General features: G+C 66.7%; 214 protein-coding genes and 2 tRNA genes (2 of these 216 only partly in view). 98 read left to right on the top strand and 118 right to left on the bottom strand.

All coding sequences use genetic code 11. The features are described from left to right. A protein-coding gene (locus FHT98_RS18605; protein WP_142114883.1) for a threonine ammonia-lyase crosses the window boundary here: on the top strand, positions 1-18 show its 3' portion. The gene continues 966 nt to the left of window position 1, outside the view; 18 of the gene's 984 nt are visible here — the last part of the coding sequence; the start codon falls outside the window, past its left edge; it ends in the stop codon at positions 16-18. Positions 19-28: 10 nt separating this feature from the next. Here the strand turns inward: FHT98_RS18605 and FHT98_RS18600 are convergent, their stop codons facing one another. Then, complete coding sequence (locus FHT98_RS18600; RefSeq protein ID WP_162260064.1) at positions 29-436, bottom strand: DUF882 domain-containing protein; 408 nt, start codon at positions 434-436, stop codon at positions 29-31. A 540-nt stretch (positions 437-976) separates the two neighbouring features. On the opposite strand from FHT98_RS18600, the gene FHT98_RS18595 reads away from it, so the two are divergent. Together FHT98_RS18595 and FHT98_RS18590 are read left to right on the top strand one after the other, a co-directional pair. Then, entirely contained in the window at positions 977-2,149 is a 1,173-nt protein-coding gene (locus tag FHT98_RS18595) for a M20 aminoacylase family protein (protein WP_091855951.1), read from the top strand. Positions 2,150-2,159: 10 nt separating this feature from the next. After that, positions 2,160-3,266: an NAD(P)/FAD-dependent oxidoreductase gene (locus FHT98_RS18590; protein WP_142114882.1), complete on the top strand. Its 1,107-nt coding sequence runs from the start codon at positions 2,160-2,162 to the stop codon at positions 3,264-3,266. 176 nt (positions 3,267-3,442) lie between these two features. Here the strand turns inward: FHT98_RS18590 and eda are convergent, their stop codons facing one another. From eda to FHT98_RS18550, 8 genes are all read right to left on the bottom strand, one after another. Next, complete coding sequence (gene eda, locus FHT98_RS18585; RefSeq protein WP_142114881.1) at positions 3,443-4,087, bottom strand: bifunctional 4-hydroxy-2-oxoglutarate aldolase/2-dehydro-3-deoxy-phosphogluconate aldolase; 645 nt, start codon at positions 4,085-4,087, stop codon at positions 3,443-3,445. Between the two features lie 39 nt (positions 4,088-4,126). Beyond that, positions 4,127-4,813, bottom strand: coding sequence for a 6-phosphogluconolactonase (gene pgl / locus FHT98_RS18580; protein WP_091855954.1), 687 nt, complete (start codon positions 4,811-4,813; stop codon positions 4,127-4,129). Beyond that, positions 4,813-6,315, bottom strand: coding sequence for a glucose-6-phosphate dehydrogenase (zwf, locus tag FHT98_RS18575; RefSeq protein WP_091855955.1), 1,503 nt, complete (start codon positions 6,313-6,315; stop codon positions 4,813-4,815). Before zwf ends, pgl begins: the two co-directional genes overlap by 1 nt. 171 nt (positions 6,316-6,486) lie before the next feature. After that, entirely contained in the window at positions 6,487-7,239 is a 753-nt protein-coding gene (locus tag FHT98_RS18570) for an ABC transporter ATP-binding protein (RefSeq protein ID WP_142114880.1), read from the bottom strand. Continuing rightward, positions 7,236-8,093, bottom strand: coding sequence for an ABC transporter ATP-binding protein (locus tag FHT98_RS18565; protein WP_142114879.1), 858 nt, complete (start codon positions 8,091-8,093; stop codon positions 7,236-7,238). Before FHT98_RS18565 ends, FHT98_RS18570 begins: the two co-directional genes overlap by 4 nt. Before the next feature lie 4 nt (positions 8,094-8,097). Further along, on the bottom strand, positions 8,098-9,003 hold the full coding sequence (gene nikC / locus FHT98_RS18560) for a nickel transporter permease (RefSeq protein ID WP_142114878.1): 906 nt from the start codon (positions 9,001-9,003) through the stop codon (positions 8,098-8,100). Between the two features lie 10 nt (positions 9,004-9,013). Then, on the bottom strand, positions 9,014-10,078 hold the full coding sequence (locus FHT98_RS18555; RefSeq protein WP_091855959.1) for an ABC transporter permease: 1,065 nt from the start codon (positions 10,076-10,078) through the stop codon (positions 9,014-9,016). Positions 10,079-10,234: 156 nt separating this feature from the next. Continuing rightward, positions 10,235-11,839: an ABC transporter substrate-binding protein gene (locus FHT98_RS18550; protein WP_091855960.1), complete on the bottom strand. Its 1,605-nt coding sequence runs from the start codon at positions 11,837-11,839 to the stop codon at positions 10,235-10,237. Positions 11,840-12,073: 234 nt separating this feature from the next. On the opposite strand from FHT98_RS18550, the gene FHT98_RS18545 reads away from it, so the two are divergent. The 3 genes from FHT98_RS18545 to FHT98_RS18535 are packed head-to-tail and all read left to right on the top strand — an operon-like array spanning position 12,074 to position 18,881. Next, complete coding sequence (locus tag FHT98_RS18545) at positions 12,074-15,475, top strand: transglutaminase family protein (RefSeq protein ID WP_142114877.1); 3,402 nt, start codon at positions 12,074-12,076, stop codon at positions 15,473-15,475. An 8-nt stretch (positions 15,476-15,483) separates the two neighbouring features. Continuing rightward, positions 15,484-18,006: a circularly permuted type 2 ATP-grasp protein gene (locus FHT98_RS18540; RefSeq protein ID WP_142114876.1), complete on the top strand. Its 2,523-nt coding sequence runs from the start codon at positions 15,484-15,486 to the stop codon at positions 18,004-18,006. Continuing rightward, positions 18,003-18,881 carry a transglutaminase family protein gene (locus FHT98_RS18535; RefSeq protein WP_061965034.1) on the top strand — a complete coding sequence of 293 codons (879 nt, stop codon included), beginning with the start codon at positions 18,003-18,005 and terminating at the stop codon, positions 18,879-18,881. The genes FHT98_RS18540 and FHT98_RS18535 overlap by 4 nt, the downstream gene beginning before the upstream one ends. 4 nt (positions 18,882-18,885) lie before the next feature. On the opposite strand, the gene FHT98_RS18530 is transcribed toward FHT98_RS18535, so the two are convergent. Beyond that, positions 18,886-19,248 carry a winged helix-turn-helix transcriptional regulator gene (locus FHT98_RS18530; protein WP_142114875.1) on the bottom strand — a complete coding sequence of 121 codons (363 nt, stop codon included), beginning with the start codon at positions 19,246-19,248 and terminating at the stop codon, positions 18,886-18,888. A 99-nt stretch (positions 19,249-19,347) separates the two neighbouring features. Between FHT98_RS18530 and FHT98_RS18525 the strand changes: the two genes are divergently transcribed. Next, entirely contained in the window at positions 19,348-20,361 is a 1,014-nt protein-coding gene (locus FHT98_RS18525) for a zinc-binding alcohol dehydrogenase family protein (RefSeq protein WP_142114874.1), read from the top strand. A gap of 21 nt (positions 20,362-20,382) precedes the next feature. On the opposite strand, the gene FHT98_RS18520 is transcribed toward FHT98_RS18525, so the two are convergent. From FHT98_RS18520 to FHT98_RS26260, 3 genes are all read right to left on the bottom strand, one after another. Then, on the bottom strand, positions 20,383-20,715 hold the full coding sequence (locus FHT98_RS18520; RefSeq protein ID WP_142114873.1) for a four-helix bundle copper-binding protein: 333 nt from the start codon (positions 20,713-20,715) through the stop codon (positions 20,383-20,385). Between the two features lie 64 nt (positions 20,716-20,779). After that, positions 20,780-22,225, bottom strand: a complete 1,446-nt coding sequence (locus FHT98_RS18515) for an aldehyde dehydrogenase family protein (protein ID WP_142114872.1) — start codon at positions 22,223-22,225, stop codon at positions 20,780-20,782. 78 nt (positions 22,226-22,303) lie between these two features. Next, positions 22,304-22,456 (bottom strand): hypothetical protein, encoded by a 153-nt coding sequence (locus tag FHT98_RS26260; RefSeq protein ID WP_170843306.1) that lies wholly within the window; start codon positions 22,454-22,456, stop codon positions 22,304-22,306. Between the two features lie 173 nt (positions 22,457-22,629). Here FHT98_RS26260 and FHT98_RS18510 point away from each other — a divergent pair, with 173 nt between their 5' ends. After that, on the top strand, positions 22,630-23,118 hold the full coding sequence (locus tag FHT98_RS18510) for a pyridoxamine 5'-phosphate oxidase family protein (RefSeq protein ID WP_170843307.1): 489 nt from the start codon (positions 22,630-22,632) through the stop codon (positions 23,116-23,118). A 9-nt stretch (positions 23,119-23,127) separates the two neighbouring features. On the opposite strand, the gene FHT98_RS18505 is transcribed toward FHT98_RS18510, so the two are convergent. The 4 genes from FHT98_RS18505 to FHT98_RS18490 all read right to left on the bottom strand — a co-directional run bounded on the left by FHT98_RS18505 (position 23,128) and on the right by FHT98_RS18490 (position 26,427). Beyond that, positions 23,128-23,778, bottom strand: coding sequence for a phosphatase PAP2 family protein (locus tag FHT98_RS18505; RefSeq protein WP_185745215.1), 651 nt, complete (start codon positions 23,776-23,778; stop codon positions 23,128-23,130). 95 nt (positions 23,779-23,873) lie between these two features. Beyond that, complete coding sequence (locus FHT98_RS18500) at positions 23,874-24,773, bottom strand: diacylglycerol/lipid kinase family protein (RefSeq protein ID WP_142114870.1); 900 nt, start codon at positions 24,771-24,773, stop codon at positions 23,874-23,876. A 44-nt stretch (positions 24,774-24,817) separates the two neighbouring features. Beyond that, complete coding sequence (locus tag FHT98_RS18495) at positions 24,818-25,705, bottom strand: transglutaminase-like domain-containing protein (protein ID WP_091855970.1); 888 nt, start codon at positions 25,703-25,705, stop codon at positions 24,818-24,820. Between the two features lie 338 nt (positions 25,706-26,043). Next, positions 26,044-26,427 carry a PRC-barrel domain-containing protein gene (locus FHT98_RS18490; protein ID WP_061965051.1) on the bottom strand — a complete coding sequence of 128 codons (384 nt, stop codon included), beginning with the start codon at positions 26,425-26,427 and terminating at the stop codon, positions 26,044-26,046. Between the two features lie 256 nt (positions 26,428-26,683). Between FHT98_RS18490 and FHT98_RS18485 the strand changes: the two genes are divergently transcribed. Then, complete coding sequence (locus FHT98_RS18485) at positions 26,684-26,950, top strand: glycine zipper domain-containing protein (RefSeq protein WP_425284551.1); 267 nt, start codon at positions 26,684-26,686, stop codon at positions 26,948-26,950. 78 nt (positions 26,951-27,028) lie between these two features. On the opposite strand, the gene FHT98_RS18480 is transcribed toward FHT98_RS18485, so the two are convergent. Next, complete coding sequence (locus FHT98_RS18480; protein WP_142114869.1) at positions 27,029-27,778, bottom strand: UTRA domain-containing protein; 750 nt, start codon at positions 27,776-27,778, stop codon at positions 27,029-27,031. 12 nt (positions 27,779-27,790) lie between these two features. Continuing rightward, complete coding sequence (locus FHT98_RS18475) at positions 27,791-29,158, bottom strand: formimidoylglutamate deiminase (RefSeq protein WP_248309250.1); 1,368 nt, start codon at positions 29,156-29,158, stop codon at positions 27,791-27,793. 179 nt (positions 29,159-29,337) lie between these two features. Here FHT98_RS18475 and hutI point away from each other — a divergent pair, with 179 nt between their 5' ends. The 5 genes from hutI (at position 29,338) to FHT98_RS18450 (ending at position 35,149) form a co-directional block, all read left to right on the top strand. Further along, entirely contained in the window at positions 29,338-30,504 is a 1,167-nt protein-coding gene (gene hutI / locus FHT98_RS18470; protein ID WP_465246933.1) for an imidazolonepropionase, read from the top strand. Then, positions 30,501-32,033 (top strand): histidine ammonia-lyase, encoded by a 1,533-nt coding sequence (gene hutH, locus FHT98_RS18465; protein WP_142114866.1) that lies wholly within the window; start codon positions 30,501-30,503, stop codon positions 32,031-32,033. The genes hutI and hutH overlap by 4 nt, the downstream gene beginning before the upstream one ends. Beyond that, positions 32,030-32,839 carry an N-formylglutamate deformylase gene (gene hutG, locus FHT98_RS18460; RefSeq protein ID WP_142114865.1) on the top strand — a complete coding sequence of 270 codons (810 nt, stop codon included), beginning with the start codon at positions 32,030-32,032 and terminating at the stop codon, positions 32,837-32,839. Before hutH ends, hutG begins: the two co-directional genes overlap by 4 nt. Beyond that, positions 32,836-34,503: a urocanate hydratase gene (hutU, locus tag FHT98_RS18455; RefSeq protein WP_061965060.1), complete on the top strand. Its 1,668-nt coding sequence runs from the start codon at positions 32,836-32,838 to the stop codon at positions 34,501-34,503. Before hutG ends, hutU begins: the two co-directional genes overlap by 4 nt. Before the next feature lie 82 nt (positions 34,504-34,585). After that, positions 34,586-35,149, top strand: coding sequence for a HutD/Ves family protein (locus tag FHT98_RS18450; RefSeq protein WP_082617234.1), 564 nt, complete (start codon positions 34,586-34,588; stop codon positions 35,147-35,149). Here the strand turns inward: FHT98_RS18450 and FHT98_RS18445 are convergent. Beyond that, entirely contained in the window at positions 35,146-36,225 is a 1,080-nt protein-coding gene (locus tag FHT98_RS18445; protein WP_091855977.1) for a citrate synthase/methylcitrate synthase, read from the bottom strand. The genes FHT98_RS18450 and FHT98_RS18445 overlap by 4 nt on opposite strands. A gap of 87 nt (positions 36,226-36,312) precedes the next feature. Between FHT98_RS18445 and FHT98_RS18440 the strand changes: the two genes are divergently transcribed. Further along, positions 36,313-37,452: a citrate synthase family protein gene (locus FHT98_RS18440; protein ID WP_142114864.1), complete on the top strand. Its 1,140-nt coding sequence runs from the start codon at positions 36,313-36,315 to the stop codon at positions 37,450-37,452. On the opposite strand, the gene FHT98_RS18435 is transcribed toward FHT98_RS18440, so the two are convergent. The 5 genes from FHT98_RS18435 to FHT98_RS18415 all read right to left on the bottom strand — a co-directional run bounded on the left by FHT98_RS18435 (position 37,449) and on the right by FHT98_RS18415 (position 41,860). Then, a complete protein-coding gene (locus FHT98_RS18435) occupies positions 37,449-38,654 on the bottom strand; it encodes an SAM-dependent methyltransferase (protein WP_282568653.1) in 1,206 nt (401 codons plus the stop codon). The two genes, FHT98_RS18440 and FHT98_RS18435, sit on opposite strands and share 4 nt — an antisense overlap. Positions 38,655-38,828: 174 nt before the next feature. Next, a complete protein-coding gene (locus FHT98_RS18430; protein ID WP_142114862.1) occupies positions 38,829-39,608 on the bottom strand; it encodes an ABC transporter ATP-binding protein in 780 nt (259 codons plus the stop codon). Beyond that, on the bottom strand, positions 39,605-40,378 hold the full coding sequence (locus FHT98_RS18425) for an ABC transporter permease (protein ID WP_061965069.1): 774 nt from the start codon (positions 40,376-40,378) through the stop codon (positions 39,605-39,607). The genes FHT98_RS18430 and FHT98_RS18425 overlap by 4 nt, the downstream gene beginning before the upstream one ends. Further along, positions 40,375-40,890, bottom strand: coding sequence for a mismatch-specific DNA-glycosylase (locus tag FHT98_RS18420; protein ID WP_113585281.1), 516 nt, complete (start codon positions 40,888-40,890; stop codon positions 40,375-40,377). The genes FHT98_RS18425 and FHT98_RS18420 overlap by 4 nt, the downstream gene beginning before the upstream one ends. Before the next feature lie 10 nt (positions 40,891-40,900). Beyond that, positions 40,901-41,860, bottom strand: coding sequence for an ABC transporter substrate-binding protein (locus FHT98_RS18415; protein ID WP_142114861.1), 960 nt, complete (start codon positions 41,858-41,860; stop codon positions 40,901-40,903). 244 nt (positions 41,861-42,104) lie between these two features. Here FHT98_RS18415 and FHT98_RS18410 point away from each other — a divergent pair, with 244 nt between their 5' ends. Next, a complete protein-coding gene (locus tag FHT98_RS18410; RefSeq protein WP_091855981.1) occupies positions 42,105-43,661 on the top strand; it encodes an acetolactate synthase large subunit in 1,557 nt (518 codons plus the stop codon). A 175-nt stretch (positions 43,662-43,836) separates the two neighbouring features. On the opposite strand, the gene FHT98_RS18405 is transcribed toward FHT98_RS18410, so the two are convergent. From FHT98_RS18405 to FHT98_RS18385, 5 genes are all read right to left on the bottom strand, one after another. Continuing rightward, positions 43,837-44,880, bottom strand: coding sequence for a histone deacetylase family protein (locus tag FHT98_RS18405; protein WP_142114860.1), 1,044 nt, complete (start codon positions 44,878-44,880; stop codon positions 43,837-43,839). 126 nt (positions 44,881-45,006) lie between these two features. After that, positions 45,007-45,603: a TetR/AcrR family transcriptional regulator gene (locus tag FHT98_RS18400; protein ID WP_142114859.1), complete on the bottom strand. Its 597-nt coding sequence runs from the start codon at positions 45,601-45,603 to the stop codon at positions 45,007-45,009. Positions 45,604-45,820: 217 nt separating this feature from the next. Then, positions 45,821-46,999, bottom strand: a complete 1,179-nt coding sequence (locus FHT98_RS18395; RefSeq protein ID WP_061965081.1) for an acyl-CoA dehydrogenase family protein — start codon at positions 46,997-46,999, stop codon at positions 45,821-45,823. A gap of 98 nt (positions 47,000-47,097) precedes the next feature. Beyond that, the gene (locus tag FHT98_RS18390) at positions 47,098-48,219 is read right to left on the bottom strand and encodes a GGDEF domain-containing protein (RefSeq protein WP_185745214.1); all 1,122 of its coding nucleotides are present in this window, start codon (positions 48,217-48,219) and stop codon (positions 47,098-47,100) included. 167 nt (positions 48,220-48,386) lie between these two features. Further along, positions 48,387-48,671: a hypothetical protein gene (locus tag FHT98_RS18385; protein WP_139163486.1), complete on the bottom strand. Its 285-nt coding sequence runs from the start codon at positions 48,669-48,671 to the stop codon at positions 48,387-48,389. A 270-nt stretch (positions 48,672-48,941) separates the two neighbouring features. Here FHT98_RS18385 and FHT98_RS18380 point away from each other — a divergent pair, with 270 nt between their 5' ends. Both FHT98_RS18380 and FHT98_RS18375 read left to right on the top strand, forming a co-directional pair. Then, entirely contained in the window at positions 48,942-50,108 is a 1,167-nt protein-coding gene (locus FHT98_RS18380; RefSeq protein WP_142114857.1) for a hypothetical protein, read from the top strand. A gap of 185 nt (positions 50,109-50,293) precedes the next feature. After that, a complete protein-coding gene (locus FHT98_RS18375; protein ID WP_061965089.1) occupies positions 50,294-50,614 on the top strand; it encodes a hypothetical protein in 321 nt (106 codons plus the stop codon). 17 nt (positions 50,615-50,631) lie between these two features. Here the strand turns inward: FHT98_RS18375 and FHT98_RS18370 are convergent, their stop codons facing one another. The 6 genes from FHT98_RS18370 to FHT98_RS18345 form a co-directional block, all read right to left on the bottom strand. Next, entirely contained in the window at positions 50,632-51,588 is a 957-nt protein-coding gene (locus FHT98_RS18370) for a succinylglutamate desuccinylase/aspartoacylase family protein (RefSeq protein WP_142114856.1), read from the bottom strand. 11 nt (positions 51,589-51,599) lie between these two features. Then, positions 51,600-52,421 (bottom strand): ABC transporter permease, encoded by an 822-nt coding sequence (locus tag FHT98_RS18365; RefSeq protein WP_061965093.1) that lies wholly within the window; start codon positions 52,419-52,421, stop codon positions 51,600-51,602. A 14-nt stretch (positions 52,422-52,435) separates the two neighbouring features. After that, on the bottom strand, positions 52,436-53,371 hold the full coding sequence (locus FHT98_RS18360; protein WP_091855989.1) for an ABC transporter permease: 936 nt from the start codon (positions 53,369-53,371) through the stop codon (positions 52,436-52,438). Between the two features lie 139 nt (positions 53,372-53,510). Further along, complete coding sequence (locus FHT98_RS18355; RefSeq protein ID WP_061965097.1) at positions 53,511-55,100, bottom strand: ABC transporter substrate-binding protein; 1,590 nt, start codon at positions 55,098-55,100, stop codon at positions 53,511-53,513. A gap of 214 nt (positions 55,101-55,314) precedes the next feature. Next, the gene (locus FHT98_RS18350) at positions 55,315-56,937 is read right to left on the bottom strand and encodes an amidohydrolase (RefSeq protein ID WP_142114855.1); all 1,623 of its coding nucleotides are present in this window, start codon (positions 56,935-56,937) and stop codon (positions 55,315-55,317) included. Between the two features lie 40 nt (positions 56,938-56,977). Next, positions 56,978-58,459, bottom strand: a complete 1,482-nt coding sequence (locus FHT98_RS18345; protein ID WP_185745213.1) for a M81 family metallopeptidase — start codon at positions 58,457-58,459, stop codon at positions 56,978-56,980. Between the two features lie 193 nt (positions 58,460-58,652). Here FHT98_RS18345 and FHT98_RS18340 point away from each other — a divergent pair, with 193 nt between their 5' ends. The 3 genes from FHT98_RS18340 (at position 58,653) to FHT98_RS26255 (ending at position 60,205) form a co-directional block, all read left to right on the top strand. Next, the gene (locus FHT98_RS18340; protein ID WP_142114853.1) at positions 58,653-59,675 is read left to right on the top strand and encodes a DNA topoisomerase IB; all 1,023 of its coding nucleotides are present in this window, start codon (positions 58,653-58,655) and stop codon (positions 59,673-59,675) included. A 64-nt stretch (positions 59,676-59,739) separates the two neighbouring features. Beyond that, positions 59,740-60,033, top strand: coding sequence for a hypothetical protein (locus FHT98_RS18335; RefSeq protein ID WP_142114852.1), 294 nt, complete (start codon positions 59,740-59,742; stop codon positions 60,031-60,033). Positions 60,034-60,055: 22 nt separating this feature from the next. Continuing rightward, positions 60,056-60,205 carry a hypothetical protein gene (locus FHT98_RS26255; RefSeq protein WP_185745212.1) on the top strand — a complete coding sequence of 50 codons (150 nt, stop codon included), beginning with the start codon at positions 60,056-60,058 and terminating at the stop codon, positions 60,203-60,205. A gap of 45 nt (positions 60,206-60,250) precedes the next feature. Here the strand turns inward: FHT98_RS26255 and hemC are convergent, their stop codons facing one another. Together hemC and FHT98_RS18325 are read right to left on the bottom strand one after the other, a co-directional pair. Then, entirely contained in the window at positions 60,251-61,189 is a 939-nt protein-coding gene (gene hemC, locus FHT98_RS18330; RefSeq protein ID WP_142114851.1) for a hydroxymethylbilane synthase, read from the bottom strand. A 105-nt stretch (positions 61,190-61,294) separates the two neighbouring features. Further along, on the bottom strand, positions 61,295-62,683 hold the full coding sequence (locus tag FHT98_RS18325; protein WP_142114850.1) for an aminotransferase-like domain-containing protein: 1,389 nt from the start codon (positions 62,681-62,683) through the stop codon (positions 61,295-61,297). 155 nt (positions 62,684-62,838) lie between these two features. Here FHT98_RS18325 and FHT98_RS18320 point away from each other — a divergent pair, with 155 nt between their 5' ends. Further along, positions 62,839-63,705, top strand: a complete 867-nt coding sequence (locus FHT98_RS18320) for a DMT family transporter (protein ID WP_142114849.1) — start codon at positions 62,839-62,841, stop codon at positions 63,703-63,705. Between the two features lie 64 nt (positions 63,706-63,769). Continuing rightward, positions 63,770-64,033 carry a DksA/TraR family C4-type zinc finger protein gene (locus FHT98_RS18315; protein ID WP_091855996.1) on the top strand — a complete coding sequence of 88 codons (264 nt, stop codon included), beginning with the start codon at positions 63,770-63,772 and terminating at the stop codon, positions 64,031-64,033. Between the two features lie 93 nt (positions 64,034-64,126). Here FHT98_RS18315 and FHT98_RS18310 read toward each other — a convergent pair. The 4 genes from FHT98_RS18310 to FHT98_RS18295 form a co-directional block, all read right to left on the bottom strand. Further along, positions 64,127-64,202: transfer RNA gene (locus tag FHT98_RS18310), tRNA-Thr, on the bottom strand. Positions 64,203-64,293: 91 nt separating this feature from the next. After that, positions 64,294-65,232 (bottom strand): prephenate/arogenate dehydrogenase family protein, encoded by a 939-nt coding sequence (locus tag FHT98_RS18305; RefSeq protein WP_142114848.1) that lies wholly within the window; start codon positions 65,230-65,232, stop codon positions 64,294-64,296. Positions 65,233-65,237: 5 nt separating this feature from the next. Then, entirely contained in the window at positions 65,238-66,338 is a 1,101-nt protein-coding gene (gene hisC, locus FHT98_RS18300; RefSeq protein WP_142114847.1) for a histidinol-phosphate transaminase, read from the bottom strand. 27 nt (positions 66,339-66,365) lie between these two features. Beyond that, positions 66,366-67,199 carry a chorismate mutase gene (locus tag FHT98_RS18295; RefSeq protein WP_142114846.1) on the bottom strand — a complete coding sequence of 278 codons (834 nt, stop codon included), beginning with the start codon at positions 67,197-67,199 and terminating at the stop codon, positions 66,366-66,368. A gap of 169 nt (positions 67,200-67,368) precedes the next feature. Between FHT98_RS18295 and metX the strand changes: the two genes are divergently transcribed. Together metX and metW are read left to right on the top strand one after the other, a co-directional pair. Then, entirely contained in the window at positions 67,369-68,538 is a 1,170-nt protein-coding gene (metX, locus tag FHT98_RS18290) for a homoserine O-acetyltransferase MetX (RefSeq protein ID WP_142114845.1), read from the top strand. Positions 68,539-68,541: 3 nt separating this feature from the next. Further along, positions 68,542-69,168 carry a methionine biosynthesis protein MetW gene (gene metW, locus FHT98_RS18285; protein ID WP_061965159.1) on the top strand — a complete coding sequence of 209 codons (627 nt, stop codon included), beginning with the start codon at positions 68,542-68,544 and terminating at the stop codon, positions 69,166-69,168. A gap of 137 nt (positions 69,169-69,305) precedes the next feature. Here metW and clpB read toward each other — a convergent pair whose 3' ends face one another. After that, a complete protein-coding gene (gene clpB / locus FHT98_RS18280; RefSeq protein WP_142114844.1) occupies positions 69,306-71,924 on the bottom strand; it encodes an ATP-dependent chaperone ClpB in 2,619 nt (872 codons plus the stop codon). A 175-nt stretch (positions 71,925-72,099) separates the two neighbouring features. On the opposite strand from clpB, the gene FHT98_RS18275 reads away from it, so the two are divergent. Together FHT98_RS18275 and FHT98_RS18270 are read left to right on the top strand one after the other, a co-directional pair. After that, positions 72,100-72,408, top strand: coding sequence for a DUF2293 domain-containing protein (locus tag FHT98_RS18275; protein WP_142114843.1), 309 nt, complete (start codon positions 72,100-72,102; stop codon positions 72,406-72,408). A 118-nt stretch (positions 72,409-72,526) separates the two neighbouring features. Beyond that, complete coding sequence (locus tag FHT98_RS18270; protein ID WP_142114842.1) at positions 72,527-73,312, top strand: MOSC domain-containing protein; 786 nt, start codon at positions 72,527-72,529, stop codon at positions 73,310-73,312. 99 nt (positions 73,313-73,411) lie between these two features. Here FHT98_RS18270 and FHT98_RS18265 read toward each other — a convergent pair whose 3' ends face one another. From FHT98_RS18265 to FHT98_RS18245, 6 genes are all read right to left on the bottom strand, one after another. Beyond that, a complete protein-coding gene (locus tag FHT98_RS18265; RefSeq protein WP_248309249.1) occupies positions 73,412-74,419 on the bottom strand; it encodes a DUF4167 domain-containing protein in 1,008 nt (335 codons plus the stop codon). A gap of 405 nt (positions 74,420-74,824) precedes the next feature. Then, complete coding sequence (prmC, locus tag FHT98_RS18260) at positions 74,825-75,664, bottom strand: peptide chain release factor N(5)-glutamine methyltransferase (RefSeq protein WP_248309248.1); 840 nt, start codon at positions 75,662-75,664, stop codon at positions 74,825-74,827. 65 nt (positions 75,665-75,729) lie between these two features. After that, a complete protein-coding gene (locus FHT98_RS26250; protein WP_061965171.1) occupies positions 75,730-75,978 on the bottom strand; it encodes a hypothetical protein in 249 nt (82 codons plus the stop codon). A gap of 74 nt (positions 75,979-76,052) precedes the next feature. Then, complete coding sequence (prfA, locus tag FHT98_RS18255) at positions 76,053-77,138, bottom strand: peptide chain release factor 1 (RefSeq protein WP_113585300.1); 1,086 nt, start codon at positions 77,136-77,138, stop codon at positions 76,053-76,055. Between the two features lie 56 nt (positions 77,139-77,194). Further along, positions 77,195-79,462 (bottom strand): phosphoenolpyruvate--protein phosphotransferase, encoded by a 2,268-nt coding sequence (gene ptsP, locus FHT98_RS18250; RefSeq protein ID WP_061965175.1) that lies wholly within the window; start codon positions 79,460-79,462, stop codon positions 77,195-77,197. 181 nt (positions 79,463-79,643) lie between these two features. Further along, entirely contained in the window at positions 79,644-81,209 is a 1,566-nt protein-coding gene (locus FHT98_RS18245; RefSeq protein WP_142114840.1) for an alpha,alpha-trehalose-phosphate synthase (UDP-forming), read from the bottom strand. A gap of 272 nt (positions 81,210-81,481) precedes the next feature. Between FHT98_RS18245 and otsB the strand changes: the two genes are divergently transcribed. Both otsB and FHT98_RS18235 read left to right on the top strand, forming a co-directional pair. Then, complete coding sequence (gene otsB, locus FHT98_RS18240) at positions 81,482-82,282, top strand: trehalose-phosphatase (protein WP_142114839.1); 801 nt, start codon at positions 81,482-81,484, stop codon at positions 82,280-82,282. 2 nt (positions 82,283-82,284) lie between these two features. After that, a complete protein-coding gene (locus FHT98_RS18235) occupies positions 82,285-84,126 on the top strand; it encodes a glycoside hydrolase family 15 protein (RefSeq protein WP_061965179.1) in 1,842 nt (613 codons plus the stop codon). A 42-nt stretch (positions 84,127-84,168) separates the two neighbouring features. Here FHT98_RS18235 and FHT98_RS18230 read toward each other — a convergent pair whose 3' ends face one another. After that, a complete protein-coding gene (locus FHT98_RS18230) occupies positions 84,169-84,390 on the bottom strand; it encodes a putative antibiotic biosynthesis monooxygenase (RefSeq protein ID WP_091856008.1) in 222 nt (73 codons plus the stop codon). Between the two features lie 103 nt (positions 84,391-84,493). Here FHT98_RS18230 and FHT98_RS18225 point away from each other — a divergent pair, with 103 nt between their 5' ends. Then, positions 84,494-85,075, top strand: coding sequence for a TetR/AcrR family transcriptional regulator (locus FHT98_RS18225; RefSeq protein WP_142114838.1), 582 nt, complete (start codon positions 84,494-84,496; stop codon positions 85,073-85,075). 6 nt (positions 85,076-85,081) lie between these two features. On the opposite strand, the gene FHT98_RS18220 is transcribed toward FHT98_RS18225, so the two are convergent. From FHT98_RS18220 to FHT98_RS18200, 5 genes are all read right to left on the bottom strand, one after another. Beyond that, positions 85,082-86,290 carry a M20 family metallopeptidase gene (locus FHT98_RS18220; protein ID WP_142114837.1) on the bottom strand — a complete coding sequence of 403 codons (1,209 nt, stop codon included), beginning with the start codon at positions 86,288-86,290 and terminating at the stop codon, positions 85,082-85,084. A gap of 123 nt (positions 86,291-86,413) precedes the next feature. Next, positions 86,414-89,182 carry a tetratricopeptide repeat protein gene (locus tag FHT98_RS18215; RefSeq protein ID WP_142114836.1) on the bottom strand — a complete coding sequence of 923 codons (2,769 nt, stop codon included), beginning with the start codon at positions 89,180-89,182 and terminating at the stop codon, positions 86,414-86,416. A gap of 108 nt (positions 89,183-89,290) precedes the next feature. After that, entirely contained in the window at positions 89,291-89,830 is a 540-nt protein-coding gene (locus FHT98_RS18210) for a chromate transporter (protein ID WP_113585306.1), read from the bottom strand. Continuing rightward, positions 89,830-90,396 (bottom strand): chromate transporter, encoded by a 567-nt coding sequence (locus FHT98_RS18205; protein ID WP_142114835.1) that lies wholly within the window; start codon positions 90,394-90,396, stop codon positions 89,830-89,832. The genes FHT98_RS18210 and FHT98_RS18205 overlap by 1 nt, the downstream gene beginning before the upstream one ends. 9 nt (positions 90,397-90,405) lie before the next feature. Next, entirely contained in the window at positions 90,406-91,038 is a 633-nt protein-coding gene (locus tag FHT98_RS18200) for a LysE family translocator (RefSeq protein WP_142114834.1), read from the bottom strand. Between the two features lie 172 nt (positions 91,039-91,210). On the opposite strand from FHT98_RS18200, the gene FHT98_RS18195 reads away from it, so the two are divergent. Next, the gene (locus FHT98_RS18195) at positions 91,211-91,768 is read left to right on the top strand and encodes a GNAT family acetyltransferase (protein WP_142114833.1); all 558 of its coding nucleotides are present in this window, start codon (positions 91,211-91,213) and stop codon (positions 91,766-91,768) included. Here the strand turns inward: FHT98_RS18195 and FHT98_RS18190 are convergent. From FHT98_RS18190 to FHT98_RS18180, 3 genes are all read right to left on the bottom strand, one after another. Continuing rightward, complete coding sequence (locus tag FHT98_RS18190) at positions 91,765-92,271, bottom strand: DinB family protein (protein ID WP_061965197.1); 507 nt, start codon at positions 92,269-92,271, stop codon at positions 91,765-91,767. The genes FHT98_RS18195 and FHT98_RS18190 overlap by 4 nt on opposite strands. 13 nt (positions 92,272-92,284) lie before the next feature. Beyond that, positions 92,285-93,508, bottom strand: coding sequence for an NAD(P)/FAD-dependent oxidoreductase (locus FHT98_RS18185; RefSeq protein ID WP_142114832.1), 1,224 nt, complete (start codon positions 93,506-93,508; stop codon positions 92,285-92,287). A gap of 94 nt (positions 93,509-93,602) precedes the next feature. Then, positions 93,603-94,517 carry a LysR family transcriptional regulator gene (locus FHT98_RS18180; RefSeq protein WP_142114831.1) on the bottom strand — a complete coding sequence of 305 codons (915 nt, stop codon included), beginning with the start codon at positions 94,515-94,517 and terminating at the stop codon, positions 93,603-93,605. 165 nt (positions 94,518-94,682) lie between these two features. Between FHT98_RS18180 and amaB the strand changes: the two genes are divergently transcribed. From amaB to FHT98_RS18160, 4 genes are all read left to right on the top strand, one after another. Next, positions 94,683-96,203, top strand: coding sequence for an L-piperidine-6-carboxylate dehydrogenase (gene amaB / locus FHT98_RS18175; RefSeq protein ID WP_142114830.1), 1,521 nt, complete (start codon positions 94,683-94,685; stop codon positions 96,201-96,203). Between the two features lie 127 nt (positions 96,204-96,330). Next, complete coding sequence (locus FHT98_RS18170; protein ID WP_142114829.1) at positions 96,331-97,527, top strand: acyl-CoA dehydrogenase; 1,197 nt, start codon at positions 96,331-96,333, stop codon at positions 97,525-97,527. A gap of 143 nt (positions 97,528-97,670) precedes the next feature. After that, the gene (locus FHT98_RS18165) at positions 97,671-98,861 is read left to right on the top strand and encodes a CaiB/BaiF CoA transferase family protein (protein WP_142114828.1); all 1,191 of its coding nucleotides are present in this window, start codon (positions 97,671-97,673) and stop codon (positions 98,859-98,861) included. Next, entirely contained in the window at positions 98,854-100,530 is a 1,677-nt protein-coding gene (locus FHT98_RS18160; RefSeq protein WP_142114827.1) for a thiamine pyrophosphate-binding protein, read from the top strand. The genes FHT98_RS18165 and FHT98_RS18160 overlap by 8 nt, the downstream gene beginning before the upstream one ends. On the opposite strand, the gene FHT98_RS18155 is transcribed toward FHT98_RS18160, so the two are convergent. Together FHT98_RS18155 and FHT98_RS18150 are read right to left on the bottom strand one after the other, a co-directional pair. Continuing rightward, positions 100,527-101,069, bottom strand: a complete 543-nt coding sequence (locus FHT98_RS18155) for a cytochrome b (protein ID WP_142114826.1) — start codon at positions 101,067-101,069, stop codon at positions 100,527-100,529. The genes FHT98_RS18160 and FHT98_RS18155 overlap by 4 nt on opposite strands. Positions 101,070-101,080: 11 nt before the next feature. After that, entirely contained in the window at positions 101,081-101,647 is a 567-nt protein-coding gene (locus tag FHT98_RS18150; protein WP_170843312.1) for a YceI family protein, read from the bottom strand. A gap of 188 nt (positions 101,648-101,835) precedes the next feature. On the opposite strand from FHT98_RS18150, the gene FHT98_RS18145 reads away from it, so the two are divergent. Continuing rightward, positions 101,836-102,330, top strand: a complete 495-nt coding sequence (locus FHT98_RS18145; protein WP_139163487.1) for a hypothetical protein — start codon at positions 101,836-101,838, stop codon at positions 102,328-102,330. Between the two features lie 10 nt (positions 102,331-102,340). On the opposite strand, the gene FHT98_RS18140 is transcribed toward FHT98_RS18145, so the two are convergent. The 6 genes from FHT98_RS18140 to FHT98_RS18115 form a co-directional block, all read right to left on the bottom strand. Continuing rightward, on the bottom strand, positions 102,341-102,940 hold the full coding sequence (locus FHT98_RS18140; protein WP_082617101.1) for an HdeD family acid-resistance protein: 600 nt from the start codon (positions 102,938-102,940) through the stop codon (positions 102,341-102,343). 110 nt (positions 102,941-103,050) lie between these two features. After that, positions 103,051-103,761 carry an SDR family NAD(P)-dependent oxidoreductase gene (locus tag FHT98_RS18135; RefSeq protein WP_142114825.1) on the bottom strand — a complete coding sequence of 237 codons (711 nt, stop codon included), beginning with the start codon at positions 103,759-103,761 and terminating at the stop codon, positions 103,051-103,053. An 8-nt stretch (positions 103,762-103,769) separates the two neighbouring features. Next, positions 103,770-104,738, bottom strand: coding sequence for a transaldolase (gene tal, locus FHT98_RS18130; protein WP_113585321.1), 969 nt, complete (start codon positions 104,736-104,738; stop codon positions 103,770-103,772). Between the two features lie 211 nt (positions 104,739-104,949). Beyond that, positions 104,950-105,786, bottom strand: a complete 837-nt coding sequence (locus FHT98_RS18125; RefSeq protein WP_142114824.1) for a carbohydrate ABC transporter permease — start codon at positions 105,784-105,786, stop codon at positions 104,950-104,952. After that, positions 105,783-106,658, bottom strand: a complete 876-nt coding sequence (locus FHT98_RS18120) for an ABC transporter permease subunit (protein WP_113585375.1) — start codon at positions 106,656-106,658, stop codon at positions 105,783-105,785. Before FHT98_RS18120 ends, FHT98_RS18125 begins: the two co-directional genes overlap by 4 nt. A gap of 165 nt (positions 106,659-106,823) precedes the next feature. Then, positions 106,824-108,206 (bottom strand): ABC transporter substrate-binding protein, encoded by a 1,383-nt coding sequence (locus FHT98_RS18115; RefSeq protein ID WP_142114823.1) that lies wholly within the window; start codon positions 108,204-108,206, stop codon positions 106,824-106,826. A gap of 235 nt (positions 108,207-108,441) precedes the next feature. Here FHT98_RS18115 and FHT98_RS18110 point away from each other — a divergent pair, with 235 nt between their 5' ends. The 3 genes from FHT98_RS18110 (at position 108,442) to FHT98_RS18100 (ending at position 112,593) form a co-directional block, all read left to right on the top strand. Then, complete coding sequence (locus tag FHT98_RS18110) at positions 108,442-109,422, top strand: ABC transporter substrate-binding protein (protein WP_142114822.1); 981 nt, start codon at positions 108,442-108,444, stop codon at positions 109,420-109,422. Between the two features lie 31 nt (positions 109,423-109,453). Then, positions 109,454-111,205, top strand: a complete 1,752-nt coding sequence (locus FHT98_RS18105; RefSeq protein WP_142114821.1) for an ABC transporter permease — start codon at positions 109,454-109,456, stop codon at positions 111,203-111,205. 86 nt (positions 111,206-111,291) lie between these two features. Continuing rightward, positions 111,292-112,593, top strand: a complete 1,302-nt coding sequence (locus FHT98_RS18100; protein ID WP_142114820.1) for a GGDEF domain-containing response regulator — start codon at positions 111,292-111,294, stop codon at positions 112,591-112,593. 2 nt (positions 112,594-112,595) lie between these two features. Here FHT98_RS18100 and FHT98_RS18095 read toward each other — a convergent pair whose 3' ends face one another. After that, positions 112,596-113,525 (bottom strand): LysR family transcriptional regulator, encoded by a 930-nt coding sequence (locus FHT98_RS18095; protein WP_142114819.1) that lies wholly within the window; start codon positions 113,523-113,525, stop codon positions 112,596-112,598. A 123-nt stretch (positions 113,526-113,648) separates the two neighbouring features. Between FHT98_RS18095 and FHT98_RS18090 the strand changes: the two genes are divergently transcribed. The 7 genes from FHT98_RS18090 (at position 113,649) to FHT98_RS18060 (ending at position 119,458) form a co-directional block, all read left to right on the top strand. Continuing rightward, the gene (locus FHT98_RS18090; protein ID WP_061965233.1) at positions 113,649-115,145 is read left to right on the top strand and encodes a CoA-acylating methylmalonate-semialdehyde dehydrogenase; all 1,497 of its coding nucleotides are present in this window, start codon (positions 113,649-113,651) and stop codon (positions 115,143-115,145) included. Between the two features lie 22 nt (positions 115,146-115,167). Beyond that, entirely contained in the window at positions 115,168-115,719 is a 552-nt protein-coding gene (locus FHT98_RS18085; protein WP_142114818.1) for a hypothetical protein, read from the top strand. Further along, positions 115,716-116,870 carry an isobutyryl-CoA dehydrogenase gene (locus tag FHT98_RS18080; RefSeq protein ID WP_185745210.1) on the top strand — a complete coding sequence of 385 codons (1,155 nt, stop codon included), beginning with the start codon at positions 115,716-115,718 and terminating at the stop codon, positions 116,868-116,870. Before FHT98_RS18085 ends, FHT98_RS18080 begins: the two co-directional genes overlap by 4 nt. A gap of 148 nt (positions 116,871-117,018) precedes the next feature. Further along, on the top strand, positions 117,019-117,906 hold the full coding sequence (gene mmsB / locus FHT98_RS18075; RefSeq protein WP_061965237.1) for a 3-hydroxyisobutyrate dehydrogenase: 888 nt from the start codon (positions 117,019-117,021) through the stop codon (positions 117,904-117,906). Positions 117,907-117,949: 43 nt separating this feature from the next. Further along, positions 117,950-118,906 carry an NAD(+) diphosphatase gene (nudC, locus tag FHT98_RS18070; RefSeq protein ID WP_142114817.1) on the top strand — a complete coding sequence of 319 codons (957 nt, stop codon included), beginning with the start codon at positions 117,950-117,952 and terminating at the stop codon, positions 118,904-118,906. 87 nt (positions 118,907-118,993) lie between these two features. Next, entirely contained in the window at positions 118,994-119,221 is a 228-nt protein-coding gene (locus FHT98_RS18065) for a helix-turn-helix domain-containing protein (RefSeq protein WP_061965241.1), read from the top strand. 6 nt (positions 119,222-119,227) lie between these two features. Then, on the top strand, positions 119,228-119,458 hold the full coding sequence (locus FHT98_RS18060; RefSeq protein WP_142114816.1) for a hypothetical protein: 231 nt from the start codon (positions 119,228-119,230) through the stop codon (positions 119,456-119,458). A 46-nt stretch (positions 119,459-119,504) separates the two neighbouring features. Here the strand turns inward: FHT98_RS18060 and FHT98_RS18055 are convergent, their stop codons facing one another. Next, entirely contained in the window at positions 119,505-120,359 is an 855-nt protein-coding gene (locus FHT98_RS18055; RefSeq protein ID WP_061965246.1) for a prephenate dehydratase, read from the bottom strand. Positions 120,360-120,437: 78 nt separating this feature from the next. Beyond that, positions 120,438-121,172 (bottom strand): 3-deoxy-manno-octulosonate cytidylyltransferase, encoded by a 735-nt coding sequence (locus FHT98_RS18050; protein WP_142114815.1) that lies wholly within the window; start codon positions 121,170-121,172, stop codon positions 120,438-120,440. Positions 121,173-121,373: 201 nt separating this feature from the next. On the opposite strand from FHT98_RS18050, the gene FHT98_RS18045 reads away from it, so the two are divergent. From FHT98_RS18045 to FHT98_RS18020, 6 genes are all read left to right on the top strand, one after another. Beyond that, entirely contained in the window at positions 121,374-121,916 is a 543-nt protein-coding gene (locus FHT98_RS18045; protein ID WP_061965247.1) for a c-type cytochrome, read from the top strand. Between the two features lie 177 nt (positions 121,917-122,093). After that, positions 122,094-123,962, top strand: coding sequence for an extracellular solute-binding protein (locus tag FHT98_RS18040; RefSeq protein ID WP_185745209.1), 1,869 nt, complete (start codon positions 122,094-122,096; stop codon positions 123,960-123,962). A gap of 7 nt (positions 123,963-123,969) precedes the next feature. Further along, a complete protein-coding gene (locus FHT98_RS18035; protein ID WP_142114814.1) occupies positions 123,970-125,058 on the top strand; it encodes a microcin C ABC transporter permease YejB in 1,089 nt (362 codons plus the stop codon). 2 nt (positions 125,059-125,060) lie between these two features. Next, positions 125,061-126,233, top strand: coding sequence for an ABC transporter permease (locus tag FHT98_RS18030; protein ID WP_142114813.1), 1,173 nt, complete (start codon positions 125,061-125,063; stop codon positions 126,231-126,233). After that, entirely contained in the window at positions 126,230-127,858 is a 1,629-nt protein-coding gene (locus tag FHT98_RS18025) for an ABC transporter ATP-binding protein (protein ID WP_142114812.1), read from the top strand. The genes FHT98_RS18030 and FHT98_RS18025 overlap by 4 nt, the downstream gene beginning before the upstream one ends. A 2-nt stretch (positions 127,859-127,860) precedes the next feature. Then, entirely contained in the window at positions 127,861-129,078 is a 1,218-nt protein-coding gene (locus tag FHT98_RS18020) for a phosphopentomutase (RefSeq protein WP_142114811.1), read from the top strand. A 3-nt stretch (positions 129,079-129,081) separates the two neighbouring features. On the opposite strand, the gene FHT98_RS18015 is transcribed toward FHT98_RS18020, so the two are convergent. Beyond that, the gene (locus tag FHT98_RS18015; RefSeq protein WP_248309246.1) at positions 129,082-130,539 is read right to left on the bottom strand and encodes a methyl-accepting chemotaxis protein; all 1,458 of its coding nucleotides are present in this window, start codon (positions 130,537-130,539) and stop codon (positions 129,082-129,084) included. Continuing rightward, on the bottom strand, positions 130,536-130,907 hold the full coding sequence (locus FHT98_RS18010) for a hypothetical protein (RefSeq protein ID WP_139163488.1): 372 nt from the start codon (positions 130,905-130,907) through the stop codon (positions 130,536-130,538). The genes FHT98_RS18015 and FHT98_RS18010 overlap by 4 nt, the downstream gene beginning before the upstream one ends. 179 nt (positions 130,908-131,086) lie before the next feature. Between FHT98_RS18010 and FHT98_RS18005 the strand changes: the two genes are divergently transcribed. Together FHT98_RS18005 and FHT98_RS18000 are read left to right on the top strand one after the other, a co-directional pair. Beyond that, positions 131,087-131,515: a TadE/TadG family type IV pilus assembly protein gene (locus FHT98_RS18005; RefSeq protein WP_061965258.1), complete on the top strand. Its 429-nt coding sequence runs from the start codon at positions 131,087-131,089 to the stop codon at positions 131,513-131,515. A gap of 38 nt (positions 131,516-131,553) precedes the next feature. After that, positions 131,554-133,290, top strand: coding sequence for a pilus assembly protein TadG-related protein (locus tag FHT98_RS18000; protein ID WP_142114809.1), 1,737 nt, complete (start codon positions 131,554-131,556; stop codon positions 133,288-133,290). A gap of 6 nt (positions 133,291-133,296) precedes the next feature. Here the strand turns inward: FHT98_RS18000 and FHT98_RS17995 are convergent, their stop codons facing one another. The 6 genes from FHT98_RS17995 to FHT98_RS26245 all read right to left on the bottom strand — a co-directional run bounded on the left by FHT98_RS17995 (position 133,297) and on the right by FHT98_RS26245 (position 137,673). Further along, positions 133,297-133,701, bottom strand: coding sequence for an arsenate-mycothiol transferase ArsC (locus tag FHT98_RS17995; RefSeq protein ID WP_082617235.1), 405 nt, complete (start codon positions 133,699-133,701; stop codon positions 133,297-133,299). A gap of 107 nt (positions 133,702-133,808) precedes the next feature. Beyond that, positions 133,809-134,297 (bottom strand): UPF0262 family protein, encoded by a 489-nt coding sequence (locus FHT98_RS17990; protein WP_061965262.1) that lies wholly within the window; start codon positions 134,295-134,297, stop codon positions 133,809-133,811. Positions 134,298-134,334: 37 nt separating this feature from the next. Beyond that, positions 134,335-135,627: a histidinol dehydrogenase gene (gene hisD, locus FHT98_RS17985; RefSeq protein ID WP_142114808.1), complete on the bottom strand. Its 1,293-nt coding sequence runs from the start codon at positions 135,625-135,627 to the stop codon at positions 134,335-134,337. A 41-nt stretch (positions 135,628-135,668) separates the two neighbouring features. Next, positions 135,669-136,115, bottom strand: a complete 447-nt coding sequence (locus FHT98_RS17980; protein WP_061965266.1) for a DUF2948 family protein — start codon at positions 136,113-136,115, stop codon at positions 135,669-135,671. 45 nt (positions 136,116-136,160) lie between these two features. Next, the gene (murA, locus tag FHT98_RS17975) at positions 136,161-137,450 is read right to left on the bottom strand and encodes a UDP-N-acetylglucosamine 1-carboxyvinyltransferase (protein ID WP_061965651.1); all 1,290 of its coding nucleotides are present in this window, start codon (positions 137,448-137,450) and stop codon (positions 136,161-136,163) included. A gap of 61 nt (positions 137,451-137,511) precedes the next feature. Further along, positions 137,512-137,673, bottom strand: coding sequence for a hypothetical protein (locus FHT98_RS26245; RefSeq protein WP_170843316.1), 162 nt, complete (start codon positions 137,671-137,673; stop codon positions 137,512-137,514). A 421-nt stretch (positions 137,674-138,094) separates the two neighbouring features. Here FHT98_RS26245 and FHT98_RS17970 point away from each other — a divergent pair, with 421 nt between their 5' ends. From FHT98_RS17970 to FHT98_RS17955, 4 genes are all read left to right on the top strand, one after another. Continuing rightward, positions 138,095-139,036, top strand: a complete 942-nt coding sequence (locus FHT98_RS17970; RefSeq protein ID WP_091856044.1) for an enoyl-CoA hydratase-related protein — start codon at positions 138,095-138,097, stop codon at positions 139,034-139,036. A 158-nt stretch (positions 139,037-139,194) separates the two neighbouring features. After that, a complete protein-coding gene (locus tag FHT98_RS17965; protein ID WP_061965270.1) occupies positions 139,195-141,525 on the top strand; it encodes a putative bifunctional diguanylate cyclase/phosphodiesterase in 2,331 nt (776 codons plus the stop codon). A gap of 105 nt (positions 141,526-141,630) precedes the next feature. Further along, the gene (locus FHT98_RS17960) at positions 141,631-143,076 is read left to right on the top strand and encodes a dihydrolipoyl dehydrogenase family protein (protein WP_185745208.1); all 1,446 of its coding nucleotides are present in this window, start codon (positions 141,631-141,633) and stop codon (positions 143,074-143,076) included. 11 nt (positions 143,077-143,087) lie between these two features. After that, a complete protein-coding gene (locus tag FHT98_RS17955) occupies positions 143,088-144,536 on the top strand; it encodes a sensor histidine kinase (RefSeq protein WP_142114806.1) in 1,449 nt (482 codons plus the stop codon). Positions 144,537-144,550: 14 nt separating this feature from the next. On the opposite strand, the gene FHT98_RS17950 is transcribed toward FHT98_RS17955, so the two are convergent. Then, positions 144,551-145,180 carry a S24 family peptidase gene (locus FHT98_RS17950; RefSeq protein ID WP_142114805.1) on the bottom strand — a complete coding sequence of 210 codons (630 nt, stop codon included), beginning with the start codon at positions 145,178-145,180 and terminating at the stop codon, positions 144,551-144,553. A 167-nt stretch (positions 145,181-145,347) separates the two neighbouring features. Between FHT98_RS17950 and FHT98_RS17945 the strand changes: the two genes are divergently transcribed. Both FHT98_RS17945 and FHT98_RS17940 read left to right on the top strand, forming a co-directional pair. Continuing rightward, entirely contained in the window at positions 145,348-145,692 is a 345-nt protein-coding gene (locus FHT98_RS17945; protein ID WP_091856048.1) for a DUF952 domain-containing protein, read from the top strand. Next, complete coding sequence (locus tag FHT98_RS17940) at positions 145,689-146,777, top strand: quinone-dependent dihydroorotate dehydrogenase (protein ID WP_142114804.1); 1,089 nt, start codon at positions 145,689-145,691, stop codon at positions 146,775-146,777. Before FHT98_RS17945 ends, FHT98_RS17940 begins: the two co-directional genes overlap by 4 nt. Positions 146,778-146,780: 3 nt before the next feature. Here the strand turns inward: FHT98_RS17940 and FHT98_RS17935 are convergent, their stop codons facing one another. From FHT98_RS17935 to FHT98_RS17925, 3 genes are all read right to left on the bottom strand, one after another. Continuing rightward, entirely contained in the window at positions 146,781-147,035 is a 255-nt protein-coding gene (locus FHT98_RS17935) for a DUF6460 domain-containing protein (RefSeq protein ID WP_244492708.1), read from the bottom strand. A 104-nt stretch (positions 147,036-147,139) separates the two neighbouring features. Then, a complete protein-coding gene (locus tag FHT98_RS17930) occupies positions 147,140-147,820 on the bottom strand; it encodes a response regulator transcription factor (protein ID WP_061965284.1) in 681 nt (226 codons plus the stop codon). A 147-nt stretch (positions 147,821-147,967) separates the two neighbouring features. Beyond that, positions 147,968-149,605 (bottom strand): cisplatin damage response ATP-dependent DNA ligase, encoded by a 1,638-nt coding sequence (locus FHT98_RS17925; protein ID WP_142114803.1) that lies wholly within the window; start codon positions 149,603-149,605, stop codon positions 147,968-147,970. A gap of 113 nt (positions 149,606-149,718) precedes the next feature. On the opposite strand from FHT98_RS17925, the gene FHT98_RS17920 reads away from it, so the two are divergent. Further along, positions 149,719-150,495 (top strand): SGNH/GDSL hydrolase family protein, encoded by a 777-nt coding sequence (locus tag FHT98_RS17920; protein ID WP_113585337.1) that lies wholly within the window; start codon positions 149,719-149,721, stop codon positions 150,493-150,495. A 7-nt stretch (positions 150,496-150,502) separates the two neighbouring features. On the opposite strand, the gene FHT98_RS17915 is transcribed toward FHT98_RS17920, so the two are convergent. Then, positions 150,503-151,531, bottom strand: coding sequence for a ligase-associated DNA damage response exonuclease (locus FHT98_RS17915; RefSeq protein WP_349236272.1), 1,029 nt, complete (start codon positions 151,529-151,531; stop codon positions 150,503-150,505). Between the two features lie 179 nt (positions 151,532-151,710). Here FHT98_RS17915 and FHT98_RS17910 point away from each other — a divergent pair, with 179 nt between their 5' ends. Beyond that, complete coding sequence (locus FHT98_RS17910; protein WP_142114802.1) at positions 151,711-152,649, top strand: methyltransferase domain-containing protein; 939 nt, start codon at positions 151,711-151,713, stop codon at positions 152,647-152,649. Positions 152,650-152,684: 35 nt separating this feature from the next. On the opposite strand, the gene FHT98_RS17905 is transcribed toward FHT98_RS17910, so the two are convergent. Next, a complete protein-coding gene (locus FHT98_RS17905; protein ID WP_113585379.1) occupies positions 152,685-153,350 on the bottom strand; it encodes a class I SAM-dependent methyltransferase in 666 nt (221 codons plus the stop codon). 165 nt (positions 153,351-153,515) lie between these two features. On the opposite strand from FHT98_RS17905, the gene FHT98_RS17900 reads away from it, so the two are divergent. From FHT98_RS17900 to FHT98_RS17835, 15 genes are all read left to right on the top strand, one after another. Next, positions 153,516-156,002, top strand: coding sequence for a ligase-associated DNA damage response DEXH box helicase (locus FHT98_RS17900; RefSeq protein ID WP_113585339.1), 2,487 nt, complete (start codon positions 153,516-153,518; stop codon positions 156,000-156,002). 14 nt (positions 156,003-156,016) lie between these two features. Next, a complete protein-coding gene (gene pdeM, locus FHT98_RS17895) occupies positions 156,017-156,718 on the top strand; it encodes a ligase-associated DNA damage response endonuclease PdeM (protein WP_142115809.1) in 702 nt (233 codons plus the stop codon). 111 nt (positions 156,719-156,829) lie between these two features. Further along, positions 156,830-156,904 (top strand) — tRNA-Thr (locus FHT98_RS17890). A 289-nt stretch (positions 156,905-157,193) separates the two neighbouring features. Continuing rightward, on the top strand, positions 157,194-158,717 hold the full coding sequence (locus tag FHT98_RS17885) for an ABC transporter substrate-binding protein (RefSeq protein ID WP_113585355.1): 1,524 nt from the start codon (positions 157,194-157,196) through the stop codon (positions 158,715-158,717). Continuing rightward, positions 158,714-159,631, top strand: a complete 918-nt coding sequence (locus FHT98_RS17880; RefSeq protein ID WP_113585356.1) for an ABC transporter permease — start codon at positions 158,714-158,716, stop codon at positions 159,629-159,631. The genes FHT98_RS17885 and FHT98_RS17880 overlap by 4 nt, the downstream gene beginning before the upstream one ends. Positions 159,632-159,647: 16 nt before the next feature. Next, entirely contained in the window at positions 159,648-160,538 is an 891-nt protein-coding gene (locus tag FHT98_RS17875; protein ID WP_113585357.1) for an ABC transporter permease, read from the top strand. 37 nt (positions 160,539-160,575) lie between these two features. Then, positions 160,576-161,898: an LLM class flavin-dependent oxidoreductase gene (locus FHT98_RS17870; protein WP_210244390.1), complete on the top strand. Its 1,323-nt coding sequence runs from the start codon at positions 160,576-160,578 to the stop codon at positions 161,896-161,898. A gap of 393 nt (positions 161,899-162,291) precedes the next feature. After that, a complete protein-coding gene (locus FHT98_RS17865) occupies positions 162,292-162,918 on the top strand; it encodes a GNAT family N-acetyltransferase (RefSeq protein WP_142114801.1) in 627 nt (208 codons plus the stop codon). A gap of 248 nt (positions 162,919-163,166) precedes the next feature. Beyond that, positions 163,167-163,763 (top strand): flavin reductase family protein, encoded by a 597-nt coding sequence (locus tag FHT98_RS17860; protein ID WP_142114800.1) that lies wholly within the window; start codon positions 163,167-163,169, stop codon positions 163,761-163,763. A 14-nt stretch (positions 163,764-163,777) separates the two neighbouring features. Then, a complete protein-coding gene (locus tag FHT98_RS17855; RefSeq protein WP_142114799.1) occupies positions 163,778-164,776 on the top strand; it encodes an MsnO8 family LLM class oxidoreductase in 999 nt (332 codons plus the stop codon). A gap of 19 nt (positions 164,777-164,795) precedes the next feature. After that, positions 164,796-166,154: an LLM class flavin-dependent oxidoreductase gene (locus FHT98_RS17850; protein ID WP_142114798.1), complete on the top strand. Its 1,359-nt coding sequence runs from the start codon at positions 164,796-164,798 to the stop codon at positions 166,152-166,154. A gap of 11 nt (positions 166,155-166,165) precedes the next feature. Continuing rightward, entirely contained in the window at positions 166,166-166,306 is a 141-nt protein-coding gene (locus FHT98_RS26240; RefSeq protein WP_185745207.1) for a hypothetical protein, read from the top strand. Positions 166,307-166,336: 30 nt separating this feature from the next. After that, positions 166,337-168,115, top strand: coding sequence for an amino acid ABC transporter permease/ATP-binding protein (locus FHT98_RS26660; protein WP_142114797.1), 1,779 nt, complete (start codon positions 166,337-166,339; stop codon positions 168,113-168,115). A 26-nt stretch (positions 168,116-168,141) separates the two neighbouring features. After that, positions 168,142-169,071, top strand: coding sequence for an ABC transporter substrate-binding protein (locus FHT98_RS17840; protein ID WP_061965310.1), 930 nt, complete (start codon positions 168,142-168,144; stop codon positions 169,069-169,071). Positions 169,072-169,135: 64 nt separating this feature from the next. Continuing rightward, complete coding sequence (locus tag FHT98_RS17835) at positions 169,136-170,125, top strand: PLP-dependent cysteine synthase family protein (RefSeq protein ID WP_142114796.1); 990 nt, start codon at positions 169,136-169,138, stop codon at positions 170,123-170,125. A gap of 59 nt (positions 170,126-170,184) precedes the next feature. Here the strand turns inward: FHT98_RS17835 and FHT98_RS17830 are convergent, their stop codons facing one another. After that, positions 170,185-170,874, bottom strand: coding sequence for a response regulator transcription factor (locus FHT98_RS17830; protein ID WP_142114795.1), 690 nt, complete (start codon positions 170,872-170,874; stop codon positions 170,185-170,187). Continuing rightward, complete coding sequence (locus FHT98_RS17825; protein WP_142114794.1) at positions 170,871-172,319, bottom strand: sensor histidine kinase; 1,449 nt, start codon at positions 172,317-172,319, stop codon at positions 170,871-170,873. Before FHT98_RS17825 ends, FHT98_RS17830 begins: the two co-directional genes overlap by 4 nt. Before the next feature lie 278 nt (positions 172,320-172,597). Here FHT98_RS17825 and FHT98_RS17820 point away from each other — a divergent pair, with 278 nt between their 5' ends. Both FHT98_RS17820 and FHT98_RS17810 read left to right on the top strand, forming a co-directional pair. Beyond that, a complete protein-coding gene (locus FHT98_RS17820; RefSeq protein WP_061965318.1) occupies positions 172,598-173,200 on the top strand; it encodes a hypothetical protein in 603 nt (200 codons plus the stop codon). Positions 173,201-173,458: 258 nt separating this feature from the next. Beyond that, positions 173,459-177,595 carry an autotransporter outer membrane beta-barrel domain-containing protein gene (locus FHT98_RS17810; RefSeq protein WP_185745206.1) on the top strand — a complete coding sequence of 1,379 codons (4,137 nt, stop codon included), beginning with the start codon at positions 173,459-173,461 and terminating at the stop codon, positions 177,593-177,595. A gap of 90 nt (positions 177,596-177,685) precedes the next feature. On the opposite strand, the gene FHT98_RS17805 is transcribed toward FHT98_RS17810, so the two are convergent. Next, positions 177,686-178,753, bottom strand: a complete 1,068-nt coding sequence (locus FHT98_RS17805; RefSeq protein WP_142114792.1) for an NAD/NADP octopine/nopaline dehydrogenase family protein — start codon at positions 178,751-178,753, stop codon at positions 177,686-177,688. A 145-nt stretch (positions 178,754-178,898) separates the two neighbouring features. Here FHT98_RS17805 and FHT98_RS17800 point away from each other — a divergent pair, with 145 nt between their 5' ends. Genes FHT98_RS17800 through hydA form a run of 6 tightly spaced genes read left to right on the top strand, consistent with a single transcriptional unit; the run spans position 178,899 to position 184,042 of the window. Further along, on the top strand, positions 178,899-179,723 hold the full coding sequence (locus FHT98_RS17800) for a substrate-binding periplasmic protein (RefSeq protein ID WP_185745205.1): 825 nt from the start codon (positions 178,899-178,901) through the stop codon (positions 179,721-179,723). Further along, positions 179,723-180,484 carry an amino acid ABC transporter ATP-binding protein gene (locus tag FHT98_RS17795; RefSeq protein ID WP_142114791.1) on the top strand — a complete coding sequence of 254 codons (762 nt, stop codon included), beginning with the start codon at positions 179,723-179,725 and terminating at the stop codon, positions 180,482-180,484. The genes FHT98_RS17800 and FHT98_RS17795 overlap by 1 nt, the downstream gene beginning before the upstream one ends. A 2-nt stretch (positions 180,485-180,486) precedes the next feature. Then, the gene (locus FHT98_RS17790; RefSeq protein WP_091856072.1) at positions 180,487-181,158 is read left to right on the top strand and encodes an amino acid ABC transporter permease; all 672 of its coding nucleotides are present in this window, start codon (positions 180,487-180,489) and stop codon (positions 181,156-181,158) included. Positions 181,159-181,163: 5 nt separating this feature from the next. After that, on the top strand, positions 181,164-181,817 hold the full coding sequence (locus FHT98_RS17785) for an amino acid ABC transporter permease (protein ID WP_142114790.1): 654 nt from the start codon (positions 181,164-181,166) through the stop codon (positions 181,815-181,817). Then, entirely contained in the window at positions 181,814-182,593 is a 780-nt protein-coding gene (locus tag FHT98_RS17780; protein ID WP_142114789.1) for a GntR family transcriptional regulator, read from the top strand. The genes FHT98_RS17785 and FHT98_RS17780 overlap by 4 nt, the downstream gene beginning before the upstream one ends. Positions 182,594-182,599: 6 nt before the next feature. Next, a complete protein-coding gene (hydA, locus tag FHT98_RS17775) occupies positions 182,600-184,042 on the top strand; it encodes a dihydropyrimidinase (protein WP_142114788.1) in 1,443 nt (480 codons plus the stop codon). A 48-nt stretch (positions 184,043-184,090) separates the two neighbouring features. Here the strand turns inward: hydA and FHT98_RS17770 are convergent, their stop codons facing one another. Next, positions 184,091-184,942: an AraC family transcriptional regulator gene (locus tag FHT98_RS17770; RefSeq protein ID WP_248309336.1), complete on the bottom strand. Its 852-nt coding sequence runs from the start codon at positions 184,940-184,942 to the stop codon at positions 184,091-184,093. Between the two features lie 146 nt (positions 184,943-185,088). Here FHT98_RS17770 and FHT98_RS17765 point away from each other — a divergent pair, with 146 nt between their 5' ends. Next, entirely contained in the window at positions 185,089-187,317 is a 2,229-nt protein-coding gene (locus tag FHT98_RS17765; RefSeq protein WP_142114787.1) for a TonB-dependent siderophore receptor, read from the top strand. 5 nt (positions 187,318-187,322) lie between these two features. Beyond that, entirely contained in the window at positions 187,323-188,465 is a 1,143-nt protein-coding gene (locus tag FHT98_RS17760) for an ABC transporter substrate-binding protein (protein WP_185745204.1), read from the top strand. Positions 188,466-188,828: 363 nt separating this feature from the next. Here FHT98_RS17760 and FHT98_RS17750 read toward each other — a convergent pair whose 3' ends face one another. The 11 genes from FHT98_RS17750 to FHT98_RS17700 form a co-directional block, all read right to left on the bottom strand. Next, a complete protein-coding gene (locus tag FHT98_RS17750) occupies positions 188,829-189,302 on the bottom strand; it encodes a nucleoside deaminase (protein ID WP_091856079.1) in 474 nt (157 codons plus the stop codon). A 16-nt stretch (positions 189,303-189,318) separates the two neighbouring features. Then, entirely contained in the window at positions 189,319-189,912 is a 594-nt protein-coding gene (locus FHT98_RS17745) for an ankyrin repeat domain-containing protein (protein WP_142114785.1), read from the bottom strand. A 178-nt stretch (positions 189,913-190,090) separates the two neighbouring features. Next, positions 190,091-190,975, bottom strand: a complete 885-nt coding sequence (locus FHT98_RS17740) for a DMT family transporter (protein ID WP_185745203.1) — start codon at positions 190,973-190,975, stop codon at positions 190,091-190,093. Then, positions 190,972-192,261, bottom strand: coding sequence for an ArgE/DapE family deacylase (locus tag FHT98_RS17735; RefSeq protein ID WP_142114783.1), 1,290 nt, complete (start codon positions 192,259-192,261; stop codon positions 190,972-190,974). The genes FHT98_RS17740 and FHT98_RS17735 overlap by 4 nt, the downstream gene beginning before the upstream one ends. A gap of 129 nt (positions 192,262-192,390) precedes the next feature. After that, positions 192,391-193,998: an ABC transporter ATP-binding protein gene (locus FHT98_RS17730; protein ID WP_142114782.1), complete on the bottom strand. Its 1,608-nt coding sequence runs from the start codon at positions 193,996-193,998 to the stop codon at positions 192,391-192,393. Further along, the gene (locus FHT98_RS17725) at positions 193,995-194,831 is read right to left on the bottom strand and encodes an ABC transporter permease (protein WP_061965351.1); all 837 of its coding nucleotides are present in this window, start codon (positions 194,829-194,831) and stop codon (positions 193,995-193,997) included. The genes FHT98_RS17730 and FHT98_RS17725 overlap by 4 nt, the downstream gene beginning before the upstream one ends. Further along, the gene (locus tag FHT98_RS17720; protein WP_061965353.1) at positions 194,828-195,805 is read right to left on the bottom strand and encodes an ABC transporter permease; all 978 of its coding nucleotides are present in this window, start codon (positions 195,803-195,805) and stop codon (positions 194,828-194,830) included. The genes FHT98_RS17725 and FHT98_RS17720 overlap by 4 nt, the downstream gene beginning before the upstream one ends. A gap of 165 nt (positions 195,806-195,970) precedes the next feature. Beyond that, complete coding sequence (locus FHT98_RS17715; protein ID WP_142114781.1) at positions 195,971-197,539, bottom strand: ABC transporter substrate-binding protein; 1,569 nt, start codon at positions 197,537-197,539, stop codon at positions 195,971-195,973. A gap of 123 nt (positions 197,540-197,662) precedes the next feature. Then, positions 197,663-198,457, bottom strand: a complete 795-nt coding sequence (locus tag FHT98_RS17710) for a bestrophin-like domain (protein ID WP_061965356.1) — start codon at positions 198,455-198,457, stop codon at positions 197,663-197,665. A gap of 113 nt (positions 198,458-198,570) precedes the next feature. Then, a complete protein-coding gene (locus FHT98_RS17705; protein WP_185745202.1) occupies positions 198,571-199,179 on the bottom strand; it encodes a helix-turn-helix transcriptional regulator in 609 nt (202 codons plus the stop codon). Positions 199,180-199,366: 187 nt separating this feature from the next. Beyond that, positions 199,367-200,137: a GntR family transcriptional regulator gene (locus tag FHT98_RS17700; protein ID WP_248309245.1), complete on the bottom strand. Its 771-nt coding sequence runs from the start codon at positions 200,135-200,137 to the stop codon at positions 199,367-199,369. A 59-nt stretch (positions 200,138-200,196) separates the two neighbouring features. Between FHT98_RS17700 and FHT98_RS17695 the strand changes: the two genes are divergently transcribed. Then, positions 200,197-201,138, top strand: coding sequence for a PfkB family carbohydrate kinase (locus FHT98_RS17695; protein WP_244492715.1), 942 nt, complete (start codon positions 200,197-200,199; stop codon positions 201,136-201,138). Between the two features lie 120 nt (positions 201,139-201,258). Continuing rightward, on the top strand, positions 201,259-202,398 hold the full coding sequence (locus FHT98_RS17690; protein WP_113587680.1) for a helix-turn-helix transcriptional regulator: 1,140 nt from the start codon (positions 201,259-201,261) through the stop codon (positions 202,396-202,398). A gap of 135 nt (positions 202,399-202,533) precedes the next feature. Here the strand turns inward: FHT98_RS17690 and FHT98_RS17685 are convergent, their stop codons facing one another. Genes FHT98_RS17685 through pyrF form a run of 4 tightly spaced genes read right to left on the bottom strand, consistent with a single transcriptional unit; the run spans position 202,534 to position 205,005 of the window. Then, complete coding sequence (locus FHT98_RS17685; protein WP_282568652.1) at positions 202,534-203,658, bottom strand: anhydro-N-acetylmuramic acid kinase; 1,125 nt, start codon at positions 203,656-203,658, stop codon at positions 202,534-202,536. A 2-nt stretch (positions 203,659-203,660) separates the two neighbouring features. After that, on the bottom strand, positions 203,661-203,969 hold the full coding sequence (locus FHT98_RS17680) for a DUF1330 domain-containing protein (RefSeq protein ID WP_061965366.1): 309 nt from the start codon (positions 203,967-203,969) through the stop codon (positions 203,661-203,663). A gap of 2 nt (positions 203,970-203,971) precedes the next feature. After that, positions 203,972-204,259, bottom strand: a complete 288-nt coding sequence (locus tag FHT98_RS17675; RefSeq protein WP_061965368.1) for a DUF1330 domain-containing protein — start codon at positions 204,257-204,259, stop codon at positions 203,972-203,974. 38 nt (positions 204,260-204,297) lie between these two features. Then, entirely contained in the window at positions 204,298-205,005 is a 708-nt protein-coding gene (pyrF, locus tag FHT98_RS17670) for an orotidine-5'-phosphate decarboxylase (RefSeq protein WP_061965370.1), read from the bottom strand. Positions 205,006-205,184: 179 nt separating this feature from the next. On the opposite strand from pyrF, the gene FHT98_RS17665 reads away from it, so the two are divergent. Continuing rightward, on the top strand, positions 205,185-205,949 hold the full coding sequence (locus tag FHT98_RS17665) for a sulfite exporter TauE/SafE family protein (protein WP_061965372.1): 765 nt from the start codon (positions 205,185-205,187) through the stop codon (positions 205,947-205,949). A 78-nt stretch (positions 205,950-206,027) separates the two neighbouring features. On the opposite strand, the gene FHT98_RS17660 is transcribed toward FHT98_RS17665, so the two are convergent. Genes FHT98_RS17660 through epmA form a run of 3 tightly spaced genes read right to left on the bottom strand, consistent with a single transcriptional unit; the run spans position 206,028 to position 208,834 of the window. Further along, positions 206,028-206,690 (bottom strand): DsbA family oxidoreductase, encoded by a 663-nt coding sequence (locus FHT98_RS17660; protein ID WP_061965374.1) that lies wholly within the window; start codon positions 206,688-206,690, stop codon positions 206,028-206,030. Positions 206,691-206,705: 15 nt separating this feature from the next. Then, positions 206,706-207,773 carry a lysine-2,3-aminomutase-like protein gene (locus FHT98_RS17655; protein WP_061965376.1) on the bottom strand — a complete coding sequence of 356 codons (1,068 nt, stop codon included), beginning with the start codon at positions 207,771-207,773 and terminating at the stop codon, positions 206,706-206,708. Further along, positions 207,770-208,834, bottom strand: a complete 1,065-nt coding sequence (epmA, locus tag FHT98_RS17650) for an EF-P lysine aminoacylase EpmA (RefSeq protein ID WP_061965378.1) — start codon at positions 208,832-208,834, stop codon at positions 207,770-207,772. The genes FHT98_RS17655 and epmA overlap by 4 nt, the downstream gene beginning before the upstream one ends. Before the next feature lie 115 nt (positions 208,835-208,949). On the opposite strand from epmA, the gene efp reads away from it, so the two are divergent. The 3 genes from efp (at position 208,950) to FHT98_RS17635 (ending at position 210,623) form a co-directional block, all read left to right on the top strand. Next, positions 208,950-209,519: an elongation factor P gene (gene efp, locus FHT98_RS17645; RefSeq protein ID WP_061965380.1), complete on the top strand. Its 570-nt coding sequence runs from the start codon at positions 208,950-208,952 to the stop codon at positions 209,517-209,519. A gap of 89 nt (positions 209,520-209,608) precedes the next feature. After that, a complete protein-coding gene (locus FHT98_RS17640; RefSeq protein ID WP_061965663.1) occupies positions 209,609-210,127 on the top strand; it encodes a DUF1993 domain-containing protein in 519 nt (172 codons plus the stop codon). Positions 210,128-210,143: 16 nt separating this feature from the next. Further along, positions 210,144-210,623 (top strand): GNAT family N-acetyltransferase, encoded by a 480-nt coding sequence (locus FHT98_RS17635; RefSeq protein WP_142114780.1) that lies wholly within the window; start codon positions 210,144-210,146, stop codon positions 210,621-210,623. A gap of 298 nt (positions 210,624-210,921) precedes the next feature. On the opposite strand, the gene FHT98_RS17630 is transcribed toward FHT98_RS17635, so the two are convergent. The 10 genes from FHT98_RS17630 to FHT98_RS17585 form a co-directional block, all read right to left on the bottom strand. Beyond that, positions 210,922-211,572, bottom strand: coding sequence for an MBL fold metallo-hydrolase (locus FHT98_RS17630; protein WP_142114779.1), 651 nt, complete (start codon positions 211,570-211,572; stop codon positions 210,922-210,924). A 30-nt stretch (positions 211,573-211,602) separates the two neighbouring features. Further along, entirely contained in the window at positions 211,603-211,926 is a 324-nt protein-coding gene (locus FHT98_RS17625; RefSeq protein ID WP_061965386.1) for a hypothetical protein, read from the bottom strand. Next, complete coding sequence (locus FHT98_RS17620; protein ID WP_142114778.1) at positions 211,923-213,539, bottom strand: fumarate hydratase; 1,617 nt, start codon at positions 213,537-213,539, stop codon at positions 211,923-211,925. The genes FHT98_RS17625 and FHT98_RS17620 overlap by 4 nt, the downstream gene beginning before the upstream one ends. Positions 213,540-213,658: 119 nt before the next feature. Further along, positions 213,659-214,120 (bottom strand): PTS IIA-like nitrogen regulatory protein PtsN, encoded by a 462-nt coding sequence (gene ptsN, locus FHT98_RS17615; RefSeq protein ID WP_061965390.1) that lies wholly within the window; start codon positions 214,118-214,120, stop codon positions 213,659-213,661. 85 nt (positions 214,121-214,205) lie between these two features. Next, on the bottom strand, positions 214,206-214,790 hold the full coding sequence (gene hpf / locus FHT98_RS17610; RefSeq protein ID WP_142114777.1) for a ribosome hibernation-promoting factor, HPF/YfiA family: 585 nt from the start codon (positions 214,788-214,790) through the stop codon (positions 214,206-214,208). A gap of 136 nt (positions 214,791-214,926) precedes the next feature. After that, entirely contained in the window at positions 214,927-216,450 is a 1,524-nt protein-coding gene (gene rpoN / locus FHT98_RS17605; RefSeq protein ID WP_061965394.1) for an RNA polymerase factor sigma-54, read from the bottom strand. A gap of 157 nt (positions 216,451-216,607) precedes the next feature. Further along, positions 216,608-217,570, bottom strand: a complete 963-nt coding sequence (gene lptB, locus FHT98_RS17600) for an LPS export ABC transporter ATP-binding protein (RefSeq protein WP_142114776.1) — start codon at positions 217,568-217,570, stop codon at positions 216,608-216,610. Beyond that, a complete protein-coding gene (locus FHT98_RS17595) occupies positions 217,500-218,216 on the bottom strand; it encodes an LptA/OstA family protein (RefSeq protein WP_061965398.1) in 717 nt (238 codons plus the stop codon). The genes lptB and FHT98_RS17595 overlap by 71 nt, the downstream gene beginning before the upstream one ends. Position 218,217: 1 nt before the next feature. After that, positions 218,218-218,994: an LPS export ABC transporter periplasmic protein LptC gene (gene lptC, locus FHT98_RS17590; RefSeq protein ID WP_061965400.1), complete on the bottom strand. Its 777-nt coding sequence runs from the start codon at positions 218,992-218,994 to the stop codon at positions 218,218-218,220. A 156-nt stretch (positions 218,995-219,150) separates the two neighbouring features. Further along, positions 219,151-219,765: a ribonuclease D gene (locus FHT98_RS17585; RefSeq protein WP_061965402.1), complete on the bottom strand. Its 615-nt coding sequence runs from the start codon at positions 219,763-219,765 to the stop codon at positions 219,151-219,153. A 234-nt stretch (positions 219,766-219,999) separates the two neighbouring features. Here FHT98_RS17585 and FHT98_RS17580 point away from each other — a divergent pair, with 234 nt between their 5' ends. From FHT98_RS17580 to FHT98_RS17570, 3 genes are all read left to right on the top strand, one after another. Then, the gene (locus FHT98_RS17580) at positions 220,000-220,428 is read left to right on the top strand and encodes a DUF805 domain-containing protein (protein ID WP_061965404.1); all 429 of its coding nucleotides are present in this window, start codon (positions 220,000-220,002) and stop codon (positions 220,426-220,428) included. 91 nt (positions 220,429-220,519) lie between these two features. Then, positions 220,520-221,731: a succinyl-diaminopimelate desuccinylase gene (gene dapE, locus FHT98_RS17575; RefSeq protein ID WP_142114775.1), complete on the top strand. Its 1,212-nt coding sequence runs from the start codon at positions 220,520-220,522 to the stop codon at positions 221,729-221,731. 68 nt (positions 221,732-221,799) lie between these two features. Then, positions 221,800-222,384, top strand: coding sequence for a hypothetical protein (locus tag FHT98_RS17570; RefSeq protein ID WP_142114774.1), 585 nt, complete (start codon positions 221,800-221,802; stop codon positions 222,382-222,384). 12 nt (positions 222,385-222,396) lie between these two features. Here FHT98_RS17570 and truA read toward each other — a convergent pair whose 3' ends face one another. The 3 genes from truA to def all read right to left on the bottom strand — a co-directional run bounded on the left by truA (position 222,397) and on the right by def (position 224,843). Then, positions 222,397-223,149 (bottom strand): tRNA pseudouridine(38-40) synthase TruA, encoded by a 753-nt coding sequence (gene truA / locus FHT98_RS17565; RefSeq protein WP_061965408.1) that lies wholly within the window; start codon positions 223,147-223,149, stop codon positions 222,397-222,399. A gap of 53 nt (positions 223,150-223,202) precedes the next feature. Continuing rightward, a complete protein-coding gene (gene fmt / locus FHT98_RS17560; protein ID WP_061965410.1) occupies positions 223,203-224,132 on the bottom strand; it encodes a methionyl-tRNA formyltransferase in 930 nt (309 codons plus the stop codon). Positions 224,133-224,303: 171 nt separating this feature from the next. Next, a complete protein-coding gene (def, locus tag FHT98_RS17555) occupies positions 224,304-224,843 on the bottom strand; it encodes a peptide deformylase (RefSeq protein ID WP_061965412.1) in 540 nt (179 codons plus the stop codon). A gap of 114 nt (positions 224,844-224,957) precedes the next feature. Here def and FHT98_RS17550 point away from each other — a divergent pair, with 114 nt between their 5' ends. Beyond that, positions 224,958-226,142 (top strand): DNA recombination protein RmuC, encoded by a 1,185-nt coding sequence (locus FHT98_RS17550; protein ID WP_061965413.1) that lies wholly within the window; start codon positions 224,958-224,960, stop codon positions 226,140-226,142. Positions 226,143-226,557: 415 nt separating this feature from the next. After that, positions 226,558-227,032 carry the start of a methyl-accepting chemotaxis protein gene (locus tag FHT98_RS17545; RefSeq protein ID WP_185745201.1) on the top strand. The gene runs 1,412 nt beyond the window's last position, so 475 of the gene's 1,887 nt are visible here — the first part of the coding sequence; it begins with the start codon at positions 226,558-226,560; its stop codon lies off the right edge, out of view.

The following is a 227,032-nucleotide window of genomic DNA, read 5'->3' as shown; positions in this document are numbered from 1 at the left end:
TCGGGCTTCGGGATTTAAGACACCCCGATCAGCGGCTGTTGCGCGCCACCCGCGTGTAGTGGCGGCGCTTGCCGGCGGAAGCGTAGCGGCTGCGCTTGTGGCCGTGCCAGGAAATCTCGCGCGCGCCGACATCGGCATGGACCAGGCCGTTCGAGTAGGTGCCGACACCGCCGACGTTCTCGATCGCGCGCGCCGCAGCGGCTGCCTTGCGCGACGACGTCGCCATTGGCCGGAAATCGATCGCCCGGCCGCTGTAGTGCTGGGAGTGGCGGGCATGACGGCCGCCGCAGGTCGAGGTGATCTGGATCGGGCCGATCTTCGCGACGAGATCGGCGATCATCGCCTTCGTCTCGGGCTTGAGGCAGCCGAGGCCTTTGACCTGCGGCTGAAAGGAGATTTTCTCGGGCGTAACATCAGCCAGGGCGGCAGCAGGCAAGAAGCCGCACAGTAACGCAAGCAACGACAAGCGACGCATCATCTACCAAACATGTAAGGGGGGATTGGAAAGGATCAGGCCAGATAATCTCGATGGCCCGAGCGGATGCCGCCTCCGCTAATCGTGAAGCAAGGCCAAATCATGGCTGAGACCTTTCCAGATTATTTCACGCCGTTCATCCGGATCGCTCCTGGCTCTTGGTCATGCGACGATGACCCAGCGATTGGCGATCACGGGAATGCGCAAGCGAAGCCGCCGACGAAGCGCTGTCATCCCGTGCGCGGTGCAGCGCGCAGCGGTGCTCCGCAGACACGGGACCGCATGACGAGAATGTTCCTTTTCCGGAAGACGGTCCCGTGTCTGCGCAGCGGCATTCCATGCCGCAGCGCGCACGGGATGACCCGGTGAATGGCACCCGCCATTCCGCGAAGGCCCATCCCCTGCGCGCCACCGGCTTGGACAGGCGGGGCGCGGCTGGGCTAGCCTGCGCGACGGCACCCGCTTTCTGCGCGGTCGCCCCATACGATCTCAGAGGATACGATGCCCAAGACCGACATCATCGCGGCGCTGACCCCGGAAATCACCGCGATCCGCCGCGACATCCACCGCCACCCCGAACTGATGTACGACGTCCACCGGACCGCTGGCCTCGTCGCCGACAAGCTCAAGGAGTGGGGCGTCGATGAGGTCGCCACCGGCGTCGGCCAGACCGGCGTGGTCGGCATCATCAAGGGCAAGGGCCAGAATTCCGGCCGCGTCATCGCCATGCGCGCCGACATGGACGCGCTGCCGATCCATGAAGAGACCAATCTCCCGCACCGCTCGACCGTGCCCGGCAAGATGCATGCCTGCGGCCATGACGGCCACACCGCCATGCTGCTCGGCGCCGCCAAGTATCTGACCGAGACCCGCGATTTCGACGGCACCGCCGTGCTGATCTTCCAGCCGGCCGAGGAAGGCGGCGCCGGCGCCAAGGCGATGATCGACGATGGGCTGATCACCCGCTTCGGCATCCAGGAAGTCTACGGCATGCACAACAAGCCGGGCGTGCCCGTCGGCAAGTTCGAGATCCGCAAGGGTCCTGCGATGGCCGCGGCCGACCGCATCCACATCAAGATCGAGGGCCTCGGCGGGCACGCGGCGGCGCCGCACCGCGTCAACGACCCGATCGTCGCCTCCTGCGCGCTCGTCACCGCGCTGCAGACGGTGTCCTCGCGCAATGCCGATCCGCTCGATTCCATCGTGGTCTCGGTGACGGCGCTGAATGCCGGCGAGGCGTTCAACGTCATCCCCCAGACCGCCGAGATCAAGGGTTCGGTCCGCACGCTGACGCCGGAGATGCGCGCGCTCGCGCAAAAGCGCATCACCGAGATCGTCGAAGGCGTGATGAAGGCCTTCGGCATGAAGTACGAGCTGGAATACCATCTCGGCTATCCCGTGACCTTCAACCATGCCGGCCAGACCGATTTCGCCACCAGCGTGACGAAGGAGGCCTTCGGCTCGGACGCGATCAACACCGAAGTGCCGCCGACCATGGGCTCTGAGGATTTCTCCTACATGCTGGAGGAGCGCCCCGGCGCCTTCATCAATATCGGCAACGGCGACTCGGCGGGCCTGCACAACCCGGCCTACGAGTTCAACGATGCGGCGATCCCGGTGGGCGTGAACTACTGGGCGAGCCTCATCGAGATCGCCATGCCGCAGCGGGCCTGACGGCCGGGCGATGAGCGACATCGATTGTCTGGTGATCGGGGCCGGCGTCGTCGGCCTCGCAGTTGCCCGCGAACTGGCGCTGTCCGGACGCGAGATCGTCATCGCCGAGGCTGCCGAGGGCATCGGCACCCAGACCTCGGCACGCAATTCCGAGGTCATCCATGCCGGGGTCTACTATCCGCCCGGCTCGCTGAAGGCCCGCGTCTGCGTCGCGGGCCGCAGCAAACTCTATCGCTACCTGCAAGAACGCGGCCTGCCGCACAAGGCCTGCGGCAAGCTGATCGTCGCCACCTCCGAAGCCCAGAAGCCGGCGCTGGAGACGATCATGGCTCGCGCACAGGCTTCGGGCGTCGACACGCTGCGCTGGCTCTCAGGCGCCGAGGCAAAGGCGATGGAGCCTGAGGTGCGCTGCGAGATCGCGCTCCTCTCGCCAGAGACCGGCGTGGTCGACAGTCATGCGCTAATGCTGTCTCTGCTCGGCGAGTGCGAGGCGGCCGGCGGATCGCTCGCGCTGAACACGCCGATCACCGGCTGGCGGCGCGAGACTGAAGGCTTCAGCGTCGATTTCGGCGGTGCGGAGCCTGCGACCTACACGGTGCGGACGGTGGTCAATTCGGCCGGCCATGGCGCACCGAAGCTGCTCGGCCTGCTCGACGGCTTTCCGTCTGAACACGTGCCGGTGCAGCACTATGCCAAGGGCAACTATTTCGCGCTGACCGGCAAGCAGCCGTTCAGCCACCTGGTCTATCCGGTGCCTGAAGCGGCTGGGCTCGGCATCCACGCCACCATCGACATGGGCGGGCGGGTCAAGTTCGGCCCCGATGTCGAATGGGTCGGGAGCGATCAGGATCTGGTGGTCGATCCGGCGCGGGCGGAGAAATTCTACGCGGCAATCCGGACCTATTGGCCGGCACTGTCGGACGGGGCGCTGGTCGCGGATTACGCCGGCATCCGGCCGAAGCTGCACGGGCCGAGCGAGCCGATGCCGGACTTCCGCGTCGACGGGCCGGAGGTTCACGGCATAGCGGAGCTGGTCAATCTCCTGGGCATCGAGAGCCCGGGGCTGACCAGTTCGCTCGCGATCGCGGAGATGGTGCGCGAGAAGCTCGCGGCGTGAAGGGTGTCTTCCCGCACGCGCTGCGGCACGCAGTGACGCTGCGCAGATGCGGGATCGTTCTCAGGAAAAGGCGCCTTCTCGTCGCGCGGTCCCGTGTCTGCGCAGCAGCACTGCGTGCCGCAGCGCGCACGGGATGACGCGCTTCTTTTCTCGCGCTTTTTGTCGCCCGCAGCGCCTTACCCCCGCGCCTTCTGAAATGCTTCCTTCGCCTCGCGCGCCAGCGTCTCGATCCGCTTCCAATCACCCGCGGCGATCGCATCGGCAGGGACCAGCCAAGAGCCGCCGACGCAGATGACCTGCGGCAGGGCGAGATAGTCGGCAAGGTTCTTCAGGCCGACACCGCCGGTCGGGCAGAAGGTCATCTGCGGGAACGGGCCGGAAAGCGCCTTGAGGGCCGGCGGGCCGCCCGCCTGCTCGGCCGGGAAGAACTTCGCTATCGTGCGGCCAGCGGCAACGGCGCGCATGCAGTCGGAAGCGGTCGCCACACCCGGTAGCCAGGGCAGACCCGCCTTGCGCAAGGCTTCGTCGACACTCTCGCTGAAGCCCGGGCTGACCACGGCCTGCGCGCCGGCATCCTTGACCTGCTGGGCCTGGGCCGGGGTGACGACCGTGCCAGCAACCGCCAGCGCCTTCGGAACCGATTTCGCGATGGCGGCGAGCGCTTCCATCGCGGTCGGGCGGCGCAGGGTGACCTCGACGACATCGATACCGCCGGCAACGAGGGCATGGGCGAGATCGACAGCGCGCGAGGCGTCCTCGATCACCACGACGGGGATCACGCCGCAATTCTTCAACCGGGCAATCGCGGCAATTTCGTCCATGGTCTCGTCTTTCAATCGATTTGAACTGGAAACCGGGCTCTACTCCTTCGCCCAGTAGACGTCGAGCCCTCGCGCGCTGCCGAGCAGAAGGTCGACAGGCAATGGCTGCTGCCCGCGCTCCGGAGCGGCCTTGAGTACAGCTTCCTTGGCAGTGCCGGAGACGAGCAAGCTCGCCCAGCCAGCCCCGAGCAGGCGGGCGGGCGAGAGCGAGAGCCGCGGCGGCAATCCCGGCGGGCGGGCGACGACGATGCCGCTGTCCGGCACCGCATTGAAGGCAGCCTCCGCGCCGGGAAAGAGCGAGGCGATATGCCCGTCGGCGCCCATGCCGCTGACGAGCAGGTCGATCTGGGGCAGTTCGGCAAGTTTGGCGCACAGCACGGCAGCAGCGGCCTCGATGTCGCTGCCGTGCTCGTGGAAGGACAGGAACGAGGCTCGCCCTTCCGCCAGCGGCGCGAATTGCGCGCGGATCATGCGCTCGTTCGAAGCGGCATCATCGGCGGCGACAAAGCGCTCGTCGGTCGGCAGCAGCGTGACCTGTTCCCATGGCAGGTCATGCTGGCCGAGCGCGGCGAGGAAGCCGGCCGGGGTCGTGCCGCCGGGCACGGCGAGAAGCGCCCTGCCCTGCCCAGCAAGCAAATCCTTCAGCCGGATCGCAACCGCCTCCGCCAGCGCCTCGGAGGCGTCGGCCAGAGTGGCGAAGCGGTGCCAGGCGAGCGGGCCGGCCATCAGACCAGATCCGGATCGGCCCAGGAGCGGCCGTCGCGCTCGATCAGGCCGATCGCCTGCGACGGGCCCCAGGAACCGGCGGCGTAGCGATGCGGATGCGGGTAGTAGTCCTGCCAGCCGGCGATGATCGGATCGACCCAGGACCAGGCCTGCTCGACCTCGTCGCGATGCATGAACAGCGTCTGGTCGCCGCGGATCACGTCGGTCAGCAAGCGCTCATAGGCATCCGGCGTACGTTCGTCGAAGGCGGTGGAATAGCGCAGGTCGAGCTGGCGCGGCACGATCTTGAGCCGGCCGGAGCCCGGCACCTTCATCATCAACTGGAGCTGCACGCCGTCGTTCGGCTGCAGGCGGATGAAGAGGCGGTTGGCGTCGAGCCGGTCGCCGCCGCCATTGCCGAAGATCGAATGCGGTACCGGCTTGAAGGTGACGGCGATCTCGGAATAGCGCTGCGCCATGCGCTTGCCCGTACGCAGATAGATCGGCACGCCGGCCCAGCGCCAGTTGTCGACCTCGCAACGGATGGCGACGAAGGTCTCGGTGTTGGAGGCGTGGCCGAGTTCATCGGCATAGCCCTTGACGCGCTGGCCGTCGATCTGGCCGGCGCCGTACTGGCCCCGCACGGTGAAGCGCTGGACGTCCGGTCCGACGATCGGACGCAGCGCCTTCAAGACCTTGATCTTCTCGTCGCGGACGGCGCCGGCCTCCAGCATATTCGGCGGCTCGATGGCGAAGAGGGTGAGCAACTGCATGAGATGGTTCTGGACCATGTCGCGCATATGCCCGGACTTGTCGTAATAGCCGGCGCGCTGCTCCAGGCCGACCGTCTCGGCCACCGTGATCTGGACATGGTCGATGTCGCGGCTCGACCAGGAGCGCTCGAACAGCGTGTTGGCGAAGCGCAGGACGAGCAGGTTCTGCACGGTCTCCTTGCCGAGATAATGGTCGATCCGGTAGGTCCGGCTTTCCGGCAGGATGCGCGCGACGGCATCGTTGATCGCGCGGGCCGAGGCGAGGTCGCGGCCAAGCGGCTTCTCCAGGATGACACGCGAGGTCGGCGTCAGGATGTCGGCCTTGGCCAAGTTCTCGCAGATCGGGATGAACAGGTCGGGCGGGGTCGAGAGATAGAAGGAGCGGACGCGCTCGCTGTCGCCCAGTGCCTTCTTCAAAGCCTTGTAGGTTTCCGGTTTCAGCGCATCGAGCATCACCATGGTCAGGCGGCGCAGGAAGGGCTCGACCTGATCCTTCGGGATGCCCTCTTCATCGAGGCGCCTGGCGATCTGCTTCGGCAGGCCCTCGACATCCTCCTCCTTGCGGACGACGGCGAGGATGCGGCTCTCTTCGGGCAGGACGCCCTCGCGGTTGCGCTGGGCCAGCGCCGGGAAGAGCTTGCGCAGGGCGAGATCGCCGCCCGCCCCGAAGATCACGAGATCGAAGGGCGGGACCGGTGTCCGCTCGGGAATGCTCTCGGGCCGAAGCGCGTTGTCCACGGTTGCGTCCATAAGTCCTGTAACTCCGTCAGGCGGTGCCGGTTCGCTGGGCCGGCGCAAGGCCTTGCAGGCCGGTCGCAATCCGAACCGGACACGAAGCAGCTAGCGCAAGGCTGCGACCAGAGTGAGACGGATTTGCCGCGCTGCAAAGAGGGGACGGCGCAGGGCCGATCCCCTCGTCGTTCAGCCCGCGCGCCGGAAGCCCGCGCTCGCGGTCAGCAATTGCTGGGCATAGGCCGTCTGCGGCTGGCGCGCGGCCAGCGTCTCGACCGCCATTTCCTCGACGGCACGGCCGAACTGCATGACCAGCAGGCGCTCGCACATGTGGCCAACGACCGAGAGATCGTGGCTGACGAGGATATAGGTCAGCTTGCGTTCCTGCCGCAGCGCCGCGAGCAGGTTCAGCACCTCCGCCTGGATCGAGACGTCGAGCGCCGAGGTCGGCTCGTCCAGCAGCAGAATCGAGGGTTCGAGCACGAGCGCTCGCGCGATCGCGACGCGCTGGCGCTGGCCGCCCGAGAGCTGGTGCGGGTAGCGGAAGCGGAACGAGGCCGGCAAGCCGACATCGGAGAGCGCCTTGCCGATCCGGGCCTCGGCATTGTCGAGGCCGTGGATCGCGAGCGGTTCGGCCAGCGTATCGTCGACCGTCTTCTTGGGATGCAGCGAGCCATAGGGATCCTGGAAGACCATCTGGACGTTGCGGTAGAAGGCCTTGTCGCGAACCTTGGGCTGCACAACGCCCTCGATCGTGACATTGCCGCTCCATTCCCGGTTCAGGCCCGAGAGCACGCGCAGCACGGTCGACTTGCCCGAACCGGACTCGCCGACGAGGCCGTAGCTCTCGCCCTTGCGGACGTCGAAGGAGAGGTCCTTCACGACATGGGAGTCGCCGAAAGAGACGTTGAGCTTGTCGACGGAGATCGCTGCGTTCGTCATGCCAGCCACGCCGGGTCACGGTTGAGGGTGGCGAGTTTCGCCCGAGGATGGTCGAGGTCCGGCAGGCATTCGAGCAGGCCGAGCGTATAGGGGTGGCGCCGGCTGCGCGCGGCCGAGTCCGCGAGTTCTGCCGCCGGCAGCGTCTCCATGACCTTGCCGCCATACATGACGATGACGCGGTCGCAGAAGGACTGCACCAGATGCAGGTCGTGGCTGATGAAGATCAGGCCCATGCCACGCTCGGTGACGAGATCGTCGAGAATCTTGAGGATCTGGAGCTGGACGGTGACGTCGAGCGCCGAGGTCGGCTCGTCGGCGATCAGCACTTCCGGCTCTGCGATCAGCATCATCGCGATCATGACGCGCTGGCCCATGCCGCCCGAGACCTCGTGCGGATAGAGATCGTAGACACGAGCGGGCTCGCGGATCTGGACCTGCTCCAGCATGGCGAGGCTGCGCTCGCGCGCCTCGCGGGAGCCGGCCTTGCGATGGATGCGATAGGCCTCGGCGATCTGGCTGCCGACGGTCTCGACCGGGTTCAGCGAGAATTTCGGATCCTGCATCACCATGGAGATGTGGCGACCGCGCAGCTTGCGCCGGGCGCCCTTGTCCATGGTCGTCAGGTCCTGGCCGCGGAAGCGCATGCGGTCGGCGCTGACGACGCCGGGATGCGGGATCAGGTCGAGGATGGCGCGGCCGGTCATCGACTTGCCGGAACCGGACTCGCCGACGATGCCGAGCCGCTCGCGGCCGAGCGTGAAGGAGAGGCCGCGCACGGCCCGGACGATGCCGGTCGGCGTGTGGAAATCGACCTTGAGATTGTCGACCTCGAGAAGAGGCTGCTCGCTCGTCATCGGCTTACCTCGCATCCATGACGTCGCGGAGCCCGTCGCCGAGCAGGTTGAAGCCGAGCGCGACGATGCAGATGGCGACGCCGGGGAAGGTCGCGACCCACCACTGGTCGAAGATCTGCTCGCGGCCGGCCGAGATCATCGCGCCCCATTCGGGCATCGGCGGCTGCGCGCCGAGGCCGAGGAAGCCGAGGCCGGCGGCGGTCAGGATGATGCCGGCCATGTCGAAGGTGGTGCGCACGATCAGCGAGGACATGCACATCGGCACGACATGCTTCCAGATGATGCGGGCCTGCGAGGCGCCCTGCAGGCGCATCGCGGCGATGTAATCCTGGTTGCGGATCACCATGGTCTCGGCGCGGGCGACGCGGGCATAGGGCGGCCAGGTCGTGATCGCGATGGCGATGATGGCGTTGACGATGCCGGGGCCAAGCGCCGCGACGAAGGCCAGCGCCAGCACGAGGCGCGGGAAAGCGAGGAAGACGTCGGTGATGCGCATCAGCAGGCGATCGACCCAGCCGCCATAGTAGCCGGAGATCGCGCCGATCAGCAGGCCGAAGGGGCCGACCGTGACGACGACCAGCAGCACGATCACCAACGTGATCCGCGTGCCGTAGACGATGCGGCTGAAGATATCGCGGCCGAGCGCATCGGTGCCGAACCAGTTGGTCGCAGACGGCGGCAGGAGGCGCTTGTCGAGCGTCTGCGCGATCGGATCGAAGGGCGCGATCAGGGGTGCGAAGGCAGCGATCAGCAGCAACAGGACGATGATGACGAGGCCGGCCACCGCCATCGGGTTGCGCTTGAAGGCGAGCCATTGCCGGTAGAGCTGGCCGAGACGGGCCTGGCGGCGCGACTCCGGCGAGTCGCTGATCAGCCAGGCGTGCAGGCCGGGAGAGGAGGTGTCGCTCATGTCCTGCTCCTCAGCGCACGCGCGGATCGGCCAGGCGGCCGATGATGTCGGTCAGGAGATTGACCGCGATGAAGACGACGCCGACCACCAGCGTGCCGCCGAGCACCGCGTTCATGTCGGCGTTGAGCAGTGCATTGGTGAGATAGCGGCCGAGGCCAGGCCAGGCGAAGATCGTCTCGGTCAGCACCGAGCCCTCCAGCAGATGCATGTAGGAGAGCGCGATCACGGTGAAGAGCGGCACGGCGGCGTTGCGCAGCGCGTGGCGCCAGATCACGGCCGTCTCGGAAACGCCCTTCACGCGGGCGGCGATGACATATTGCTGCTGCAGCTCGGTGATCATGAAGCTGCGCGTCATGCGGCTGATATAGGCGACCGACAGCAGGCCGAGCACCAGCGCCGGCAAGATGAGATGCGAGAAGGCGTCCCAGAACGCCTCCCATTCGCCCTCGAGCGCGGCATCGATCATGATGACGCCGGTGCGGGTGGTGACGATGTCTTGCCAGACGACCGAGATACGACCGGGACCAGCGACCCAGCCGAGCTTGGCGTAGAACAGCAGCAGCGCCATCAGGCCGATCCAGAAGACCGGGACGGAATAGCCGACGAGGCCGACGACGCGGGCGACCTGGTCCTGCCAGCGGCCCTGGTTGACGGCGGCGAGGATGCCGAGCGGGACGCCGATGAGCACGCCGATCAGCGTGCCGAGCGTCGCGAGCTCCAGCGTCGCCGGGAAAACGCGCTTGATGTCCTCGACGACCGGGTTCGAGGTCAGCACGGAGGTGCCGAGATTCCCGGTGAAGACCTTGCCGATATAGATGGCGAATTGCTGCCAGAGCGGCTTGTCGAGGCCGAGCTCGATGCGCGCCGCTTCATAGGTCTCGGGCCGGGCGTTGTCGCCGACGACGGCGAGCACGGGATCGATCGGAATGACGCGGGCGATGAAGAAGGTGACCAGCAGCAGGCCGAACATGGTGATGACCACGGTCGTCAGCTCGCGCGAAAGGGCGCGGCCCCAGCGGCGAAGCCTTCCCGGCGCGGCGGCCTTGGCTGTGGGCGCTTGCGTCACGGCTGTCATGACCCGCCTCCATTTCTCGTGGTTTTCGTCGGTATGCCGGAACCGGCCGCGAGCAATCCAGGCTGCGCGGACATCCGGGGCATATCCGGGGATGAGGCATGAAAGGAAACCCGCCGCGACCTTTTCAGGATCGCGGCGGGCTCCTGAGCCGGGGGCTCAGTTCTTGGTGATCGGGGCGTAGCGGTTGGTGTCCGAGCTCGGGCCGATGACCCAGCCGTTCACGTTCTTGCGCTCGGCCGAGACCTCGATCTGCTGGAACATGATGACGAAGGGCGAAACCTTCTGGTGCTCGCGCTGCAGGCCCTCATAGGCGGTCTTGCGCTTGGCCGCATCGGATTCCAGCACGGCGGCCTGGGTGGTCTTGGTCATCTGCGGGATGTCCCAGGCGTTGCGCCAGGCCAGCGTCTTCGACTTCGCCTCCTCGCCATTGTCTTCGTTGATGGCGAAGGTCTCGGCATTGGTGTGCGGGTCGAGATAGTCCGGCCCCCACTGGCCGATATAGATGTCGTGGGTGCGGGCGCGGTACTTGGTCAGCGTCTGCTTGCCGTCGCCGGGGATGATCTCCAGCTTGACGCCGGCCTGGGCCCAGGTCGCCTGGATCGCCTGAGCGATGTCGGTGATCGGCGCGACCGAGCGGGTATCCATGGTCACGGTGAAGCCGTTGGGGAGCCCGGCCTTGGCCAGCAGTTCCTTCGCCTTGGCGACGTTGAGCGAATAGGGCTTGTCCGTGATCGCGCCGAGGAAGCCCTGCGGCAGGAAGGATTCGTGGCCCTTATACGTGCCCTCGAGGATGTTCTTCTCGATCGAGGCGTAATCGACCAAGAGCTTCAGCGCCTCGCGGACCTCGGGCTTGGCGAGATTCGGGTTCTTCTGGTTCAGGCCGAGATAGAGGATGTAGCCCTTGTCGCCCTGGACGATCTTGATCGCGTCGTTGGTCTTGACCGCCGCGAGCTGGTCCTTGGAGAGGTTGCGGGCGATATCGACGTCGCCCTTCTCGACGAGGAGGCGCTGCGAGGCCGGCTCCGCGACATGGCGCACGACAATGCGCTTGCTCTTCGGGGCCCCCTTCCACCAGCTCTCGTTTGCGTCGAGCGTGTACTGCTCGTTCGGGCGATAGCTGCGGACCTTGTAGGCGCCGGAGCCGGCCGAATTCAGCTTCAGCCAGCCATTGCCCCAGTCGCCATCCTTCTCATTGGCCTTGACCAGCTTGGAGTCGACGATGGCAGCGACGCCGGAGGTCAGGCAGTTATAGAAGAAGGTCGGGGCGAAAGGCTTCGAGACCGTGATCTGGACGGTGTTCTCGTCGACGGCCTTGACCTTGTCGAGCACGTTCTCGGCAACGAAGCCGAACTGGCGCAGGATGAAGCCCGGCGACTTGTTCAGCGTCACCGCGCGCTGGAAGGAATAGACCACGTCGGCGGCGGTCATCGGGTTGCCGGAGTGGAACTTCACGCCTTTGCGCAGCTTGAAGGTGTAGGTCAGGTTGTCGGGGCTGACGGTCCAGCTCTCGGCAAGATCCGGGATCAGCTCGTTATTCTTGGCGATATCGATATTGATGAGCTTGTCGTAGACATTCGCGCCGACCTCGACGCCCGAGAACTCGAAGGCCTCGGCCGGATCGAGCGTGATGATGTCGTCGATCTGCTTGGCCATCACGATCGTGTCCTTCGGCGTCTGCGCGAAGGCGGCGGTGGTCGACATCAGGGCCGCAAAGGCCGAAACCGCCATCAACTTGGCTACGTGACGCATCGATTTCCCCATTGTTCGTGTTGCGCGGGCGCTAGCCGCCCGTTGGGCGCTATGTGCAACCAGTCCCTAGCGGCTGTCCAGTCGACGAACGGCGATGGAAAGGGCTCGGCGAGGCATTTTGCACATCTCTTGAGCAGCAACCCGGCGCTCAGGGAGCTTTCCGGCCTTGGCGACTCCTTGCGCGCACCGACCGCCCCGCTAACCTGACGTCGCCGGCGGCTTCCGCCTGGGACTAGGGGGCGAACCTTGGCCATCATCGCCGCGCTGAACCATGTCACGCATTACCGCTACGACCGGCCGGTCACGCTCGGGCCGCAGATCGTGCGCCTGCGGCCGGCGCCGCATTGCCGGGCCGCAATCCAGAGCTACTCGCTGAAGGTGACGCCGGCACAACATTTCGTGAACTGGCAGCAGGACCCGGCCGGCAACTGGCTGGCCCGGTTTGTCTTTCTGGAATCCGTGATGGAATTCCGGATCGAGGTCGATGTCGTCACCGAACTGTCGATCATCAATCCATTCGATTTCTTCGTCGAAGCGCAGGCAGAGACCTTCCCCTTTGCCTACACGCCCGAGCAGACCGAGGAGCTTGCGCCTTACCTGGTCACGGAGCCGGCCGGGCCGCTGCTCTGCGCCTTCCTCGCCGAGCTGCCGCGCGAACCGATGAACACGGTCAACTTCATCGTCGACCTCAATGCCCGCCTGCAGCGGCGCATCGCCTATGGCATCCGCATGGAGCCCGGCGTGCAGGAGCCGGAGCATACGCTCTCGATCGGGTCGGGCTCCTGCCGCGACACGAGCTGGCTGCTGGTCCAGGCGCTCCGGCATCTCGGCCTCGCGGCGCGCTTCGTCTCCGGCTACCTCATCCAGATGAAGGCGGATATCGATCCGCTCGAAGGCCCACGCGGGACCGACAAGGACTTCACCGACCTCCACGCCTGGGCCGAGGTCTACATTCCCGGCGCCGGCTGGGTCGGGCTCGATCCGACCTCGGGGCTGCTCACCGGCGAGGGCCATCTGCCGCTGGCGGCGACGGCGCATTATCGCTCGGCCGCGCCGGTCTCGGGCGTTGCGAGCTATGCCGAGACGAGCTTCGACTTCCAGATGAGCGTGACGCGGGTGCACGAGGTGCCGCGCATCACGCTGCCCTTCTCCGACGCATCCTGGGGCGAGCTCGACGCGCTCGGTGACAAGGTCGAGGCCGACCTCCAGGCGCAGGATGTCCGTCTCACCATGGGCGGCGAACCGACCTTCGTCTCGATCGATGACCAGACCGGCGAGGAATGGAACATCGCCGCCGTCGGGCCGACCAAGCGCCAGCGCGCGGACGTGCTGATCCGCCGGCTGCGCCAGCGCTTCGCGCCCGGCGGGATGCTGCATTACGGCCAGGGCAAATGGTATCCGGGCGAGACCCTGCCGCGCTGGGCCTTCGCGCTCTACTGGCGCCGCGACGGCCAGCCGATCTGGCGCAATGCCGATCTCATCGCCCGCGAGCCCGGCGCGCAGACCGGTGGCGACCGCGAACTCGACATCGCCTCCACGATCCGCGATGCCGAGGCGCTGGCGCAGGGGCTTTCCGAGAAGCTCGGGCTCGGCGCCGACCATGTGATGCCGGCCTATGAGGACACCGGGGTCTGGCTGCTCAAGGAGGCGCAGCTGCCCGACAATGTCGACCCGCTCGATTCGCGCCTTTCCGATCCGGAGGAGCGCTCGCGGATGGCGCGGGTCTTCGAACTCGGGCTCGGCAATCCGCGCGGCTACGTCATCCCGGTGCAGCGCTGGCAGGCGGGCGCGAACGACCGCCGCTGGCGCTCGGAGAAATGGCAGCTGCGCCGCGGCAAGCTCTTCCTGGTGCCCGGCGACTCGCCGGTCGGCTACCGTTTGCCCCTGGGTTCGCTGCCGGTCGTACCCAAGGCCGAATACCCGCATATCCACCCGCAGGACACGATGGAGCCGCGCCCGCCGCTGCCGGCGGCAGGGCCGGCCGGGGCGAGCTGGACCGACCATCCCGAGGCACGGCCTGCAGAACCGGCCGCCACGGAGGAACGGCCCGGCCCGACGCAGATGAGCATCGGCGCAACTGCGGCGGCGGGTCCGGTCCAGGACCGGCGCGAGCAGGAGATCGGCGGCGAGCATGTCCGCACCGCGCTCAGCCTCGAGATCCGCGACAATGTGCTCTGCGTCTTCCTGCCCCCGGTCGAGCGGCTGGAGGATTATCTCGACCTCGTCGCCTCGGTCGAGGCGGTGGCGGAGGAACTCGGCCAGCCCGTGCATATCGAGGGCTATGCGCCGCCCTTCGACCCCCGCCTCGACGTCATCAAGGTCACGCCCGATCCCGGCGTGATCGAGGTCAATATCCACCCGGCAAAGGACTGGCGCGAGGCGGCGGCGATCACGCAAGGCGTCTACGAGGAGGCGCGGCTGGCGCGGCTCTGCGCCGAGAAATTCATGGTCGACGGCCGCCATACCGGCACCGGCGGCGGCAACCATGTCGTGCTCGGCGGCGTGACGCCGGCCGACTCGCCCTTCCTGCGCCGGCCGGACCTGCTCAAGAGCATCATCCTCTACTGGAACCGGCACCCGTCGCTGTCCTACCTGTTCTCGGGGCTGTTCATCGGCCCGACAAGCCAGGCGCCGCGCATCGACGAGGCAAGGCAAGATCAGCTCTATGAGCTGGAGATCGCACTGGCGCAGGTGCCCAGGCCCGGCGAAAAGCCGATCCCGCTCTGGCTGGTCGACCGGTTGTTGCGCAACCTGCTGGTCGACGTCTCCGGCAACACGCACCGCACCGAGATCTGCATCGACAAGCTCTATTCCCCGGACGGACCGACCGGCCGGCTCGGGCTGGTCGAGTTCCGCGGTTTCGAGATGCCGCCGGATGCACGGATGTCGCTCGCCCAGCAACTGCTGCTGCGCGCGCTCATCGCCTGGTTCTGGCGGGAGCCGCTCGACGGCAAGCTGGTTCGGTGGGGCACGACCCTGCATGACCGTTTCATGCTGCCCGAGATGGTCTGGCAGGATTTCAAGGACGTGCTCGCAGACCTCAAACGCGCCGGCTATGCCTTCGATCCCGTCTGGTTCGAGGCGCAGGCCGAGTTCCGCTTCCCCTTCTTCGGCAAGGTCGCGCATGGCGGCGTCGCGATCGAGATCCGGCAGGCGCTCGAACCCTGGCATGTCATGGGCGAGGAAGGCGCGATCGGCGGCACGGTGCGCTATGTCGACTCGTCGATCGAGCGCCTGCAGGTCAAGGCGACCGGACTGGTGCCGGGCCGCCATCTCGTCACCTGCAACGGCCGGCGCCTGCCGCTGACGGAAACCGGCGTCTCGGGCGAGGCCGTCGCAGCGGTGCGCTTCAAGGCCTGGCAGCCGGCATCTGGCCTGCATCCGAAGATCCCGGTGCATGCGCCATTGACCTTCGACATCGTCGATCTCTGGTCCGGCCGCTCGCTCGGCGGTTGCGTCTACCATGTCGCCCATCCCGGGGGGCGCAATTACGAGACACCTCCGGTCAATTCCTACGAGGCGGAGGCAAGACGGCTCGCACGTTTCGAGGCGATCGGTCATAGTCCCGGCGCTCTAGCGATTCCGCCGGAGGAACGCAGCGCCGAATTCCCGCTCACGCTGGATCTGAGGCGCCCGACAGGGATCTGACGCGAAGAATGCCGGTGCAGGGCCGCATCCGATCGGGACGCAGCAGGGCCGAGCGGCGCGCATCGCTGCTTGCCGGCTATCGTCCCTTGCCGGGCGTCTGCGACGAGTTCATCGACGAGAACGGCAACGTGCGCCCGCATTGGGAGCCATTCCTGTCGGGCTGGTGCGCACTGTCTCCCTCGGAGCTGAACCAGCGCTTCGGGTTGGCCGACCGGCATGTCCGCGACACCGGCGTGTCCTATCGCGTCCATGGCGATATCGACGAGCGCGACCCCGGCGTCGGCGAGCGGGCCTGGCCCTTGTCGCATGTGCCGCTCGTCATTCCCGAGGCGGAATGGCAGGCGATCGCCGCCGGCGTGACGCAGCGCGCCGAATTGCTCTCGACCCTGCTCGACGACATCTACGGGCCGGGCGAGCTGATCGCGGAGGGCCTCCTGCCCGCTGCCGTCGTCACCGGCAGCCCCGATTATCTGCGCCCGATGCACGGGATCGCAGGCGGCGGCACGCTCCAGCTCTATGCGGCCGATCTCGGCCGTGGCCCGGACGGACGCTGGTGGGTACTGCAGGACCGGACCCAGGCCCCCTCCGGCGCCGGCTATGCGCTGGAGAACCGGCTGGCGCTGGCGCGCGCCTTCCCCGACATGTTCCGCAACATGAACATCGAGAGGCTGGCGGCCTTCTTCCAGGGCTTTCGAGCGGGGCTGGTTTCCAGCTCGAAGCGTGTCGAGCCGCGCATCGCCCTGCTGACGCCCGGCCCGCTCAACGAAAGCTATTTCGAGCAGGCCTATCTGGCGCGCTATCTCGGCTTCCTGCTGGTCGAGGGTGGCGACCTGCTGATGCGCGAGGGCCGCGTGCATGTGCGCACCATCGCCGGCCTGAAGCGCGCCGACGTGATCTGGCGACGCATCGACGGCGATTTCGCCGATCCGCTCGAGCTCAATTCCCGCTCGGCGCTCGGCGTTGCCGGACTCGTCGAAGCCGCCCGGCAAGGTCAGGTCCGCATCGCCAACGGGCTCGGCTCCGGGGTCGTCGAGGCACGCGCCCTGATGGGCTTCCTGCCAGCCCTGGCGCGGAAACTGCTCGGCCAGGACCTGATCCTGCCGAATATCGCGACATGGTGGTGCGGGCAGCCGCAGGAGCGGCAGACCGTGCTCGACAGGCTGGGCGAGATGAGCATCGCGCCGGCCTTCCGCGGCGGCGGCAACGGCACCGACCCGTCTCAGGTCGTGGCCGGGGAATTGCCGGAGGCGGAGCGCGCAGCGCTGCGCGAGCGCATCGAGGCGCATGGCATGGATTATGTCGGGCAGGAGGTCGTCAGGCTCTCGACCATGCCGGTCTTCCAGAACGGCCGGCTCGAACCGCATCCGATGACGCTGCGCGTCTTCGCCGCGGCGACGCCCGACGGCTGGAAAGTGATGCCCGGTGGCTTCTGCCGGATCTCCGACGAGCCCGATGCGCGCGCCGTCAGCATGCGCAACGGCGTGCGCTCCAGCGATGTCTGGGTCACCTCGAACGAGCCGGTCGCGCAGGTCACCCTGCTGCCGGCGCCGGACCGCATCAGCATCCGCCGCGTCACCGGCACGCTGCCGAGCCGGGCCGCCGACAACCTGTTCTGGCTCGGACGCTATCTGGAGCGCGGCGAGGCGATCCTGCGCCTGGTGCGCGCTCTGCTCGGCCGCCTGATCGATCCCGACCCGGCGCCCGGCCGCAACGACACGGTGCGCCAGCTCGCCGGCATGCTCGTTGCCTGGGGCGCCGCGCCCACCGGGCAGGAACGCCGGGCGCCGGCGGCACAAGCCTATGCCGCGCTCTACAGCCTCGACGATTACGGCTCGGCCGCCGCTTCGCTGCGCGAGGCGCGGCGCACCGCCTCGGGCATCCGCGAGCGCCTCTCCGTCGATGCCTGGCGATTGTTCGGCGACCTCCAGCGCCAGCTCGATCCCGAGGACGGGCGCAAGCCGAGCGAGGGCGAGGCCTACGAGATCGCCGACCGGGCGCTGAAATCGCTCGCCGCCTTCTCCGGCCTCGGCCAGGAAAACATGGTGCGCGGCAACGGCTGGCGCTTCCTCGATATCGGCAGGCGGCTGGAACGGGGCATCGCGACCTGCCGCTTCGCCCGGCAGTTCGCCGACAGCAACGCCTCCAGTGACAGCCTCGACGCGCTGCTCGACCTGACCGACTCGCAGATCACCTATCGCTCGCGCTACCTGCTTGGCGCCAGCCTGCAGCCCGTGCTCGACCTCGTCATGCTCGACCCCTACAATCCGCGCTCGGTCGCCTTCCAGGTCGAACGGCTCGACGCCGAGATCGCCGCCCTGCCGACGCTTGCCGATGACGGCATGCTGGAGGCACCGCGCCGGCTGGTGCTACGGCTGGCGGCCGATTGCCGGACGATGGAGGCAAGCCGGCTCGACCGCACCAGCATCCTGCTGTTCGAACAGTTGCTGATGGGGCTCTCGGGTGCGATCGCCGATCGCTATTTCCTGCAGAACAGCGGCCCCGAAGGCTCGCGGATGACGAGCATCGCGTGATCTACGAGCTGCGCCACGTCACGACCTACGGCTATAGCCGGCCGGTGCCCTTTTCCCGCTGCATCCTGCGGCTTTTGCCGCGCGACGGGGCGGGTCAGCGCGTGCTGAAGAGCGAATTGCTGATCACGCCCCGCCCGGCCGAACGCAATGACGGGCTCTGCTTCTTCGGCAACCGCATGACCACGATCACGATCACCAAGCCGCATCGCGAGCTGAAGCTCGAAATGCGGGCGCGGATCGAGGTCGACCGGCCGCCGCCCCCCCATGCCGGGCTGACGCGGAACTGGGAGGATGTCGCGGCGCTGGCGCTCGATTCCCGGAGCCTCGCGCCGGATTCGCCGGCGCATCACCTTTATCCCAGTCGGCTCGTGCCGCATGTCCCCGCGGTGATCGACTATGCCCGGTCGAGCTTCGACGCCGGCCGACCGGTGCTGGAAGCGGCCTGCGAGCTGATGGCCCGGATCAGGCGCGACTTCACCTACGATCCCGAAGCGACCGAGGTGACGACGCCGCTGGCGGAAGCCTTCGAGCAACGCCACGGTGTCTGCCAGGATTTCGCGCATATCATGATCGCGGGCCTCAGAGGCCTTGGCCTGCCGGCTGCCTATATCTCCGGCTATATCCGCACGATCCCGCCGCCGGGCCAGAAGCGGCTCGAGGGCGCCGATGCCAGCCATGCCTGGGCGATGCTGTGGTGCGGGCCGGAAATCGGCTGGGTCGGGCTCGACCCGACCAATGACCTGATCGTCGCCGACGACCATATCGTCACCGCCTTCGGCCGCGACTATGCCGATGTCGCGCCGCTCGACGGCGTGGTGATCGGGCCGGGCACGCAGAAGGTCGGCGTCGCCGTGGACGTGGTGCCCGTAGGCTGAGCCTTTAGGCCGCCGTATCCGCAGCGAACGGCTGTGGCGAACGGGCGTGCGTCTCCCCCCAGCTCTTCAGCGCCATGATCACCGGCTCCAAGGTCTTCCCCTTGGCAGACAGGCTGTACTCCACGCGCGGCGGTACTTCCGGGTAGACGACGCGCACGATCAGGCCGTCCGCCTCCAGCTCGCGCAGTTGCGTCGTCAGCATACGCTGGGTGACGCCGGGGGTCCGTCGGCGGATTTCGTTGAAGCGCAAGGTCCCGCTCATCAGGTGATAGAGCGCGATGCCCTTCCACTTACCGCCGATCAGGCCAAGCGCCGCCTCGACGGGGCAGCCGGCCGAGCAATAGGGCTCCTGGAAGCGCGGCGGCATGACGGTATCCTTTTCGACACTATGGGCTGAAATTGTGCGTTCTTGCGCCTTATGAAGGTTATGCGCATCTCGGCTCCATCGCAATGCAGGAGAGACGCCATGCGCGCCGTCGGATACCGCCAGTCGCAACCCATCACCGCCGAGACCAGCCTGATCGATCTCGACCTGCCCGAGCCGAAGGCGGCCGGACGCGACCTGCTGGTCGAGGTCCAGGCCGTCTCGGTCAACCCGGTCGACACCAAGCTCCGCATCCGCAGCCAGCCGGCGGAAGGCCAGGCGAATGTACTCGGCTGGGATGCGGCCGGCATCGTCAGGGCGGTGGGGCCGGAGGTGACCGGGTTCAAGCCGGGCGACGCGGTGTTCTATGCCGGGGCGATCGACCGGCCGGGCTCGAATGCCGAATTCCATCTCGTTGACGAGCGCATCGTCGGGCCGAAGCCGAAGAGCCTCGGCTTCGCCGAAGCCGCTGCCCTGCCGCTCACCGCCATCACCGCCTGGGAGATGCTGTTCGACCGGCTCGATATCCGCAAGCCGGTGCCGGGCGCGGCACATGCGCTGCTGATCATCGGCGGCGCAGGCGGCGTCGGTTCGATCGCGATCCAGCTCGCGCGCCAGCTCAGCGACGTCACGGTGATCGCGACCGCGTCGCGGCCCGAGACTCGCGCCTGGGCGCAGGAACTCGGCGCGCATCATGTGATCGACCATACGAAGCCCCTGCCGGCGCAGATCGCGGCGCTCGGCATCGGCGCGCCGGCCTTCGTCTTCTCGACCACGCATACCGATACCCATCTGGAGGGCATCGTCGAGCTTATGGCACCGCAGGGCCGGTTCGGCCTGATCGACGATCCGAAGACGCTCGACGCCAATCCATTGAAGCGCAAGAGCCTGTCGCTGCACTGGGAATTGATGTTCACCCGCTCGCTGTTCCAGACCGCCGACATGGGCGAGCAGGGCAAGCTCCTGGCGGAAGTTTCGCGCCTCGTCGACGAAGGCAAGATCCGCACGACGTTGGCGGAGCATTTCGGCACGATCAACGCCGCCAATCTCAAGCGGGCGCATGCACTGATCGAGAGCAACCGCGCCAAGGGCAAGATCGTGCTGGAAGGCTTCTGAGCCTTGCGGGCCGGCCCGCGCTCAGGCCGCCAGCGCGGCGCAGGCCTTGGCACAGGCACGACAGGCGGCGACGCAGGATTCCATGTCGCCGACCCGTGCGCAGTCGGTTGCACAGGCCTCGCAGACCTCGGCGCATTCCCTGGCCATGTGACGGCCGTGGACGGAATCCATCAAAAGCAGATGCGCCGTGGTCCGGCAGATTTCGGCGCAAGCCGCCATCAGGCGCAGATGGTCGGGCTCGGCATGAGCGCCGCCCACCTTCAGGCAATGGGTCATCGCCATGCCGTGGCAGTGCTTGTAGCAGTCGAGCGCGAGGTCGGCTGCGTTGCGCGTCTTCGGGTCGAGATGGTGCATGTCGCGGCTCCGATCGGGAGGGGTATCCCGATCAACCGCCGCGACAGGCGGCCTGTTCCGGTGGTCAGGCCAGCGTGTAGGCCGTCTTGACCGTGGTGTAGAACTCCTTGGCGTAGGCGCCCTGCTCGCGCGGGCCGTAGCTGGAGCCCTTCCGGCCACCGAACGGGACGTGATAGTCGACGCCCGCCGTCGGCAGGTTGACCATCACCATGCCGGCCTCGCTGTTGCGCTTGAAATGCGTCGCATGCTTGAGCGAGGTCGTGCAGATGCCCGAGGAGAGGCCGAACTCGGTGTCGTTGGCGAGGCTGAGCGCCTCCTCGTAATCCTTGACGCGGACGATGTTGGCGACCGGGCCGAAGACCTCCTCGCGCGAGATGCGCATGGCGTTGGTCGTCTCGGTGAAGAGCGCCGGCTGAAGATAGAAGCCGGGGGTGTCGCGCTTCAGGAGCTCGCCACCGAAGACCAGCTTGCCACCTTCGTCCTTGGCGATCTGGATGTATTTCAGGTTCTGGTCGAGCTGGCTCTGGTCGACCACGGGGCCGATATGGGTGCCGGCCTTCAGCGCATCGTCGACGACGACGCTCTTCAGGCGCTCGATGCAGGCCTCGACGAATTTGTCGTGGATGCCGGCCTGGACGATCAGGCGCGAGGAGGCCGTGCAGCGCTGGCCGGTCGAGAAGAAGGCGCCGTTCACGGCAACCTCGACGGCAACCTTGAGATCGGCGTCATCCAGCACGACGAGCGGGTTCTTGCCGCCCATCTCGAGCTGGACCTTCTTCATCGGATTGCCGGCGATGCAGGCGGCCGCGACCTTGCGGCCGGTCGGGACCGAACCGGTGAAGGAGATCGCATGCACGTCCTTGTGCTCCAGCAGCGCCTGGCCGACGACCGAACCGCGGCCCATGACGAGATTGAGCGCGCCCTTGGGCAGGCCGGCACGCTGGAGGATGTCGACCAGCGCCCAGGCCGAGCCCGGCACGAGATCGGCGGGCTTCAGGACGACGCAATTGCCCCAGGCAAGCGCCGGGGCGATCTTCCAGGCGGGGATCGCGATCGGGAAGTTCCAGGGCGTGATCATGCCGACGATGCCGACCGCCTCGCGGGTGATCTCGACGCCGACTCCCGGACGCACCGACGGCACCATCTCGCCGCCAAGACGCAGGCACTCACCGGCGAAAAAGGCGAAGACCTGGCCGGCGCGGGTCGCCTCGCCGATGCCCTCGCCAAGGGTCTTGCCCTCCTCGCGCGAGAGCAGGCGGCCGAGTTCGTCCTTGCGGGCGAGGATCTCGTCGGAGGCCTTCTTCAGGATGTCGTAGCGCTCCTGCGGGGTGGAGCGGCTCCATGCCGGGAAGGCGGCCTTGGCGGCGGCGACCGCGTTGTTCAGGTCCTCGACCGTCCCTTGCGTGTACTCGCCGACGACGTCGTTGGTGTTCGAGGGATTGATGTTGCGCGAGGCATTGGCTCCGCCGGCCCATTCGCCGGCAATGAGGTTCTTGAAGGGCGCGTTCATCTCTCTCTCCCACGAAACAGGCTCGTGGCAGGGTGTTAGCGCCTTTGGAACGGGAAGGCCAATGCCCAGGGCGACAGGCTATTTTTCCTTGATCGAAAGCCCGTTCTTGCCGACCGAGATTTCCACGCCGTCCGGCTGCTTCTTCTCCTGGTAGAGCGAATAGCCGGTCACGGCGAGAGCGGCGACGAGAACAAGGACGAGTACAACCAGAAGATGACGCGAAGCGAGCATGGAGAAATCCTGTTGGAGGCGGCCAAGCCGCAAGCCCGATCCCAACGCGGGCCGGGCGGCGATGTTCCGCTGCACCGCCGGGAACGTTGCTTCTCGCGCAGCGTTGGCATGGCGCACAGGCCGGTTCCCAAGCGACGCTGGCCATGACAGGATCGCACCGGCAGGAGGTTGCCATGGCCGACACCGAACTGCAGGATCGCATCTGGGCTGCGCTAGCTGCCCACCCGGTCTACATGGTCTCGCTCGTCGCCGAAGGCGACATCAGGACCAGGCCGATGTCCGGCCATCTCGACCGCGACCACCACCGCCTGCTCTTCATCACGCACCGGCATACCGGCATCATCGGCGCAGCCTTGCGCTCGCCCTCCGTCAGCGTGGCGATCAGCCATGAGGACCGCAATTTCTACGCCGCGATCTCCTGCTCGGCCTCCGAGGTCCCGAGCCGCGAGACACTGCGCGAGGTCTGGACGCCGATGGCGAGCGCCTGGTTCCCGAACGGGCCTGATGATCCCGACGCGACGCTGCTGGCGCTCACGCCGACCTCCGCCGAGATCTGGGACGGCCCGTCGAGCAGCGTGCTCGTCGCCTTCAAGCTGGCAACCGCCAAGATCCTCGGCCGCACGCCCGATCTCGGCGTCAACGCCACCATCGACATGCGCTGAGCCAGGGCCTCAGGCCGGGTCGGAAGCGGCCATTTTGCGGCCGAGCCATGCGTTCGCAACGCTCGACCAGACGATCCCGAGCGACCAGCCGCCGAGGACATCGGACGGCCAATGCACACCGAGATAGATCCGGCTGAGGCCGATCAGGCCGACCATGACCACCGCCATGACCATGCAGAAGCGGGCGATATCCGCCCGCCGCGAGGCGAGGCCGACGAAGCCGGCGATGGTGAGGAACGTCACCGCCGAGAGGAAGGCGTGGCCGCTTGGGAAGCTGGCGGTGAAGGTCAGGGCCGCATGCTCGACAATGTCCGGCCGCGGGCGGGCGATGACGATCTTCAGGCCGGTGCTGGCCAGGAAAGCGGCAGCGAGGCTCACGACCAAGCCGATCGCGAGATGGCGATAGCCGCAGAGCCAGAGCGCCAGCGTCGCGGTCAACGCCATGAAGAACAACCCGACGAAGCTGCCGAGCGCGGTCATGTCGCGCACCGCTTCGTGGAACCAGGCCGGCCCGAGCGGAACCGCGGGGTTGGCGGCATCGCGGAACAGCATGATCAGCGTGGTATCGAGGGAGAAGCTGCGTCCGGAAACGATCAGCAGCGCCAGCCCAAGGAAGACCAGGCCGGCCACGGCGGGAACGAGGATGCGTGGCTGGGGCAAGAAGCGCGATCTCCGAAAGGTCTGGGACAGGAGATTACCGGAGGGCATCGGGGTCGAACAGGCGGCGTTCCGCCGCCTGTGACTCGCGGGGTTCGTCACGTGCTCGCCGGGCGGGCGGCGATCACGCTGAGCGCCTTCGGCAGGAGACCGTAACGCAAGGGGCCGGCCTTGCGCTCGACCTCCCCGTCGAAAGTGATGTGCCCGCGCCGCTTGTCGCGCCGCGTCAACGTCACCGCATCGCCGGTGAAGGAGGCCAGATTATGCGAATCACGCCAATGACCGGACACGACCGACAAGGCCGCCTTGCCACGTGAATAGAGACCGCCGGCATTCAGGACATGCACCTCGAAGACGCCATCGTCGAGCCGTGGGCGACGCCAGTCCGCGCCCTCGAAGCAGTTCACCGTGACGAGCACCGCATCGGCCTCGACGAGGCGATGGTCGCTGCCGATGGTGATGTCGAGCATGACCGGGCGGGTGAACAGGATCGAGCGCGTCGCGGCGATGCCGAAGGCCGCCGCGCGGCTGAAGGGAAAGCGCCGGCGCGCATATTCGCGCTCGCGCGCCATCAGGCTGAAGAAGCCCATGCCGGACAGCGAATGGAACAGCCGGTCATTGACCCGGCCGACATCCATCTCCACCGGCTCGCCCCGGCAGAGTGCCCCGACCTGCTGCTCCAGCGGGCCGGCGAGCCCTAGATCGCGGCCGAGCACGTTCACGGTGCCCATCGGCAGGATGCCGACGGGGCGGTCCGCCTGGATCAGGACCGGCAAGGCGCCGTTGATCGTGCCGTCGCCACCGGCAAGGACCGGCATCGCGTGGCGGTCCTCGATCGCGAGGGACAGCGCATCGTCGATCTCGCGCGGGGGCACGAGGTGTACGTCAGCGCCGCAGCCATGGGCCGCGAAGGCAGCCTCCAGCCGCGTGGCGAAAGCATCCGCGCCGGCTTCAAGAACCGTTCCGGCGCGGGCATTGACGATGACGGTGTAGCGCATGGTGCTGGGGTAGATGGGTGGCGCCCGATCACGCGCAAGAGCGGTTACGCGGCGGCCGGGCGCGCGTCGAACTGTTCCGGCATCGATGGCATCAACGGCATCGGCACCTCCTCGATCTCTTCGGTGACGACCTCGAAGCGCTGCAGGGTATGGGTTCCGAAGGAGCTGATCATCGCGACATCGGTCGCGTCGCGGCCGCGCGCGATGACGACGCGGCCGATGCGCGGTTCGTTATGGCGGGCATCGAACGTGTACCAGCGCCCGCCGAGGAAGACCTCGAACCAGGCATTGAAATCCATCGGGGCGGGATTGGGCGCCACGCCGATATCGCCGAGATAGCCGTTGCAGTAGCGCGCCGGGATATTCATGCAGCGGCAGAGCGCGACGGCGAGGTGCGCGAAGTCGCGGCAGACGCCGATCCGCTCCTCGAAAGCCTCGGCGGCGGTGCGGGTGTTGCGGGCGAAATGGTAGCCGAAGCTCAGGTGATTATGGACGAAGTCGACGATCGCCTGCACCCGCGGCCAACCCGCCTGGACCTGCCCGAACAGGCTCCAGGCCTGGTCGTAGAGCTTGTCGGTCTCGCAATAGCGGCTGCCCAGGAGATAGACGAGAGCCGAGTCCGGGAGACGCGACGGAGAAACCTCGCGGGCGACCGGATTCACGATATCGGGTTCGCCGGAATCGTGGACGATCCCCTCCGATTCCAGACGGATGCCGCCGGGCGGCGCGATCATGCGCCGACGGATATTGCCGAAGGCATCGAGATCCTGCGTCATCGCAATCGGCCGGGAGGGATCAGCGAGCGAGGTCAGCCTCATCTCGTCAGGCGTCGTCAGATCGTGCCGGCGCGACGGATGCACGTCCAGCAAGGTGATCAAGGGCATGTCATGGGCACAGATCAGCTCGATCCGATAGCCGTAACGGATGCGCATCTCGCCTTCTCCTGATGTGAGGGCCGGGACCGCTTCGCGCTTGGGCTGCTGCGGATCTTCGGGCGTCGTAATCCCCCGTCGGCTAGACGCGCGAAGGGGCCCGACTGTTCCCAAAACTCTCCAAAAAACGCCGATCCGCCACGAATTTGGCAGGTTTCGGCAAAGCACTCCAAACAAGAAGATGCGGGCCTTTCGGCCCGCATCCCGCCGCCACGACGGTTCGGCTGGGGGGATAGCAACCGCCGCGACCTGCGCCCTGATCGGCTCCGCATTCCTTGAAACGCGACCGATTCAAACTATAACTTGGCGGGTCACCTTCAGGCGAAATCGCCCTGCGGTCACATCATCCAGTAAGGCATCGTGCCGTAGTAGTCGTGGACACGCTTGCCGTAAGCCTTGTCGTCCCAGTCCGGCTCGCCTTCGCTGTCATACATCGGCGCCGCCTCGAGCTGTTCCTTGGTCAGCGGCACGACATAGCCGCCGCGCTGCGTGTCGTAGTCGAGAACGCTCCACGGGATCGGATGGTATTTCTCGCCCAGCCCGAGGAAACCGCCGAAGGACATGATGGCGTAGGCGACCTTCCCGGTCAGCTTGTCGAGCATCACGTCGTAGATTTCGCCGAGATGGTCGCCGGCCGCGTTGTAGACATCCGTGCCGGCAACGCGGGCACCCGCAATGAGCGGATTGGCGGTCGCAGTGGCGGTCATGGGAACATCGGTCATGGTCTTCCCCCTTGTTTCGCGATGGGATGCCGGAGAAAGCGCCCTCCGGCGGGACTTGCCTCACCAACCGACGCTGGGACGATAGGTTCCGGCGCGACCGGGAAAATTCGCGGCCTTCGTGCGGACACGAAATCCCTCTCCAAGACTGAAGACCGATGGAAGAAGGCGATAGCGGTTTGCCGCCAGGCGGAACCTTCGTCGCCCGACACTGTTGGGTGCTTCGAGCGACCCGTCATCTCACGGAGGAGGAGAGATCATGATCATCAAGAAGCTGCTGCTTGTCGCAGCCATCGGCGCCGCGCTGGGCGCCTGTACGCCCCGCGAGCAGAATGCCGGCACGGGCGCGCTGATCGGCGCGGGCGCCGGCGCCATCATCGGCGGCGCGGCCACGGGACGCGCCGGCGGCGCATTGGCCGGTGCAGCGATCGGCGGCGCGAGTGGCGCGATCATCGGTGGCGCGGCGACGCGTCAAAGCTGCTACGGGCGGGACGAATGGGGCCGCCGCTACGTCTACGATTGCTGAGACAGCATCCCATCCCAACGAAGGCCCGCCCGACCGGCGGGCCTTTTCTTTTGCGGGGGTGACGTGCCCTCCCTGCCCTCAGGCGGCGCCGTACGGCCCAAAGCGCCCGACAAAGCGGTGGCGGAAGCCGGGATAGAGCAGACGCACCGCCGTCACCGGCTGCAACTGGTTCCAGGTCCGCCGCTCGACCAAGAGGCAGGGCTCGCCGACCGCAATGTCGAGCAAGGCGGCCTGCTCTTCGCCAGCCCCGATCGCGCTGATCGCATGCTCGGCCTGCGACCACAGGCTGTGCTGCAAGAGCCAGTCGCCCGGCGGGGTCCCGGCGAAATCCTCGTCCGACAGCCCGGTCACGCCGGCAACATGGATGACGCGCTCCTCCAGCACATGCGGCTTGCCGTCAGCGCGATGCACGACAAGCAGGTGTGCCACCTTGTCTGAGCGCTTCAGGCCGAACAGTTCGGCGACCTCCGGCGAAGGCCGGCCATCGGTGCGCGCCAGCACCTCATAGGCGTAAGTCTGGCCGAGCTGCCGCACCTCTTCCGGGATCGAGAGGATGTCGAGCATGGCGTGGCTCGCCGGGGGCGTCGCCACCACGGTGCCGGAGCGGCGGCGGCGAATGATCAGGCCTTCACGGGCGAGCTGGACGAGCGCGCGATGCACCGTCATGCGCGAGGCGCCGAGCTGCTCCATCAGGGCATGTTCGGGCGGCACGCTGGTGCCCGGCTGCCATTCTCCGCTGACGACGAGGTCGCGGATCGCCCGCCGGATCTGGTCATAGACCGGCCCGGCGCCGTCCAGTTTCACCGCGTCGAGCCGGGTCTCCGTCATCGTCGTCCCTGGTTAGTCCGCTGCGAGCAGGCGCCGCATCACGCCGGCAAAGCGGGCGCGCACCGAATCGCGGGCGACATGCCGCCCCTCGGCCACCACCCTCCTGCCACCGACGACGACATCGCGCAAAGGCATCGCGTTGGCGGCGAAGATCGCACTATCGACAGCCTCGGCGCCGCCCCTGCCGACAAGGGCCGGGTGATCAGTGTCGAGCGTGATGAAATCGGCACGGTGGCCAGGCGCAATCGCGCCGATGGCGCGGCCGCAGGCGCGCGCGCCGCCGGCACAGACGCCCTGCCAGAGCGCGAGACCGGTCGAGGCCGTCTCCTCCGCGAAAAGCGCGCGGCGGCGGTCGCGCAGGCGCTGCGAATACTCGAGCTGGCGCAGCTCGGAGCCGGCATCGATCTGGATGTTGGAATCGCTGCCGACACCATAGGCGCCGCCGGCTTGCGCATAGCGGATGCCGTCGAAGATGCCGTCGCCGAGGCTGGATTCGGTGATCGGGCAGAGACCAGCGACCGCGCCGCTCAGGGCGATGCCGTCACGCTCGGCATCGGTCAGATGCGTCGCATGTATCAGGCACCAGCGCCGGTCGAGCGGAATCGTGTCCATCAGCAGTTCGACCGGGCGCTTGCCGGTGATCTTCAGGCTGGCCTCGACCTCGGGCACCTGCTCGGCGACGTGGATATGGACGGGGTCGTTGGGGCGCAGCGAGGAGACCCAGCCGAGATCGTCGAGTGCGACCGCGCGCAGCGAATGCGGGGCGACGCCGAGCCGTGCGTCCGGCAGATCGCGGATCGCGGCGGCGCTGCCTTCCAGCAGGCGCTGATAGGCGTCGCGGTCGTTAACGAAGCGGCGCTGGCCATGGACCGAAGGCGCCTGTCCGAAATTGCCGAAGCGATAGAGCACCGGCAGCAGCGTCAGGCCCAGCCCGGTTTCCTGTGCGGCGGAGGCGATCGCCTGCCCCATCGTCGCGATGTTCGCGTAGGCGCGGCCGTCCTTGTCGTGGTGGAGATAGTGGAACTCGGCGAGCGCGGTGAAGCCGCCCTCCAGCATCTCGACGAAGGCCTGCGCGGCGATGGCCTGCACATCATCGGGATCGAGCCGGTCGAGGAAGCGGTACATCACCTCGCGCCAGGTCCAGAAGGAATCCTCCGGCGCGCCGCGGCGCTCGGATAAACCTGCCATCCCGCGCTGAAAGGCATGGCTGTGCAGGTTCGGCATGCCCGGCAGCGCGATACCGGCGAAGCTGCTCTTATCCCCTGCCGGCTTCACCCCTGCCTCGACGGATGTGATCGTGCCGTTGGCGACGGTCAGCTTCACATCGCTGGCAAAACCTTCGGGCAAAAGCGCCTCGGCCAGATGCAGGGTCTCGGTCACCGTTTCGCTCCGTCGCTCGCTGGCGCTCAATTGCATATGCAATTAACACTTGCCAATTGCATATGCAATTGGATAGCATGACTTCAATTCAAAGAGTAGCGGGAGGACGCACGGTGGCGAAAGCGCCTGGTGAAACGCTGGCTTGCGAGAAGCTCTGGACGAATGCGCGATTGGCGACGATGTCGCCTGCGGTCGATGCGCCCTATGGCGCGATCGAGGACGGCGTTGTCGCCGCCCGTGACGGACGCATCGTCTATGCAGGGCCGCGCGATGAGGCGCCCGCCTTCCTGGCTGCCGAGACCGTCGATTGCGCGGGCCGCTGGATCACGCCGGGCCTGATCGATTGCCATACCCATCTCGTCTATGGCGGCGACCGGGCGCATGAGTTCGAATTGCGTCTCCAGGGCGCGACCTATGAGGAGATCGCGCGGGCTGGCGGCGGCATCCTCTCCACGGTCAAGGCGACGCGCGAGGCAAGCGAGGACACGCTCTTCGCCTCCGCCGATAAGCGCCTCTCCGCGCTGATGGCGGAGGGCGTCACCACCGTCGAGATCAAGTCCGGCTACGGGCTGGAGCAGCCGGCCGAGCTCAAGCAATTGCGCGTCGCGCGCCGGATCGGCCGCGAGCGCCCCGTCACCGTCCGCACTACCTTCCTCGGCGCCCATGCCGTGCCGCCGGAATACAAGGGCCGCTCGGGCGACTACACCGCCCTCGTCGCCGGACCGCTGCTCGATGCCGTCGCAGCCGAAGGCTTGGCGGATGCGGTCGATGTCTTCTGCGAGGGCATCGCCTTCTCGCCGGACGAGACGAAGGCTGTGTTCGAGGCCGCCAAGGCCAAGGGCCTAGCGATCAAGGTTCATGCCGAACAGCTTTCCAACCTGCACGGCGCCAAGCTCGCGGCCGAGATGGGCGCGCTGTCTGCTGACCATCTCGAATATCTCGACGAGGACGGCGTCATCGCCATGGCCAAAGCCGGCACGGTCGCGGTCGTGTTGCCCGGCGCCTTCTATTTCCTGCGTGAGACGCAGAAGCCGCCGATCGAACTGATGCGCAAGCATGGCGCAGCGATCGCGCTGGCGACCGACGCCAATCCCGGCTCCTCGCCGCTCACTTCGCCGCTTCTCGTGCTCAACATGGCCTGCACGCTCTTCCGGATGACGCCGGAGGAGGCGCTGGCCGGGCTCACCCGTCATGCCGCGACCGCGCTCGGCCTCCAGGACGAGGTCGGCACGCTGGAAGCCGGCAAGCGTTGCGATCTCGCGATCTGGGAGATCGAGCGCCCCGCAGAACTCGCCTACCGCATCGGCTTCAATCCCCTTCACACCCGCATCTGGAACGGACAATGACCACGGTTTCGCTGAACCCGGGCGCAGCCCATCTCACCGACTGGCGCGCGATCCTCGACGGCGCCGCCGCCTCGCTCGGCGGCGAGAGCGCGAAGAACATCGCCTCGGGCCAGAAGATCGTCGAGGAGATCGTCGCCGCCGGCACCGTGACCTATGGCGTCAATACCGGCTTCGGAAAGCTCGCCAGCGTGCGTATCGCCGATGCCGATCTCGCCAAGCTCCAGAGCAACCTGATCGTCTCGCATGCGGTCGGCACCGGCCCTGCCCTGCCTGACGGCGTGGTCCGCCTGCTGCTGGCGATGAAGGCGGCGAGCCTGGCGCGCGGCGCCTCCGGCGTACGCCCCGTCGTGATCGAGGCGCTGACCAATGCGCTCAAGGCCGATGCCTTGCCGGTCATCCCCGCCAAGGGCTCGGTCGGCGCCTCCGGCGACCTCGCCCCGCTCGCCCATATGACCGCCGCCCTGATGGGCTACGGCGAGATCCGCCTGAAGGGCGAGATCCTGCCGGCGACTGACGCGCTGAAGCGCGCGGGCCTCACCCCGCTCGCGCTCGGCGCCAAGGAAGGCCTCGCGCTGATCAACGGCACGCAGGTCTCGACCACGCTGGCGCTGACCGGCCTTGCCGCGATCGCCCGTGTCTTCGATGCCGCGCTCGTCGCCGGTGCGCTCTCGGTCGATGCGCTGAAGGGTTCCGATACGCCCTTCGATCCCCGCATCCAGACGCTGCGTGGCCAGCCCGGCCAGATCAAGGTCGCCAAGATCCTGCTCGATCTGATCGCCGGCAGCGCGATCCGCGAGAGCCATCGCCATGGCGACACCAAGGTGCAAGACCCCTATTCGCTGCGCTGCCAGCCGCAGGTGATGGGCGCGGTCCATGGGCTTCTGGCGAATGTCGCTGCGACCCTCGGCATCGAGGCCAACGCCGTCACCGACAACCCGCTGGTGCTCGGCCCCGGCGAGATCGTCTCGGGCGGCAATTTCCATGCAGAGCCCGTCGCCTTCGCCGCCGACATCCTGGCGATGGCCGTCTGCGAGATCGGCAACCTCTCCGAGCGCCGCATGGCCCTGCTGGTCGATCCCGTGATGAGCGGCCTGCCGCCCTTCCTCGCCCGCGATGCCGGCCTGAACTCGGGCTTCATGATCGCGCAGGTCACGGCCGCCGCGCTCGCCTCCGAGAACAAGCAGAAGGCCTACCCCGCTTCGGTCGACACCATCCCGACCTCGGCCAACCAGGAAGACCATGTCTCGATGGCGACGCATGGCGCCTTCCGCCTGATCGACATGGCGAAGAATGCGGCCAGCATCATCGGCGTCGAACTGATGGCGGCGGCGGAAGCGATCGAGCATCACCGCCCGCTCAAGACCAGCGCGCGACTGGAGCCCGTGCTCGCCCTGCTGCGCAGCAAGATCACGCAGCTGACCGAGGACCGCTATCTCGCCCCCGATCTCGCGGCCGCGACCGAGTTCGTGCTCTCCGGCGCCGTCGGCAAGGCGGCGGGCCTCGACAGCTTCGCCGAGTGCAGCGCATGAGCGCCGGTATCATCTCGGTCACGCGGGGTTCCTCCCCGCTGATCCTCTCGATGCCGCATCCCGGCACCGGCGTTCCGCCGGACGTCGCGGCGCAGCTCAACGAGCGTGGAAAGCTGGTCGAGGATACCGACTGGCATATGCGCCAGCTCTACAGCTTCGCCGCTCCGTTCGCGCCAAGCATCGTCGAGGCGCAGCTCTCGCGCTTCGTCATCGACCTCAACCGCGACCCAGCCGGCGTCTCGCTCTATCCGGGCCAGGCGACGACCGAGCTCGTGCCGACGACGACCTTCGACGGCGCGCCGATCTGGCAGACCACGCCCGAAGCGAACGAGATCGAGCGGCGCAAGGCGGCCTATTTCCAGCCCTATCACACGGCGCTGGCGGCCGAGATCGAGCGGGTGAAGGCCGAGCACGGCTATTGCGTGCTCTGGGACTGCCACTCGATCAAGTCGGTGATCCCGCGCCTGTTCGAGGGCACGCTGCCGACGCTCAATCTCGGCACCAATTCCGGCCAGAGCTGCGCCGCGAGCGTCGAGGCCGCCGCCATCACCGCGATGGCCGGCCAGCCGGCCACCCAGATCGCCAATGGCCGCTTCAAGGGCGGCTGGATCACGCGCCATTACGGGCGCCCCTTCGAGCGCGTGCACGCGCTCCAGATGGAAATCGCGCTCTCGGCCTATCTCTCCGAGGAGACCGCGCCCTGGACCTTCGACGCGACGAAGGCCGCTGCCTTGCAAACCGCCTTGTCCGCCATCATCGCCGCCGCCCTCGACGCGGCCAGGACTCTCGAACGGAGCCGCTCATGACCCGCCTGGACAATACCCGCGTCATCCGCCCCGCCACCGGCACCGAGCTCAGCGCCAAGAGCTGGCTGACCGAGGCGCCGCTGCGCATGCTGATGAACAACCTGCATCCTGATGTCGCCGAGAACCCGCAGGAACTCGTGGTCTATGGCGGCATCGGCCGCGCCGCCCGCTCCTGGGAGGATTTCGACCGCATCGTCGCGGCGCTGCGCCAGCTTGAGGCCGACGAGACCCTGCTCGTCCAGTCCGGCAAGCCGGTCGGCGTGTTCCGCACGCACAAGGATGCGCCGCGCGTTCTGATCGCCAATTCCAACCTCGTGCCGCATTGGGCGAACTGGGACCATTTCAACGAGCTCGATAAGAAGGGGCTCGCGATGTACGGCCAAATGACGGCCGGCTCCTGGATCTATATCGGCACGCAAGGCATCGTGCAGGGCACCTACGAGACCTTCGTCGAGGCAGGCCGCCAGCACTACGGCGGCAGCCTCAAGGGCAAATGGGTCCTGACCGGCGGCCTCGGCGGCATGGGCGGCGCCCAGCCGCTCGCCGCCGTGATGGCCGGCGCGTCCTGCCTCGCCGTCGAGTGCAATCCCGACTCGATCGATTTCCGCCTGCGCACCCGCTATCTCGACGAGAAAGCCGAAACGCTCGACGAGGCGCTGGAGATGATCGCCCGCTGGACCAAGAACGGCGAGGCGAAGTCGGTCGGCCTGCTCGGCAATTGCGCCGAGATCCTGCCCGAGATGGTCCGCCGCGGCATCCGCCCCGACATGGTCACCGACCAGACCTCGGCGCATGACCCGATCAACGGCTACCTGCCGAAGGGCTGGACCATGGGCCAGTGGAAGCAGGCGCGCGAAGCCAATCCGAAATCCGTCGAGACCGCGGCGCGCGCCTCGATGCGCGAGCATGTCGAGGCGATGATCGCCTTCCAGGACATGGGCGTGCCCACGTTCGATTACGGCAACAACATCCGCCAGGTCGCGAAGGACGAGGGGCTGGAGAACGCCTTCGCCTTCCCGGGCTTCGTGCCGGCCTATATCCGCCCGCTATTCTGCCGCGGCATCGGGCCGTTCCGCTGGGCCGCCCTCTCGGGCGATCCGGAGGATATCTACAAGACCGACGCCAAGGTGAAGGAGCTCACGCCCGGCAACACGCATCTGCATAACTGGCTCGACATGGCGCGCGAGCGCATTTCGTTCCAGGGCCTGCCGGCGCGCATCTGCTGGGTCGGCCTCGGCGATCGCCATCGCCTCGGCCTCGCCTTCAACGAGATGGTCCGGAACGGCGAGCTCAAGGCGCCGGTCGTGATCGGCCGCGACCATCTCGATTCCGGCTCGGTCGCCTCGCCGAACCGCGAGACCGAAGCGATGAAGGACGGCTCGGACGCGGTCTCCGACTGGCCGCTGCTCAACGCCCTGCTCAACACGGCGTCGGGCGCGACCTGGGTCTCGCTGCACCATGGCGGTGGCGTCGGCATGGGCTTCTCGCAGCATGCGGGCGTCGTGATCTGCGCCGACGGCACGGATGACGCGGCCGCCCGCCTCTCGCGCGTGCTCTGGAACGACCCGGCAACCGGCGTGATGCGCCATGCCGATGCCGGCTACGACATCGCGCTGGACTGCGCGCGCGAGAAAGGGCTCAACCTGCCGGGCATTCTGGGCTGAACCCTCCCGTCATTCCGGGGCTCCGCGTCAGCGGAGAACCCGGGATGACAACGGTGGCCGCTTGAATTCGAAGGACCGTTCCATGCGCATCATCCGCGCCGCCGATTGCAAGGTCATGCCGTGGAAGAACGGCGGCGGTACCACGACCGAAATCGCTGTTTCTCCAGAAGGAGCCGCGCTCGGCGATTTCGACTGGCGCATCTCGATGGCCAATGTGGGCGCAGACGGGCCGTTCTCGTCCTTCCCCGGCATCGACCGGACGCTGTCGGTGCTGACCGGCAACGGCATTCGGCTGGCCTTCGGCGACGGCGAGACGGCTTCACTCGATCGCGCGACCGCGCCGTTCTTCTTCGCGGCCGACCGGGCGGTGGATGGCGTGCTGGTCGACGGGGCGATCGACGACCTCAACGTGATGAGCCGGCGCGGCGCGTGGAGCCACAGCGTTGAGCGTCTGAGCGGTGGATCGCATGAGGTTGCGGCCGGGCGTGGATTGCTGGTTCTGGTTGCTCGTCAAGGCGATTGGCTGGTGAACGGAGAAGCTCTGGCCGCTGGGGACAGCGCCGTCCTCCAAGCCCCCGTCACCGCAAAACTCGCCGCCGGGAACGGCGGCGAGTTGTTCGTCGTGAAGCTGTCTCCAGCGCGCTAAGCCGCCTGCCGCGGCTGCGGGCCGACATAGACCGATTGCGGCCGGATCAGGCGGCCGCCGGCGATCTGCTCCTTGGCATGGGCGAGCCAGCCCGTCGTGCGCCCCAGCGCGAACACGCAGGTGAAAGAATCCGGCGTGAAGCCCAGCGCCTCCAGCAGCAGCGCCGTGTAGAACTCGACATTCGTTTCCAGCGTCCGGTTGGGCTTGCGCTCGCGCAGGATGGCGAGTGCTGCCTGCTCGACAGCCTCGGCCAGCGCGAGGCGCCCGCTATCGGCGCCGAGCCGGCGGATCGCGCCCTTCAGCGCATCGGCGCGCGGATCGCGGACGCGGTAGATGCGGTGACCGAAGCCCATCAAACGGTCACCGCGATCGAGCGCGGTTTCCAGCCAGGCGCGGGCATTGGTGGGCGCACCGATCGCATCGAGCATCTCGATGACCGGGCCGGGTGCGCCACCGTGGAGCGGTCCTTTCAACGCACCGATCCCGGCGAGCACGGCCGAAACCAATCCCGCGCGGGTCGAAGCGACGACGCGCGACGCAAAAGTCGAGGCGTTAAGGCCGTGATCGGCCACCGTGACAAGATAGGTGTCGAGCGCGGCCGCCTGCTGCTTCGTCGGCGCCTTGCCGGTCAGCATGCGCAGCGTGTCGGCCGCCTGCGACAGGGATGCATCGGGCGCGACCGGCGCGAGGCCCTGACGCAGGCGCAGCGAGGCGGCGGTGAAGACGGCCGGTGCCGCCAGAAGCCGCAGCACCGTGCCGGCATCCTCGCCATCCGGGATCAACGCCGTCATCGCGCGGATCATCTCGACCGGCCCGAGCGTCACGGGGATAACGGCCTTCCTGACCACCGTCTCGAACAACTCCTGTCGCGCGGCACCCAACGCTGCCGGCAGGTCCTTCATGGCGGGCAGGTCCGGCACGAAGCCGTCGAGCATCAGCGCGGCCATCTCCTCGAAGGAGGTATGGCCCGCGAGCTCATCGAGGCTGTGACCGCGCATCACCAGCCGGCCCGCCGCTCCATCGACTTCCGAGAGCACGGTATGGGCGGCAACGACATCTTCAAGGCCATCGGACATGGCTGTTCTCCTCAACATCTGAGGCCTTGAAGATTGATAGCTTCATCAGTAGAATCAATCTTGAACAATATAATCAATGTTTTTCCCATGACCGACTGGCTGACGGCGCAACAGGTGATGCAGCGGCTCGGGCTGAAGCCGCAGACGCTCTACGCCTATGTCAGCCGCGGGCTGATCGAGGCGCGCGGCGATGCGGGCGACTCGCGCCGTCGGCTCTACCGGGCCGAGGACGTGGCGCGGCTGGAGCATCGCAAGGCGCGAGGGCGCAAGCCCGCCGCCATCGCCGAGGATGCGATCGCCTTCGGCGAGCCGATCCTGGCTTCGGGCATCGCCACGATCCAGCGCGGCAAGCTCTGGTATCGCGGACAGGATGCCGAAAAGCTTTCCGAGACGGCGAAGCTGGAGGATGTCGCAAGGCTGCTCTGGGATTGCGGCTCGCAGCGCTTCCCGCCGTTGTTCACGATCGTGCCGGAGGCGCCGGCCCGGCAGCGGATGTTCGCGGTGATCGCCGCGCGCGCCGCCAGCGATCCCGCCATGGCCGGCCGCACCAAGAAGGCGCTCTATCTGGAAGCGGCCTCCGTCATCGACTCGCTCGTCGACGCCATCGCCGGACGGCCGGGACAGGGGCCGATCCATCACCGGCTGGCGCAGGCCTGGGGCTGTGACGCTGATGGCGCCGACCTGATCCGTCGCGCGCTGGTGCTGCTCGCCGACCATGAGCTCAACGCCTCGACTTTCGCGGTCCGGGTGGCAGCCTCGACGCGCGCCTCGCTCGCCGCCAGCATCCTGGCCGGGCTCGCGACATTGTCCGGGCCGCTGCATGGCGGGATGACGCCGCGCGTGCTCGGGCTGATGCGCGAGATCGCAAGCGAAGGCGTCGAGGTGGCGGTCCCGGCGCGGCTTGCGACGGGCATGCCCCTGCCCGGCTTCGGCCATCCGCTCTATCCGGATGGCGATCCGCGGGCTCGCGCGCTGCTCACCGCATTCACGCTGCCGCCAGCCTATGCGGCCACGCGCCGGGCCGTCACCGCGTTGACCGGCGAGGAGCCGAATATCGATTTCGTGCTAACGGCGATCGTAAGCGAGCTCGGGTTGGCGCCGGATATCTCGTTCCAGATTTTTGCCGCCGCGCGCTGCGCCGGCTGGATCGCGCATGCGCTGGAGCAGGGCGAGACCGGACGCCTGATCCGGCCTCGCGCCCGCTATGTCGGGCCGGAGCCGGCTTAGGCCGGCTCAGCGATCTTCCGCGCAAGCTCGCCCTCGCGCTCTTCGATATAGCCGCGCGTGATCGGCAGGCCGTCGAGCTTCTTGGCGAGCTGGAACTGGAACACCACGAGATCGTCATGCCGGAAGCTCGCCTCGCAGGCGGCGAGATAGAACTCCCACATCCGGGCGAAGCGCTCGTCGTACATCGCCACCGCCTCGTCGCGCCGGGCGAGGAAGTTCTCGCGCCAGACCTTCAGCGTCTCGGCATAGTGCAGGCGCAGCACCTCGACATCGGTGATGATCAGCCCCTCCTGCTCGACCGCTGCCGCCACCTCCGACATGGCGGGGATATAGCCGCCGGGGAAGATGTACTTGGCGATGAAGGGATTGGTCGCGCCAGGCGGCGTCGAGCGGCCGATGGTGTGGACGAGTGCCACGCCGTCATCGCTCAGCAATTCGCGGATCTTGCGGAAATAGTCGCGGTAATAGCCGACGCCGACATGCTCGAACATGCCGACCGAGACGATGCGGTCAAAGGGTTCGGCGAGATGGCGATAGTCCTGCAGCCGGAACTCGACCGGCAGGCCGGATTCGGCGCCGCGCTGCTGCGCGATGGCGAGCTGCTCCTCGGAGAGCGTGATGCCAGTAACCGAGGCACCCGTCTCGCCGGCAATGGACAACGCCATGCCGCCCCAGCCGCAGCCGATATCGAGCACGCGCTGGCCGGGCTTGAGATCGAGCTTGCCCATGATGTGACGCTTCTTGGCCAACTGCGCCTGCGCCAGCGTCATGCCGGGCTCGGCGAAATAGGCGCAGGAATACTGCATGTCCGGGTCGAGGAAGAGCCGGAAGAAGTCGCTTTTGAGGTCGTAGTGATGCGCCACATTGCGCCGGGCGAGCGCCGGCGTGTTGTGCTGGTGGAAGCGCCGCACCGCCGTGCGCAGGCCCTCCAGGACCTTGCCCCAGCCCTTGGGGCGGGCGCGATGCACGGCAGCGACCAGCGCGTCGAGCAGGTCGTAGAGCGAGCCCTGCTCGACGACGACGCGCCCGTCCATCACGGCTTCGCCCAAGGCGAGCTCGGGATTGAGCGCGAGTTTCAGTTCCGTCGGGGAATCGACGATGCGCATGCGCAATCGCGGCGCAGTGCCCTGCCCGATCGACTGCAACGTGCCATCGGGGAAAACGACATCGATACGTGGCTCGATCGCGAGCCGAGACAACATTCTGGCAATCAGCGAGTGCATTGGCCCCACCTTCGGCAGCGCCCCTTTCGCTGAAGATGGCAATTCGGAGCACCGCCGTAACCGCCCTTTGGTGCAAGGCAGTCCCACGCCTGCGACATGACAACGCAGGCAAGGGCGTTCGGTTCCGCTAGGGAAGCATAGCCGACCTGCCGGCTAATGATCCGCCGCGATGACCTCCGCGCGAATCTCCTCGACCAGCCGCTCCTTCAGGGCGACGAATTCCGGCGTCGTCTTGATGGTGTAGGGCCGCGGATGCGGCAGATCGACCGCGATATCGGCCTTGATCCGCCCCGGGCGCGCGCTCATCACCACGACACGCGAGCCGACGAAGATCGCCTCCTCGATATCATGGGTGACGAAGAGCACGGTCTTCTGCTCGCGCTCCCAGATGCCGAGCAGCATTTCCTGCATCAGGGCGCGGGTCTGGTTGTCGAGCGCGCCGAAGGGCTCGTCCAGCAGCAGGATCTTCGGATCGTTGGCGAGCGCGCGGGCGATCGCCGTGCGCTGCTGCATGCCGCCCGAAAGCTGCTTCGGGAAATGATCGACGAAGCTGCCGAGGCCGACGCGCACCGCCCAGTCACGGGCGATCTTCAGGCGCTCGGCTTCCGGCATGCCTTTTTCCCGGAGGCCGAAGGCGATGTTCTGCTGCACCGTCAACCAAGGGAAGAGCGTGTAGCTCTGGAAGACGAAGCCGCGATCGGCACCCGGCCCGGAAACGGCTGAGCCGTCGAGCAGGACGCGGCCCTCGCTCGCCGTCTCCAGCCCGCCGATGATGCGCAGCAAGGTCGACTTGCCGCAGCCGGACGGGCCGAGGATGGTGATGAAGTCGTTGTCGGCGACGCTGAGCGAGGTCGGCATCAAGGCGCGTGTCGGCTCGGCCCCACGCTGGCCGGCGAAGACCTTGCCGAGATTCTCGATGACAAGCTTGCTCATGCGCGCGCCCACGGAAACAGGCGCTGGTTGATCGCCTTGAAGAGGAAATCCGAGATGAGGCCGATCAGGCCGATCACGATGATGCCGAAGATAATCTGCCCGGTGTTCAGCAAGGCCTGGCTGTCGGTGATCATGTGGCCGATGCCGGAAGAGGAACCGATCAGCTCGGCGACGATGACATAGGTCCAGGCCCAGCCCAGCACGAGGCGGAAGATCTCGGCGATCTCGGGCGCGGCATTGGGCAGCATGACGCGGCGCACCACCGAGCGGTCTGTCGCGCCCAGCGTATAGGCGGCGTCGACGAGATCGCGCCGGATCGAACCGACTGAAACCGCGATCATCAGGATGAGCTGGAAGACCGAGCCGATGAAGATGACGAGCAGTTTCTGCGTCTCGCCGATGCCGGCCCAGAGGATCAGGAGCGGAATGAAGGCCGAGGCCGGCAGGTAGCGCGCGAAGGAAACGAAGGGCTCGAGAAAGGCCTCGATCGGCTTGTAGGCGCCCATCAGGATGCCGATCGGCAAGGCGACGATGACGGCGAGGATGAAGCCGCCGAGGACGCGCCAGATCGTCATCATGATGTCGAAGCCGAAGCCGTATCGCACCATCAGGTTGTAGCCTTCGCCGACCATGGTCAGCGGATCGGCGAGGAACAGGCGCTGGACATAGCCGCCGAAGGTCGCGACCGACCAGAGCGCGACGAAAAGCGCGAAGAAGGCCAGGCCGTAGCCGATGCGGGCCGGGGCCGAGACGGGTTGCAAAGGTCTCATCGCGATTGGGTTCCGGTCACGGCCATGGCCAGTTGCTTCCAGGGTTCGATCGACCAGAAGCCGGCGGCGGCGCCGGAGGTCGAAGGGAGGATGTAGGTTTCGGCATCGGCCAGTCTGTGCGTCTGCGGCCCGTAGGCGAGCCCGCCCTCCCTGATCCCGAGGGCGACCTGGGCCGCGCGCTTGCCGTTGAAAGCGAGGATGCGGGGCCGGTTCGCAGCGATCCGCGCCGTGAAGCCGGCCACGTCGAAATGGCCGCCGCGCAGCGCGGAATCCGGACCCGAGCTGCGCTTGGCGACATCGGTCAGGCCGATGCCGTAGCGCGGCAGGGTCGCGAATTCCTCCGGCCGGAGCCTCATCGGGACGAGCCCGATCTCATGAAGCACCGGCCAGAACTTGTTGCCTGGCCCGGCATAATAGGCGCCGCGCCTAGCCGAGACAGCGCCGGCCTGCGTACCGCAGAAGACGACACGCAGGCCGGGTTCCAGAATATCCGGGAGGATGTCGCCGGTCATGCGCCGACGGTTACTTGCCGGCGACGAACCGCGTATCGACCAGCGAGGCGAGATCGGGCTTCGCCTTGAGCAGGCCGATCTCGAGCAGCAGGTCGGCGGCCTTGGCCGAGAAGGCCTGCCAGTCGCCCGCGAAGAATTTCTTGTTGCCCTCGGCATCCGACCAACGCAGGAACGCCGCCGATTTGCCGAACTGCTCGCCGGTCTGCTTCACGTCGGCGCCCATGATCTCATAGGCCTTGGCCTGGTCCTTCCTGATCATCTCCAGCGCCTCGAAATAGCTCTGGGTCAGCGCGGCCGCGGCCTTGTCGTTGACGAGGAAGGCGGGTGTGCAGCCGAACGTGTCCATCACCATCGGATAGTCGAGGGTGGTGGCGATGATCTTGCCGGCATCGGGCTTGTCACGGACCGTGGAGAGATAGGGCTCGTAGGTCATGGCTGCGTCGTTCTGGCCGGCGATGAAGGCCTGGGCGGCGGGGCCGGGCTCCATGTTGACGACCTTGACGTCCTTCACCGAGAGGCCGTTCTCCTTGAGCATCCAGGCCAGCGCGAAATAGGGCGAGGTACCGGGCGCGGAAGCCGCAACCGTCTTGCCCTTCAAATCCTTGATCGCAGCGACATCCTTGCGCACGGCCATGCCGTCGGCGCCGTAGCTCTTGTCGAGCTGGAAGATCTGCTTGGTCTTGATGCCGGCCGCATCCCAGACGATCCAGGTCTCGACCGTGGTCGCGGCACACTGGATGTCGCCGGAGGCGATGGCGAGGTGGCGGTCCTTCTGCGGGATCTTCTTGATGGTGACGTCGAGGCCGTTCTTCGCGAAGATGCCGGCCTCCTTGGCGAGCACCAGCGGCGCGAAACCGGTCCAGCCGGAAATGCCGATATTGACCTTGGTCTGCGCCTCCGCGCCACCCGCCGCGAGAAGCGCCGCGAGGCCGAAGCCGACAGTCGCACCGATGCGCTTGAAAACTGCCATGATTGAAACCCTTCCCCGGTTTTTTGGCCGATGCTCCACGCTGACGCCTGGAGCGTCATTTGCGGCGCAATGCAACCTTCGTTCCAAAACAGCCTAATTGCATATGCAAACAGGTCAAGCCGCCGATCAGCGCCGCTTGGGGAAGTCATGACATTCTCTCGTTTGACAGGGCAGAGGGAATTTCCTCCTCTTCCGCCCGCCGGCGCGAGGGGCGCCCTTATTTTCTGTGAGTCGAGGTTTCCCAATGAACGGCGCCGACCGCCTTTGCGACACGCTTCTGATCAACGGCGTCGATACCTGCTTCGCCAATCCCGGCACCTCCGAGATGCATTTCGTCGCGGCGCTCGACCGCAAGCCGGAAATGCGCTGCGTGCTCGGCCTGTTCGAGGGCGTGGTGACCGGTGCGGCCGACGGTTATGCCCGCATGGCCGACAAGCCGGCGGCGACGCTGCTGCATTGCGGGCCGGGCATGGCCAACGCGCTCGCCAACATGCACAACGCAAGGCGCGCCCGCACGCCGATGATCAACGTCGTCGGCGACCATGCGACCTATCATCTCCAGCACGACGCGCCGCTGACCAGCGATATCGAGAGCCTGGCCGAGCCGATGTCGCATTTCGTCCGCCGCATCGCGACGCCGGAGGATGTCGGCCCAGCGATCGGGGAAGCCTATGTCGCCTCGCTGACGCTGCCCGGCGTCACCACCGTGATCCTGCCGGCTGATTGCGCCTGGGGCAGCGTCGAGCCCGCCACGCTGAAGCCGACCGAGCTGCCGGCGCTGAAGAGCGTCGATGACGCGACGATCCGCGAGGTCGCGGCCGGCCTGCGCAAGCATGGCAAGCGCGCCGCGATCATGCTGACGGGCCTCGCGCTGCGCGAGAAGCCGATGGAGATGGCCGCGCGCATCTGCGCGGTGACCGGCGCCCAGATCTTCAGCCAGATGTCGAACGGGCGCATCCAGCGCGGTGCTGGCCGCGTCGCCATGCCCAAGGTGTTCTATCCGATCGACAAGGCGCTCGATCAGCTCAAGGATGTCGACTATCTCGTCCTCGTCGGCGCGCAGGTTCCGGTCGGCTTCTTCGCCTATCCCGGCAAGCCCGGCCGCCTGATCCATGACGGCTGCGAGGTCGCCAAGCTCGCGATCCCCGGCGACGACCTGCCGGCCGCGATCACCGGGCTCGCCGAAGAGATGGGCGCGACGAAGACCGCACCGCTCTACATCGCCCCGCCGCGCAAGGAGCAGCCCGGCCTGCCGACCGGCAAGCTCGATGCCGACAAGGCCTGCGCCATCGTCTCGGCGCTGCTGCCGGAGAACTGCATCGTCTGCGACGAGTCGGTCTCGTCCGGCCGCAGCTTCTATTACGACTGCCACAGCGCGCCGCAGCACGACTATATCCAGCTCACCGGCGGCGCGATCGGCGAGGGCATCCCGCTCGCTGTCGGCGCGGCCGTCGCCTGCCCCGACCGCAAGGTCATCGGCATGCAGGCCGACGGCTCGGGCATGTACACGGTGCAGGGGTTGTGGACGCAGGCGCGCGAGAATCTCGACATCGTCACCGTCGTCTTCGCCAACCGGACCTACCAGATCCTGCATGGCGAGATGCGCGCCGTCGGCGTCAATGATTTCGGCCGCAACGCCACGCTGATGCTGAACATCGACGAGCCGGCGCTGGACTGGGTGATGATGGCCAAGGGCATGGGCGTCGAAGCGGCGCGGGCCACGACGGCCGAGGAGTTCACGAGCCTGTTCAAGGCCGCGCTCAGCCGCAAGGGGCCGTTCCTGATCGAAGCGGCGATCTGAGGCGCATCGAAGGGTGTCATCCCGTGCGCGCTGCGGCATGCAATGCCGCTGCGCAGACACGGGACCGCATGACGAGAAGGCGCCTTTTCCGGGGGACGGTCCCGTGTCTGCGCCGCAGCGTTTTACGCTGCAGCGCGCACGGGATGACAGGCGGTGATCCCAGAGAAGACAGGCGCTACTTGAACCCGCCCAGGAACGCATCGAGGCAGTCGCCGATCGCCTCGATGGCGTAGCCGCCCTCCTGCACCACCAGCGTCGGCAGGCCAAAACCCTTCACCTGCCGGCCGATCGTGCCGAAATCACTGGCTTCCAGCTTCAGCACGCCGATCGGATCGTCCTTATGGGCGTCGTAGCCGAGCGCGATCACCACGACCTCGGCACCGAAATCGCGGATCGCCTTGCCGGCCTCGGCAACGGCCGCCTCCATCGCGGCGCCGCCGGCACCATGCTCCAGCGGCAGATTGAGGTTGAAGCCCTCGCCCGGACCATTGCCGCGCTCGTCGGCATAGCCGGTGAAGAACGGGTAGTAGTTCGTCGGATCGGCATGCACCGAGATCGTCAGCACGTCGTTGCGGCGATAGAAGATCTGCTGCGTGCCGTCGCCGTGATGGGCGTCGACATCGAGGATCGCGACCTTGCCAAATGTCGAGCGCAGGCGCTGGGCCGCGATCGCGGTGTTGTTGAGATAGCAGAAACCGGTGGCGCGGTCGGCGCGGGCATGGTGGCCGGACGGGCGGCAGAGCGAATAGACGGCGCGCTCGCCAGCGAGGATCGCATCGGCGGCGGAGACGGCGGTCTCGGATGAGCGCAGCGTCGAATGCCAGCAATGCTCGCCGATCGGCACCGAGAGATCGCCGAGATACCAGCCGAGCTGGCCGATGAAACCGGTCGGGCGGCAGGGCGGACGGACATCCTCGTCCGGGCGGCCGCTCCAATAGGGGAAGGTGCTCGGCCAGACTTCCGGCCCGCGCTCGGCCGGCAGGTCCTGCCAGCGCGCCCAGGCGGTCTCCAGGAACTTGACGAAGCCGGCATCATGGATCGCGAGGACCGGGTCCGTGCCATGCGCTGCGGGCTTCTCCGGCGTGATGCCATGTTTCCTGAGCGCACCGAGCAGACGCTCCGTCCGTTCCGGCAGGTCCTTGGGAGCCACGACCTTGCCGAAGCGCATATATTGCTGGGGATCGTGGAGGGCTTGGTCGGGGTGATAGAAGGCGCGCATCAGGCGAAGAATCCTCGTCAGATCGCGAGGCGACCGACGGCCCCGCATAGGGATGCTAGCAACCGCCGACGCCTTGGTCAGCCATGACGATGCCACCCGCCCCTGCATGGGAGGCGGGGCAGCCACTCAATGCGGCGAGAGCAGCGCCACGAACTCACGTGCCAGGGCGTCGATCGCATGGCGCTCCGGCCGATACCAATCGGTCGAGCCGTTGAGCGCGCCCAGCAGGAACAGGCGCAGCACGTCAGGCGAGTTGCCTGCGGGCATGCCGCCGGCCTGCTGCCATTCGGCGATCAGCCCACGCCAGACATCCTCGTAGGCGCGGCGTACCGCGCGTACGCTCTCGGGCACAGCCGCCGCGCCGAAGGTGAAGACCTTGATGCTGGCCGAGGTATAATCGCCATGGCCATGCAGGGCGGAGAGATGCGCCCGGACTGCTGCCTCCAGCCGGACGCGCGGCGAGGCCCCCTCCTCCGCCGCGAGCGCCGCGACGACCGCCTCATGGACGAAGTGCACGCCGTCATTAACGACCGCCTCGACGATCTCCTCCTTCGAGCCGAAATGGTAATAGAGGCTGGCCTTGCGGATGCCGACGGCCTCGGCGATCTCGCGCAAGGTGGTCTGATGGTAGCCGCCGCCACGCAGCAGGCGCGCGGCATGGTCAAGGATCAGCCGGCGCGAGCCGCCTTCGGCTGTTGGCCGGGTGGTTGGGGCATCGCTCATAGGGTGTCATCCCGTGCGCGCTGCGGCGCGTAGTGCCGCTGCGCAGACAGGAGACCGCGCGACGAGAGGGCGCCTCTTCCTGAGGACGGTCCCGTGTCTGCGCAGCAGCGTTTCACGCTGCGGCGCGCACGGGATGACCCTGCCCCTTTCCGAAGACGGTCCCGCATCTGCGCAGCAGCACTGCGTGCTGCGGCGCGTGCGGGATGACACTCAGCCCTCACAGCCGCTTCGCCACTTCCTCGAGCATGACTTCGGTCGCGCCGCCGCCGATCGACTGGACGCGGGCATCGCGGGTCATGCGCTCGATCGCGCTTTCGCGCATGTAGCCCATGCCGCCATGGAACTGCAGGCAATCGTACATCACTTCGTTGACCAGCTCGCCGCAATAGGCCTTCGCCATCGAGACCTCGCGGGTGGCATCGAAGCCCTGCGCGTCAAGCCAGGCGGCGTGGTAGACAAGCTGGCGCCCGGCCTCGACCTTGCCGGCGAGCTCGGCGAGGCGCTGGCGGATCGCCTGCTTCTCCCAAAGCGGTGCGCCGAAGGCTTTTCGCGTCTTCACGTAGTCCAGTGTCAGGTCGATGGCGGCCTGCGCCTCGCCCATCGCCATGGCGCCGATCACGGTGCGCTCGTTCTGGAAATTGCTCATGATCGCGTAGAAACCGCGGCCCTCCTGCCCGAGCAGGTTCTCGGCCGGCACCTTGCAATCGACGAAAGAGAGCTCGGCAGTGTCGGACGAGCGCCAGCCATGCTTGTCGAGGGCGCGCGAGACGGAGAAGCCCGGCGTGCCCTTCTCGACGAGGAAGATCGAGACCGATTGTGACGGCCGCGCTTGCGGGTCCGTCTTGGCGGCGACGCAGTAGAGATCGGCATGGACGCCGTTGGTGATGAACATCTTGGCGCCGTTGAGGACGTAATGGTCGCCCTCGCGCCGCGCCGTGGTGCGGATGCCCTTCACGTCGGAGCCGGCATCGGGCTCGGTCACGGCGACCGCGACGATCTTCTCGCCGGCGATGATGCCGGGCAGATACTTGTCCTTCTGCGCCGGGCTGCCGGCATTGGCGATATGGACCGAGGCCATGTCGGTATGGACCAGCGCGGTGATGGCGACGCCGGAGAAGGTCGAGCGGCCCAGCTCCTCGGCCAGAACCACGGTCGCCATCGTATCCATCTCGGAGCCGCCATACTCGCCGGGATAGCGGATGCCGAAGAAGCCGAGCTCGCCCATCTTGCGCAGCACGGCGCGCGGGACGAAGCCGTCCTCCTCCCATTGCAGGGCATGCGGCTTGATCTCGGCCTCGACGAAGCGGCGGACCTGGTCGCGCAACGCCTCATGTTCCTCCGTGAAGTAAGGCGAGCGGCGCGCGCCCTCCACAGCAGGCTTCCCGACGGCCGACATCGCCTTCTCCCGTTTTCTGCAGCGCCACCAGCGAGCTACCTGCCGGACGGTAGGTGAACACCGCGCCGAGATCAAGCTACCTTCCCTCTATGGCGATGTCAGGCGACGTCGTCCCAGTGGGCGACCATGCTGCGGCCCTTGCCGGCGCGCTTGGCGCCGTAAAGGGCCTGATCGGCCGCGCGCGTCAGGACCTCGGCTGTCCAGGGCGTGGTATCCTGCTCCGACTTGACGGATACCCCGACGCTCGCGCCGACGGTGACAAGCTGCCCCATCAGCATGAACGGCGCCATGACGACGGACACGGCCCGGTCGGCGATCTCGGACAACGCAGCCGCATCCTCGACGCTGCGCACGACGAGGGCAAACTCGTCGCCGCCCAGCCGCGCCACGCTGTCCCCCGGCCGGACGACACCCTTCAGGCGCATCGCGACCTGCTTGAGCAGATCGTCGCCGGCCTGATGGCCGTGGCGGTCGTTGATCAGCTTGAATCCGTCGAGATCGAGCAGCAGGAGGCCGAGCGCCTCGCCGCTTTCGCCGGCCTCGCGCAGCACGCGATCAAGCCCGCGGCGATTCATCAGCCCGGTCAGGGAGTCATGACTGGCGGCGAAGTCGAGTTCGCGGCGCACCATCAGCAATTCCTCGAACTGGCCGATGATGTAATCCGAACTCTCATAGATCGAATAGAGATAGACGAGGAGCAGCACGCTCAGCGCCTGATAGAGCGGATCGCCGGAAGCCAGGAAGGCGACGACCAGCGTGCCGATCGCAATGGTCGAGAGCACGGCGCAGATCCAGTAGCGCAGGGTGCGCAGATAGGACCCGGCCGTCAGCGCCATGGTGAGACCGAGGCTGAGCACGAAGCCGCCGGCATGATCGGTCGCGGCGGCGGCCAGCGTCAATGCCGCGATGACGAGCGTGAAGGCGAAGGCGGAATAGGCGTAGCCTGCCTCCCAGCGCCGCGCCTCCGCCAGGGATAGCTTGCGCGCCGGATCGCGCCGCTTGAAGCTGACGATGTTGGCGATGCGCAGCAGCGTCGTCACGATGCCTGCTGCCGTCAGCCACCAGAAGATCGTCTCGCCGGTCTGCACGGCCATGATCGCAGAGCCGACGATCAGCCCGGCCGCAATGCAGAGGATCTGAGGCAGGGCCGCGAAGAGACGCGAGATGATCTCGATCTCGATATCCGCGGGAAGCTGCGCGGCGCGTCTACGGGGCCTCATCAGCAGATGCATGGCGATGCCTCTACGCGCGAGGCTCTAAGAACCCGTCAGCCCGATCCCGGGCATTTTAGGGATCGTATCGCTTGCGCGATATCGGGCAGAACCGAAAAGGGGCTGGCACATGCCAGCCCCGTTCCAGGCTCCGCATCTGAGGGCGGAGGCTGCGATCAGTTGCAGCCGCAGCCGTGACCGAAGCCCCCGAGCAGGCCGCCGACGAGTCCGTTGCGGGAGACGATCGCCTTGACCGGGGCGACGACACCGACCTTGTTGCCGTTGGCGATGCCGTTGCCGCTGAGCACGCTGACATTGTTGAGCGCATTGATCTTGACGCCCGACACGGCCGTCGTCACCGGGGCGATGATGCCGCCGAGAAGCGAACCGCCTCGCCCACCGGCCATAGCGGGGGACACGGCGAAGGCTGCAACCGTAGCGAGAACAAACGCGTATTTCATCTTGCTTCTCCCTGTTTCGCCTCCGGGCCGGAAGCGATGAAACACGTATAGGTTGCAACAACCTCTTCAAGCAACCTTCTCTCAACATTAACCATACCGAGTAAAGTTAATTTACAATCTGAAAGCACATTTCAAAACTAAACCCCAAATCATTCGTGATATACATAAATCGATCCGAATACATACAAGAGCAAATCCGGCATAATTTACGATCAATTAACCGTTATAAACCATGATTGCGAAATAAATTTTCAGATCACGGCGACGTCGATGCAGAAAACCATCATTCTCGCATTGGTCTTTCACGCTTCCCTTGCGCTCGCAACTGAGAAGCCGGCCGAAGATAAGGAAAATTCGATCGCCGTTATCGGGCTTCGGGGCGGCTTCGACAGCAATCCCGCTGGTGTCCAGGGTGCGAACGGCACTCCTGTCGCCACAACCTATGCAACCTGGGATTACCTGCACGGCACAGTGCAGGACGGCTATGGGCTGAACCTGTCGCTCGTCGAGACGCATTACGATCCGCGGGCGCTCGCTTCCGCCCGCGCCCATTCGCTGACGCTGAAGCACGGCTTCAGCCTCGGCGAGGCCAGCGCGCTGCAATCCTCCCTGACGGCAAGCAGCGAACAGAGCTGGTCACGCCGGAAAAGCAGCCTGTCCTGGCGCGAGCGGCTCGATCACAGCATCGGCGCTTTCCGCCTCTTCGCCAGCGGGGAAGCGCGGATGACGGCGCTGAACGAGCGCAACGTCTTCAATCTCGGCGATTTCCTGCCGCGCGACGAGAATTTCGGCACGCTGGGGCTGACGACGGGCGCCGCCTGGCGATCGGGCGAGACCGAAATCGGCCTCTCCTTCAGCGCCGCACGCGTCCACTATATCGAGGGCGTCGACTATCTCGGGTTCCGACGCGACCATAACCGGCTGCAACCCAACCTGTTCTTCTCGACGGTGCTGAAGGGCGCCGCGATCGAGGCCTCGCTCTCGCCGTTCCGCGCCTATTTCCCGGAGAAGGAGTTCGATGCGGTCGAGAGCCTGCTCTATACGGCGAAGCTGCGCCTGCCCTATGAGCGGTTCACGCTCGATCTCGGCTCGCTGCGCACGGTGGAAGACACCACCCTGCCCTTCTCCGTGATCAACCTGGTGACGGCGCATGAGGCGAAACTGACGACCCGGATCGACAACGACAATGCCGTCAGCCTGTCGGCCCGGCGCAAGACCGACGATTATGTCGGCCTCGATGCCCGCTCGGACCAGAAGGGTGTCGGCATCGACTACCAGCACAACCTGGGCAAGGGCTTGATCGGCACCGTTGCCGGCGCCTGGCGCAAGACCAAGGAGACCGGCCTCACCCCCGTGACCTCGTTCAGCGTCATGCTGGGCCTGCAAAAGCAGATCGACCTCAGCCGCATCGGCAAACCGGACAAGAGCGGCGGGTAGGGTCGCTGCCTTTCACAAAGCCAGCACTGTCACACCGGGCGCGTAGCGGGACCCATCGACCAGCTTCGCCGTTCCTTTCCCTTGCCTCCTGGCCGCCTCAGCCTGCGTTCATCATGAACCCGCTAGGAGACAGTGAAACGTCTCGCCAGGCCCACTCGCCGGCGAGGAAACGGAAAGGAAGAACCATGCTGCGTCGCCAGCTCACGGTTTCGGCCCTCGCCTGCGCCGTCCTGCTCAGCGCAATCCCGGCCCAGGCCCAGTATTACGGCGGGCCCTATCGCGGCGGACCGTCCTATAACGATGATGACGACGATGACGATGATCGTCCGCGGCGGCGCTATGACCGTCGCGATTACGGCTATGAGCGCCCATATTACAGGCAGCCGCGCTATGGGAATATGTGCGTGACCAGCCGGGGCGATTGCCCGACGCCACCCCTGCCCTATGGCTCAAGCTGCGGCTGCAGTATCCCCGGCTTCGGCAGCAAGCGCGGCATCGTGCAGTAAAGCCGCGCCGGCCACGTTCAGGGCCGGCGCCGGCTCTCCGTCCCGAGATAGCAGATGCCCTCGCCGGGCTTGGCCTTGGGGTTGGGGAAGATGATGAAGCCGTCGCGCGGCATCGTCACGACGGTGCCGTCGGCGCGGCGGGCGATCGGCGTGCCCTTGGCGACGCGGTCACCGGTCTTCCACGAACCTTCGACCCGGTCGCCCTCGGCCTCGCAGATGACGAGATCGTCCATATGGACGACGACGCGCTTCTCGGGGACCGGCGGCGCCTCATCGGTCAGGCCGAGATGGGCGAGCACGTTGCGGATCGCCCTATAGCCGACATCGACCGAGGCCGGGTCCTCGTGGCGGCCGCATTCGAGCGTCACGCCATAGCCGCCGGCGAAGCGCATGAACTCCGTCGTGCCGAAGCCTTCCGTCACGGCGAGCCGTGGCAGGTTCAGGCGCTCGCGCGCCGCGATCAGCCGGACATAGATGTCGAGCCAGCCATGGATCATCAGGTCGACGCCGAGGCAGGCGGCGAAGGCGGCCTCGGCCGCACCGTGCCGGAAGGGCTCGAGCGCGCCGCGGTTGTCGTCCGGGCCGAAGAAGACGAAGGGCACGCCCTCCCCGGTGAAGGAATGGACGTCGAGCAGCATGTCGTGCTGGCGCAGGATGGCGGAGAGCCGATTGCCGATCCTGTCCTCGTTGTCATCGGGTTGCGGCCGCTCGCGCAGGTCGCGATTGAGGTTGCGGTCACCCTCGCGGGTGTTCTGCCGGAAGGCCTTGGGATTGGCGACGGGCAGGAAGGTGACCTCCCCGCGCTGGATCGCGACCCGGCCGGCGCGGCAATCCTCGATCACGCGGGCAATGGCATTCGGCCCGCAGGTCTCGTTGCCGTGGACGGCGCCGAAGACGAGGAGTTTCGGCCCCGCCTTCAGCCCATGGAAGCGGATGGTCTCGAGCGGCGGGTCGATCAGGTCTGGCGTGGTCATAGGCTCTACTGTCAGGCTTTGCGTAGCTGTGAGTGGGGGTCGAGGATGTCGCGCAGGCCGTCACCCAGCAGGTTGAGGCCGAGCACGGTCATGAAGATGGCGAGGCCCGGGAAGATCGAGATCCAGGGCGCCGTGGTGATCTGGTCGCGCGCGTCGGAGAGCATCGAGCCCCAGCTCGGGAAGGGCGGACGGATGCCGAGGCCCAGGAAGGAGAGCGCCGCCTCCGCCAGCACCGCGCCGCCCATGCCGAGCGTGCCGATGACGATGATCGGGCCGGCGATGTTCGGCAGGATCTGCAGCAGCATGATGCGCAGGTTGCTCGAGCCGAAGGAGAGCGCCGCCTCGACATAGCCCTGCTGCTTGATCGACAGCGTCGCAGCGCGCGACAGCCGGCAAGTATAGGACCAGTTGGTCAGACCGAGTGCGATCAGCAGGCTGGTCAGGCCCGGCTGGAGAATCGCCATGATGGCGAGCGCGAAGACCAGCGAGGGAATCGACAGCATGAGATTGGTCAGGCCGTTGACGAAATCGTCCCACCAGCCGCCGAAATACCCCGCCGACATGCCCAGCGCCACGCCGATCACCGTATTGATCAACTGCGAGACGATGCCGACCGTCAGCGAGATGCGCGCGCCGTAGAGCACCCGGCTGTAGATGTCGCGGCCCTGCGCATCCGTGCCGAACCAGAACTCGGCGCCGGGCGGAACCTCGGCATTCATCAGATTGGCGTCCATGACGGGGTCGGTATGTGCCAGCCAGGGTGCCAGCGTCCCGCCGATCACGACGGCAGCGAAGAGCGCGCCGCCGATCCAGAGATTAGCCCGGAATTTCATCTGCTGCCCCGCCCCTAGGTGTATTTGATGCGCGGATCGATCAGAGCGCAGAGCACGTCCACGATGATGTTCACGACGAGGAAGAAGAGCACGAGCAGCAGGATGCAGGCCTGGACGACGGGAATGTCGCGCAGCGACACGCTGTCGACCAAGAGCGAGCCGATGCCCGGCCAGGCGAAAAGCTTCTCGATCACGACAGCGCCGCCCATGATCGAGCCGAACTGCAGCCCCAGCGTCGTCAGCACGATGACCATGGCGTTGCGCGCCACATGCCAGCGCATCACCCGGACCTCGCTGTTGCCCTTGGCGCGGGCAGTGCGAACGAAATCCGCGTTCATGACCTCGAGCACGGCAGCGCGCGTCGTGCGGGCGAGCAATGCGAGCGGCGCCACGCCGAGCGCGACCGCCGGCAGCACGATGTAGCGCGGATTGCCGTCGCCGTAGCCGAAGCTCGGGAACCAGCCGAGAACCAGCGCGAAGGCATACATCAGCATCAGCCCAAGCCAGAACTGCGGCAGGGACAGGCCCGACACGGCAACGAACATCGATTGCATGTCAAGCCAGCCACCCGGCTTCAGCGCGGCCAGGAAGCCAAGCGGAATGCCGAGCGCGATGGCGAAAGCCATCGCCGCGATGGCCAGCTGAAGGCTGGGCCAGATCCGTTCGAGCAGGGAATTGATCACCGGCTGGCGGGTGCGGAACGAGGTGCCGAGATCGAGCGTCGCAAGCTTCCCGGCATATTTTACGAAGCGCACATAGACGGGCTCGTCGAGGCCGAACTGCTTGTTCATGCGCGCGACCTGCTCGGCATCGACGACCGAGCGGCCATCCGACATCTGGGTCGAGGCGAAGTCGCCGGGAATGACGCTGAACATCACAAAGACGAGCCCAGCGACCGCAAGCAGGATCGGGATGGCCTGCAGCAGACGGCGGAAGACATAGGGCAGCATGGTCAACTCCTGATCGCCGCCGCAGGGCGGACTCAGGTCAAGGCCCGAAAGTCTCCGTCACCCCGGACGGGCGGCATGGCCGCACCGATCCGGGATGACGGATGTCTTCGAGCTGGCGGAAACCTCCGCGGAGGCGCGCTTACTTCGCTGCGGGCGAAGACGCGTCGACCCAGAGATCCTCGTAACGCTGGAGCGCGAGCTCCGTAGCGTTCGCCTGCAGGCCATGCAGCCAGGGCTGATAGGCCATCACCGCCTTGTTGTAGTTGAAGAACCAGACGGGAGCCTCGTCCTGCAGCAGCGCATTGGCCTTCTTCATGAGCTCGATTTTCTTGCCGGCGTCCCTCTCGGCCGCGGCCTCCTCGAACAACTTGTCAAAAGCGGCGCTCTTGAAGGTGGTGTAGTTGCAGGACGAGCGCGGCGTCGCCGAGTGGAAGCACTTCAGCGCGGTCAACGGATCGGGGCCGGAGGTGTTCGACCAGATATAGGCCTGGAAGTCGCCCTTCGCGATGACGCCACCGAGCGCCGAGGTCTCGACCGGCTTGACCTTCACCTTGATGCCGACCTTGGCGAGCATGGGAATCGTCGCCTCGACGATCGGAATGCCCCAGCTCTCGTTCGGCGTCGCCGTCCATTCGAACTCGAAGCCATCGGGATAACCGGCTTCAGCCAGGAGCTTCTTGGCCTTCTCCGGGTCAAAGGCATAAGGCTTGGCGTTCTTGTCGAAGGCCGGGACCGAGCTCGGCAGCCAGCTCACCGCGCGATAGGCCTTGTCGCGAACGAGGCGCTTGATGATCAGGTCGCTGTCGATCGCGTAGTTGATCGCCTGGCGCACCCGCTTGTCGGAGAACGGCTTGAACTCCGGGTTCATGCCCATGTTGCGGGTGAAGACCTCCGCAACTTCCAGGATGCCCTTTGAAAGGTTCGGATCGGCCTTGTAGGCAACGTACTGGGTCGAGCCGAGGATCGAGACGTCGATCTCCTTGTTGCGGAAGGCGACGTCGCGCGCAGCCGCCTCGCCCATCGGCGAGATCACCAGCTTGTCGGCATAGGGCTTGCCGGGCTTGTAGTATTTCTCCCAGCGCTCGAAGACCATGCGCGAGCCGGGCACGTGCTCGACGAACTTGAACGGGCCGAGGCCGATCGGCTTGTTGAAGAAGTCCGGCTGCTGCGCTTCCTTGGCCGGCATGATCGCCGTGGTGGCAGCATAGAACAGGAAGCTGGGATCGGCCGGATCGGTCAGCGTCATCTCGATGGTGAAATCATCGATCTTCTTGAGGCCGGAAATCTCCTTGGCCTCGCCCTTGCGAACGGCCTCGGCGCCCTTGATGCGCACGACGCGGCTCGCACCCGGATAGTTCTTGGAACCATCGACAAGACGCGTGAACGACCAGATCACATCGTCGGCCGTCATCTTGCGGCCATTGTGGAAGAAGGCGTCGTCGCGCAGCTTCAACGTGTGCGTCAGCCCGTCCGCCGAGGTGGTCATGCTCTTGACGAGCTCGGGCTCGGGCTTGCCGGCCTTCGAATCCCAGCGGAACAGCATGCTGTGCAGGGCGTAGCCGTAGATCTCGTCCTGGATCTGGTTCGAGACATGGCTGTCATTGCTGACGAAGGAGGCGCCATAGGGCGCCGTGAAGCGGATCGTTCCGCCGCGGCGCGGCTCCTGGGCCTGCGCCGAGATCGTAAAGGCTGCCAGCGTCAGCGCGGTGGCGAAGGCAAATTTCTTCAACAACACGATTTTTCCTCCCGTTTCCCATCTGCTCCGGCTGATCCGGAGTTGTTTGTTTCAAGTGGAACCATAACGGCTTTGCCGCGCTTGTCTTCCCCCGCGCGGTCAAATTCCCCGAACAGCTCCGCGATTCACGGTGTTGCAGAGCTGTTCTGAACTCCGTTTCGCATTTTCTTCACGCGAGCCGGCATTTTTCGCTCGAAGATGCTCTGCCTCAAGCTCCCCGCTCGTAGACGACCGCGCCGCCAAGAATGGTCAGATCGCAGCGGGTGTCCTTGAGGATATCGGCCGGAGCGGCGCTCAGCAGATCGCGCGAGAACACAGCGACGTCGGCGAGAAGGCCCGGGGCAAGCCGCCCCTTCACCTTCTCCTGCTTCTGCGAGAAGGCGCCGAACTCGGTATAGGCCTGCAAGGCCTCCTCGATCGAAACGCGCTGACGCTCGTCCATCACCGTTCCCTTCCAGGTCTTGCGGGTCAGCATGGTGTGGAAATTCGGGAAGGGGTTGGGGTCGCAGACCGGCGCATCGCTGCCCGTCGCCGGCTTCAGGCCGAGGTCGAACCAGGTGCGGAAGGGATAGCTCGGCAGCGCCCGCTCCGGCCCGAGCACCTTCACGTAGGCATCGCCGAAATCATGGATGAAGACCTGCTGCGGACAGGGATAGATGCCGGCCTTGACCATGCGCTCGTGCTGGGCCGGGGTCGAGAAGCCGCAATGCTCGATGCGGTGGCGACGGTCCGGGTCGGGGTAGGCGGCGAGCGCCTTCTCATAGGCGGTGATGAGCTGCTCGATCGCGGCATCGCCGATGGCATGGCAGGCCAGCTGGTAACCCTTCTTGTGGGCATCGAGCACCATGCGTTCGAGCTCGGCATCCTCCCACATCCAGACGCCGGTGGTCTTGTCCTCGCCGAGATAGGGCTCGGTCATCCAGGCGGTTCGGCCGCCGGCCGAACCGTCGAGGAAGAGCTTGACCGCGCCGATCATCAGCATCTCGTCGCCGGTCCCGGAGATCAGGCCGGCGTCGTAGCAATCAGGCACGATCGAGCGGCCGTCATCGCCGAGCAGGGTCAGCCAGGTGCGGACCGGCAGGCGGCCGTCGCGCTTGGCGCGGTGATAGGCCGCGATCTCGCGGAAGCCGCCCTTCTGGCCGACGGCGGCATCCATGCAGCTGGTGATGCCGAGCGAAAGCAGGTACTGCCCGCCGCGCTCGATACCGGCGATGATATCCTCTTCGGTGGCCGCCGGAATCGCGGCCTGGACCGGAGCGCGGGCGTTCTCGGCGAGCAGGCCGGTCAGGCGGCCGTTCTGCTGCTCGATCAGGCCGCCCTGCGGCGTCGGCGACTTCTCGTCGATGCCGCCGAGGCGCAGCGCTTCCGAGTTGCAGATCGCGATATGGCCGCAGGCGCGCACCAGCATCACCGGATTGTTCGGCGCGGCGCGGTCGAGTTCTTCGCGATAGGGGTGACGGCCGGTGTCGAGCTTGGTCTGGTCATAGCCGCGCGAAAGGATCCATTCGCCGGGCTTCGACTGTGCGGCGCGGGCCGCGATGGCGCCGAGAAGGGCATCGAGCGTCGGCGCGGCCTCAGGCTTGGAATCGACCCAGCCCATGGTCATGCCGAGCGAGACCAGATGCAGGTGCGAGTCGTTGAGGCCGGGTGTCGCGAGCCGGCCCTTCAGGTCGATGACGCGGGTCTTCGGCCCGATCAGCGGCTTGATCTCGGCATCGCTGCCGGCGGCCAGAACCTTGTCGCGGAAGATCGCCAGCGCCTCGACGACGCCCTCCTCGCGCCCGCACCAGATCGGCCCGTTGCGCAATACGATATCGGCCTGAATCGCCATGGTGTTCTCCTCAAGTCCAGTCGTCGCCGGCGCGCGGCGGTCAGATATCGTCGAGCGGGAAGATCGGGCGGCGCACCTTCTTGTAGGGCCGCTCCTTGAAGTTGCGCGTCGAGAGAGCGCCCGTATCGACCTCCAGCACCTCGCGTGCGATCGGCTGGAAGGCGGCGCGGAAATGCTGCATCGACTTGACGATCACCGTCGATTTCCGGGTCGGATCGACGCCGAGCGAGGTGAACTGCGCGAGGTCGGTCGCCTGGCCGTTATGGGTGATGACGATGATCTCGACATCGTCGACGCGCAGCAGGGCCGAGAGCCCGTAATTGCGCCAGACGCCGCCGGCCATCGGGCCATGGCAGAGGAAATAGCCATCCGTGATCGCGACCACGTGAGCGTCGAGATCGAGCGGCGCGCCGCCCATGGTCGGATCGACCTTGCCGCCGAGCTTGACCCGGCCGCGCTTGCCGACGCCGATCGCCTGGGCGGCCAGCACCGCCTCGGGGTCGTTGATCGCATGGAAGCCGACATTCTTCAGCCCTGCATCGAGGACCGCGCGCAGCAGGTTGGTGGCGTCGCCATAGGCGCCCGAGCCGGGATTGTCCGAGTAATCCGAGATCACCACCGGCTTGTAGCCCGGCTTGCCCGTATCGGCCTCGCCGGCCTTGGCGCGGGCCATGGCCTCGGCCAAGGGCGTGAAATGGATCGAGGAGAAGCGGCGCTGCTCCCAGGCATAGTCCATCAGGTCTTCAGCGATGGCTTGCGCCTTGCCGCGATCATCGGCCGTGACCGCGATCGAGGGGCCGATATCGTGGACATCCGCCGAGGAGAAGCCGGCCTGGACGCTGACGACGAGCGCATCGCCCGAGGCTTCCAGCGCGTCGCCACGGCGCAGCAGTTCGAGGAAAGGCGGCGAAGTCGTGCGCCCGCCGTCGAGCGCGTAAAGGATCGGGCGCCGGGCGAGCGCGACCTTGGGCTTGATCTCGCCCTTCAGCGCGCGCTGCAGCAGCTCCGCCGCCTGCCAGGTCCGCTCGTATTGGTCGATATGCGGATAGGTGCGGTAGGAGATCAGCGCATTGGCGTTGTCGGCCATGAGCTGCGTCACCGTCGCATGCAGGTCGAGCACGGCGACGACCGGAATGTCCGGGCCGATGCGCTTACGCAGCCGGGCGAGCAACTCGCCCTCGCCGTCATCCGAGCTCTCGGTCGACATCGCGCCGTGGAGATGCAGCAGCACGCCGTCGACGCCCGGTGCAGCATCGCAGATCTGGCCGGCGAAGACATCGAAGGCGGCATCGGTGACGCGGCCGGATGGATTGGCGCCGGTCACCAGCGGGTGGACCAGGCTCCAGCCGAACTTGTCGGCCGCCTCGAAGGCCGCGCCCATTGAGGTGCGTGTGCCGCGGAAGGCGCCCGGGATTTCATTGTCGCGATAGGCGCCATGCGCCCTGAAGGTGGCTTCGTCCGTGAGCTGAACACTGAAGGTGTTCGTCTCATGCATGAACTCGGCGATCAAAACGCGCGGCACCGTCATCTCCCCAAACATATCGTTCAATTTTTTTGACAGTCTTGGCGAGCCAACTCGGGATTTGCCACTGTTTTTCGCGCATGCATCCCCAGAAACCTGCGCGCTTGTCGAAATGTGGTGAATATGCTCGACTGAGCGGAACCAACTGGGCAATGGCGCCGTTTTCGCAGCGGACCCCCGCGAGCGCCCGCCCATGCCGGTTTCCCCACACGCTAAACGCCCTGCCGCAGCGACGCGACTGCGGCGCGTTTCGTCAGATGAACTCACGATCCGTCGCGTTCGCCACGGCCGCTCCTTCGGCTACCGGGACGCGGAGGGCGGCAAGGTCAGCGACGAGGCCACCCTCGCCCGCATCCGCTCACTGGCCATTCCCCCGGCTTATGCGGATGTCCGCATCGCGGCCGATCCGCGCGCCCATCTGCAGGCGATCGGCCATGACGAGGCCGGCCGCATCCAGCATCGCTACCATCCGGACTGGGAGAAGGTGCGCGAGCGGCGCAAGCTCAAGCGGCTCGCCCGGCTGATCGAGGCTCTGCCGAAGCTGCGGGCGCGCATCACAACCGATGTCAAGGCGCGGACCCTGTCGCGCGACAAGGCACTGGCCTGCGCCGCCGCGATCATCGACCGCTGCCATCTGCGCGTCGGCAACGAGGCCTACGCCAAGGAGAACGGCAGCCACGGCACCTCGACCTTGCTCAAGCGGCACGTCACACTGACGGGCACGCGGGTCGCGCTGCATTTCCGCGGCAAGAGCGGCAAGGACATCTCCTGCGCCATCGACGATGCGCCGCTGGCCCGAGCAATCACGCGGATCACCACCCTGCCCGGCAGGCGGTTGCTGCAATACCGAAACGAGGACGGCACCGTGGCGCCGATCCACGCGGCCGAGATCAACACCTATCTCAAGCGCGCCTGCGGCCTGCCCGTCAGCAGCAAGGATCTGCGTATGCTCGCCGCCAATGCCGCCGCGGCCGAACTTCTCCTGGCCGGCGAGGCGGTGGCGAGCGAGGCCGGCCGCAAGCGCCAGCTCGCCGACATCATGCGCGCCATCTCGGAGAAGCTGGTCAACACGCCGGCCGTCGTCCGCAAGAGCTATGTCCACGCGATCGTCATCGATGCCTATGCCAGCGGCCGTTTGCAGAAGAGCTACGCGAAGGCGCGCGCCAAGGCCGGCTGCTCGCGGATCGAACGCGCTCTGGGGCTGCTCGCCGCCTGAATCTCGGGGGAACAATGCCACCCTTCAGAGCTTGGTCCTGAAAGCCTTTTCAGAGGAGACCGCCATGGCCCAGCCCAACAGGAAGCGCGAGAATCCCGCCTTGCTCGAAGACGAGCGCAAGCCCGCGAACGCCGGTCAGACCGCCGCCGAGACCGACCCCAGCGAGAGCCAGCGTGTCAGCGACCGCACCAACATCCATGATGCGGGGAGCGATGCCAACGACACACCGGATGGGCTGACGGAATCGGAAGAGGCCGTGCGGCAGGCGGCGGAGGACGTGCCCGTCGGCAGGCCGTTACGCGGCAAGACCGAGGCGATCCCGGTCTTCGATCGCGGCTCGCTCCCGCCCAAAACCTAGTTCAGCGAAGGAGAGCAGCCCGATGATCGGCGATTGGAGCTTCGTCGTCTGGATCGTCGTGATCGGCGTGCCGATTGGGATCGCGCTCACGACCTTATGGGCCCGCTCGCGCGACGCCGGTGGCGCGATGCTCGACAAGCCCAGCGCCGACGACCCGCGTGATCCGATCTAGGCGAGGCGCGCGCGAATCGAGCGCTACGCCCGGCTGCGACAGGACCTATAGCGACTTGAAGCTCGGATAGTGCCCGCGGTAGCTCTTCTCGAGGATCGCGACGCCGCCCCGCTCCTTCAGGATCTGCGCAACAGCGAGGCCGAGTTCACGTGCCTGTTCCGGTGCCGCGCTCTGATCGGCGACGACGCGCTCCGTGCCTTCGATCGAAGTCACCTGCGCATGCAGCGTCAGGCGGCCGTCCTGCCATGTCACGCAGGCGCCGACCGGCAGGCTGCAGCCGGCCCCGAGCGCATGCATCATCTCGCGCTCGGCCTCGGCCTCGGCACGGGCCTGCGGACACTCGATCGCCTTCAGCACCTCGATCACCGCCGTATCCTCGGCGCGGGCCTCGAGCCCGAGCGCGCCCTGGCCGACCGCATAGGGGAACAGGGACGGGGCAAGCGCCTCCGAAGAGGCTTCGTCCATGCCGAGCCGGCGCAGTCCGGCTTGCGCCAGGATGACCGCGTCGAGCGCATCCTCGCCGCCGATCTTGGCCAGGCGAGGGCCGACATTGCCGCGGATCGGCACGACGGTGACGTCAGGCCGGAGGTTCAGGATCTGGGCGCGGCGGCGAAGCGAGCCCGTGCCGACGCGGGCGCCCTGGCGCAGCGTGGCCATGGTCGCGCCGCAGAGCGCATCGCGCGGGTCCTCACGCGGCGGCACCGAGGCGAGAACGAGGCCTTCATGCAAGGTGGTCGGCAGGTCCTTCAGCGAATGGACGACGAAATCGACCTCGCGCTTCACAAGTTGCTGCTCATGCTCGACGGCGAAGACGCCGACCATGCCGAACTGGTGGAACTCGGAGACGCGGTCGCGGTCGGCGATGGTGGCGATCTGGCAGAGGGTGAATTCCGCCTGCGGGAATTTCTCCTGGATCAGGCCCATGACGTGGTTGGTCTGGGCCATCGCCAACGGGCTGCGGCGCGTGCCGATCCTCAGATGCATGATCTCAAAACTTTCGGTCCTGTCCGGCCGGGCCGGTTATTGCCGCGGTCTATATCAGGGGGGCGCCGGGCTGACGAGTGCGGCACATGCCCCTACTGCTCTGGATCAATCGTGAGCGGCAGCCCCGCCCTGCTGCCGCATGGCGGCCATCGCCTGCCCGAGCACCTCGATCACGCGCGGATCGCGCGACTGGGCGACGTTGAATCGCATGAAATTGCCGGCCATCTGGGCGACGCTGAAGACATTGCCCGGCGCCAGCACCACGCCCTGCATCACGGCAAGGCGTGCAAGTTCGGCGGAATCCACGCCCTCCGGCAAGCGGCACCAGAGATAGAAGCCGCCGCGCGGCATCAGCCAGGGCCGAATCCCGAGCGGCTCCAGGCGGGCTGCAACCTCCCGCCGCGCCTGAGCCAGGCGCCTGTGCAGCTCTTCCATATGCTTGCGGTAGCTGCCGCCGGCGAGGACCCCCGCCAGCAGCTCCGTTGAGACCGGCCCGGGGCCTCCGAAACTGGTTGCGACCTGCAGATCGACGAGCCCTTCGACCCAGTCGGCTCGCGCGGCGATATAGCCGCAGCGGACCGCGGCCGAGAGCGTCTTCGAAAAGCTGCCGATCCGGATGACGCGCTCCAGCCCGTCGAGTGCCGCGAGCCGTGACGAGGGCTCTGGCTCGAAATCGGCGAAGATGTCGTCCTCGACGATGATCATGTCGTTGGCAGCGGCCGTGCTGAGCACGCGATAGGCGGCCTGCGGCGACAGGCTGGCGCCGGTCGGATTGTGCAGGCCGGAATTGGTCAGATAGAGGCGCGGGCGCTCGGCCGCGACCACCGCCTCGAACGTCGCGATATCCGGCCCCGACCGGGTATAGGGCACGCTCAGGATCCGCACCTGATGCGCCCGCAGCAGCGCCTGGAAGTTGAAATAGCAGGGGTCGTCGACGAGGACCGCATCGCCCGGCCGCAGCAGGAAGCGGCAGATCAGGTCGAGCGCCTGCGTGCCGGAGCCGGTCAGCATCAGCTGCTCGGCCGAGACCGCAAGCCCGGCCTCGGCGAAGCGCCCGAGCAGGAGCCGGCGCAGGACGGAGGCGCCGCGCGTGCCGCCGTAATCAGTGAGGATGGCGCCATCGGCCCGCGCCAAGGCCCGGAAGCCGCGGCGCAGAGCCTCATCCGGCATCCAGTCGGCCGGCAGCCAGCCGCAGCCCGGCTTCAACGCACCCGGTTCGGCATCAAGCGACTGGCGCGAGACCCAGAACGGATCGACCACAAGCTCCTGCGGCGAGGCGGCCTGCGTCAGCGCCAGGGGCGGCAGGCCGCCGCCTGTCACATAGAAACCGGAACCCTGCCTTGCGCGGATCAGGCCTTCTGCCGCGAGGCGATCATAAGCCTCGACGACGGTGGAGGGTGAAACCTTCATCGTCGCGGCAAAGCGCCGGATCGAGGGCAAGCGGTCGCCCGGCGCCAGAGTCCGTGCAGCCAGCCGGCTCCGGATCGCCGCCATCACGACTGCCGTGCGAGTCGTCCCGTCTTCGTCCTTGCTGATTGTATGGCCATCCATAGCCATACAGTTTGCCATGAATGTATCGGTCTGTCGCTGGTGCTCTGGAGGGCGGACGCATAGAGCACGGCTTCCGGCACAGCAGCAGAGCGGATCAGATGTTCAGGGATTGGGGCGGCAAGGGCTGGGGCAGCGGGCTCATCGGCGTGCTGATCTTCAGCGGTTCGCTGCCGGCGACGCGCGTCGCGGTGGCGGGCTTCTCGCCGCTGTTCCTGACCGGAGCCCGCGCCGCGATCGCGGCCCTGCTGGGCGCGATCTGCCTGATGCTTTTGCGCCAGAAATGGCCGAGCCGGGCCGATATCCGCCCGCTCGCGATCGTCGCGCTCGGCGTTGTCCTTGGCTTCCCGCTGCTGACGGCGCTCGCCCTGCAGCATATCCCCTCGGCACGCTCGATCGTCTTCATCGGCCTGCTGCCGCTCGCGACCGCGCTGTTCGGCGTGCTGCGCGGCGGCGAGCGGCCGAAGCCGGTGTTCTGGCTGTTCTCGGGGATCGGCAGCGCGACCGTCGCAGGCTTCGCACTCGCCAACAGCGACAGCGGCTCGCTGGCGGGTGACCTGCTGATGATCGGCGCCGTCCTGCTCTGCGGGCTCGGCTATGCCGAAGGCGCGACGCTCTCGCGCCGTCTCGGCGGCTGGCAGGTGATCTCCTGGGCGCTGCTGCTGTCGCTACCGGCGATGGCCGTGCTCGCCCTGCTGTTCTGGCCGTCGAGCTGGCAAGGCATCGGCACGCCGGCCTGGATCGGCCTCGGTTATGTCTCGATCTTCAGCATGCTCGTCGGCTTCGTCTTCTGGTATCGCGGCCTCGCGCTCGGCGGCATCGCCAGCGTCGGCCAGCTCCAGCTCCTGCAACCGTTCTTCGGGCTCATGCTCGCAGGTTGGCTGCTCGGCGAGCCGATCGCCTGGACGATGATCGCCGCGACCGCCGTGGTCGTGCTCTGCGTTGCCGGGGCGAAGCGCTTCGCCTGAGCCCGCCCCCAACTCTTGGAATTCCCGCCATCCAAGGCCATCTTGTGGCGATGGAGGTTGCGTGATGGCAAGCGGATGGGCTCCGGACGGAGCGGTTCAGGACCAGATCGACGGCTCGATCACGGATGCGGTTCGCCTGGCGCGCTCGCGGCTGCCAAACGGCCCAGGCGAGATCTACTGCCAGGAATGCGGCGAGGAGATTCCCGAAGCGCGGCGCCTCGCCATGCCAGGCGCCCGGCTCTGCGTCTCTTGCCAGTCCGGGCAGGATCGTTCGGCGGCGCAATCCAGCTATAACCGGCGCGGCAGCAAGGACAGCCAATTGAAGTGAGTTCGGCTGTGGCGGCGCGCGCCGCATCGCTTCGGCTGCGTGCGGAGACGGGCATCCACCAGAAGCGATGACGCGCTGCGATGTCGGGGAGAGTGGTGCCGCAAGAGGGATTCGAACCCCCGACCCCCTCATTACGAATGAGGTGCTCTACCAGCTGAGCTATTGCGGCAACGGGTGGCGCTGTACCAGCAGGCGCCGGGCTTGGCAAGCCAATCTCGACGTCATGCACATCACCCTGACACGGCGCTGTGCGGCAGCCGTCAATCCTTACGCAGCTTCTCCGTCTCTGGCTTCTCCTGGCCGAGCGCGACGATGCCGCGGCGGATCGTGCGGGTACGGGTGAAGTGCTTGTGCAGCGTCTCGCCATCGCCATAGCGGATGGCGCGGGTCAGCAGCGCGAGGTCCTCGTTGAAACGGCCGAGCATCTCCAGCACGGCTTCCTTGTTGTGCAGGAAGACGTCGCGCCACATCGTCGGGTCGGAAGCCGCGATGCGGGTGAAGTCGCGGAAGCCGCCGGCCGAGAACTTGATCACCTCGGACTGCGTCACCGCCTCCAGATCCTCGGCCGTGCCGACGATGTTGTAGGCGATCAGATGCGGCAGGTGGCTGGTGACGGCCAGCACGAGGTCGTGATGATGGGCGCTCATCACCTCGACCAGCGCGCCCATGCCTTCCCAGAACTGGCGGGTTTTCGCGATCGCCGCGGCGTCCGTGCCTTCCGGCGGCGTCAGGATGCACCAGCGATTGAGGAAGAGACTCGGGAAGCCGGCATCGGGGCCGGAGTTCTCCGTGCCCGCGACCGGATGGGCCGGCACGAAGGCGACGCCCTCCGGCAGATGCGGCGAGACGGCGTCGACAACCGAGCCCTTGACCGAGCCGACATCGGAGACGATCGCACCCGGCTTCAATTCGCTGGCGATCTCGGCCGCGACCGGCCCGCAGGCGCCGACCGGGACGCAGAGGATGATGTGATCGGCGTCGAGAGCCGCCTCCGCCGCCGTCTCCGCCACCATATGGCCGAGGCCAAGTTCGCGCGCCCGCTTGCGGACGGCCTCGTCGCGATCGGCCAGCACGATCGTGCCGGCGAGATTCAGCTCCTTCGCCGCGCGCGCGATCGAAGAGCCGATCAGCCCGATGCCGATGATGGCGAGGCGGGCGAAGACCGGCTCGGAGCGGCGCGGCGCGAAGCTTTCCGCCATCTCGGTCACGCCTTGATGAAATCGGCGAGCGCGGCGACGACGAGGCGGTTCGCCTCCTCCGAGCCGATGGTCATGCGCAGCGCGTCCGGTAGGCCATAGCCGCCGACCGCGCGCAGGATGAGGCCGCGCTGGGTCAGGAAGGCGTCGGCGTCCTTGGCGGTCTTGCCGGCCGTCTTCGTGAAATGGATCAGCACGAAATTGCCGACCGAAGGTGTGACAGTCAGGCCGAGCTTCTCCAGCTCGGACGTCGTCCAGGCCAGCCATGTCTCGTTGTGCTCCAGCGCGGCGGCGACATGCGCCTCGTCGGCGACAGCGGCGGCACCGGCCTCGATTGCGGCGCCGTTCACGTTGAACGGGCCGCGGATGCGTTCGAGCGCGTCGATGATGTGTGCCGGCGCGTACATCCAGCCGATGCGCAGATTGGCGAGACCGTAGATCTTCGAGAAGGTGCGCGTCATCACGACATTCTCGCTCTCGGCGACGAGCTCGATGCCGGAGGCGTAGTCGTTGCGGCGGACATACTCGGCATAAGCCGCGTCGAGGACGAGCAGGACATGCGGCGGCAGGCCGGCCTGCAGGCGCTTGACCTCGTCGAAGGGCAGATAGGTGCCGGTCGGGTTGTTGGGGTTGGCGAGGAAGACGATCTTCGTCTTCGGCGTCACCGCCGCGAGGATGCCGTCGACATCGGCCGTATAGTTCTTCTCGGGCACGATGACCGGCTTGCCGCCCATCGCAAGGATGGCGATGCGGTAAACCAGGAAGCCGTACTGGCTGTAGATGCCCTCGTCGCCCGCACCGAGATAGGCCTTGGTGACGAGCTCCAGCAGTTCATCCGAGCCGTTGCCGCAGATGATCCGCTGGGGGTCGAGGCCGTAGCGACCGGCGATCGCCTGCTTGAGCTTGCTCGACGTGCCGTCCGGATAGAGCTCCAGCTTGGCAGCGAGGCCTTCGAAGGCTGCGATCGCCTTCGGGCTCGGGCCGAGCGGGGTTTCGTTGGAAGAGAGCTTGTGCAGCTTCACGCCGGCGGGCGCGGCGGACTTGCCGGGAACATAGGCCTCGATATCGAGGACGCCGGGACGCGGGGTGGGACGGGTCGCCATGACGATTGACCTTGCAGCAGGAAGCCAGCCCGTTCAGCGGGCGGATTTGACGGAGAAGCGGGCGGCGTGGCTGCCGATCTCGGCGAAGTCGCTCAAGCCTGCCGGCACGAGGGCCTGGCGGATCGCCGCTTGATCGACCTCGCCGGAGGCTGCGACGAGCAGCGAGAGATGCGAGCCATCGGCCGCCGAGGCCGAGACTTCGGCCAGATGCTCTGCGAGGCCATGCCGCAAGCTTTCAGACCAGCGCTCGACGCGAGCAGCATAGAGCACGATCTCGCGCACGGCGGCGTCCGCCAGCGGCTTGGCGATGCAGTAGACCGGCGTTCCCGCGGGATGGTTCGGCCGCTCGACGAAGGGCAGCCGCGCGATGATCTTGGGCGCATCAGCCCCGATCAGATCGCGCCACCAGATGCCGGCGCTGGCGCCCTGGTCCATGCGGAAGATGCCGAGATCGCCCGCCGATTCAGCGACAGCGCGGATGACGGAGCGCGCATCCTCATGCGTGATGAACGGCACGGTGAAGCCGAAATGGAAGCGGGCGGAATCGCGCATCGCCGCATCGCCACCGGAGATGTCGGCATGAACGGAGTAGTTTGCCTGCACATAGGTGAAGGTCGCGATGATGATGCGCCAGACGCTCTCGACCGTGTCGAGCGGGAGCAGCCCCTTATGGCCGAGCGCGAGCCGCTTCATGATGTCGGCCTCGCGGCCGGGACGGAAGGCGGAGCCGGAGGCCTGCGTCTTCTTGATTGAGATCAGCGTCTCGATGACCTGCGAGCGCTCCATCAGCAGCGCATGCATCGCGCTGTCGATGCGATCGATTTCACCGCGGAGATCGGCGAGGGACGTGGGAGCGGCTTCGGTCATGGCAACGCGCTTTCCGGCAAGGCCACGCTCCTTAGCGCTCCCGCCGCGCCTTGGCAAAGCCGCCCGCGCAGTCCCGCGTTGACAGAACCGCTTTGGCGCGGCATCGCTAGAGTTCGATTTTCCGAACGCCTGGACCGGCAAGACAAATCCTACTGCCGAAGCGGACGACATGAGCGACCTCTCCCCCAGCCTGGCCGATCCGCAGAAGGAGGCGAACGAGCCCTCCAGCCCGGTCGCGCGCTTCGGGCCTGACACGCCGCTCTTGATGGATTGCGGCGTGGTGCTGGATCATTGGCAGATCGCCTACCAGACCTACGGCACGTTGAATGCCGAGAAATCGAACGCGATCCTCGTCTGCCACGCCCTGACCGGCGACCAATATGTTGCGAGCCGCAACCCGATCACCGGCAAGGGCGGCTGGTGGACGGCGATGATCGGACCGGGCAAACCGATCGATACCGACCGCTTCTTCGTGATCTGCGCCAATGTCATCGGCGGCTGCACCGGCACGACCGGCCCCGCCTCGACCGACCCGACCACGGGCAAGCCCTGGGGCCTGTCCTTCCCGGTCGTCACCATCCGCGACATGGTGCGGGCCCAGGCCGCGCTCGTCGACTCGCTGGGCATCGAGACGCTGTTCTGTGTCGCCGGCGGCTCGATGGGCGGCATGCAGGTGCTGCAATGGGCGGCGAGCTATCCGAACCGTGTGTTCGCGGCACTGCCGCTCGCCACCGGCGCCAAGCATTCCGCCCAGAACATCGCCTTCCACGAAGTCGGCCGGCAGGCAGTCATGGCCGATCCGGAGTGGCGACGCGGGCGCTATCTCGAAGAGGGCACGCGCCCGGCCAAGGGGCTCTCGGTCGCACGGATGGGCGCGCATATCACCTATCTCTCGGAACAGGCGCTGCACCGCAAGTTCGGCCGCAAATTGCAGGACCGGGAGGCGCCGACTTTCTCCTTCGACGCGGATTTCCAGGTCGAGAGCTATCTGCGCCATCAGGGACTGAGCTTCGTCGAGCGCTTCGACGCCAATTCCTATCTCTACGTGACGCGGGCGATGGATTATTTCGACCTCGCCGCCGACCATGACGGCGTGCTGGCGCGCGCCTTCGCGGGGACCAAGACGCGCTTCTGCGTGGCCTCCTTCACCTCGGACTGGCTGTTCCCGACGGCGGACTCGCGCGCGATCGTGCATGCGCTCAACGCGGCTGGCGCCTCGGTCTCCTTCGTCGAGCTGGAGAGCGACAAGGGCCACGACGCCTTCCTGCTGGAAGAGCCCAATCTCTTCGCCACGACGCGCGGCTTCATCGGCGCGGCGGCGCGGGCACGCGGACTCTAAACCATGGCCTTCAGCGACACGAACCAGACCAACCGCATCGACCTCAAGCTCGTCGCCGAGATGGTGCAGCCCGGCACGCGCGTTCTCGATGTCGGCTGCGGTGACGGCGCCCTGCTCGCGCTGCTCGCCGAAAGCCGCCAGGTCGATGCGCGCGGCATCGAACTGTCCCGCGAGGGCGTGGCCGGTTGCGTGGCGCGTGGGCTCTCGGTCATCCAGGGTGACGCCGATACCGATCTCGGCGACTATCCTGACGATAGCTTCGACTACGTCATCCTCTCACAGACGATCCAGGCGACGCGCAATCCCCGCCTCGTGCTGGAGCAGATGCTGCGCATCGGCCGGCACGCCATCGTCTCCTTCCCGAATTTCGGGCATTGGCGGATGCGCAGCCAGGTGTTCTTCCAGGGCCGGATGCCAGTGACGGACTCCCTGCCCTACGCTTGGTGGGACACGCCCAACATCCATTTCTGCACGATCCGCGACTTCGTCACGCTCTGCGACCAGATCGGCGCCAAGAAGGAGCGCGCCGTCGCGCTCGACGCCGCCGGCGGCAAGGTCGGCGTCAACGCGCCCTGGTGGTTCTGGAACCTGTTCGGCGCGCAGGCCGTGTTCCTGCTGAAGCGGGGCTGAAGGGCGCAGCCGTCATGCTCGCCCCTGTGGCGAGCATCCACGTCTTGAACATCGCATTGCCCGCAGGAAGACGTGGATGGTCGGGGCAAGCCCGACCATGACGAAAGAGCGCCGCCCGAAGGCGACGCTCCACCAGATCAGTTCAACGCGACGCCGGCCGGCCGCTTCTCCTTCACGGCCGCGACCGAACCCAGCATCAGCGAGCCCGGTCCGACGGTGATCGGCACATCCTCGCCGTCGACGATCTCGCCGGCGAGGATCGCCTCGGCCAGCGGGTCCTGCACCGACTTCTGGATCACGCGCTTCAGCGGGCGCGCGCCATAGGCCGGGTCGTAGCCCTTCTCCGCCAGCCACTCGCGCGCCTCCTTCGAGAGCTCGAGGGTGATCTTGCGGTCGGTCAGCAGCTTCGCGAGCCGGGCCATCTGGATGTCGACGATCGCACCCATGTCCTGCCGCCGCAGGCGATGGAACAGGATGATGTCGTCGATCCGGTTCAGGAACTCGGGCCGGAAGGCGTGGCGGACCACGCCCATGACCTCATCGCGAACCGCGTCACTGTCCTGCCCCTCGGGCTGGTTCACCAGGAACTCCGAACCGAGATTCGAGGTCATGATGATCAGTACGTTGCGGAAGTCGACGGTGCGGCCCTGGCCATCGGTCAGGCGGCCGTCGTCGAGCACCTGCAGCAGAACGTTGAACACGTCCGGATGCGCCTTCTCGACCTCGTCGAACAGCACGACCTGATAGGGCCGGCGCCGAACCGCTTCCGTCAGCGCCCCGCCCTCCTCATAGCCGACATAGCCGGGAGGTGCGCCGATCAGCCGGGCGACCGAGTGCTTCTCCATGTATTCGGACATGTCGATGCGCACGAGCGCGGTGTCGTCGTCGAACAGGAACGAGGCCAGCGCCTTGGTCAATTCGGTCTTGCCGACGCCGGTGGGGCCGAGGAACATGAAGGAGCCGATCGGGCGGTTGGGGTCCTGCAGACCGGCGCGCGCACGACGGACCGCGGTCGAGACCGCCTCCACCGCCTCGCGCTGCCCGACGACGCGGGCGCCGAGAACCTCCTCCATGCGGAGCAGCTTCTCCTTCTCGCCTTCGAGCATGCGGTCGACCGGCACGCCGGTCCAGCGGCTCACGACCTGCGCGACATGGTCCGGCGTCACGGCCTCCTCGACCATGCCGGCATCGTCGCCCTTTTCCTCGACCTCGGCCAGAGTCTTCTCGAGCTGCGGGATCTCGCCATAGGCGAGCTCGCCGGCCCGCTGATACTCGCCCTTGCGCTGCGCCTGGGCGAGCTCGTTGCGAGCATTGTCGAGCCTGGTCTTGATCTCCGCGGCGTGGCCGAGCTTGTCCTTCTCCGCCTTCCACCTGGTGGTGATGGTGTCGGAGCGCGTCTCCAGATCGGCCAGTTCGGATTCGAGCCGCTTCAGCCGCTCCTTCGAGCCGGCATCGCTCTCCTTCTTGAGCGCCTCCTGCTCGATCTTGAGACGGACGATCTCGCGATCGATCGAATCCAGCTCTTCCGGCTTGGAGTCGACCTGCATACGCAACCGTGCTCCGGCCTCGTCGACCAAGTCGATCGCCTTGTCCGGCAGGAAGCGGTCGGTGATGTAGCGGTTCGACAGCGTCGCCGCCGAGACCAGCGCCGAATCCGTGATGCGGACACGGTGATGCTGCTCGTATTTCTCCTTCAGGCCGCGCAGGATCGAGATGGTGTCCTCGACCGTCGGCTCGTCGACGAAGACGGGCTGGAAACGCCGCGCCAAGGCGGCATCCTTTTCGACGTACTTGCGGTATTCGTCGAGCGTGGTCGCGCCGACGCAATGCAGTTCGCCGCGCGCCAGAGCGGGCTTCAGCAGGTTTGACGCATCCATCGCGCCGTCGGTCTTGCCGGCACCGACGAGGGTGTGCATCTCGTCGATGAACAGGATGACGCCGCCATCCGAGGAGGAAACCTCGGTCAGCACCGCCTTCAGTCGCTCCTCGAACTCGCCGCGATATTTCGCGCCGGCGATGAGCGAGCCCATGTCGAGCGCGAGCAGTTCCTTGTCCTTCAGGCTCTCGGGCACGTCGCCATTGACAATGCGCAGCGCGAGGCCCTCGGCGATGGCGGTCTTGCCGACGCCGGGCTCGCCGATCAGGACGGGATTGTTCTTGGTTCGGCGCGACAGCACCTGAATGGTGCGGCGGATCTCCTCGTCGCGGCCGATCACCGGGTCGAGCTTGCCCTCGCGCGCCGCAGCCGTGAGATCGCGGGCGTATTTCTTCAGTGCGTCATAGGCCTGCTCGGCCGACGCGGAATCGGCGGTGCGGCCCTTGCGGATGGCTTCGATCGCGGCGTTGAGCGCCTGCGGCGTCACGCCTGCCTTCGACAGGGCCTTGCCGGCATCGCTGTCCTTCTCGATCGCTAGTGCGAGCAGGAGCCGCTCGACCGTGACGAACGAGTCGCCGGCCTTCTCGGCTGCCTTCTCGGCGGTATCGAAGACGCGGGCGAGGCCCGGCGTCAGGTTGAGCCCGCCCGAGCCGCCCGAAACCTTCGGCAGCTTGGCCAAGGCCTGATCGACGGATTGCAGCGCGACACGCGACTGGCCGCCGGCCCGGTCGATCAGCCCAGCCGCCATGCCTTCGTTATCGTCAAGCAGCGCCTTCAGCAGATGCTCCGGCGTGAACTGCTGGTTGCCCTCGCGCAGGGCGATCGTCTGCGCCGCCTGGAGGAAACCCTTCGCCCGATCCGTATATTTCTCGATATTCATTCAGCTATCTCCGCCCGCAGGCCGCGCCCCGTAGCGACGTGAACCTGCTGCCCTTTCATCAGGATGGGGCGCCGCGATGGGCCGCCCCTCGCCCTCCAAGATAGTGTGACATTGGCGCAACGGAAGAGGCCCGGACCAGAATTGACCTGGCGCAAGCGGCAGGCGCAGATCGGGCATGGCCGGGACCAAGCGACAGCAGGCGATTCGGAAAGCCTTGAGGGCGCTGGCGCCCGGCATTCCGCTGTCGGATGCCGAGGCTGTCGTGACGCTGGCGGAGCGGCGCCATATGAAGGACCTGCCACCCTCGACCGCGCTCTGGCTCGCGCTCGGCAGCCATGTCCGCCACGTGCACACCGACTACGAAGGCCTGCTCGGCGAGGGCTACGATCGCGACGCCGCCCGCTTCTTCGTCGCCGAGGAGACCGACGCCGTGCTCGCCGGCTGGGGTTGCCAGCGTTCGGTCAGCGAGGGCGAGGACGAATGACGCGGTCTCCTTGCAATGTGCCGATGCAGGCGGCTGATCGAAACGGATACAAGATTTGATCTGTCAGGGCCGGCCGACGAGGCTATGGTCCGCGACCTTGCCTGAACGGGACCCGACCATGCGCATCGAAACGCTCTATCGCTATCCCGTGAAGGGCCTCTCGCCTGAACGACTCAAGCGCGCCGCGCTCTCGGCCGGCGGGTATTTCCCCGGCGACCGGCTCTTCGCCATCGAGAACGGCCCCTCCGGCTTCGATGCGGCCGAGCCCGTGCACCAGCCCAAGATCAAGTACCTGATGCTGATGCGCAACGAGTCGCTCGCCCGGCTGAAGACCCGCTACGACGATGCCAGCGGCGATCTCGTCATCCACGAGGGCGGCCAGGAAGTGCTGCGTGCAGCGACCGCCAATGGCGAGGGCCACGCCGCGATCTCGCGCTTCTTCTCCGGCTTCATGCCCGAGGAACTGCGCGGCGAGCCGAAGCTGCTGACGGCGCCCCCGACCTATCGCTTCACCGATTCGCGCTCCGGCTTCGTCTCGATCATCAACCTCGCCAGTGTCGCCGATCTCGAAGGGCGCCTCGGGCAGCCGGTCGATCCGCTTCGCTTCCGCGGCAACCTGATGGTCAGCGGGCTCGCACCCTGGGCGGAGAACGATCTCGTCGACCGCGAGCTCGCCGGCCCCGGCGGCCTGCGCCTGCAGGTGATCAAGCGGATCGAGCGCTGCGCGGCGACCAATGTCGACCCCGAGACCGGCGCGCGCGACATGCAGATCCCGAAGGCGCTGATGAAGAACTACGGCCATGTCGATTGCGGCATCTATTGCCGCGTCCTCGCGGACGGCGCGCTTGGCGAAGGCGACGGACTGACGGTCGCGGACGCACCGGCCGGCCTCGGCATTGCCTGATACCGCCTGCCGTCATTCTCGGAACACCGGCAGATTCCAGACAAGAAAAAGGGCCCGAACGGGCCCTTTTCCATATTCGATCGATGATGCCGGAGCAGCTTACTCGCTCGAACCATCCGTCTCCGAACCCAGCGCATCCATGACCTCGCGCGGCGAACGGCGGCGGCGAGTGCGCTTGGGCGCAGCCTCATCCGCAGCCGGTTCTGCCGAGGCGGCAGCGGGCTCGACGGCCGGGGCCTCGACCGGCTCCGGCGCGGGGACACGCACCGGGGTGGTCAGGAAGGACGGCAGCGCGGCGGCGACATCATCACCCGCATCGGCCTCGACCTCGCGCTCGCGGCGCGGGCGACGCTCCCGCTGAGGGCGCTCGGCCCGCTCGGGACGCTCGAAACGGCGCTGTTCGCCCTGAGCCTGCTCGGAAGCAGCCTCGACGGCACCGCCCTCGCTGACCGGGATGTCGGAACGCGGCGCATCGGGACGCGGGGCGTAACCGCCGGGAGCCCCCTGGCCCTCGGCATTGCGGTCGAAACGACGCTCGCCGCGATCCGGCCGATCGAAGCGACGCTCGTTGTTGTTGCTGTTGTTGCGGTCGTTGTTGAAACGCTCGCGGCGGTTGTTGCGGTCGAAACGCTGGCCGCCCTGCGGCTGGCCCTCGCCGCCGTTCTCGCCCTCATTGCGCTGGCCACCGCCATGGCCGTTATAGCCATTGGTGTTGGCATAGCCGTTCGAGCGCATCTCCGGCTGCGGGCCGGCGCCAGGCTGGAAGGACTGGCTCTCATCGTCGCCCTCTTCCTCGCCCTCGTCCGCGTCTTCGACGAAGGCGCGATTCGGCGGGAAGGAATGGCCAAACTGCTGAGCCATCTGCTCCTGCGCCGCGAGCAGGATGCGGTAGTAATGCTCGGCGAACTGGAAATAGCTCTCGGCAGCAACGGTATCGCCCGAAGACTGGGCATCGCGCGCAAGCTGGAGATATTTCTCGGCGACATTCTGCGCCGTGCCGCGAACCTTTACGTCCGGTCCGTTGGATTCGTAGCTACGCTGCAACGGATTGGGAGATTTGCGATTGCCGTTATTGTTGCCGCCACCGCTATTGTTGCGGCCGCGCATACGCCGGTTCTGACCTGGTCTCATTCGCGTCTGTCTCGCGCTTCTGTGTTCAAAGCAACCGTGGTGCCGTCATGCGCGTTGCGATGCACAGCGGGTTGCGACGCTGTGTCGGACGAAGGTGACCTGAAGGGGCGATCCGCCGTTCCTGGTCTTCACGCGCTCTTTTCCAAAAAGGGGGTTTCAACCCCATGAGCCGATCGGCGCCACGCGCCTTCGGGGCTCCATCCGGCTTGTCAGTTGCATCGCTGCGGGAACACGCCCTCAAACGATGCCGTACTCGAGCAAATCCTGTACGATCGGGAACTGCCCAGAGGCTCGGCTCTGACGCCACCAGCTTCGGCTGGATGCTGCTTAGCTCGTTTTGGCTGCTTCTCCAAGCGAAATCGACCAAAAGCCTGTGCATTATCAAGCGAGCGTGAAGATCAACGCCCGTTCATGCCCTCCCAGATCGTTCCGGCTGCCACTGAATTCAAGCCCGCCGGCCCGCATCAGCGCAACGACATCCGGCCCCTGCCCGGCTCCGATCTCGAAAACGACAACGCCGCCGGGCGCAAGCAAGGACGGCAGGGATGAAGCCAAGAGACGATAGGGTCCAAGCCCATCGGCGCCGCCATCGAGAGCCAACAGCGGATCGTGCTCGCGCACCTCGACGGAGAGCGTCGCAATCTCGCCCGAGGGAATATAGGGCGGGTTCGAGACGATGAGATCGAAGCGGCCGGCGAGACCTTCGGTCCAGCTGCCTTGCTGGAACGCAGCCCGGCCTTCGACGCCGTTGAGCGCGGCATTGCCAGCCGCGGTCCGGCAGGCCTCCTCGGACAGGTCGATACCGAGGCCGTGCGCCTGCTGCAACTCGCTGAGCAGGGCAATCAGCAGGCAACCGGTGCCGGTTCCGAGATCGAGCAGCGCCAGTTCCTCGCCGCGGCGGCCGGCAAGATGTGCGAGTGCCGCCTCGACGATCGTCTCGCTGTCGGGGCGCGGCTCCAGCGTCGCCGGCGACAGACGGAACGGCAGCCCCCAGAATTCGCGCTCGCCGAGAATGCGCCAGACCGGCTCTCCCGCGAGGCGACGCGCCGAAAAATCGACGAGCCGGGCGAGTGCCGCGGCTGGCAGAATCGTATCCGGATCGGCGTTGGCGGCGCCCAGGCTGCCTTCGACCAGTAGACGCGCATCGAGCCCGGGGCTCGCCGAGCCCGCGCGCAGGAGGCTCTGCGCAAGATGGCGCCGCGCCTCCCTGACGGTCGGCACGGCGCCCTCCCCTCGAACGCTTCCCGCGGAACCCGCTTCGGGTTCCGCGCCTCCCCGAATGGAGGTCAGTTGCCCTGCATCTTCAGATTGACGCAGGTTATCATCTTCTTGTTCAGCGAGGCCTTGCTTTCGCGCGTGCCGCGCATCTCCGTCCGGCATGCCTTGCGCGCCTGCGACTGCGTCATCGCGCCCTGCAGAGCCGCCGGCTGGCCCGACGTCATCTTGCGGAAGGTGCGCTCCTGAGCCTGCGAGACGCCGCTCATCGCCAGCGCCATCAGCCCGGTCACCGCTATCGTCGAGAACATCTTGATCATGAGAGGGTCCCCCCTTTGCTGGTGTCGATGCATCAACAACGCGGGACGGGCGCTTTGGTTTCATCGCGCGGGCCTCACGCCATGCCCTCGGCCGCGAGAAGCTTCGCCTGATGCTCGGCCGTGAGCGCATCGATGATCTCGTCGAGCACCAGCCCCTGCATCATCTCGTCGAGCTTGTAGAGCGTCAGGTTGATGCGGTGGTCGGTCACGCGCCCCTGAGGGAAATTATAGGTGCGGATGCGTTCCGAGCGATCACCCGAGCCGACCTGCGAACGTCGGTCCGCCGAGCGCTCGGCATCGATGCGCAGGCGCTCCATGTCGAAGAGCTTGGCGCGCAGCAATTCATAGGCCCGCGCCTTGTTCTTGTGCTGGGAGCGCTCGTCCTGGACCAGCACGACGGTGTTGGTCGGGATATGGGTCAGGCGCACCGCAGATTCGGTCTTGTTGACGTGCTGGCCGCCGGCGCCGCCGGAGCGCAGCGTGTCGGTGCGGATGTCGGCCTCGTTGAGGGTGACGTCGACATCGGTGGCGAGCGGCAGCGTCGCCACCGTCGCAGCCGAGGTATGGATGCGCCCGCTCGCCTCGGTATCCGGCACGCGCTGAACCCGGTGGACGCCGGATTCGAACTTGAGACGGGCATAGACGCCGCGGCCGTTGATCTCGGCGATGACCTCCTTGTAACCGCCGGCCGTGCCCTCGCTTTCGGAGAGGACATCCAGGCTCCAGCCCTTCTGGGCGGCGTGGCGCTGATACATGCGCAGGAGGTCGCCGGCGAAGAGCGCGGCCTCGTCGCCGCCGGTGCCCGCCCTGATCTCGAGGATGACGCCGCGCTCGTCGGCGGCATCCTTCGGCAGCAGGGCGACGAGGATCTCGCGGGCGCGCGCCTCGATCTCGGCGCGGGCGATGTCGCGCTCCTCATAGGCGAGATCGCGGAACTCGGAATCGGTCGCTGGATCGGCGATCAGCGTCTCCGCCTCGTCCAGCGAGATCTGCGCCTGCCGCCAGGAGGCGATCGCCGCGACCACGGGATCGAGCTCGGCCAGTTCCTTCGCCAGCTCGACGGTGCGCGCCGCCTCGGTGGCATGATTGATCTCGTCGGTCGCGGCGGCATGGCGCGCCACGATGACGTCGAGACGATCCTGAGGGAGCTGGAGGGACATCAAATGAACTCGTGAAACAAAAGGGAAAAGCGGCAGCGGCTGCAAAAGCAGCGTCGCTAGACCGGAACCTTGAACTCGGTCGCGAAGGCGGCGAGTTGCGGGCGCAGATTGGTGGCGCCTTCCGGAGAGGCCAGCATCCAGTCCATACGCTCGCGCAGCTTGCCGGCATCGAGCGCGCGCAACATCGCCTTGACCGGTCCGATCGAGGCGGCCGACATCGAGAAGCCGCGATAGCCTAGGCCGATCAGGGCCATGGTCTCCAGCGGCTTGCCGCCCATCTCGCCACAGACGGTGACGGGGCAGCCGGTCTCGGCAGCAGCCTCGATGATACGCCTGAGAGCCCTGAGGGCGCCGACGCCGAGCGGATCGAAGCGGTCGGCGACACGCTTGTTCTCACGATCGGCGGCGAAGAGGAACTGCATGAGGTCGTTGGTGCCGATCGACAGGAAATCCGCCTCGCGCGCGATCTCCCGCAGCTCGAACAGCAGCGACGGCACCTCGACCATGACGCCGACCCTGAGATCGCGCGGCGGGGCAACGCCCTGCTTCTCCAGCATGGCCTGCTCGCGGCGGATGATCATGCGGGCGCGGCGGAACTCCTCGGTGGTCGCGACCATCGGCAGCATGATCTTGAGGTCCCGCCCCGCTCCGGCCCGCAGCATCGCGCGCACCTGCGCCCGGAGCAGCCGCGGCTTGTCGAGGCCGATGCGGATCGCGCGCCAGCCGAGCGCCGGGTTCTCTTCCTCGACCCGCTCCATATAGGGCAGCACCTTGTCGCCGCCGATATCGAGGGTGCGGAAGGTGACCGGCAATTCCGCCGCAGCCTCCAGCACGGCCGCATAGAGCGCCTGCTGCTCGGCGGTGGTCGGCATGTGCTGCGCCACCATGAACTGCAATTCGGTGCGGAACAGGCCGATGCCGGAGGCGGCCGTCGCCTCGATGTTCGGCATATCGACGATCAGGCCGGCATTGATCTGCAGGGTGATGTCGACCCCGTCGCGGGTGACGGCCGGAAGCTCCTTGAGCTTCTGGTACTGCTTCTGCTTGCGGGCGCGCAGCCGCGCCTTGTCCTTGTAGGCGTTCTCGACGTCGGGCTGCGGGCGGATCTGCACCTCGCCCGCCTGACCATCGACGATGATGGCATCCCCCGCCTCGACCAGCGCGGTCGCATTGACGACCTCGCCGACGGCGGGGATGCCGAGCGCGCGGGCGACGATCGCGATATGGCTGGTCGGCCCGCCCTCCTCCAGCACGAGCCCGCGCAGATGGGCGCGATCGTAGTCCAGCAGCGCCGCCGGGCCCATCGAGCGGGCGACGAGGATGGCATTCTCCGGCAGGTTCTCGCGGGCGACGCCGTTCGCCTTGCCGACCAGCGTGCGCAGCAGCCGGTTGGCGAGATCGTCGAGATCGTGCAGCCGCTCGCGCAGATAGGGGTCGGTCTGGCGCAGCATCTTGGCGCGGGTGTCGGATTGGACGCGCTCGACCGCCGCCTCGGCGGTGAGTCCGGTCAGCACGACCTCGCGCATGCGGCGCAGCCAGCCCTGGTCATGGGCGAACATGCGGAAGGTCTCGAGAACGTCGCGATGCTCGCCGGTATGGGCGACGTCGCCGCGCTCGACCAGCTCGTCGATCGAGGCCCGCATCTCGCCGATCGCCGCTTCGAGCCGGCCGACCTCGGCAGCCGGATTCTCGGCGATGAGATTGGTGATCGCGACGCGCGGCTCATGCAGCACGACATGGCCGAGGCCGACGCCATCGGCCAGCGCCACGCCGACGCCATGGATCGGACGATCGAGGCCAATCGAGGCGCCGGGCGCCGCCAGCGACTTGAGGCCGCCGGCCGCGATCATCTCCGCCATCAGCATGGCGGTGGTCTGAAGGGTCTCGATCTCGTCTTCGGAATAGAGCCGCGAGGCCCGATTCTGGATGACGAGCACGCCCATCACGGCGCCGCCGCGCAGAATCGGCACGCCGAGGAAGGAGCGGTAGACCTCTTCGCCCGTCTCCGGACGGTAGGAGAAGGAAGGGTGAGCCTGCGCGTCCGACAGCGCCAGCGGCTCGGCCTCGCTCGCGATCAGGCCGACGAGGCCCTCGCCCGCCCGCATGGTGGTGAGGTGGACCGCCTCGCGGTTGAGGCCTTCGGTCGCGTAGAGTTCAAGCGAGCCGTCCTCGCGCAGGACGTAGACGGAGCAGACTTCGGCGACGAGATTGCCGGCGATCAGGACGACGAGACGGTCCAGCCGCTCCTGCGGGCTGATCGATGCCGCCATGACCTCGCGGAGACGGCGCAACAGAACGCCCGGTCCTCCGAGAGCGCCTCGCATCGATCTCAGCCCTCCGCCCGCCTCCTCAGCCATCGACGATACGATGCCTGTCCAGACCTGAGTCGCCCACTCCGGTCATGCTGCCTTCTAGCGACCAAAGACCTTATTCGGCAAGGGCCGCGAACAGGGTCCGTAGCATCACCCCAAGATTTCCGTCGTTTTTGGGCTCGAGGCCGAAGTCTCAGGGCCGCACCAAAACGAGATGAGAGGCCTCGGCGGCACTCCGCTTCCGGCGCGATCCTGCCGACATCTTGCGGACACCGGCTTCCGGGGCAGCCGATGACGCGGCCGATGTCTCGCCCCGGCCCGTCCGCCGCGCGCCGGCACGTGGTTCCTTGCGCTCTTTACCCACAGCCAATGCCTCGGCCGCCCCGGCCTCACCGGACAGGGCCAGCAGGTATTGCCGCGTCCACCAGTCGATATCGGTAGCCGCGATGATGGCATAGAGCTTCTCGAAGCGGCGGATGCGCTCGGTCTTCGGCATGGCGAGCGCGGTGCGGATCGCTTCCGCCACCTCATGGGAATCGAAGGGATTGACGATCAGCGCCTCGCTCATCTGCTGGGCCGCGCCGGCGAAGCGCGAGAGCACGAGCACGCCCGGATCGGCCGGGTCCTGCGCCGCGATATATTCCTTGGCGACGAGATTCATGCCGTCCCGCATCGGCGTCACCAGGCCGACCTGGGCGCGGCGGTAGAAGCCGGCCAGCGCCTTGCGCGAATAGGCCTTCTTGACCACACGGATCGGCGTCCAGTCGAATTCGCCGAGCTGGGCGTTGAGACGGCCGGCAACTTCGTCGGACTGGCGGTCCAGATCCGCATATTCGGGCACGTCGCTGCGCGAAGGCGGGGCAATCTGCAGCAGGCTGACCCGCCCGCGCTCCTCCGGATGATCGCGCAGGAACTCGCCGAACGCCTCCAGCCGCTGGACGATGCCCTTGGAGTAGTCGAGCCGGTCGACCCCGATGACGAGCTTGCGCTGACCGAGGGATTCACGCGTGGCGCGCAGCGGCGTCGTCGCCTGGCGGGCGGAGGCGGCGGCGAGCCGGCGGAAGCCCTCCACATCGATCCCGATCGGGAAGGCCCGCACCGTGGTCTCGCGCGGGCCCAGCCGCACGCGCCTGCCGTCGGAGCGGGCGCCGCAAAGGGAGACGAGTCCGTCGATCAGGTTGCGCGCATCGACCTCGGTCTGCATCCCGACAAGGTCGTAAGCTGCCATGGTGCGGATCAGCGTCGCGCTGAACGGCAAGACGCCCATGATCTCGGCCGCCGGCCAGGGGATATGGTGGAAATAGCCGATGCGGTTGGTGACGCCGCGCCGGCGCAGTTCCGCCGCCAGCGGGATCAGGTGGTAATCATGGATCCAGATCATGTCGTCGGGCTTGATCAGCCCGGCAAGCGCGCGGGCAAAGCGCCGATTGACGCCGAGATAGCCCATATAGTCGCTGCGCTGGAACTCGGTGAGGCCGAGACGATAGTGCATCAGCGGCCAGAGCGCCCGGTTCGAGAAGCCGAGATAGTAGCTCTGGCGCTCGGCCTCGCTCAGATCGGTCACGGTATAGGTCACATTGCCATGCTCGACCTGCCTGACCGGCGCCGGCGCGCCCTCGCTGACCGCCCCGCTCCAGCCGAACCACAGGCCGCCGCGCTGCTCCAGCGCTTCGCGCAGGGCGACCGCCAGCCCCCCGGCCATCACCTTTTCATGGCGATCGGGAATCGTGACGCGATTGGAAACGATGACAAGACGCATAAACTCGCATTCTCCGGCAGGGGCCGCCCGCATTTCGCCATCGGCGGCAGGAACAGAACGCTTCCGAAAGCGTAATGTTTCCGTGGTGCGGACGCGGTCACATGGCAGCGCTGTGGCAGCCGTGCGGTGAAATCGCGACGACATGGTAGGCTTTCGACAGATCGAGGCAACCCCTCGACCTCTATTTTCGACGCGGCTATGGCTAGGCGACAGGACAGAAAAGGATGTCCTTGGCCGCTCTTCTGCCGCCTTCTCTGCCCAGATACGAAACGATGACGATATTGATCGAACCCGATACTGCCTCAAGGCCCGATGAGATCGCTTCCCCGGGCAGCGAGATCGCTCTTTTTTTGGATTTCGACGGAACGCTCGTGGAAATCGCCCCTTCGCCGGAGGACGTGCATCTCGACCGACGGGTGGCTCCGGCGCTGATGGCGCTGCGTGCCCAGCTCGGCGGGGCGCTGGCGCTCGTCTCCGGCAGGCCGATCGGCTTCCTCGACGGCATCCTTGCACCGCACCGCTTCGATATCGCCGGGCTGCACGGGGCTCAGATCCGCGTCGACGGCGAGATCCGCTCGCAGGCCGATACGCATGAGGGCATGCATGGGGCGCTGCGCGATCTCGTGCGCTTCGCCAACAGCCATGTCGGCATCATCGTCGAGGACAAGCGCATCTCGATCGCACTGCACTGGCGGCTGGCGCCTTCGCTGGAGGCCGAGGCCCTGGCGCTGATGCGCAGCATCGCCGTGAAGCTGGGGCCGGGCATGCGCCTGCAGGAAGGCAAAGCCGTAGCCGAGCTGGTTCCCGCCGGCGCCAGCAAGGGCAGTGCCATCGCCTGGCTGATGGCGACGCCGGTCTATGCCGGCCGCATCCCGGTCTTCATCGGCGACGACATCACCGACGAGGACGGCTTCGAGGCGGTCAACGCCATGGGCGGCGTCTCGGTCCGTATCGGCGCCGACCGCGAGAGCCATGCCACCTGCCGGCTGGCCTCGCCGACCGCCCTGCGGCATATCCTTCTCGAAGCCGCCGAAGGTGGCCATCTTACCGCTTCCAGCTTCAAGCAGGACTGATCATGACCGTAACGACTTCGACCGCGGGGCAGCACTCCGCCTCGCTCGACCTCGGCGTGATCGGCAACTGCTCGATCGCCGCCCTCGTCGACCGGCGCGCCCGCATCGTCTGGGGCTGCTTCCCGCGCTTCGACCGCGACCCCGTCTTCTGCTCGCTGATCGACAACAAGGCCGAGGACGGCGATGCCGAGCCCGAAAAGGGCGTCTTCGCCATCGAGCTCGTCGGCATGACCCGCTGCGAGCAGGGCTATCTCGACAACACCGCGATCCTGTCCTCCGTGCTCTCCGACGACCAGGGCAATGCGATCGAGATCCTCGATTTCGCACCGCGCTTCGTGCGCTACGAGCGCTTCTTCCGGCCGCCGCAGCTGGTGCGGCGGGTCCGGCGCGTCTCGGGCCGGCCGCGCATCCGCGTCCTCGTCAGGCCCTGCCTCGGCATCGGCGAGGAGCCCGACGAGATGACGCGCGGCTCCAACCATGTCCGCTTCGTCGGCGCCGACCAGACGATCCGGCTGACGACCAACGCACCGCTTTCCTATGTCGTCGAGGGCACGCCCTTCGCCGTCGACCAGGCCTATTCCTTCTTCATCGGATCGGACGAGGCTTTGCGCGCCGAGATCGAGACGACTTCGCGCGAGTTCCTCGACAAGACCACCGACTACTGGCGCGATTGGGTGCGCTCGCTCTCGGTCCCGTTCGAGTACCAGAAGGAAGTCATCCGGGCCGCGATCACGCTGAAACTCTGCTCCTTCGAGGAGACCGGCGCGATCGTCGCGGCCTTGACGACCTCGATCCCGGAGGCGCCGGGCACGCAACGCAACTGGGACTACCGCTATTGCTGGCTGCGCGACGCCTATTTCGTCGTCCATGCGCTGAACCGGCTCGGCACGACGCGGACGATGGAGGACTATCTCGGCTTCATCACCAATATCGTCGACACCTTCTCCGAGAGCGGGGCCGAGCATCTGCCGCCGCTCTATCCGATCACGCGCGGCGGCTCGCTCACCGAGTTCGAGGCGAAGAACCTGTCAGGCTATCGCGGGCACCAGCCGGTGCGCTTCGGCAACGGCGCGGCCGTGCAGATCCAGAATGACGGCTATGGCGCGGTCGTGCTGGCCGCAACGCATTCCTTCTTCGATCGCCGCCTGATCCAGCCCGGCAAGGAGACGCTGTTCGGACAGCTCGAACGCATGGGCGAGATCGCCATCGCCGTGTTCGACAAGCCCGATGCCGGCCCCTGGGAGCTGCGCGAGAAGGAGGCGGTGCACGCCTTCTCGAGCGTGATGTGCTGGGCGGCCTGCGACCGGCTCGCCCGCATCGCCGGCACGCTCGGGCGCGCCGACCGGAAGGAGTACTGGAAAGGAGAGGCCAAGCGCCTGAAGAACACCATCGCCGAGCAGATCTGGAACGAGCAGAAGGGCCATTTCGTCTCGACCTTCGGCGGCGAAGAGCTCGATGCGACGCTGCTGCTTCTCGCCGAACTCGGCTTCGTCAAGGCCGACGATGCCCGCTTCGTCGCCACGGTCGAGGCGATCGGCCGCGACCTCAAGCGCGGCGACCTCCTGCTGCGCTACGCCACGCAGGACGATTTCGGCTACATGCATACCGGCTTCCTGATCTGCGCCTTCTGGTATGTCGACGCGCTGAACGCGATCGGACGCAGCGAGGAGGCGAAGGAGCTGTTCGGGCGCATCCTGCAGCGGCGCAACAGCTTCGGCCTGCTCTCGGAGGATGCGGACCTCAAGACCGGCGAGCTCTGGGGCAATTTCCCGCAGACCTATTCGCATGTCGGCCTGATCAACTGCGCGATGCGCCTGAGCCGGGACTGGGAAGAGGCGTTCTGAGGCGATCTGCTTAGCGGGCCTGCCCTCCGGGCCCGTGGCCCTTCAACGCGGCGCGCCAAAGCGGAAGGCGACCGGGATCACCCCGTAGACCATCGCCAGCACCATGGGCGGCACGGCCAGCGCCGTGACGCCGAAAATGGGCCAACCCGCGGTGAAGGGCGCCAACGCGGCCAGCACAAGATTGATCGCGGCATAGGCGCCCAGGGTCGCGACAACCAGAAAGCGCAGACGCGAGGCGAGGCGCGACAGGAAAGACAGAGCCATCAAGCTTCTCCACGTAACGAAACGTTCCGTTTCTATTTGTTGAACTAAACGGACCGTTTCGTTATGTCAAGGAGCGAGCGGCCCGTGCGAGGAGTTCGATAGGATGGAGCCAAAACCGAAGCGCCGGGCCTCGATCGGCGCTCGCCGCAGTCCCGAGACGGAAGCCGCGGTGAAGGCGGCGGCGCGGGAGCTGCTAGCCGAGAAAGGCTATGCCGGCTTTTCGATCGAGGAAGTCGCCCGCCGCGCCGGCGCGGGCAAGCCGACGATCTATCGCTGGTGGCCGAACAAGGCCGAGCTCTTCATCGCGATCTACGGGGTCGAAAAGGACGCCGCCATTCCCGTCCCGGATGAAGGCTCGTTGCGCGCCGACCTGCTGCGCTACACCAGGGATCTCTGGCGCTTCTGGCGTGAGGATGCGGCGGGGCGCGTTTTCCGCGGACTGATCGCCGAGGCGCAGACCAGCGCGGAGGCGCTTGCCGCGCTGCGCTTCAAGTTCATGCCGGAACGCCTCGCCTCACCGCGCCGAATGTTCGTGCGCGCCGCCGAGCGCGGCGAGTTTTCGCCGGAAGAGATCGACGACCGGCTGGAGCTCTGGGTCGGCTTCAATTGGCTGCACGTGCTGACCGACCGGCTGAGCGAGGACGAAGCTTCGCTCAGCCGCAAAATCGACCTGCTCTGCCGCTGAGCTCCGTCACTCCACCTTGGCGGCAGCCCGCATCACGGCGAGCGCCAGCACCTGCGCGGTCGGGACGATGCTCTCGACCTCCAGGAACTCGTCCGGCGTATGGGCCATGCCGCCGATCGGGCCGACGCTGCAGAGCGTCGGAGTGCCCTGCGCGGCGGTGAAGCCGGAATCGGCGCAGCCACCGGTGAATTCCGCGGTGACGCCGATGCCGAAGGCGGAAGCCGCCTCGCGATAGGTGTCGTAGAGCGCGGCAGAATCCGAAGAGCGCTCCAGCGGCAGGAACTCGCCCTTGATCGAGAGCACGGCGCTGGTGCCGGCAACCTCGGGCTTCTCGATAATCGCCTTGATCTTGCCGACCATCTCGTCGCGCTGGGCGGCGGTGACATAGCGCAGGTCGATCTCGCACCAGGCGCTGGGCGCGATGGTGTTGACGGTCTGGCCACCGCCGATCAGGCCGACATTGACGGTGATGCCCTTCTCCAGATCGGTGAGGCCCTGAAGCTTCGGGATCTTGTGGCCGAGATCGACGATGGCCGAGGCGCCCTTCTCGTAATTCGCGCCGGAATGGGCGGGCTTGCCGGTGAACTCGGCCCGCATGAAGACGCCGCCCTTGCGGCCGCTGGTGACCGACTGTTTCTGGTCCCTGGCGAATTCAGTGCCGGCCGGCAGGCGGCTGGGCTCGGCATTGAAGACGCAGCGCGACTCGCGGGCGGCAGCCTCGATGACCGGACGAGAGGACGGCGAGCCGATCTCCTCGTCGCTGGTCGTCAGCATCAGGAGCGGCGCGGCCAGACCGCCGCATTCGGCGAAGGCGGCGGCGACAAAGGCCGAGATCATGACGCCCGCCTTCATGTCGGCGACGCCCGGCCCATAGGCGCGGCCACCCTTGATGGTGAAGGGCCGGCGGGTCGGTTCGCCCTGCGGAAAGACGGTGTCGCGATGGCCGAGCAGCATGACCGGACGCTGGTCGTTGGCCGTGGGATTGGGCAAGCGTGCACGGACCGCGTCGCCGAAGCGGCTATCCGGCACGATCTCGACATCGAGCCCGTTCGCCTTGTGGAAGCGCGCGACGACATCGCCGGCCCGGTCGACGCCGGCCTTGTCATAGGAACCGGAGTCGGTGTCGACCAGCTCGCGCAGCAGCGCGACCATGCCCTCCTTGCGGCTCGCCAGCCACTCGGTGACCTTCTTCTCCTCGGGGGTCAGGGCGCTCATCGGCTCACTCGCATTCGTTCCGGATGGGACAATGCGGGCAGCTTATCGCCAATGCCGCGAGCGGCAATGGCGAGCGGTGGCGGCCATGCCATTCATGTCGCGCATGGCCTTAAGCCCCCAAGCCTATTTCCGGGCGGCCATCCGCCGGATCAAGGCATCGCGAGCCGTGCGGGCAGCGTCGCGGGTCGCTTCATCGGCCGGCGCGCGCGCCGGCTGTTCCAGCGCCTTGGCATAGTAGCCGAGCGCGAGTTGGTCGGAGGCGATCCCGGCATAGAGATCGCCCAGACGCTTGTTGGCCTGGAGAGACGCTTCGGACCGTGCCGCCGCAGCCTCGAAGGCGCCGATGGCGCCAGGCACGTCGCCCAGCCTGGCCTTCAATTCCGCCCGCGCGAGCAGGAGGCGCGGGTCGTTTGCCTTCGCCCCGAGCGCCGTCTCGACATCGGCGAGCGCGGCAGCGGCATCGCCCTGTCCGAGCCGGGCGTCGCTCCGCAGCAGCAGGGCCTCAGCATCGCCGGGAGCCACCGCGAGCCGGGCTGTCGCATCCTCCGCCGCTTCAGCGAAGCGTCCGAGGCCGAGCCTCGCTTTGGCGCGCAGCAGCAGCAAATCGGCTTCCGGCGAAGGGGCGGTCAACGCCGCGGTGGCGAAACGCTCCGCGGCAGCGGGATCGCCGGTCGCGAGATTGATCCGGGCTGCAAGCGCCTGCCAGCGCAGCTCGCTCGGCTCGATCCGCAGGGCCATCGCGATATCGGTCAGGGCGGCCGGATTGTCGGAGCGCAGGTTCAATGCGGCCCGCTCGGCATAGGCGCGGGCCCGATCCGGCGCCCGCTTGATGACCTCGGCGAAATCGGCGCGCGCAGCGTTGATCCGGTTCAGTTGCACGCGGGCAAGGCCACGCCAGAGGAAGAGATCGGCGACAAAGCCCGGCGTCAGGCCGGAGTTACGGGCACGGAAGGGGATGTCGACCGCGTCGTCGATGACCTTGCTCAGGTCCGATTCCGCGTCGAGCGCATCGCCCAGCCGGGCGGCGGCAAGGCCATTGACGGCCCGCGCCGCGATGTTGAAGCGGTTGTCAGTGAGCGCAGCCGCAGCCTGCTCCCGCGCCGCAGCCATGTCGCCCCGGACCAGCGCGACGCGAGCCCGCAGAGCCTGCTCGGCATAGGCGCCCGGCAAGCGGTTGCCGCGCCAGTTGTCGAGAATCGAGACGGCCTCGTCGAGCGCGCCGGTTTCGATGAGCGCCACGACGAGATCATCCTCGCCCTCCAGTCTCGTGGGGACATCCATCGGCAGCCGCGCCTTCTCGCGCATATCCTCCAAGGCCTGGGCCGGCCGGCCAGCCATGAGAAAGGCGTTGGCGCGTTCCTCGCGATAGTACCGCGCCTTGGGGTCGTGCTCGACGAGCGCGGTCAGATCGGTGACCGCCGCATCGTAGTTTCCCCTGCCCTGCGAGACCGCGGCCCGCGCCAGCATGGCTCGCGCCCAGATCTCCTTGTCGGCACCAGAGCGACGGACGGCGCTGTCAGCGTCGGCCCAGGCGCGATCGAAAGGCGACATGTCCTTGTCATAACGATAATCCGCCATATGCGCGTAGGCCCGCGCCAGGGTGGCGGGGAGATAATCGGGCGCCGCTGCGACGGCCAGTTCGAAATCTCCCAGCCGGTCGGCGAAGGGCCTGGCCCCGGCACGCAGGATCAGCCTGTCGGCCTTGTCCTGCGGGGTCGTCGCCGTTTCGACGAGCCGGTCGCAGCTCTGCATGCGCAGCGGATCGTCGCGGGTGGCACAGCGCTTCTTCAGTTCGGCCTCGTCGAGATCGGCTACGACGATCGGCTTCGGCTTGTCGAATTCCGCGACCCGCGCCGCGTGACGCTCTTTCGAGGCGATATCATAGGCCATCTTCGCATCCGTGCGCGCCGCGGAACGGGCGAGGATGGCACGGGCGCCGGGCTGATCGCCCGAAGCGAGCAGGATGTCCGCCTTGAGCTCATGGGCATCGAACAGACCGGGATCGAGTTCGATCGCCTTGTCGGCATCCACTGTGGCTGCGGCAATGTCCTTCATCGCCAGCTTCACCGCACCACGTGTCGCATAGGCGCGTCCGAAACGGGGCTGCGCTTCTGCGACGATTTCGGCATCGGCGAGCGCTTCCGGCAATTCGCGACGCGCCAATCGCGCCCGGGCGCGGATCTCGATCAAATCGACCTGCTTCGGGAAGGCGACAAGCCCCTCGGTCGCTTCCTTCGCGGCGGCCTCGAAGGTGCCGAGATAATACAGGCTGCGGGCGCGGGTGATGAAGGTTTCCGAGGTACGGAAGCCGCCCTCGCGCGCCTTGTCGATATGCGCGACGGCGTCGCTATAGCGGCCGGTGGCATAAGCGAGCAGGCCGAGGAGATAATCGCTGCGTGGATGCTGCTTTTGCCAGAACAGGCCCTTGCGCAGGTCCTCGCCTGCCCGGGCGAAATCATACTGCAACAACCTGAGATAGCCGCGATTGGCGTGGTTGTCGGGATCGAAGGGATCGTTCTCGATGGCTGCGGTGAAATCCGCCATGGCCCCGTCGCGATTCCCCAGCGTGAAGCGGACGCGGCCGCGATCCCGGTAGAGCGGCGCGAATTTCGGCGCGATGGCCAGCGCCTCCGTGTAGTCCTTCTCCGCCTCGGCGGGACGGCCGAGCGCGAGCTGGGTATGGCCGCGCGCGACATGGGCCATCGCCTTGACCTTGCGGTCGGGGCGCCCCTTCAGCAGCGTGTTGCAGGCGGCGAGCCCCTTCTCGGTGCGATCATCCTTGCAGAGCGCAACCGTTCCGGCCTTCTGGGCCTTCGCCGTCTGCGAGCCGAGCATGGCGAGCATCGGCAGTGCGAGGACAAGGAACGCCATCCGCGAGAGCAAGCTGGGCATGCCGACCTCCCTGACAACGCACCGGGGTGACGTTGGGAGATGCTAGCATGATGGCGGGGGCAGCGTCATGCCATCCCCCGAATGAACGACCGGTGCTGCCGCTCGCGCTCAGGCGATACCCGCATACCAGGCGAGGACATAGGCGAGCGTGCCGACCGCCATCGGCACGAGAGGATTGACCTTGGAGCGATAGGTCACGAGCGCGGTCGCGGCCGTGATCGCATAGCCGACGAGGCCGGCATCAGCGGCCAGCGTCGCAACCACGCCGCTCGCCAGCATCAGGCCGAGCGCGATCGGCACCAGCGCGAGCGTGGCGATCCGGACGAGGCGACTGCCGCCGAAGCGTTGCAAGCCGCGGCTGGAGGCCAGTGCCAGCAGGCAGGACGGCAGCAGGAGCGCGCCCGTCGCGACCAGCAGGCCGGCGGTGCCGGCGACATGCCAGCCGATGACGCTGCCGAGCATGATGTTGGGGCCAGGCGCGGTCTGCGCGATGGCGAAGAGGCGGGCGAAGGTCGGCGCATCCATCCAGCCAAGGATTTCGACGACCTGGCGGTGGATTTCCGGCACCACGGCATTGGCCCCGCCGATCGCCATCAGCGAGATCGTGCCGAAGGTGACGATCAGCTGGAAGAAGACGCCGCGCTCCATCAGACCCGCCGCGCTCCCAGTGTCGCTGTCACGAGACCGAGCGGCACGAGCACCAGCAAGGTCGGCAGCATCGGCAATCGCAGCATTCCGACCGCGACGAAGGCGGCCGCGGCCATCAGCCAGGCCCAGCGCGCAAGGCCGGCCTTCGTCAGGAGCCGCAGGGCGGTGCCAAGGATGAGCCCGGCGGCGCTGGCGGCGGCGCCGGTCAGGGCGATCTGTGCCAGCGGGTGTCCGGAGACCGCGTCATAGCCGTTGGCGAGCGCGACCAGGCAAAGCAGCGGCATCGCCATCAGCGCGAAGACGCAGGTCAAGGCGCCGATTCCGCCCCGGAAGCGATCGCCCAGCATCACCGCCGCATTCACGGTGTTGGCGCCGGGCAGCGCCTGGCAGATGCCGATCAATTCGGCATAGCCGCGATCGTCGAGCCAGTTGCGCTCGGTGACGATGATATGGCGCGCGATCGGCCCCACGCCGCCAAAGCCCATCAGGCCGATCTTGAGAAAGCCGGTGAACAGGTCCGGCAGGCTCGGCCGCGGCGCTTCCGATGCGGTTTCGAGGGTCGACATCCGGGTTGGCTAGCGCCGCGATTCCATCGCCATGCGCAGTGCGAAGCCGGCGAGCACGGTGCCCATGATCCAGCGCTGGACCAGCGACCAGAACGGCCGCGTCCGCAGGAACAGCGCGATGCTGCCGGCGGCCGTCGCAATCAGGGCGTTGACGCTGCCGCTGATCGCGATCTGGACGAAGCCGAGCACGACCGACTGGCTGAGCACATGGCCGGCTGCCGGGTCGATGAATTGCGGCAGCAGCGCGAGATAGAACATCGCGATCTTCGGGTTGAGCAGGCTGGTCAGGAAGCCCATGGCGAAGAGCTTGCGCGGCCCGTCATGGGGCAAATCGCGGACATGGAAGGGCGAGCGCCCGCCCGGCCGCACCGCCTGCCAGGCGAGCCAGAGCAGATAGGCCGCGCCGCCGAGCCGCAGCACGTCATAAGCAAAGGGCACGGCGAAGAGCAGCGCCGTGATGCCGAAGGCGGCGCAGAACATGTAGACGAAGAAGCCGAGGATGACGCCGCCGAGCGAGATCAGCCCCGCGCCCCTGCCCTGCGCGATCGATCGCGAGATCAGGTAGATCATGTTGGGGCCGGGCGTCAGCACCATGCCGAGCGCGATCAGCGAGAAGGTGATGAGGGTCGTCGTCTCGGGCATCTGAAGCGCTCCGGCGGAACTCAGCGCTTGGACCATGGATCGCGAGAGCCGGCAATCGGCCGCGCCATGGGAACGGCCATGCAAGTCTTGCCATGCGGAGAGCCCTGCCCCGCCACAAGGGAACCCACCGCTTTGCCGGCGGTTGTCGCTCGCAAGCGGATTGGGGGGAAACATGACGCTGTTCAGCCGGCTGCTCTACACCATCATCTCTGTCGCGCTGCTCGGTGCCTCGATCGTGCTGATCGGCGTCGCGGTCTGGCGGACCTCGCAGGGCTTCTGGACCGGCGAAGGCGCGCTCGACACGATGCTCGACGCGATCGGGCTTGTGATCATCGCCGTCGCCGTCGCCGATGTCGGCAAGTTCCTGTTCGAGGAGGAGGTCGTCGCCGATCGCGAGATGCGCCGCCCGGCCGAGGCACGGGGATCGCTGACCAAGTTCATGTCGATCATGATCGTGGCGCTCTCGCTGGAATCGCTGGTGCTGATCGCCAAGACCTCGCGCGAGACCATGGGGGACATCGTCTATCCCGGCCTGCTGATGCTGCTCGCCGTGCTGGCGCTGGTCGGGCTCGGCCTGTTCCAGAAGCTCAGCCAGAACGCGACGGCGGCGGTGCCGCCGGATCGGGGCGAGGATGAGAACGACGAAGCCGAGGAACGACCGCTCGCGATCGGCAAACCGTCCACACATTCCAGACGTCGCCCGGCTGCGCCAGCCGCTGATCCTGCTTAGCGCGGCTCATCGACCAGGAGCAGATCCGTGTCATCCGGCTTCGCCCCCGCCGCCGTGAGCATGGCGTGGATCTGGCCGCGATGATGGGTCTGGTGGTTGAAGAAATGCGCGATCACGAAGCCGCGCGGCTTGCCCATCTCGCGGCCAGCGGCGCCGGAATACCAGATCAGCGTCCCGCGCAGCCAATCGGCCGTGACCTTGTCCGCCCAATCGAGAATGAACTCATCGCGCTGGCGCCGGCGCGCTGAGAACTGCGCCCAGCCCTCGAAATAGACAGCCGAGTCACGGCCGCCGACAGCCGGCTTCTCGCTGCCGATGAGGCGGCTGAGCCAAGTCTCGTCGCCCCAGAGGATGTGGTTGAAGGTGCCGTGGATCGACTTGAAGAAGGCGCCGCGATCGAGCTTGCGGGCCGCATCGGTCAAGCTGTCCGCTGCCGCCATCAGGCTGCGGTTCTGCCAGGCATTATAGCGGGCCATGGTCTGGACGAAAGCGGGATCGACCATGGCGGCCTCCTCGTCAGATGACGTTGGCCTCCTTGAGCGGCCTCCCCTCCACGATGCGCTCGTGGCCGAGATCGGCAAGGTCGAGCGAGCGATAGCGGCCATGCGCGATATGCTCGGCAAGGCCACGCCCGACCGCCGGAGACTGCTGCAGGCCGTGCCCGGAGAAGCCGTTGGCGAGATAGAGGTTCGGCAGGCCGACCGCCGGGCCGATGATGGCGTTATGGTCGAGCCCGCACATGTCGTAGGGGCCGGCCCAGGCGCGGCCGGGCTTGATCTGCTCGAAGGCCGGGATGCGGGTCGCGAGCGAGGGCCAGACCACCTCCTCGAAGAAGCCCCAGTCGACATCCTCGGCCGCCGGGTCGTTCTCGATCCATTCGACATCCTGCTCCGGCGTCAGCGGCGAGCAGCTGCCGATGAAGAGCTGGCCTTCCGCCGTGCGCTTGCCCTCCTGCCGGCACCAGGCGCCGGTCGTGTCGATCAGGAGCGGGCAGCCATCGACATCGCCCTTGCAAGTGAAGGTGAAGACATAGCGCTTCATCGACTTCACCGGGATTTCAATCCCTGCCGTCGCGGCGAGCCTGGCGCCATGGGTGCCGCTGGCGTTGACGACAGCGCCGCAGGCGATGCGGCTGCCATCCGCGAGCTCGACAGCGGTGACGCGTCCGCCTTCCGTAATATAGCGCGCAACCTCGCCCTGCCGGTATTCGACGCCGAGGCTGCGCGCCTTCTTGCGGAAGGCCTGGAGCAGCGCCCAGCCGTCGAACCAGCCCTCGCCGCTGACGCCGAAGGTGCCGCAGGCGAGATCCTCGGTGTTGAGCCAGGGGAAACGTTGCTTCAGCGTGGTGGGATCGTAGAGCGCGATATCGGCGCCCTCGGCCGCTTGCAGCTTCTGGTTGGCTTCGAGGATCGGCGCGCCGGCCTCGCTCGCGAGATAGAGATAGCCGCCCTCGTGCAAGTCGATGGCCGGAACCTCGCCATCGACCGCGAGATGCCCGCCGATGTTGCGCAGGAAATCGACGCCGAAGAGCGAAATGCGGATATTCACCGCGCTCGAAAACTGCTGGCGGATCGAGGCGGCCGAGAGCGCCGAGGCCGAGAAGCGATAGGTCGGGTCCTTCTCGATCACCACGACCTTGCCGGTGAAGCCGGGATCGGCGGCGAGATGATAGGCGACGGAGGAGCCGATCGCGGCGCCCCCGCAGATCACGACATCGGCGCTTTCGGAGACGGGCGGCATGGCAGGCCTCGCGCAGCCGGCTTCGCTGGGAAAAGCCGGGTTGGTGAATTTCGCGCATGAATGAACGAGCGCAGCCCGCTTGTCGAGAGGGGCCTTAGTTCGCCGGCGCGCATTCTCCGAGCAGCCAGTCGCGGAAGGCAACGACGGTCGGCAGATTGGCCTTCTCCTCGGGGTAGACGAGATAGTAGCCGTCGCGGCCCGTCACCGGTCGGTCGATCGGGATGACCAGCGAGCCGGAGCGCAATTCCTCCTCGACGAGGAAACGCGGCACGATGGCCAGGCCCAGCCCCGCCACCGCCGCCTGCGCGATCATGGCGAATTGCTCAAAACGCGGCCCCATCAGGGCCCGTTCCGGCCCCAGCCCCTGCTGCTCCAGCCAGTCCGCCCAGGCGCGCGGCCGCGTCGATTGCTGGAGGAGCGGCGCGCGCAGCATGTCGGCCGCCCCCGTGATCCCGACCCGGGCCAGCAGGGAGGGCGCAGCGACGGGCACGACCTCCTCGCCCATCAAGCGATGCAGCCTTGCGCCCGGCCAGCTATCGGCGCCGAAATGCACGGCGGCGTCGACCTGCTCGCGGGCAAAGTCGAACGGCACCAGCTTAGTGGTGAAGTTGATGGTGATGCCGGGATGCCTCTCGATGAAGCGCGGCAGGCGCGGGATCAGCCAGCGCGTGCCGAAGGTCGGCAGGATCGCGAGATTAAGCACGCCGGCCGCACCGCGAAAGGCCATGGCGGAAACGGTCGCGGCCGCGAGACGGGACAGGCCGTCACGGATATCATTGGCATAGGCAGCGCCCGCCGCCGTCAGGCTGACACGCTTCTTGACGCGCTCGAACAGGCTGACGCCGAGCACCTTTTCGAGATGCGCGACCTGCCGGCTCACCGCGCCCTGCGTCAGGTTCAGCTCCTCTGCTGCGCGCGTGAAGCTGCCATGCCGGGCCGCCGCCTCGAAGGCGGCGAGCGCGGACAGCGAAGGCACCGAGAGCCGGCCGGGAACCAGAATATCATCCATGATAAATTCTCACCAAGTGATGAGAACATATCGGTTGCCGCCGCCCCAAGAAAGAGGGCATTCTGCAGGCCTCAAGCGCGGCGGCCTCCGGTTCCCGCGCCTTTATGTCATGCGCCCTAGGGCATGCGCCCTTTGGCTCCCGCTTGCGACCGCTGGAAGACAAAGATGGCCACATCCCTGCCGAAAGACACGCTCGCCCTGCTCAAGCGCCTCGGCGTTTCCGAAGCGTCTTACGCCGATGCCGGCCTGTCGGCCCGTTCGCCGATCACCGGCGAGACCGTAACGACGCTGCGCGAGACCTCTCCGGCCGAGGCCGAGGCCGCGATCGGCCGGGCGCAGTCCGCCTATCTCGCCTGGCGCAAGGTGCCGGCGCCGCGCCGCGGCGAGTTCGTCCGCCTGCTTGGCGAAGAGCTGCGCGCCGCCAAGACCGATCTCGGCCTGCTGGTGACGTTGGAAGCCGGCAAGGTCACCTCCGAGGGCCTCGGCGAGGTCCAGGAGATGATCGACATCTGCGACTTCGCCGTCGGCCTGTCGCGCCAGCTCTACGGCCTGACCATCGCCACCGAGCGCCCGAACCATCGCATGATGGAGACCTGGCACCCGATCGGCATCTGCGGCGTGATTTCGGCCTTCAACTTCCCGGTCGCGGTCTGGTCGTGGAACGCGGCCCTCGCCTTCGTCTGCGGCGACAGCGTCGTCTGGAAGCCCTCCGAGAAGACCCCGCTGACCGCGCTCGCCGTGCAGGCCATCGTCGAGAAGACGATGAAGCGCTTCGGTCCGGAAGCTCCGATCGGCCTCTCCGAGGTCCTGATCGGCGGCCGCGAGCTCGGCGACATCCTGGTGCAGGATCATCGCGTCCCGGTCGTCTCGGCGACAGGCTCGACCCGCATGGGCAAGGAAGTCGGCCAGAAGCTGGCCGCACGCTTCGCCCGTGCCATCCTCGAGCTCGGCGGCAACAACGCCGCGATCGTCGCGCCCTCGGCCGATCTCGACATCGCGCTGCGCGGCATCGCCTTCGCGGCGATGGGCACCGCCGGCCAGCGCTGCACCACGCTGCGCCGCCTGATCGTGCATGAAAGCGTCTATGACGCGCTCGTGCCGAAGCTCGCCAAAGTCTACGGCTCGGTGAAGATCGGCGATCCCCGCGAGGCCGGCGTGCTGGTCGGCCCGCTGGTCGACGAGGCCGCCTATCAGGGCATGCAGAAGGCGCTCTCCGAGGCCAAGGCCGAGGGCGGCAAGGTCCATGGCGGCGAGAAGGTCGATGTCGGTTCCGGCGGCTTCTATGTCCGCCCGGCGCTGGTCGAGATGCCCAAGCAGTGCGGCCCGGTCGAGCGTGAGACCTTCGCACCCATCCTCTACGTGATGAAGTACAAGTCCATCGACGAGGCGATCGCGATCCAGAACGCGGTCGGCGCCGGCCTGTCCTCCTCGATCTTCACGCTGAACATGCGCGAGGCCGAGCTGTTCGTCTCCGACGAGGGTTCGGATTGCGGCATCGCCAACGTCAATATCGGCCCCTCGGGCGCCGAGATCGGCGGGGCGTTCGGCGGCGAGAAGGAGACGGGCGGCGGCCGCGAGGCCGGCTCGGACGCCTGGAAGGCCTATATGCGCCGCGCCACCAACACCGTGAACTACGGCACCACGCTGCCGCTGGCTCAGGGCGTCAGCTTCGACGTGGATGCGTGACACGGAACGTCATTCCCGGGCGCCTGATAGCGGCGGCCCGGGAATCTCATGACAAGAAGACACTGGTTTCCGGGATGGTCGGATCAAGCCCGACCATGACGGTCTGAATATCAGGGAGACGAACACCATGGCCGGCAGCCACAAGCTCGCGAAGTTCACCTGGGACGATGCCTATCTGCTCGACGAGCAGCTGAACGAGGACGAGCGGCTGATCCGCGACACGGCCCGCGCCTATGCGCAGGAGAAGCTCGCCCCGCGCATCCATGATGCTTATCTCGACGAGAAGACCGACCGCTCGATCTTCAACGAAATGGGCGAGCTCGGCCTGCTCGGCGTCACCGTTCCCGAGGAATACGGCTGCGCCGGCGCCAACTACGTCTCCTACGGGCTCGTCGCCCGCGAGGTCGAGCGCATCGACTCGGGCTACCGCTCGATGATGTCGGTGCAGTCCTCGCTGGTGATGTTCCCGATCTATGCCTATGGCAGCGAGGAGCAGCGCAAGAAGTACCTGCCGAAGCTCGGCTCCGGCGAATGGGTCGGCTGCTTCGGTCTGACCGAGCCGGATGCCGGCTCCGATCCTGGCGGCATGAAGACCCGCGCCGAGAAGGTCGCCGACGGCTACAAGCTGACCGGCTCCAAGATGTGGATCTCGAACTCGCCGATCGCCGACGTCTTCGTCGTCTGGGCGAAGTCATCAGCGCATGACAACCAGATCCGCGGCTTCATCCTCGAAAAGGGCATGAAGGGCCTCTCCGCGCCGAAGATCGGCGGCAAGCTCTCGCTTCGCGCCTCGATCACCGGCGAGGTCGTCATGGACGGCGTCATCGTGCCGGAAGAGAACCTGCTGCCGAACGTCTCAGGGCTCTCCGGCCCGTTCGGCTGCCTCAACCGCGCCCGCTACGGCATCTCCTGGGGCGTGATGGGCGCCGCCGAGGATTGCTTCCACCGCGCCCGCCAGTACGGGCTCGACCGCAAGCAGTTCAACAAGCCGCTCGCCCAGACGCAGCTCTATCAGAAGAAGCTCGCCGACATGCTGACCGAGATCACGCTCGGCCTGCAGGGTAGCTTGCGCGTCGGGCGCCTGCTCGACGACGGCAAGATGGCCCCGGAGATGATCTCGCTGGTCAAGCGCAACAATTGCGGCAAGGCGCTCGACATCGCCCGCCAGGCCCGCGACATGCATGGCGGCAACGGCATCCAGATCGAGTATCAGGTGATGCGCCACGCCGCGAACCTCGAGACGGTGAACACCTACGAGGGCACGCATGACGTCCACGCGCTGATCCTCGGCCGCGCGATCACCGGCCTGCAGGCGTTCTTCTGAGCCCCACCCACCCCCCTCCGCGTCATCCCGGGCGACCGCAGGTCGACCCGGGATCCATTCCGGAACATCGCCGATCGGCGGTCAGGCATGGATCCCGGCTCTGCGCTTCGCTCCGGCCGGGATGACGGCGCGGATCGAGCCTGATGACTTCGACCCCTCCCCTCGCCGGCCTGCGCGTCCTCGAACTGGCGCGCATCCTCGCAGGTCCCTGGATCGGCCAGTTGCTGGCCGATCTCGGCGCCGATGTCGTGAAGGTCGAGGCGCCGGAAGGCGACGACACCCGCAAATGGGGCCCGCCCTTCGTCGAAGGCACTGGCGACGAGCATCTCTCCGCCGCCTATTTCCACGCGGCCAATCGCGGCAAGCGCTCGATCACCGCCGATTTCCGTACGCCTGAGGGACAGGCACTGGTTCGGCGTCTCGCCGCCCATGCCGACGTCGTGATCGAGAACTTCAAAGTCGGCGGCCTCTCGAAATACGGGCTCGACGCGGCTTCGCTGCGCAAGGAGTTTCCGCGCCTCGTCTATTGCTCGGTCACCGGCTTCGGGCAGGACGGCCCCTATGCGCCGCGCGCCGGCTACGACTTCCTCGTCCAGGGGATGGGCGGGGCAATGTCGATCACCGGCGAGCCTGAGGGCGCGCCGATGAAGGCGGGCTATGCGGTCGCCGACATCTATACCGGGCTCTATGCCTCGGTCGGCATCCTCTCGGCTTTGCGCCACCGCGACACCACCGGCGAAGGCGCGACGCTCGACCTCGCCTTGCTCGACTCGCAGGTCGCGGTGCTCGGCAACCAGGCAATGAACTATCTCGTCGGCGGCAATCCGCCGCCGCGGCTGGGCAACGCCCACCCGAACATCGTGCCCTATGACGTCTTCCCGGTCGCGGACGGGCATATCATCATCGCGACCGGCAATGACGGGCAGTGGCGCAAGCTCTGCGAAGTGCTGGGCGAACCGGCTTTGGCCGACCATCCCGACTATCTCGACAACAAATCGCGCGTGAAGAACCGCGTCGCGTTGACCGCCAAACTGCACCTGCTCTGCCAGCGTTATGCCAAGCTCGATCTACTGGCCGCGCTGGAGAAGGTCGGCGTGCCTGCCGGCCCGATCAACGATATCGGCGAGGTCTTCGCCGACCCGCAGGTGATCGCGCGCGGCGTCCGAGTCGACCTGTCGAGCGCGGCTGCGAAAGCGGGCAGCATTCCGACTGTCGCCTCGCCCATCGTCATGAACGGCGTGAGGCAGGTGGCAGGACGTCCGAGCCCACGGCTCGGCGAACATGCCGATGACATCTTGAACGACCCGGCCTGGGGAGGGCCGCAGCATGGCTAATCGCACTGGCGGGCAGATCCTCGTCGACCAGCTTCTGATCCACGGCGCCACCGACGCCTTCTGCGTGCCGGGCGAGAGCTATCTCGCCGTGCTCGACGCGCTGCACGACGCCTCGATGAAGGTCACCATCTGCCGCGCCGAAGGCGGCGCCTGCATGATGGCGGAAGCCGCCGGCAAGCTCACCGGCAAGCCCGGCATCTGCTTCGTGACACGCGGTCCCGGCGCCACCAACGCCTCGCCCGGCATCCATATCGCCGACCAGGACTCGACCCCGCTCATCCTCTTCGTCGGCCAGATCGACGGCAGCATGCGCGAGCGCGAGGCCTTCCAGGAGCTCGACTACCGTGCCGTCTTCGGCACCATGACCAAATGGGCGACCGAGATCGACGATGCCGCGCGCATCCCGGAGATCATCAGCCGCGCCTTCCATGTCGCGACCTCCGGTCGCCCCGGCCCGGTCGTGATCGCGCTGCCCGAGGACGTGCTGACCGATCTCGCGGATGTCGCCGACGCCGAGCCCTATCAGGTCACGGAGCAGCACCCTGCCCCGGCGCAGATGGCTGATATCGCCAAGCGCTTCGCTGCTGCCAAGTCGCCGGTCGCGATCCTCGGCGGCTCGCGCTGGAGCCCGGAGGCGATCGCCGATTTCCAGGCCTTCGCCGAGCGTTTCGACCTGCCGGTCGCGGTCTCGTTCCGCCGGCAGATGCTGTTCCCGGCCGACCATCCGAACTTCGCCGGCGATCTCGGCATCGGCCCGAACCCGAAACTGCTCGCCCGCATCAAGGAGAGCGATCTCGTCCTGCTGGTCGGCGGGCGCCTCTCGGAGATGCCGAGCCAGTCCTACACCCTGTTCGGCATTCCCAATCCGGGCCGGCCGCTGGTGCATGTCCATGCCGATCCGGAAGAGCTCGGCCGGGTCTACCGCCCGACGCTCGCGATCAACGCTTCGCCCGCCGGCTTCTGCGCCGCGCTCAAGACGATCGAGCCGCCGAAGGCCCCGGCCTGGAAGGGCGCCGGCGCTGCCGCGCATGAAGCCTATATCGCCTGGAGCGAGCAGCCGGCGCCCGTGCCCGGCGAATTCCATCCCGGCGAGATGGTGCGCTGGCTGCGCAGCCAGCTCCCCGAGGACGCCATCCTATGCAACGGCGCCGGAAATTACGCGACCTGGGTGCATCGCTTCCATCGCTTCAACAAATTCGCGACGCAGCTCGCCCCGACCTGCGGCTCGATGGGCTATGGCGTTCCGGCCGCGATCGGCGCCAAGCGGCTCTTCCCGGAGCGCACCGTCATCGCCTTCGCCGGCGACGGCTGCTTCCTGATGAACGGCCAGGATTTTGCGACGGCCGTGCAGTACGGCCTGCCGGTGGTCGTCATCGTCGTCGATAACGGCATGTACGGCACGATCCGCATGCATCAGGAGCGCGAGTACCCCGGCCGCGTCTCGGCGACGACGCTGAAGAATCCGGATTTCGCGGCCTACGCCAAGGCCTTCGGCGGCCATGGCGAGCGCGTCGAGAAGACCTCGGAGTTCGCGCCGGCCTTCGAGCGCGCGGTGAAGAGCGGCAAGCCCGCGATCATCCACTGCCTGCTCGACCCCGAGGCGATCACGCCTGCCAAGTCGCTCTCGACGATCCGGGCCGAGGCCTTCGCGGCGCAGAAGAAAGACTAAGAACGGCCGAACCACATCCGCTGCATCAGCCCGTCCCTGAGGACGAACTGATGCAGCAGGGCCGCGCCCGCATGGATGAAGGCGAGCGCGGCCATGATGTCGAACAGCGTCGCATGCGCCCGCAGCATCGCGTCATAGATGGCCTGATCCGGACCGATCGGATGCGGCACGGAAAACAGCCCGAAGAACAGCGTCGGGATCTGGATCGGCGCGGCAGCAGCCATCAGGAGGCCGGTGACCGGCAGTGCCAACAGGCAGAGATAGAGCCCGCCCTGCACGGTCGCAGCCGCGGCTCGCTGCCAGCGCGGCATCGGGACCGGCGCGGGCGCCGGCAGCAGACGCCGCACAATGAGGCGCAACAGAACCAACCCCGCGAGCGTCAGGCCGAAGGACTTGTGCCACTGGTAGAGCACGAAGCGGGAAAGCAGGTCGCGCGTCTCGTCGCCCATCAGGCGGGACAGCCCATATTGCAGCAGGATAAGCATCACCGTCGCCCAATGCAGCAGGATGATCAGGGGATGCCAGGTGCGGGAGCGCATCGCCGGCCATCCTAGCGCGAGATCACGCCCTTGATGTCGATCTCGACCTGATCGTCGACGATATTGACCTCGCGCCCGATCGCGAAGGCTGCACGCGAGAAACTCGCGCTGGCATGGAAGGGCAAAGTGCCGCCCGCACGCATGCCGGCCGGATCGCTCTCGGCGACGGCGATAACCGTGACAGGCTGCGACGCGCCCCGGATCGTGAGCTGGCCCGTGATCGAGAGGCTGCGCTCACCGGTGCGCGCCACCTGTTGGGAGACGAAGCTGGCAACCGGATAATGCGCGACGTCGAGCATCGTCTGCCCCTTGATGAAGCCGTCGACGAGATCGGCGCCCGTTCGCAGGGATGCGGTCTGGATCGTCATTCTGATCCGACTGCGCTCCGGCCGGTCGAAATCGAGTGCGATGGTGCCGTCGACAGTGCCGAAACGGCCGCTCGCCGTCGGGATGCCGAAATGACGCGCCACGAAGGCGACCGTGCCGCCGTCTCTCGACAAGGACCAGACGTCCTGCGCGAAGGCAGAAGCGGACGACGGCCCCAGGAGGGCCACGGCAAGCAGCGCACGCATCATCATGGCATGGCTCCTCGGCAGCCGGATGGCCCACATCTTAGGCCTGGCTCCCCACCGGCTGGCAGGGGCAGACACGCAGTTGTGAGGAAGCCCGGCCTCCGCGGGAAAGATTCTTAACCGCTTTCGTGAACCCGGACCGAACCTTTCGCGACCACTCGTCGTTGGTAAGACGACGACGTGGAGGCAAGGCGATGACGCGGGCATGGATGATGCGATTGGCGACTGTCGCAGCGCTCGCCTTTTCGGCTGCGCCCAGCGCCCAGGCGGCAGGCCTCTTCGACGATCTCGCTCGCGCGCTGTTCGGCGGCGGGCCGCGCCTGCGGGCCTCGCCGATCTACGAATATGACGACGAACCGCGCAGGCGGGCGCCCCGCGCCCGCGCGCCGGAGGTTTCCTCGAAACCCAAGCCACCCGTCGTGCAGCTCGATCCCCAGGCCGACAAGGAATGGTATCTCAAGGACCCGACGCTGCGGCGCGGCGACATCGTGGTCACCGCGGGCGGCGTGCTGGTCTATCAGGGCCGCAGCGCCGATGCGGCGCGTCCGGCCGATTTCGTCGCGCTCGGCGGCAACGATGCCAAGGGCTGGAAGCAGCAGTTGCAGACCGCAGCGGCCGGCGGGCGCGCTCGCTTCAGCGATCTCAGCACGCCGGCCAAGGCTTCCGTGACGGCCGAGGCCGCCGAGTAGGCGGCCGGCTTCAGCGCGGCTTCACCCCATCGAAGGTCGAGCGGATCGCGCGGGCGAGCGCAATCGCGGCCCAGCCCTGGAAGATCAATTCGACCGCGAAGAAGGTCCCGAGCACCCACAAGCTCGAACCCGGCCATTGCGCCAGGATCATGCCGCCGAGCAGCAGCGACAGCGCGCCCGAAAAAGCGATCCAGCCCCAGGCTGGCAGTTCCCGGTTCTGGAAGGCGACGACGAGGCGCAGCACGCCGGTCGCGACCAGCGCCGCACCGGCCAGCAGCGTCAGCGAGGCCGTGGCGAGCAGCGGGTTGGCAAAAGTCATCAGGCCGACCGCGACATAGAGCAGGCCGATGAGGATATGCAGCAGGCGGCTCTTCCAGCCCTGATGACGGAAGGCGTCGATCAGCACGACGATGCCGCCGACCAGGATCATCGCGCCGAACCAGATCGCACTGGCAAGGCTGAGCAGCGCGACCGCTCCGAGGCCGACGACGCCGAGAATGATGAGGGCGACGCCTGCCGCCATCAGCCAGCCGGAATTGCGCCGGAGTGGGACGAGATGCGTTGCAAGAGAGGAGCCCGAGCGGGGCGCGGATTCTGCAGGCGTGGTCATGGCCGACTCCGATTGGACGGGCCGCGACAGCCGGGGCGGCCTCGTCAGTGCAGGTCGCCATCAGAAGCCCGCGCGCAAGCCACGTCAATGATCTGGCGCAAGGCGCGCCGTCAGTAGGTCGCGCGACCGCCCGAGAGATCGAAGACCGCACCGGTCGAGAAGCTGCAGCGCTCGCTCGCGAGCCAGGCGACGAGTTCCGCCAATTCATCGACCGTTCCGAGCCGCTTCAGCGGGCTCTTGCCGATCATCGTTGCAACCGTCTCGGGGCTCATCTGCTGGAGCAGATCGGTCTCGATCGCGGCCGGCGCGACGGCATTGACGAGGACGCCCGTGCCGGCCAGCTCCTTGCCATGCGCCTTGGTGAAGGCGATGACGCCGGCCTTGGCGGCGCTATAGGCGGAAAGCGTCGGCGTGCCCTCCTTGCCGGCGAGGGAGGCGATGTTGACGATGCGGCCGTAAGCGCGCGGCACCATCACCTTCGCCACGGCCTGCGAGCAGAGGAAGGTGCCGGTCAGGTTGATCGCCTGCACCTTCTGCCATTGCGCCAGCGGCGTCTCCGCCACTGTGGTCGAGGGGCCGGTCAGGCCGGCATTGTTGACGAGTATGGCGATGGGGCCGTGCTCGCGTTCTGTTGCGGCCAGGGCCTGTGCGACGGAAGCCTCGTCCGAGACGTCACAGGCGAGATGCCGGCGCCCCGCTGTCGCGGGCGTCGCAATATCCCAGACAACCGGGACGAGGCCGTCCTGCTCCAGCCGACCGGCGACCGCGGCGCCGATGCCCTTGGCGCCGCCGGTGACGACGGCGATCCGCCGCTCCGCCATGGCTGGGCTCAGCCGAGCTTCGCGGCGACGAGCTTGCGCAGGCCGCGCAGGTCCTTGACGAAGCCGCGGATGCCTTCGGCCAGCTTCTCGGTGCCCATCGCATCCTCGTTCATGGCGAAGCGGAAGGCCTTTTCGTCGTAACCCAGCTTCTTGGCGACGCCCCCTTCCATCTGCGGCGACGAAGCCGGCGAAAGGCGGCGCGGCAGGTCGCCGGTCGCGGCGGCGAGCTCGTCGAGCAGGCCAGGCCCGATGGTCAGGCGATCGCAGCCGGCCAGCGCCTCAATCTCGCCGGTATTGCGGAAGGAGGCGCCCATCACGACGGTCTTGATCCCGAAGGCTTTGTAATAGGCGTAGATGCTCTTCACCGAGACGACGCCGGGGTCGGTCTCGGCCGTGTAGGGGCCGCCGCCGGCCTTGACGTGCCAGTCGAGGATACGACCGACGAAGGGCGAGATCAGGAAGGCGTTCGCCTCGGCCGCCGCGACCGCCTGCGGCAACGCGAAGAGCAGGGTCAGGTTGCAGTCGATGCCCTCGCCCTGCAGCACCTTGGCGGCCTGCAGGCCCTCCCAGGTCGAGGCGATCTTGATCAGGATGCGGTCCTTCTCGACGCCGCGCTCCTTGTAGGCGGCGATGACGGCACGCGCCTTCTCGATCGTCGCCTTGGTGTCGAAGGACAGGTCGGCATCGACCTCGGTCGAGACGCGGCCGGGGACGATCTTGGTCAGCTCAGTGCCGAAGCTCACCGCGAGGCGATCGCAGACGGCATGGACGGCCTTCTCACCGCTGCCCTGCTTCTTGCCCCAGCCGATCGCCTCGTCGACGAGATGCGCATAGGCCGGCGTCTCCACCGCCTTGAGGATCAGGGTCGGGTTGGTGGTGCAGTCGACGGGCTTCAGCCGGCGCACGGCCTCGATGTCGCCGGTGTCGGCGACGACGGTGGTCATCTGGCGGAGCTGGTCGAGCTTGGAGGCGGTCATCGGTCTATCCTCGGCAATTCTTCTTGTCGTAACGCATTCAATGTGGCGCCTGTTCACCGCAATGGCGAGAGCGATGAAGCAGTTCCGCCATGCGGCGAGCTGACGCCGCGCGTCATGCCCGAGCCTCCCGGGGAGGAACGGCACCTTTTCCAGCCTGAGATTCTCCGGTCGAAGCTGCGCTTCGCCCGAGAATGGCGCCTGGGAACCGCGCTCAGCTCTTCACCGCGCCCGAGGTCAGGCCACCGACCATGTTCTTGCGGAACAGGTAGTAGATCACCGCCGGCGGGATGGCATAGAGCAGGCCCGCCGCCATCAGCAGGTTCCAGGGCGCATCGTCGGCCGAGAGGAAGAGCCCGAGGCCCACCGCCAGCGGAACCGCCTTCTCCGAGGAGAGCAGCAGGAAGGCGTAGAGATACTCGTTCCAGGCGAGCAGCAGCGCATAGATGCCGATCACCACCATCGAGGGCTTCATCAGCGGCAGATAGACCAGCCGGAAGAGCTGGATCGAGGTGGCGCCGTCCATCACAGCGGCCTCGTCGAGCTCCTTGGGCAATTTGTCGGAAGCCTGCTTCAGCACCCAGATCGCATAGGGCGAGGCGAGCGCGACCATCGCGAGGATCAAGGAGGCCTGCGTGTTGAGCAGCCCATAGGAGCCCATCGCCTTGTACATGGGAATGGCGAGGAAGGCGGCCGGGATCAGGTAGGTCGCGAGCGCGAGGTTCATCATCGTGCGCCCGCCCCGGACCTTGAGGCGGGCGATGGCGAAGGCCGCGAAGGTCGCAACGAACAGCGTGATCAGCCCCGTCGCCACCGCGATGAAGAAGCTGTTGAACATCTGCCGCCAGAAATTGTGCAGATAGTAATGCTGCTGGGCGAAGACGATCTGGAAATTCTGCAGCGTCGGCTGGTCGGGCCAGAGCTTGCCGGCCAGCATCGATTCCTGGTTGGAGATCGACAGCACGAAGAGGTGGTAGATCGGCAGCAGCGTCCAGACCAGGACGGGGATCGCGATCAGCAGCAGCTTGCCTTCGTCGAGGAGCTTTCTCATGCGTCGGGCCCCTTCGACAGGCGCTTCACCATCACGAAGACCATCGGCAGGATCAGCGGCATGGCGACGATGATCGAGGCGATGCCGAGATCGAGATTGTTGTTGCGCATGTAGCGGATGCCGAGCGTCGCCAGCACATGGTTGAGGTCGCCCGGACCGCCGCCCGTGAGCAGGTAGACGCTGTTGAAGTCGCCCAGCGTCCAGATCATCGAGAGCATCGTCGAGGTGACGTAGAGCGTCGCCAGCGAGGGCCAGGTGATGAAGCGGAACTGCTGCCAGCGATTGGCGCCGTCGACACTGGCGGCCTCGTAGAGGTCCTGCGCGATCGCGAGCCGGCCGGTGATCAGGATCAGCGTCCAGAACGGCAGCGACTTCCAGATGTGGACGAAGATCGAGGAGATGAAAGCGAGCGTCGGATCGGTGAGCCAGCCCGGCCCCTCCATGATGCCGAACCACTGGAAGAGCTGCTGGTTCACCATGCCGTTCTCGGGATTCAGCATCACCCGGAAGGACAGGATGGTCGGGATCGAGGGCACCGCCCAGGGCAGGATGAACAGCACCAGCACGATCCGGATCCAGGGCCGCTGCTGTATGAAGAAGCCGGAGAGAGCGAGCGCGATCAGGAATTTCAGGTTCACCGCCACGAACAGGAAGATGACCGTGTTGACGACGGTGCGCAGGAAGATCGGGTCGGCGAAGAGCGCCCGGTAGGAATTCCAGTTGAGGCCGAGCCAGAGGCCATAGGCCACCGGGTAGACCACCATGACGGCGAAGACGAGGACGTAAGGGGCCAGCATGATGGCACCCCACATCGCGCGGTCGCGGGTGAAGCCCGAGTTATCCTCGCGTGGCGCCGCAAGCGGCGCGGTCATGACGGCTGAGCTCATGGACTCTCCGTGGAATTGTCACCCTGTGAAAGATACGCCGCGGCAAGGATTGCCGCGGCGGGTCGTCGATGCAAGCGGAACGAGGACCGGGCTCTACTGTCCTAACATCGGCTTGGCCCGAAAAGTGGGAGCCACTTTTCGGGCCGATGCTCAGCCGGCGATCTGCTTGATGCGGGCGATCATCTCGTCCACGGCCTGCTCGGCCGGGATCTTGTCCTGGACGACGCGGTTCACCGCCTTGGCCCAGACGTTCTCGGCATTCACGGTCGTGAAATTATAGTTGTAGACGAACTGGAACGGCACGGTGCCGTCCTTATACTGCTTGTAGACGACCGCGCGATGCGGATCCTTGCCATCCGACCAGAACGGCGCCTCGATCGCCTTCAGCGTCGTCGGCACCCAGCGCCCGGCCGAGCCTTCGACGAAGGGCCGCAGGTTCTCGTCCTTCATGAAGAAGGCCATGAACTCCTTGGCGCGCTTCTTGTTCTTGGCATCGGCGAAGATCACCGCGGTCTTCACGGCGGCGAGGTTGGTCATCTTGCTGCCGTCCGCCTTGAGCGGGAACTCGGCGGTGCGGATGTTGTCCTCATAGTTCTTCTTGGCCGTCGCCCGCTGCTCGGCCGTGAGCGCGGGGTTGCTCATGTCGTCCATGTGCTTGCCGGCGATCGAGATCGTGGCGTTGTGCGTGGCGACCGTGGTGCGGTTGTGGAAGGCGACGTTGTTGTCGGGGTCGAGCCAGTTCACCGAGGAGGGCGGGGTGCAGCCGCGCTGGAAGATGTTGGCGTAGGACTTCACCGCCTCGACCATCGCCTTCTTGTTGGCGGGCTGGTCGAGCACGATCTTGCCGTTCTCGTCGACGACCTGGGCGTTATAGGCGTTGGCGAAGGTCAGGAACGAATAGAAGGTGTCGGACGCCGCGATGCCCATCGGGTGGCCGATGCCGTAGACGCGCTTGCCCTTGGCGCGCAGCGCGCCCTGGACCTTGTCGCACCAGAAGTCCCAGTAGCCGTTCCAGGTCTTCGGGATGTCGGCCTCCTTGAAGCCGGCCTCCTCGAGCATGTCCTTCCAGTAGGTGATGTGCATCATCTGCTGCTCGACCGGGAAGGCATAGTATGACTTCTTGCCGGTCTTGCCGTTCATCAGGAAGGTGGTCGAGACCGCCATCGGCTGGAACTCGGCCTTCATCGGCTCGATCACGTCCGAGACGTCCTCGAGCTTGCCGTCATAGGCCCATTTGCCGGTGGTGCGGAAATCATAGGTCGTGCAGAAGCCGACATCCGGGGGCGTGCCGGCATCGACCGCGCCGACCGATTTCGTGACGCAGTCCTCGGTCGCGTAGAGCGAGAGTTCGACCTTGACGCCCGTCGCCTTCTGGAATTTGTCGACGACCGCCAGCAGCGCGTCGTCCTCTCCCTTGTAGAAGCCCTTGGTGAACCAGGCCGTCAGCGTCTCCTGCGCCATCGCGGCGCCGGACCAGCCCGCTACGACTGCCGCGACAGCCGTTCCCATGGCGAAATGCCGTACAAGCTTCATCCGATATCCTCCCATTTAAACCGTTTTAAAGCGACCTTATGGTCGTCTTGCCGCGACCCTAATCGAAAAGCCCCGCCCGAAACAAGCCGGGCGAGCCCCGCTAAATAGTATTTCTAATTCCAGAGTGCGCAACTGGTCCGCCGCGTGGAAACCGGGGACCGTTTCATGGAACTGTCATCTGCCGGGACTACCGGCAGCGCCATCTCGCAGACGCGATCAAGAGATGGAGTTTGACATGCAGCGCAAGGCCCTGAGCGCCTTCATCATCGCGGCCGGCCTCGCGGCCGCGCCGCAGGCTTTCGCCATCGAGGGCAAGCTGGTGCTCTATACCAGCCAGCCCAATACCGACGCCCAGCAGACGATCGACGCCTTCAAGGCGAAATATCCGAAGGTCGAGATCTCCTTCGTCCGCGACGGCACGCCGCGCGTGATGGCGAAGCTCAAGGCCGAGTTCGAGGCCGGCGCCCCGCAAGCCGATATCCTGCTCATCGCCGATGCCGTGACCATGGAAGGTCTCAAGAAGGACGGGCGCCTGTTCGCCCATGACAAGGCCGATCTTGCCGCCTATCCGGCCGGCATCCACGACCCGCAGAAGATGTGGTTCGCGACCAAGCTGATCACCACCGGCATCGTCTACAACACCAAGGCTACGATGAAGCCCGCGAGCTGGACGGACCTCATCAAGCCGGAGGCGAAGAATCAGCTGGTCATGCCGAGCCCGCTGAACTCCGGCGCCGCGCTGATCCACACGATCACCCTCACCAGCAACCTGGGGGACGGCTGGGGCTTCTACGAGAAACTCAAGGAGAACGGCACGCTGGCTGCTGGCGCCAATGGCGACATCCTGCGCCAGGTCGCCACCGGCGAGAAGCTCTACGGCATGATCGTCGACTTCATGCCGATCCGCGAGAAGGCCAAGGGCGCGCCGGTCGAATTCGTGTTCCCGAGCGAAGGCGTCTCCGCCGTCAGCGAGCCGGTCGCGATTCTGAAGACCACCAGGAATCCGGAAGCCGCCAAGGCCTTCATCGATTTCCTGCTCTCGAAGGAGGGCCAGGAGCTGGCGCTGAAGCAGGGCTATGTCGCCGCCCATCCCGACGTCGCCCTGCCGGCCGGCTATCCCGCCCGCAGCGCGATCAGGCTGATGGCCTTCGAAGCCGCCAAGGCGCTCGCTGAAGAGACCGCCGCCCGCAAGCGCTTCGGCTCGATCTTCGAGTGATGACGGCTTTGCTGCAGCAGCGGTCGGCGCGATGACGCTGGCCGTTGCCCGAAACATCCGGCGGGAGCCCGCGATCGCGGCCCCGCCGGCTCCACGTTTGCGCCTGCCGGAAGGCTGGAGCCTGCCTGCTCTCGTCGTCGCGGTCGCTCTGCTGCTCGGCGGCCTGCCCTTCTTCAGGCTGGTCGCGGCCGCCTTCGCGCCCGGCTGGCAATTCGCGCCGGGGGAAGCCTTCGTCGAGATGGCAAGCCGCGCAGCGATGACCGCAACCTGGCATACGCTGGAAACGGCCTCGCTCTCGGCGCTCGGTGCGCTCCTTGTCGGCAGCGTCGTCGCGCTGGCGCTCGGCGTCACCGATGTCAGGGGCAAGCGCCCCCTCGCCTTCGCCTTCGTCTTCTCGATGATGATCGCGCCGCAGGTGGCGGCGCTCGCTTTCCTGAGCTTGCTCGCGCCGAACTCGCCAATCCTCTCGCTGATCGGGCTCGCGCCGCCACCGGGTACCCCGAACCCGCTGCTCGGGCGCGGCGGCATCATCCTCGTCATGGCGCTGCATCATGCGCCGCTCGTGGCGATCACGCTCTGGACCGGGCTGCGCAGCATCCCGCAATCGCTGGTCGAAGCCGCGCAGATGGAGGGCGCCGCGCCCGCGACCATCACCACGCGGATCGTCATCCCCGTGCTGCGGCCGCAGATCATCGCCGCCGGGCTGATCGCCTTCGTCGCGGGCGTCGGCAATTTCGGCATTCCGGCCTTGCTCGGCCTGCCCGTGAACTACCTGACGCTGCCGACGCTGATCTATCGCCGGCTGTCGAGCTTCGGCCCGTCGAGCCTCGGCGAGACGGCCGCGCTCGCGGTGCTGATCGGCGTGGTCGCGGCGCTCGGCATCGCCGCCGCCGCGCTCGCCGCCCGCAACCAGCGCGGCAAGGTCGAGATCGAGCGGCCTCTGGAGCCCTATTGGCTGCTCGGTTCGGTCCGCCCCTTTGTCGCTGTCGGGCTCTGGCTGCTGCTCACGCTCAAGCTTGGATTGCCGCTGCTGGCCCTGCTCAGCGAGGCGCTGACTCCGGCGCTGGGCGTGGCGCTTTCCTGGCAGACGCTGACCTTCGACAAGTTCACGGAAGTTCTGTTCCGGCAAGCGGTGACCATGCGCGCCTTCCGCAACTCGCTGATCTTCGCCGGCAGCGCCGCGCTGATCCTCGCCATCCTCGCGATCGTCTTCGCCTATGGGCTGGAAAGGCGGCTCGGCAGGTTCCGTCGCGCCGTCGAGCTGATGATCGAACTGCCCTATGCGCTGCCGGGCATCGTCCTGGCCATCGCCTGCATCCTGATCTTCCTGAAGCCGCTCCCGTTGATCGGCGTCAGCATCTACGGCACGCCCTTCATCATCCTCTTCGCCTATCTCGCCCGCTTCCTGCCGCTGGCGCTGAAGGCGCCGGTCGCAGCGATGGCCCAGATCGAGGCGCATCACGAGGATGCCGCGAAGCTCGACGGCGCCAATCTCCCGCAGATGCTGCGCTTCATCGTCGCGCCGATCCTGGCGCCGGCTGCCGCCGTCTCGGCGCTGATGGTCTTCCTCGTCGCCTTCAACGAGTTGACGGTCTCGGCCCTGCTCTGGTCCTCGGGCACCGAGACGCTCGGGGTCGTGCTGTTCAGCCTGAAGGAAGCCGGGCTTGCCGGCGAGGCGGCCGCCGTCGCGATCAGCGCCTGCGTCGTCATCCTCGTCGTGATGCTGGCGCTCGACCTGATCGGGCGCAACCGGCAGCACAATATCCTGCCCTGGCGGATCTGAGGCCTCTCCGTACAGGTCATCAAAGCGCAGCCGTTGTCTCAGCAGATGTGACGGAAAATTAAACTTGGGGGCGCCCTAGATGGAGCATGGGTGCCCATCAGACATTACAGGCCAGGCCGGAGCCCGTGCCGGACGATCGCCAGATTCTCGTCATCGAGGATTCACGAACCTTCTCGCTGGCGCTGCGGCAACTTCTCCAGGCCGAGACCGGACTGCCCGTCACGACCTGCGCATCGCTGAAGGAGGTCAGCGACCTCATCGTCGCGGCGCCCGGCGCCTACGCGATCGCCGTGGTCGACCTCAACCTGCCGGATGCTCCGCGCGGCGAGGCGCTCGACTGGACCGTGACCCACGGCATCCCCTCGGTCGTCTTCACCGCCACCTTCGATCTCGCCACGCGCGGGCGGATCATGGAGCGGGAGGTGATCGACTACGTCCTGAAGGACAATGAATTCGCGCTTCCCAACATTGTCGGCACGGTCAAGCGGGCGCTCAACAACCGCAACACCCGCATCCTCGTCGTCGACGATACCCGCACCACCCGCAAGGTGCTCGCCCGGATGCTGTCGATCCAGCAATATGCCGTGGTCGAGGCCGGCTCCGGACAGGAGGCGCTGGCGATGCTGGAGAGCAATCCTGACATCCAGCTCGTCGTCAGCGACTACTATATGCCCGACATGGACGGCTTCGAGCTGGCACGGCGCATCCGCCGCCGCCATCCGAACGTGCGCGTCCTCGGCATCTCCTCCTCGACCGATCGCCAGACCTCGGCCGGCTTCCTCAAGGCCGGCGCGCATGACTTCGTCTCGCGCCCCTTCGTGCTGGAGGAGTTGCAATGCCGCATCGCCTCCAATGTCGAGGTCCTCGACCAGCTCAGGCAATTGCAGGACCTTGCAGCGCGCGATTTCCTCACCGGCCTGTTCAACCGCCGCCATTTCTTCGCCCGTGGCCGGCAGCTCGTCGGCGAAGCGCGCGATATGGACCTCCCGGTCTCGATCGCTATTCTCGACATCGACCATTTCAAGCGGCTCAACGACCGCTACGGCCATGACGGTGGCGACCAGGCGCTGACGGCGGTTGCGAGGACACTGAGCATCATGGCCGAGCGCGGCTTCAACCTGCTCGCCCGCATCGGCGGCGAGGAATTCGCCATCATCTTCCCGGGTGCCGATCTCGCCGAGGCCGAGCGCCTGTGCGAAGGCATCCGGACGGCCATCGCCGGCGCGCCGCTGACCATCGAGGGAGAAATCCTGCCGCTCACGGTCTCGATCGGCGTCGCTTCGATCGGCCCCCGCGATGCGCTCGAAGCTGCCCTCGGGCTGGCCGACCAGGCGCTCTACGCAGCCAAGCAGGACGGGCGCGACAAGGTCCGCACCGCTGCCGCCTGAGGCTATTCCGCTGCGATGCGCGACTCGGGCTTGTGCTCGCCCATCAGCAGGGCACGTGACGCCTTCACCTCGCGGACGACGAAGTCGACGATGGCGCGAACTCGCGCGACATCCTTCAGGTCGGCATGAACCAGGAGCCAGAAGGAGCGCGTGATCGAAACCGTCTCGGGCAGGACGGGCACGAGCCGCTTCTCTCCTTCCGCCATGAAGTGATGGATCACGCCGATGCCGGCACCGGCGGCGACGGCATTCATCTGGGCGATGACGCTCGAGCTCTGGACATGGGCGCGCAGGCCCTTGGCAACCTCGTCGAGATAGTCGAGCTCGGGCGAGAAGATCAGGTCGTCGATATAGCCGATGATGCGATGCTCGAAGAGGTCCTCCGGCTTGGTCACCGGCGGCATCGAGGCGAGGTATTCCGGCGAGGCGTAAAGCCCGAGGCGGTAGTCTGAGAGCTTGCGGGCGACGACCTTGCCTTCCTTGGGCGGGGCCAGCGTGATCGCGACATCGGCCTCCCGCTTCGACAGCGAGAGCAAACGCGGCATGGCGATGAGCTGGATCTCGAGGCCCGGATAGGATTTCGCGAACAATGCCAGGCGTGGCGCGAGGAACGAGGTGCCGAGACCATCCGGTGCGCCAATCCTGACGGTGCCCGACAGCGCCATGTCAGCGCCGCCGATATCGCTCTGGATCGCGAGCGCCTCGGTTTCCATGCTTTCCGCCTTGGCGAGCAGGCGCTCGCCGTGAGCGGTCAACATGTAGCCCTGCGGGCGGCGCTCGAAGAGCTTGGCCTTCAGCGCCTCCTCCAGCGAGGTGATGCGGCGCGAGACGGTGGCATGATCGGCGCCGAGGCGGCGCGCCGCCGCGGTCAGGCGCCCGGAACGCGCGACGGCAAGGAAAAAGCGGAGGTCGTCCCAGTCGAAGCGCTCCAAGGTCCTCTCCCCGTATTTGTGTTTTCGCACGGCCGACGTTTCACTCTCGCTATAGCCGTGCATAAACGAGAATGGTAGAGACGATGCGGGATCATCGCACCATCAGTTCGTAGGGAGGGCGCCATGCGTCAGGTTGGACATTTCATCGGCGGCAAGCATGCCGCGGGCACGTCGGGTCGCACGGCCGACATCTACCAGCCGATGGACGGCACGATCATCGGCAAGGTGGCGCTGGCCTCGACGGCCGAGCTCGACGCCGCCGTGCGGAACGCCGCCGAGGCGCAGCCGAAATGGGCCGCCGTCAATCCGCAGCGCCGCGCCCGCGTGCTGATGAAGTTCATCGACCTGATCGCGCAGAACAACGACGCGCTCGCCGAACTGCTCGCCCGCGAGCACGGCAAGACCATTCCCGATGCCAAGGGCGACATCCAGCGCGGCGTCGAGGTCCTGGAATATTCGCTCGGCATCCCGGGCCTAATGAAGGGCGAGTTCACCGACGGCGCCGGCCCCGGCATCGACATCTATTCGATGCGCCAGCCGCTCGGCGTCGTCGCCGGCATCACCCCGTTCAACTTCCCGGCGATGATCCCGCTCTGGAAGCTCGGCCCCGCCATCGCCTGCGGCAATGCCTTCATCCTGAAGCCCTCCGAGCGCGACCCGGGCGTGCCGATGCGCTTCGCCGAGCTCTTCATCGAGGCCGGCGGCCCTCCCGGCATCCTCAACGTCGTCAACGGCGACAAGGAAGCGGTCGACGCCATCCTCGACCATCCCGAGATCAAGGCCGTCGGCTTCGTCGGCTCGACCCCGATCGCGGAATACATCTACGCCCGCGGCTGCGCGGCCGGTAAGCGCGTGCAGTGCTTCGGCGGCGCCAAGAACCACATGATCATCATGCCGGACGCCGACATGGACCAGACCGTCGATGCGCTGATCGGCGCGGGCTACGGCTCGGCCGGCGAGCGCTGCATGGCGATCTCGGTCGCCGTCCCGGTCGGCAAGGCCACCGCCGACGAACTGGTCAAGCGCCTGATCCCGCGCGTCGAAAGCCTGAAGATCGGCCCCTCGACCGATACCAGCGCCGATTACGGCCCGGTCGTGACCAAGGCGGCGATGGAGAAGATCAAGTCCTATGTCGATATCGGCGTGAAGGAAGGCGCCAAGCTCCTGGTCGACGGGCGCGACTTCAAGATGCAGGGCTACGAGAACGGCTTCTATGTCGGCGGCTGCCTGTTCGACAACGTCACCAAGGACATGAGCATCTACAAGGACGAGATCTTCGGACCGGTGCTCTCGGTGGTGCGCGCCGAGACCTATGACGAGGCGCTGAAGCTGACCAACGACAACGAATACGGCAACGGCACCGCGATCTTCACCCGCGACGGCGACGCGGCACGCGACTTCGCCTCGAAGGTCCAGGTCGGCATGGTCGGCATCAACCTGCCGATCCCGGTTCCGCTGGCCTATTACACCTTCGGCGGCTGGAAGCGCTCCGCCTTCGGTGACCTCAACCAGCACGGCCCGGACGCGATCCGCTTCTACACCAAGACCAAGACGGTGACGGCGCGCTGGCCGAGCGGTATCAAGGATGGTGCGAGCTTCGTCATCCCGACGATGAACTGAGGCGCCACCGACGGAGGAGGCCATGGAGCGACCGCTGCGCATCATCGCATCGTCGCTCGTCCTCCTCTGCGGTATGGGGCCGGCCCTCGCGACCGGCCCCTCGCCCGACGCCACATCCTCGTCCGAGGATGCGCTCTGCGAGCCGGGCGCATCCGAGAACGCGCCCCTCGGTGAAGTGCAGCTCGCCCGCTGCCGCCGGTTCTGGCAGCAGCGGGTCGAGGCCGCCCGGGAGCGGAGCCGGAGCTATGTCGAGGGATTGATCGAGGATAGCCGGCAGCGGCGGGAACGCGCGGCGAGCCTGCCGCCGCCAACTCCTGCGCCCGTGACGGTCGAAACCTTCCTCGGCAGCGATCTCGCCTATGGCGATGTGGTGGTGACCGACAAGGGGCCACGCGTCTTCGTCGGGAAGGCCGGAGAAGCTGCCGGACCCGAGGATTTCGTCGCCCTCGACGCGGCCCGGTCGCCGCATCGCGGCCGTGCCCAGCCCTATGACGGGGCCTATCCGCAGCCCAAACGCCCTCAGGCCGCGAAGCCGCGGCCCGCCGCCCTCAAGCCCCAGGAGCGCCAGCCTTGAGCCCGTTTTCCCTGACCGAGGACCAGATCGCGATCCGCGACATGGCGCAGGACTTCGCCGCCGAGACATTAGCGCCCCATGCCGCGCGCTGGGACGAGGAGAAGCATTTCCCGGTCGAGGAAATGCGCGCCGCAGCCGCGCTCGGCATGGGCGGCATCTATATCCGCGACGATGTCGGCGGCTCCGGCCTCTCGCGTCTCGACGCAGCCTTGATCTTCGAAGCGCTCTCGACCGGCTGCCCGACGGTCGCGGCCTATATCTCGATCCACAACATGTGCGCCTGGATGATCGACCGCTACGGTTCGGACGAGCAGCGCCAGCGCTTCCTGCCGAAGCTCTGCACCATGGAGCATCTGGCGAGCTACTGCCTGACCGAGCCCGGCGCCGGCTCCGATGCCGCCGCGCTCAAGACGAAGGCGATGCTGGACGGCGACCATTACGTTCTCGACGGGCAGAAGCAGTTCATCTCCGGCGCCGGCGTCTCCGACATCTATGTCGTGATGGCGCGCACCGGCGAGGCCGGCCCCGGGGGCATCTCGACCATCGTCGTCGAGAAGGACACGCCCGGCCTCTCCTTCGGCGCCAACGAGAAGAAAATGGGCTGGAACGCCCAGCCGACGCGCGCCGTGATCTTCGAGAACTGCCGCGTGCCCGTGACGAACCGCCTCGGCCCGGAAGGCATCGGTTTCAAGATCGCCATGGCCGGGCTCGATGGCGGCCGACTCAATATCGGCGCCTGCTCGCTCGGCGGGGCGCAGGGCGCGCTCGACCGATCGCTGGCCTATGCCAAGGAGCGCAAGGCTTTCGGCTCGGCCATCGCCGATTTCCAGGCCTTGCAGTTCAAGCTCGCCGACATGGCGACCGAGCTGGAGGCGGCCCGCAGCCTGCTCTGGCGCGCGGCGGCGGCGCTCGACGCCAAGACGCCGGATGCGACCAAGCTCTGCGCCATGGCCAAGCGCATCGCCACCGATACCGGCTTCGAGGTCGCCAACCACGCCCTGCAAATCCATGGCGGCTACGGCTATCTCGCCGATTACGGCATCGAGAAGATCGTCCGCGACCTGCGCGTCCACCAGATCCTCGAGGGCACCAACGAGGTGATGCGGATGATCGTGGCACGCGGGCTGGTCGGCCGGTCCAAGGGGAATTGACGCCGGAGGCGTCATCCCGACCGCCGAACGGCGACCTGGGATGACAAGACGAGACAGCACCTTTCTCTGATGATGATCCCGCGTCTGCTCTTCGCGCAGCCCGGAATGACACCAAGAGCGACGACAAAAACGACGAGAGGATACGACCATGACCAACATCGCCTTCATCGGCCTCGGCAATATGGGCGGCCCGATGGCCGGGAACCTCGTCAAGGCCGGGCACGCCGTCAAAGCCTTCGATCTCGTGCAGGCCTCGAAGGACGCCGCCGCTGAACTGGGCGTTGGCATCGCCGGCTCGGCGAAGGACGCCGTGGCCGATGCAGAGGTCGTCGTGACCATGCTGCCGGCCGGGAAGCATGTGCTGAGCGTCTGGGCCGATATCCTCCCGGCGGTGAAGCCCGGCACGCTCCTGATCGATTCCTCGACGATCGATGTCGAAAGCGCCCGCAAGGCTCATGCGCTGGCGGCCGAGCGCGGCTGTCTTTCACTCGATGCCCCGGTCTCGGGCGGCACCGGCGGCGCCAAGGGTGCGACGCTGACCTTCATGGTCGGCGGCACCGAGGATGCCTTCGCCCAGGGCGAGCCGATCCTTGCCAAGATGGGGCGGCGGATCGTGCATTGCGGCGGCGGCGGCAACGGCCAGGCGGCCAAGATCTGCAACAACATGATCCTGGGCATCTCGATGATCGGCGTTTCCGAGGCCTTCGTGTTGGCCGAAAAGCTCGGCCTGTCGCATCAGGCGCTGTTCGACGTCGCCTCGACCTCGTCGGGCCAGTGCTGGTCGCTGACGACCTATTGCCCGGTGCCGGGGCCGGTGCCGACCTCCCCCGCCAATAACGAGTACAAGCCGGGCTTCGCCTCGGCACTGATGCTGAAGGACCTGAAACTGTCGCAGGAAGCGGCGCAGGCTGCGGGCGCCTCGACCCCGCTTGGCGCGGCGGCGGCGCAGCTCTTCGGGCTGCACAATGCCTGGGGCGAGGGTGGCACGGATTTCTCCGGCATCATCCATCTTCTGCGCGGACGCGGGCAGGCGTGAGACGCGCTTGCGCGGCAAGGCGTCGCGGGTCTAGACCCTGACCATGAACGACGCCCTGCCCCGCCGCGAACGCTCCTCCTTCACCGGCTTCGCGATCAACCGGCTCGACCGGCGCGAAGACCTGCGCAACCAGCCCAACGCGGTGACGGCCTTGCGCCACCGCTCGGACACACGGATTGCCGTGGTCGCCGGCGAGACGCCGATCCTGAAGCGCCTCGACGATGAGGCGCTCACGGTCTGGTTCAGCCATGGCGAGACTGAGATGCTCGGCCCGGCGGCCGAGGAAATCTTCATGGGTATGGCCGAGGACGGGACACCCCGCTTCGGACGCCTGCTCGACAAGGCCCTGGCCGAGCCGCTGAAGGAGCGGGCCGAGCTGTTCGTCACCGACCTGCGCTCGGTCGCGCTGAAGCGCATCGTGCCGGAAGACGAGATCGGGCCGCTCGGCGAGGCCAAGGCCGTACTCGACTGGCATGCCCGCCATCGCTTCTGCGCGCAATGTGGCGGGCCGACCGTCGCCGGCGCCTCGGGCTGGCGCCGCGAATGCACTGCCTGCGGCGCGATGCATTTCCCGCGCACCGATCCGGTCGTGATCATGCTGGTGACGCGTGGCGATGCCTGCCTGCTGGCGCGCCAGGCCCGGTTCGCACCGGGAATGTATTCCTGCATCGCCGGCTTCGTCGAACCGGGCGAGACGATCGAGGACGCGGTCAGGCGCGAGAGCTGGGAGGAGGCCGGCTTAAAGGTCGGCGCCGTCCGTTACCTCGCCTCGCAGCCCTGGCCCTTCCCCTCCTCGATCATGATGGGCTGCATCGCCGAGGCGCTCGGCGACGAGATCACGCTCGACATGACCGAGCTTGAGGAAGGCCGCTGGTTCCCCCGTGAAGAGGTGCTGCAGATGCTGGACGGCAAGCATCCCGACGGGCTCGCCTGCCCGCAGCATATCGCCATCGCCAACACGCTGGTGCGGGCCTGGGCACTGGACGGCGAGCGGATCTAGCGGGACCCTTTACCATTCCTTAACCGTGAAGGGCGTCCCTTTGCGTGGTCCATCGGGGCTTTTGGGGGCTCGGAAAGGACCGCGACCATGCACGAGCTCGACCCTGAGCAGACCATCATGGAGCAGCTCGTCGGCCTGCCCGTTGCCGATGTCGAACGTGATCTGATTCTCGCCACCCTGCGCGAAACCGGCGGCAACCGCACCCACGCTGCCAACCTCCTCGGCATCGCCATCCGCACGCTGCGCAACAAGATCAACAGCTATACGGCGGCAGGCTACGAGGTGCCGGAAGCGCTCCAGCCGTCGGCGCAGTGAGCGGCCATGCGCATCACGGCATCGAACGCGGCGGCGGCCGGCCAGTTGGTCGCCGCGACGACCACGGCGGCGCTGCTGCGCTGCCTGCTCCACAAGGGGGTCCTGGCGCCCCACGACATCCGGGAAATCTACGAGGCCGCCCTTCTCCTGCTCGAAGAGCAGCAGGGGGCGGCGCCGGAGCACTCCGCCGCATTCATTGCGGCGCGGGAGATCATCGAAGACGGCCTCAAGGACTGAGGCCGTCTTCCTGCGCAGCGAACAGCCGTCGCTTGTTCACAAGCGGCTACTCGCCGGCTTCCTCGATCGTCGAGCGGAAGTCGTTGGCGGCATAGACGCCCATGATCTTCATCTCCTTGGAGAAATAGGAGAGCTCGTCGAGCGCGCGCCGTAGCGCCGGGTCGTCGGGATGGCCCTCGACATCGGCATAGAACATCGTCGCCGAGAAATGGCCGTCGACCATGTAGCTTTCGAGCTTCGTCATGTTGACGCCGTTGGTGGCGAAACCGCCCATCGCCTTGTAGAGCGCGGCCGGAATGTTGCGGACGCGGAACATCAGCGTCGTCACCGTCTTGGCCCCGCCCTGGCGCGCATATTCCGGGTATTTCGAGAGCACGACGAAGCGGGTGGTGTTGTGCTTCTCGTCCTCGATATCCTCCATCAGGATATCGAGGCCATAGACCTCCGCCGCGATGCGGGGGGCGATGGCCGCGCGCGTGAGATCGCCGGCCTCGGCGACCTGCCGGGCGGAGCCCGCGGTGTCGGCGGCGACCTCGGCCTTGAGGCCGAGCTTTCGGATGATCTTCCGGCACTGGCCGAGCGCATGGATATGGCTCTGGACCGTCTGGATCGTCGCGAGCGTCGCGCCCTTCACGCCCATCAGGTGAAAGCGGATCGGCAGGAAATGCTCGCCGATGATGTGCAGCCCCGAACGCGGCAGCAAATGATGGATATCGGCGACGCGGCCGGCGATCGAGTTGTCGATCGGGATCATGCCGTAGCGTGCCTTGCCGTCGCTGACGGCCGAGAGCGCGTCCTCGAAGGTGGCACAGGGCAGAAGCTCGCAGTCCGGAAACACCTGAAGGGCCGCCTGCGAGGAGAAGGCTCCGGGCTCACCCTGATAAGACACGACGAAGGACATGGGATGACTTCAGGCTCCAGCTTCTTGTTATCCGCCACTCCAGAGGGGGATCGTGACACGGCCCCTGCGGAAACGGCTTTATCGGGACTTCAGCAATACACGAGCGCGATCGAGATCGGGCGGCGTGTCGACGCCGCGCGGCACGTGGTCGATGACCATGACGTCGATGCGCATGCCGTCTTCCAGCGCCCGGAGCTGCTCCAGCTTCTCGCGCAGCTCCAGCGGCGATTGCGGCAGGCTGACGAAACGGTCGAGCACAGCGCGGCGATAGGCGTAGAGGCCGACATGGTGATAGAGCGGCCCCTCGCCGTAAGGTGCCGTAGCGCGCGTGAAATAGAGCGCGCGCAGATGGCCGGGCGCAATCTCGCTGCCGACGAGCTTCACGACGCTCGGCGCCGTCTTCTCTTCCTCGTCGTCGATCACGCCGGCGAGAGTCGCGATATCCACAGCCGGATCGGCAAGCGGCTTCACCGCCGCGGCGATGGCCGAGGGCGCCAGCGTCGGGAAATCGCCCTGCACATTGACGATGATGTCGTAATGCCTGTCAGGGTCGAGAATATCGGCCGCTTCCTTGATCCGGTCCGATCCGGTCTGATGATCGGCGCTGGTCATCACCGCCTTGCCCCCGGCGGCTTCGATCGCGGCCGCGATTTCCCGCGCATCGGTCGCCACCGCCACATCGCCGGCCCCGGATTCGACCGCCCGGCGCCAGACATGCACGATCATCGGCTCGCCATGGATATCGGCGAGCGGCTTGCCGGGCAGGCGCGTCGCCTGCATGCGGGCCGGGATCAGGATCAGCGGATGGGCCATTTTCGGATCGTGCTCGGCATGGGCACCGTCGGCAGAAGCCGGCGGCGGCAAAAAGTCTCAAACGGTGCGTGCTTATACGAGTTGCAATGAAGCGCGCAAAGCGGTTAAGCAACGGCGGAAGCTGGAGCCTTTCAAGACTCCGGCCAAGCGCTATCTCGTCTCCCGCGCCTCGGACGCGGAGGGCACCAGGGTTCGGATACGATGAACATCGAAGCCAACAAGATCGCCGGCGCGGTTCTCTCCACGCTGCTCGTCGTGCTGGGCCTCAATATGACGGCCGGTATCGTCTTCGCGCCGAAGAAGCCGGCAGTGACAGGCTTCGACCTGCCGAGCGAGGAGCCGGCTGCCGCAGGTGGCGCCGCCGCTGCCCCCGCAGCCGAGGAGCCGATCGCGGTGCGCCTCGCCAAGGCCGACCCCGCCAAGGGCGAGAAGGCCACCGCCGCCTGCAAGGCCTGCCATACCTTCGAGAAGGGCGGCGCCAACAAGGTCGGCCCGCATCTTTACGACGTCTATGGCCGCAACGAAGGCACGGTCGCCGGCTTCGGCTACTCGGCCGCGATGAAGGGCCGCAACGACAAGACCTGGGACGCCGAAGGGCTCGACCATTTCCTGAAGGGCCCGAAGGCCTATGTGCCCGGCACGATCATGGCGTTCGCCGGCATCGCCAAGCCCGAGACCCGCGCCGACGTGATCGCCTATCTCAACAGCCTCTCCGAAGCGCCGAAGCCGCTGCCGAAGCCCTGAGACGGCCCGGCAAACAGCCAATCAGCGATCACGAAGCCGGGCTCTGCCCGGCTTTTTCGTTTCGTGCCTTGCTCCCGCCCTGCGGCTGCCCGCACAATCCGCGCCTCACCAGCCATTGCGGTCGCGGCGCACGCAGGCGACACAGGACAACGGCGAATCAGACGGAGACGCGAAACGATGGCGATGCGCATCACACGCCGCAGATTGCTGGAAGCCGCAGGCACTGCTGCGGTCGCGGGCACCCTGCCCGGGCTTTCCGGCACGGCGCTGGCGCAGGATGCCGAATCGCATGGGCTTTCGACCTTCGGCGAACTCGCCCTGCCGCCGGACTTCCCGCATTTCGCCTATGTGAATCCGAAGGCGCCGAAGGGCGGCATGCTGACCGTCCAGATCAAGCGCGGCGGCGGCAACCAGAGCTTCGACACCTTCAACACGCTCAATACCTATGTCCTGCAAGGCGACGGCGCCGCCGGCATGGACGCCTGCTTCGACAGCCTGATGGCCGGCTCCGGCGATGAGCCGGGCTCGCTCTACGGCTTGCTCGCCAAAAGCGTCGCGGTCTCCCCGGACAAGCTGACCTACCGATTCCGGCTGCGCCCCGAAGCGAAGTTCCATGACGGCACGCAGGTGACAGCGCGCGACGCCGCCTTTTCGATGAACATCCTGAAGGCGAAGGGTCATCCCTCCTATCGGCTCCTGCTCAACGAGCTCGTCTCGGCGGAAGCGGAGAGCGACGACATCCTCGTGGTGAAGCTCTCGCCGAAGCGCGGGCGCGACCTGCATCTCGTCGTCGCCGGCCTGCCGGTCTTCTCCGAAAAATACTGGTCGACGCGGGACTTCACCGCATCGACGCTGGAGCCGCCGCTGGGCTCCGGCGCCTACAAGGTCGGGCGTCTCGAGCAGGGCCGCTTCATCGAATTCGAACGCGTGCCGGACTACTGGGCCAAGGATCTGCCGGTGAATGTCGGCACCAATAATTTCGACCGGGTGCGCTGGGAGTATTTCCGCGACCGGCAGGTCGCCTTCGAAGCCTTCAAGGCCGGCGCCATCACCTTCCAGGAGGAGTTCACCTCTCGCATCTGGGCGACGGGCTACGATTTCCCCGCCCTGCACGAGGGCAAGGTCAAGAAAGAGGCTCTGCCGAAGACCGAGCCGGTCGGCTCGCAGGGCTGGATCTACAATATCAGGCGCGAGAAATTCGCCGACCCGCGCATCCGCGAGGCGCTGGGGCTCGCCTTCGATTTCGAATGGACGCGCAAGACCATCATGTTCGGCTCCTTCGAGCGCATGACCTCCTATTTCGAGAACTCGGATTCGAAGGCCTCCGGCAAGCCCTCGGCCGAGGAAATCGCGCTGCTGGAACCCTGGCGCGGCAAGGTTCCGGACGAGGTCTTCGGCGAGCCCTTCCTGCCGCCGGTCTCCGACGGGTCGGGCAGCGATCGCGCCCTCTTGCGCAAGGCCGACGAGATGCTGCGCGCCGCCGGCTGCAAGCGCGACGGCAATGTGATGAAGCTGCCGAACGGCCAGCCCTTCGAGATCGAGTTCCTCGATTCCAACCCGGCCCTGCAACCGCACACCCAGCCCTTCCAGGCCAATCTCAAGCGGCTCGGCATCAACGCCACCTCCCGCCTCGTCGACCCCGCGCAGTACCAGCGCCGCCTCGACCAGTTCGATTTCGACATCATCAGCATGGCGCTCTCGGGCGGTTCGATCCCCAGCGATACGCTCAGCATCGTCTATGGCTCGGAAGCCGCGAAGACCCGTGGCTCACGCAACGTCGCCGGCATTGCCAGCCCGGCCATCGACGCAATGATCGAGAAGATCGGCCAGGCCAAGACCTATGCCGAATGCGTCGTCGCCGCGAAATGCCTCGACCGGCTGCTGCGCGCCGGGCGCTACTGGATCCCGATGTGGTGGAACGACGAGGAATGGCTGGCCTATTGGGACATGTACGACCGGCCGGCGACCAAGCCGAAATACTCCTCCGGCGCGCCGGGGATCTGGTGGTACGACGCCGAGAAGGCCAAGCGGATCGGAAAGGCGTGAGCGGGGCATGCTGAGCTATATCGCCCGGCGCCTCGCGCTGATGGTGCCGACGCTGTTCGGCATCCTGCTCGTCTCCTTCGTCATCGTGCAGTTCGCGCCGGGCGGGCCGGTCGAGCGCGTGATCTCCCAGCTCCAGAACCCCAATAGTGGCGGCGCAGCCGACCGCGTCGGCGGCGGCCAGGGCGGCGACGCCGGGGCGCATGGTGACGGCGCCGCCTATCGCGGCGCGCAGGGGCTCGACCCCGCCTTCATCAAGGAACTGGAGAAACAGTTCGGCTTCGACAAGCCGGCGCATGAGCGCTTCCTGAAGATGCTTGGCGACTATGCCCGCTTTGACTTCGGCCGCAGCTACTTCCGCGACGCGCCGGTGCTGCAACTGATCAAGGAGAAGCTGCCGGTCTCGATCACGCTCGGCCTGTGGATGACCTTGATCTCCTACGCGATCTCGATCCCGCTCGGCATCCGCAAGGCGATGAAGGAGGGCTCGCGCTTCGACACCTGGACGAGCGCGGTCGTCATCGTCGGCTATGCCATCCCGAGCTTCCTGTTCGCGATCCTGCTGATCGTGCTCTTCGCCGGCGGCTCGTTCTGGCAGATATTCCCGCTGCGCGGCCTGACCTCCGACAACTGGGCCGATCTCAGCCTCTTCGGCAAGGCGAAGGACTACCTCTGGCATATCACGCTGCCGGTGTTGGCCATGGCGCTCGGCGCCTTCGCCACCTCGACGCTGCTGACCAAGAACTCCTTCCTCGACGAGATCCGCAAGCAATACGTGCTGACCGCCCGGATGAAGGGTCTCAGCGAGTGGCGCGTGCTCTACGGCCATGTCTTCCGCAACGCCATGCTGATCGTCATCGCCGGCTTCCCCGGCGCCTTCGTGCATGCGCTCTTCGCGGGATCGCTGCTGATCGAGACGATCTTCTCGCTCGATGGCCTCGGCCTCCTCTCCTTCGAGGCGATCGTCAACCGCGACTACCCGGTCGTCTTCGCCAATCTCTTCATCTTCTCGCTGATCGGCCTCGTCGTGCACCTGATCACCGACCTGACCTACAGCTGGGTCGATCCGCGCATCGATTTCGAGAGCCGGGAGGCGTGAGCATGGACACGCTGATCGATATCCCGCCGCCGGCCCTGCGCAGCGACACGCCCCTCGCACCGGCCGAGGCCAAGCAGGGCTGGCTCAAGCTCTCGCCAATCAACCGGCGCAGGCTCAACAACTTCAAGGCCAACAAGCGCGGCTGGTGGTCGCTCTGGCTCTTCCTCGCGCTGTTCGTGCTGACGCTCTTCGCCGAATTCATCGCCAACGACCGGCCGCTCGTCGTGCGCTACAAGGACGAATGGCTCTTCCCGGTCGCGGTGAACTATCCGGAAGAGAAATTCGGCGGCTTCCTCGCCACCACCGATTACCGCGACCCGGTCATCGCCAAGGAGATCGCCGCCAACGGCTTCGCGATCTGGCCGCCGATCCGCTACTCCTATCGCACCCATAATCTCGACCTGCCGGTGCCCGCGCCGGCGCCGCCGACCTGGCTGCTCAAGGACGAGCAGTGCAAGGCAATCGCGGAACGTACGGGCGGATCGACCTGCCGCGATCTCGAATGGAACTGGCTCGGCACCGACGACCAGGGCCGCGACGTGGTCGCGCGCCTGATCTACGGATTCCGCATCTCCGTGCTGTTCGGGCTGATCCTCTGCGCCTTCTCCTCGGTGATCGGGATCACGGCTGGCGCCATCCAGGGCTATTTCGGCGGCTGGACGGACCTGATCTTCCAGCGCCTGATCGAGATCTGGACCTCGATCCCGGCGCTCTACCTGCTGATCATCGTCGCAGCGATCATCACGCCCGGCTTCTTCGTGCTGCTCGGCATCCTCCTGCTGTTCTCCTGGGTAGCGCTGGTCGGCGTCGTCCGCGCCGAATTCCTGCGGGCCCGCAACTTCGAATATGTCCGGGCGGCCCGGGCGCTCGGCCTTTCGGACCGCACCATCATGATCCGGCACCTGCTGCCCAACGCGATGGTCGCCACGCTGACCTTCCTGCCCTTCATCCTGAACGGCTCGATCACCACGCTGACCTCGCTCGACTTCCTCGGCTTCGGCCTGCCGCCGGGCTCGCCGTCGCTGGGCGAATTGCTGGCGCAGGGCAAGGCCAATCTCCAGGCCCCCTGGCTCGGCCTCTCCGGCTTCATCGTGATCGCCTTGATGCTGTCGCTGCTGATCTTCATCGGCGAGGCCGTGCGCGATGCCTTCGACCCGCGGAAGACCTTCGCATGACCGCGCCGCTGCTCTCCGTCGAAGACCTCTCCGTCGCCTTCCGCCAGGGCGGACGGGAGACGCTCGCCGTCGACCACGTCTCCTTTTCGATCGCCAAGGGCGAGACGCTGGCGCTGGTCGGCGAGTCGGGCTCCGGCAAGTCGGTCTCGGCGCTCTCGATCCTCAAGCTCCTGAACTATCCGGCGGCGCATCATCCCTCCGGCAAGGTGCTGTTCAACGGGCAGGACCTGATCGCGGCCGACGAGGACGCGATGCGCCAGGTGCGCGGCAACGACATCACCATGGTGTTCCAGGAGCCGATGACCTCGCTCAACCCGCTCCACACGATCGAGCGGCAGATCGGCGAGATCCTCGAACTGCACAAGGGCCTGCGCGGCGAGAAGGCGCGCGCCCGCACGCTGGAGCTGCTCGACCTCGTCGGCATCCGTGACGCGAAGAGCCGGCTCGACGCCTATCCGCACCAGCTCTCGGGCGGGCAGCGCCAGCGCGTGATGATCGCCATGGCGCTCGCCAATGAGCCGGAGCTGCTGGTCGCGGACGAGCCGACGACCGCGCTCGATGTCACCGTGCAGGCGCAGATCCTGAAGCTGCTCAAGGAGTTGCAGGGCCGGCTCGGCATGGCGATGCTGTTCATCACCCATGATCTCGGCATCGTCCGGCGCATCGCCGACCGGGTCTGCGTCATGCTGAAGGGCAAGATCGTCGAGCACGGGCCGGTAGCCGAGATCTTCGGCAATCCGCAGCACGATTACACCAAGCGCCTGCTCGCGGCCGAGCCGAAGGGCCGCCCTGCCCCGGTTCCGGCAGATGCCGCAACGCTGCTGGAGGCCGGGCCGGTCAAAGTCTGGTTCCCGGTCAAGTCCAGGCTGCTGCGCCGTACGACCGGCCATGTGAAAGCGGTCGACGGCATCTCGGTGAAGGTCCGCGAGGGCGAGACGCTGGGCGTCGTCGGCGAATCCGGCTCGGGCAAGACCACGCTCGGCCTCGCCATCCTCAGGCTGATCTCCTCGGAAGGACCGATCGTCTTCCTCGGCGACCGGATCGACGGGCTCTCCAGCAAGCAGGTCCGGCCGAAGCGCAAGGATTTGCAGGTCGTCTTCCAGGACCCCTATGGCTCGCTCTCGCCGCGCATGTCGGTGGCCGAGATCGTAGCGGAAGGGCTCGCGATCCAGCAACCGAACCTGACCTACCCGCAGCGCCGCGAGGTCGTGGCGCAGGCGCTCGCCGATGTGGGCTTGGACCCCACAGCGATGGACCGCTACCCGCACGAGTTCTCGGGTGGCCAGCGCCAGCGCATCGCGATCGCACGGGCGATGGCGCTCGACCCGAAATTCGTCGTGCTGGACGAGCCGACCTCGGCGCTCGACATGTCCGTGCAGGCGCAGATCGTCGAATTGCTGCGCGGCCTGCAGGAGAAGCGCAAGCTGGGCTATCTCTTCATCAGCCATGACCTCAAGGTCGTCAGGGCGCTGTCGCATCGGGTGGTGGTGATGCAGAACGGCAAGGTGGTCGAGGAAGGCCCGGCCGAGGCGATCTTCGCCTCCCCGCGCGAGGCCTATACGCAGGCGCTGCTGGCGGCCGCGCTCAACCTCGACACCGCCAGCGCCGCCCCGGTGAGGGACTGAGCATGGCCCGCGCGCTCCTGATCGTGCTGGACTCGGTCGGCTGCGGTGGGGCGGCCGATGCGGCGGCCTATGGCGATGCCGGTTCGGACACGCTCGGCCACATCGCCGAAGCCTGCGCGGATGGGCGCGGCGATCGCGAGGGGCTGCGCAGCGGGCCGCTCAAGCTGCCGAACCTCGTGCGGCTCGGGCTCGCCCATGCCTGCGTGGCGTCGACTGGCCGGCCGCTGGCGGGCGTCGCGAAGCCGGCCAGCCCCGAAGGGCGCTGGGGCTATGGCGTCGAAATCAGCCAGGGCAAGGACACGCCGTCCGGTCATTGGGAGATCGCCGGTTGCCCGGTGCCGTTCCAATGGGGCTACTTCACCGATCTGGAGCATTCCTTCCCGTCGGAGCTCGTCGCCGGCATCGTCCAGCAAGGCGCCCTGCCCGGCATCCTCGGCAACAAGCATGCCTCGGGCACCGCGATCATCGAGGAGCTCGGGGCGGAGCATATCCAGACCGGCAAGCCGATCTGCTACACCTCGGTCGATTCCGTGCTGCAGATCGCGGCGCATGAGGAGCATTTCGGGCTCGACCGGCTCTATGCCCTCTGCAAGGTCACGCGCGGTCTCGTAGACCCGCTGCGGATCGGCCGCGTCATCGCCCGCCCCTTCGTGGGATCGCCGGAGGAAGGCTTCACCCGCACCGGCAACCGCAAGGACTTCGCCATCCCGCCGCCGGACGAGACGATCCTCGACCGGCTGGCGGCGCAGGGACGGACGGTCGTCACCGTCGGCAAGATCGGCGACATCTTCGCCCATCGCGCCACGGGCACCGAGATCAAGCCCTTCGGCAATGCGGCGATGCTCGACGCGGCGCTGGAGGCCTGGGACGGCCTGCCGGATGGCGGCTTCTGCTTCGTCAATCTCGTCGATTTCGACACCGAGTTCGGCCACCGGCGCGATATTCCCGGCTATGCTGCGGCGCTCGAAGCCTTCGACCGCCGCCTGCCGCATATCGAAGCCGCGCTGAGGCCGGGCGACATCGCCGTCATCACCGCCGACCACGGCAACGATCCGAGCTGGCCCGGCACCGACCACACGCGCGAGCACGTGCCGATCCTGGCCTTCGGCCCCGGCATCGGCTCTGAGCCGCTCGGGCGCCGCGGCAGCTTCGCCGATATCGCGGCGAGCCTCAGTGCCTTCCTCGGGATCGGACCTGTCGGTCCCGGCCGCCCCTGGTAGCTGTCAGGCGGCCGCGACCCGGCCGCAGAAGCTTGCCACGTCCTGGCGGATTTCCTGCGCCTGCCGGGCGAGCGCGCTGGCGGCATCCTGCAATTGCTGGGCAGCGCCATGGGTCTGGCGGGTCATGACCTCGAAGCCGCCGGCGACATCGGCGCTGCGCTGCGCGCCCTCGAAAGACAAGCGGACCTGATGCGCGATCTCAGCCGTGGCGCGGCTCTGCTCGTCGACGGAGAGCGCGATCGCATTGGCGACGCTCTCGACATCGCCGATCGCCTCGACGATGTCGCGGATCGCCTTGAGCGAGCGCTGCGAGGCCTGCTGCATCGTGCCGATCTGGTGAGAGACCTCGTCGGTGGCCTTGGCCGTCTGGGCCGAGAGCGTCTTGACCTCGCTGGCGACGACGGCGAAACCGCGGCCCATCTCGCCGGCACGGGCCGCCTCGATCGTGGCGTTGAGCGCGAGCATGCTGGTCTGGGCGGCGATGCCGCGGATGATCTCGACGACAGCGCCGACATTCTCGCTGCTCTGGGCGAGGTGCTCGATCTCGGCGCTGGCACGACGGGCGAGCCCTGCGGCCATCTTCGAACCATCGGCCGATTGGCTGGCGTTGCGGCCAATCTCGCCGATCGAGGCGACAAGCTCGGCGCTGGCAGCGGAAAGATGGTCGATACTGTCCATGGTGCCGGCGGCGGAATCGGAGACCATCGTGGTCTGGCGCCGGACATGGTCGGAGGTTTCGGTCAGCGCGCCGGCCTCGGTGTTCATCGCTGCCGCCGAGTGATCGAGCACGGCCATCGCCTGCTCCATCTGCGAACGAAAATCGACGACGACATCGCGCAGCATCTCGGCACGCCGCCCGAGCTCTTCGGCAAGATTGCGCTCCTTCTCGCCGGCGATCCGCTCACGCTCGGCCACTTCCTGCGCCCGCGCCAGGTTCTGCTCGTTCACAGCGAACATGCGCTGCAGGACCACGGCGAAGATCGCGAGGAACGCCGTCTCGATGATGACGATCACCGCATGGAGCAGCACGCGCAGCAGGCTGCCGCCCTGATAGAACACGGCGGCCGGCAGGGCGTATTGCAGCACGAGATGGTGCGCGGCCGTCAGCACGGCGCCCATCAGGATCGGCCGCCAGTCGCAGAAGCCGGCCAGCAGCGCCAGGATCGCGAAATAATACATGTGGATGTCCGGCTGCCAGGGATGGCCGGCAAAGCTGAACACCAGGATCGAGACCTGCCCGATCAGCACGACAGCAATGATCAGCTGCGTCACGATCGCCGGGCCGGCCAGGCGATAGACCAGCACAGCCGTAACGGCAGCCAGCGCCGCCATCGCGACCGGGATCGCACCTGACGTGCCGTTGGCCCAGAAGCCCAGCGCGAGCAGCGGGACATGCAGCAGCCCGAGCGCGAGCAGGGCCTGCGTGACCCTGTGGCGTACTGCTGACAAGGTCCAGATCATGACGATGCTTCCGTTCGGCCGGGGGTGTCGAGGCACCCGGCAAGGCCGGCCAGGACGAGGGAGAACCATGCGCCTTTCGGCAAGGCCGGCGCCTGCCCGCTCAGCGTCGGGGCGACCACGACGATCGCCGTGAAGCGGCCGCTGCGCAGGACGCGATGACCGGATGCGAAGCTCCGCGCCACGGCTTCCACGCCATCCGTCCAGGGCGGGAAGACGATCGCGACCGGCGCGCTGCCGTCGGTCGCCCGCGGCAGGCTCGCAAGGGCTCCGACGCTGACCAGCAGGCAGACGAGAGCGACGAGAAGACCGCCGCCAAGCGACAACCGCTCCGCGCCAGCCGCAGGTTCCGCAGGAGATGTCGAAGGCATTGGCAGTGAATCACTCGGAGCGACGGCGGCGTATCGGCGAACCAAATCCACTCGCGTAAAATTTTACTTAAGCGATTCACGCGCGATGAACGGCGATTATCCGCCCCGGCCCGCATTTACTTTTCATCAACAGGAGAGATTTACAACTTTTAGTTGTCTTGACTGACCGAGGAACGGCCATGCTTCCCGCACTGTCCCGCCTCTTGCGAAACCAGCACGCGACGACCGCGATCGAGTTCGCCTTCATCGCTCCGATCCTGCTGCTGCTCCTCGTCGGCATCATGGGGTATGGCTACGTCTTCGGCATCTACCACAGCATCCAGCAGATCGCAGCCGAAGCGGCACGCTCGTCCGTATCGGGCCTCAGCGACACCGAGCGCTCCCAGATCGCGCGCGATTTCATCACGGCTCATGCCGGCGCCTACGCCTTCATCGATCCGGCGAAGCTTCGGGTCCGAACCGGCCAGACCGGCCCGCAGATGCAGAGCTTCGAGGTCTCCGTCGCCTACGACATGAGCGGCTCGATCTATGACGACCTCAGTCGGCTGGTTTCACTTCCACAACCCGTAATTGAGCGCCGGGCTATCGTCCAGCGCGGCGGATACTGAACGCTTTTTCGAGGGCTCAAGGCCAAAGGGGGCCATCCATGCTCAGGCTCATGAACTTCGCCAGGAATCAGAGGGGCGGTGCCGCCATCCTTTTCGCGGTCTCTGCGACAGTCCTGTTCGGCTTCGGTGCGATGGCCGTCGATGTCGGCAATTTCTACTACGAGAAGCGCAAGCTGCAGACGGCCAACGACCTTACCGTTCTCGCAGCGGCGAGCGACCTGCCGCGCGCCCAGGCCGCGGCCCGGGCCAGCGCGATGCAGAACGGCTTTTCTGGCAACGCGATCCAGACACTGCAGACCGGCATATACACGCCCGACCCGAAGCTGGCGGTGGAGGCGCGCTTCGTCCCGAGCGCGGCCGCCAGCGTCAACGCGGTCAGGATCGACATGCGGACCACCACGCCGCTGCTGCTCGGCCGGGTCCTGGCATCGTCAACGGCGACCTCGCCGACGCCGGGCGCGGCCCCGAACCCGGCGGGAGGCACACAGCCCGTGGCAAGCCTCATCGGCGGTGACGTGCCGATCGGTTCCAGTGCCATCGCGTTCCAGGATGCCCAGGCCTCGTTCGCCGTCGGCTCGCGCCTGCTCAAGCTCGATGGCGGCCTGCTCAACAGTCTGCTGGGTAGCCTGCTCGGGGGCGGCGTCTCGCTCTCCGTCATGGATTACGACGCGCTGATCAAGGCGCGGGTGGACCTGTTCGACTTCTCGAAGCACCTCGCCACCCGTCTCAACCTGACCGCGGCGACCTATGATGACGTGCTCAAGGCCGATGTCCGCCTCGGCGACGTGCTGGCGGCCATCGTCGACGCCTCCCGCGATCACGACACGCGCAGCGGCACCGCCACCGCGGCACTGGGCCGGATCGCGACCGCATCGGCGAGCAACCTGCCGGTCAACCTCGCTTCGCTGATCTCCTTCGGCCCGGCCGGCGACAAGCCGCTCTCCGGACCGAAGCCGCTCGCGGCCTCGCTCTCGGCGCTGGATATCGTCTCGGCGGTCGCGCAGATCGCCAACGGCAACCGCCAGATCGATGTCGGGCTCAACCTGAACCTGCCCGGGGTTGCGGCGGTATCGCTGAAGCTCGGCATCGGCGAGCGGCCGGTGGGCGCCAGCCTGGTGCGGGTCGGGCGCGCCGGCTCCAGCGTCCACACGGCGCAGACACGGCTCCTGCTGACGGTCGATCTCGTCGGCTCGGGCGCGGCCTCGCTGGTCCGGCTGCCGCTTTATCTCGAACTCGCCGCCGCGACGGCCCGGATCACCGGCATCCAGTGCTCGCCGGGCGACGTCTCGACCTCGCGCGTCACGCTCGGCGTCACGCCCGCCGTGGTCGACGCCTGGATCGGGCAGGTCTCGATGGCGGAATTCAACAATTTCAGCAGGGCGCCGAACCCGCCCGCCGCGACGCTCGTCAACGCCGCAGGGCTCGCCAAGGTCACCGGCCGCGCCCATGTGACGATGACGAACCTTTCCGAGGCCGCCGTCAGCTTCAGCTATCCGGAGATCCAGCGCGGCGACAAGAAGACGACCTCGACGCACAATTTCATCGCCACCCTGCTGGGGCGGCTCGTGGGCGATCTCGAGCTGCGGGTGGAGGCGCTGGGACTTGGCCTCGGTCTGCCGGGGCTCGACGGGCTGGTCAGCGGGGTCATCGGCAACGCGGCGACGCCGCTCGACCAGATCCTCAACGGCGTGCTCGGAACGCTCGGCATCGGTCTCGGCCAGGCCGATAGCTGGGTCAGCGGCGTGCGCTGCGGCGGGGCCGTGCTGGTGCGGTGAGCCCCGTCAGCTCTGGAGGCGCTGCTTGATCCGTTTGATCAGGCCGTCCCGGACATCGCGATAGGCGTCGAGCTTCTGCTCGCGCGAGCCCTGGAAAATGGTGGGATCGACGGTGGGCCAGTATTCCACCTCGGCGGCATGGGTCCGCGTCAGGTCCAGAGCCTTATGGTGCGCTTCCGGCGAGAGCGTGATGATCAGGTCGAAGTTGAGCCCCTCCCATTCCTCCAGCTCTTCGATCGATTTCGGCTTGTGGCGGCTGAGATCGATGCCGATCTCGTCGAGCACCGTCGACACGAAGCCATCGATCTCGCCCTTCCGGGCGCCGGCCGACTGGACATAGATCGACTTGCCGAAGAAGTGCTTGGCCAGAGCCTCGGCCATGGGCGAGCGCACGGCATTCATCGCACACATGAACAGCACGCTTTGTACCTTGCGCGGAACGTCACGCGCATTCGGCGCATTTTCGACAGGCGAGCCGGGGGCCAATTCGCTCGAAAATGCGTTGGGCTTCAAGCGCGTCAGCCCTTCCAGTGCAGGGCGTAGATCAGCGTGAAGAGGCGGCGCGCCGTGTCGAAATCGACCTCGACCTTGTTCGCCAGCCGCTCGGCCAGGATGCCGGCTGCCTCGTCGTGCAGGCCGCGCCGGCCCATGTCGATGGCCTCGATCTGCGCCGGCGTCGAGGTCCGGATCGCCGCATAATAGCTGTCGCAGACCATCTCGTAGTCCTTGATGATGCGCCTGAACGGGCTGAGCGAGAGATGATGCGTCACGACCGGCGCGCCGTCCGCCGCCTTGATCTCGAAGACGAGACGCCGCTCGACCATGGCGAGATGGGCGAGATACGGCCCGCCGTCATGCTCGGGAACGACGAAGCTATTGCGCTCGATCAGGTCGTAGATCGCGACGGCACGCTCGTGCTCCTGATCAGGCGTGCCGCGGCCGAGGGAGGTCTCATCGAGGGTCAGGCCAACCAGGCGCTGGTTGGTGGCAATCGAGACGTCGGGCATCGCTCCTCCGGCCATGGCGCCGCCCGTCGGACGGAGCTCAGATATTCAGTCTGATCGTCACGGATCGGCCGTGCGCCTGCAAGCCCTCTGCCTCAGCCAATTGCGTCGCGGCCGAGGCCAGGACGCGCAGGCCCTCGGGGCCGCATTTCAGCAGCGAGGTCCGCTTCATGAAATCGCCGACGCCGAGCCCCGACGAGAAGCGGGCCGAGCGCGCCGTCGGCAGGACGTGGTTGGGGCCGCCGACATAGTCGCCGATCGCTTCCGGCGTATGCCCGCCGAGGAAGATCGCGCCGGCATTGCGGATCAGCCCCGCAAGGCGCTCGGGATCGGCCGTCATGATCTCGAGATGCTCGGGCGCGAGGCGGTCGACCAGCGGCACGGCGGCTTCGAGATCGGCGACGAGCAGGATCGCTCCGAAATCCTGCCAGCTCCTGCCCGCGATCGCCGCCCGCGGCAGCGTCGCGAGCTGGGCCGCCACCGCCTTCTCGACCTCGGCAGCCAGAGCCGCATCGTCGGTCATCAGGATCGACTGGGCGGAGACGTCGTGCTCGGCCTGCGCCAGCAGGTCGGCGGCGATCCAGTCGGGATTGGCGCTGCGATCGGCGATCACCAGCACTTCGGAGGGGCCGGCGATCATGTCGATGCCGACCTGGCCGAAGACGCGGCGCTTGGCGGCAGCGACATAGGCATTGCCGGGACCGACGATCTTGGCGACCGGCGCGATCGCAGCCGTGCCATAGGCGAGCGCTGCGACGGCCTGCGCACCGCCGATGCGATAGACCTCGTCGACGCCGGCGAGCCGGGCAGCGGCGAGCACGAGCGGGTTGGTTTCGCCCCGCGGCGTCGGCGCGACCATGACGATGCGCGGCACGCCGGCGACCTTTGCCGGGATCGCGTTCATCAGCACCGACGACGGGTAGCTCGCCGTACCGCCGGGCACATAGAGCCCGACCGCCTCGATCGCGCTCCAGCGCCAGCCGGCCCCGACGCCGGCTGCATCCTCGACCCAGGAATCCGTGGGCTTCTGGCGGCGGTGATAGGTCTCGATGCGCTCGCGCGCCGTCTCCAGCGCCGCCAGCAATTCGGGCGAGCAGGCAGCGACAGCCGCATCGATCTCGACCTCGGAGACGCGCAGGGTCTCAGGCGTCAGGTCGAGCGCGTCGAAGCGCGATGTATAGCCGATCAGCGCCGCATCGCCCTTCTCACGGACATCGGCGATGATGTCGGCGGCGATGCGATCGACCTCCTCCGAGACCTCGCGCTTGGCGGAGAGCAGCGCCGCGAAGCCCGCAGCGAAGCCGGCATCCCTGTCGTCGAGCCTGATCGGCATCGCTGGGTCCTTGGGTATTGGTCGAAAAAGGGCTGGAGGGCTCAGGCGCCGTCGGGATGACCGGGCGTCGCCACGGCTTCCCAGACCGGGCCGAGATCCTTCATCTGGGCCTCGATGCATTCGACCGAAAGGCGGATCGCCGCCCCTTCCGAGAAATGCAACGTCACCTCGCCGGCAGGGTCCTCGCCGAGATCGAAGGTGACGGCGAGGAGATTCAGGACCTTGTCCGGATCGTTCTTGTCGAGCTTAGCGCTGCGCACGGCCTGGACGCGATCGAAATGCAGCGCCGTCAGGCGCCGCCGTCGCTGGCCGTGCTGGGCGCCTTCCCAGTCGAAGCGGCGCAGCGCGAGCGCGAAACGCTGCTCGCGCGGCAGGTAGACAAGGTCGGCCGCCTTCAGCACCGCATCCTGGAGATGGGCTGAGACAATCGCGAGATCATCGGCGTCGAGCGCAATGAGCTTCAGCGGGTCGGCGGCAGCGTCTGACATGGTCCTGTTCTGACGAGCCGCCCCGAGAAAATCAACAGCCGAGAATCAGCTGCTGATCCGTTCCACCAGCGCGCCGCAGCGGCTGAGCTTCGCTTCCAGCGCCTCGAAGCCGCGATCGAGATGGTAGACGCGGTTGATCGTGGTGTCGCCTTCGGCGGCGAGACCGCCGATGACCAGCGAGACCGAGGCACGCAGGTCCGTCGCCATCACCGGCGCACCCGTCAGCTTCTCGACGCCTTCGACATGGGCGACATCGCCGTCCAGCCGGATCTTCGCGCCGAGGCGGGCGAGCTCCTGCACATGCATGAAGCGGTTTTCGAAGATGGTTTCGCGGATGCGCGAGGTGCCCTTGGCCTTGGTCATCAGCGCCATGAACTGCGCCTGGAGATCGGTCGGGAACCCCGGGAAGGGATCGGTGTCGATATCGACGGCCGTGATGCCGTGGCCGTTACGGCGCACGCGGATGCCCTCGTTGGTCGAGTCGATATCCACCCCGGCCTGACCCAGCACATCGAGCGCCGATTGCAGCAGCTCCGGCCGGGCGCCTTCGAGGACGACGTCTCCGCCGGTCATCGCCACGGCCATCGCATAGGTGCCGGCCTCGATGCGATCAGGCAGCACGGCATGATGCGCGCCGCCGAGGCGCGCCACGCCGGTGACCACGATGCGCGAGGTGCCCACGCCCTCGATCTTGGCGCCCATCTTGACGAGGCAGGCGGCGAGGTCGGTGACCTCCGGCTCGCAGGCGGCGTTCTCGATCACCGTGGTTCCCTGGGCGAGCACCGCGGCCATCAGCGCGGTATGGGTGCCGCCGACCGTCACCTTCGGGAAGACGATCTCGCCGCCCTTCAGACCCTTCGGCGCGCGCGCCAGCGCATAGCCGTTCTCGATGACGATCTCGGCGCCGAGCTTCTCCAGCGCCATGAGCAGCAGATCGACCGGGCGCGTGCCGATGGCGCAGCCGCCCGGCAGCGAGACCTTGGCCTCGCCCATCCGGGCCAGGATCGGCGCGATCACCCAGAAGCTCGCCCGCATGGTCGAGACCAGTTCATAGGGCGCGCAGGTGTCGACGATCTGGCGGGCGGTCAGCGAGATGGTCTGGCCGGTCTCTGCGGACTGGCCGATGCGCTTGCCGGCGACGGTGCGGTCGACACCCTGGTTCGACAGGATGCGCGAGAGCGCCGTCACGTCCGAGAGGCGCGGCACATTGGTCAGCGTCAACGTCTCGTCCGTCAGCAGGCTGGCGATCATCAGCGGCAAGGCGGCGTTCTTCGCGCCGGAAATCGGGATGGCGCCATTGAGGCGCTGGCCGCCGGTGATGCGGATCTTGTCCATCGTCGGGTCCTGCTCGGCCGGCCGGGCACAGGGCCGGCGGCGCATGGGAGAATAAGGGAGTTCAGGTCCGGGAGGAATCGGCCTGAGAGGGCGGGGCCGGCTCACGCGCTTGCGCTTCGTCCGAACGGCGAGCGCGAGCCTGGGCCTTGCGGCGCTTCAGGTTCTCGCGGAGCGCGGCGGCAAGGCGCGCCTGCTTCTCGTCCTCGGCTGTCTGGCGGGTCACGGCATCAGCTCGGCAAAAGATGTTTGAACGCGGGAACGCGGCGAATTCGCGGCGGTATCGTTAGACCCACAGCCGCCGGTGGACAAGGCCGTCGATCGCCGCCCGCCCTGCCCCATGACGGGCCAGCATCGTGCCGGAGCGAGCCAGCTCCGATCCGGTTTTACCGCCCGGAAACGATCCTTCTCCCGCAGGCCGCGGCACGACTCATTTGTTTCCAGCTTCGGGCCTCTCCACGCAATCATCGTTCGCATCACGGCGGCGCGGCTCTTGCCAGGTTGGCGTCCGAGCGTCTCAGAACGCATCGCGTGACGCAGCGTCATCGAAAAAAGCTTAATGCTATTAACCATTTCCGCCGGATTTCGTTTACACTTCGTTAAGCTCGTTTACGCTGCGGGCATCAAGGAGTTTGTGGGGTAGCTTCATGTTGCAGTCCTTGAAGGTCAGAGCAGGAAGCCTTGCGCCGACCCTGCTCGAGAGTTGCGAAGTCATCGATGCGATCCGCTACAAGGCAGGCTTCCTGCCGGAGGTGGAGATCGCCTACGAGCCGGACATCAAGACGCTCTGGGTCACGATCCGGCCGGAGCTGAAGCCGGTCTTCACGCTGCAACTGCTCGACAGCCTGGTGAAGATTCAGAGCGCGATCGTCGCGCTATGGGGCGCCCCCGACCAGTATCACCGCGCGCCGGTGCGCTTCCTCGCCTTCCGCGGCACGGGGCCGTTCTTCACGCTCGGCGGCGATCTCGATTTCTACCTGGACTGCCTGGCCAAGAACGACCGCGCCGCGCTGGCGGAATACGCCCGGCTCTCGGCGGAAGGTGCGATCTGGAACTCAGGCGGCCTCAACGGCCTCGTGGTGACGCTCTCGACGATCCACGCCAAGGCGATCGGCGGCGGCATCGACGCGCCGCGCTCGTGCAACGTCATGATCGCCGAGGAACAGGCCTCGTTCGTCTACCCGGAGATCAAGTTCAACCATTTCCCGATCACGGCGGTGGCGATCCTGTCGCGACGCATGGGCCAGCGCGCCGCCGAGCAGATGCTGCTCTCCGGCGAGGAGATGAGCGCGCAGGAGTTCATGGCGGCCGGCGGCCTCGAGGCGGTGGTCCCGACCGGCACGGGCGAGGACTGGATCCGCAAATACTGCGCCGACTCGCTGCCGATCCACGCCGCCAAGACCGCGCTGTTCTCGGCCTTCAACCGTCGCCATGGCGACCTGCGCGAAGAACTCGGCCATCTCGGCGAGATCTGGACGAATTGCATGCTGCGCCTCAGCCCGAGCGCGATCTCGAAGCTGCAACGCATTGCGCAGACGCAGGACCGGATGCTGGCCCGCGTCTATCAGCGCCACCTCGCCCCGGTCTGACCGAAGGCGCGTATCAGGTCCCGCCAGATTTTCGGGGGAACGGCCCCCGGAAAACCACACGAAGCATTTACCTCTGCTCTCGTACAACCCTTCGGCACAATGCGCGACGTGCGAGCTTCGCGCGTCGTGATGCGCGAGGGCGGCAAAGGCAGGAGTAGATGGCAGGCGCGCTCAAGCGACTGATGACAGCTGGCGAGCGCGAGCAGGGCGAGACCATCGACCTGACCGGCTATACGCTGCTGGTCAGCTCGCTGTTCTCGTCGCCGGCCTCGATCGTCCCCGGCGGCATCGCCGGCATCCTGACGCCGTTCCTGTGCTGGGTGTCCACCGGCATGGACATCTTCATGGTCCTCACCGTGCTGGTGACGCTGATCGTCATCCTGCGCATCATGACGGTGATCGCCTATCGCCGGCGCAACCATGCGCAGGACAGCTATGTCGAGACCCGCCGCTGGGACCGCGACTATTTCCTGGGCGCCACGGCGTTCAGCGCCGTCCTCGGCTACAGCTGCTATGTCGCGCTGGTCCAGACCGACGATGCCGCCGCGCATATCACCTCGGTCGCCTCGACCATCGCGCTCGCCTCCGGCTATGTCGCGCGCAACGCCGGCCGGCCGAAATTCGTCGCGGTGCAGCTCCTGACCTTCTGCATCCCGATGGCGATCGGGCTGATCGGCGCCCATAATCCCTATTACCGCTATATCGGCTATTTCGCCTTCCTCTACGTGGCGGCCAATATCGCGATCACCAACTCGCTGCATCGCAACCTGCTCGCGCTCAGCGACGCCAACAAGCAGTCGAAGGCGCTCGCCTCCGCCCTGCACTCGCAGAACCTGACGCTCGACGCCGCGCTCAACACGATGATCGACGGGCTCGCGATGTTCGACCGCAGCCTCAAGCTCGCGGTCAGCAATGCCCCCCACAGCACGCTCTACGGCCTGCCGGAGACGCTCGCCCTCCCCGGCACACCCTTGACGGCGATCGCGCGCTTCCTGGTCGAACGGCAGGTGATCAGCCAGGACCAGCTGCGGGACATCCGCGCGGCACTGACGGAGCTGCAGGCGACCCAGCAGGCGACCAGTCGCGAGCTGGTGACGCGGGGCGGCCTCGTACTGGTCGTGACGCTGGCGCCTGCTGCCGAGGGCGGCATCCTGATGCTCACCGAGGATGCCACCCAGCGCAAGGCGACCGAGGCGCGCATCGAGCAGATGGCGCGCTTCGACGAGCTCACCGGGCTGGCGAACCGGTTCGAGTACAGCACGCAGATCGCGGAAGCCTTCGCCAAGCTCGAGCGCACCGGCGATGCCTTCGCGCTGCTCTATCTCGACCTGGACGGCTTCAAGCAGGTCAATGACAGCCTCGGCCACGATACGGGCGACCATGTGCTGATGGAGACCGCGAGCCGTCTGCGCAGCGCGATCCGCAGCAACGACCAGCTCGCCCGCTTCGGGGGCGACGAGTTCCTGCTGATCCTCCCCTCCGCAGACCATGTCGTCGTCACCGCCATCGCCCAGCGCATGATCGACGTGATGGCGCGGGCCTTCGACGTCGACGGCAAGACCGTCTACGTGACGGCGAGCATCGGCATCGCGATGGCGCCACACGACGGCGCCAATCCGGCCGACCTGCTGCGCCATGCCGATACAGCGCTCTACAAGGCGAAATCGGCTGGCCGGAACACCGTGATGTTCTTCAACCCGGCCATGGCCGAGGAGATGATGGAGCGGCACGAGATCGAGATCGATCTGCGCAAGGCCTGCACCGACGGCACGCTCGAACTCTATTACCAGCCGATCATCGACCTGAAGACCCAGAAGGTCGTGTCGCGCGAGGCCCTGATGCGCTGGCGCCACCCGACCCGTGGCATGGTGCCGCCCGGCGTGTTCATCCCGATCGCCGAGCAGTCCGGCCTGATCGCCGGCATGGGCGACTGGGCGATCCGCCAGGCCTGCCGCGATGCCGCGAGCTGGGAGCCGGGCATCGGCGTCTCCGTCAACGTCTCGCCATTGCAGTTCCGCGAGCCACGCCGGATCGTCGAAACGGTCAAGGACGCCCTCCTCGCCTCGCAGCTCGAATCGCGTCGCCTGATGCTGGAGGTGACGGAATCGCTGCTGATCGAGGACGAGAAGCTGGCGCTCTCGGTGCTCGACGAGTTGCGGGCCCTGGGCGTCACCTTCGCGCTGGATGATTTCGGAACCGGCTATTCCTCGCTCGCCTATCTCTCGACCTACCCGTTCGCGCAGGTGAAGATCGACCAGAGCTTCACGCGCGAGGTCCACACCAACGAGGCCTCCAAGGCTGTCATCGAGGCGGTCTGCCAACTGGCGCGCCGCCTGCAGATGAACGTCGTCGTCGAGGGTATCGAGACCGAGCAGCAGCGCATCGCCGTCCAGCTCCTCGGCGCCCATCGCGCCCAGGGTTTCCTGTTCGGCCGCCCCGAGCCGCTCGCCGGCATCAAGGCCAGGAACGGCAGCCGCAGCGTGGCCTGAACGGGCAAGCAGCGTTCTTTTTCCGAAGCGCCTGCGCAGCGGCCTTGATTCCGCCGGCCCGGCAACGCATCAGCGATGGGACAAGCGAGCAAAACGGGACACCCGGTGAGCGACGGCACGGCCAAGGCGGCGAAACCAGCCGCGTTGACACCCGATATCTGCGTCATTGGCGCGGGCGCGAACGGCATTGCGCTCGCGATCGCCGCGGCGACTTTCGGCGTCCCGGTCGTTCTGGTCGAGCGCAACGCCATCGGCGGAGACCGGGGACCGCTCGCAACTCAAGCCCTTATCGCGATCGCCGCCCGGGCGCAGGCGCTGCGCGATGCGGCGCGCCTCGGCCTCGCGGCGGCCGAGCCGCAGCCGAACCCGGCCCAGATCCACGACCATATCCAGCGTGCCCTGTCCGCCGACCGCGCCAATCATTCAGCCGAGCGCCTGGCTGCGCTGGGCATCACCGTCATCCGGAGCGAGGCCCATTTCACCAGCCGCAGCACGGTCACCGTCGATGGCCGCCCGATCAAGGCGCGCCGCTTCGTGATCGCCACCGGCGCGCATGCTGTGTCGCCGGCGATGCCGGGGCTCGATTCCGCCCCTGTTCTCCATGAGGCCGATCTCGCCGGCCTGACCCGATTGCCCGAACGGCCGATCGTGATCGGCGACGCGGGCGTCGCCCTGGCCCAGGCCCTGCGCCGCCTCGGCTGCCTCGCAAACCTCGTCGCTCCGGACGGGCTGCTCGCAGATCGCGATGAGGAAGCTGCAATGATCCTACGGCGCCGGCTGCTGCGCGAGGGGCTGGATCTCCATGAAGGCTGTGAGCCGCTGCGGGTGGAACGCAGCCGCTCGGGGCTTCGGCTCGTCCTCGCGACGCCCTCGGGCGAAACCACGATCGAAGGCTCGCATCTTTTCGTCTGCGGCCAGCGCCGCCCCGCGATCGGCAGCCTCGACCTCGATCTCGCCGGGATTCGTCACGATGCCTCCGGTATCAGCGTCGACCGGAGCCTGCGGACGAGCAATCGCCGCGTCCATGCCATGGGGGCCTGTGCAGGCGGCGCAGCGGCCGCCTCGCCCGACCGGGCCGGCGACGACCATGTCGGACTCGTGCTGCGCAGCATCCTGTTTCGCCAGCCGGTGAAGATCGATCCGGCGAGCGAGCCGCGCGTCGTCTGGAGCCGGCCCCAGATCGCCGCGATCGGTCTGACGGAGGCTGAAGCCCTTGCCAGGGCCGGAGCGATCCGGGTGCTGCGCTGGCCGTTCTCCGAGAACGCGGCCGCACAGGCTGCCGGTGAGACGGACGGTTTCGTCAAGGCGGTCGTCGACCGCAAGGGTCGCATCCTCGGCGCCACCATCGTCGGCGACAATGCGGGGGAATTGATCGCCCCTTGGTGCATCGCAATGCGGGCCGGGCTCGGCGTCAGCGAGCTCGCCGGCATGCCTCTGCCCGCCTTCGCCCGCGCGGACGCCTCGCGCCGCGCCGCGCTCTCGTTCCATGCGACATTGACCACGCGGCCGGCCTTGCGCCGCCTGATCGGCTTTCTCAGGCGTTTCGGCTAAGATCGCTGACGATGCATGCACCCAAGCCAGACCTCTCGGTCAGCCAACCGCGCGGCCTCACGCGCCTCGGCCTTTCGGCCAAGCTGCTGCTCGTCACCGTGCTCTTCGTCATGCTGGCGGAGGTGCTGATCTATCTGCCCTCCATCGCGAATTTCCGCCGCAACTGGCTGCATGACCGGATCGCCGCCGCCCAGGTCGCCGCGCTGGTGCTGGAAGGCGCCCCGGAGGACGGCCTGCCCGAGGGCAGCGAGAACCGCCTGCTGATGGGCGTCGGAGCCCGCGCGATCGCCGCGCGCGTCGGCGGCGCACGCCGGCTGCTCAGCCTCGATTCGATGCCGCCGCCGGAGGTCTCGCGCTCGATTGACCTGCGCAGCCTCGACTGGATGAACGCGATCAAGGAGGCGCTCGCCGTCCTCGTCGCGCCCGCGACCATGCCGATCCGCGTGGTCGGCGAAGCCGTCGGCGGCGCCGATTTCGTCGAGATCGTCATCGACGAGGCGCCGCTGCGCCGGGCGATGCTGAAATTCTCGTGGAGCCTGCTGCTGATCTCGCTGCTGATCACCGGCCTGACGGCGCTTGCCGTCTATATCGCGCTCAATGCGCTGATCATCGGGCCGATCCGGCATCTGGCGGCCAATGTCATGGAATTCGAGGCCGATCCCGAGAACCCGCGGCGGATCATCGAGCCCTCCCTGCGCGCCGACGAGATCGGCGAGGCGGAACGCGCGCTCGCCCGCATGGAAGCGACGCTCGCCGACGAACTGCGCACCAAGAAGCACCTCGCCGAGCTCGGCCTCGCCGTCTCGAAGATCAATCACGACCTGCGCAACATGCTGGCGGCGGCGCAGTTGATGTCCGACCAGCTGATCGAGACCCGCGACGCCAAGATCCGCCGCTTCGCACCGCGCCTGATCGCGACGCTGGGGCGCGCCATCGACTTCTGCCAGGCCACCCTCGCCTATGGACGCGCGGCCGAGGCCACGCCTGCGATCCGCGATGTCCCGTTGCGGCAGCTCGTCGCCGAGCAGGCGGAAATGCTCGGACTCGGCGACGGCAAGCAGCCGCGCTTCGAGAACCGGGTTCCGCCCGAACTGTCGGCGCCCTGCGATCCCGACCAGATGGCGCGCGTGTTGACGAACCTGATGCGCAATTCGGTCCAGGCGCTGACACGGGCCGGGGCGGAGCCCGGCGACCTGCCGGTGCTGACGGTGACGGGCGGGCCGGAGAACGGCTCGGTGGCTTTGCGCATCATCGACAACGGACCCGGCGTGCCGGAGCGGGCGCGGGCCAACCTGTTCCAGGCCTTCCGGGGCTCGGTGACACCCGGCGGGACCGGCCTCGGCCTTGCGGTCGCGGCCGAGCTGGTCCGGCTCCATGGCGGCTCGATCGCGCTCGAGCCATCCGATGCCGGCGCGGTCTTCGCGGTGATGCTGCCGGCCCGCCGCGCAAACGGGCACTGACGGATCATCTCCGCCTACTGGCTCGCCCAGATCACCCGCGCCATGAAGGCGATGTCGACGAGGTTCAGCACGCGGTCGGCATGCTCCGGGTTGAGCGAGGCGAGCTCGATCGTCTTGGCGGTCTGGCGCCTGAGCTGCTTGGCCAGCACCTCGCCCTCCACCGTCTTGACCACGACCCGATCGCCGCGCCGGACCGTCGCGGTCGGCGAGACGATGATGGTGTCGCCGTCGCGATAGAGCGGCAGCATCGAATCACCGGAGATTTCCAGCGCATAGGCCTTCTCGTCGGCGACGCCGGGAAAGGCGACCTCCTCCCAGCCCGTGCCGACCGGAAAACCGCCATCGTCGAAGAAGCCGCCCGAGCCCGCCTGGGCGAAACCGATCAGCGGGATCGTCCGGGCAGGCGCGGGATCGCGGCGCAGCACCACGCTCATGAACTCGTCGAAGGAGGCGCCGGTCGCGGCCAGGATCTTGGAGATCGATTCGGTCGAGGGCCAGCGCTCGCGCCCGTCGGGGGCGACGCGCTTGGAGCGGTTGAAGGTGGTGGCGTCGAGCCCGGCCTTGCGCGCCAGCCCCGAGGCAGTGAAGCCGTAACGCTGGGCCAGCGTGTCGATCGCCCCCCAGATCTGGTCATGTGACAGCATCGCTGAGGGCCTCGCTTCGCTCTTGCCGTTCGGCGGGGATTGAAGATAGGAAATATCCCCTATCAGATAAGATTTCAATCCGAATCTCGCCGCAATCCGACAGCGACTTGCGGAATCCTCCTGCCAGCGTTTAAGCCGGTGCCCGACATGCGCGCGCGAGACCTCCGGTGCCCCTGATCTACAAGATATGCCCTGCCGCGCTCTGGTCCGAGGCGGAGGCCAAGGGCCGCTTCGACGGCGCCCCGGTCGACCTCGCCGACGGCTACATCCATTTCTCCACGGGTGCCCAGGTCGCCGAGACCGCAGCGAAGCATTTTGCCGGGCAGGACGGCCTCCTGCTCATCGCCGTCGACGACGGGCGCCTCGGCCCGGCCCTGCGCTACGAGCCCTCGCGCGGCGGGGCGCTCTTTCCGCATCTCTACGCCCCGCTCGATCCGAAGGCGGTTCACTGGGTCGCTCCCATGCCGCTGACACGCGACGGCAGCCACGCCATTCCGGAGACGCTCGCATGATCGGCGGCCTGTTCAACCTCGCCCGGCCGCTGATCCACCGCATGGATGCGGAGACGGCCCATCGCCTGACCGTCGCGGCACTGGCCGCGGCGCCTGCCCTGAGGCCAGGTGCCGACGACCCCGTGCTCGCGACCGAGGCCTTCGGGCTCTCCTTCCCCAATCCGGTCGGCCTCGCCGCCGGCTTCGACAAGCATGCGGAAGCGGTCGACGGCGCGTTGGGCCTGGGCTTCGGCTTCGTCGAGATCGGCGGCGTGACGCCGCTGCCGCAGCCCGGCAATCCGCGCCCGCGCGTCTTCCGGCTGCTCGAGGACGAGGCCGTGATCAACCGCTACGGCCTCAACAGCGAGGGCATGGAGGCCGTCGCGAAGCGGCTCGAAGCCCGGCGGGGGCGCGGCGGGCTCGTCGGCGTCAATCTCGGAGCCAACAAGGATTCCGCCGACCGTGCCGCCGACTACGCCACGCTGGCGCGCCGGCTGGCACCACATGCCGATTTCCTGACGATCAACGTCTCCTCGCCGAACACGCCGGGCCTGCGCGACCTGCAGGCGGAAAGCGCGCTCGATGACCTCGTGGCGCGCACGCTCGCCGCGCGGGACGAGGCGACAGCCGGCGGCAGGCGCACGCCGGTCCTCGTCAAGGTCGCGCCGGACCTGACCCTGCCCGAGCTCGACGGCATGATCGCGGTCGCACGCAAGCGCAGCATCGATGGCCTGATCGTCTCGAACACCACGGTCACGCGCCCGCTGACCCTGCGCAGCACCAGCAAGGCCGAGACGGGCGGGCTCTCCGGCAAGCCGCTCTTCACCGCCTCGACCCGCATCCTGGCCGAAGCCTTCCTGCGCGTCGAAGGGCAGTTCCCGCTGATCGGCGTCGGTGGAGTCGATTCGGCCGAGACCGCCTTCGCCAAGATCCGGGCTGGGGCTACGCTGGTGCAGTTCTATTCGGCGATGGTGTTCAAGGGGCCGGGCCTCGCCAAAGAGATCAAGGCAGGGCTCGCCGCCCAGGCGCGCCGCGCCGGGCTGACGCGCCTGACGGCCCTGATCGGGCGCGATGCGGCTGCGATCGCGCGCGGAGAAGGGCTGTAGAGCTTACTTCCGCGCCGCGAAGAGCCGCATCAGCAGCCAGAGCGGCACGACGATCAGGGCGCCGGCAATCAGCCACTGCGCGACCTCGCGCACCGCGCCGAAGCCGAGCCCAGTGATCGAGCGCAGGAAGCGCGCGGCCGCCTCGTAGAGATTCTGCGGGGACAGGCCGAGGAAAGCCATTGCCGCGCCGACCAGCAGCGAAATGAAGATCAGGCGGACGAGGACGCTAAGGGGCGAGCCGCCGAGAAACCGTTCCATGGAAGCAATCGTCATCCTGTTGCGCCCCCTGCCGTTCCGGGGGCGCTTCTGTGCTGTCTTAACCTGAAATCCACCGCGCTTGAACGGCGTCTGAACGGATTGCCTCAGGCCGTGGCCGAGGCGCCCGCCGTCGCCCAGGCGGTGCCGGCGATCTTCGAGGCTGCGATTACGGCCTGCGTGCGGCTGTCGACGTCGAGCTTGGTCAGGATCGCCGAGACATGAGCCTTCACCGTCGCCTCGGAGACGCCGAGCTCATAGGCGATCTGCTTGTTGAGGAGCCCTTCCGACAGCATCATCAGCACGCGCACCTGCTGCGGCGTCAGTGTCGACATGCGGCGGACCATGTCGGCGATCTCGGCATCGACCGGGGCGGAGAGATCGACGCCCGGCGGGGTCCAGACCCCGCCGTCGAGCACGGCGCGGATCGCCTCGCCCATTTGCGCGACGTCCGCGGTCTTGGGCAGGAAGCCGAGCGCGCCAAACTCGATGCAGCGGCGAATCACCGCCGGATCGTCATTGGCGGAGACGACGATGACCGGGATCTCCGGATGGTCCGCCCGCAGGAAGAGCAGGCCCGAAAAGCCCTGCACGCCCGGCATGGTCAGATCGAGCAGGACGAGATCGGCATCACCGCCGCTGGCCAGCGCCTCGGTCAGGGCCTCGAGCGAGCCGACTTCACTGACCTCGGCACCGCCGATGGCGCTCGACACGGCCTGGCGGAGCGCGCCGCGAAACAGCGGATGATCGTCCGCGATGACGATCCGCGTCGAAGGCTGCTTGCTCATCGCCCCACTCCTTAAAGCCTGCACCGTCCCCCGCCCGAAACCGCGTTATCCGCTTCGGGCCGATGCATTCGTCCGACCCGGGCATTTTGCCCCAGGCCGGCCGCGCATCACAAGCACCGCAAGCGCAAGGCTGCAACCCATTCCGGCTCAACCATTGGTCGGCAACAGCGCTTCGAGCACCTCGATATGGTCGGCTTCACCAGGCGGCTTGTCCCAGCGGATGCGGTTGATCCGGGGAAAACGCATGGCGAGGCCGGATTTATGCCGGGTCGAACGCTGCAAACCTTCGAAGGCGACCTCGAAGACGAGGCCCGACTGCGCGTCATGCGTGACCTCGCGCACCGGGCCGAAACGGTTCAGCGTGTTCTTGCGGACATATTTGTCGATCTCGATCAGCTCCTCGTCGGTGAAGCCGAAATAGGCCTTGCCGACCGGCACGAGTTCCTCCCCGCCGTCCTCGCCGACGCGCCAGACACCGAAGGTGTAGTCGGAATAGAAGGAGGAGCGCTTGCCGTGGCCGCGCTGGGCATACATCAGCACGCAGTCGACGAGCCGGGCATCGCGCTTCCATTTCCACCAATAGCCCTTGGGGCGGCCGGGCAGATAGGGCGAATCGCGGCGCTTGATCATGCAGCCTTCGACCGCTTCCGCATCGGCGCTTGCCCCCGCACCGGCCGGATCGGCGCGGGCGGCCGTCAGTTCCTCCCAGGAGGCGAAGGGAATCACCGGCGAGAGATCGAAGCGGATGCTGGCGAGGCGCGACAGGAAGGCCTCCAAACGCTGGCGCCGCTCCTCCAGTGACAAGTGCCGGATATCTTCCTCGCCATCGACGAGCAGGTCATAGACGCGGATATGAGCGGGGAATTCGCCCAGCATCTTGGCGGTGACGGTCTTGCGGTTGAGCCTTTGCTGCAGCGTGTTGAAGCTCTGGACCGCGCTCTCGCGCATCACCAGCAACTCGCCGTCGAGTGCGCCGTCCACCGTGAGTTCCTCGACGAGATCAGGGAAGGCAGCGGCGATATCCTCGCCGGTGCGGGAATAAAGGCGGGTCACGCGCATGCCGTCGGCCTTGCGCCCGCTCACCGCCTGGACGCGGATGCCGTCCCATTTCCATTCGGCGGAGAATTCGGCCGGATCGAGCTTGTCGAAATCGCCGTCCTCGATCGGGTGCGAGAGCATGACCGGGCGGAAAGGCGCGGGATCGCGTGCCTCGGGCCGCGCGCCCCTGCCCTCCAGCCAGGCAAAGAGCTCGGCATAGGGCGGCTCCAGCCCGTGCCAGACCTGTTCGACCTCGTCCGGCGGCACGCCACCTAGGCTGGCGGCGGCCGTCTTGGCGAGCCGGGCCGAGACGCCGATGCGCAAGGCCCCGGTGATGAGCTTCAGCAGCGCCCAGCGGCCGGTCTCGTCGAGCGCGTCGAGCCAGCCGGCAACGAGACGCGGCAGGTCGGTCTTGCCGGCCTCGCGCAGGCTTTCGACCACCTCCGGCAGATGCGGCACTGCGTTGGCGCCATGCCGCGCCGGCCACATCAGCGCGACCGTCTCCGAGAGATCGCCGACATAGTCATAGGAGAGAGCGAAGAGCGCCGGATCCGTGCGCTCGGCGATCAGCGCGCGGATCAATCCAGCCTTGGCATTACGGAAGACCAGTCCGCCCGTCATCGCCGCCAGCGCATAGCCGCGATCGGGATCGGGCGTGGTGCGCAAGTAATCGGCGATCAGTGCGATCTTGGCGTTGCGGCGCGGCTCATAGGCCAGGCGATCGAGCAGCCAGGCGAAGCGATTCATGCTGTCGCCCCCGCGCCACAGTGCCTGGGTTCGTTCCTGTTGCACCGCATCGTTCAGATACCGTTCATGAAGGAAACCTTAACGGCAGCGGAGTAGCTGGGAGAGCCACGCCGATGCGCGCAGCGATGCGGTTTCTTGCCTTTGCCTTGCCTGCCATCGCTGTCACGGTCTCGGTCGGAGCCCCCGCGCAAGCGGCGAGCTTCTCCTGCCGCGAGACGCCGATCGTGCGCTCGAACGCCGCGCTCGCGCCGCTCTCCGCCAAGGTTTCGCAGGGCCAGCCGCTCGCCATCCTCGCCATCGGCTCGTCCTCGACCGAAGGCATCGGCGCCAGCGCCAAGGACAGGACCTATCCCGCCCGCCTCCAGGCGCTGCTCGGCAAGGCGTGGCCCAAGTCCCAGGTCGAGATCGTCAATGCCGGCATCGGCGGCGAGACTGCCCCGCAGACGCTCGCGCGGCTGAAGACCGCGCTTGCCGCGCGTTCCTATGATCTCGTGATCTGGCAGGTCGGCACCAATGATGCCGTCAAGGGCGGCGATCTCGACGCCTTCAAGGCGATGGTCGGTGAAGGCATCTCGCTCGTCCGCGAGGCCGGCCCGGCGCTCGCCATCCTCGACCCGCAGTATTTCCCCTCGGTGCGCGATCCACAGCGCTACGGCCGATATGTCGAGGCCGTCGGCGATGTCGCCCGTCGCGAAGCCGTGCCGGTCTTCGGCCGCTATGACGCGATGCGCGAATGGCACCGCAGCGATGCCGAAGCCTTCAAGGCCGCGCTCTGGACCGACGGTTTCCACATGAGCGATGCGGGCTATGACTGCCTCGCCCGCGACATGGCGAACGCGATGGTCGGCATGGCCGCGCCCTCGCGCCCGGTCGTCGCCGCCTCGCGCTGATCGGAACCTAGACGGCCGCGGCATCTGCCGCCTCCTCGACCGGATCGGCCTCGCCCTCGTCGCCATAGCCGACGAGATGCAGCGGCTTGGCCTTCAAGCCCGCCGTGCCGCACCAATGGACAAGCGCATCGGCCTCGCCATGGGTGACCCAGATCTCGCCCGCCTGAACCTCCCTGATCGTCGCGAGCAGGTCGTCCCAATCGGCATGGTCGGAGATGACGAGCGGCAGTTCGACGCCCTTCTGGCGCGCCCGCGCCCTGATCCGCATCCAGCCCGAGGCGAAGGCCGTGACCGGATCGGGAAAGCGGCGCGCCCATAGATCCTGCGTCGCGCTCGGCGGGCAGATGACGATCTCGCCGCCCAGCGTCTTGCGATCAGTCTCGGAAACCAACCTGATCTCGCCGAGCGGGATGCCCTCGGCTTCATAGAAGGCGGTGATCTTCTCGACCGCGCCATGGATATAGATCGGCCTGTTGTAGCCGGCCTCGCGGATCAGGGCCATGACGCGCTGCGCCTTGCCCAGTGAATAGGCGCCGACGATATGCGTGCGCTCCGGGAAGAGCCTGACGGATTCAAGCAGCTTGGCCACCTCCCCCGATGCCGGCGGATGGCGGAAGACCGGCAGGCCGAAGGTCGCCTCGGTGATGAAGATATCGCAGGGCATGGGCTCGAAACCGGCGCAGGTCGGGTCGCGCTCGCGCTTGTAGTCGCCTGAGGCGACGATCCGCAGGCCGCGGCTCTCGACCGCGATCTGGGCGGAGCCGAGCACATGGCCGGCCGGCACGAAGGTGAAATCGACCTCGCCGATGCGGATTGCCTCGCCGGGCACTGCAACCTGTTGCGAGCCGGTGAAACCTTCGCCGTAGCGTAGCGCCATGATCGCCAACGTCTCGCGTGTCGCCAGCACGGCACCATGGCCGGCGCGGGCATGGTCGGAATGGCCATGGGTGATCAGCGCCCGTGCCACCGGGCGAACGGGGTCGATATGGATGTCGGCGGGCGGGCAATAGAGCCCGGCCGGCGTCGGCAGCAGCAATTCGGACGGGCGCCAGCGGGCGCTTTGTCTGGCCAGCGTCAGATTCCCCCGTGCAGCGTGGCGAGGCGGACGAATGGCCGCCAACCACCCGAAATTGGCATTGGACTGCTTCGAAAGGCGAATTTCGCTTCGCGTTGCGTTACTCTAGACCCGCTTCCCCCACCTCCGAGGATTCGCCCATGCATTTCGCCAGCTCCGGCGACCCGGTGCTCGACCGCCGCTACGGCCGAGCCAAAGCGGCGCTGGAAGACGGCGATCCACAAACCGCGGTGGACATCCTCGACCAAACCGTGGCGCAAGCCTATCACTTCACCGCCGCCTGGCATCTCTACGGGCTGGCGCAGGAAGCGCTCGGCCACAAGGAGGACGCCGCCACCGCCTGGCGGCAATGCCTCGACCTCGACCCCAACGACCATTTCGGCGCGCGGCTCGATCTCGCCCGCATCGGCGCCTTGCCGGCTGAGCAGGCAACCTCGGAAAACTTCTCCGGCGCGCTGTTCGACGCCTATGCCGACCGCTTCGACAGCCATCTCACGCAAACCCTGCATTACAACGCCCCCGACCTGCTGAAGGCTGCGCTCGTCCGCTTCTGCAGCAACGCCGGCCGGCCCTTCCGGTTCGACATCGTCTACGACCTCGGCTGCGGCACCGGATTGATGGGCGAGGCGATCCATGAGCAGAGCGGCTTCATCGCCGGCTGCGATCTCTCGCCACGCATGATCGAGCGGGCGCGGACCAAGCTCGCGCCCGACGGCACGCCGCTCTACGACAAGCTCGCCGTCGCGGGGCTCACGAGCTTCCTCTCCAGCCGGCCCGACGCCTCCGCCGATCTCGTCGTCGCGGCCGATGTCTTCGTCTATCTCGGCGAGCTCGCGCCCTGCTTCGCCCAGAGCGCGCGCGTGCTGGAGCCGGACGGATTGCTGGCCTTCACGGTGCAGAGCCATGACGGCGAAGGAGTGGTCGTGGGCGATGATAGACGGTTCGCGCATGCGGAGGACTGGCTACGAGAGCGGCTCCTGGAAGCCGGGCTCACTCCCGTACTCGTCGAACCCGCCAGCACGCGGCAGGATCGCGGCACCCCCGTGCCGGGGCTGCTGGTCGTGGCGGAGAAGCGGTGAGGATGCCCGCCTGGGGTCGATAACCAAAGCCGCTGTCAGGCGTAGGCGACCCAGCCACGGAACGCGAATCCTGCATAAAAGAGGCTGATTTCGCTAAAGCCAGCCTCATATAAGAGCTGCTGGTCGTCTTCGGGCGAAAGGATGGGTAGACGTTCCGCGACCGCATCTTGCGCCTTCCTGGCATGCGAAGGCTCGATCCCGGATGAAATCGCAAAGGCGGCAACCCGAGACATCCACAGATCGACCTCGTCTTGCGGGATGCTGTAATGGGCAACAACGAATGGAGCGCCGGGTTTCAGCCGCCTGCGGACCTCTCGAAGCGTGCGCAAGCGCTCTTCCCGCTCGATGAAGTGAAGCGTCAGAATGCAGGCTCCCGCGTCGAACGGCCCCGCCGGCGCGATATCGATGAACCCTTGGTGAAACGAGGCCCGCGCTGCGAGCTCCCCGAGCGTCAATCGCGCCAAGTCCAGCATCGGAGCAGACGGATCGACCGCGACGAAGCCCCAGCCGGGCTTTGCCGTGGCGAAGACCTTTATCTCGAGGCCTCCGCCCGCACCGAGAACCAGGACCTTCGCGTCGTCTGGTGCGCGCTCTGCGATAAGAAGCATGGCCATGCGTTGCATGTCCGCAAAACCGGGCACCATCCGAGGTGGGTTCTCCGCATAACGTGCGGCAAGTTGGGGGTCGGCGAATGCGTCCATAATCGTGGATAGGACACGAGATAGCGCCCCGCAATATCTCCATTGGGTCGCCAGCAGGCATTCCGGCCTCTCGAAGTGAACCAGCCTGCAGTCTGCGATCAACCAAAGCCTTACCCTCCTCATTCCCCTTTCGTTCTCCCTCATCACCCCCTATCTTCGGCCGGCATGGCCGCTCCCTCCCCGCTCCCTCCCGCCTTCGAGGCCTGGTTTTCCGGGCGCGGCTGGAGCGTGCGGCCGCATCAGCTCGCGTTGCTGGAGGAAGCCCGCGCCGGGCGCTCGACGCTACTGGTCGCACCCACCGGCGCCGGCAAGACGCTCGCCGGCTTCCTGCCCTCGCTGGTGGAGCTGGCTGAGCGGAAGGGCCGGCATGACGGGCTGCATACGCTCTATATCTCGCCGCTGAAGGCGCTCGCCGTCGACATTGCCCGCAATCTCGAAGCGCCCGTGCACGAGATGGCACTGCCGATCACAATCGAGACGCGCACCGGCGACACCTCCGCCGCCAAGCGCACGCGCCAGATCCAGCGCCCGCCCGATATCCTGCTGACGACGCCGGAACAGCTCGCGCTGCTGGTCTCGCATCGCGATGCCGCCCCGTTCTTCTCCAATTTGCGCCGCATCGTGCTCGACGAATTGCATGCGCTGGTCACCTCCAAGCGCGGCGACCTGCTGGCGCTCGATCTCGCGCGGTTGAAGGCGCTGGCGCCGCAGGTCTCGGCCGTGGGCCTCTCGGCGACGGTGCGCGAGCCGGCCGATCTCCAGCGCTATCTCGGCGGCGCCGGGACGCCGGCCGGGCTCGTCACTGTTGCAGGAGGCGCCAAGCCACGCATCGGCATTCTCGACACGGAACGGCGCCTGCCGATCGCCGGCCACACCACCCTGCATGCGATGGCCGAGGTCTATCAGGCGATCCGCACGCACAAGCTGACGCTGGTCTTCGTCAACACGCGGATGCAGGCGGAGTTCGCCTTCCAGGCCTTGTGGAACCTGAACGACGACAACCTGCCGATCGCGCTGCATCACGGCTCGCTCGACGCCCAGCAGCGCCGCAAGGTCGAGGCTGCCATGGCGGACGGACGGCTCAAGGCCGTGGTCTGTACCGCGACGCTCGATCTCGGCATCGACTGGGGCGATGTCGACCTCGTCGTCAATCTCGGTGCGCCGAAGGGCGCGAGCCGCCTGATCCAGCGCATCGGCCGCTCCAACCACCGCATGGACGAGCCCTCGGAGGCGCTGCTGGTGCCGTCCAACCGCTTCGAGCTCTTGGAGTGCCGCGCCGCGCTCGAAGCCGTGCATGAGGCCGCGCAGGACACGCCACCACCGCGCATCGGCGCTCTCGACGTGCTCGCCCAGCATGTGCTCGGCGTCGCATGTTCCGATGGGTTCGAGGCCGACGCGCTCTATGAGGAGGTCCGCACCGCCTCGCCTTACGCCGACCTTACCCGCGAAGACTTCGACGCCGTCGTCAATTTCGTCGCGACCGGCGGCTATGCGCTGAAGAGCTATGAGCGCTTCGCCAAGCTCAGGCAGGACAAGGCCGGCCTCTGGCGCGCCAGCAACGCCCGCGTGATCCAGCAATACCGCATGAATGTCGGCACCATCGTCGAGGCGACGATGCTGAAGGTCCGGCTCGGCCGGGCGCGCGCCGGCAGGCCGGGCCAGCCCGGCATGATCACGCGCGGCGGGCGCGTGCTCGGCGAGATCGAGGAGTATTTCGCCGAGACCATGGTGGCGGGCGATACCTTCGTCTTCGCCGGCGAGGTCCTGCGCTTCGAGGGGATCGTCGAGAACGAGGCGGTCTGCTCGCGCGCCTCGCCCGGCACCGATCCGAAAATCCCGTCCTATGACGGCGGCAAGTTCCCGCTCTCGACCTTCCTCGCGGCGCGCGTGCGCGCGATCCTGGCCTCGCCCAGCCTCTGGCATACCCTGCCGGAGGAGGTCTCGGCCTGGCTGCATGCGCAGAAGCGGATATCGCGACTGCCACAGCCCGGCGAGCTGCTGGTCGAGACTTTTCCGCGCGGCGGGCGCTTCTATCTCGCCGCCTACCCGTTCGAGGGACGCCTCGCCCACCAGACGCTCGGCATGCTGCTGACGCGCCGGCTGGAGCGCGCCCGGATGCGCCCGCTCGGCTTCGTCTGCAACGATTACGGCATGGCCTGCTGGACGCTGGGTGACATGACCGCCGCGATCGCGCGCGGCGCGCTCAATCTCGACGAGCTCTTCGCGCAGGATATGCTCGGCGACGATCTGGAGGACTGGATGGCGGAATCGGCGCTGATGAAGCGCACCTTCCGTTCCTGCGCCATCATCGGCGGATTGATCGAGCGCCGCTTCCCCGGCCAGGAGAAGAGCGGGCGGCAGGTGACGATTTCGACCGATCTGGTCTACGACGTGCTGCGCCGGCACGAGCCCGACCATATCCTGCTCAAGGCCGCGCGAGCAGACGCGGCAACCGGCCTGCTCGACATTCGCCGGCTTGGTGAGATGCTGACACGGATCAGCGGGCGAATCGTGCATCAGCCGCTCGACCATGTCTCGCCGCTCTCCGTCTCAGTCATGCTCGAGATCGGGCGCGAGGCGGTCTATGGCGAGGCGGCGGACGAGATCCTGGCGGAAGCAGAGGCGATGCTGACGGAAGAGGCGATGGCGTGACGGCTGCAGCGGCAATGCTGGCCAAGGAGCCCGGAGCGACGAACGAGGCCTTCATGCTGGGCCAGCTCGCGCTCGTGCCCGATCTCTCGGGCGCGCTCTGGTTGCCGGAGGAGCGCACGCTCGTCGTCGCGGACCTGCATCTGGAAAAGGGCTCCGCCTATGCGGCGCGCGGCGTGATGCTGCCGCCCTATGATTCCACTGCAACGCTCGTGGCGCTTGGCCACGCGATCCGGCGCCATCAGCCGGCCCGCGTGATCGCGCTCGGCGATAGCTTCCACGATCGTGATGCCGAAAACCGCCTTGCGCCCGAGACACGAGCCACGCTCAGCCTGATGCAGCAGGGCCGCGACTGGCTCTGGATCACCGGCAACCACGACCCGGCGATCAGCCGTGCCATGGGCGGCGAGAGTGCGGCGGAGGTCGTGCTTGCCGGCGTGACCTTGCGCCACGAGCCGACCGCCTCCGAAGACGGCTACGAGATCGCCGGGCATCTGCATCCGGCCGCCAAGGTCCGGATGCGCGGGCGCGCGATCCGGCGGCGCTGCTTCGCGATGTCGGCGCGGCGTTGCGTGATGCCGGCGATGGGCGCCTATGCCGGCGGCCTCAACCTGCGCGACGCCGCTTTCCGGCCGCTGTTCCGCGAAGGCTTGAGCGCCCATCTGCTTGGCGACGGCCGGCTCTTCCGGATCGATCCACGGTTATTGCTGCCGGATTGATCGAGCGGGTTGCGTCCGTCACAAGGTTGTGGCATCAGGGCGCCGCTTCGGAACGACGCCAGCGCACGCAACCGCCTCAGAGCGACCGCGAACGCTTCGGCCGCCGGACCTGCTGCGGTAGCTCAGTGGTAGAGCACTCCATTGGTAATGGAGAGGTCGCGAGTTCAATCCTCGCTCGCAGCACCAGCCATTCTCCGGATAGCCGATTATTTTCCAGCGATCTCGGAAGAGACGCACTGTTTCCGCAGCCGACCAGGCCGTCGCCGAAGAGGGCCGGCTTTCTCTCCTGACTGACTCCCCTCGCCCGACAAGGCTATTGAAATGGTCTGTCCCATGGCGGGCGGGAGAATAAAACTGTCGCGCGGCAGCTGAGCCGGAAAGCATCGCTTTCCAATCACGTCGATGTTCGGAGGCCTTTTCCAGGCGGAGGACGCTAATCCTAGAGGACGACAACCTTGCAAGAGACGCGCTCCGCATGCCCCTGTTTCGTCCTACATACTGGTCTGGCTTCATCCTCTCGGCAGGCCTTGCCCTCGCCAGCATGGCGGGCGCCGCTGCGGCGCAGACCCTGACCATCGCGCAGGGCAACGACATCCTGTCGCTCGACCCGGCCAATCACGGCAACAACAGTACCGAGTCGGCGCTCGTCAATATCTACGAGTACCTGGTCGACAAGGATTTCAGCCAGGGCCAGCTGCGCTTCACACCGCGTCTCGCGCGCTCCTGGAGCACGGAAGACAACATCCGCTGGACCTTCAAACTGCGCGACGACGTGCTCTGGCACAATGGCGATCGCTTCACTGCGGCAGACGTGAAGTTCACCATCGAACGGGCCCAGCAAGACAAGAAGCTGATCAACGCCTCGAAGTTCCGTCGCATCAAATCGGTCGAGGCGCCCGACGACACGACGGTGGTGATCGAGACGGACAGGCCCGACACGCTGCTGCTGCATTATTTCGTCGGCAACGGCGCGGGCATCCTGCCCAAGGCCGCCTTCGAGAAGGCCGGCGGGAAGGAGGAGTTCTTCAAGAAGCCGGTCGGCACCGGCCCCTATGTCTTCGAACAGTGGATCAAGTCCGACCAGGTCATCCTGAGCCGGAACCCGCGCTGGTGGGGCGGCACGCCGAAATGGGAAAAGGTGGTGATCCGCTCGATCCCCGAGACCACCACCCGCGTCGCCGAACTGCTGACCGGCGGCGTCGACATTGCCGTCAACATCCCGCCTGAGGACATCGCCCGGCTGAACGACAACAAGGGCACCCGCGCCATCACCTTCGACATCGCGCGCAACATCGCCCTGCATGTACGCACCGGCAAGGACCGCGTCACCGGCGATCCGAAGCTGCGCGAGGCGATCGACCTCGCCATCGACCGCGATGCCATCGTGAAACAGGTGCTGGAAGGACATGGCAAGTCGACCCGCGGCTTCTTCCCGCCCGCCATCCCGGGCTTCGCGCCGGACCTCAACACGAATATCCGCTTCGACCCTGAACGCGCCAAAGCGCTGCTGAAAGAGGCCGGGTTCGATGGCCGCAAGCGCCCCGCGATCAAGATCAGCACGCCCAGCGGTCGCTATGTGAAGGATCGCGAGATCGTCGAGGCCGTGGGAGGCTACCTGGAGGATGTCGGCTTCCGGGTGCAGGTCGAGGTGCTCGACTGGACGGTCTACAACAGCAGGCTTGCCGGCGACGGCTTCGGGGAACTCTATCTCTGGGGCATGGGCTCCTACACGGACGCTTCCTCGATCTTCGTGCAGGACTTCAAGCGCCATTACGACTGGTCGGACCCTGCCTTCGAAGACCTGGCGAAGAAAGCCGGCAACGCGAAGACGGAGGCGGAGCGCATCGCGCTCTCGCAGCAGGCGCAGAAGATCGTCGCCGAGCAGCGCGTGCGTATCGGTTTGCTGCTCCCGCAGTCGATCTACGGCGTCAGCGACCGCGTGGTCTATGACGGCCGCTTCGACGAGATGATCGCTGCGGAGGATGTCGGGCGGCCATGACCAAGCGCTCCCCGCTGCGGGCCCTGCTGCAATTCGTGCCCGTGCTCTACATCGTATCGCTGGTGGTCTTCGTCCTGGTCTACCTTACCGGAGATCCCTCCGCCCTGCTGATCCCGGAGGACGCCAGCGAAGCGGACCGGCTCGCCCTCATCACAGCGTGGGGGCTCGATCAGCCCTGGTACACGCAGTACCTGCACTACATGGCGAACATCCTCAGCGGGGATTTCGGGGTATCCTATCGCTATGGCACAGATGCCCTGCCCGTGGTGCTGGAGCGTATCCCCGCCACGCTGACGCTGACAGCCGGGGGGCTCGTCGTCGCGATCCTGATCGCGCTGCCCACGGGCATCTTCGCTGCGCTGAGGCGCAACAGCCTGCCGGATTTCGCGATCTCGGCCGTGACGGTGCTGGGCAAGGCGATGCCGAATTTCTGGGTCGGGATCATGCTGATCCTCATCTTCGGCGTCTGGCTGCGGCTGGTGCCGGTCTCGGGCAGCGGCGGCTTTGCGCACCTCATCCTCCCGGCGGTTACGCTGGGGACGGGTTTCGCGGCAGAACTGACCAAGCTGATCCGCTCCAGCCTGCTCGAGGTGATGGGACAGGACTATGTCCGCACGGCCCGCGCCAAGGGGGTCCCCGAGACGCTGGTCGTGCTGCGCCACGGATTGCGCAACGCACTGATCCCGGCCCTGACGATGACCTCGCTGCACGCCATCGCCCTGCTCGGCGGGGCGCTCGTCACCGAGACCGTGTTCTCCTGGCCCGGCCTCGGCCAGCTTGTCGTGCAAGCGGTCTACGTCAAGGATATGGCCGTCATCCAGATCGCGGTCTTCGTCATCACCATCATGGCGCTCACGATCAACCTGGCGACAGATGCGCTCTATCGCCTGATCGACCCGCGCCTGCGGCACTGACCGGAGTTCCAGGCACATGACACCGTTATCGCTGCCGATCCCGCGCGAAACCAGAATCGTGATTCCGCGCCTGGCGCGATCGCTCCTGTCGAACAAGGCGGGGGTCGCAGGATTGTTGATCGTCGCCATGATGGTGGCGGTAGCGCTCGCCGCCGACCAGTTGGCGCCGCTCGATCCGCTGCGACGCAACCTGTCGCTGAAGCTGATGCCGCCGGCCTGGCTGGAGGGCGGCGATCTGCGCCATCTTCTCGGAACCGACAGTCAGGGACGCGATCTGTTCAGCCGCATCCTTTTCGGCGCACGCACCTCTCTTGCAGTCGGTGTCGCCGCCGTGGCGCTGTCGAGCCTGATCGGGCTCGCGCTCGGTCTCGTCGCCGGCATGGCAGGCGGAAAGGTCGATCTCCTCATCATGCGGCTGATCGATGCGATGCTGGCAATCCCGACGATGCTCTTCATGCTGGTCGTGGCGCTCGTGGCCGGGACCGGGCTGCTGCCGCTCGTCGTGGTCATCGCCGCCACGAACTGGGTCGGCGCCGCGCGGATCGTCAGAGCCGATGTGCTCAGCGTGAAGGAGATGGATTATGTCGCCGCGGCACGCGCGCTGGGCGCCCGGCCGCTGGGGCTGTTGCTGCGCCATATCCTGCCCAACACGCTCTCCTCCTTCGTGGTGGTCTCGACGATGAATGTCGGAACGGTGATTCTGGCGGAATCGGCCCTGAGCTTTCTCGGCTTCGGCATTCAGCCGCCGGATATCTCCTGGGGCCAGATGCTCAGCGAAGGCCGGCAGTATCTCGCGACCAGCTGGTGGGTCGCGACCTTCCCGGGCATCGCGATCACACTGACCGTGCTCGGCGTGATCCTGCTCGGCGACTGGCTGCGGGACCATCTCGATCCGCGCCTCGACTGAGCGCATCTCCTTCCCGATATCGAAGCGACCCAGACCAATGACGATGCATCACCGCCATTCCGGCAAGCGCAAGCTCCATCTCGGCCTGTTCAACCAGCCGCTGGGGCGCCACCCCGCCGCCTGGCGCCGGGCCGAGGCGCAGGGACATCCGGAGGATATCGACTGGGCCATCCGGAACGCGCGCAAGGCCGAGGAAGGCCTGTTCGACATGTTCTTCGTGGCCGACAACCTGGCCGGCCCCGAGCCCGGCGCGCAGGGCAAGGCGGGCGGCCTCGAGCCGATCACCTTGCTTTCGGCGCTCGCGATCGCGACGTCGAAGATCGGGCTGGTCGGCACGATCTCGACCAGCTTTTCCGAGCCCTACAACATCGCCCGGCAACTGGCCTCGCTCGACCATATCAGCCGCGGACGCGTCGGCTGGAACGTGGTGACGACGCAATCCGACCGGTCGGCCGAGAACTTCAGCCTCCCCGCGCTGCCCGACCACGCGGCCCGCTACGCCCGGGCCGGGGAGTTCGTGCAGGTGGTGCGCGGGCTCTGGGACAGCTGGGCCGACGAAGCGCTCGTGATGGAGCGCGAGACCGGGCGGTTCCTCGATACCAGCCGGGTGCGTCTGCTGGAGCACAGGGGAGCGTTTTTCTCCGTGCGCGGGCCTCTCAACATCTCTCGCCCACCCCAGGGACATCCGGTGATCGTTCAGGCAGGCTCGTCGCGCGACGGCATCGGACTCGCCGGGGCGCAAGCCGACCTCGCCTTTACCGCGCAGGACACGATCGACGACGCGCGCGTCTACCGCCATGCCTTGGCGGAGGTAGCCGAGGCGGCCGGGCGTCCGACGCCGCCGATCCTCCCGGGCGTCATGCCGATCGTGGGCCGCACCGATGCCGAGGCGCGGGAGAAATTCACGGCGCTGCAGGAACATACCGACATTGCGGCCGGCATCAGGCAGCTCTCCGGCCGCTGGGGCTACGACCTGTCGACCCATCCGCTTGACGGCCCGGTGCCGGAGCCGGGAGAGCGCATCCATGGCGAGAGCCGGGTGCGCCTGTTGCTGAACAAGGCTCGCGCCGAGAACTACACGCTGCGCGAACTCGCGGCCCTCGCGATCGCCTCGCATGGGCACCGTATCGTCATCGGCTCGCCCAAGACCATCGCCGACGATTTTCAGCATTGGTTCGAGCAGGGCGGCGCTGACGGCTTCAACCTGATCCCCGCCTCCATGCCGGACGGGCTCGACGATTTCGTCGATCTGGTCGTGCCCGAACTGCAGGCGCGTGGGCTGTTCCGCGAACGCTATGAGGAGACGACCTTGCGGGCGCGCTTCGCCCTCCCGATACCAAGCCTCGGCGCCTTCGCCTGACCCAGACATAGAAGGGCGCCGGATCGATGTCGGGTGATGACAGGCGCGAGAGGCGCGAGGCCTTGGGACGAAAGCGATCCATCTCGGCTGCGACCTGGCCGGGCGTGGCTCGCATCGACACTGCCGATCGACCGGGAACCGGTCGATGCCGCCCAAATCGCCTGACGGGGCGCAGTTCACCGAGGCAAACGCCAGAGACCCGTCCGCTTCCTCGACCACATTAGCAGGATGCGCTCACAATTCCTCAGTTTGACAAAAGGTAATTTTCTAATAATCGCACCAAATAGAAGCATCATACTTATTTTTCTTGAAGTATTGATCGGGATAAATCCGCCGATATTCTACTCCGACCGATAATGCGCCGTAGCCAGCGCCATCTGCCGGAGCCTTTTCATGCCAGACCTGATCGTCAGGACCTCCCCGCTAGACCCGCGTGCCGAAATCCTGGTCGAGGGGCTCATAGCGGAATATGACGGACGCTACGGAGCCAATAGCCGCCCTGGCGGCGCACGCTCCGAGTTGATGCGCTATCCGGCGGAGGCCTTCGCGCCGCCGCTGGGCGAATTCATCCTCCTCCGCCGTGGTGACGAGACGATCGCCGGTGGCGCCTTCATGAGCCATGACGACGAGACCGTGGAGCTGAAGCGGATCTGGACGCGCGAGGATATGCGGCGGCAGGGCCTTGCCCGGCGGATTGTTGCTGCCCTGGAGGACGCCGCGGCAGCGCTAGGATATGTGCGGGCCTATCTCACGACCGGCTTCCGCCAGCCCGAGGCGACCAATCTGTATCGTTCGCTCGGCTATCGGCCCCTGTTCGACATGTCCGTCGAGCCGGAACTGTATCGGTCGCTGCCCTTCGAGAAATCCATCGGGACCAGGGCAGGTACGACACCGGCAACGCCGATCCATCCGCCAGCCGCATCCTTCGCGGAGGCAAGTGCCCGGGTCGCAGCCATCAAGGCGGAGCAGGAGACCCGGATCGCCTTGCGGCTGGCTGCCCTGCGCTCTGACGCCGCGTGAAGTGAAATCGCGACGCATGTTCGCCGCCCAGAAGGTAATCGATCTGCACCGGCCGGAATCTTTGCAAATCTGAACTCTTGATCGAAGCAGAGATGAACCCGACACTTGTGATGACGGGTCGATTTCGATCCGCACCAAGTTTTCCTCCATCCGATTATTGGGCCAACCTGGTCTCGCTCCGGGCGGCTTGAGCGCCGTTGCGTCCATTTCCTTGCGGCCCGCCCGCTTCAGCCTGTTCGGAGTATCCGATGACCATCGTGCCGCTCGCATCCCGCAAGAACCTCGCCAGCGCACCGCATCCCGAGCCGGCTTCGTCCGGACCGGTCTCCGTCGGCTCGTTCAGGGCGGCGATGCGCCAGCTGCCAGGCGGAGTGAGCGTTGTGACCAGCGGACGCGATGGCGGGCGGACCGGGCTGGTCGCGACATCCGTTTCGTCACTCTCGGCGGAACCACCGACCCTGATGTTCGGGCTCAATCTGGCGTCTTCGACAGCGTTGGTGCTGCGCCGGGAAGGTGCCTTCGCCGTCAACTTCCTGGCCGCCTCCCAGGCTGACGTCGCCGAGCGCTTCTCCGGCCGCCGCGGCGAGAAGGGCGAAGAGCGCTATGCCGGCGCGCACTGGAGCGAGGGCGTGACGGGCTCCGCCCTGCTTGATGGCGCGCTGGCCTCGCTGGATTGCGAGGTCGAGGAACTGATCGAGCGTCACACCCATGCGATCGTGATCGGCCGCATCCGCGAGATTCGCATCGGCCGGCAGCAACCGGCCCTGATCTACCGCGACGGGCGCTTCGAATCGTCGCTATCGCCGCAGCAATCGCTTCCTTCCGTCGGCCTTCGGGCCTTTTGAGCGCGAGCGGAGTCATGCCTTATAGCCTGAGCCTTCTCGACAAGAGTCCGATCCTGGACGGCGAGCCCGCCACCGACGCCATCCGCCGAAGCGTCGCGCTCGCACAGGCGGCCGAGCGACTGGGTTACGCGCGGTTCTGGCTGGCCGAGCATCACGGAGCCCCTGGGCTCGCCAGCAGCGCGCCGGAGATCCTGATCGCGCATCTTGCGGCCCGCACCCAGCGCATCAGGATCGGCAGCGGCGGCGTGCTGCTCGGCCATTACAGCCCCTATAAGGTGGCGGAGACCTTCAATCTGCTGGCAACGCTAGCGCCGGATCGCGTCGATCTCGGCATCGGCAAGGCACCTGGCGGGCTGCCTTTCTCGACCCGGGCGCTGCGAGCCCGCCAAGCCGAGGCAGCGCCCTTCGGCGAACTCCTGCGCGAACTGAACGACTATCTGCTCGACCGAAGCAAGGCTTCGCCGGGTATCGACGTCGCTAAGGCCTTTCCAGCACCGTCCGCTCCGCCGGAGCGCTTCTTGCTGGGCGCCAGTGCCGAAAGTGCCGCGCTCGCCGCCGGACTGGGCTGGAGGCTCGTTTTTGCGGGCCAGCTCAACGGCGATCCCAAAGCGCTCGAAAGCAGCTTCGAGACTTACGCAAAATCCGGCGGCATCGGGACGCCGCTGCTGAGTGTCGCAGCGCTCGCGGCCCCGACTGCCGAAGAAGCGCGCAGCATCACCGATCAGCTCAGGGTCGTCCGGGTTTCGCTGGCGGACGGCCAGAGCGTCAATCTCGGCAGCGAGGAACAGGCCGCGGAGTTCGCGCGGCAGGCCGGCGCAACGGATTTCAGAGCCGAGATCCGCAGGCCGCATGTCCTGTCCGGCACGGCCGAGGATGTTCGCCGGGAACTGGACGTCCTGCACGCGCGCTTCGGCGTCTCGGAATTCATCATCGACACCCCCGTCGCGGCGACGCGGCTTCGCGCCACATCGGTCAGCCTGCTGGCCGGTGAAGCGCCTGCTCTCGCCGCTTGATCGTCAAAGGAGACTCGCCATGGCCCAGACACCGCCGCGCAAGACCCGCCTGACCTTCGGGGTGATGCTGCAGGGTGCCGGGAGCCACATGAATTCCTGGCGGCACCCGGCCAATCCGGCCGATGCCAGCGTTAATCTGGACTTCTTCATCGCCAATGCCCGCAAGGCGGAGGAGAACGGCATCGCCTTCGCCTTCGTGGCCGACGGGCTCTACATCAACGAGAAGTCGATCCCGCATTTCCTCAACCGCTTCGAGCCTCTGACGATCCTGTCGGCGCTGGCGACGACGACGCGCAAGCTCGGGCTCGTCGGCACGGTCTCGACATCCTATAGCGACCCTTTCACCATCGCCCGGCAGTTCGCCTCGCTGGACCTGATCAGCGGCGGCCGCGCCGGCTGGAACGCAGTGACCTCACCGTTGGAGGGCTCGGGCCGCAACTACAGCCGGCCGCACCCTGAACATTCCCTGCGCTACGAGATCGCGCAGGAATATCTCGATGTCGCCAAGGGGCTCTGGGATTCCTGGGATGACGACGCCTTCGTTCGCGACCGGCAGAGCGGGCGCTTCTTCGACCGCGAGAAGCTGCATACGCTGGGCCACAAGGGCCGCTTCTTCCAGGTGGAGGGACCGCTGAATATCCAGCGCTCGGCGCAGGGACAGCCCGTGCTCTTCCAGGCCGGCGCCTCGGAAGCCGGAATTGGCCTGGCCGGCCGGCATGCCGATGCGGTCTTCGCCAATCATGTGCCACTCGAGGATGCCCAGGCCCTCTACCGCAGTATCAAGACCAGCGCGCTCGCCCATGGACGGAGTGCCGACGACATCAAGATATTCCCTGGCGCCGGCCCCATTGTCGGGCGCACTCATGCCGAAGCGGAGGAGAAGTATCAGGCGATCCGCAATCTCGTCTCGATCGACGAGGCGCTGGCCTATCTCGGCCGCTATTTCGACCATCACGACTTCACGGCCTATCCGCTCGATGCGCCCTTCCCGGAACTCGGCGAAATCGGCAAGAACAGTTTCCGCTCCACCACCGACCGCATCAAGCGCAACGCCGCGCTGAAACATCAGACGCTGCGCGAGGCCGCGCTGGAGGCGGCGACGCCGCGAACGGATCTGATCGGCACGGCGGAGGAGATCGCCGACGTGCTGATCTGGCGCGTCGAGAAGCAGGCAGCCGACGGCTTCGTTCTCGGTTTTCCGGTCCTTGGCCAGGGCCTTTCCGACTTCGTCGAGCTGGTCATCCCGGTGCTGGAGGAGCGTGGCGTTTATGACCGCTCGCTCCCGGGCACGACGTTGCGCGACCACCTCGGACTGCCCCGCAAGACGAGCCGCTACGTCGATGCCGGCGCGGGCGAGCAAGCGCGCAGGGCCGGCTGAGGCGAGCGGCGATGACCATCCGCATCACTGCCGGGGCCAAGGCGTTGGATCCGGAAAGCTATCGGATCCTGCCCTTCGAAAACCGCCTGCCACCCGCGCTCGCTTCGCCGGCGAAGCAGCCGGATACCTGGCCGCAGCTGCGGACGGGCTGACGCAACGACATCCATCACACGAGCCAGATCATGACCCTCGCTAGCGATCTTGCGGGCCTGCCCGCGCGCGCCCAGACGGTACCCTACGTCGGTGATTTCAGCCGGTTCCGGATCGTGCCTGCGCGCTATCCGGCCCGTACCATCGGCACCATCTTCGCCGCCCTGGTGATCTTCGCGGTGCTGAACTCCGTGTTCTCCAACCCGCGTTGGGGCTGGGACGTCTTTGCGGAATGGTTCTTCTCGGAGCCGGTCCTGGCCGGCCTTGGTCGCACGCTGCTGCTGACGCTCGCGGGCACCGGGCTCGGTTTCCTGTTCGGGACGCTGCTCGCCCTGGCGCGGGTCTCGGGCTCGCCGCTGCTGGCCTCCCTGTCCTTCGCCTATGTCTGGCTGTTCCGCTCGGTGCCGCTGATCGTCCTGCTGCTGATCCTCAACAACCTCGGCTATCTCTACAGCACTGTCTGGCTCGGCGTTCCGTTCACCGGCATCACCTTCGCTACCTGGTCGACGACGCAGCTGATCACGCCTTTCTTCGCGGCGGTGCTGGGACTGACCTTGCATGCGGCGGCCTTCTCCTCGGAAATCGTGCGCGGCGGCATCCTCTCGGTCGATCAGGGGCAGCACGAGGCCGCGGCCGCACTCGGCCTGCCGCAACGACGGCAATTCACCCGCATCGTGCTGCCGCAGGCGATGCGGACGATCCTGCCGAACGGCTTCAACGAGATCATCTCCCTGACGAAGGGCACCAGTCAGGTCTATATCCTGGCGCTGCCCGAGCTGTTCTACACCATCCAGATCATCTACCGGCGCAATCTCGAGGTCATCCCGTTGCTGATGGTGGCAACGGTCTGGTATCTCGTGATCCTCAGCGTGCTGTCCTTCGTGCAGCACCATATCGAGCGGCATTATTCGCGCGGCGCCTTGCGCAATCCGCCGGCTTCCGCGCTGACGCAAGCGTTCGCATGGCTCAGGCGACATGTGCCGGCGGGTCGCGCTCCCGGTAGCGAGCATGTTGCCCCAGCCCCATCACCATCCGCTGCTGCGACCCGCCCCGGCGGTGAGATCAGGATCGGCGGCGTCTCGAAGAGCTTCGGCCCGCTCACAGTCCTCGACAATGTCAGCCTCACCCTGCGATCCGGCAGCGTCACCGCGATCATCGGGCAATCGGGCTCCGGCAAGTCCACGCTGTTGCGCGCGATCAACCATCTCGAGCGCGCCGACCAAGGCTTCATCACCATCGACGGCGCGCTGATCGGCTATCGCCAGGACCGTGACACGCTCTACGAGCTCAAGGAACGCGAGATCCTGAAGCGCCGCGTCGATGTCGGCATGGTCTTCCAGAACTTCAACCTGTTCCCGCACCTCACGGCCATCGAGAACATCGTCGAGGCGCCGGTCTCGGTGCGTGGAATTCCTCGCGTGCAGGCGCTTGCGGAGGCGCGAAATCTGCTCGCGCGTGTCGGACTCGCCGACAAGGCCGGCGCCTATCCGCGCCAGCTGTCCGGGGGCCAGCAGCAGCGTGTGGCCATCGCCCGCGCGCTGGCCCTGAAGCCCAAGGTGCTGCTGTTCGACGAACCCACCTCGGCGCTCGACCCCGAACTCGTCAACGAGGTGCTGGACGTCATCAAGGAACTCGCCCGCTCGGGCACGACGCTGGTGATCGTCACCCACGAGATCGGCTTCGCCCGCGAGGTCGCCGACGAGGTGGTGTTCATGGAAGCCGGCCGCATCGTCGAATCCGGCCCGCCGGCCCGTGTCCTCGGCACGCCCGACCATCCCCGCACCCGCGAATTCCTGGCCAAGGTCCTGTGACCGCTCACTCCCGAAGAAAGCACTCCATGATCCATCGCAGACACCTGCTCGCCCTGCTCGGCAGCGCCGCTTCCCTGACCCTGAGCCTCGCGCCCGGCATGGCCCAACAGGCGCTGGACCTTTCTGCCGCGCAGGCGACCCGCCCACGCGCCGAACCGGACGAGGCCGCGATCAAGGCCATCGGCAAGGACGCAAAATTCGTGAAGGACGGCGTCTTTACCGTCGCCAGCGCCTCGGTGCGGCTGCCCTTCGCCGCTTTCGCCGAGGACAACAGGACCAAGATCGGCGTCGAGATCGATTTTGCCAGCCTGGTCGCCGACGCGCTGGGGCGCAGGCTGGAAATCGTCAACGTGGCGTGGGCGGATTGGCCGCTCGGCGTCGTTTCGGGAAAATACGACGCCGTGCTTTCGAACGTGACGGTGACCGAGGAGCGCAAGGAGAAGTTCGACTTTTCGACCTATCGGCAGGACCTGCTCGGCTTCTACGTCAAGGCCAGCAACCCGATCGAGATCCGCGAGCCCAAGGATGTGGCCGGGTTGAAGGTTATCGTCGGGTCAGGGACCAACCAGGAGCAGATCCTGCTCCGCTGGAACGAGCAGAACGTCAAGGCGGGGCTGAAGCCGGTCGAGCCGCTCTATTTCGACGACGACGTCGTACTCTATATCGCCCTGGAGAGCGGCCGCGCCGACGCCTATCTCGGCCCCAATCCGACGCTCGGCTTCCAGTCCACGCAAGGCAAGACCAGGCTCGCCGGCAACTTCAGCGGCGGCTGGCCGCTGACCGCCGAGATCGCGGTGACGACGCGCAAGGGCGCAGGGCTTGCCGAGGCGATCACGGCCGCCCTCAACGGCCAGATCAAGAATGGCAACTACGGCAAGGTCCTCGCCCGCTGGAACCTCGCGAGCGAGGCCGTCCCCGAATCGCGCACCAACCCGCCGGGCTTGCCGAGGAAGTGAGATCGGCGTCGGCCGCTCGTCAGTGAACGGGCGGCCGTCATCGATCTTTTCAGGGAGAAACGCCATGGGAATCGACAACTTCGCTGCGCTCGTCGGCAACACGCCCCTGCTGCCGCTTCAACGCTTCGCAGACAGGCAGAACCTCAAGGCGAAGCTGTTCGCGAAGATCGAGTATCTGAACCCGGCCGGCAGCATCAAGGACCGCACAGCCTGGGGCATCGTCCGCGACGCCGAGGAAAGGGGTCTGCTCAAGCCGGGGCAGCTGATCGTCGACCTGACCAGCGGCAATACCGGCATCGGCCTCGCCGCTATCGCCGCGGCGCGGGGTTATCGCTCGAAATTCTACCTGCGCAATACGATCAGCGAGGACAAGATCCGGCTGCTCCAGCAATACGGCGCCGAGGTCGTGCTGATCGACAACGCGGTCTTTCTGCAAGCGGGCGCCATCCATCGGATCATCGAACGGGTACGGCGTGAGAACCCGGATGCGTATTACACCAACCAGCGCGGCAATCCGGCTAATCCCCGCGTCCATTTCGAGACGACCGGTCCAGAAATCTGGAGGGCGACACAGGGCGAGGTCGACATTTTCGTCGCAGCGGTCGGCACCGGCGGCACCATCTCAGGCACCGGTCGCTTCCTCAAAGAGCAGAAGAGCGACGTGGAGGTCGTGGTGGTCGAACCCGGCGCAGCCTCGCTGCCTTCGGTCGAGAACCCCTATCCGGACAGCATCGAGGGCGTTCACAAGGTCACCGAAGTCGAGGCCGATTACCTGCCGGACAATTTCGACCCGCGTGTCGTCGACGAGGTCATCGTGACCGAGACCGCCCAGGCCCGCCGCTTCGCGCAGATGCTGGCGCAGGAGGAGGGCATCCTCGCCGGAACCTCCTCCGGCGCCGTGCTCTACGCCGCCTCCGAACTCGGTCGGCGGCCGGAAAATGCCGGCAAGACCATCGTCGCGGTCATCGCCGATAGTGGCGAGCGCTATCTCAGCCCGCCGAAACTCGGGCCTGGAGCGGAACAGGCGCCCGCGCCGGATCAAGCCGCCGCCTGATCGAAAGCCATCAGCGCGCGTCGAGTGCGAACAGGCGCCAGCAGCCGTTCAACGGATGGTCATTGCAAGGTTGCGGTAAAGGTATAGCCAACGCCGTAGACGACCTTGATCGGCGCTGGCAGGCTGGTGCGCTCCTCGATCTTGCGGCGCAGGCGGCTGACGATGGCGTCGAGGTGGCGGTTGCCGAAGTTCGACCGTGGGCGGGCAAGCGTCTCCATCAATTCCTCGCGCTGGCAGATGTCGCCGCCGCGGCTGCACAACGCACTCATGAAGGCGAATTCGGTCGCGGTCAGCTTGAGCGAACGGAGATTGGGCGCGACCAGCATCCAATTCGTGCCGTCCAGCAGCCATTGATCGCTGATGCCGGTCGTCGCACTGGGCAGGTTTCCGCTCCGCCGCAGCAGGCTGCGAATGGCCGCCTCGATCTCGCGCAGCGTGCTGTGCTTGACGAGGTAGATGTCCGCGCCGCTCTCGAAGCCACGGATGCGGTCGTCGCTGTCGCCGAGCGCCGTTAGCATGATGATGCCGCAGTGATGGGTTTCGCGAATCTGGCTGGCGAGCTCGAAGCCGTTTCCATCGGGCAGGCCGACATCGAGAATGATGATGTCGGCCGTGTGGCCGGTTGCGAGCGCCTGGCGCAATTCCTGCGCTGATGCGACCCCGCTGGCCGAGAAGCCGCACAGCCCCAGGAAATCGACCAGATCCTTGCGCAGCCGGGTTTCGTCCTCGACGATCAGAATCTGCGTCACGCTGCAGTCTCCTCTGGCAAATCGGCGGCGGCGGCCTCACGCGACGACGGCACGCGCACGATGGCCGTCGTACCCTCGCCGTTGTCGGAGACGAGCTGCAGGGTTCCGCCGTGATAGGCCAGGAACTTGCGCGCTGCGTAGAGCCCCAGGCCGGTGCCGGTGATCGCCTTGGCGTTGGAGGCGCGAAAGAAGCGGCGCCCGATCTTGCTTTCTTCGGCATGGGGAATGCCGATGCCCCGGTCGCGAACCTGGATCACGACGGAAGCCGCTTCCTCCCAGGCTTCGATGCGGATCGCCGGGTCGTCGGGTGCATATTTCAAGGCGTTGTCGATCAGGTTGATGATGACCGTCCCCAGCATTTCCGGGTCGGCATGAAGGGAGGCGGCTTCGTCGGCCACGGCAAAATGGAGCCGGCCGCCGCGTGCCGTCATCTCGAAATGCAGGCGCGCATCCCCGATCAGGGAGCCGAGCTGGACCGGTTCGGGCTGGAAGCCGTTCTCGCGGTCATCCGCCATGAATCTGTCGATGAGGGAGAAGAGGCGATTGAGCGCCTCGCCGATGCCGGAGAGGCGTTCTCGCGTGGCTTCGGGCGACCTGTCGCCGACGAGACCGATCATGTCGACGGCGTTGCGGATGATCGCGAGCGGCGTGCGGAACTCATGGCTGACCACGCGCATGAAATCCGCTTGTTCATCGCGCAGGGCCCGCTCGGCCTCGATGCTGGCATTCAGCCGGCTTGCGAGCCTGCGGCGCTCCTCCACTTCCTGCAACAGGGCGTCGTGCTTCCTGCGCAGATCGGCGGAGAGCCGCGAACTAACCATGAAGAGCAGGCAGGCGAACAACGCGATCAGGAAAAGCGTGCCCTGCAACAGGTACCAGGCGTTGCGGTCCGCCAGAATCGGGCCGCCGTCGAAATCGGCGGGCAGGCGATATTCGAGGACGCTCTGCAGGATGCTGGCCGCCATGTACTCGGCGAGAATGGCGATGGTGATCAGGCGCAGGAGCGGGGGTTGCGTCCGGTCCCGCACGAGGCCCAGGCACATCACCGACATCATGATCACGGTAAAGACGGTCGAGCTGTAAATCCGGGTCGCGATGTCGTCCGAGTCGATCGCAACGGCCGCGCTCCAGACGGCGATCTGCAGAACCAGGAGCGAGATGCCGATCCAGGTATAGCGCGGCTGCCCCAGGAAGCGGGCCAGCCCCTCCGCGAGCAGGACGAGTCCCAATTTGATGACCGTGTTGTGCAGCACGATAGCCAGGGCACCCGGCTCCGGACCACGGATGATCATCAGGAGGAGGCCGACGGCAATCGCTCCAAAGCCCGCCGCAAGGAATTTGAGCTCGTAGAGATGGCGCCAGGCCCGCCAGACGAAGACCCAGGCCACCGCCTGCAGACTTGCAGTCGCCAATGCCACGATCAGGACCGTTTTGAGATCAAGCATCTCGCCGCATTCTCATGCCCCAGCCAATACTCGATATTGGATAAAATTCTACCCTTAATAACCTATGTATAGATTCAGTAGAAGATATTCATGTTTGATTCCGTCAGAATCTGAACGAATTCATAGGTAGAAATCCGTCCCTATTTTGATTTACCCAATACAAAATACTTTTGGCGCCCTGACTGAGGCAAGACTGACCGACGGTCACAGGGCAGTGGCCCGATCGCCGCGTGAAAAGACACCTTGCCGACACCGCTCTCACAAGGGGGAGATTGCGGATGCATGTTCGCGTGCTGTTCGGGGCCGTCGAAGCCCTCAAGTCCAGGTTGCTTGATCGCTGGACCGCCGGCTGGTCGGTGCCCACCGACGAGGTCTTCGTCCCGGCTCGCCTTCCGTTGCGCGATGCCGAGGCGGGAGGTGGCATCGCCGAGCCCTGGTTGCGGATGGCGGCGCGATCCGCCGCGGTGAAATGGCGCAGCGAGGTGTGCGGCGTTCATCGAGGCCGGGTCCGGAGCGTGGTGATCGCCGGGGCGGGATTGCCGCAACCGGCGTCGAACAAGGTGCATGGAGCCGTGCATGTCACGGCCCGCTACTGTGGCCGGGTCCCGGATGGAGGGTTCTGCTTTCGGCATGGCCTCTGCGATACGAACGGCTCCGAGGTCCTGCATTTCGTCTCTCAGGTTTACTTCAACCCACCACCGGATCTTCCCGCGTATCCGGCCTTGAAATTCGACGTGGACGATGATTCCGAAGCTTTGTATCAAGCCGCCATGCGTTCAACCATGGCTGCTGCAGCATTATCCGGCGGCGATTTCTCCGAAAGCTCGGCTATCGCCCCGATTGATACGAAACAACATGCCGTAGCGTCAGGGGTTTCGTAAGAATCTGTCAGAATTCAACTGAATTCAACGGTAGCCTGACCGGAGGCAGAAATCTAACCTGAGAATCGGCTTGCTTCGTTCTTCGCCAGGCGGTTGCCGGAACCGTCGACGCGGCGCCGAGCGCAACGCCAACCGACGATGTCGCGAGACGAGTGACGAACGGGCTCCCGATCCGGTCGCTCGGCAGGGGGAATGATGACGCTTCGCAGCCGCGATTTGCCGAAATGCGCGCCCGCATCCCGTAGCGCCACGACGCCGATGACCTCCCCATCTGGATCGCATGCTGCGTCTCCGGCTGTTGCCGGTGAAGCCATCGGCCCGGTCTCCGGTTCCCTTGCACGGCGGCGTAGCAGCCTGCGCCTGACGACGTCCCGCACCTGCCTGGCCCTCGCCTTGTCGCTCGGCGCGGGACTGCCGCAATGGCCGCAAGCCGCATCTGCGCAGCAGATCACCCAGGGCGGCGGCAACGGCGCGGGCTATTCCTTCGGGAGCGGCGGCATCGCCGGCGGCGGCGGCGGTGGTGGCGACCGCGGCTTCGGCATTGTTGGGAGCGACGGCGGTTCGGCCGCGCAGACGCCCGGCGGATCAGCCTCGGCCGGGGGAGCCGGCGCCAATGACGTCGGCGGGCTTGGCGGAGCGGGCGGGGCGCCGGGCGCTCCCAATAACCTGGCGGCCGGCGGCGGCGGCGGCGGCGGTGTTGGCGGCTTTGATCCCGGATTCCCCGGCAATGGCGGAGTGGGCGGAACCGGCGGCGGCGGCAACCTCCTCAATACGACCTCCCCCCTGTCGCTCGGCTCGGCCTATGCCGGTGGCGCGGGGGCGGCCGGTTCCTCGGGAGGGCCCCTTGCCGGCGGCGGCGGCGGTGGGGGTGGGGGTGGCGGCCTCGTCTTGACCGGCGCCGGAGTTGCCATGAATACGAATGGCTTCGCTGTCTCAGGCGGCGGCGGCGCTGGCGGCGGCATCGGTGCGGGAGCCGGAGCCGGCGGCGCCGGGCTGGTGCTGCTGAACGGCGGCACGATCACCGTCGCGGCCGGAGCGGGCGGCACCAGCGTCATCGCCGGCGGCCAGGGCGGTGACGATTATGAGAGCGGGCACGGCGGCGCCGGACTGTTCCTGTACAATGGCGGCAGCTTGTCCCATCAGGCCGGCTCGATCACCGGCGGCGCGGGCGGGACAGGCGCCTGGGCCGGCTCCGGCGGTGCCGGTGTGCTGAGCAATCTCGGCATCATCGACAATCGGGCCGCGATCACAGGCGGCAAGGGAGGCGATTCGCACGCAGGTGGGACTGGCTACGGCCGAGGCGGTGCCGGCCTGGAAGCCTGGGGCGGCTCGATCGCCAATATGGCGGGCGGCAGCATCACGGGCGGTGCGGGCGGGAACCAGTTCGACCTCAACCCAGTCTATGTCGCGGGGGACGGAGGAGCCGGCATCGTCTTCCGGAGCGGCCAGGCCGCAAGCCTGGACAATGCCGGGACGATTTCCGGCGGCAATGGCGGCACTGCCGCTTCCAGCAGCCACGGCGTTGGCGGCGTCGGCATCGTCGGTGCGGCGAGCGGCGGCATCTCGATCGTCAATTCCGGGGCGATCGCGGGCGGACTTTCCGGCGACGGCGTGACGCGCGCCAATGCGGTCGCGCTCTTCGGCAGCAACAACCGCTTCGAGATCCGGGCGGGTTCGACGACCGACGGCAATGTCGTGGTTCAGGGCGGCGGCACCAACAATGTGCTGGCGCTGGGCGGAGCCACGGATGGCAGCGTCAATATCGGCAATCTCGTGGCCTCGCATACCGGCTTCACGGCCTACGAGAAGACGGGTTCGTCGACCTGGACGCTGTCGGGCCCCGGCAACCAGAACTGGTCGATCCGGGAGGGGACGCTGACCGGCAACGCCTCCAGCATGGCCGGCAACCTGACCTTCGCGACGGGAGCCGGCACGCGCGGTGTCGTCTTCAATCAGGGAGGTGGCGGCATCTATTCCCGGACCATCTCGGGGGATGGCAACTTCACGTTGACGGGAGGGGGCTCCCTCACCCTGACCAATGAGCAGAGCTATACGGGTACGACTACCGTCAATGCCGGCACGCTGCGGATGGGGGCGGCCAACGCGCTGGCCTCTTCAGCCGGCATCGGTCTTCAGGGCAGCAGCACCTGGGACCTCGACGGCTACAACCAGACCGTCAAGAGACTGGAAGGGGACGCCGGCACGGCCGTCAATCTGGGCGCGGCGACGCTGACCATCGACAACAGCGCCTTTTTCGTCTTCAGGGGCGATATTTCCGGATCGGGCGGCCTGACCAAGACCGGATCGGCGGGTCTCAATATCTTTGGGGCCAACACCTATTCCGGCCCGACCAATGTCGTCGGTGGGACGTTGAGAATTGGCCAGGGCGGGTCCATCCGCAACTCGACCGCGATCAACATCTCCAACGGCTCTCGGTTCGTCGTTTTCGAGCCCAACGCCCTGTCACCCACGGGGTCGGTCAGCCTGACGGGGGCCGGCTCGCAGTTCGAGACACTATTCGACCAGCAGATCGGCTCGCTTGCTGGCGGGGCAGATACGAGTGTGATCCCCGGCCTGGGAGTGGTGCTGACAACGGGTGCGAACAACACGAGCACCGTCTTCAGCGGCACCATCGGCAGCGTTTTCGGCGATGGCTCCCTGACCAAGATCGGCACCGGCAGCTTCACCCTGAACGGAGTGAACACATACGAGGGCGCGACGGTCGTCACCGGCGGTTCGCTGATCGTGAACGGCTCGATCGCATCGTCCTCGGGTGTGACGGTCGCGGCCGGCGCGCTGCTGGGCGGCTCGGGCACGGTCCCGACGACGATCATCAACGGCGGGACGCTTTCGCCGGGCAACTCTCCCGGAACGCTGGCGGTGCGGGGGAACCTGACCTTCAACCCCGGCTCGACCTATCTCGCCGAAATCCAGGGCGCGAATGCGGACCGCGTCAACGTGACCGGCACGGCCGCACTGGCAGGCACGTTGCGACTGGCGCCGCTCGGCGGCGCCTATGCGTTCAACAGCGCCTACACGCTGCTCTCGGCGGCGGGAGGACGAACAGGCACCTTCAGCCCGGTCGACACGGCGGGAACCTTCGGCGACGGCGTGACCACGACGGTGAGCTACACCACCAATGACGTGCTGCTGACGCTCGCGCCGAAGCCGCTCACGCCCGAGGGGCCCGAGGATCCCGGTTCGCCACCGGGCTCGCCGACGCTCGGCGTGACCCATCCGCGCAATGCCTATGCCATCGCGCGCTCGATCGACACGGCGGTCGAGAATGGCGGCGATCCGTCGACGCTGTTCGGGATCTACAACCTGCCGGCAGCCGCGATCCCGGCAGCGGTGAACAGCTTGTCGGGCGAGATCCATACCGCAGCGCCTGCGATGGCGAGCCTCGCCTCCGACCAGTTCCTGCGTATCATGCTCGACCCGTTCGCGGCCGGGCGGCTGAATGGTGCCGGCGTCGGACCGGGCACAGCGGCGTTCTCCGGTCTCATGCGCAAGGGCGCCGACGAACCCGCCCTTCCCTCACGCCTCGACACCCCGTTCTACTCGGTCTGGGGCTCGGCCTATGGCTCCTATGGCCGCACCGGTGGTGACGCCGCGATCGGCTCGGCGAAGCGGACGATCGACGACGCGCATCTCGCAACGGGCATCGATATCCGGCTGTTGCCGGGGACAGTGGCGGGCGTCGCGGTCTCGGGCGGCAAGGCGCGGGCCTCGCTGCCGGGCCTGATCGGCAAGATCGACGCCGACGTGTTCCAGGCCGGCCTCTACGGCATGACGCAGCTCGGCCTGGTGAAGCTCGGCGGGGCGCTGAGCTATGCCCGGCTGGAGAATGATGTCAGCCGCGGCATTCCGGCCCTGGGCTCGAGCCTCTCGTCCTCCTATGCGACGACGGCCTGGAGCGGCAGGTTGCAGGCGAGTGCCGCGCTGCTCGGCTGGAACGGCTTCACGGTCTCGCCGCTGGCGGCGATCCAGGCGACCCGGGCGCATAGCCCTGTGGTAGTCGAGGCAAACTGGGCCGGCGCCAATGCCGGGGCACTCGCACTCGGCGGGCGCAGCGACGTCACCGCCCGCAGCGAGCTCGGCCTGCAGCTCGATGCCGATACCGTGCTCGGTTCGGTTCCGGTCACGGGCTATGTCCGGGCGGCCTGGGGGCATTATTTCCGGCGCGATGCGGATCTGACCGCAAGCCTGATCGGGCTGCCGGGCGCGAGCTTCACCGCGACCGGGGCCGAGGCAGACCGCAACAGCGCCCTCCTCAGCGCCGGCCTCAACGCCAGGCTCTCCGAACGAGTCACCTTCGGCCTCAACCTCGACGGAGAGCTCTCCGCCAACAGCAGCCGCCTCGGTGGATCGGCCCGGATCAGAGTCAGCTTCTGAAGGCAGCGATGGTCGTGCAGGCGCAAGATCGCGCAGGCCGACCGGCGCCCGATATCGTTCCAGGCTGGCCGGCCTTCAGTTCCCGACCTGTTATTGGCGCAGGACGGGGGAGTGCATGCGCATCCAGTCCGCCGACAGAACCCGCTCGTCCCGGCCGATCGCCCGAAAATCGACGGCCTCCAGAATGTTCGCAATGGCGATCAGAGCGGTCGTCAACGGCGTCGTGGCGCCAACCCGACGACCGAGAACTTCCAACGGCACGAGCGAGCAGGGCACATCCTCATGCAGGAAGCGCTTCTGCAGCTTGGGCCCGAAGCGTGGAATAGCGCCGAACAACCGCGTTCCCGCCGGGTAGGCCCGCTGGGAGAAGGTGGCGGACGGCAGCGGCGTGAGCCCGGCCGCGCGCATGACCTGATCGCGCTCCTGCTCCAGCGCGGCGGCGATGACATTGACCCGGCCCATGCGCGCCTCGTCGAAATGCAGGATCCCGGTCGTCAGATCGCCCATGTCGCGATCCAGCGTCATCGCGCCGCCGATATAGGCGGGAACGTGGCCGATGCAGTTCGGGTTGTTCAGGCCGCTTTCGAGCACGTTCGCGGAATAGGTGAATTCCGGGAACTGCTCGAGGAAGGCCGCGTAATGCGGATTGTCCTTCGCTTCGGGCAGGCCGGCGAGCTCGAGCCAGCGCTTCTGCCCCTTGAGCACGACGGTCGATGGATTGAGCTTCCCGGCCAGATGCAGCGTGTTGTTGAGTTCGAAGACCGCGACGCCCTGGGGATTGCCTGCTGAAATCAGTGCGTCGGCGAAGACCTTGGAACCGCCGACATAGCCGCAATGCAGCACGACCATCTGGCCGGGCGCGAGGCCGGGCGCAATCTCGCGTGCCACGGCTGCATGCCGGTCAGCCGTGGTGGAGACCACGACGACATCCGCTCCGGCGACGGCCGCAGCGCCATCCGTCGCACTTTTCGGCAGGGCAACCGCCCCCTGCCCGCCCAGCCCCTCGAAGGACAGCCCCCCGGCCATGTCGGTCGATGAACGCACCGCATCGTCGCAGTCATACCATCCGCTAATGCGCGCACCCCGCGCCGCGACAGCGACCGCAAAGCCCGCACCTGCTCCGCCGAGCCCGATCAATGCGTAGTTCAGAACCGCCATGCCCTGCCTCCCCCTTGCATATCACGGATGATCATGTTGTCATCCGGTCGTCCGTACGTTTAATGTTCATCAAAATAATGTCAATCAAACGAGGGGAAATCCAATGACGTTAGACTTCATTCTCCTGTTGCGAAGGAAGATCAGCTTGGCAGCCGGCGCCGCCGGCCTCCTGGCTGCGACCCTGTCCGGCGCAGCAGCGGAACCGCTGAAGATCGCGGCCGATGTCGGCTATGCGCCGTGGGCGATGCGCCAGCCTTCCGGCGAAATCGAAGGGTTCTCGATCGAGGTTGCGAAGGACATCGCCCGGCGCATCGGCCGCACCGGTGTCGAAGTCGTCGACGTCAATTTCTCCGCGATCTTCGCGGGCCTCTTCGCCGGGCGCTACGACATGATCGTCGCCCCGATGTCCATGACCAAGGAGCGCGCAGCGCAGCTGCTCTTCACCGAAGGTTACCTGACCGGCGGGATCGGCCTGGTCACGCGCTCCGACGACGACAGCATCACCAAGCCCGAGGACCTGCGCGGCAAGGTGCTCGCGACAAATAGCGGCAGCTTCACCGATACCTGGGCGACGGCGAACGAGGCCAAGTACGGCTACAAGATCCAACGCTACGACAAGGACAGCGACGCATTGCAGGCCGTGATCGCCAAGCGCGCCGATGCCGATGTGGTCAACCTCAATGTCGGCCAGTACGCGGCCTCGAAGAACCGCCGCATGAAGGTCGTGCACCGAATCTTCGTCGACTACGATCTCGGCTACGGCTTCCGCAAGGACGCCAGGGAATTGCGCAACCAGGTCGAGAACGCGCTGGAATGCATGAAGCTCGACGGCACGCTGCAAGGCCTGCACGAGAAATGGTTCGGTGAGCAGCCCGATCCGGCCGATTCCAGCATGAAGGTCTTCGCCGGCTATGGCCCGATCGGGCTCGAAGGCTACGAGCGCAGCTATCACAAGCCGGATTGCAAGTGATGGCCGCAAGCGCGCCTGCCAGGGCCCTGCTGAAGATGCGGGGGATCGAGAAGAGCTTCGGTGCCGTCCCGATCCTCAAGGGCATCGACCTCGATGTCGCCGCCGGCGAGCTGGTCGCGATCATCGGCCCGTCGGGCTCCGGCAAGTCGACGCTGCTGCGCTGCATCAATCGCCTGGAGGAGCCGCAAACCGGCTCCATCCACCTCGACGATATCGAGATCACCGGAAAGCGCGTCAACCTGAGCAAGATCCGGCGCGATATCGGCATGGTCTTCCAGGCCTTCAATCTCTATCCGCATTTCACGGCCGAGCGGAATGTCAGCCTCGCCCTGTCGAAGGTGCTGAAGCTGAAGGCGGCGGAAGCCTCGGAGCGGGCGCTGGCAGCGCTCGAGCAGGTCGGCCTGCGCCACAAGGCCAAGGCCTTTCCGGCCGAGCTTTCGGGCGGCCAGCAGCAACGCGTCGCCATCGCGCGCTCGATGGCGATGGCGCCGAAGCTCTATCTCTTCGACGAGCCGACCTCCGCGCTCGACCCCGAACTCGTCGGCGAGGTCCTTGCGGTGATGCAGGAGATGAAGGCGAAGGGCCAGACCATGGTGGTCGTGACCCATGAGATGGCTTTCGCCCGGCAGGCCGCCGACCGGGTGATCTTCATGGACGAAGGCGTCATCGTCGAGCAGGGGACGCCCGACGCGATCTTCCGCCAGTCCATCAATCCGCGCCTCAGCAGCTTCCTGCGCAATTATCGCGGCAAGGAGGCCTAGAAATGGGCGAGATCGGCAAGTTCTTCTTCGACGGCACCATAGCAGCCGCCGTGCTGCCCTTCCTGTTCCAGGGCTTCCTCGTCACGCTGCAGTTGTCCGCCCTGACGATCCTGTTCGGGCTGTCGCTCGGGCTCGCACTCGCCTGCGCCCGCGCCTACGGCATCACGGCGCTGAACCTGCTGATCGTCGCCTTCGTCGACATTCTGCGTTCGCTGCCGGCGCTGGTGATCCTGATCTGCATCTATTTCGTGCTGCCGGAATACGAGATCCGGATCGACGCCTATTGGGCGACGGTGCTGACGCTCGGCCTCGTGCTCGCCGCCTTCTCCGAGGAGATCTTCTGGGCCGGCATCACCTCGGTCCCGAAGGGGCAATGGGAGGGCGGCCTCTCGACCGGCCTGACCTTCACCCAGACGCTGTTCTACATCGTGCTCTACCAGGCGGTGCAGATGGTCATCCCGCCGCTGACCAACAAGACGATCAGCATCACCAAGAACACGGCGCTGGCCTCCGTCGTCTCGGTCTCGGAATTGCTGAACCAGGCGTCGAGCCAGCAGGCACTCTATGCCAACCCGACGCCGCTCACCGTCGCCGCCCTGTTCTACCTGGCCGTGTTCGCGCCGCTGGTCGTGCTCAGCCGGCACATCGAGAGCCGCTATGCGGTGAAGAGGTAGGCACCATGTTTCACCCCGACACCGTCGCGCTGACCATTCCCTACCTGCTCTCGGGGCTGAAGGTCACGCTCCTGCTCGCGATCCTGATCGTGCCGCTGGCCTTCGGCGTGGGCACGCTGGTCGCCATCGTCGCGAATTCGAGGTCGCGGCCGGCGCGGCTCGCCGCCTATCTCTACATCGATTTCTTCCGCGCCTTCCCGCCGCTCGTCCTGATCATCTTCGTGTTCTATGCCCTGCCCTTCCTGGGCATGCGCCTGCCGGAGATACCGGCCTTCGTCCTGGCGATGACGCTGAACGGCTCGGCCTATTTCGCCGAGATCGTCCGGGCCGGGCTCGCGGCCGTGCCGAAGGGCCAGTACGAGGCTGCGCAGGCGACCGGCCTGAACGGCTTTCAGGTGCTCGCCTATGTCGCCCTGCCCCAGGCGCTGAAGAAGGTGCGCCCGCCCCTGCTCAGCAATGTCCTCGAGCTCGCCAAGGCGACCTCGCTTGCATCGGTCGTCGCGATCGCCGAACTGCTGCGCAACGCGCGAATCGCGCAAGGAGCGGTTTATGATCCGACGCCCCTGCTCATGGCCGCCCTGGTCTATCTCGCGATATTCTGGCCCTTCGTGCGCTTGCTTTCGCTGATCGAGAAGCGCCAACCCTTCAAGCCGGCATGAACACCACCCCCCGCAACACCGGAAACGCCATGCCCGTGCCGCTTCATCTGCAGATCCAGGCCGACATCATGGGCGCGATCGAGCGCGGCGACTTCCCGGTCGGCGAGCAGCTTCCCTCGGAGACGGAGCTGCAGGCCCGCTACGGGGTCAGCCGGGCGACGATCCGCAAGGCGATGGAGGAGCTCTCGGCCGGCGGCGTCGTGATGAAGCTCCAGGGGCTCGGCACCTATGTCAACGATCGCGTCAAGGTCGGCCAGAGCGTGCGGCTGCGCGGCTATCTCGACGATATCCTGATCGCCGACGAGCGCCTGAGCTTCCGGACATTGGCGATCGACGACGTTGAGCCGGCGCCCGATATTGCTGCCCTGTTCGCGCCGGCCGACCGGGGGCCCGCGACCCGCTATCGTTCGCTCATCCTGCAGGCCGGCAAGCCGCTGATGATCGGCACGTCCCATATTCCCGTCTCGGTCTCGCCCCGCGTCGACGACGCGGAGTTGCCGCCAGGCGAGCAGCAGACCGTGGTGCGTTTGCGCCGGGCCGGGCTCGCGATCCAGCGCGGGCAGCAGACTCTGGGCGCGATCGTCGCAGATGCCGAGCAGGCCTCGAATCTCGGCGTGCCCGTAGGCACGGCCCTGGTCGCCTCGCGCCGCCTCTATTACGACCGCTCCGACAGGCCGCTCATCGTCATCGACGGCATCTTCCACCCGACCAATTACAGCCTCGTCGTCGATCTCGTGCCCAGACCGGGCGGTCGCTTCGTCAGCTCAAGCCGGTAGAATTCCATGTTCGATCTCGTCATCCGCAATGCCCGCTGCGCCAGCTCCAGCGACGTCTTCAACGCCGATATCGGCATCCGCGACGGCCGGATCGCCGCGCTCGGCGCCATCGGCGACAAGGCGCCGGAGATCATCGACGCGGCTGGCCGGCTGGTCACGCCGGGCGGCGTCGACAGCCATCTCCATATCGACCAGCGCAAGGGCCAGGGCCGGATCAATGCCGACGACTTCTATTCGGGAACGGTCTCGGCCGCCTGCGGCGGCACGACGACGGTCCTGCCCTTCGCCCCGCAGCATCGCGGCGAAGGGATCGCCTGGGCGGCGGCCGACTATCACGAGCGCGCGCGGAAGTCGGTCCTGGACTATAATTTCCACATCGTCGTCACCGACCCCTCCCATCCCGATTTCGACCGCGATCTCGCTCAGGCCGCAGCCGATGGCCTGCGCTCGCTGAAGATCTTCACGACCTATGCCGCCGTCGGGATCGCCGACCGCGACATCGTCACGGTCTTCGCCGCCGCCCGCCGGCACGGCTTCATGGTCATGGTCCATTGCGAGAACACCGACATCATCGACCATGTGACCCAGCAATTGCTGGCGCAGGGCCATGTCGCGCCGAAGTTCCATCTCGCCTCGCGCCCGACCATCGCCGAGGCCGAGGCCGTGTTCCGGATCTGCGCCTACGCCGAACTGTTCAACGTGCCGACCATGATCGTGCATGTCTCGACCGGCCGGTCGCTCGACGTGGTCGCGCTCTCCCGCGCGAAGGGCACCACGCTCTTCGTCGAGACCTGCACCCAGTACCTGACGCTCGACGGCAGCCTGCTCGACAAGCCCGGCCATGAAGGCGCCAAGGGCATCTTCAGTCCGCCCATCCGCGACGCCGCCAACCGCGCCGAGCTCTGGCGCGCGGTCGCCGACGGGCGCATCGACGTACTCTCCTCGGATCACTCGCCCTACAGGTTCGACGAGGTCGAGAAATTCCCGAACGGCTTCGGCGCGAGCTTCGACAAGATCGCCAGCGGCGTGCCCGGCGTCGAGATCCGCATGCCGCTGCTGTTCACGCAATGCGTCAAGGAAGGCCGGATCAGCCTGCCTGAATTCGTCCAGCTGACATCGACCAATGCCGCACGGATCTACGGGCTGGCACCGCGCAAGGGCGATCTCACCATCGGAGCCGACGCCGATCTGTGCATCTGGGACGAGAATTACGACCGCGTCATCGACAACGCGATGATGCATCACAACGTAGACTTCACTCCCTATGAAGGCCTGAAGGTCACCGCCTGGCCGGCGGTCACGCTGAGCCGTGGCGAGGTGATCAGCCGCTATCACGAGTTCTGCGGCACACGCGGGCGAGGCCGTTTCCTGCCGGCGACGGCGACCGCCCCTCATCAGGACCGGACCGATGCGGAAAAGGAGCTGGAAGCCTTCGGCCTCGCCTGGTGAGGCAGTCAGTGGCCCGTTGATTCCCCCCTCAAGCCGGGCTGAACAATTTCATCTGTCCAGCTCCGGCGATGGTGGCAAGACCGTCGTCGTCAGCGTCCGGCGCATCATGTCGCGCAGCGCATTGGCATTTCGGTAGCCGGCGGTCACTGCCGCTTGCCGCAAGGGGACGCCGTTTGCCTGGAGCGTCAGCGTATGGAGCATGCGTAACCGCCGCCGCCACTCCGCAAAGCTCAATCCGGTCTCGCCGCGAAAGCGGCGCGTGAAGGTGGAGCGGCTGACGCCGGCCTGCTCCGCCCAGCCATCCAGATCGTGGGCAAGCGCCGGCTTCTGGATCATGTCGCGAGCCAGTTTCCGCAAGGGCGGCGTCTGCGGCATCGGCAGCGCGATCTGGATCTCACTGGCTTCACGGATCTCGTCGACGATTAGCGCCGCAAGATGCCCGCCGCGGCCACCGAGATCGTAGAGCAAGGGCCCGCTCGCCAGGGCACGCAGCGAGACGTCGAGCAATTCCGAGACGGCGATCACGCGACAACTGCGCGGAACGGCATCGCCGAGCGCCTCGTCGGTGAAGAAAGCTGCCCGCATTTCGCAGCAGCCATAGGCCGCCAGCTCATGCGGCAGGTCGGCCGGCACGAGGAGCGCATAGCCCGACGGGACCGTCCAGGTGCCGATCTCCGTATGGAGCAGGAGCAGCCCGCCGGAGGCATGCAGCAGCTCAATGCGGCGATGGCTGTGCCAGCGTGTGCGGGCGCCGTTGAGAAACGACTGGTGCAGGACCGTGACCGGACGAGGCGTTTCCTCGCTCAACCACAATCTGTCGACGGTCTGCGGACCCGCTTGATCCGAACTCGGTGGTTTTTCCCGAACGCGCATGAGTGCGACCAAATTTGACCCGGACACGGTCAATTATGATCCACGTCCGTAGAAGGATCGCAGCTATAATTCAAGAGCAGTCGAGCTAGTTTATAATCAGTTCAAACTAGATCGACGCAAGGATATTCGTCAAGAAACATAGATTAAATTCAGATCCAGGGCCGACGACACGTATGCTATACACCACCGTATTCCGGCGCTTCACCGCGATACAAAGAAGCGTTCGCGCCTGTGCCCTGTCACAAATTTCACTGCCGGCGCTGTTCGTTGCGCTTGCTACGGGCGCCTCGGCCCAGCCGAGCGAGCCGGCGATCCGCCTCGACACCATCGAGGTGCAAGGCACCCGCGAGCAGGCCCTCGGCCCGGTCAATGGCTATGTCGCGACCCGCAGCGCCACCGGCAGCAAGACCGACACGCCGCTCATCGAAGTGCCGCAGACCGTCAACGTCGTCACGGCCGACCAGATCCGCGCGCAAGGGGCCCAGAGCGTGAGCGAGTCCTTGCGTTACACCGCAGGCGTTCGCGGCGAGACCTATGGAGCCGCCTCGCAATTCGACAGCTACACGCAGATCCGCGGCTTCAAGGGCGATCTCTTCCTCGACGGATTGCGCCTGCCCGACGGCGCGGCCACGGCCGATTGGACGACCTCGGTCGTCGAGCCCTATGGGCTGGAGCGCGTCGAGGTTCTCAAGGGCCCTTCCTCCGTGCTCTACGGCCAGAGCGGCCCGGGCGGCCTCGTCAACATGATCAGCAAGCGGCCTACCGCCACGCCGCTGCGCGAATTGCAACTCCAGACCGGCAGTTTCGGACGCCTTCAGGGGGCTTTCGACCTATCGGGGCCGGTCGACCCGCAAGGCACCTTCCTGTATCGCCTGACCGGGCTCGCGCGGAATTCCGGAACGCAGACCGACTTCGTCGACGACGACCGGCTCTTCATCGCACCCGCCTTCACCTGGCGCCCGACCGCCGACACCACGCTGACGGTGATGGGCCAGTACCTGCGCGAGCGCAACGGCAAGACCAGCTTCAATTACCTGCCGACCTCCGGCACGCTCCACCCCAATCCCGTCAATGGTCGCCTGCCCTGGAACCGCTATGCCGGCGAGCCGGGTTTCGACCGCTTCGAGCGCGACCAGGGCTCGATCGGCTATGCCTTCGAGCATCGCTTCAACGACAGCCTGATCTTCAGCCAGAACCTGCGCTACACCCAGAACGACGTCTATCTGCGGGCGCTCAACCGCAACGGCGAATTGCTGGCCGACAACCGCACGCTGAACCGCGCCGCCTTCCGCATCGACGCCGCGGCGCGCGCCTTCACGCTCGACAACCGGCTGGAGGCCAAATTCGGCACCGGCCCGCTGTCGCATACCGCGCTCATCGGCCTCGATTACCGCAACGAGATCAGCCAGTACGATGTCGGCCGCGGCCCGGCCCCCGCGATCCAGATCTTCAACCCGGTCTATGGCGCGTCCGTCGCCGATCCCGGCATCAACTTCCAGCGCAAGGATGCGGAACTGCGCCAGCTCGGCTTCTATGCACAGGACCAGATCAAGTTCGACCGCTGGATCGCGACCTTCTCCGGCCGCTACGACATCGCCGAGACCCGGACGCGCACGCAGACCCTGACGACCAATACGCTGACCCGCACCTCGACGACGGACCGCGCCTTCAGCGGCCGTGCCGGATTGAGCTACGTCTTCGACAACGGCATCGCACCCTATGTCAGCGTTTCCACGTCGTTCCAGCCGACGGCGGCGACCGACTTTTCCGGCGCGGCCTTCAAGCCGCTGACCTCCCGGCAATACGAGGCCGGCGTCAAATATCAGCCGGCATGGATGAATGCCTCCCTCACCGCCGCGGTGTTCGACATTCGCCAGGACAATACGCTGACGGGCGATCCGAACCCGGCACATCCCTTCGCGCAGGTGCAGCTCGGAGAGGTTTCCGTGCGCGGCTTCGACGTCGAGGCCAAGGCGCAGCTGACCGAAGGCCTCGGGCTGATCGCCTCCTATGCTTTCCTCGACCACGAGATCACCAAGAGCTCGATCGCAACCGATATCGGCAAGCGGCTGCCGGGCACACCGATGCATCAGGGCTCGCTCTGGGCCGACTATGCGATCCAGGGCGGCCCCTTTGCCGGCCTGTCGCTTGGCGGCGGCGTCAGGTTCGTCGGCAGCACCTACGACACCAACAACACCGTGCGCATCCCGTCCTATACGCTGGTCGACGCCACCATCGGTTACGATCTCGGCAAGCTGATGCCGGCCTTGAACGGCGCCAAGCTGTCGGTCGTCGCCAAGAACCTGTTCGACCGCTACTACGTCTCGCAATGCGGCAACGTCCCGGGCTGCACGTTGGGCTCGCGCCGCACGGTGCTGGCAACGCTGAGCTATCGCTGGTGAGGATCATGAACCGCGCGACCGGACTTGGGAGGCGCGGGGTCGCGCTGGTCGGCCTCGCCCTCTCGCTGCTGCTTGCTGCGCCGGCCGCGGCGAAGGACATCCGCGTCACCGATCTCGCCGGCCGCGAGGTGGTTCTCAAGGAGCCGGCGAAGCGGATCGTGCTCGGCGCCTGGGTCAGCCTTGATGCGCTGTCGCTGCTGCATCCCGATCCCGTCAGCCTGCTCGCAGGCTGGGCGGAGGGCGGCGCCAATGCGATCCAGCCTGCGATCCTGCGCGGCCGGTTTCCGGCGATCGAACGGGTTCCGGTCGTCGGCCGTGGCTCCTTCGAGGCCATCGGCATCGAAACGATCATCGCGCGCCAGCCGGATCTCGTCCTGCTCAGCCGTTTCGACGCCTATCGCTACGGCTCCGACGCCGCCCCGGGCATCGCAAAGCTGGAGGCGGCGGGCATCCAGGTCGCCATCGTGGATTTCTTCCTCGCCCCCCTGAAGAGCACGGAGCCGAGCCTGCGCATCCTCGGCAAGCTCATCGGGCGCGAGGCGCAGGCGGAAGCGTTCATCGCCTTCTATCGCGAGCATCTGGACCGTATCGCGACACGGCTGGCCAAGAATACGGCCGAGCGTCCTTCGGTTTTCCTGCATGCTTTCGCGGCAAGGCCCGAATGCTGCTTTTCCGCCGGCCCCGGCACGATCGACGGCTTCATTCGTCTGGCCGGGGGCGATAACATCGGCACGGAGAAGATTCCCGGCGCGGTCGGACAACTCAGCCTGGAGTTCGTCCTGACGCGCAATCCCAAGGTCTACGTCGCGACCACGACCTCCGACAATGCCGACGCCGAAGCCTTCGCGCTTGGCCCCGCCGTGTCGGCCGAGAAAGCCGCTCGCAGTTTCGCCAAACGCCTGGAAGCTCGCGACCTCGCGGCTCTGGATGCAGTCGCGCAGGGCCGCGCCCATGGCCTCTGGCACCTCTTCGTCCATACGCCCGCGCATGTCGTTGCAATCGAGGCCCTGGCAAAATGGCAGCACCCAGGACTCTTCGCCGATATCGACCTGGACGCCACGCTGCGCGAGATCAACAGCCGGTTCCTGGCAGCACCGCTGGAGGGAACATTCTGGATCTCCGCCGGAGACCATGCCCCTCGGCGGTGAGCCATCGCGGCGAGCGGATGGACTCCGTTCCAGCCTTCGCGTCAGGTACACTGATCGACCGTCGCTGGCAGCACATATCGATCAATCGGCTCGCTCATGCCACTATAGGTCGACCGATCAGGTGCGACCGCAAAGCGGAGTGGATTGTGACCGAGCGATTTGAACGGCATCGCCAACCCTGGACAGCTGAGGAACTCCAGAAGCTGAGGTTGCTGGCCGGAAAGGGCATGGCCCTGAAGGCGATCGCGAGAGCGATGACACGCAGCGAAGAGTCCATCAAGGACCGCGCAAAACGCGACGGAATCGGGATCGCGAAACTCCGCTAGACCGCTTCAGGGCGCCCGACCGCGGGGAGCCATGGCCTCAGGTCGGCCCTGCCTGACGCCGCTTCCATTCGGCATAGAGATCGGGCCCGCCTTCGAGGCGAACCGGACTATAGGCGATCTTCATCGACTGCTCGGCGAAGGGCTTTGCCAGATCGGCATAGACCGCCGCGCTCGACAGGCCATAGGGCGCGCCGTCATCGTTGGAATAGGCATAGTAGACCTCGCTGACGCCGGAGATCCGCATCGCCGCCATGCACATCGGGCAAGGATGGCCGCTGGCATAGACCACGCAGCCGGCGAGGCTCGGCGAAGCCAGCTTGCGGCTCGCCGCGCGCAAGGCGGTCAGCTCGGCATGGGCGGTCGGGTCGTTGGTCGCGACGATCTCGTTGACGCCGGTCGCGATCACCTCGCCCTCCCGGACGATCACGGCCCCGAAGGGCCGGCCGCCCTTGTCCATATTGGACCGCGCAAGTTCGATCGCCTCGCAGAGAAACCTCTGTGCCTGATTCATGATCGCACCCTTCAGTTCAACGCCCCCCGGCCGCGAGCAGGATCTGCTGCATCCCGGTCTGACCGCGGCTGCGGGCGTGCTGGAGCGGGGTCACGCCGTCGCGGTCGGCCAGGTTCACATTCGCACCGGCCGCAAGCAGGTCCTTGACGATCTGCTGGTGCCTGTCGCCGCCATCGCTCAGGATGATCGCCTCCAAAAGCCCGGTCCAGCCGAGATTGTTGATGTGATCGACCGCAACGCCGGCCGCGATCAGGGTGCGGACCGTCTCGACATGGCCACGCTCGCAGGCCGGGATCAGCGCCGTGCCGCCATAGCGATTGGTACTCTTCAGGTCCGCGCCATGCTCCAGCGTCAGCTTGAGGATGGCGAGGTGGCCGCGCGCGCCGGCATAGAGATAGGGGCTGTCGTTCATCCCGTCCTTGGCGTTGACATCGGCGCCGGCCTCGATCAGGGCACGGGCGGCGTCGACGCGGTTCTCATGGGTCGCGATCAGCAAGGCTGTCCGGCCGCGCGCGTCGCGTGAGTCGATGACTGCGCCCTCGACGAGCAGCCGCTTGATCGTGGCGACATCATCCCTGGCCGCAGCGGCGTGCAATCTGGTTTCGGTCATGACTTGTCCGGATACTGTCTGCGGGCCGAAGGCCAGCAGGAGAACAACAAAGGCCAGGATCGGCGAAAATCGGGGCAATTCCGTCTCCCTGGACTGCGACCGACGCCGTTCCGGTAGACCCGACCCGACGCGCTTCGACGGGAAAGATAGCCGGAGACATCGGACATGGCACCTGGGCTCATGGCCGCCGGGCCGGAACCAGGATCGCGCCGGAAGCTGCGATCACCAAAGCGAGGCCGAACCAATCGGTCGGCGTCGGCCGCTCGGCAAGCAGCAGCACCGAACCGAGCACGCCGACCGCCGGCACCATCAGCGTGCCCAAGCTCGCGATCCCAGCCGGCAGGCGCGCCACCACCGTGAACCAGAGGAAATAGGCCAGTGCCTGCGCGCCGATGATGTGGAAACTCAACGCCGTCAGCACGCGCGACGAGAGCAGCTTCGGCACGGGCAGGCCCTCGAAGACGAGCATGCCGATGCCGGCGACGAGCCCGCCGATCAATAATTGCCAGGCGGCGATCGTCAGCGCCGGAGCGGAGACCGGCCAGCGCTTGGTCACGATCGTGCCGAGCGCCCAGCTCACCGCCGCGAGTAGCGCCAGCATCAAGCCGAAGGAAAGCTGCCCGGCGAGGATCAGTGGCAGGCCGAGGCAGATGAGCCCGGCGATGCCGAGCGCGAGCCCGGCGAGGCGCCTGCCGTCGAAGGCCTCACCCAGCGCGAAGCGGGCGAGCAGCGTCGCCCAGATCGGCATGGTGAAGGTCAGGATCGCGGCGCGCGAGGTCGGCGCGGCGAGCTGCGCGAAGGCGAGCAGCACGTTGAAAGCCGCGATCGACAGGAAGCCGGCAACGACCAACCGCAACCACTGCGCGCGCGGCACCGCGAGCGGGACGCCGCGCGTGAGAGCGACCGCGACAAGGACGAGGCCGGCGAAGCTCATCCCGGCGGCGCGCAAGGTCCAGGGCGCGATCTCGGTCAGCGATATCCGCACCGCCGGCCAGTTGAAACCCCAGAGCAGCCCAAGCAGCGGGACAAGCAGCAACGCCCTGCCCGGCTTGCCCTCGCTCACCCCTCGATGCTTTCGAGCCCGCACCACTCGGCCACGAAAAGCGCCATGGCTCCGGTGATGCGCTTCACCGAAGCGAGGCTGACGCGCTCGTCGAAGGCGTGGATGTTCTCGCCCATCGGGCCGTAGCAGAGCGCGGGGATCTTGTCGTAGAGCGCGTGGACGCGGGTATCGAGATAGGCCGCCGTCATGAAGCTCTTCAAGGGCTTGCCGAGTGCTGCCTCATGGGCGCGTGCGAGCACGGCCTCGGCTTCGCTGCCGGGCTCCAGCACATAGCCCTCGGCCCAGAAGCCGTTGAAGGTGACCTTCGGCGGATTGTTCGCGAGGAAGGAATCGGCGCGCGCAGCCTCGCGGATACAGTCCTCGATGCGCTGCGCCGTCTCCTTGGCGGTAACGCCGGGATAGAGTCCAACGCGGCAGTCGACCCGGCACCAGCACGGCACGGAAGAGGCCCAGTCGCCGCCTTCGATCTTGCCGATATTCAGGTTGATCGGATGCGGGTCATTCTCGAAATGCTCGCGACCGGCCTTCTCGAGATTGAACTGCTCCTCGAGCTTGCGCAGCGCCCCGACAACCCGGTAGGCGGCATCGATCGCGTTGGCGCCAGTGCCCATCTCGCGGACATGGGCGGGGATGCCGCGCACCTCGAACTGGAACCAGAGCACGCCGGCATTGGCGCGAGCCAGCATCTCGTATTCCGGCTCGGGGATCAGCGCGGCCTCGGCGCGGTAACCGCGCAAATGCGTCATCAGCGCGCCATTCCCTGTCGATTCCTCCTCGACGACGGATTCGACATAGACCGTCGCCGCCGGCTGCATGCCGATACGGCGCAGCGCATCCAGGCAGAAGAGATTGGCGGCGGAGCCAGCCTTCATGTCGGCGCTGCCGCGGCCATACATCCAGTCGCCCTCGATAACGGGGTCGAAGGGAGCATGTTTCCATTGATCGGCAGGGCCGGCCGGGACGACGTCGACATGCGCCTGCAGGATCAGCGAGCGGCCCTTCTCCTCGCGGGGGCGATGGATGCCGACGACGATCGGAGCTTCCGAATGCGTCTCGGAGAAGGGAGCACCGCCGGGATGGGCCGCGATCGCCTCCTTATCCATGGCAAAGCGATCCATGGTGAAGCCGCGCTGCTTCATCGCCCGGAAGATGAAGTCCTGGACCGTATGCTCCTGCCCGCGGGTCGAGGCGAAGCGGACGAGTTCCTGCGTATAGGCGACCTGCTCGTCGAAGCCCGCCTCGACGGCAGCGAGGATTTTTTCGCGCAAGGCGGGATCGAGAGGCATGGGGCAGATCTCCTTAGGCCGAATCCGTCATGCTCGGCCTTGTGCCGAGCATCCACGCCTTACGACATGGATGAAGGGAAAGACGTGGATGGCGGGACAAGCCCGACCATGACGCGGAGCGCTGCCCCATTAGTGCCCGAAGCGCCCGCCGCCCGGCACCGCCGCCAGCAGTTGCCGCGTATACGCGTGCTGCGGGTCGGCGAAGATCGCGGCTGTCGGCCCGCTCTCGACGATGCGCCCGCGTTGCATCACCGCGATGCGGTCGCAGATCTGCGCGGCGACGCGCAAATCATGCGTGACGAAGAGGATGGCGAGGCCGAGCCGGCTCTGGATGTCCTTGATCAGCTTGAGGATCTGGGCCTGCACAGAAACGTCGAGCGCCGAGACCGCCTCGTCCGCCACCAGCACGTCCGGTTCGAGCGCCAACGCCCTTGCGATGCCGACGCGCTGGCGCTGGCCGCCGGAGAATTCATGCGGGTAGCGGTCAATGGCGTTGGCGGAGAGGCCGACGAGCTCCAGCAATTGCTTCGCCCGCGCCAAGGCCTCCTTGCGCGGAGTGCCGTGGGCGACGGGGCCGTCCGAGATGATGCGGCCGACGGTCTGGCGCGGATTGAGCGAGGCGAACGGGTCCTGGAAGACCATCTGGATGCGCTTGCGCTGGCGGCGCAGTTCGGCGGGTTTCAGTTCGGAAAGGACGAGATCGCCGAGCGCGATGCGGCCCCGGTCCGGCTCGATCAGGCGCAGGCAGCAGCGCCCGACGGTCGACTTGCCCGAGCCGGATTCGCCGACGAGGCCGAGCGTCTCGCCACGGACGAGCGCGAAGGAGATATCGTCAGCCGCCTTGACCTCGCGCGCGACGCCGAAAAGCGAACGCTTGCGATAGGTCTTGCCGAGCCCTTCTACGCTGATCACCGGCGCGGTGTCCGGCAGCGGCGGCAGCACGGCGGGGGTCAGCGACGGCACGGCGGCGAGCAGCTTCTGGGTATAGGGATGGGTGGAAGAGCCGAGCACCTGATCGGCCGTGCCCTCCTCGACCAGCACGCCCTTCTCCAGCACGGCGATGCGGTCGGCGATCTCGGCGACCACGCCCATGTCATGGGTGATGAAGAGCACGGCCGTGCCGTGGCGGTGGCGCAGGTTGTCGATCAGCTTGAGGATCTGCGCCTGCGTGGTGACGTCGAGCGCAGTGGTCGGCTCGTCGGCGATCAGGAGCTTGGGTTCGAGCGCGAGTGCCATCGCGATCATCACACGCTGGCGCTGGCCGCCGGAGAGCTCGTGCGGATAGGCCTTGGCGAGGCGGGGCGGATCGGGCAGCCCGACCTCGGTCAGGAGCTCGATGGCGCGGGCCCGGCGCGTCGCCTTGTCGTGCAGGCCATGGGCCTCGAAGGTCTCGACGATCTGGTCGGAAATGCGCATGACCGGGTTCAGCGAGGTCATCGGCTCCTGGAAGATCATGCCGACCTCGCGACCGCGCACCTCCTGCATCGCCTGTTCGTCGAGGGCGAGGATGTCGCGGCCGGCGAGTTTGATATGGCCGGCGACCGGCTTCACCGCCTTGGGCAGCAGGCCCATCACGGCATGGGCGATCATCGACTTGCCGGAGCCGGATTCGCCGACGACGCAGAGCGTCTCGCCGGGCTGGATGGTCAACGTGACATTCTCGACAGCATGGGCACGGTCGGCCATCGCGGGCAGCGCCAGCGTCAGGCCTTCGATGGAGAGCACGGGAGCGGTCATTCGCGCCCCCTGGCCAGACGCGGGTTCAAGGCATCGTTCAGCCCCTCGCCGGCGAGGTTGAGCGCGAGCACCGTCAGGAAGATCGCGAAGCCGGGGAAGAACGAGATCCACCAGGCGTCGAGCAGGCGCGTGCGGCCGGCGCCGACCATATAGCCCCAGCTCATCAGGTTGGGGTCGCCCAGCCCGAGGAAGGAGAGCGAGGATTCGAGCAGGATCGCCGAGCCGATCATCAGCGAGCCCATGACGATGATCGGCGCGATGGTGTTGGGCAGGACCTGGCTGAAGATGATCCGCGGCGTCGACTGGCCGATGGTGACGGCCGCCTGGACATATTCGCGACTTCGCAGTGAGAGCACCTCCCCGCGCACCAGCCGCGCCACCGGTGGCCAACTGACCACGCCGATCGCGAGCACGATCGAGCCGAGCTGCGGCTGCAGGATCGCGACCAGCACGATGGCAAGCGCGAAGGAGGGAATGGTCTGGAAGAATTCGGTGAAGCGCATCAGCGCGTCATCGACGAAGCCGCCGGCATAGCCGGCGACGGCACCGAGCGGCACGCCGATCACCAGCGCGACCAGGGTCGAGACCACCCCGATCATCAGCGAGACGCGGGCGCCATGGACGAGGCCGGAGGCGAGGTTGCGGCCGAGCGTGTCGGTGCCGAGCGGGAAGCGCTCCATGGTGAAGGGCGCGAGGAAGGGCCGAGCCACGGGACGCCAGGGCGATTGCGGATAGAGCGTCGGCGCCAGGATCGCGAAGGCGATGACGGCAAGCAGGATAACGATGCCGATGACCGCGCCGCGATTGCGGATGAAGCGCTTGAGGAAGTTCATGCGTGCGCCTCGATGCGCGGATCGACGATCCGGTAGACCAGATCGGTCGCGATGTTGAAGCAGACGACCATCGCCGAGGAGACGAAGAAGACGCCGAGCAGGACGGAATAGTCGCGCTGGACCAGCGCATCGAACATCAGGCGCCCGATGCCCGGCCAGGCGAAGACGGTTTCGGTCAGGACCGCGCCGCCGACGAGCTGGCCTGCCTGCAATCCCGCCAGCGTCACCACCGGCAGGATGGCGTTGCGGGCGACGTGCCGCCGCCAAACGCGGGATTGCGAGACGCCCTTGGCGCGCGCCGTCTTGACGAAATCGGCGCCAGCCACCTCCAGCATCGAGGCGCGCATCATCCGGGCATAGAGCGCGGTGAAGAACAGGCCGAGCGTCAGCGCAGGCAGGACGAGATGCTGGCCGATATCGAGCGCGCGGGCGAGACCGGTATAGTTCGCGCCGATGGTCTCGTAGCCGACATTGGGCACGAGTCCGAGCTTCAGCGCGAAGACGATCTGGCTCATCAGCGCGACCCAGAACAATGGCGTGGCATAGAACATCAGCGCCAGCGTGGTGATCAGGCTGTCCGACCATTTGCCGGCCCGGCGCGCGGCGAGCGCGCCCATCGCCGTGCCGACGACGAGCGAGACGAGGAAGGCCGCGCCGGTCAAAAGCAGCGTCGCCGGCAGGCGCTCCATGATCAGGCTCAGCACCGGCTGCTGCTGGCGATAGCTGAAGCCGAGATCGAAGGTGAGATAGCCCTTCAGGTAGATCCAGAGCTGGGTCAGGAAGGGCTGGTCGAGACCGAAGCGGGCGCGCAATTGTTCGAGGAGCTGCGCGTCCGCAGCGCCGGCCTCGCCGGCAAGCACCTGCGCGGGGTCGCCGGGTGCCGCCCGGATCAGCAGGAAATTCAGGATCGCGATCGCGAAGAGGACGATGATCCCCTTCACGAGCCGGCCGGCGAGGAATTGCGCGAGGTTCATTCAGGACTTTCGTGAAGCTGTCATCCCACGCGCGCCGCGGCGCGAAGTGCCGCTGCGCAGACGCGGGACCGTCATCAGGATAGGGCGGCCTTATGGGCTAACCCCGATACGATCCCGGATCGCCGCTTCGCGGCGCCCGGGATGACGCGCCCCTCGGAGCTGACCTTACTCCTTCCAGGCGTCGCGGAAGCCGTCGTCGACGCCGATGCCGGTGGTGACGAGGTTCTTGACGTTGCAGCGATAGATGGTCGGGAAATCCATCTCCAGCAGCCAGAGCACCGGCAATTCATCGGCCAAGATCTTCTGGATCTTGGTGTAGAGGTCCTGGCGCTCCTTGTCGGTCGGCGCGATCGCCGCGTCGGCGAAGAGCTTGTCGACTTCCGGATTGGAATAGCCACCGACATTGGCGAAGGGATTGCCTTTGGCAATGTTGGAGGAAATGTAGGAGCGGGCCACGCCCATGGCGGGATCGCCGAGCTGGTAGAGGAAGTTGAAGTTCAGGTCGAAATCCCAGTTCGACGCCTTCTGTGTCCAGCCGGGCACGTCGGTATTCTCGATCTGGATCTTGACGCCGACATCCTCGAAATTCTGCTTGATCGCCTCGGACCAGCGGCTCCAGGTCTCACCATAGGGCAGGTTGAGCAGCTTGATCGTCTCGCCCTTGTAGCCGGAGGCCTTGATCAGCTCCTTCGCCTTGGCAGGGTCATAGGTGTATTTCGGCACGTCGGCCGAATAGAACTTGGTCTTGGACGAGATCGGCCCGGTCGGCAGCTTGCCGAGGCCGCCCCAGACCACGTCCTTTCCGAACTCGCGATCGATCGCGTACATCAGCCCCTGGCGGAACTGCTTGTTGCCGAGGATGCCGTTGCGGACGTTGGGCGTGATCCAGGCATGGGGGGCGAACATCTCCCAGCCCTTGGTGGTCATGCAGGTATTGGGCAGCTTCGACAGCCGTGCAACGTCGTAGACATCGACCGAGCCGCCGGTCAGCACATCGACCTTGCCCGTCTCGTAGGCAACGGCGCGGGCGGCTGCATCGGGAATGATCTGCCAGTAGATCTCGTCGAGGTTCGGCTTGCCCTTCAGCCAGTAGTCCTCGTTCTTGACGAGGTGGATATAGGAACCCTTCTTCCACTCCTTGAGCTTGAAGGGGCCGGTGCCGATCGGCGTGTTGTTGGCGGGGTTGGCGCGATAATCCGTGCCGTCATAGATGTGCTTGGGGATCATCGGCGCGGAGGCGACCTCCTGCGTGATGATCAGCGGGCCGAAGGGCTGCTTCAGTACGATCTTCACGGTGAGATCGTCGACCTTCTCGATCTTCTCGACCTGGGCGTTGACGATCGGGCGCCAGCGCGGATGGACCTCGCGCAGGAACTTGTCGAGGGTGAAGACGACGTCATCGGCCGTGAACGGCTTGCCGTCATGCCATTTCACGTTTTCCTGGAGCTTGAAGGTATAGGTCTTCGCGTCCGGGGAGATCTCCCAGCTCTTGGCGAGCGAGGGCTGCGGCTCGAGCTTCTCGTTATAGCGCAGCAGCGACTCGTAGATGTTGCCGGCAACCATGTTGGTCGGGCCGTTCTGGTTGAGGCCCTGCATCAGCATGGGCGGCTCGGGCTGGACGACGACATGGACCGTCCCGCCCTTCTTCGGCTCCTGCGCGGTTGCCGCACCCAGCGCGAGAACCGACGCCGCCAGCGCCAGACCGAATCTCAAACCCCTAGCCTTCGCCGTCATCTGCTCGTTCCCCTGTCTCGTATCGAGATCATATCGTTTGAATCGGATCCGTTAGGATCGTCCGGCGCCATCGCACCCGATCACGCGTCTCTTGGCAAGCGCCGCGCCAACTGCCCGGACGCGTCAGCGCGCCATGCCCGCCAGCGCATCGCGCATCGAGGTGCTGGGAATGCCGAACAGGCCGCCGTAATGCGTCTCGAGATCGGTGATCACGAACATCACCGTCGAGATCGAGACAATACCGATCGCCAGCACGATCGCGGCGAGGCGCTTGCGCGGAATCTGCAAGCCGAAGCTCAGGAAGACCAGCATCAGCCAGAAGGTCATGACGCTGGTGAACAGCGGCGAGACGGGGCCACGCACATCCTCGATCACCGCCCAGCGCCGTTGCTGCACGCGCTGATAGGTGGCTCGACACTCTGCCGCGAGGTTGGCGCGAAGCGCATCGGCAGGGTTCAGGCCGTTGATCGCCCGGCCGATACGGCCGATCAGGGCGCCGAGCGCGGGATCGGCGCCTTCGCGCGCCATGGCAGCGGTGTCGGGATAGGAGACGCCCGCGGGCTTGGGCTCGTCTGGCCAGGTACTTGCGATCACACCCGCCGTATAGCCGCGCAGGTCGAGCCGGATCGGATCTGCCTCGGCCCCGTAGCTGCGCAGGCATTCATCGAACTGGGCGAGCCCAGCCGCATCGGCATTGCGATCGCGATAGGCCGTATCGAAGGCCGCCTTGACGCTGGAAAGCTGCAGACTGAGCACGAGGGCGGCGAAGGTCACGAGCAGGCTCGTCACCAGCCGGATCGCCTCCATCGTGCGTTCGGAGAGATGCTCCTCCGACAGCCAGCCCCGCAGCTTGACGCCGAAGATGGCGCTCCCGCTGAGCAATGCGCAGAAAATGAAGGCTGCCAGCGTCTCGGCCATGGTCGCGATCGCTCCGGACGGATGCGGTCCTTGCGCATACCGGCCCAGATGGGCGTGCGACCGCAGGTCCTGTCAACAGAGGCGACGAATTCCTCGCCATCGAACCCGCGTGCTCAGCGGAGCTCCTCGACATAGGTCGCGACGAAGCGGACGAGTTCGCTCTGCCGGGCCGTGCCGGTCTTGGCGAACAGGCGCTGGAGATGGGTCCGGGCGGTGGTCGGGGCGATGCCCAGCCGCTTGGCGGCAATGATCGTGTCGAGCCCCTCGACCATCAGGACGAGCATGCGCTCCTCGGTCGGCGTCAGGCCGCAGGCCTCGCTGACACGGGCGATGTTGCGATCCATCGCGCTTTCGGGATCGTCCACCGTCAGGACGAACAATTCGATGCTCGTCAGATGGACCGCGTCGATCGCGATCTGGCGGCCGTTGCGCAGCACCAGCGGCAACCGCATCTCGCCGGCCGCACTGCCAGTGCGGCAACGCTTCAGCCAGAGCTGCAACCGCGCCATGAAATCCTTGTCGCTGGCGGTGAAGCGGTCGATGCCCCCCAGGCCGTCGCGGGTCAGCGCTGCCGCGCCGCAGTTGCCGAAGCGCTGGTTCAGCTCGGCATCGATGACGAAAACCGGCCTGGAAGTCCGCCCGAAGGCGTCGGGGTCGACATGAGCGCGTGCGTGGAACGGGCTGTAGCTCGTCCTGGCGGCAATCGAGACGTGAAGCGACATCGCAATATCCATCCCTGCAATCGACGGGTCGCCGCACCCTGCTGCCGGAGAACCGAAACCCGGCCGGATGCAGCTCCGTTCTCTTTGGTCGCGGCGAGGCGCGAGCAGGTTCAATGCTCCTCTCGATTTTGGACTGTTATTGGATATCGCCTTCAGGCGCCCGCGGCAGGCTCCCCCACCGCCCGCGTCAGGCGGTCAGCGTCAGCTTGTAGGTATAGGTATCGCCCCGGAACAGACCTTCGACATATTCCAGCATGTCACCGTCGGCGCCGTAGCTGCGCCGTTTGATCAGCAGGCAGGGCACGGGAGCATCGAAGCCGAAGATGGCGCGTTCCTCGGCCGTCGGCGCCGCCGCCTCGATGGTCTGGTCGCAGCGCGTCAGGGGCAGGCCGAGTTCGGCGAGCCGGGCATAGACCGAGCCGGAGAGATCGCTCTCCGCCAGGTCCGGCGCCCGCTCCAGATTATACCAGGCGACCTCGCGCGACATCGGGATGCCGTCGCCGGAGCGAATGCGGACCAGCTTGAGGAAGCGCGCATGCGAGGAACGGCCGAAGATCGAGGCGATCGAGCGGTCGTTGACCACGGAGCGCTCGACGATGCGGGAGGACGGCACACGGCCGAGCTCCTGCATCTCCTGGGTGAAGCCCTTGAGCCGGTCCATGCCGGAATGCAGGCGCGGTCCGGCCCCTTGCACGATCGAGCCCAGCCGCCCCTGCGCGCTCAGCAATTTTCGCTCGCGCAGGGCGTTGTAGGAGCGCTGCACGGTGGCGCGGCTGATGCTGAGCCGCTCGGCGAGCTGACGTTCAGCCGGCAGGGTCGTGCCCGGCGGCAGCGTGCCGTCGCCGATCAGCTGAGTCAGCTGGTCCTCGAGCTGCTGGTAAAGCGGCTTGGCGGTGTCGGTACGCAGTTCCAGCAGGTTCTGGAAGGGCGGTTTTGCAATCTGCTTAGGCACTGTCATCGATGGCATGAGCGTGACACAACCCGCGTAGCAGTTCGTGAATGGGAAAATCAAACCCTATGACCGGCAAACCTGTCTTCGTCCTGGGAAGCTTCGTCGTCTCCTGCTCGGCGAAAGTCGCCCGCTTCCCGCGCCCGGGGGAATCGCTCGCCGCCGAAACCGTGACGATCGAGCCGGGCGGCAAGGGGCTGAACCAGGCGATCATGGCCCGCCGTCTTGGCGCCGCGGTCGAGGGCCTGCTCGCCGTCGGGGACGACCTCGCCGCAGCTTTCGCGCCGCCGGCGCTCGAACGGGCCGGCCTGCCGCAATCGATGCTGGTCCGTCTCGACGGCGCGACGGGTAGCGGCATCGGCTTCACGGACGCCAGCGGCGAGACCTGCCTTGCCGTCGCCTCCGGCGCCAATCTCGCCCTCACGGCCGCGCATGTCCGGCAGCGGGCGCCGGCCATTGCCGCTGCGGCGCTGGTGACGGCCCAGTTCGAGATCGGCGATGCACCGATCGAGGCGGCCTTTACGCTGGCCCGGCAGGCAGGCATTCCGACCCTGCTCAACCCCTCGCCCTTCCGGCCGATTCCCGCCGCCATCCTGGCGCTGACCTCGATCCTGATCATCAACGAGACCGAAGCCCGCGGCCTCGCGGCCGCGCTTGGACGGGAGCAGGACGAGGCAACCGATCCGGATCGCTTCGCGAGGGAACTCGGGCCGGCGCTCCTGAAGCACGGCCCGCGTCTCGTCGTCCTGACCCGAGGTGCAGCCGGAGCCGTGGCCGTCACGGCGGATGCTCCCACCATCGTGCAGGCGGACTTCCCGGTCGAGGCGATCGATTCGCTCGGCGCCGGCGACGCCTTCGCCACGACGCTCGGGGTTCGGCTGGCGATGGGACTGGCCTTGCCCGAAGCCCTGCGCGACGCCGCGGCGGCGGGCGCCCTGACGACCACCCGTCACGGCGTCTTCGAGGCGTTGCCCACGGCCGACGCCATCGCGCTCATGAGCGGGAGGTGAAACGGCTTCCTCGCGACGAGAAAATTTGGATTGCTTTTGGACTTTTCCTGACCGACCCATCCTGCTATTTTGGGAAGCGTGCATCACGCATGCGCCTTCCTTGGCCAGCCGGGATTTCTCATGCCGCGCCTCGACGTCGATACCGTCATGTCCACGATCGACCGGCTGCTGGTCGGGGCGATGGACGAAGGACAGATGCAGGCCGCCGCGGAAGCGATGCGGCAACTCTTCAACGGCTCGAAAGCCTGCTTCGCCGGGATCGGCCCCCACCCCGACGACTGGGCATCCTATGCGACCGATCCCGACGAAGCGCTGCAGGAGCGTTGCACCGGCGAACTCGCGCCCGATTTCATCGAGATGGGCGGCACGCTGCGCGACATCCCGTACGGTGCGATCTACCGGGATCACGAGGTGTTCGGCGCGGAAGCCCTGCGCAGCTCCCGCGTCTGGCAGGAATGGATGCGCCCGCAGGACATGTTTGGCGGCCTGGCCTGCCGGCTTGCCGGGAATGGGCAGGCCTTCTGGCTCTTCGACGTGCAGCGCGGGCGACATCAGGAGGGTTTCGACGCCGAGGATGCCGCCCTGCTCGAAAAGCTCTATCCGGTGTTGCGGCGCGTGGTCGAACTGCGCCGCCATATCGGCCGGGTGACCATCCAGCGGGACGAAGCTCGCGGCGCTCTCGACCGGATCGCCATCGGCCTCGCGATCCTCGACCAGGACATGCGCATCACCTACGCCAATGAAGGCGCCGACGAGATCCTGGCCGACCCTGACGGCGCGCTCAAGCTGCGCCAGGGCCGCCTGTTCGCACGTCAGCCTGCCGACCAGCGCCAGCTCAGGCAATTGGTCGAAGGCGCCTTGCGGAGCGCACTGGACCCCCTCGCCCATCATCAGGCCAGCATGATTTTGCATGGCGAGGATGGTTCTCATTCGCTTTCGGCCTGCGCCATGCCAGCGCCCCCTTCGCCTGCCCAGGATCAAGCGGCCGGCCAGGTCCTGATCGCGCTGCGGCGCCTCGAGACGGCGACCAATCTCGTCGCCTGCGCACGCCAGCTCTTCGACCTCACCGATACCGAAGCCAAATTCGCCTCCGCGCTCGCGAGCGGATCATCCCTGACCGAAGCCGCCGAAGCCCAGGGTGTCCGGATTTCGACTGCACGCACGCATCTGGCGCGGATCTTCCAGAAGACGAATACCCGACAGCAAAGTCAGCTCGTTTCACTGCTGCGCAGCGCGGAACTCCCTCTTCGGCCGCGCTGAATCCTCGCCATCTGGGCTGATCTCAAGCAACATTCGCCGCGTCTACGGTTTGTTTTCCTAGCTTCCTCTCGGTCAGGCCATGAAAACGAACCTAGACGAGACGCCGCGGCCGTTTCGTCATCCAAATGACGGAGATTATCCGGCCGGCCGATGAAACCGGCCGCCCGTCATCGGCCTGGGCACGCCGGTGGTCGAAGGCAGGCTCAGCGGCAACCCCTTCACCGAGCGTATGGCGAAATAGGCGAAGATCTGCGCCTCCAGCGCATCGCCGTTCCAGCCGACCGCCTCCACCGGCTCGACCGGCACACCCAGCCGCTCGGCAAGCCGCATCATGAAATGCCGGTTGAGCCGACCGCCGCCGCCGACGAGCCAGCGCTGCGGCCGGCGTGGGACATGGCGCAGCGCCGCAACGAGGCTCTCGATGGTAAAGGCTGCCAGCGTCGCCGCGCCATCGGCATCCGAGAGCTGCTCGACAACCTGGGCACGCCGATGGAAATCATTGCGGTCGAGCGATTTCGGCGCAGGCCGGTCGAAGAAGGGATTGGCCATGAAGCCGGCAACGAGATCGTCATGCACGCGCCCGCTGGCCGCCAGCGCGCCATCAGCGTCATAGGGCCGGCCGAGCCGGCGCAGCACGAAATCGTCGAGGATCGCGCTTGCCGGACCGGTATCGAAGGCGACGACGGTATCGCCGTCGATATAGGTGACATTGCCGACGCCGCCAAGATTGAGGACCATCACCGGCTGCTCGAGGCCCTGCGCGAGGGCGCGATGATAGAGCGGGGCAAAGGGCGCGCCCTCCCCGCCGGCCGCGACATCGGCATCGCGGAACCGGTCGACCGTGGGGATGCCCAGCGCATCGGCCACCGCCTGACCGTCGATGAGCTGACGGGTGAAGCGCTGCTCCGGCCGGTGGTAGACCGTCTGGCCGTGCAGGCCGACGAGATCGATCGCGGCGAGAGCAAGCCCCTGATCGGCGATATAGGCCCGGACGGCGGCGAGATGGTCGGCGGTGACGGCGGCTTCGAGCTCCGCCAGCGGAGCGCGCCCGGCCCGCTCGGCATCGGCGATCACGGCCTGAAGCTCCCGGCGCGTGGCGTCGCGGTAGGGATAGGACGCGCCGGCGCCGAAGGAGACGGCGTCGTGCCCGTCGCTCGTCACCAGCGAGACGTCGATGGCATCCATCGACGTGCCGCTGATCACGCCGATCGCGGTCAGGCTCTCCTGCGACAGGTCGGCCTCAGGCCTCGCGCCGGACAAGGCTATTCGCCCGGCTGCGGCCCGTCATAGCCGCCGATGATCACGAGATCGGACTGGCCGGCGCTGCTCAGGTGCTTCACCGCTTCCTGGTATTCGGGCGAGGCGTAGCAAGCGCGGGCCGTCTCCTCGTCCTTGAACTCGATAACGACGTTGTGCTTGCGGCCCTCGCCGCGGGCGAGCTTGTATTCGCCGCCGCGAACCAGGAACTTCGCACCGTATTTGGCGAAGGCTACGGCATTGAGCGAACGGTACTTGGCGTAGGCCTCGGCGTTCTCGACGTCGACGCGCGCGATCCAATAGCCCTTGGCCACGGTCAGGCTCCCTCGACGGCGACGAGATCGATCTCGCCGGCACCTTCGCGCAGCTTGCGCGCCTCGGCATATTCAGGGGAGAAGAGGTAGGCCCGCGCCGATGCGAAATCCTTGAACTCGATGATGATGTTGCGGGCGCGGCCTTCGCCTTCGCCCACCGTCATCTGGCCGCCACGCACGATCGGCGTGCCGCCGTAGATCTTCATGACCTCGGAGGCCTTGGCGGCATAGCCCGCCCATTTGGTCGCGTCGGAGACCTTGGCGCGGCCGATGACATATCCCTTGGGCATGGTGCTATCCGTTGGCTGAATCGGGTTCGGACCGGAGCTTACGAAGCCGCGACGATCTCGTCCATGACCGCGCCCGCCGCCGCACGCGGGTCTGCCGCGCGGATGATGGGACGCCCGACGACGAGATGATCGGCGCCGACGCGGATCGCCTCGGCCGGGGTGAGCGTGCGCTTCTGGTCACCCGCCGCGCTCCCGGAAGGCCGGATGCCCGGCGTCACGATGACCATGTCCGGCCCGATGACCTCGCGCACGATCGCCGTCTCGGCAGCCGAGCAGACGATGCCGTCGATGCCGGCCGTGCGAGCCTGCTCGGCGCGCAGGCGCACGAGATCGCGCACCGCGAGCCCATAGCCCGCATCGCGCAGGTCGCCATCGTCATAGGAGGTGAGCGCAGTGACCGCGAGCAGCTTCAGGTCGGCATCGCCGCGGCCTTCGACGGCACCGCGCATGGTCTGCGGATAGGCATGGACCGTGAGGAAGGTGACGCCGAGCTTGGTCAGCGAGTCCACGCCCTCGGTCACGGTGTTGCCGATGTCGTGCAATTTGAGGTCGAGGAAGACCTTCTTGCCCTCGGCGACGAGCTGGCGCGCGAGATCGAGGCCGCCGGCGAAGGCGAGGCGATAGCCGATCTTGTAGAAGGTGACGCCGTCGCCCAGCGTCGAGACCAGGCGGTAGGCATCCCACACGGTCGGTACGTCGAGGGCGACGATCAGGCGGTCGCGGACATCGTTGATCTTCGGGTTCATCAACCGGCTCCCTGAGTTTCGAGGGAAGGCGCATGATTCGAAGCAGGATGCAAGCGCGGGAAGCGCGAGCCCGGCACGGAGAACATCCTTCTGCGCATTGCTGCCTTTCCGAGAAACCTGTTTCCCCCGACCGGCCGACCCTCTAGGCCACACGCTCCGCTTCCTCGGAGACGCCGACGATGTCCTGGGCTGCCCTGACCGGGTTTCTGCTGCTGACCGGCATGGCCGCCTATGTCCAGACGCTGACCGGTTTCGCCTTCGGGCTGATCACGATGGGCGGCGTCGGCCTGACCGGTCTGCTTTCGCTGCCCGATGCCGCCATGCTCGTCAGCGTTCTCACGCTGGTCAACGCGGCGCAGATGCTGCTCAAGGGCTGGCGCGATGTCGACTGGCGCAAATTCGCGCTGGTTCTGATCGCGAGCTGGCCCTTCCTTTTCATCGGCTTCAATCTGCTGGAATGGCTCGCCGCGAGCCGGGCCGATCTGCTGCGACTGGCGCTGGGCTTCGTGATCATCGTCTCCAGCCTGCAGCTCGCGCGGAAACCCGACGCGTTCCGGCAGCCGTCGCGAGCCCCCAGCTTCCTGTTCTTCGGTGGCATCGCCGGATTGATGGGCGGTCTGTTCTCGACCGCTGGCCCGCCGCTGGTCTACCATTTCTACCGCCAGCCGATGCCGCTCGTCGTCGTCAGGGAAACGCTGGTGACGATCTTCGCGCTGAACGCCCTGTTCCGCACAGGGCTCGTCATCGCCTCCCAGCAGATTCCCGCGGCATCGACGCTATCGGCTCTCTTCGCCATTCCGGCAGTGATCGCGGGAACACATCTGGCACGCCGCTATCCGCCCCCGCTTTCGCAAGCCGTCATGCGGCAGATGGTGTTCCTGCTGCTGTTCCTGTCGGGCGTTTCGCTCGGCGCGCCGGCGGCTATTCACCTGCTTGGATTCTGAACCATCATGCTCGCTACAAAGGCGAGCGTGACGCCCCCCTGAACGACGGCGTGGCTGCGTCGAGAAACCCGGCAGGCGCTAGAACTGCGGCTCCTGCGGAGCCTGCGCCGTCAGCACCTGCTGGAAGACCTGCGCCCAGACTTCCGGCGGCTGCGCACCCGAGACCGCGAGCTTGCCGTCGACGATGAAGAAGGGCACGCCTGTGACGCCGACCTTGCGAGCGTGATCCTCCAGCCCGATCACGGTCTCGCGCAACTCGTCATTGGCGAGTTCGTCGCGGGCGGCCTGTTCGTCGAAGCCCTGCTCGACCGCGATCTGGATCAGCGTCTCCAGATCGCCGATGTCGCGCCCATCCTGCCAATAAGCCTTGAACAGGGCCGCCGTCATGTCGCCCCCGCGCTGCACCGTCGAGGCGGCTGCAACCAGCATATGGGCCATGCGGGTGTTGACGCTCTTCGTCACCTTCGCCCAGTTGAAGGTGACGCCGCTCTCCAGCGCCGCCTCCGACAGCCGAACCTCGATCTCCTTGCGCTTGCCGGGGCCGAACTTGCTTTCGAGATAGTGGGTACGATCCATGCCCTCCTCGGGCATCTCCGGGTTGAGTTCGTAGGGCAGCCAGGTAATGGCGAAGCGCTCGTTCAGGCCATAGCGCTCCAGCGCCGTCTCCAGCCGGGCCTTGCCGATGAAGCACCAGGGGCAGGCGATGTCGGAGACGATCGCGAGCGGCATCTTGTCCTGCATGTCGATGTCCTTGTCTCAGGCAGGCGGGTAGCGGTGCTGCCCGCCATGCCGGTCTTCGGCGAGCGCTTCCACGCCCGGCGTCTCGCAGCCGGAGAGGAAGGCGGGGCCCACCGGAATCTTGCCGGCACCGCCGGGGATGTCGAGGATATAGGTCGGCTGGCACAGCCCGGAAAGGTTGCCGCGCAGGCTTTTGACGAGCGCCTGCCCCTCCTCAAGCGTCAAACGGAAATGCGAGGTGCCGGGCGCGAGATCGGGATGGTGCAGGTAGTAGGGCTTGATGCGGTTCTCGACGAAGGCGCGCATCAGGGCACCGAGCGTCCCGACATCGGCATTGATGCCCCTGAGCAGCACCGACTGGCTGAGCAGGACATGGCCGGCATCGGCGAGCGTTGCGATCGCGGTGCGGGCATCGTCGGTGAACTCGCGCGGATGATTGGCGTGGATGGCGATATAGCTCGCCTTGCCAGGGATGCGCAGTGCCCTGGCATAGTCCGGCGTGATCCGGCCGGGATCGACGACGGGCACGCGGGTGTGCCAGCGCGCGACCTTGATATGCGGGATCGCGGCAAGACGCTTCGCGACCTCGCGCACGCGACGGGCGGAGAGAATGAAGGGATCGCCGCCCGTCATGATCACCTCCCAGATCTCGGGCCGGGAGGCGAGATAGGCGAGCGCGGCGTCGAGCTTGGCGCCGGTCAAGGCATCGCCGCCGGGGCCGACCATCTCGCGCCGGAAGCAGAAGCGGCAATAGACCGGGCAGGCATGGACGAGCTTGAGCAGGGCGCGGTCGGGATAGCGATGGACCACGCCCTCGACCGGCGAATGAGCCTCGTCGCCGATCGGGTCGGCCAGTTCCTGCGGCAGCGTCGTGAGTTCGGCAGCGTCGGGGATGAACTGGCGCGCGATCGGGTCGGTGGGATCAGCCGGATCGATCAGCCCGGCAACGGCCGGCGTCACCGAGACGGCATAGCGCTCCGCCACCTTCTGCAGGGCATCGCGGCGCGCGGGCGCGGCCAAGCCGGCCTCGACGAGCGCGTCGATGCTGCGCAAAGGCTGGCCACCGGGGGGCTGGTGAACGGTCATGCCCCTCCCCTGCCCGGTTCCGCGACCGGCGTCCAGAGCACATCCTCGATCCGGCGCGCGCCGACGCAGAGCATGACGAGCCGGTCGAAGCCGAGCGCGATGCCGGATGCCGCCGGCATCAGCGCCAGCGCTTCCAGGAAATCATCGTCGACCGGATAGCGCTCGCCATAGATGCGCTCCTTCTCGTCCATGTCGGCCTCGAAACGACGGCGCTGCTCGGCCGGATCGGTGAGCTCGCCGAAGGCATTGGCGAGCTCGACGCCGCAGGCATAGAGCTCGAAACGCTCGGCCACACGCGGATCGCCGGGCTTAGGCCTTGCGAGCGCGGCCTCGCTAATTGGGTATTCGCAGAGGATCGTGGCACGGCCACGGCCGAGATGCGGCTCGATGCGCTCGGACAGGATGCGACTGAAGATGTCGGACCAGCTATCGTCGTCGGTAACCCGGATTCCGGCCTCGATCGCATCGGCTGCGAGCCCGCCGCGATCAACCTCCTGATCGGCTGTCACCGTGCGCAACAGGTCGATCCCGGCATGGCGCCTGAAGGCCTCCTGCAAGGTCAGGCGCTCGGGCTCGGCGAAGGGGTCGGCCTCGATACCGCGCCAGCGAAGCATGGAAGCGCCGGCAGCGCGGGCGGCTTCGGCCATCAGTGTGGCGCAGTCCTGCATCAGCGCCTCGTAACCCTCGCCGGCGCGATACCATTCCAGCATCGTGAATTCGGGATGGTGCAGCGCGGTGCGCTCGCGATTGCGGAAGACGCGGGCGAAATCGAAGATGCGGCGCTCGCCGGCCGCCAGCAGCTTCTTGGCTGCGAATTCCGGCGAGGTGTGCAGGTAATAGGGATGCGGCGCGGCCGCGTTGTCGATCAGCGTCGTCGCGAAGCCGTGCAGATGCGTCTCGTTGCCGGGCGAGACCTGGAGGATCGCCGCCTCGACCTCGGTGAAGTCGCGGTTCTCGAACCAACGCCGCAGCGCAGCCTTGATCCGCCCCCGCGCCAGCAAGGCCGGGCGGCGGTCGGCATGGATGTCGGGGCGCCAGAACGGCGTCGGGGACGAACTCATCGAAACTCGCGTCGAATGCGTCGGAAAGCTTTCGTTTCGCGCGCGAATGCGGTAGTTGCGCGGCGACAGAATTCGCATAGCGCGGCGGAACGCCGCGCACCAGAAGGACATTCACGTGGTCAAGGTCATCGCCTCTTCCGTCCGCAAGGGCAACGTCCTGGATCTGGACGGACATCTCTGCACCGTCATCTCGGCCGAGAGCTTCTTCCCCGGCAAGGGCACGCCGACGACGCAGATCGACATGCGCCGCATCTCCGACGGCACCAAGATGACCCAGCGCTACAAGACGACCGAGCAGGTCGAGCGCGCCTATGTCGAGGACCGCGACTTCACCTATCTCTACCAGGACGGCGAGCAGTACGTCTTCATGAACCCCGAGACCTACGATCAGATCCCGGTCGACAAGGACGTGATCGGCGACGCCGCTCCCTATCTCCAGGAGAACATGAAGGTCTCGCTCTCGGTGTTCGAGGACAAGGCCGTCGCAATCGAACTGCCGCAGCGCGTCACGCTCGAAGTCGTCGAGACCGAGCCGGTGACCAAGGGCCAGACGGCCTCCTCCTCCTACAAGCCGGCGATCCTCTCGAACGGCGTGCGCAGCGCAGTGCCGCCGCATGTCGGCATCGGCACCCGCGTCGTCGTGATGACGGCCGACGGCTCCTATGTCGAGCGCGCGAAGGATTGATCTGCTGGCGCAGAGCGCAGCAGAAAATTCTCCTCTATAGCTTTTCGCAGCGGGCCCTTTCCGGGCCCGTTGTCGTTTCCGAGGACATCATGACGCTCACAGTCAAGGCCGCCGCCCTTTCCGGCTTCGTGCAGACGCTCAAGGCGCTCGACGCCATTCTCGACAAGGCCGTGCAACAGGCCGAGACCCGCAAGATCCAGCCGGAAGTGCTGCTCTCCGCCCGCCTCGCGCCGGACATGCTGGCCTTCACCCGCCAGATCCAGCTCTGCTGCGATTTCGCCAAGAACGCGGTCGCGCGCCTTTCGGGCGGCGAGAACCCGCGCTTCCCCGACGAGGAGAAGAGCTTCCCGGAGCTGAAGGAGCGCATCGCCAAGACGCTCGCCTTCGTCGCCGCGGCCGACAGCGCCGTGCTCGATGCCGGGCTCGCCCGCGAGGTCACCTTCCCGCGCGGCCCCTCGGCGACCGTGACGATGACCGGCGAGGCCTATCTCACCCGCTTCGCCATCCCGAACTTCTATTTCCACGCTACGACGGCCTACGACATCCTGCGCCAGAACGGCTTCCAGATCGGCAAGCAGGACTTCCTGCTCGGCGTCTTCGACGCCTGAGGCCAGCCTTCCTGACATGAGCCTGATGCCGGCCATCACGATCGAACGCCCCTCTCCCCGGGATGCCGGGGAGATCGCCGCGCTCTATCTGGCGTCGCGCGCGGAGGCCCTGCCCTGGCTGCGCCGTGTCCATAGCGACGACGAGGTGCGGGGCTGGATCGCGCATGTCAGGCTCGCCACCGGCGAGACCTGGGTCGCGCGGGAGACCGGGCGCATCCTCGGCTTTCTCTGCCTCGACGGCGAGGACCTCGACCAGCTCTACCTGCTGCCGGGAGAGTTCCGGCGCGGCATCGGCTCGCTGCTTCTCGCCAAGGCGAAGGAGTTGAGCCCGGAGCGGCTCCATCTGTTCACCTTCCAGCGGAACATGGCTGCGCGGGCCTTCTACGAGCGCCACGGCTTCCGCCTCGTCGACCTCAACGACGGCGAGCGCAACGAGGAAGGTGAGCCGGACGCACTTTACGAGTGGCGCCGATCTTTTTCGACCGGGGACTTGTAATCGGGAAGCGCCCTTCCCATCTTGGGATTACGGCGATGTCGAGAGCGTTCCACAGCTCTCCAGCGCCGTTGAAGACGGCCATGAGCCGAACGTTTGACGCCGGATGTACGCGCACCCGTTCAGGACATGGCCGTTGGTTCATTCCGAGGCCCGTAGCGGACATCCGCTGCGGGTCTTTTCGTTTGCACCTTCCGCCTCGGCGAGGCATGCGCCGACAGTCCCGTCCCTCCTTTGGCGAGCACGGTGCTCAAGACGCAGATGCTCGCCACAAGGGCGAGCATGACGCCATGGCTTTCTCTCAATCCTGCAGGAACGGGTTGTTCTGCCGCTCTTCGCCGAGCGTGCTGGCCGGGCCGTGGCCGGGCAGGAACTGGACGTCGTCGCCGAGCGGCAGGAGCTTCGTCTTGATCCCCGAGATCAGCGCCTCATGGTCGCCATAGGGGAAATCGGTGCGGCCGACGGAGCCGGCAAAGACGGTGTCGCCCGCCAGCAGGAAACGCAGGTCCTTCTGGAAGAAGGTGACATGGCCCGGCGAATGGCCCGGCACATGTGCGACCGCGAAGGTCAGGTCGCCAAGAGAAACCGTATCGCCCTCCTTCAGCCAGCGCGTCGGCACGACCACCTTCATGCCGGGGATGTCGAAGCGCAGCCCCTGTTCCGGCAAGGCCTCGAGCAGGGGCTTGTCGCCCTCATGCGGCCCGATCACCGGGATCGACAGCGCCTCGGCCAGCTCTGTCGCGCCGCCGGCATGATCGAGATGGCCGTGCGTCAGCCAGATCGCGACCGGGGTCACGCCGAGCTCCTTCAGGGCGCCCAGAAGCTTCGGAACATCGCCGCCGGGATCGACGATGGCCGCCTCGTTTGATTTGGGCTCCCAGACGATCGAGCAATTCTGCTGGAACGGCGTCACCGGCACGACGGCGATCTGGAGCGGCGGGTGGTCGGTCATGGGAGGCCTTTCGATGATCGCAGAAGGCTTTTACCGCCCGCCGCAGCGACTGGCGATGAGCGCGCGGTAATTCACCAGCTCGGAATCCATCTCGGCGACATTGCGTGCGCGTTCCGCCCCGCCCTGACAGGCGGCGAAGACCGAGCGGGCCTTCTGGAGATAGGTGACATGCTCGCGCCAGGTCCGGCACTGTGTCGCCTGGTCGGCTGTGGCCACACCCGCGAGCCGCGTCTGCTGCTGGCGGAAGCCGGCCTCGTTCTGGAAGAGATCGCGCGAGCAGGTCGCCGGGCGCGGCTGCTGGGCCAACGCGGGAGCAGCCAGCAAAAGCGCCGCAACGGCCAGGACCAGCCTCATCCGAGGTTCAGCTCCTTGAAGAAGTCGTTGCCCTTGTCGTCGATGACGATGAAGGCCGGGAAATCTTCGACCTCGATCCGCCAGACCGCCTCCATGCCGAGCTCCTGATATTCGAGCACCTCGACCTTGCGGATGCAGTCCTGCGCGAGGCGCGCCGCCGGGCCGCCGATCGAGCCGAGATAGAAGCCGCCATGGGCCTTGCAGGCCTCGCGCACGGAGGCCGAGCGGTTGCCCTTGGCGAGCATCACCATCGAGCCGCCGAAGGACTGGAACTGGTCGACGAAGGAATCCATCCGGCCGGCCGTGGTCGGGCCGAAGGAGCCGGAGGCGAAGCCTTCCGGCGTCTTGGCCGGGCCGGCGTAATAGACCGGGTGGTTCTTGAAATAGTCCGGCATGCCCTCGCCGCGCTCCAGCCGCTCGCGGATCTTGGCATGGGCGAGATCGCGCGCGACGACGATCGTGCCGGTCAGCGAAAGGCGCGTCTTGACCGGATGCTTCGAGAGCGTCGCGAGAATCGCGCTCATCGGCTGGTTGAGGTCGACCTTGACGACATCGCCGCCGAGCTTCGCCTCATCGACCTCCGGCAGGTATTTCGACGGATCGGTCTCCAGCGCCTCCAGGAAGATGCCATCCCTGGTGATCTTGCCCTTGGCCTGGCGGTCGGCGGAGCAGGAGACGCCGAGCCCGATCGGCAGCGAGGCGCCGTGGCGCGGCAGACGGATGACGCGGACATCATGGCAGAAATACTTGCCGCCGAACTGTGCGCCGACGCCGAGCGCCTGCGTCATCTTGTGGACCTCTTCCTCCATCTCGATATCGCGGAAGGCATGGCCCGAGGGCGATCCCTTCGTCGGCAGCGCGTCGAGATATTTGGTCGAGGCGAGCTTGACCGTCTTCAGGTTCTGCTCGGCCGAGGTGCCACCGATGACGATGGCGAGGTGGTAGGGCGGGCAGGCGGCGGTGCCGAGCGTCAGAATCTTCTCCTTCAAGAACGCCATCATGCGGTCCTTGGTCAGGAGTGAGGGCGTCGCCTGGTAGAGGAAGGTCTTGTTGGCCGAACCGCCACCCTTGCAGACGAAGAGGAACTTATAGGCGTCCTCACCCTCGGCGTAGATGTCGATCTGCGCCGGCAGGTTGGTCGCGGTGTTCTTCTCCTCGAACATCGAAAGCGGCGCGAGCTGTGAATAGCGCAGGTTGCGCTTGAAATAGGCATCCGCCACGCCCTCGCCGAGCGCCGCCTCGTCGTCGCCATCGGTCCAGACCTTGCGGCCCTTCTTACCCATCACGATCGCGGTGCCGGTGTCCTGGCACATCGGCAGCACACCGCCGGCGGCGATATTGGCGTTCTTCAGCAGGTCATAGGCGACGAACTTGTCGTTCGAGGTCGCCTCGGGATCGTCGAGGATCTTGCCGAGCTGGGCGAGATGACCGGGACGCAGCAGATGGTTGATGTCGATGAAGGCCTGCTCGGAAAGCTGGCGAATCGCTTCGCGCGAGACGTTCAGGACCTCGCGGTCGCCGATCTTCTCGACGCTGACGCCTTCGCTGCCGAGCTTGCGATAGGGCGTGGTGTCCTCGCCCAGCGGGAAGAGATCGACATGCGTATAGGCCATGGCCAGCGGCTCCGAAACAGGGTGCACCGCGATCAGGACATGGAAGACGCGGTAACGATCCAGCCGGCGTCATAGCCCGTCGGCCGGCATCGTCCAAGCAGTCTTTAATGCGTTTAAGCCTAGGCCGCCTGCGCGGCTGATTCGGCGAGGATCGCGTAGATCGCGGCGGGGTCGCGGACCTTGCGGACCTGTTCCAGAACGGTCTGGTTACGCAGCACGCGCGCCACACGGGCGAGCGCCTTGAGGTGATCGGCGCCGGCACCTTCGGGCGCGATCAGCACGAAGATGATGTCGACGGGCTGACCGTCGAGCGCGTCGAAATCGATCGGCTTCTCGGTGCGGGCGAAGAGCCCGACGAGGCGATCGATCGCCGGCATGCGGCCGTGCGGGATCGCGATGCCATCGCCGATACCGGTGGAGCCGAGCCGCTCGCGCTGGAGCAGAGCTTCGAAAAGCTCGCGGTCCGGCAGGCCCGTCAGCGAGGCGGCATGCTGGGCAAGCTCCTGCAGAGCCTGCTTCTTGCCGTTGGCCCGCAGCGGCGAGATCACCGCTGCTGGGCTCAGAAGATCGGTCAGCGTCATTCGCCCGTCCATGCATGTCCCGTGCCGGTCGAAAAGCCGGCGGCACGGGTCAGGTTCGACGGCCGGAGCGGATCGCCCGCCGGCCTCAGGACAACGATGCCGGCGGGTCGATCCAGCCGATATTGCCGTCGCGGCGGCGGTATACGACGTTCATGCGGCCATTGCCAGCGTGGCGGAAGATGACGACCGGCGCGCCCGTCAGGTCAAGCTCCGCGACAGCGTCGCTTACCGTCCTGATATGCAGGGATTTGGTCGATTCCGCGACGATCACCGGGTTATCGCCGGCTGAAGCCCCATCGATTTCCTCGATATCCTCATCGGGAGCCGCGATCACGTAGCTGGGGATTTCGATGCCAATGTCGCGGCCATTGCCCGCCGAACGATCCTTCAGCCGACGCTTGTAGCGTCGCAGCCGCTTCTCGATGCGCTCGGCCATCTTGTCGAGGCTGGCATAGGGATCATGGGCAGTGGCAGAGGCTTCCAGCGTGATTCCCGAGGAGAGGTGCAGGACACCGTCGGTCCGGAAGGCGGAGCCGTCCTTGTCCACGGTGACGTGGCCCTGGTAGCCACCCTCGTAATATTTGCTGACCGCCGCAGCGACCCGCTCCTCGGCCTGGCCGCGCAGGGCCTCGCCGACATCGAGATTCTTGCCGGAGATTCGCAAGCTCATGGAGTGCTTCCCCTTGGTTTAGCCATGGCCCTGTTCGGCCATCCCTAGGAGCTAAGAACCGCGAGTCGGGGTTGTCAATGAGCCGGCGCACTCATGGCGCGCATGCGCCTGCGCTTTGGAACAAAATCGCGCGACGCTACCCCAGCGCCATCGCGACTTTCTCGCGCCGGCGCTCCATGGAGGACGGGATTCTGAGGGATTCGCGGTATTTCGCCACGGTGCGCCGAGCGATATCGATGCCGCCATCCTTGAGCCGGGTGACGATGGCATCGTCCGAAAGGACCGCCGAGGGGCTCTCGTCGTCGATCATCTGCTTGATCCGGAAGCGGACCGCCTCCGCCGAATGCGCTTCGCCGTAGCCGGTCGCGGCGATCGCGGCGGAAAAGAAGTACTTCATCTCGAAGACGCCGCGCGAGCAGGTCAGGTATTTGTTCGAGGTGACGCGCGAGACGGTCGATTCGTGCATGCCGATCGCATCGGCCACGGTCTTGAGGTTGAGCGGGCGCAGATGCTCGACGCCATGGGCAAAGAAGCCGTCCTGCTGCCGCACGATCTCGCTCGCGACCTTCAGGATCGTCCGGGCGCGCTGCTCCAGCGAGCGGGTCAGCCAGTTCGCGGTCTGCAGGCATTCGGCGATGAAAGCCTTGTCCGAATCGTTGCGGGCCGCCCGCGAGACGCGCGCATGGTAGGTCTGGTTGACCAGCAGGCGCGGCAGAGTGTCGGGGTTGAGGTCGATCAGCCAGGAACCGTCGGGCGCGGCGCGGATGAAGACATCCGGCACGACGGTCTCGGCGGCCGAGCCGCCGAAGGCGCGGCCCGGCTTGGGGTCGAGGCGGCGGATTTCGCCCACCATATCGGCGATATCCTCGTCGTCGACGCCGCAGAGGCGCTTCAGCGCGGCGAAATCGCGCTTGGCGACCAGCGGCAGATTCGCCACCAGTGCCTGCATCGCCGGGTCGAAGCGGTTGCGGTCGCGCAACTGGATGGCCAGGCATTCGGCGACGTCGCGGGCCGCGACGCCGGACGGGTCGAAACCCTGGACGACGCGCAGCACCGCCTCGACCCTGTCGATGGCGACGCCGAGGCGTTCGGCGATCTCCGCCAGCGGCTCGCCGAGATAGCCGCTATCGTCGACCGCATCGATGATATGGCGGCCGATGATGCGCTCCGCCGGCGCGATGACGGCGAGATCGAGCTGCGCGATCAGGTGATCATGCAGCGAAGCGTCCGCCGTCAGGCTGCTTTCGAAACCCTCGGGATCGCCGTCGAAGGAGCCCCCCGACGCGCCATAGGCGCCGCCGACGATCGGCAGGCTGTCGGCCCCGCCCGCCTCGCTGCGGGCCGGGGTCGGCTGCTCGTTCTGGAAAACATTGTCGAGCCCGGTGCCGAGCCTGCCCTCCATGCCCTCCTGCGTATGCAGGCTCTCGGCACGGGCGAAGCTCTCGGCATCGGCGGCGTGAGGACCATCGGCATCATCGGGCCGGGCCGGCAGGTCGTTCGCCTCGTCGCGCTCCAGCAGCGGATTGCGCTCGAGCTCGCCCTCGACGAAATTCTGAAGCTCGAGATGGGAGAGCTGCAGGAGCTTGATCGCCTGCAGCAGCTGCGGCGTCATCACCAGGGATTGTCCCTGGCGCAGCTCCATGCGCGGCATCATCGCCATGCGCCAAAGGCCCTTCCCACTCGCGCGCCATCGGCACGCTTCTTGCTTGCGAAAAGGACACTAGCGCCGGCTCACCGCCGCGTCAAAGGCTGCACCGCGCCTGCGGACAGAGAATGATGCACCGCAACAAATCCGCAGCGAAGCGGGCCGAAGCGCCTCAGAGGCGGAAATCCTCGCCGAGATAGACGCGCCGGACATCCGGATTGGCGATGATCTCGGCCGGCGAGCCTTCGGTCAGGACCCGTCCCGAGTGGATGATGTAGGCGCGGTCGACCAGACCGAGCGTCTCGCGGACATTGTGGTCGGTGATCAGCACGCCGATGCCGCGATCGGTCAACTGACGCACCAGCGCCTGGATGTCGCCGACCGCGATCGGGTCGATGCCGGCGAAGGGCTCGTCGAGCAGGATGAAGGAGGGCTTGCCGGCCAGGGCCCGCGCGATCTCGCAGCGGCGGCGCTCGCCGCCCGAGAGCGCGATCGAGGGCGCCTTGCGCAGGCGGGCGATGGTGAATTCCTCGAGCAGCTGGTCGAGCTGGCGCTCGCGTGCCTTGCGGTCGGGCTCGACCACCTCCAACACCGAGCGGATATTGTCCTCGACCGACAGGCCGCGGAAGATCGAGGCTTCCTGCGGCAGGTAGCCGATGCCGAGGCGCGCGCGCTGGTACATCGGCAAGGCCGTGATGTCGTTGCCTTCGAGCGAGATGATGCCGGCATCGGCCGCGACCAGCCCGGTGATCATGTAGAAGATCGTCGTCTTGCCGGCGCCGTTGGGGCCGAGCAGGCCGACCGCCTCGCCCTGACGCAGATGGAGACTTGCATCGGAGACGACGGCACGCCCGCCATAGCTCTTGCGCAGACCGTCGACCGCGAGGATGCCCGGTCCGCCGATCGCGGCGACCCTGGACGAGGCCTGACGGACCTCCCCGTTGTCACGATTGCCGAAAAGACCGCGCAGCCGGCCGAAGACGCCCGGTTGCTGCGGGCGTGGGGCCGGCCGCGCCGGCGCGGCCGTGGGACGAGGCGCTTCGGAAACAGTCACTGCAGCACGATCAGTTGGTGGGCTTGGGCGCCGGCTTGGCGCCGGGCTTGCCGGCCTCGGTCTTGTTGGCGTCAGCCGCATTCGGAACGAACAGGCCCTGCACGCGCCCGCCCTGGACATTCGCGATGCCGGTTTCCGTGTTGTAGATCAGCTTCTCGCCGCGGGTCACGTTCGGCCCGTCGTTGAGGGCGACATTGCCGGTCATGATCACGACGTTGTTGGCGCGATCGAACTCGGCATTGTCCGAGGTTGCGGCCTGCGTCTTCGAGACCACCGTGACCGGCCCCTTGCACAGGATGCGCTTGATCGAACTGTCATTGCCCTGACCGCCCGCGCCTGCGCCCGCCGCCGCGGGAGCCGGCGTTGCCGGGCGCCCGGCGGTTCCGCCCGGGCCGCCACGGCCCTCGTAGAGCACAGTCATCACGGTGCAGCGAACCGTCGTCTCGCCCTGTACGGCCACGACATTGCCGGAGAAGATCGCCTTGTTCTCCTTGTCGAGCACGTCGAGCTTGTCCGCGTCGATCTTGATCGGCTCCTTGCTGTCGCCGCCGAGGCCACCCAGCGCCGAGGATGCGCCGCGCGCCTTGGCCGGGGCTGCCTGCGGCTTGGCGGGGGCGGCCTGCGCGAAGGCCTCCTGCGGCGCGCCAAGCAGCGCGAAACCCGCGGCAAGCAGCAGCGCGGCGTCGCGGGCATCTGCGAAACGGAGCATCTGGCCAGCCCTGGTCATGTCACTGTCTCTTCCCATTACCAGCGTCGCCCGCCGGTGCTGCATCCGCGGGAGGAACCCGATTCGCTTTCAGCAATTCCGGCATCGGCGTGCTGCCCTCGCGTTCGGGGCCGGCGAGCGTACCTGCTGGCGCGTTCCGGATGAAGACTCGCACCCGTCCCTCGAAGGCGATCAACTCGCCATTGTTCTTCACGTCAAGGGTGTCGGCGTCCACCGTGGTCTCGCCGAGGCTGACCTTGACCGGCTCCTTCGAGACGACGGTGCCGGATTTGAAGTCGACATCGGCCGTCTTCATCTGCATCTCGTGGTCGCTCTCGGTGCGGATCCTGACATCGTCGATGAGACGCAGCTTCTCCTTCTGCGTATCGAACAACCCCGTCTTCGCATTCACCGTCACCCAGCCCTCGCGCTCCATCTGGATGCGCGCCGTCAGGGTCTGGAGCTCGATCTGCGTGGGATTCCTGATCTCCTGGAAGGCGTTCACGGCCGTGACCTGGTAGGGCCGGTTGTCCTTGCGGTAGCCCGAGAGCTTCGGCGTCTCCATCCTGACCTTGCCGCCGGTGATGCCGACCGAGCTGACCGAGACATTCGCCAGCTTGCCGCCGAGCGGCGACAGGAAAGGAATGACGACGAGCGCCAGCACGAGCACGATCGCCGCGACGGGAATCAGCCGGCGCAGGAGGTGCACCAGTTGCGTATGGCGCCGCGCCGCGCCGAAGGCCGCGCGCCGGCGTAGCGCCTGCGCGGCCAGCCCCGCAGCCGGGTCGTTGAAGGTCATTGCCAAAGTCATGTCCCGCGCAATGGCAGCCGCTGACGGCATTTTCGTGTCACAGGACAGGCCACATCGCGCCCCCGCGTAGCTCGTCCATGAGGGCGCGCGCTTGTCTGCGCGCGCCACCCGCGCGCAGACTGACGCAAGAAGCCTTGGAAATTGTCAAGTGTGCGCGAAGATGTCGGTCTCGTCCCAGCCGGCGAGATCGAGCTCGGCCCGGTAGGGCAGGAACTGGAAACAGGCCTGGGCGAGGTGCCGGCGCCCTTCGCGCGCCAGCATCGTCTCGAGCTTCTCGTGCAGCGCGTGCAGGTGCAGCACATCGGAGGCGGCATAGGCGAGCTGGGCCTCGCTCAGCGTATCGGCACCCCAGTCGGAGGATTGCTGCTGCTTCGACAGGTCGACGCCGAGCAGTTCGCGCACGAGATCCTTGAGCCCGTGCCGGTCGGTATAGGTGCGGGTCAGCTTCGAGGCGATCTTGGTGCAATAGACCGGCGTCGTGACTACGCCGAAGGCGTGCTTGAGCACTGCGACGTCGAAGCGGGCGAAGTGGAAGAGCTTCAGAACGGCCGGGTCCTCGAGCAGGCGGATCAGGTTCTTCGGACGCTCGCCGCCCTTGGGAATCTGCACGACATCGGCGGTGCCGTCGCCGCGCGACAGCTGGACGACGCAGAGCCGGTCGCGGTGCGGATTGAGGCCGAGCGTCTCGGTATCGATCGCGACGCTCGACCCGGCCTCATAGCCGTCCGGCAGGTCGCCGCGATGGAAACGGATGGTCATGCTCGAAACCTCACTGGGGCCGCGCGGAGGCGCCCTTCAACTGCACTTCACGACAAGGGGAACGGCAGGCCGCGAGCCGAAAGCAACGCGTGTTCCGCAGCTAACCGCCAGCCCCGTCGCGTTCAAGCCCTTTCTGGGCCGATATAAACTCTTAGGCGCCCCGTTAACCTTTTATTCACCATAAGCTTCACCCTCGCGGCAAGCCGTGCGACAAAGGCCATCGGAGCTTGCCTGATGTCCCTGATCCGCCTCTTCAGCGATTTCGATGGCCGCATCGGCTTGCGGACCTTCTGGCTCGGCAGCATCGCGGTCGCGCTGACGCTGCTCGCCATCCAGCGCACCGTGCCGCTTCTGGTCGGTTACCGGGACGCGATCATGATCGTCGCCTTCGTCAAGGCCTTCGCCCTGTTTCCCTGGGCCGCGCTGGCAGCGAAGCGTGCCACCGACCGTGGCAGCACACCGCTCTTCGGCATCCTGCTGGTCTGCGCGATCGTGCTGCCGGAGCATCTGCGCGTCGTCATGCCGTTCGGCTGGCGCCCGTCGCTGGAGGCGATCTCGACCATGGCCTGGGTCGTCGCCTTCATCGATCTCGGGCTGCTGCCGTCGGCAGCGAAGCAGGATAGGGTTGCGGCCACGCCAGCGGGGGCTAGAACATCGGATTGAATACCAACCCGATGTTCTAGATCTTTGATTTTGCATCGGCTTTCCCGAAAACCGCATTCCTCTTTTCGGGCCGATGCTCTAAAGCGGCGGAATGAGCGCCGCACCCACCTCCCCCACCCCCGCACTGCCTTTCGACCCGGCCGACCCCGTCGCCTTGACGCAGGCCCTGGTCCGCTGCCCCTCGGTGACGCCTGAAGAAGGCGGCGCGCTCGCGCTGCTTGCCGCCGTGCTCTCGGCGGAAGGCTATGATGTGCATCGCCCGGTCTTCAGCGAGCCCGGCACGCCTGATGTCGAGAATCTCTATGCCCGCATCGGCAGCACCGCTCCGGTCTTCGTGATCGCCGGCCATACCGATGTCGTTCCTGTCGGCGACGAGGCCGCCTGGACGCGCGAGCCCTTCGGCGGCGCGATCGAGAATGGAACGCTCTACGGGCGCGGCGCCTGCGACATGAAGGGCGGGCTCGCCGCCATGGTCGCAGCCGCGATCCGCTACGGCCGTGACAATCCCGATGCGCCCGGCTCGATCGCCTTCCTGGTCACCGGCGACGAGGAAGGCCCCTCGGTCAACGGCACGGTCAAGCTACTCGCCTGGGCGCATGAGCGCGGCGAGCGCTTCGACCATTGCATCCTCGGCGAGCCGACCAATCCGGCGACGATGAGCGACATGATCAAGATCGGCAGGCGCGGGTCGTTGACCGGCAAGCTCACCGTGCAGGGCACGCAGGGTCATGTCGGCTATCCTCATCTCGCCGACAACCCGATCCGCGGCATGGTGCGCCTGCTCGCTGCCCTCGACGCCACGCCGCTCGACGGCGGCACGCAGCATTTCGACCCGAGCAATCTCGAAGTGACGACGCTCGATGTCGGCAACCCCGCGACCAACGTCATCCCGGCGCAAGCGAAGGCGGCCTTCAACATCCGCTTCAACGACACATGGACGCCGGAGACGCTCGCCGCCGAACTGGAACGGCGCCTGCACGAGGCGGCCGGCAACCAGGTTCGCTACACACTCGAGGTCCAGCCGACCAATGCGGTCGCCTTCCTCACCGAACCCGGCCCCTTCATCGCGATCGTCGCCGACGCGATCGAGGCCGAGACCGGCAAGCGCCCGGCGCTCTCGACCACGGGCGGCACCTCGGACGCGCGCTTCATCAAGAACTACTGCCCCGTCGTCGAATACGGCGTCGTCGGCAAGACGATGCACCAGATCGACGAATCCGTCGCCGTCGCCGACCTCGTGGCGCTCGAACGGATCACGCATCGTTTGATTACCAGCTATTTTGCCGCGCACCGTCAGGCTTGACGCGACGGAACCACGGTCCATTATCGCGGTTAGACGAAAGTCTAAGATCGCAGATGATGGAGACCGTGATGAGGCTGGCAGCCGATGACGTCGCGCGTTCGCTGCGCGGCTCCTGGCACCTCATGACGCGGGGCGCCGAAGCTCTCCCCGAGCTCGACCTGACGCGGGATGGGTTCTGGCGCTCCTTTCTCGCCTTCGCGCTGATGCTGCCGGCGACGGTCGCGATCCTCGCGGCGGTGCGCCTGGTCGCCGGGCTGCCGAACAGCGCCGGATTGTTCGCCGCGCCGACGCTCGCCCTGTCGGTGATCGCGGCGATGGCGCTCACCATCCTTGCCGTCCCGGCCCTGCTGATCGTGCTGCGCCCGGAGCTCGCGCAAAGTCCGCGCTTCACTAGCTTCGTGATCGCCTGGAACTGGGCCGGCATCGTCTCGGCCAGCCTGATGGCGGTCCCGGCGGCGATCTTCGCGATCGGCTGGGCGCCGCCGAAGCTCGCTATCGTGCAGTCGCTCTTCTTTGCCGCGATCGTGCTGAGGCTGCGCTATTGCGTGGCGCGGGCGGTTTTCGGACCGGTAGCCCGCGGCATCGCCCTGCCGCTGGTCACTGCCAGCCTCGTCCTCGACTACGGCGTCACGCGGCTGTTCGGCCTGTTCTGAGGCGCCGCGGCCTCAAGCCGACGGATCGACATAGTCGACCCCGGCGAGATAGAGCCCGCAGGACGGCGCCAGCGCCGCGCATTGCGAGCGGTCGCGGGCGGCCAGGACCTTGCCGACCTTGTTCTCCGGCCAGCGGCCCATCCCGACCATCTTCAGGCAGCCGACGATCGAGCGGACCTGATGATGCAGGAAGGAGCGGGCATGGACATAGACGACGATCTCGGAGCCCTCGCGGCGGACATCGCAACGATCCAGCGTGCGGATGGGACTGTTGGCCTGGCATTCGGCGGCACGGAAGGTGGTGAAGTCGTGCTGGCCGAGCAGCGCCTTGGCCGCGCGGTCCATCGCCTCGTGATCGAGCTTGACCGGCACATGCCAGACGCGGTCGCGATCGAGCGCCGGCTGGGCCCGGCGGTCGAGGATGCGGTAGACGTAATAGCGGCGCCGCGCCGAGATGCGGGCGTCGAAATCACCGGGGACCAGTTCGGCGCTGAGCACGGCGACAGGAATCCGCTTCAGCCGGGCGTTGGTTGCGTCGCGCACGACATCGGTGCGCCATTCCTTGTCGATATCGACATGGGCGACCTGATGGGTGGCGTGGACGCCGGCATCGGTCCGGCCGGCGCAATGCAAGCGGACGGGATGACCGCAGAAGGCCTCGACAGCCTCCTCGACGCTCTGCTGCACGGACGGGCCGTTGAGCTGGCGCTGCCAGCCCGAGAACGGCGTGCCGTCGTACTCGATGACGAGCTTGTAGCGCGGCATCAGAGTCCGCTACCGAAAAGTGCGAGGCGGTTTTCGGACAATGGCCTGCTCATTCAAAGCTTGTCGCCGGCTCCGAGCCGGGCGCCGCGCAGGAACTCGGCCCCGCTCATCGGCGCCTTGCCGGCGCGCTGGACCTGAAGCAGCTTCACCGCCCCGACGGCGCAGGCGACACTGCCCTCGTCGTCGAGCAGCGTGCCAGGCTCGGCCGCGCCGCCGGCCCGGGCCGTGCGCAGGATCTTCAGGCGCTCCGGCCCCTTGCCGAGGTCGATCTCGGCGAAGGCACCCGGGAAGGGCGAAAGGCCGCGCACGAGATCGTGGACCTGCTGCGCCGGCAGGGTCCAACTCAGCTTCGCCTCGGCATTCGCGATCTTGCTCGCATAGGTCACGCCCTCTTCCGGCTGCGGCGTGAACTGCAGGCCGCCGCGCCCGAGCGCCGCGAGCGCGCGCACCATCAGATCGGCGCCGAGCAGGCTGAGCTGATCGTGCAATTCGCCGGCCGTCATGTCCGGGCCGATCGCAAGGTTCTCGACCATGGCGACGGGTCCGGTATCGAGACCGGCTTCCATCTTCATGACACAGACGCCGCTCTCGGCATCGCCCGCCATGATCGCACGCTGGATCGGGGCGGCGCCGCGCCAGCGCGGCAGCAGCGAGGCGTGGAGATTAAGGCAGCCGAGCTCCGGCAGATCGAGGATCGCCTGGGGCAGGATCATGCCATAGGCGACGACGACGGCGACATCGGCCTGGTGCGAGGCGATGATCTCGGCCTGCTCCGGCGTCTTCAGCGTCTTGGGCGTGAAGACCGGGATGCCGAAACGCTCGGCAGCGCGATGCACCGGCGAAGGCTTCGTTTCGAGGCCGCGGCCAGCCTGCGCCGGGGGGCGGGTGTAGCAGGAGACGACCTCATGCCCCTGGCCTACGATCTCGGTCAGCACCGGCACGGCAAAATCCGGCGTGCCCATGAAGATGACGCGCAAGCTCATACGCTCGACCTTACCTTGGCCCGGCTCGATACCGGGAAGAATAGAACAGCCCTCATCCTGAGGAGCAGCCAGAGGCTGCGTCCCGAAGGATGATCCTGTCGCCTCCTGAAGCACCCTTCGAGACGCCGCGCACCGCGGCTCTCAGGACGAGGGCTCGGATACGACCGCTCGCTACGCAGCCCGTTCGCGCTTGGCTGCCTTGGCGAATTTCTTGGTGACGCGCTCGCGCTTCAGCCGCGAGATATGGTCGATGAAGAGCACGCCATCGAGATGGTCGATTTCGTGCTGCAGGCAGGTCGAGAGCAAGCCATCGGCCGCGATTTCATGGGTCTTGCCGTCGAGATCCATGTAGCGGACCTTGACCTCGGCCGGGCGCTCAACCTCCTCGTAATATTCCGGGATCGAGAGGCAACCTTCCTCGTAGGCGCTGAATTCGTCCGAGGACCAGGTGACCTCCGGGTTGATGAAGACCTGCGGCTTCTTCGGTTCGGGCTCCTCGCCCTCCTTCGTCTCGGGCTTCGACAGGTCGATCGTCACCACGCGCAGCGGCACGCCGATCTGGATCGCCGCGAGCCCGATGCCGGGCGCGTCGTACATCGTCTCGAACATGTCCGCGACCAGCGTCCTGATCTCGGGCGTGACGGCCTCGACCGGCTTCGAGACGAGGCGAAGCTGGGCGTCGGGCAGGATGACGAGCGGGCGAACGGACATGGGATTCCAAGGAGAAAGAGCTGTTGAGCCCGGGACATAAGCATTTGTGGAGGAGCGGTCAAACTGTTCCGCTTTCGTTCGCAATTCCCTGCCGAATCGGCTAGGCTCCCGCGCATGAACGAGATCGCCTTCACCCTGCTGGAACGCCCGGTGACATGGGCCGAGGCCGCGCTGGGCTTCGGGGGCCTGAGCCTCGCCCTGCTGCTGATGGCGGTGATCGCCAGCTGGCGCGGCGGCCGGAGCCGCGCGATCGAGGCAGCGATGGCGACTGAGCGCGCCCGCGAAATGGACGACAAGGTCGCCGAAATGAACCGCCAGCAGGCCGAGCTCGCCGGCCGGATGCAGTCGATGGCCGAAATCCTGTCGACCCGGCAGGGCGATCTCGCCCGCCTCGTCGCCGACCGGATGGACGGCCTGAGCCACAAGGTCGGCCAGGGCCTTGAGCAGAATGTCCGCCAGACCACCGAGAGCCTCGGCAAGCTGCAGGAGCGGCTGGCGGTGATCGACAGCGCCCAGAAGAACCTGACCGATCTCACCTCCGAGGTCGTGACGCTCCGCGACGTGCTCGCCAACAAGCAGGCGCGCGGCGCCTATGGCCAGGGCCGGATGGAAGCGATCGTCCGCGACGGGCTGCCCGCCGCCTTCTTCGCGTTCCAGCCGCAGCTTTCCAACGGCAAGCGGCCGGACTGCCTCGTCACCCTGCCCGGCGACGGGCGCGGCCTCGTCATCGACGCCAAATTCCCGCTGGAGAGCTTCACGCTGCTGCGCGAGGCGCGCGGCGACGACGCGAAGAAGACGGCCGGCCAGCGCGTGCGCAGCGATGTCGGCGTGCATGTGAAGGATATCGCCGAGCGCTATTTCCTGCCCGGCGAGACGCAGGACATCGCCCTGCTCTTCGTGCCCTCCGAATCGATCTATGCAGATCTGCACGAGCATTTCGACGATGTCGTCCAGCGGGCGCACCGGGCGCGCATCATGATCGTCTCGCCCTCGCTCCTGGCACTGGCGATCCAGCTGATGCAGTCGCTGGTTCGCGATGCGCGGATGCGCGAGGAAGCGCAGGTGATCCAGACCGAGGTCGGCAAGCTGCTCGACGACGTGCGCCGGCTCGGCGAGCGCGTCGACAAGCTCGACAATCATTTCCGGCAGGCACAGGACGATGTCGGCCAGATCAAGACCTCGGCCGGCAAGGTGACGAGTCGCGCCGAGAGGATCGGCGCGCTCGATTTCGACGACGAGAAGAGCGAGCCGAAGCTGCCCTTCGCCAAGGGGCTGGAGCTGAAACGCGCTGCCGAGTAGGCACCGGCGCCTTCACGCCTGCCGTCACGGCAAACGCTTCCTGCGCTTTTGATTTCTGCACTTGCGATGCGGAAGCTGCGCTGCTCGGCCGGCCACAGCGAAAGTACGCGCTCATGCCCGGGCGGCCCGCCCGTTGCGGCATTAGAACAGTTTTAAGCATTATCTGGAAGAAATTCAGGCGCTATCAGCACTCAATACGATCGAATGCCGGCCTGGACTAGGCATCTCGACCACGCCTGCAGCCTAAATCTATGCGTTGCCGGCGGCGTGCACTCCGTAGCTGCCATACCGCGTCGTTCTTCCCGAGAGATGGCTCTTCATGCTGAAACTGCCTTTTCTGCGACTTCCGATCGCGACACGTCTGGCGATATTGGCCGTATTGATTGTCGGCGTTGCGGTGGCGGCCTCTGTTGCGGTGTCCCTTCGCGCGGCCGAGAAGGCGATGCGGGAGCGGGCCCAGTCGAGCCTGACGGTCAACATCAACCTTCTGCGGGATATCCTTCTTGCCAAGGGCGAGCCCAGATTCGAGGGCGGCAAACTCATTTTCGGCAGTGAAAGCGTCAACGGCAACTTCGCCGCGGTCGACAAGGTGAAGGAGCTTTCCGGCGGTACCGCCACTGTCTTCATGGGCGATACCCGGGTGACGACCAACGTCATGAAGCCGGACGGCACCCGGGCCGTCGGCACCAAGCTGGCACAAGGCCCGGCCCATGATGCCGTCTTCAAGGAGAAACGCACCTATTCCGGCGCGGCCGACATTCTCGGCGTGCCCTATTTCACGATCTACGAGCCGATCATCCAGAAATCGGACGGCAACGTGATCGGCATTCTCTATGTCGGCATCAAGCAGGAGGAATTCCTGGCCGTCATCGGCGAGATGATCCGCGCCA

This window comes from Allobosea sp. AK1 (assembly GCF_006714945.1).
GTDB lineage: Bacteria > Pseudomonadota > Alphaproteobacteria > Rhizobiales > Beijerinckiaceae > Allobosea > Allobosea robiniae.
The sequence above is the reverse complement of the archived record's forward strand: the minus strand, read 5'-3'. Positions and strand labels throughout refer to the sequence as shown.

Bases quoted from the DNA above. Each gene is read 5' to 3' on its own strand.
- FHT98_RS18595 (WP_091855951.1), top strand. From the start codon at position 977: ATGCCCAAGACCGACATCATCGCGGCGCTGACCCCGGAAATCACCGCG.
- FHT98_RS18590 (WP_142114882.1), top strand. From the start codon at position 2,160: ATGAGCGACATCGATTGTCTGGTGATCGGGGCCGGCGTCGTCGGCCTC.
- eda (WP_142114881.1), bottom strand. From the start codon at position 4,087: ATGGACGAAATTGCCGCGATTGCCCGGTTGAAGAATTGCGGCGTGATC.
- pgl (WP_091855954.1), bottom strand. From the start codon at position 4,813: ATGGCCGGCCCGCTCGCCTGGCACCGCTTCGCCACTCTGGCCGACGCC.
- zwf (WP_091855955.1), bottom strand. From the start codon at position 6,315: ATGGACGCAACCGTGGACAACGCGCTTCGGCCCGAGAGCATTCCCGAG.
- FHT98_RS18570 (WP_142114880.1), bottom strand. From the start codon at position 7,239: ATGACGAACGCAGCGATCTCCGTCGACAAGCTCAACGTCTCTTTCGGC.
- FHT98_RS18565 (WP_142114879.1), bottom strand. From the start codon at position 8,093: ATGACGAGCGAGCAGCCTCTTCTCGAGGTCGACAATCTCAAGGTCGAT.
- nikC (WP_142114878.1), bottom strand. From the start codon at position 9,003: ATGAGCGACACCTCCTCTCCCGGCCTGCACGCCTGGCTGATCAGCGAC.
- FHT98_RS18555 (WP_091855959.1), bottom strand. From the start codon at position 10,078: ATGACAGCCGTGACGCAAGCGCCCACAGCCAAGGCCGCCGCGCCGGGA.
- FHT98_RS18550 (WP_091855960.1), bottom strand. From the start codon at position 11,839: ATGGGGAAATCGATGCGTCACGTAGCCAAGTTGATGGCGGTTTCGGCC.
- FHT98_RS18540 (WP_142114876.1), top strand. From the start codon at position 15,484: ATGCCGGTGCAGGGCCGCATCCGATCGGGACGCAGCAGGGCCGAGCGG.
- FHT98_RS18530 (WP_142114875.1), bottom strand. From the start codon at position 19,248: ATGCCGCCGCGCTTCCAGGAGCCCTATTGCTCGGCCGGCTGCCCCGTC.
- FHT98_RS18525 (WP_142114874.1), top strand. From the start codon at position 19,348: ATGCGCGCCGTCGGATACCGCCAGTCGCAACCCATCACCGCCGAGACC.
- FHT98_RS18520 (WP_142114873.1), bottom strand. From the start codon at position 20,715: ATGCACCATCTCGACCCGAAGACGCGCAACGCAGCCGACCTCGCGCTC.
- FHT98_RS18515 (WP_142114872.1), bottom strand. From the start codon at position 22,225: ATGAACGCGCCCTTCAAGAACCTCATTGCCGGCGAATGGGCCGGCGGA.
- FHT98_RS26260 (WP_170843306.1), bottom strand. From the start codon at position 22,456: ATGCTCGCTTCGCGTCATCTTCTGGTTGTACTCGTCCTTGTTCTCGTC.
- FHT98_RS18510 (WP_170843307.1), top strand. From the start codon at position 22,630: ATGGCCGACACCGAACTGCAGGATCGCATCTGGGCTGCGCTAGCTGCC.
- FHT98_RS18500 (WP_142114870.1), bottom strand. From the start codon at position 24,773: ATGCGCTACACCGTCATCGTCAATGCCCGCGCCGGAACGGTTCTTGAA.
- FHT98_RS18495 (WP_091855970.1), bottom strand. From the start codon at position 25,705: ATGCGCATCCGTTACGGCTATCGGATCGAGCTGATCTGTGCCCATGAC.
- FHT98_RS18490 (WP_061965051.1), bottom strand. From the start codon at position 26,427: ATGACCGATGTTCCCATGACCGCCACTGCGACCGCCAATCCGCTCATT.
- FHT98_RS18485 (WP_425284551.1), top strand. From the start codon at position 26,684: ATGATCATCAAGAAGCTGCTGCTTGTCGCAGCCATCGGCGCCGCGCTG.
- FHT98_RS18480 (WP_142114869.1), bottom strand. From the start codon at position 27,778: ATGACGGAGACCCGGCTCGACGCGGTGAAACTGGACGGCGCCGGGCCG.
- hutI (WP_465246933.1), top strand. From the start codon at position 29,338: ATGTCGCCTGCGGTCGATGCGCCCTATGGCGCGATCGAGGACGGCGTT.
- hutH (WP_142114866.1), top strand. From the start codon at position 30,501: ATGACCACGGTTTCGCTGAACCCGGGCGCAGCCCATCTCACCGACTGG.
- hutG (WP_142114865.1), top strand. From the start codon at position 32,030: ATGAGCGCCGGTATCATCTCGGTCACGCGGGGTTCCTCCCCGCTGATC.
- hutU (WP_061965060.1), top strand. From the start codon at position 32,836: ATGACCCGCCTGGACAATACCCGCGTCATCCGCCCCGCCACCGGCACC.
- FHT98_RS18450 (WP_082617234.1), top strand. From the start codon at position 34,586: ATGCGCATCATCCGCGCCGCCGATTGCAAGGTCATGCCGTGGAAGAAC.
- FHT98_RS18445 (WP_091855977.1), bottom strand. From the start codon at position 36,225: ATGTCCGATGGCCTTGAAGATGTCGTTGCCGCCCATACCGTGCTCTCG.
- FHT98_RS18440 (WP_142114864.1), top strand. From the start codon at position 36,313: ATGACCGACTGGCTGACGGCGCAACAGGTGATGCAGCGGCTCGGGCTG.
- FHT98_RS18435 (WP_282568653.1), bottom strand. From the start codon at position 38,654: ATGTTGTCTCGGCTCGCGATCGAGCCACGTATCGATGTCGTTTTCCCC.
- FHT98_RS18430 (WP_142114862.1), bottom strand. From the start codon at position 39,608: ATGAGCAAGCTTGTCATCGAGAATCTCGGCAAGGTCTTCGCCGGCCAG.
- FHT98_RS18425 (WP_061965069.1), bottom strand. From the start codon at position 40,378: ATGAGACCTTTGCAACCCGTCTCGGCCCCGGCCCGCATCGGCTACGGC.
- FHT98_RS18420 (WP_113585281.1), bottom strand. From the start codon at position 40,890: ATGACCGGCGACATCCTCCCGGATATTCTGGAACCCGGCCTGCGTGTC.
- FHT98_RS18415 (WP_142114861.1), bottom strand. From the start codon at position 41,860: ATGGCAGTTTTCAAGCGCATCGGTGCGACTGTCGGCTTCGGCCTCGCG.
- FHT98_RS18410 (WP_091855981.1), top strand. From the start codon at position 42,105: ATGAACGGCGCCGACCGCCTTTGCGACACGCTTCTGATCAACGGCGTC.
- FHT98_RS18405 (WP_142114860.1), bottom strand. From the start codon at position 44,880: ATGCGCGCCTTCTATCACCCCGACCAAGCCCTCCACGATCCCCAGCAA.
- FHT98_RS18400 (WP_142114859.1), bottom strand. From the start codon at position 45,603: ATGAGCGATGCCCCAACCACCCGGCCAACAGCCGAAGGCGGCTCGCGC.
- FHT98_RS18395 (WP_061965081.1), bottom strand. From the start codon at position 46,999: ATGTCGGCCGTCGGGAAGCCTGCTGTGGAGGGCGCGCGCCGCTCGCCT.
- FHT98_RS18390 (WP_185745214.1), bottom strand. From the start codon at position 48,219: ATGAGGCCCCGTAGACGCGCCGCGCAGCTTCCCGCGGATATCGAGATC.
- FHT98_RS18385 (WP_139163486.1), bottom strand. From the start codon at position 48,671: ATGAAATACGCGTTTGTTCTCGCTACGGTTGCAGCCTTCGCCGTGTCC.
- FHT98_RS18380 (WP_142114857.1), top strand. From the start codon at position 48,942: ATGCAGAAAACCATCATTCTCGCATTGGTCTTTCACGCTTCCCTTGCG.
- FHT98_RS18375 (WP_061965089.1), top strand. From the start codon at position 50,294: ATGCTGCGTCGCCAGCTCACGGTTTCGGCCCTCGCCTGCGCCGTCCTG.
- FHT98_RS18370 (WP_142114856.1), bottom strand. From the start codon at position 51,588: ATGACCACGCCAGACCTGATCGACCCGCCGCTCGAGACCATCCGCTTC.
- FHT98_RS18365 (WP_061965093.1), bottom strand. From the start codon at position 52,421: ATGAAATTCCGGGCTAATCTCTGGATCGGCGGCGCGCTCTTCGCTGCC.
- FHT98_RS18360 (WP_091855989.1), bottom strand. From the start codon at position 53,371: ATGCTGCCCTATGTCTTCCGCCGTCTGCTGCAGGCCATCCCGATCCTG.
- FHT98_RS18350 (WP_142114855.1), bottom strand. From the start codon at position 56,937: ATGGCGATTCAGGCCGATATCGTATTGCGCAACGGGCCGATCTGGTGC.
- FHT98_RS18340 (WP_142114853.1), top strand. From the start codon at position 58,653: ATGCCGGTTTCCCCACACGCTAAACGCCCTGCCGCAGCGACGCGACTG.
- FHT98_RS18335 (WP_142114852.1), top strand. From the start codon at position 59,740: ATGGCCCAGCCCAACAGGAAGCGCGAGAATCCCGCCTTGCTCGAAGAC.
- FHT98_RS26255 (WP_185745212.1), top strand. From the start codon at position 60,056: ATGATCGGCGATTGGAGCTTCGTCGTCTGGATCGTCGTGATCGGCGTG.
- hemC (WP_142114851.1), bottom strand. From the start codon at position 61,189: ATGCATCTGAGGATCGGCACGCGCCGCAGCCCGTTGGCGATGGCCCAG.
- FHT98_RS18325 (WP_142114850.1), bottom strand. From the start codon at position 62,683: ATGGCGGCGATCCGGAGCCGGCTGGCTGCACGGACTCTGGCGCCGGGC.
- FHT98_RS18320 (WP_142114849.1), top strand. From the start codon at position 62,839: ATGTTCAGGGATTGGGGCGGCAAGGGCTGGGGCAGCGGGCTCATCGGC.
- FHT98_RS18315 (WP_091855996.1), top strand. From the start codon at position 63,770: ATGGCAAGCGGATGGGCTCCGGACGGAGCGGTTCAGGACCAGATCGAC.
- FHT98_RS18305 (WP_142114848.1), bottom strand. From the start codon at position 65,232: ATGGCGGAAAGCTTCGCGCCGCGCCGCTCCGAGCCGGTCTTCGCCCGC.
- FHT98_RS18295 (WP_142114846.1), bottom strand. From the start codon at position 67,199: ATGACCGAAGCCGCTCCCACGTCCCTCGCCGATCTCCGCGGTGAAATC.
- metX (WP_142114845.1), top strand. From the start codon at position 67,369: ATGAGCGACCTCTCCCCCAGCCTGGCCGATCCGCAGAAGGAGGCGAAC.
- metW (WP_061965159.1), top strand. From the start codon at position 68,542: ATGGCCTTCAGCGACACGAACCAGACCAACCGCATCGACCTCAAGCTC.
- clpB (WP_142114844.1), bottom strand. From the start codon at position 71,924: ATGAATATCGAGAAATATACGGATCGGGCGAAGGGTTTCCTCCAGGCG.
- FHT98_RS18275 (WP_142114843.1), top strand. From the start codon at position 72,100: ATGGCCGGGACCAAGCGACAGCAGGCGATTCGGAAAGCCTTGAGGGCG.
- FHT98_RS18270 (WP_142114842.1), top strand. From the start codon at position 72,527: ATGCGCATCGAAACGCTCTATCGCTATCCCGTGAAGGGCCTCTCGCCT.
- FHT98_RS18265 (WP_248309249.1), bottom strand. From the start codon at position 74,419: ATGCGCGGCCGCAACAATAGCGGTGGCGGCAACAATAACGGCAATCGC.
- FHT98_RS26250 (WP_061965171.1), bottom strand. From the start codon at position 75,978: ATGATCAAGATGTTCTCGACGATAGCGGTGACCGGGCTGATGGCGCTG.
- prfA (WP_113585300.1), bottom strand. From the start codon at position 77,138: ATGTCCCTCCAGCTCCCTCAGGATCGTCTCGACGTCATCGTGGCGCGC.
- ptsP (WP_061965175.1), bottom strand. From the start codon at position 79,462: ATGCGAGGCGCTCTCGGAGGACCGGGCGTTCTGTTGCGCCGTCTCCGC.
- FHT98_RS18245 (WP_142114840.1), bottom strand. From the start codon at position 81,209: ATGCGTCTTGTCATCGTTTCCAATCGCGTCACGATTCCCGATCGCCAT.
- otsB (WP_142114839.1), top strand. From the start codon at position 81,482: ATGACGATATTGATCGAACCCGATACTGCCTCAAGGCCCGATGAGATC.
- FHT98_RS18235 (WP_061965179.1), top strand. From the start codon at position 82,285: ATGACCGTAACGACTTCGACCGCGGGGCAGCACTCCGCCTCGCTCGAC.
- FHT98_RS18230 (WP_091856008.1), bottom strand. From the start codon at position 84,390: ATGGCTCTGTCTTTCCTGTCGCGCCTCGCCTCGCGTCTGCGCTTTCTG.
- FHT98_RS18225 (WP_142114838.1), top strand. From the start codon at position 84,494: ATGGAGCCAAAACCGAAGCGCCGGGCCTCGATCGGCGCTCGCCGCAGT.
- FHT98_RS18220 (WP_142114837.1), bottom strand. From the start codon at position 86,290: ATGAGCGCCCTGACCCCCGAGGAGAAGAAGGTCACCGAGTGGCTGGCG.
- FHT98_RS18215 (WP_142114836.1), bottom strand. From the start codon at position 89,182: ATGCCCAGCTTGCTCTCGCGGATGGCGTTCCTTGTCCTCGCACTGCCG.
- FHT98_RS18210 (WP_113585306.1), bottom strand. From the start codon at position 89,830: ATGGAGCGCGGCGTCTTCTTCCAGCTGATCGTCACCTTCGGCACGATC.
- FHT98_RS18205 (WP_142114835.1), bottom strand. From the start codon at position 90,396: ATGTCGACCCTCGAAACCGCATCGGAAGCGCCGCGGCCGAGCCTGCCG.
- FHT98_RS18200 (WP_142114834.1), bottom strand. From the start codon at position 91,038: ATGCCCGAGACGACGACCCTCATCACCTTCTCGCTGATCGCGCTCGGC.
- FHT98_RS18195 (WP_142114833.1), top strand. From the start codon at position 91,211: ATGACGCTGTTCAGCCGGCTGCTCTACACCATCATCTCTGTCGCGCTG.
- FHT98_RS18190 (WP_061965197.1), bottom strand. From the start codon at position 92,271: ATGGTCGATCCCGCTTTCGTCCAGACCATGGCCCGCTATAATGCCTGG.
- FHT98_RS18185 (WP_142114832.1), bottom strand. From the start codon at position 93,508: ATGCCGCCCGTCTCCGAAAGCGCCGATGTCGTGATCTGCGGGGGCGCC.
- FHT98_RS18180 (WP_142114831.1), bottom strand. From the start codon at position 94,517: ATGGATGATATTCTGGTTCCCGGCCGGCTCTCGGTGCCTTCGCTGTCC.
- amaB (WP_142114830.1), top strand. From the start codon at position 94,683: ATGGCCACATCCCTGCCGAAAGACACGCTCGCCCTGCTCAAGCGCCTC.
- FHT98_RS18170 (WP_142114829.1), top strand. From the start codon at position 96,331: ATGGCCGGCAGCCACAAGCTCGCGAAGTTCACCTGGGACGATGCCTAT.
- FHT98_RS18165 (WP_142114828.1), top strand. From the start codon at position 97,671: ATGACTTCGACCCCTCCCCTCGCCGGCCTGCGCGTCCTCGAACTGGCG.
- FHT98_RS18160 (WP_142114827.1), top strand. From the start codon at position 98,854: ATGGCTAATCGCACTGGCGGGCAGATCCTCGTCGACCAGCTTCTGATC.
- FHT98_RS18155 (WP_142114826.1), bottom strand. From the start codon at position 101,069: ATGCGCTCCCGCACCTGGCATCCCCTGATCATCCTGCTGCATTGGGCG.
- FHT98_RS18150 (WP_170843312.1), bottom strand. From the start codon at position 101,647: ATGATGATGCGTGCGCTGCTTGCCGTGGCCCTCCTGGGGCCGTCGTCC.
- FHT98_RS18145 (WP_139163487.1), top strand. From the start codon at position 101,836: ATGACGCGGGCATGGATGATGCGATTGGCGACTGTCGCAGCGCTCGCC.
- FHT98_RS18140 (WP_082617101.1), bottom strand. From the start codon at position 102,940: ATGACCACGCCTGCAGAATCCGCGCCCCGCTCGGGCTCCTCTCTTGCA.
- FHT98_RS18135 (WP_142114825.1), bottom strand. From the start codon at position 103,761: ATGGCGGAGCGGCGGATCGCCGTCGTCACCGGCGGCGCCAAGGGCATC.
- tal (WP_113585321.1), bottom strand. From the start codon at position 104,738: ATGACCGCCTCCAAGCTCGACCAGCTCCGCCAGATGACCACCGTCGTC.
- FHT98_RS18125 (WP_142114824.1), bottom strand. From the start codon at position 105,786: ATGAGAAAGCTCCTCGACGAAGGCAAGCTGCTGCTGATCGCGATCCCC.
- FHT98_RS18120 (WP_113585375.1), bottom strand. From the start codon at position 106,658: ATGACCGCGCCGCTTGCGGCGCCACGCGAGGATAACTCGGGCTTCACC.
- FHT98_RS18115 (WP_142114823.1), bottom strand. From the start codon at position 108,206: ATGAAGCTTGTACGGCATTTCGCCATGGGAACGGCTGTCGCGGCAGTC.
- FHT98_RS18110 (WP_142114822.1), top strand. From the start codon at position 108,442: ATGCAGCGCAAGGCCCTGAGCGCCTTCATCATCGCGGCCGGCCTCGCG.
- FHT98_RS18105 (WP_142114821.1), top strand. From the start codon at position 109,454: ATGACGCTGGCCGTTGCCCGAAACATCCGGCGGGAGCCCGCGATCGCG.
- FHT98_RS18100 (WP_142114820.1), top strand. From the start codon at position 111,292: ATGGGTGCCCATCAGACATTACAGGCCAGGCCGGAGCCCGTGCCGGAC.
- FHT98_RS18090 (WP_061965233.1), top strand. From the start codon at position 113,649: ATGCGTCAGGTTGGACATTTCATCGGCGGCAAGCATGCCGCGGGCACG.
- FHT98_RS18085 (WP_142114818.1), top strand. From the start codon at position 115,168: ATGGAGCGACCGCTGCGCATCATCGCATCGTCGCTCGTCCTCCTCTGC.
- mmsB (WP_061965237.1), top strand. From the start codon at position 117,019: ATGACCAACATCGCCTTCATCGGCCTCGGCAATATGGGCGGCCCGATG.
- nudC (WP_142114817.1), top strand. From the start codon at position 117,950: ATGAACGACGCCCTGCCCCGCCGCGAACGCTCCTCCTTCACCGGCTTC.
- FHT98_RS18065 (WP_061965241.1), top strand. From the start codon at position 118,994: ATGCACGAGCTCGACCCTGAGCAGACCATCATGGAGCAGCTCGTCGGC.
- FHT98_RS18060 (WP_142114816.1), top strand. From the start codon at position 119,228: ATGCGCATCACGGCATCGAACGCGGCGGCGGCCGGCCAGTTGGTCGCC.
- FHT98_RS18055 (WP_061965246.1), bottom strand. From the start codon at position 120,359: ATGTCCTTCGTCGTGTCTTATCAGGGTGAGCCCGGAGCCTTCTCCTCG.
- FHT98_RS18050 (WP_142114815.1), bottom strand. From the start codon at position 121,172: ATGGCCCATCCGCTGATCCTGATCCCGGCCCGCATGCAGGCGACGCGC.
- FHT98_RS18045 (WP_061965247.1), top strand. From the start codon at position 121,374: ATGAACATCGAAGCCAACAAGATCGCCGGCGCGGTTCTCTCCACGCTG.
- FHT98_RS18040 (WP_185745209.1), top strand. From the start codon at position 122,094: ATGGCGATGCGCATCACACGCCGCAGATTGCTGGAAGCCGCAGGCACT.
- FHT98_RS18035 (WP_142114814.1), top strand. From the start codon at position 123,970: ATGCTGAGCTATATCGCCCGGCGCCTCGCGCTGATGGTGCCGACGCTG.
- FHT98_RS18030 (WP_142114813.1), top strand. From the start codon at position 125,061: ATGGACACGCTGATCGATATCCCGCCGCCGGCCCTGCGCAGCGACACG.
- FHT98_RS18025 (WP_142114812.1), top strand. From the start codon at position 126,230: ATGACCGCGCCGCTGCTCTCCGTCGAAGACCTCTCCGTCGCCTTCCGC.
- FHT98_RS18020 (WP_142114811.1), top strand. From the start codon at position 127,861: ATGGCCCGCGCGCTCCTGATCGTGCTGGACTCGGTCGGCTGCGGTGGG.
- FHT98_RS18015 (WP_248309246.1), bottom strand. From the start codon at position 130,539: ATGATCTGGACCTTGTCAGCAGTACGCCACAGGGTCACGCAGGCCCTG.
- FHT98_RS18010 (WP_139163488.1), bottom strand. From the start codon at position 130,907: ATGCCTTCGACATCTCCTGCGGAACCTGCGGCTGGCGCGGAGCGGTTG.
- FHT98_RS18005 (WP_061965258.1), top strand. From the start codon at position 131,087: ATGCTTCCCGCACTGTCCCGCCTCTTGCGAAACCAGCACGCGACGACC.
- FHT98_RS18000 (WP_142114809.1), top strand. From the start codon at position 131,554: ATGCTCAGGCTCATGAACTTCGCCAGGAATCAGAGGGGCGGTGCCGCC.
- FHT98_RS17995 (WP_082617235.1), bottom strand. From the start codon at position 133,701: ATGTGTGCGATGAATGCCGTGCGCTCGCCCATGGCCGAGGCTCTGGCC.
- FHT98_RS17990 (WP_061965262.1), bottom strand. From the start codon at position 134,297: ATGCCCGACGTCTCGATTGCCACCAACCAGCGCCTGGTTGGCCTGACC.
- hisD (WP_142114808.1), bottom strand. From the start codon at position 135,627: ATGCCGATCAGGCTCGACGACAGGGATGCCGGCTTCGCTGCGGGCTTC.
- FHT98_RS17980 (WP_061965266.1), bottom strand. From the start codon at position 136,115: ATGTCAGACGCTGCCGCCGACCCGCTGAAGCTCATTGCGCTCGACGCC.
- murA (WP_061965651.1), bottom strand. From the start codon at position 137,450: ATGGACAAGATCCGCATCACCGGCGGCCAGCGCCTCAATGGCGCCATC.
- FHT98_RS17970 (WP_091856044.1), top strand. From the start codon at position 138,095: ATGTTGCAGTCCTTGAAGGTCAGAGCAGGAAGCCTTGCGCCGACCCTG.
- FHT98_RS17965 (WP_061965270.1), top strand. From the start codon at position 139,195: ATGGCAGGCGCGCTCAAGCGACTGATGACAGCTGGCGAGCGCGAGCAG.
- FHT98_RS17955 (WP_142114806.1), top strand. From the start codon at position 143,088: ATGCATGCACCCAAGCCAGACCTCTCGGTCAGCCAACCGCGCGGCCTC.
- FHT98_RS17950 (WP_142114805.1), bottom strand. From the start codon at position 145,180: ATGCTGTCACATGACCAGATCTGGGGGGCGATCGACACGCTGGCCCAG.
- FHT98_RS17940 (WP_142114804.1), top strand. From the start codon at position 145,689: ATGATCGGCGGCCTGTTCAACCTCGCCCGGCCGCTGATCCACCGCATG.
- FHT98_RS17935 (WP_244492708.1), bottom strand. From the start codon at position 147,035: ATGGAACGGTTTCTCGGCGGCTCGCCCCTTAGCGTCCTCGTCCGCCTG.
- FHT98_RS17930 (WP_061965284.1), bottom strand. From the start codon at position 147,820: ATGAGCAAGCAGCCTTCGACGCGGATCGTCATCGCGGACGATCATCCG.
- FHT98_RS17925 (WP_142114803.1), bottom strand. From the start codon at position 149,605: ATGAATCGCTTCGCCTGGCTGCTCGATCGCCTGGCCTATGAGCCGCGC.
- FHT98_RS17920 (WP_113585337.1), top strand. From the start codon at position 149,719: ATGCGCGCAGCGATGCGGTTTCTTGCCTTTGCCTTGCCTGCCATCGCT.
- FHT98_RS17910 (WP_142114802.1), top strand. From the start codon at position 151,711: ATGCATTTCGCCAGCTCCGGCGACCCGGTGCTCGACCGCCGCTACGGC.
- FHT98_RS17905 (WP_113585379.1), bottom strand. From the start codon at position 153,350: ATGGACGCATTCGCCGACCCCCAACTTGCCGCACGTTATGCGGAGAAC.
- FHT98_RS17900 (WP_113585339.1), top strand. From the start codon at position 153,516: ATGGCCGCTCCCTCCCCGCTCCCTCCCGCCTTCGAGGCCTGGTTTTCC.
- pdeM (WP_142115809.1), top strand. From the start codon at position 156,017: ATGCTGGCCAAGGAGCCCGGAGCGACGAACGAGGCCTTCATGCTGGGC.
- FHT98_RS17885 (WP_113585355.1), top strand. From the start codon at position 157,194: ATGCCCCTGTTTCGTCCTACATACTGGTCTGGCTTCATCCTCTCGGCA.
- FHT98_RS17880 (WP_113585356.1), top strand. From the start codon at position 158,714: ATGACCAAGCGCTCCCCGCTGCGGGCCCTGCTGCAATTCGTGCCCGTG.
- FHT98_RS17875 (WP_113585357.1), top strand. From the start codon at position 159,648: ATGACACCGTTATCGCTGCCGATCCCGCGCGAAACCAGAATCGTGATT.
- FHT98_RS17870 (WP_210244390.1), top strand. From the start codon at position 160,576: ATGACGATGCATCACCGCCATTCCGGCAAGCGCAAGCTCCATCTCGGC.
- FHT98_RS17865 (WP_142114801.1), top strand. From the start codon at position 162,292: ATGCCAGACCTGATCGTCAGGACCTCCCCGCTAGACCCGCGTGCCGAA.
- FHT98_RS17860 (WP_142114800.1), top strand. From the start codon at position 163,167: ATGACCATCGTGCCGCTCGCATCCCGCAAGAACCTCGCCAGCGCACCG.
- FHT98_RS17855 (WP_142114799.1), top strand. From the start codon at position 163,778: ATGCCTTATAGCCTGAGCCTTCTCGACAAGAGTCCGATCCTGGACGGC.
- FHT98_RS17850 (WP_142114798.1), top strand. From the start codon at position 164,796: ATGGCCCAGACACCGCCGCGCAAGACCCGCCTGACCTTCGGGGTGATG.
- FHT98_RS26240 (WP_185745207.1), top strand. From the start codon at position 166,166: ATGACCATCCGCATCACTGCCGGGGCCAAGGCGTTGGATCCGGAAAGC.
- FHT98_RS26660 (WP_142114797.1), top strand. From the start codon at position 166,337: ATGACCCTCGCTAGCGATCTTGCGGGCCTGCCCGCGCGCGCCCAGACG.
- FHT98_RS17840 (WP_061965310.1), top strand. From the start codon at position 168,142: ATGATCCATCGCAGACACCTGCTCGCCCTGCTCGGCAGCGCCGCTTCC.
- FHT98_RS17835 (WP_142114796.1), top strand. From the start codon at position 169,136: ATGGGAATCGACAACTTCGCTGCGCTCGTCGGCAACACGCCCCTGCTG.
- FHT98_RS17825 (WP_142114794.1), bottom strand. From the start codon at position 172,319: ATGCTTGATCTCAAAACGGTCCTGATCGTGGCATTGGCGACTGCAAGT.
- FHT98_RS17820 (WP_061965318.1), top strand. From the start codon at position 172,598: ATGCATGTTCGCGTGCTGTTCGGGGCCGTCGAAGCCCTCAAGTCCAGG.
- FHT98_RS17810 (WP_185745206.1), top strand. From the start codon at position 173,459: ATGACCTCCCCATCTGGATCGCATGCTGCGTCTCCGGCTGTTGCCGGT.
- FHT98_RS17805 (WP_142114792.1), bottom strand. From the start codon at position 178,753: ATGGCGGTTCTGAACTACGCATTGATCGGGCTCGGCGGAGCAGGTGCG.
- FHT98_RS17795 (WP_142114791.1), top strand. From the start codon at position 179,723: ATGGCCGCAAGCGCGCCTGCCAGGGCCCTGCTGAAGATGCGGGGGATC.
- FHT98_RS17790 (WP_091856072.1), top strand. From the start codon at position 180,487: ATGGGCGAGATCGGCAAGTTCTTCTTCGACGGCACCATAGCAGCCGCC.
- FHT98_RS17785 (WP_142114790.1), top strand. From the start codon at position 181,164: ATGTTTCACCCCGACACCGTCGCGCTGACCATTCCCTACCTGCTCTCG.
- FHT98_RS17780 (WP_142114789.1), top strand. From the start codon at position 181,814: ATGAACACCACCCCCCGCAACACCGGAAACGCCATGCCCGTGCCGCTT.
- hydA (WP_142114788.1), top strand. From the start codon at position 182,600: ATGTTCGATCTCGTCATCCGCAATGCCCGCTGCGCCAGCTCCAGCGAC.
- FHT98_RS17765 (WP_142114787.1), top strand. From the start codon at position 185,089: ATGCTATACACCACCGTATTCCGGCGCTTCACCGCGATACAAAGAAGC.
- FHT98_RS17760 (WP_185745204.1), top strand. From the start codon at position 187,323: ATGAACCGCGCGACCGGACTTGGGAGGCGCGGGGTCGCGCTGGTCGGC.
- FHT98_RS17750 (WP_091856079.1), bottom strand. From the start codon at position 189,302: ATGAATCAGGCACAGAGGTTTCTCTGCGAGGCGATCGAACTTGCGCGG.
- FHT98_RS17745 (WP_142114785.1), bottom strand. From the start codon at position 189,912: ATGACCGAAACCAGATTGCACGCCGCTGCGGCCAGGGATGATGTCGCC.
- FHT98_RS17735 (WP_142114783.1), bottom strand. From the start codon at position 192,261: ATGCCTCTCGATCCCGCCTTGCGCGAAAAAATCCTCGCTGCCGTCGAG.
- FHT98_RS17730 (WP_142114782.1), bottom strand. From the start codon at position 193,998: ATGACCGCTCCCGTGCTCTCCATCGAAGGCCTGACGCTGGCGCTGCCC.
- FHT98_RS17725 (WP_061965351.1), bottom strand. From the start codon at position 194,831: ATGAACTTCCTCAAGCGCTTCATCCGCAATCGCGGCGCGGTCATCGGC.
- FHT98_RS17720 (WP_061965353.1), bottom strand. From the start codon at position 195,805: ATGAACCTCGCGCAATTCCTCGCCGGCCGGCTCGTGAAGGGGATCATC.
- FHT98_RS17715 (WP_142114781.1), bottom strand. From the start codon at position 197,539: ATGACGGCGAAGGCTAGGGGTTTGAGATTCGGTCTGGCGCTGGCGGCG.
- FHT98_RS17710 (WP_061965356.1), bottom strand. From the start codon at position 198,457: ATGGCCGAGACGCTGGCAGCCTTCATTTTCTGCGCATTGCTCAGCGGG.
- FHT98_RS17705 (WP_185745202.1), bottom strand. From the start codon at position 199,179: ATGTCGCTTCACGTCTCGATTGCCGCCAGGACGAGCTACAGCCCGTTC.
- FHT98_RS17700 (WP_248309245.1), bottom strand. From the start codon at position 200,137: ATGACAGTGCCTAAGCAGATTGCAAAACCGCCCTTCCAGAACCTGCTG.
- FHT98_RS17695 (WP_244492715.1), top strand. From the start codon at position 200,197: ATGACCGGCAAACCTGTCTTCGTCCTGGGAAGCTTCGTCGTCTCCTGC.
- FHT98_RS17690 (WP_113587680.1), top strand. From the start codon at position 201,259: ATGCCGCGCCTCGACGTCGATACCGTCATGTCCACGATCGACCGGCTG.
- FHT98_RS17675 (WP_061965368.1), bottom strand. From the start codon at position 204,259: ATGCCCAAGGGATATGTCATCGGCCGCGCCAAGGTCTCCGACGCGACC.
- pyrF (WP_061965370.1), bottom strand. From the start codon at position 205,005: ATGAACCCGAAGATCAACGATGTCCGCGACCGCCTGATCGTCGCCCTC.
- FHT98_RS17665 (WP_061965372.1), top strand. From the start codon at position 205,185: ATGTCCTGGGCTGCCCTGACCGGGTTTCTGCTGCTGACCGGCATGGCC.
- FHT98_RS17660 (WP_061965374.1), bottom strand. From the start codon at position 206,690: ATGCAGGACAAGATGCCGCTCGCGATCGTCTCCGACATCGCCTGCCCC.
- FHT98_RS17655 (WP_061965376.1), bottom strand. From the start codon at position 207,773: ATGACCGTTCACCAGCCCCCCGGTGGCCAGCCTTTGCGCAGCATCGAC.
- epmA (WP_061965378.1), bottom strand. From the start codon at position 208,834: ATGAGTTCGTCCCCGACGCCGTTCTGGCGCCCCGACATCCATGCCGAC.
- FHT98_RS17640 (WP_061965663.1), top strand. From the start codon at position 209,609: ATGACGCTCACAGTCAAGGCCGCCGCCCTTTCCGGCTTCGTGCAGACG.
- FHT98_RS17635 (WP_142114780.1), top strand. From the start codon at position 210,144: ATGAGCCTGATGCCGGCCATCACGATCGAACGCCCCTCTCCCCGGGAT.
- FHT98_RS17630 (WP_142114779.1), bottom strand. From the start codon at position 211,572: ATGACCGACCACCCGCCGCTCCAGATCGCCGTCGTGCCGGTGACGCCG.
- FHT98_RS17625 (WP_061965386.1), bottom strand. From the start codon at position 211,926: ATGAGGCTGGTCCTGGCCGTTGCGGCGCTTTTGCTGGCTGCTCCCGCG.
- FHT98_RS17620 (WP_142114778.1), bottom strand. From the start codon at position 213,539: ATGGCCTATACGCATGTCGATCTCTTCCCGCTGGGCGAGGACACCACG.
- ptsN (WP_061965390.1), bottom strand. From the start codon at position 214,120: ATGACGCTGACCGATCTTCTGAGCCCAGCAGCGGTGATCTCGCCGCTG.
- hpf (WP_142114777.1), bottom strand. From the start codon at position 214,790: ATGAGCTTGCGAATCTCCGGCAAGAATCTCGATGTCGGCGAGGCCCTG.
- rpoN (WP_061965394.1), bottom strand. From the start codon at position 216,450: ATGGCGATGATGCCGCGCATGGAGCTGCGCCAGGGACAATCCCTGGTG.
- lptB (WP_142114776.1), bottom strand. From the start codon at position 217,570: ATGCGGCTGACGCCAACAAGACCGAGGCCGGCAAGCCCGGCGCCAAGC.
- FHT98_RS17595 (WP_061965398.1), bottom strand. From the start codon at position 218,216: ATGACCAGGGCTGGCCAGATGCTCCGTTTCGCAGATGCCCGCGACGCC.
- lptC (WP_061965400.1), bottom strand. From the start codon at position 218,994: ATGACCTTCAACGACCCGGCTGCGGGGCTGGCCGCGCAGGCGCTACGC.
- FHT98_RS17585 (WP_061965402.1), bottom strand. From the start codon at position 219,765: ATGACCATCCGTTTCCATCGCGGCGACCTGCCGGACGGCTATGAGGCC.
- FHT98_RS17580 (WP_061965404.1), top strand. From the start codon at position 220,000: ATGTCCCTGATCCGCCTCTTCAGCGATTTCGATGGCCGCATCGGCTTG.
- dapE (WP_142114775.1), top strand. From the start codon at position 220,520: ATGAGCGCCGCACCCACCTCCCCCACCCCCGCACTGCCTTTCGACCCG.
- FHT98_RS17570 (WP_142114774.1), top strand. From the start codon at position 221,800: ATGAGGCTGGCAGCCGATGACGTCGCGCGTTCGCTGCGCGGCTCCTGG.
- truA (WP_061965408.1), bottom strand. From the start codon at position 223,149: ATGCCGCGCTACAAGCTCGTCATCGAGTACGACGGCACGCCGTTCTCG.
- fmt (WP_061965410.1), bottom strand. From the start codon at position 224,132: ATGAGCTTGCGCGTCATCTTCATGGGCACGCCGGATTTTGCCGTGCCG.
- def (WP_061965412.1), bottom strand. From the start codon at position 224,843: ATGTCCGTTCGCCCGCTCGTCATCCTGCCCGACGCCCAGCTTCGCCTC.
- FHT98_RS17550 (WP_061965413.1), top strand. From the start codon at position 224,958: ATGAACGAGATCGCCTTCACCCTGCTGGAACGCCCGGTGACATGGGCC.